Origin of the sequence: Streptomyces spiralis, assembly GCF_014654675.1 — a bacterium.
Taxonomy (GTDB): domain Bacteria; phylum Actinomycetota; class Actinomycetes; order Streptomycetales; family Streptomycetaceae; genus Streptomyces; species Streptomyces spiralis.
This window is the reverse complement of record NZ_BNBC01000001.1, coordinates 26,129-252,638: the sequence shown is the minus strand read 5'-3', so window position 1 is coordinate 252,638 and position 226,510 is coordinate 26,129. Positions and strand designations below refer to the sequence as shown.

The 226,510-nt window shown below is 71.5% G+C and carries 206 protein-coding genes and 2 pseudogenes; 122 read left to right on the top strand and 86 right to left on the bottom strand.

Annotation, left to right across the window (positions count from 1 at the left end; all coding sequences use genetic code 11):
- Positions 1-266 precede the first annotated feature (266 nt).
- From IE318_RS01165 to IE318_RS01130, 8 genes are all read left to right on the top strand, one after another.
- Positions 267-1,589: an amidohydrolase gene (locus tag IE318_RS01165; protein WP_189895766.1), complete on the top strand. Its 1,323-nt coding sequence runs from the start codon at positions 267-269 to the stop codon at positions 1,587-1,589.
- A 312-nt stretch (positions 1,590-1,901) separates the two neighbouring features.
- Complete coding sequence (locus IE318_RS01160; RefSeq protein WP_030165553.1) at positions 1,902-2,960, top strand: BMP family lipoprotein; 1,059 nt, start codon at positions 1,902-1,904, stop codon at positions 2,958-2,960.
- A gap of 197 nt (positions 2,961-3,157) precedes the next feature.
- On the top strand, positions 3,158-4,684 hold the full coding sequence (locus IE318_RS01155) for an ABC transporter ATP-binding protein (protein ID WP_189895765.1): 1,527 nt from the start codon (positions 3,158-3,160) through the stop codon (positions 4,682-4,684).
- Positions 4,681-5,808: an ABC transporter permease gene (locus IE318_RS01150; RefSeq protein ID WP_189895621.1), complete on the top strand. Its 1,128-nt coding sequence runs from the start codon at positions 4,681-4,683 to the stop codon at positions 5,806-5,808. The genes IE318_RS01155 and IE318_RS01150 overlap by 4 nt, the downstream gene beginning before the upstream one ends.
- A complete protein-coding gene (locus IE318_RS01145) occupies positions 5,808-7,094 on the top strand; it encodes an ABC transporter permease (protein WP_030165562.1) in 1,287 nt (428 codons plus the stop codon). The genes IE318_RS01150 and IE318_RS01145 overlap by 1 nt, the downstream gene beginning before the upstream one ends.
- Entirely contained in the window at positions 7,094-7,495 is a 402-nt protein-coding gene (locus IE318_RS01140; protein ID WP_030165566.1) for a cytidine deaminase, read from the top strand. The genes IE318_RS01145 and IE318_RS01140 overlap by 1 nt, the downstream gene beginning before the upstream one ends.
- Before the next feature lie 85 nt (positions 7,496-7,580).
- Positions 7,581-8,864, top strand: a complete 1,284-nt coding sequence (locus IE318_RS01135; RefSeq protein ID WP_189895620.1) for a thymidine phosphorylase — start codon at positions 7,581-7,583, stop codon at positions 8,862-8,864.
- A 96-nt stretch (positions 8,865-8,960) separates the two neighbouring features.
- Positions 8,961-9,545, top strand: coding sequence for a Uma2 family endonuclease (locus IE318_RS01130; RefSeq protein ID WP_189895619.1), 585 nt, complete (start codon positions 8,961-8,963; stop codon positions 9,543-9,545).
- Positions 9,546-9,553: 8 nt separating this feature from the next.
- Here IE318_RS01130 and IE318_RS01125 read toward each other — a convergent pair whose 3' ends face one another.
- On the bottom strand, positions 9,554-10,474 hold the full coding sequence (locus IE318_RS01125) for an AEC family transporter (protein WP_189895618.1): 921 nt from the start codon (positions 10,472-10,474) through the stop codon (positions 9,554-9,556).
- A 130-nt stretch (positions 10,475-10,604) separates the two neighbouring features.
- On the opposite strand from IE318_RS01125, the gene IE318_RS01120 reads away from it, so the two are divergent.
- A complete protein-coding gene (locus IE318_RS01120; protein WP_189895617.1) occupies positions 10,605-10,991 on the top strand; it encodes an STAS domain-containing protein in 387 nt (128 codons plus the stop codon).
- Here IE318_RS01120 and IE318_RS01115 read toward each other — a convergent pair.
- Both IE318_RS01115 and IE318_RS01110 read right to left on the bottom strand, forming a co-directional pair.
- The gene (locus IE318_RS01115) at positions 10,875-11,888 is read right to left on the bottom strand and encodes a sigma-70 family RNA polymerase sigma factor (protein ID WP_030165580.1); all 1,014 of its coding nucleotides are present in this window, start codon (positions 11,886-11,888) and stop codon (positions 10,875-10,877) included. The two genes, IE318_RS01120 and IE318_RS01115, sit on opposite strands and share 117 nt — an antisense overlap.
- A gap of 169 nt (positions 11,889-12,057) precedes the next feature.
- Positions 12,058-13,341, bottom strand: a complete 1,284-nt coding sequence (locus tag IE318_RS01110; protein ID WP_189895616.1) for an MFS transporter — start codon at positions 13,339-13,341, stop codon at positions 12,058-12,060.
- Between the two features lie 63 nt (positions 13,342-13,404).
- Between IE318_RS01110 and IE318_RS01105 the strand changes: the two genes are divergently transcribed.
- A complete protein-coding gene (locus tag IE318_RS01105) occupies positions 13,405-14,376 on the top strand; it encodes a LysR family transcriptional regulator (protein ID WP_189895615.1) in 972 nt (323 codons plus the stop codon).
- A gap of 46 nt (positions 14,377-14,422) precedes the next feature.
- On the opposite strand, the gene IE318_RS01100 is transcribed toward IE318_RS01105, so the two are convergent.
- Complete coding sequence (locus IE318_RS01100) at positions 14,423-15,184, bottom strand: alpha/beta hydrolase (protein ID WP_189895614.1); 762 nt, start codon at positions 15,182-15,184, stop codon at positions 14,423-14,425.
- A 152-nt stretch (positions 15,185-15,336) separates the two neighbouring features.
- Here IE318_RS01100 and IE318_RS01095 point away from each other — a divergent pair, with 152 nt between their 5' ends.
- On the top strand, positions 15,337-16,500 hold the full coding sequence (locus IE318_RS01095) for an adenosine deaminase (protein WP_030165594.1): 1,164 nt from the start codon (positions 15,337-15,339) through the stop codon (positions 16,498-16,500).
- A gap of 138 nt (positions 16,501-16,638) precedes the next feature.
- Complete coding sequence (locus IE318_RS01090) at positions 16,639-16,992, top strand: ATP-binding protein (RefSeq protein ID WP_189895613.1); 354 nt, start codon at positions 16,639-16,641, stop codon at positions 16,990-16,992.
- A gap of 130 nt (positions 16,993-17,122) precedes the next feature.
- Here the strand turns inward: IE318_RS01090 and IE318_RS01085 are convergent, their stop codons facing one another.
- From IE318_RS01085 to afsQ1, 5 genes are all read right to left on the bottom strand, one after another.
- Positions 17,123-17,329, bottom strand: coding sequence for a PspC domain-containing protein (locus tag IE318_RS01085; RefSeq protein ID WP_030165599.1), 207 nt, complete (start codon positions 17,327-17,329; stop codon positions 17,123-17,125).
- 66 nt (positions 17,330-17,395) lie between these two features.
- Positions 17,396-17,977 carry a VanZ family protein gene (locus tag IE318_RS01080; protein WP_189895612.1) on the bottom strand — a complete coding sequence of 194 codons (582 nt, stop codon included), beginning with the start codon at positions 17,975-17,977 and terminating at the stop codon, positions 17,396-17,398.
- A 255-nt stretch (positions 17,978-18,232) separates the two neighbouring features.
- A complete protein-coding gene (locus IE318_RS01075; RefSeq protein ID WP_373311031.1) occupies positions 18,233-18,874 on the bottom strand; it encodes a hypothetical protein in 642 nt (213 codons plus the stop codon).
- Positions 18,874-20,517, bottom strand: a complete 1,644-nt coding sequence (locus IE318_RS01070) for an ATP-binding protein (protein ID WP_189895610.1) — start codon at positions 20,515-20,517, stop codon at positions 18,874-18,876. The genes IE318_RS01075 and IE318_RS01070 overlap by 1 nt, the downstream gene beginning before the upstream one ends.
- Positions 20,514-21,191 carry a two-component system response regulator AfsQ1 gene (afsQ1, locus tag IE318_RS01065; protein WP_037868090.1) on the bottom strand — a complete coding sequence of 226 codons (678 nt, stop codon included), beginning with the start codon at positions 21,189-21,191 and terminating at the stop codon, positions 20,514-20,516. The genes IE318_RS01070 and afsQ1 overlap by 4 nt, the downstream gene beginning before the upstream one ends.
- Positions 21,192-21,411: 220 nt before the next feature.
- Here afsQ1 and IE318_RS01060 point away from each other — a divergent pair, with 220 nt between their 5' ends.
- Positions 21,412-22,164: a SigE family RNA polymerase sigma factor gene (locus IE318_RS01060; protein ID WP_030165609.1), complete on the top strand. Its 753-nt coding sequence runs from the start codon at positions 21,412-21,414 to the stop codon at positions 22,162-22,164.
- A 191-nt stretch (positions 22,165-22,355) separates the two neighbouring features.
- Here IE318_RS01060 and IE318_RS01055 read toward each other — a convergent pair whose 3' ends face one another.
- Entirely contained in the window at positions 22,356-22,958 is a 603-nt protein-coding gene (locus tag IE318_RS01055) for a uridine kinase family protein (RefSeq protein ID WP_189895764.1), read from the bottom strand.
- 160 nt (positions 22,959-23,118) lie between these two features.
- On the opposite strand from IE318_RS01055, the gene IE318_RS01050 reads away from it, so the two are divergent.
- Positions 23,119-23,526, top strand: a complete 408-nt coding sequence (locus tag IE318_RS01050; RefSeq protein ID WP_189895609.1) for a hypothetical protein — start codon at positions 23,119-23,121, stop codon at positions 23,524-23,526.
- A 78-nt stretch (positions 23,527-23,604) separates the two neighbouring features.
- Here IE318_RS01050 and IE318_RS01045 read toward each other — a convergent pair whose 3' ends face one another.
- Genes IE318_RS01045 through deoC form a run of 3 tightly spaced genes read right to left on the bottom strand, consistent with a single transcriptional unit; the run spans position 23,605 to position 26,928 of the window.
- Positions 23,605-24,510: an aldehyde dehydrogenase family protein gene (locus tag IE318_RS01045; protein WP_189895608.1), complete on the bottom strand. Its 906-nt coding sequence runs from the start codon at positions 24,508-24,510 to the stop codon at positions 23,605-23,607.
- The gene (locus IE318_RS01040) at positions 24,503-25,954 is read right to left on the bottom strand and encodes an aldehyde dehydrogenase family protein (RefSeq protein ID WP_189895607.1); all 1,452 of its coding nucleotides are present in this window, start codon (positions 25,952-25,954) and stop codon (positions 24,503-24,505) included. Before IE318_RS01040 ends, IE318_RS01045 begins: the two co-directional genes overlap by 8 nt.
- Positions 25,955-25,959: 5 nt before the next feature.
- On the bottom strand, positions 25,960-26,928 hold the full coding sequence (gene deoC, locus IE318_RS01035; protein ID WP_030165620.1) for a deoxyribose-phosphate aldolase: 969 nt from the start codon (positions 26,926-26,928) through the stop codon (positions 25,960-25,962).
- Positions 26,929-27,156: 228 nt separating this feature from the next.
- Here deoC and IE318_RS01030 point away from each other — a divergent pair, with 228 nt between their 5' ends.
- Positions 27,157-27,825 (top strand): PH domain-containing protein, encoded by a 669-nt coding sequence (locus tag IE318_RS01030; protein WP_189895606.1) that lies wholly within the window; start codon positions 27,157-27,159, stop codon positions 27,823-27,825.
- Positions 27,826-27,939: 114 nt separating this feature from the next.
- Here IE318_RS01030 and IE318_RS01025 read toward each other — a convergent pair whose 3' ends face one another.
- The 4 genes from IE318_RS01025 to IE318_RS01010 form a co-directional block, all read right to left on the bottom strand.
- Entirely contained in the window at positions 27,940-29,586 is a 1,647-nt protein-coding gene (locus IE318_RS01025; RefSeq protein ID WP_189895605.1) for a phospho-sugar mutase, read from the bottom strand.
- A gap of 198 nt (positions 29,587-29,784) precedes the next feature.
- The gene (locus IE318_RS01020; RefSeq protein WP_030165638.1) at positions 29,785-30,609 is read right to left on the bottom strand and encodes a purine-nucleoside phosphorylase; all 825 of its coding nucleotides are present in this window, start codon (positions 30,607-30,609) and stop codon (positions 29,785-29,787) included.
- Positions 30,610-30,712: 103 nt separating this feature from the next.
- On the bottom strand, positions 30,713-30,994 hold the full coding sequence (locus tag IE318_RS01015) for a type II toxin-antitoxin system RelE family toxin (protein ID WP_189895604.1): 282 nt from the start codon (positions 30,992-30,994) through the stop codon (positions 30,713-30,715).
- 51 nt (positions 30,995-31,045) lie between these two features.
- Positions 31,046-31,483 carry a gamma-glutamylcyclotransferase family protein gene (locus IE318_RS01010; protein ID WP_189895603.1) on the bottom strand — a complete coding sequence of 146 codons (438 nt, stop codon included), beginning with the start codon at positions 31,481-31,483 and terminating at the stop codon, positions 31,046-31,048.
- A gap of 139 nt (positions 31,484-31,622) precedes the next feature.
- Here IE318_RS01010 and IE318_RS01005 point away from each other — a divergent pair, with 139 nt between their 5' ends.
- Positions 31,623-33,071, top strand: a complete 1,449-nt coding sequence (locus tag IE318_RS01005; RefSeq protein ID WP_189895602.1) for an NAD(P)H-quinone dehydrogenase — start codon at positions 31,623-31,625, stop codon at positions 33,069-33,071.
- A 170-nt stretch (positions 33,072-33,241) separates the two neighbouring features.
- Positions 33,242-34,177, top strand: coding sequence for a DeoR/GlpR family DNA-binding transcription regulator (locus IE318_RS01000; protein WP_229903292.1), 936 nt, complete (start codon positions 33,242-33,244; stop codon positions 34,175-34,177).
- A gap of 567 nt (positions 34,178-34,744) precedes the next feature.
- Here the strand turns inward: IE318_RS01000 and IE318_RS00995 are convergent.
- Positions 34,745-36,517: an acetyl/propionyl/methylcrotonyl-CoA carboxylase subunit alpha gene (locus IE318_RS00995; protein WP_189895600.1), complete on the bottom strand. Its 1,773-nt coding sequence runs from the start codon at positions 36,515-36,517 to the stop codon at positions 34,745-34,747.
- Between the two features lie 388 nt (positions 36,518-36,905).
- On the opposite strand from IE318_RS00995, the gene IE318_RS00990 reads away from it, so the two are divergent.
- Positions 36,906-37,412: a hypothetical protein gene (locus tag IE318_RS00990; protein ID WP_189895599.1), complete on the top strand. Its 507-nt coding sequence runs from the start codon at positions 36,906-36,908 to the stop codon at positions 37,410-37,412.
- A 6-nt stretch (positions 37,413-37,418) separates the two neighbouring features.
- On the opposite strand, the gene IE318_RS00985 is transcribed toward IE318_RS00990, so the two are convergent.
- The 4 genes from IE318_RS00985 to IE318_RS00975 form a co-directional block, all read right to left on the bottom strand.
- Complete coding sequence (locus IE318_RS00985; RefSeq protein ID WP_189895598.1) at positions 37,419-38,042, bottom strand: Maf family protein; 624 nt, start codon at positions 38,040-38,042, stop codon at positions 37,419-37,421.
- A 31-nt stretch (positions 38,043-38,073) separates the two neighbouring features.
- Positions 38,074-38,202: a morphogenic membrane protein MmpB gene (gene mmpB / locus IE318_RS46080; protein ID WP_086731389.1), complete on the bottom strand. Its 129-nt coding sequence runs from the start codon at positions 38,200-38,202 to the stop codon at positions 38,074-38,076.
- Positions 38,203-38,287: 85 nt separating this feature from the next.
- Entirely contained in the window at positions 38,288-38,497 is a 210-nt protein-coding gene (locus IE318_RS00980) for an acyl-CoA carboxylase epsilon subunit (protein ID WP_030165650.1), read from the bottom strand.
- A gap of 26 nt (positions 38,498-38,523) precedes the next feature.
- Entirely contained in the window at positions 38,524-40,128 is a 1,605-nt protein-coding gene (locus IE318_RS00975; RefSeq protein WP_189895597.1) for an acyl-CoA carboxylase subunit beta, read from the bottom strand.
- Between the two features lie 110 nt (positions 40,129-40,238).
- Between IE318_RS00975 and IE318_RS00970 the strand changes: the two genes are divergently transcribed.
- Both IE318_RS00970 and IE318_RS00965 read left to right on the top strand, forming a co-directional pair.
- Entirely contained in the window at positions 40,239-41,159 is a 921-nt protein-coding gene (locus tag IE318_RS00970; RefSeq protein ID WP_189895596.1) for a biotin--[acetyl-CoA-carboxylase] ligase, read from the top strand.
- 218 nt (positions 41,160-41,377) lie between these two features.
- On the top strand, positions 41,378-42,505 hold the full coding sequence (locus IE318_RS00965) for an adenylate/guanylate cyclase domain-containing protein (RefSeq protein WP_189895595.1): 1,128 nt from the start codon (positions 41,378-41,380) through the stop codon (positions 42,503-42,505).
- A gap of 111 nt (positions 42,506-42,616) precedes the next feature.
- On the opposite strand, the gene IE318_RS00960 is transcribed toward IE318_RS00965, so the two are convergent.
- Complete coding sequence (locus tag IE318_RS00960) at positions 42,617-43,420, bottom strand: hypothetical protein (RefSeq protein ID WP_229903266.1); 804 nt, start codon at positions 43,418-43,420, stop codon at positions 42,617-42,619.
- Between the two features lie 197 nt (positions 43,421-43,617).
- Here IE318_RS00960 and IE318_RS00955 point away from each other — a divergent pair, with 197 nt between their 5' ends.
- The 3 genes from IE318_RS00955 to hutH all read left to right on the top strand — a co-directional run bounded on the left by IE318_RS00955 (position 43,618) and on the right by hutH (position 47,361).
- On the top strand, positions 43,618-44,412 hold the full coding sequence (locus IE318_RS00955; protein WP_189895594.1) for an enoyl-CoA hydratase/isomerase family protein: 795 nt from the start codon (positions 43,618-43,620) through the stop codon (positions 44,410-44,412).
- 147 nt (positions 44,413-44,559) lie between these two features.
- Positions 44,560-45,711 (top strand): GGDEF domain-containing protein, encoded by a 1,152-nt coding sequence (locus tag IE318_RS00950; RefSeq protein ID WP_030165659.1) that lies wholly within the window; start codon positions 44,560-44,562, stop codon positions 45,709-45,711.
- Between the two features lie 111 nt (positions 45,712-45,822).
- Positions 45,823-47,361: a histidine ammonia-lyase gene (hutH, locus tag IE318_RS00945; protein ID WP_030165660.1), complete on the top strand. Its 1,539-nt coding sequence runs from the start codon at positions 45,823-45,825 to the stop codon at positions 47,359-47,361.
- Positions 47,362-47,442: 81 nt separating this feature from the next.
- On the opposite strand, the gene IE318_RS00940 is transcribed toward hutH, so the two are convergent.
- Positions 47,443-47,805 carry a hypothetical protein gene (locus IE318_RS00940; RefSeq protein ID WP_189895593.1) on the bottom strand — a complete coding sequence of 121 codons (363 nt, stop codon included), beginning with the start codon at positions 47,803-47,805 and terminating at the stop codon, positions 47,443-47,445.
- 510 nt (positions 47,806-48,315) lie between these two features.
- On the opposite strand from IE318_RS00940, the gene IE318_RS00935 reads away from it, so the two are divergent.
- From IE318_RS00935 to IE318_RS00925, 3 genes are all read left to right on the top strand, one after another.
- Positions 48,316-49,569 (top strand): L,D-transpeptidase, encoded by a 1,254-nt coding sequence (locus tag IE318_RS00935; protein WP_030165662.1) that lies wholly within the window; start codon positions 48,316-48,318, stop codon positions 49,567-49,569.
- Positions 49,570-49,709: 140 nt separating this feature from the next.
- Positions 49,710-51,167 carry an ABC transporter permease gene (locus IE318_RS00930; protein WP_189895592.1) on the top strand — a complete coding sequence of 486 codons (1,458 nt, stop codon included), beginning with the start codon at positions 49,710-49,712 and terminating at the stop codon, positions 51,165-51,167.
- A gap of 47 nt (positions 51,168-51,214) precedes the next feature.
- Entirely contained in the window at positions 51,215-51,898 is a 684-nt protein-coding gene (locus tag IE318_RS00925) for an ABC transporter ATP-binding protein (RefSeq protein ID WP_189895591.1), read from the top strand.
- A gap of 72 nt (positions 51,899-51,970) precedes the next feature.
- Here the strand turns inward: IE318_RS00925 and IE318_RS00920 are convergent, their stop codons facing one another.
- On the bottom strand, positions 51,971-52,894 hold the full coding sequence (locus IE318_RS00920) for a helix-turn-helix transcriptional regulator (RefSeq protein WP_189895590.1): 924 nt from the start codon (positions 52,892-52,894) through the stop codon (positions 51,971-51,973).
- 168 nt (positions 52,895-53,062) lie between these two features.
- On the opposite strand from IE318_RS00920, the gene IE318_RS00915 reads away from it, so the two are divergent.
- The gene (locus IE318_RS00915) at positions 53,063-54,109 is read left to right on the top strand and encodes an NAD(P)-dependent alcohol dehydrogenase (protein ID WP_189895589.1); all 1,047 of its coding nucleotides are present in this window, start codon (positions 53,063-53,065) and stop codon (positions 54,107-54,109) included.
- Positions 54,110-54,316: 207 nt separating this feature from the next.
- On the opposite strand, the gene IE318_RS00910 is transcribed toward IE318_RS00915, so the two are convergent.
- On the bottom strand, positions 54,317-55,207 hold the full coding sequence (locus IE318_RS00910) for a trypsin-like serine protease (RefSeq protein WP_229903265.1): 891 nt from the start codon (positions 55,205-55,207) through the stop codon (positions 54,317-54,319).
- 181 nt (positions 55,208-55,388) lie between these two features.
- On the opposite strand from IE318_RS00910, the gene IE318_RS00905 reads away from it, so the two are divergent.
- The 3 genes from IE318_RS00905 to IE318_RS00895 are packed head-to-tail and all read left to right on the top strand — an operon-like array spanning position 55,389 to position 59,099.
- Positions 55,389-55,919 carry a (2Fe-2S)-binding protein gene (locus IE318_RS00905; protein WP_229903264.1) on the top strand — a complete coding sequence of 177 codons (531 nt, stop codon included), beginning with the start codon at positions 55,389-55,391 and terminating at the stop codon, positions 55,917-55,919.
- Entirely contained in the window at positions 55,906-56,895 is a 990-nt protein-coding gene (locus IE318_RS00900; protein WP_189895588.1) for an FAD binding domain-containing protein, read from the top strand. The genes IE318_RS00905 and IE318_RS00900 overlap by 14 nt, the downstream gene beginning before the upstream one ends.
- Positions 56,892-59,099, top strand: a complete 2,208-nt coding sequence (locus IE318_RS00895; RefSeq protein ID WP_189895587.1) for a xanthine dehydrogenase family protein molybdopterin-binding subunit — start codon at positions 56,892-56,894, stop codon at positions 59,097-59,099. Before IE318_RS00900 ends, IE318_RS00895 begins: the two co-directional genes overlap by 4 nt.
- A gap of 667 nt (positions 59,100-59,766) precedes the next feature.
- Here IE318_RS00895 and IE318_RS00890 read toward each other — a convergent pair.
- Complete coding sequence (locus tag IE318_RS00890) at positions 59,767-60,990, bottom strand: FG-GAP-like repeat-containing protein (RefSeq protein WP_189895586.1); 1,224 nt, start codon at positions 60,988-60,990, stop codon at positions 59,767-59,769.
- Positions 60,991-61,355: 365 nt separating this feature from the next.
- Between IE318_RS00890 and IE318_RS00885 the strand changes: the two genes are divergently transcribed.
- Positions 61,356-61,733, top strand: coding sequence for a nuclear transport factor 2 family protein (locus tag IE318_RS00885; RefSeq protein WP_030165679.1), 378 nt, complete (start codon positions 61,356-61,358; stop codon positions 61,731-61,733).
- A gap of 159 nt (positions 61,734-61,892) precedes the next feature.
- Here the strand turns inward: IE318_RS00885 and IE318_RS00880 are convergent, their stop codons facing one another.
- A complete protein-coding gene (locus tag IE318_RS00880) occupies positions 61,893-63,011 on the bottom strand; it encodes a hypothetical protein (protein WP_189895585.1) in 1,119 nt (372 codons plus the stop codon).
- 174 nt (positions 63,012-63,185) lie between these two features.
- On the opposite strand from IE318_RS00880, the gene IE318_RS00875 reads away from it, so the two are divergent.
- Positions 63,186-64,343, top strand: a complete 1,158-nt coding sequence (locus tag IE318_RS00875; RefSeq protein WP_189895584.1) for a cystathionine gamma-synthase — start codon at positions 63,186-63,188, stop codon at positions 64,341-64,343.
- A gap of 74 nt (positions 64,344-64,417) precedes the next feature.
- Here IE318_RS00875 and IE318_RS00870 read toward each other — a convergent pair whose 3' ends face one another.
- The 3 genes from IE318_RS00870 to IE318_RS00860 all read right to left on the bottom strand — a co-directional run bounded on the left by IE318_RS00870 (position 64,418) and on the right by IE318_RS00860 (position 66,037).
- Positions 64,418-64,666 (bottom strand): hypothetical protein, encoded by a 249-nt coding sequence (locus IE318_RS00870; RefSeq protein ID WP_030165687.1) that lies wholly within the window; start codon positions 64,664-64,666, stop codon positions 64,418-64,420.
- A 76-nt stretch (positions 64,667-64,742) separates the two neighbouring features.
- Complete coding sequence (locus IE318_RS00865) at positions 64,743-65,243, bottom strand: sigma factor-like helix-turn-helix DNA-binding protein (RefSeq protein WP_030165691.1); 501 nt, start codon at positions 65,241-65,243, stop codon at positions 64,743-64,745.
- Between the two features lie 242 nt (positions 65,244-65,485).
- Complete coding sequence (locus tag IE318_RS00860) at positions 65,486-66,037, bottom strand: MarR family winged helix-turn-helix transcriptional regulator (RefSeq protein WP_189895761.1); 552 nt, start codon at positions 66,035-66,037, stop codon at positions 65,486-65,488.
- A gap of 161 nt (positions 66,038-66,198) precedes the next feature.
- Between IE318_RS00860 and ilvA the strand changes: the two genes are divergently transcribed.
- The 4 genes and pseudogenes from ilvA to IE318_RS00840 all read left to right on the top strand — a co-directional run.
- Positions 66,199-67,428 carry a threonine ammonia-lyase gene (ilvA, locus tag IE318_RS00855; RefSeq protein ID WP_189895583.1) on the top strand — a complete coding sequence of 410 codons (1,230 nt, stop codon included), beginning with the start codon at positions 66,199-66,201 and terminating at the stop codon, positions 67,426-67,428.
- A gap of 281 nt (positions 67,429-67,709) precedes the next feature.
- A complete protein-coding gene (locus IE318_RS00850) occupies positions 67,710-68,675 on the top strand; it encodes an ATP-binding cassette domain-containing protein (RefSeq protein WP_189895582.1) in 966 nt (321 codons plus the stop codon).
- A complete protein-coding gene (locus IE318_RS00845; RefSeq protein ID WP_030165703.1) occupies positions 68,672-69,529 on the top strand; it encodes an ABC transporter permease in 858 nt (285 codons plus the stop codon). The genes IE318_RS00850 and IE318_RS00845 overlap by 4 nt, the downstream gene beginning before the upstream one ends.
- Positions 69,530-69,766: 237 nt before the next feature.
- A pseudogene (locus IE318_RS00840) lies at positions 69,767-70,342 on the top strand (histidine kinase); the annotation flags it as partial.
- 154 nt (positions 70,343-70,496) lie between these two features.
- Here the strand turns inward: IE318_RS00840 and greA are convergent.
- Together greA and IE318_RS00830 are read right to left on the bottom strand one after the other, a co-directional pair.
- Positions 70,497-70,997 (bottom strand): transcription elongation factor GreA, encoded by a 501-nt coding sequence (gene greA, locus IE318_RS00835; protein ID WP_030165709.1) that lies wholly within the window; start codon positions 70,995-70,997, stop codon positions 70,497-70,499.
- Between the two features lie 176 nt (positions 70,998-71,173).
- On the bottom strand, positions 71,174-71,572 hold the full coding sequence (locus tag IE318_RS00830) for a DUF4307 domain-containing protein (protein WP_189895580.1): 399 nt from the start codon (positions 71,570-71,572) through the stop codon (positions 71,174-71,176).
- Between the two features lie 205 nt (positions 71,573-71,777).
- On the opposite strand from IE318_RS00830, the gene mca reads away from it, so the two are divergent.
- On the top strand, positions 71,778-72,656 hold the full coding sequence (gene mca, locus IE318_RS00825; RefSeq protein WP_189895579.1) for a mycothiol conjugate amidase Mca: 879 nt from the start codon (positions 71,778-71,780) through the stop codon (positions 72,654-72,656).
- 6 nt (positions 72,657-72,662) lie between these two features.
- On the top strand, positions 72,663-72,920 hold the full coding sequence (locus IE318_RS00820) for a hypothetical protein (protein WP_189895578.1): 258 nt from the start codon (positions 72,663-72,665) through the stop codon (positions 72,918-72,920).
- 128 nt (positions 72,921-73,048) lie between these two features.
- Here the strand turns inward: IE318_RS00820 and IE318_RS00815 are convergent, their stop codons facing one another.
- Entirely contained in the window at positions 73,049-76,252 is a 3,204-nt protein-coding gene (locus IE318_RS00815; protein ID WP_189895577.1) for a tetratricopeptide repeat protein, read from the bottom strand.
- Positions 76,253-76,412: 160 nt separating this feature from the next.
- Here IE318_RS00815 and IE318_RS00810 point away from each other — a divergent pair, with 160 nt between their 5' ends.
- Positions 76,413-78,446 (top strand): thioredoxin domain-containing protein, encoded by a 2,034-nt coding sequence (locus IE318_RS00810; protein WP_189895576.1) that lies wholly within the window; start codon positions 76,413-76,415, stop codon positions 78,444-78,446.
- Positions 78,447-78,494: 48 nt separating this feature from the next.
- Here the strand turns inward: IE318_RS00810 and IE318_RS00805 are convergent, their stop codons facing one another.
- The 4 genes from IE318_RS00805 to trhA form a co-directional block, all read right to left on the bottom strand.
- On the bottom strand, positions 78,495-79,238 hold the full coding sequence (locus tag IE318_RS00805) for a Mut7-C RNAse domain-containing protein (RefSeq protein WP_189895575.1): 744 nt from the start codon (positions 79,236-79,238) through the stop codon (positions 78,495-78,497).
- Between the two features lie 33 nt (positions 79,239-79,271).
- Positions 79,272-79,904, bottom strand: a complete 633-nt coding sequence (locus IE318_RS00800) for a TetR/AcrR family transcriptional regulator (RefSeq protein ID WP_189895574.1) — start codon at positions 79,902-79,904, stop codon at positions 79,272-79,274.
- Between the two features lie 5 nt (positions 79,905-79,909).
- Positions 79,910-81,478 carry an MFS transporter gene (locus tag IE318_RS00795; RefSeq protein ID WP_189895573.1) on the bottom strand — a complete coding sequence of 523 codons (1,569 nt, stop codon included), beginning with the start codon at positions 81,476-81,478 and terminating at the stop codon, positions 79,910-79,912.
- Positions 81,479-81,628: 150 nt separating this feature from the next.
- Entirely contained in the window at positions 81,629-82,342 is a 714-nt protein-coding gene (trhA, locus tag IE318_RS00790) for a PAQR family membrane homeostasis protein TrhA (RefSeq protein WP_189895572.1), read from the bottom strand.
- 298 nt (positions 82,343-82,640) lie between these two features.
- Between trhA and IE318_RS00785 the strand changes: the two genes are divergently transcribed.
- Both IE318_RS00785 and IE318_RS00780 read left to right on the top strand, forming a co-directional pair.
- A complete protein-coding gene (locus tag IE318_RS00785; protein WP_189895571.1) occupies positions 82,641-84,488 on the top strand; it encodes a phosphoenolpyruvate carboxykinase (GTP) in 1,848 nt (615 codons plus the stop codon).
- A 295-nt stretch (positions 84,489-84,783) separates the two neighbouring features.
- A complete protein-coding gene (locus tag IE318_RS00780) occupies positions 84,784-84,960 on the top strand; it encodes a membrane protein (protein ID WP_030165745.1) in 177 nt (58 codons plus the stop codon).
- Between the two features lie 165 nt (positions 84,961-85,125).
- Here the strand turns inward: IE318_RS00780 and IE318_RS00775 are convergent, their stop codons facing one another.
- Together IE318_RS00775 and IE318_RS00770 are read right to left on the bottom strand one after the other, a co-directional pair.
- Positions 85,126-85,572 carry an SCO4983 family protein gene (locus IE318_RS00775; protein WP_189895570.1) on the bottom strand — a complete coding sequence of 149 codons (447 nt, stop codon included), beginning with the start codon at positions 85,570-85,572 and terminating at the stop codon, positions 85,126-85,128.
- 116 nt (positions 85,573-85,688) lie between these two features.
- The gene (locus tag IE318_RS00770; protein ID WP_189895569.1) at positions 85,689-86,900 is read right to left on the bottom strand and encodes a pyridoxal phosphate-dependent aminotransferase; all 1,212 of its coding nucleotides are present in this window, start codon (positions 86,898-86,900) and stop codon (positions 85,689-85,691) included.
- A 125-nt stretch (positions 86,901-87,025) separates the two neighbouring features.
- On the opposite strand from IE318_RS00770, the gene IE318_RS00765 reads away from it, so the two are divergent.
- Together IE318_RS00765 and IE318_RS00760 are read left to right on the top strand one after the other, a co-directional pair.
- Complete coding sequence (locus IE318_RS00765) at positions 87,026-87,844, top strand: hypothetical protein (RefSeq protein WP_189895568.1); 819 nt, start codon at positions 87,026-87,028, stop codon at positions 87,842-87,844.
- A gap of 225 nt (positions 87,845-88,069) precedes the next feature.
- On the top strand, positions 88,070-88,942 hold the full coding sequence (locus IE318_RS00760) for a S1 family peptidase (RefSeq protein ID WP_189895567.1): 873 nt from the start codon (positions 88,070-88,072) through the stop codon (positions 88,940-88,942).
- A gap of 40 nt (positions 88,943-88,982) precedes the next feature.
- On the opposite strand, the gene IE318_RS00755 is transcribed toward IE318_RS00760, so the two are convergent.
- Together IE318_RS00755 and IE318_RS00750 are read right to left on the bottom strand one after the other, a co-directional pair.
- Positions 88,983-90,632: an N-acyl-D-amino-acid deacylase family protein gene (locus IE318_RS00755; protein WP_189895566.1), complete on the bottom strand. Its 1,650-nt coding sequence runs from the start codon at positions 90,630-90,632 to the stop codon at positions 88,983-88,985.
- 22 nt (positions 90,633-90,654) lie between these two features.
- Positions 90,655-91,935 (bottom strand): amino acid deaminase, encoded by a 1,281-nt coding sequence (locus IE318_RS00750; RefSeq protein WP_189895565.1) that lies wholly within the window; start codon positions 91,933-91,935, stop codon positions 90,655-90,657.
- Positions 91,936-92,085: 150 nt separating this feature from the next.
- Between IE318_RS00750 and IE318_RS00745 the strand changes: the two genes are divergently transcribed.
- From IE318_RS00745 to IE318_RS00725, 5 genes are all read left to right on the top strand, one after another.
- Entirely contained in the window at positions 92,086-93,156 is a 1,071-nt protein-coding gene (locus IE318_RS00745; protein WP_189895564.1) for a sugar kinase, read from the top strand.
- Positions 93,153-93,938, top strand: coding sequence for an IclR family transcriptional regulator (locus IE318_RS00740; protein ID WP_189895563.1), 786 nt, complete (start codon positions 93,153-93,155; stop codon positions 93,936-93,938). The genes IE318_RS00745 and IE318_RS00740 overlap by 4 nt, the downstream gene beginning before the upstream one ends.
- Positions 93,935-94,345 (top strand): RidA family protein, encoded by a 411-nt coding sequence (locus IE318_RS00735; RefSeq protein WP_030165776.1) that lies wholly within the window; start codon positions 93,935-93,937, stop codon positions 94,343-94,345. Before IE318_RS00740 ends, IE318_RS00735 begins: the two co-directional genes overlap by 4 nt.
- 125 nt (positions 94,346-94,470) lie before the next feature.
- Complete coding sequence (locus IE318_RS00730) at positions 94,471-95,946, top strand: GntP family permease (protein WP_189895562.1); 1,476 nt, start codon at positions 94,471-94,473, stop codon at positions 95,944-95,946.
- Positions 95,947-96,036: 90 nt separating this feature from the next.
- Positions 96,037-96,744 carry a hypothetical protein gene (locus tag IE318_RS00725; protein WP_189895561.1) on the top strand — a complete coding sequence of 236 codons (708 nt, stop codon included), beginning with the start codon at positions 96,037-96,039 and terminating at the stop codon, positions 96,742-96,744.
- On the opposite strand, the gene IE318_RS00720 is transcribed toward IE318_RS00725, so the two are convergent.
- From IE318_RS00720 to IE318_RS00710, 3 genes are all read right to left on the bottom strand, one after another.
- Entirely contained in the window at positions 96,731-98,008 is a 1,278-nt protein-coding gene (locus IE318_RS00720) for a hypothetical protein (RefSeq protein WP_189895560.1), read from the bottom strand. The genes IE318_RS00725 and IE318_RS00720 overlap by 14 nt on opposite strands.
- Positions 98,009-98,063: 55 nt before the next feature.
- Positions 98,064-98,588, bottom strand: coding sequence for a SigE family RNA polymerase sigma factor (locus tag IE318_RS00715; RefSeq protein WP_030165788.1), 525 nt, complete (start codon positions 98,586-98,588; stop codon positions 98,064-98,066).
- Between the two features lie 143 nt (positions 98,589-98,731).
- Positions 98,732-100,450 carry a chitinase gene (locus tag IE318_RS00710; protein WP_189895559.1) on the bottom strand — a complete coding sequence of 573 codons (1,719 nt, stop codon included), beginning with the start codon at positions 100,448-100,450 and terminating at the stop codon, positions 98,732-98,734.
- A gap of 443 nt (positions 100,451-100,893) precedes the next feature.
- Here IE318_RS00710 and IE318_RS00705 point away from each other — a divergent pair, with 443 nt between their 5' ends.
- The 14 genes from IE318_RS00705 (at position 100,894) to IE318_RS00640 (ending at position 112,565) form a co-directional block, all read left to right on the top strand.
- Positions 100,894-101,718, top strand: a complete 825-nt coding sequence (locus tag IE318_RS00705) for a hypothetical protein (RefSeq protein ID WP_229903291.1) — start codon at positions 100,894-100,896, stop codon at positions 101,716-101,718.
- A 103-nt stretch (positions 101,719-101,821) separates the two neighbouring features.
- Entirely contained in the window at positions 101,822-102,529 is a 708-nt protein-coding gene (gene cpaB, locus IE318_RS00700; RefSeq protein WP_189895557.1) for a Flp pilus assembly protein CpaB, read from the top strand.
- Positions 102,530-102,542: 13 nt separating this feature from the next.
- A complete protein-coding gene (locus IE318_RS00695) occupies positions 102,543-103,799 on the top strand; it encodes a CpaE/TadZ family protein (RefSeq protein WP_189895556.1) in 1,257 nt (418 codons plus the stop codon).
- Positions 103,796-104,212, top strand: a complete 417-nt coding sequence (locus tag IE318_RS00690) for a TadE/TadG family type IV pilus assembly protein (protein WP_189895555.1) — start codon at positions 103,796-103,798, stop codon at positions 104,210-104,212. The genes IE318_RS00695 and IE318_RS00690 overlap by 4 nt, the downstream gene beginning before the upstream one ends.
- 1 nt (position 104,213) lies before the next feature.
- A complete protein-coding gene (locus tag IE318_RS00685; protein WP_030165808.1) occupies positions 104,214-104,579 on the top strand; it encodes a TadE/TadG family type IV pilus assembly protein in 366 nt (121 codons plus the stop codon).
- 24 nt (positions 104,580-104,603) lie between these two features.
- Entirely contained in the window at positions 104,604-105,941 is a 1,338-nt protein-coding gene (locus tag IE318_RS00680) for a TadA family conjugal transfer-associated ATPase (protein ID WP_189895554.1), read from the top strand.
- A gap of 19 nt (positions 105,942-105,960) precedes the next feature.
- Positions 105,961-106,902, top strand: coding sequence for a type II secretion system F family protein (locus tag IE318_RS00675; RefSeq protein WP_030165815.1), 942 nt, complete (start codon positions 105,961-105,963; stop codon positions 106,900-106,902).
- A 28-nt stretch (positions 106,903-106,930) separates the two neighbouring features.
- A complete protein-coding gene (locus IE318_RS00670; RefSeq protein ID WP_189895553.1) occupies positions 106,931-107,818 on the top strand; it encodes a DUF5936 domain-containing protein in 888 nt (295 codons plus the stop codon).
- Between the two features lie 18 nt (positions 107,819-107,836).
- A complete protein-coding gene (locus IE318_RS00665; RefSeq protein ID WP_229903261.1) occupies positions 107,837-109,450 on the top strand; it encodes a sensor histidine kinase in 1,614 nt (537 codons plus the stop codon).
- Positions 109,451-109,466: 16 nt separating this feature from the next.
- Positions 109,467-110,327, top strand: coding sequence for a response regulator transcription factor (locus IE318_RS00660; RefSeq protein ID WP_189895552.1), 861 nt, complete (start codon positions 109,467-109,469; stop codon positions 110,325-110,327).
- A 148-nt stretch (positions 110,328-110,475) separates the two neighbouring features.
- Positions 110,476-110,709 carry a Flp family type IVb pilin gene (locus tag IE318_RS00655; RefSeq protein ID WP_189895551.1) on the top strand — a complete coding sequence of 78 codons (234 nt, stop codon included), beginning with the start codon at positions 110,476-110,478 and terminating at the stop codon, positions 110,707-110,709.
- A complete protein-coding gene (locus IE318_RS00650) occupies positions 110,706-111,308 on the top strand; it encodes a pilus assembly protein TadG-related protein (protein ID WP_189895550.1) in 603 nt (200 codons plus the stop codon). Before IE318_RS00655 ends, IE318_RS00650 begins: the two co-directional genes overlap by 4 nt.
- Positions 111,309-111,342: 34 nt before the next feature.
- Positions 111,343-111,921, top strand: a complete 579-nt coding sequence (locus tag IE318_RS00645) for a hypothetical protein (RefSeq protein ID WP_189895549.1) — start codon at positions 111,343-111,345, stop codon at positions 111,919-111,921.
- A gap of 11 nt (positions 111,922-111,932) precedes the next feature.
- Complete coding sequence (locus IE318_RS00640) at positions 111,933-112,565, top strand: OmpA family protein (RefSeq protein ID WP_189895548.1); 633 nt, start codon at positions 111,933-111,935, stop codon at positions 112,563-112,565.
- 62 nt (positions 112,566-112,627) lie between these two features.
- On the opposite strand, the gene IE318_RS00635 is transcribed toward IE318_RS00640, so the two are convergent.
- From IE318_RS00635 to IE318_RS00625, 3 genes and pseudogenes are all read right to left on the bottom strand, one after another.
- The gene (locus IE318_RS00635; protein WP_189895547.1) at positions 112,628-113,044 is read right to left on the bottom strand and encodes a PIN domain-containing protein; all 417 of its coding nucleotides are present in this window, start codon (positions 113,042-113,044) and stop codon (positions 112,628-112,630) included.
- The gene (locus IE318_RS00630; protein WP_189895546.1) at positions 113,020-113,355 is read right to left on the bottom strand and encodes a hypothetical protein; all 336 of its coding nucleotides are present in this window, start codon (positions 113,353-113,355) and stop codon (positions 113,020-113,022) included. Before IE318_RS00630 ends, IE318_RS00635 begins: the two co-directional genes overlap by 25 nt.
- 254 nt (positions 113,356-113,609) lie before the next feature.
- Positions 113,610-113,936 (bottom strand): annotated as a pseudogene (locus IE318_RS00625) (alpha/beta hydrolase); the annotation flags it as partial.
- Positions 113,937-114,272: 336 nt separating this feature from the next.
- On the opposite strand from IE318_RS00625, the gene IE318_RS00620 reads away from it, so the two are divergent.
- The 3 genes from IE318_RS00620 (at position 114,273) to IE318_RS00610 (ending at position 117,923) form a co-directional block, all read left to right on the top strand.
- Positions 114,273-116,615: a Tox-REase-5 domain-containing protein gene (locus IE318_RS00620; RefSeq protein ID WP_189895545.1), complete on the top strand. Its 2,343-nt coding sequence runs from the start codon at positions 114,273-114,275 to the stop codon at positions 116,613-116,615.
- A gap of 76 nt (positions 116,616-116,691) precedes the next feature.
- Positions 116,692-117,396, top strand: coding sequence for an Imm52 family immunity protein (locus tag IE318_RS00615; RefSeq protein ID WP_189895544.1), 705 nt, complete (start codon positions 116,692-116,694; stop codon positions 117,394-117,396).
- Positions 117,393-117,923 carry a hypothetical protein gene (locus IE318_RS00610; RefSeq protein ID WP_189895543.1) on the top strand — a complete coding sequence of 177 codons (531 nt, stop codon included), beginning with the start codon at positions 117,393-117,395 and terminating at the stop codon, positions 117,921-117,923. The genes IE318_RS00615 and IE318_RS00610 overlap by 4 nt, the downstream gene beginning before the upstream one ends.
- A 65-nt stretch (positions 117,924-117,988) precedes the next feature.
- On the opposite strand, the gene IE318_RS00605 is transcribed toward IE318_RS00610, so the two are convergent.
- On the bottom strand, positions 117,989-118,405 hold the full coding sequence (locus IE318_RS00605) for a DUF192 domain-containing protein (protein ID WP_189895542.1): 417 nt from the start codon (positions 118,403-118,405) through the stop codon (positions 117,989-117,991).
- Positions 118,406-118,527: 122 nt separating this feature from the next.
- Between IE318_RS00605 and IE318_RS00600 the strand changes: the two genes are divergently transcribed.
- The 7 genes from IE318_RS00600 (at position 118,528) to IE318_RS00570 (ending at position 126,965) form a co-directional block, all read left to right on the top strand.
- Positions 118,528-119,271, top strand: a complete 744-nt coding sequence (locus tag IE318_RS00600) for a prepilin peptidase (protein ID WP_189895541.1) — start codon at positions 118,528-118,530, stop codon at positions 119,269-119,271.
- Between the two features lie 29 nt (positions 119,272-119,300).
- A complete protein-coding gene (locus IE318_RS00595; RefSeq protein ID WP_189895540.1) occupies positions 119,301-120,182 on the top strand; it encodes an LLM class flavin-dependent oxidoreductase in 882 nt (293 codons plus the stop codon).
- Between the two features lie 99 nt (positions 120,183-120,281).
- Complete coding sequence (locus tag IE318_RS00590; RefSeq protein ID WP_189895539.1) at positions 120,282-121,070, top strand: class I SAM-dependent methyltransferase; 789 nt, start codon at positions 120,282-120,284, stop codon at positions 121,068-121,070.
- A gap of 780 nt (positions 121,071-121,850) precedes the next feature.
- Positions 121,851-122,624, top strand: a complete 774-nt coding sequence (locus tag IE318_RS00585) for an isoprenyl transferase (RefSeq protein ID WP_030184274.1) — start codon at positions 121,851-121,853, stop codon at positions 122,622-122,624.
- Positions 122,625-122,967: 343 nt separating this feature from the next.
- Positions 122,968-124,293 carry an RNA 5'-3' helicase PhoH2 gene (gene phoH2 / locus IE318_RS00580; RefSeq protein ID WP_030184275.1) on the top strand — a complete coding sequence of 442 codons (1,326 nt, stop codon included), beginning with the start codon at positions 122,968-122,970 and terminating at the stop codon, positions 124,291-124,293.
- Positions 124,294-124,739: 446 nt separating this feature from the next.
- On the top strand, positions 124,740-125,435 hold the full coding sequence (locus IE318_RS00575) for an aggregation-promoting factor C-terminal-like domain-containing protein (protein ID WP_189895538.1): 696 nt from the start codon (positions 124,740-124,742) through the stop codon (positions 125,433-125,435).
- Positions 125,436-125,621: 186 nt separating this feature from the next.
- Positions 125,622-126,965 (top strand): AI-2E family transporter, encoded by a 1,344-nt coding sequence (locus IE318_RS00570; protein ID WP_189895537.1) that lies wholly within the window; start codon positions 125,622-125,624, stop codon positions 126,963-126,965.
- A gap of 46 nt (positions 126,966-127,011) precedes the next feature.
- Here IE318_RS00570 and IE318_RS00565 read toward each other — a convergent pair whose 3' ends face one another.
- Positions 127,012-127,545, bottom strand: coding sequence for an alkyl hydroperoxide reductase (locus IE318_RS00565; RefSeq protein ID WP_030184282.1), 534 nt, complete (start codon positions 127,543-127,545; stop codon positions 127,012-127,014).
- A gap of 3 nt (positions 127,546-127,548) precedes the next feature.
- Positions 127,549-128,100 carry a peroxiredoxin gene (locus IE318_RS00560; RefSeq protein ID WP_189895536.1) on the bottom strand — a complete coding sequence of 184 codons (552 nt, stop codon included), beginning with the start codon at positions 128,098-128,100 and terminating at the stop codon, positions 127,549-127,551.
- A 134-nt stretch (positions 128,101-128,234) separates the two neighbouring features.
- Between IE318_RS00560 and IE318_RS00555 the strand changes: the two genes are divergently transcribed.
- Positions 128,235-129,197 (top strand): LysR substrate-binding domain-containing protein, encoded by a 963-nt coding sequence (locus IE318_RS00555; RefSeq protein WP_189895535.1) that lies wholly within the window; start codon positions 128,235-128,237, stop codon positions 129,195-129,197.
- 68 nt (positions 129,198-129,265) lie between these two features.
- Here the strand turns inward: IE318_RS00555 and IE318_RS00550 are convergent, their stop codons facing one another.
- The 5 genes from IE318_RS00550 to IE318_RS00530 form a co-directional block, all read right to left on the bottom strand.
- A complete protein-coding gene (locus tag IE318_RS00550; RefSeq protein ID WP_373311029.1) occupies positions 129,266-131,662 on the bottom strand; it encodes an ABC transporter permease in 2,397 nt (798 codons plus the stop codon).
- Positions 131,659-132,348 carry an ABC transporter ATP-binding protein gene (locus IE318_RS00545; protein WP_189895534.1) on the bottom strand — a complete coding sequence of 230 codons (690 nt, stop codon included), beginning with the start codon at positions 132,346-132,348 and terminating at the stop codon, positions 131,659-131,661. Before IE318_RS00545 ends, IE318_RS00550 begins: the two co-directional genes overlap by 4 nt.
- Positions 132,345-132,869 (bottom strand): PadR family transcriptional regulator, encoded by a 525-nt coding sequence (locus tag IE318_RS00540; protein WP_030184295.1) that lies wholly within the window; start codon positions 132,867-132,869, stop codon positions 132,345-132,347. Before IE318_RS00540 ends, IE318_RS00545 begins: the two co-directional genes overlap by 4 nt.
- 116 nt (positions 132,870-132,985) lie before the next feature.
- Positions 132,986-133,249, bottom strand: coding sequence for a type II toxin-antitoxin system antitoxin (locus IE318_RS00535; RefSeq protein WP_189895533.1), 264 nt, complete (start codon positions 133,247-133,249; stop codon positions 132,986-132,988).
- On the bottom strand, positions 133,246-134,196 hold the full coding sequence (locus IE318_RS00530; RefSeq protein WP_189895532.1) for an SPFH domain-containing protein: 951 nt from the start codon (positions 134,194-134,196) through the stop codon (positions 133,246-133,248). Before IE318_RS00530 ends, IE318_RS00535 begins: the two co-directional genes overlap by 4 nt.
- Positions 134,197-134,454: 258 nt before the next feature.
- Here IE318_RS00530 and IE318_RS00525 point away from each other — a divergent pair, with 258 nt between their 5' ends.
- On the top strand, positions 134,455-136,854 hold the full coding sequence (locus IE318_RS00525) for a transglycosylase domain-containing protein (protein WP_189895531.1): 2,400 nt from the start codon (positions 134,455-134,457) through the stop codon (positions 136,852-136,854).
- 74 nt (positions 136,855-136,928) lie between these two features.
- Here the strand turns inward: IE318_RS00525 and IE318_RS00520 are convergent, their stop codons facing one another.
- The 6 genes from IE318_RS00520 to IE318_RS00495 all read right to left on the bottom strand — a co-directional run bounded on the left by IE318_RS00520 (position 136,929) and on the right by IE318_RS00495 (position 144,695).
- Positions 136,929-139,154: a SpoIIE family protein phosphatase gene (locus IE318_RS00520; protein WP_189895530.1), complete on the bottom strand. Its 2,226-nt coding sequence runs from the start codon at positions 139,152-139,154 to the stop codon at positions 136,929-136,931.
- Positions 139,155-139,506: 352 nt separating this feature from the next.
- Entirely contained in the window at positions 139,507-140,199 is a 693-nt protein-coding gene (gene fomD / locus IE318_RS00515) for a cytidylyl-2-hydroxypropylphosphonate hydrolase (protein ID WP_189895529.1), read from the bottom strand.
- Between the two features lie 72 nt (positions 140,200-140,271).
- Positions 140,272-141,657, bottom strand: a complete 1,386-nt coding sequence (locus IE318_RS00510; RefSeq protein WP_030176522.1) for a class II fumarate hydratase — start codon at positions 141,655-141,657, stop codon at positions 140,272-140,274.
- 67 nt (positions 141,658-141,724) lie between these two features.
- Complete coding sequence (locus IE318_RS00505; RefSeq protein ID WP_189895528.1) at positions 141,725-142,417, bottom strand: hypothetical protein; 693 nt, start codon at positions 142,415-142,417, stop codon at positions 141,725-141,727.
- A 13-nt stretch (positions 142,418-142,430) separates the two neighbouring features.
- Positions 142,431-142,898, bottom strand: a complete 468-nt coding sequence (locus IE318_RS00500; RefSeq protein ID WP_189895527.1) for a hypothetical protein — start codon at positions 142,896-142,898, stop codon at positions 142,431-142,433.
- Positions 142,899-143,024: 126 nt separating this feature from the next.
- Positions 143,025-144,695: a fumarate hydratase gene (locus IE318_RS00495; protein ID WP_189895526.1), complete on the bottom strand. Its 1,671-nt coding sequence runs from the start codon at positions 144,693-144,695 to the stop codon at positions 143,025-143,027.
- A 215-nt stretch (positions 144,696-144,910) separates the two neighbouring features.
- On the opposite strand from IE318_RS00495, the gene IE318_RS00490 reads away from it, so the two are divergent.
- Together IE318_RS00490 and IE318_RS00485 are read left to right on the top strand one after the other, a co-directional pair.
- Positions 144,911-145,591 (top strand): DUF1707 SHOCT-like domain-containing protein, encoded by a 681-nt coding sequence (locus IE318_RS00490; protein ID WP_189895525.1) that lies wholly within the window; start codon positions 144,911-144,913, stop codon positions 145,589-145,591.
- Between the two features lie 131 nt (positions 145,592-145,722).
- Positions 145,723-146,100, top strand: coding sequence for a WhiB family transcriptional regulator (locus IE318_RS00485; RefSeq protein WP_189895524.1), 378 nt, complete (start codon positions 145,723-145,725; stop codon positions 146,098-146,100).
- Between the two features lie 123 nt (positions 146,101-146,223).
- Here IE318_RS00485 and glpX read toward each other — a convergent pair whose 3' ends face one another.
- Positions 146,224-147,258: a class II fructose-bisphosphatase gene (gene glpX, locus IE318_RS00480; RefSeq protein WP_030176509.1), complete on the bottom strand. Its 1,035-nt coding sequence runs from the start codon at positions 147,256-147,258 to the stop codon at positions 146,224-146,226.
- Positions 147,259-147,385: 127 nt separating this feature from the next.
- On the opposite strand from glpX, the gene IE318_RS00475 reads away from it, so the two are divergent.
- Positions 147,386-147,916, top strand: coding sequence for a DUF4245 domain-containing protein (locus IE318_RS00475; protein ID WP_030176506.1), 531 nt, complete (start codon positions 147,386-147,388; stop codon positions 147,914-147,916).
- 37 nt (positions 147,917-147,953) lie between these two features.
- On the opposite strand, the gene IE318_RS00470 is transcribed toward IE318_RS00475, so the two are convergent.
- Together IE318_RS00470 and xseA are read right to left on the bottom strand one after the other, a co-directional pair.
- Positions 147,954-148,211 carry an exodeoxyribonuclease VII small subunit gene (locus IE318_RS00470; RefSeq protein ID WP_189895523.1) on the bottom strand — a complete coding sequence of 86 codons (258 nt, stop codon included), beginning with the start codon at positions 148,209-148,211 and terminating at the stop codon, positions 147,954-147,956.
- Between the two features lie 9 nt (positions 148,212-148,220).
- Positions 148,221-149,429, bottom strand: coding sequence for an exodeoxyribonuclease VII large subunit (gene xseA, locus IE318_RS00465; RefSeq protein ID WP_189895522.1), 1,209 nt, complete (start codon positions 149,427-149,429; stop codon positions 148,221-148,223).
- A 135-nt stretch (positions 149,430-149,564) separates the two neighbouring features.
- Between xseA and IE318_RS00460 the strand changes: the two genes are divergently transcribed.
- Positions 149,565-150,581 carry a 4-hydroxy-3-methylbut-2-enyl diphosphate reductase gene (locus IE318_RS00460; RefSeq protein WP_189895521.1) on the top strand — a complete coding sequence of 339 codons (1,017 nt, stop codon included), beginning with the start codon at positions 149,565-149,567 and terminating at the stop codon, positions 150,579-150,581.
- A 47-nt stretch (positions 150,582-150,628) separates the two neighbouring features.
- Entirely contained in the window at positions 150,629-151,375 is a 747-nt protein-coding gene (gene ppgK / locus IE318_RS00455; RefSeq protein WP_189895520.1) for a polyphosphate--glucose phosphotransferase, read from the top strand.
- Positions 151,376-151,436: 61 nt separating this feature from the next.
- On the opposite strand, the gene IE318_RS00450 is transcribed toward ppgK, so the two are convergent.
- Entirely contained in the window at positions 151,437-152,036 is a 600-nt protein-coding gene (locus IE318_RS00450; RefSeq protein ID WP_189895519.1) for a DUF6542 domain-containing protein, read from the bottom strand.
- A gap of 165 nt (positions 152,037-152,201) precedes the next feature.
- Here IE318_RS00450 and ychF point away from each other — a divergent pair, with 165 nt between their 5' ends.
- Entirely contained in the window at positions 152,202-153,290 is a 1,089-nt protein-coding gene (gene ychF / locus IE318_RS00445; protein WP_030176488.1) for a redox-regulated ATPase YchF, read from the top strand.
- Between the two features lie 298 nt (positions 153,291-153,588).
- On the opposite strand, the gene IE318_RS00440 is transcribed toward ychF, so the two are convergent.
- From IE318_RS00440 to IE318_RS00395, 10 genes are read right to left on the bottom strand one after another with little or no spacing between them, the layout of a single operon-like run.
- Positions 153,589-154,425: a fumarylacetoacetate hydrolase family protein gene (locus IE318_RS00440; protein WP_189895518.1), complete on the bottom strand. Its 837-nt coding sequence runs from the start codon at positions 154,423-154,425 to the stop codon at positions 153,589-153,591.
- A complete protein-coding gene (locus IE318_RS00435) occupies positions 154,422-156,071 on the bottom strand; it encodes an FAD-dependent monooxygenase (RefSeq protein WP_189895517.1) in 1,650 nt (549 codons plus the stop codon). The genes IE318_RS00440 and IE318_RS00435 overlap by 4 nt, the downstream gene beginning before the upstream one ends.
- On the bottom strand, positions 156,068-158,056 hold the full coding sequence (locus tag IE318_RS00430) for a flavin-containing monooxygenase (RefSeq protein WP_189895516.1): 1,989 nt from the start codon (positions 158,054-158,056) through the stop codon (positions 156,068-156,070). Before IE318_RS00430 ends, IE318_RS00435 begins: the two co-directional genes overlap by 4 nt.
- 45 nt (positions 158,057-158,101) lie before the next feature.
- Entirely contained in the window at positions 158,102-159,715 is a 1,614-nt protein-coding gene (mhpA, locus tag IE318_RS00425) for a bifunctional 3-(3-hydroxy-phenyl)propionate/3-hydroxycinnamic acid hydroxylase MhpA (protein ID WP_189895515.1), read from the bottom strand.
- Positions 159,712-160,491: an HpcH/HpaI aldolase family protein gene (locus tag IE318_RS00420; protein WP_189895514.1), complete on the bottom strand. Its 780-nt coding sequence runs from the start codon at positions 160,489-160,491 to the stop codon at positions 159,712-159,714. Before IE318_RS00420 ends, mhpA begins: the two co-directional genes overlap by 4 nt.
- Positions 160,488-160,952 (bottom strand): nuclear transport factor 2 family protein, encoded by a 465-nt coding sequence (locus tag IE318_RS00415; protein WP_189895513.1) that lies wholly within the window; start codon positions 160,950-160,952, stop codon positions 160,488-160,490. The genes IE318_RS00420 and IE318_RS00415 overlap by 4 nt, the downstream gene beginning before the upstream one ends.
- 2 nt (positions 160,953-160,954) lie before the next feature.
- On the bottom strand, positions 160,955-161,749 hold the full coding sequence (locus IE318_RS00410; protein WP_189895512.1) for a 2-keto-4-pentenoate hydratase: 795 nt from the start codon (positions 161,747-161,749) through the stop codon (positions 160,955-160,957).
- A complete protein-coding gene (locus tag IE318_RS00405; protein WP_189895511.1) occupies positions 161,746-162,648 on the bottom strand; it encodes an alpha/beta fold hydrolase in 903 nt (300 codons plus the stop codon). The genes IE318_RS00410 and IE318_RS00405 overlap by 4 nt, the downstream gene beginning before the upstream one ends.
- The gene (locus IE318_RS00400; RefSeq protein WP_189895510.1) at positions 162,645-163,580 is read right to left on the bottom strand and encodes a 3-carboxyethylcatechol 2,3-dioxygenase; all 936 of its coding nucleotides are present in this window, start codon (positions 163,578-163,580) and stop codon (positions 162,645-162,647) included. The genes IE318_RS00405 and IE318_RS00400 overlap by 4 nt, the downstream gene beginning before the upstream one ends.
- Positions 163,581-163,635: 55 nt before the next feature.
- The gene (locus IE318_RS00395; protein WP_189895509.1) at positions 163,636-164,997 is read right to left on the bottom strand and encodes an MFS transporter; all 1,362 of its coding nucleotides are present in this window, start codon (positions 164,995-164,997) and stop codon (positions 163,636-163,638) included.
- Positions 164,998-165,141: 144 nt separating this feature from the next.
- On the opposite strand from IE318_RS00395, the gene IE318_RS00390 reads away from it, so the two are divergent.
- The 20 genes from IE318_RS00390 to IE318_RS00295 all read left to right on the top strand — a co-directional run bounded on the left by IE318_RS00390 (position 165,142) and on the right by IE318_RS00295 (position 188,017).
- Positions 165,142-165,777, top strand: a complete 636-nt coding sequence (locus tag IE318_RS00390) for a TetR/AcrR family transcriptional regulator (protein WP_189895508.1) — start codon at positions 165,142-165,144, stop codon at positions 165,775-165,777.
- The gene (locus tag IE318_RS00385; RefSeq protein WP_189895507.1) at positions 165,770-166,498 is read left to right on the top strand and encodes an SDR family oxidoreductase; all 729 of its coding nucleotides are present in this window, start codon (positions 165,770-165,772) and stop codon (positions 166,496-166,498) included. Before IE318_RS00390 ends, IE318_RS00385 begins: the two co-directional genes overlap by 8 nt.
- A gap of 641 nt (positions 166,499-167,139) precedes the next feature.
- On the top strand, positions 167,140-168,105 hold the full coding sequence (locus IE318_RS00380; RefSeq protein WP_189895506.1) for an ABC transporter ATP-binding protein: 966 nt from the start codon (positions 167,140-167,142) through the stop codon (positions 168,103-168,105).
- Entirely contained in the window at positions 168,102-168,905 is an 804-nt protein-coding gene (locus IE318_RS00375) for an ABC transporter permease (RefSeq protein WP_189895505.1), read from the top strand. The genes IE318_RS00380 and IE318_RS00375 overlap by 4 nt, the downstream gene beginning before the upstream one ends.
- 186 nt (positions 168,906-169,091) lie before the next feature.
- Entirely contained in the window at positions 169,092-170,048 is a 957-nt protein-coding gene (locus IE318_RS00370; protein WP_189895504.1) for an ACP S-malonyltransferase, read from the top strand.
- Entirely contained in the window at positions 170,035-171,624 is a 1,590-nt protein-coding gene (locus IE318_RS00365; RefSeq protein ID WP_189895503.1) for a class I adenylate-forming enzyme family protein, read from the top strand. Before IE318_RS00370 ends, IE318_RS00365 begins: the two co-directional genes overlap by 14 nt.
- Positions 171,605-171,883, top strand: coding sequence for an acyl carrier protein (locus IE318_RS00360; protein ID WP_189895502.1), 279 nt, complete (start codon positions 171,605-171,607; stop codon positions 171,881-171,883). The genes IE318_RS00365 and IE318_RS00360 overlap by 20 nt, the downstream gene beginning before the upstream one ends.
- A gap of 5 nt (positions 171,884-171,888) precedes the next feature.
- Positions 171,889-173,082 (top strand): aminotransferase-like domain-containing protein, encoded by a 1,194-nt coding sequence (locus IE318_RS00355; protein WP_189895501.1) that lies wholly within the window; start codon positions 171,889-171,891, stop codon positions 173,080-173,082.
- A complete protein-coding gene (locus IE318_RS00350) occupies positions 173,082-175,466 on the top strand; it encodes a lantibiotic dehydratase (RefSeq protein ID WP_189895500.1) in 2,385 nt (794 codons plus the stop codon). The genes IE318_RS00355 and IE318_RS00350 overlap by 1 nt, the downstream gene beginning before the upstream one ends.
- The gene (gene sbnA, locus IE318_RS00345; protein WP_030176440.1) at positions 175,463-176,521 is read left to right on the top strand and encodes a 2,3-diaminopropionate biosynthesis protein SbnA; all 1,059 of its coding nucleotides are present in this window, start codon (positions 175,463-175,465) and stop codon (positions 176,519-176,521) included. Before IE318_RS00350 ends, sbnA begins: the two co-directional genes overlap by 4 nt.
- Positions 176,518-177,546 (top strand): 2,3-diaminopropionate biosynthesis protein SbnB, encoded by a 1,029-nt coding sequence (sbnB, locus tag IE318_RS00340; protein ID WP_189895499.1) that lies wholly within the window; start codon positions 176,518-176,520, stop codon positions 177,544-177,546. Before sbnA ends, sbnB begins: the two co-directional genes overlap by 4 nt.
- Positions 177,543-178,304, top strand: coding sequence for a 3-oxoacyl-ACP reductase FabG (gene fabG / locus IE318_RS00335; protein WP_189895498.1), 762 nt, complete (start codon positions 177,543-177,545; stop codon positions 178,302-178,304). Before sbnB ends, fabG begins: the two co-directional genes overlap by 4 nt.
- A gap of 43 nt (positions 178,305-178,347) precedes the next feature.
- On the top strand, positions 178,348-178,638 hold the full coding sequence (locus IE318_RS00330; protein WP_030176434.1) for an acyl carrier protein: 291 nt from the start codon (positions 178,348-178,350) through the stop codon (positions 178,636-178,638).
- 2 nt (positions 178,639-178,640) lie between these two features.
- Complete coding sequence (gene fabZ / locus IE318_RS00325; RefSeq protein ID WP_030176432.1) at positions 178,641-179,150, top strand: 3-hydroxyacyl-ACP dehydratase FabZ; 510 nt, start codon at positions 178,641-178,643, stop codon at positions 179,148-179,150.
- Between the two features lie 84 nt (positions 179,151-179,234).
- Positions 179,235-181,259: a GNAT family N-acetyltransferase gene (locus IE318_RS00320; RefSeq protein WP_189895497.1), complete on the top strand. Its 2,025-nt coding sequence runs from the start codon at positions 179,235-179,237 to the stop codon at positions 181,257-181,259.
- 59 nt (positions 181,260-181,318) lie between these two features.
- Positions 181,319-182,353 carry an aminomethyl transferase family protein gene (locus tag IE318_RS00315; protein WP_189895496.1) on the top strand — a complete coding sequence of 345 codons (1,035 nt, stop codon included), beginning with the start codon at positions 181,319-181,321 and terminating at the stop codon, positions 182,351-182,353.
- Complete coding sequence (locus IE318_RS00310) at positions 182,353-184,668, top strand: beta-ketoacyl-[acyl-carrier-protein] synthase family protein (protein ID WP_189895495.1); 2,316 nt, start codon at positions 182,353-182,355, stop codon at positions 184,666-184,668. Before IE318_RS00315 ends, IE318_RS00310 begins: the two co-directional genes overlap by 1 nt.
- A 3-nt stretch (positions 184,669-184,671) precedes the next feature.
- Complete coding sequence (locus IE318_RS00305; protein ID WP_189895494.1) at positions 184,672-185,343, top strand: 4'-phosphopantetheinyl transferase family protein; 672 nt, start codon at positions 184,672-184,674, stop codon at positions 185,341-185,343.
- Positions 185,340-186,500, top strand: a complete 1,161-nt coding sequence (locus IE318_RS00300) for a hypothetical protein (protein WP_189895493.1) — start codon at positions 185,340-185,342, stop codon at positions 186,498-186,500. Before IE318_RS00305 ends, IE318_RS00300 begins: the two co-directional genes overlap by 4 nt.
- 44 nt (positions 186,501-186,544) lie before the next feature.
- Positions 186,545-188,017 (top strand): DHA2 family efflux MFS transporter permease subunit, encoded by a 1,473-nt coding sequence (locus IE318_RS00295; protein ID WP_189895492.1) that lies wholly within the window; start codon positions 186,545-186,547, stop codon positions 188,015-188,017.
- Positions 188,018-188,046: 29 nt separating this feature from the next.
- Here IE318_RS00295 and IE318_RS00290 read toward each other — a convergent pair whose 3' ends face one another.
- Positions 188,047-189,051: a LuxR C-terminal-related transcriptional regulator gene (locus IE318_RS00290; protein WP_189895491.1), complete on the bottom strand. Its 1,005-nt coding sequence runs from the start codon at positions 189,049-189,051 to the stop codon at positions 188,047-188,049.
- Between the two features lie 425 nt (positions 189,052-189,476).
- Between IE318_RS00290 and IE318_RS00285 the strand changes: the two genes are divergently transcribed.
- The 3 genes from IE318_RS00285 to IE318_RS00275 all read left to right on the top strand — a co-directional run bounded on the left by IE318_RS00285 (position 189,477) and on the right by IE318_RS00275 (position 192,153).
- Positions 189,477-189,776, top strand: a complete 300-nt coding sequence (locus tag IE318_RS00285; protein ID WP_189895490.1) for a hypothetical protein — start codon at positions 189,477-189,479, stop codon at positions 189,774-189,776.
- A gap of 184 nt (positions 189,777-189,960) precedes the next feature.
- Positions 189,961-190,140, top strand: coding sequence for a hypothetical protein (locus IE318_RS00280; RefSeq protein ID WP_189895489.1), 180 nt, complete (start codon positions 189,961-189,963; stop codon positions 190,138-190,140).
- Positions 190,141-190,242: 102 nt separating this feature from the next.
- Entirely contained in the window at positions 190,243-192,153 is a 1,911-nt protein-coding gene (locus IE318_RS00275; RefSeq protein ID WP_189895488.1) for an AfsR/SARP family transcriptional regulator, read from the top strand.
- A 136-nt stretch (positions 192,154-192,289) separates the two neighbouring features.
- Here the strand turns inward: IE318_RS00275 and IE318_RS00270 are convergent, their stop codons facing one another.
- Positions 192,290-193,201 carry a LysR family transcriptional regulator gene (locus tag IE318_RS00270; protein ID WP_189895487.1) on the bottom strand — a complete coding sequence of 304 codons (912 nt, stop codon included), beginning with the start codon at positions 193,199-193,201 and terminating at the stop codon, positions 192,290-192,292.
- Between the two features lie 121 nt (positions 193,202-193,322).
- Between IE318_RS00270 and IE318_RS00265 the strand changes: the two genes are divergently transcribed.
- On the top strand, positions 193,323-194,153 hold the full coding sequence (locus IE318_RS00265) for an oxidoreductase (RefSeq protein ID WP_189895486.1): 831 nt from the start codon (positions 193,323-193,325) through the stop codon (positions 194,151-194,153).
- A 68-nt stretch (positions 194,154-194,221) separates the two neighbouring features.
- On the opposite strand, the gene IE318_RS00260 is transcribed toward IE318_RS00265, so the two are convergent.
- Positions 194,222-195,328 (bottom strand): pyridoxal-phosphate dependent enzyme, encoded by a 1,107-nt coding sequence (locus tag IE318_RS00260; protein ID WP_189895485.1) that lies wholly within the window; start codon positions 195,326-195,328, stop codon positions 194,222-194,224.
- Between the two features lie 89 nt (positions 195,329-195,417).
- Positions 195,418-196,623 carry a serpin family protein gene (locus IE318_RS00255; RefSeq protein ID WP_189895484.1) on the bottom strand — a complete coding sequence of 402 codons (1,206 nt, stop codon included), beginning with the start codon at positions 196,621-196,623 and terminating at the stop codon, positions 195,418-195,420.
- 294 nt (positions 196,624-196,917) lie between these two features.
- Here IE318_RS00255 and IE318_RS00250 point away from each other — a divergent pair, with 294 nt between their 5' ends.
- The 5 genes from IE318_RS00250 to IE318_RS00230 all read left to right on the top strand — a co-directional run bounded on the left by IE318_RS00250 (position 196,918) and on the right by IE318_RS00230 (position 202,572).
- Positions 196,918-197,670: a GntR family transcriptional regulator gene (locus tag IE318_RS00250; RefSeq protein WP_189895483.1), complete on the top strand. Its 753-nt coding sequence runs from the start codon at positions 196,918-196,920 to the stop codon at positions 197,668-197,670.
- 770 nt (positions 197,671-198,440) lie between these two features.
- Positions 198,441-198,644 carry an SPOR domain-containing protein gene (locus tag IE318_RS00245; RefSeq protein ID WP_030176394.1) on the top strand — a complete coding sequence of 68 codons (204 nt, stop codon included), beginning with the start codon at positions 198,441-198,443 and terminating at the stop codon, positions 198,642-198,644.
- A 63-nt stretch (positions 198,645-198,707) separates the two neighbouring features.
- Entirely contained in the window at positions 198,708-199,124 is a 417-nt protein-coding gene (locus tag IE318_RS00240) for a (deoxy)nucleoside triphosphate pyrophosphohydrolase (protein ID WP_189895482.1), read from the top strand.
- 100 nt (positions 199,125-199,224) lie between these two features.
- Entirely contained in the window at positions 199,225-199,653 is a 429-nt protein-coding gene (locus IE318_RS00235; protein WP_189895481.1) for an ATP-binding protein, read from the top strand.
- A gap of 285 nt (positions 199,654-199,938) precedes the next feature.
- A complete protein-coding gene (locus tag IE318_RS00230; RefSeq protein ID WP_030176386.1) occupies positions 199,939-202,572 on the top strand; it encodes a SpoIIE family protein phosphatase in 2,634 nt (877 codons plus the stop codon).
- A gap of 34 nt (positions 202,573-202,606) precedes the next feature.
- On the opposite strand, the gene IE318_RS00225 is transcribed toward IE318_RS00230, so the two are convergent.
- A complete protein-coding gene (locus tag IE318_RS00225; RefSeq protein ID WP_229903289.1) occupies positions 202,607-204,331 on the bottom strand; it encodes a hypothetical protein in 1,725 nt (574 codons plus the stop codon).
- A gap of 215 nt (positions 204,332-204,546) precedes the next feature.
- Here IE318_RS00225 and IE318_RS00220 point away from each other — a divergent pair, with 215 nt between their 5' ends.
- Positions 204,547-205,758: a glycoside hydrolase family 18 protein gene (locus IE318_RS00220; protein ID WP_229903260.1), complete on the top strand. Its 1,212-nt coding sequence runs from the start codon at positions 204,547-204,549 to the stop codon at positions 205,756-205,758.
- Positions 205,759-205,767: 9 nt separating this feature from the next.
- Here IE318_RS00220 and IE318_RS00215 read toward each other — a convergent pair whose 3' ends face one another.
- From IE318_RS00215 to IE318_RS00200, 4 genes are read right to left on the bottom strand one after another with little or no spacing between them, the layout of a single operon-like run.
- A complete protein-coding gene (locus tag IE318_RS00215) occupies positions 205,768-206,544 on the bottom strand; it encodes a succinate dehydrogenase/fumarate reductase iron-sulfur subunit (protein WP_189895479.1) in 777 nt (258 codons plus the stop codon).
- Positions 206,541-208,472: a fumarate reductase/succinate dehydrogenase flavoprotein subunit gene (locus IE318_RS00210; protein ID WP_189895478.1), complete on the bottom strand. Its 1,932-nt coding sequence runs from the start codon at positions 208,470-208,472 to the stop codon at positions 206,541-206,543. The genes IE318_RS00215 and IE318_RS00210 overlap by 4 nt, the downstream gene beginning before the upstream one ends.
- A gap of 22 nt (positions 208,473-208,494) precedes the next feature.
- Positions 208,495-209,343, bottom strand: coding sequence for a succinate dehydrogenase subunit SdhC (gene sdhC / locus IE318_RS00205; protein WP_189895477.1), 849 nt, complete (start codon positions 209,341-209,343; stop codon positions 208,495-208,497).
- Between the two features lie 22 nt (positions 209,344-209,365).
- The gene (locus tag IE318_RS00200; RefSeq protein WP_030176368.1) at positions 209,366-209,653 is read right to left on the bottom strand and encodes an Rv0250c family protein; all 288 of its coding nucleotides are present in this window, start codon (positions 209,651-209,653) and stop codon (positions 209,366-209,368) included.
- Between the two features lie 366 nt (positions 209,654-210,019).
- Here IE318_RS00200 and IE318_RS00195 point away from each other — a divergent pair, with 366 nt between their 5' ends.
- The 7 genes from IE318_RS00195 to IE318_RS00165 all read left to right on the top strand — a co-directional run bounded on the left by IE318_RS00195 (position 210,020) and on the right by IE318_RS00165 (position 220,585).
- The gene (locus tag IE318_RS00195; protein WP_189895476.1) at positions 210,020-212,086 is read left to right on the top strand and encodes an ABC transporter family substrate-binding protein; all 2,067 of its coding nucleotides are present in this window, start codon (positions 210,020-210,022) and stop codon (positions 212,084-212,086) included.
- Between the two features lie 129 nt (positions 212,087-212,215).
- Positions 212,216-214,132 carry a translational GTPase TypA gene (typA, locus tag IE318_RS00190; RefSeq protein WP_189895475.1) on the top strand — a complete coding sequence of 639 codons (1,917 nt, stop codon included), beginning with the start codon at positions 212,216-212,218 and terminating at the stop codon, positions 214,130-214,132.
- 606 nt (positions 214,133-214,738) lie between these two features.
- Positions 214,739-216,361: a peptide ABC transporter substrate-binding protein gene (locus IE318_RS00185; protein ID WP_189895474.1), complete on the top strand. Its 1,623-nt coding sequence runs from the start codon at positions 214,739-214,741 to the stop codon at positions 216,359-216,361.
- A 152-nt stretch (positions 216,362-216,513) separates the two neighbouring features.
- Positions 216,514-217,440, top strand: a complete 927-nt coding sequence (locus IE318_RS00180; RefSeq protein ID WP_030176360.1) for an ABC transporter permease — start codon at positions 216,514-216,516, stop codon at positions 217,438-217,440.
- On the top strand, positions 217,433-218,371 hold the full coding sequence (locus IE318_RS00175) for an ABC transporter permease (RefSeq protein ID WP_189895473.1): 939 nt from the start codon (positions 217,433-217,435) through the stop codon (positions 218,369-218,371). The genes IE318_RS00180 and IE318_RS00175 overlap by 8 nt, the downstream gene beginning before the upstream one ends.
- Before the next feature lie 11 nt (positions 218,372-218,382).
- Positions 218,383-219,444 carry an ABC transporter ATP-binding protein gene (locus IE318_RS00170; RefSeq protein WP_189895472.1) on the top strand — a complete coding sequence of 354 codons (1,062 nt, stop codon included), beginning with the start codon at positions 218,383-218,385 and terminating at the stop codon, positions 219,442-219,444.
- The gene (locus tag IE318_RS00165) at positions 219,437-220,585 is read left to right on the top strand and encodes an ABC transporter ATP-binding protein (protein WP_030176351.1); all 1,149 of its coding nucleotides are present in this window, start codon (positions 219,437-219,439) and stop codon (positions 220,583-220,585) included. The genes IE318_RS00170 and IE318_RS00165 overlap by 8 nt, the downstream gene beginning before the upstream one ends.
- 105 nt (positions 220,586-220,690) lie before the next feature.
- Here the strand turns inward: IE318_RS00165 and IE318_RS00160 are convergent, their stop codons facing one another.
- Positions 220,691-221,377, bottom strand: coding sequence for a maleylpyruvate isomerase N-terminal domain-containing protein (locus tag IE318_RS00160; RefSeq protein ID WP_229903259.1), 687 nt, complete (start codon positions 221,375-221,377; stop codon positions 220,691-220,693).
- A 159-nt stretch (positions 221,378-221,536) separates the two neighbouring features.
- On the opposite strand from IE318_RS00160, the gene IE318_RS00155 reads away from it, so the two are divergent.
- From IE318_RS00155 to IE318_RS44640, 5 genes are all read left to right on the top strand, one after another.
- The gene (locus IE318_RS00155; protein WP_189895471.1) at positions 221,537-223,156 is read left to right on the top strand and encodes a peptide ABC transporter substrate-binding protein; all 1,620 of its coding nucleotides are present in this window, start codon (positions 221,537-221,539) and stop codon (positions 223,154-223,156) included.
- Between the two features lie 6 nt (positions 223,157-223,162).
- Entirely contained in the window at positions 223,163-224,086 is a 924-nt protein-coding gene (locus IE318_RS00150; protein WP_189895470.1) for an ABC transporter permease, read from the top strand.
- The gene (locus IE318_RS00145) at positions 224,079-225,107 is read left to right on the top strand and encodes an ABC transporter permease (RefSeq protein ID WP_189895469.1); all 1,029 of its coding nucleotides are present in this window, start codon (positions 224,079-224,081) and stop codon (positions 225,105-225,107) included. The genes IE318_RS00150 and IE318_RS00145 overlap by 8 nt, the downstream gene beginning before the upstream one ends.
- A gap of 7 nt (positions 225,108-225,114) precedes the next feature.
- Positions 225,115-226,089, top strand: coding sequence for an ABC transporter ATP-binding protein (locus IE318_RS00140; RefSeq protein ID WP_189895468.1), 975 nt, complete (start codon positions 225,115-225,117; stop codon positions 226,087-226,089).
- On the top strand, positions 226,082-226,510 hold a 429-nt coding region (locus IE318_RS44640), incomplete at its 3' end, for an ATP-binding cassette domain-containing protein (protein ID WP_229903258.1). The genes IE318_RS00140 and IE318_RS44640, both read left to right, overlap by 8 nt.

Below are 226,510 nucleotides of genomic sequence, written 5' to 3'. Positions count from 1 at the left end.
GCCAAGTGAACAATTCGGGCGTGCTTCCCGTGAAGCGTGGTATGCCTGGAGAAAAGCACAGTGGGACGGGTGCCAGGGATGTGGCGGTGCCGCTCTCCCGGGGATTCCGTGATCCACTCGGCCGGTCAAGGCGGACGAGTGTACCCATCCCAGCCGATACCTATGCGCCGGCCGCCGGTTTTTCTTCCCCTGACGGGCTGAACTTTTGTTGATCGAGGGTCAGTTGACCGGCCCGGCGGCATACCCTTCAGAGGGTGAAGCAACTGATGTCCCCAGAGTCCGAGGCCGATCTCCCCGCGGAAGCCGCCCTGCCCGGCACCCTGCCGGAGGCGCTGTTCGCCGAACTCGTCGCGTTCCGTCGCGACCTGCACATGCACCCGGAGCTCGGCAACCAGGAGTTCCGCACCACCGCCGCGATCAAGGAGCGGCTGGAGAAGGCCGGGCTCGCGCCCCGCGTGCTGCCCAGCGGGACGGGGCTCGTCTGTGACATCGGCAGGGACGTCGGCGTAGACATGGACGGCTACGGGGAGGAGCCGGACGACCTGGTCGGCGACGCGCCGGGTGACGCGGCAGGCGCCCCCGTGGGTGACGGGCCGGGCGGCCCGGCGCAGGGCATCCTCGCGCTGCGCGCCGACATCGACGCGCTGCCCATCCCGGACACCAAGAGCGAATGCCCGTACCGCTCCACCGTGCCCGACCGCGCCCACGCCTGCGGCCACGACGTGCACACCACCGTCGTGCTCGGCACCGGGCTCGTCCTCGCCGACCTGCACCGGCAGGGGCTGCTGCCCCGGCCCGTGCGGCTGGTCTTCCAGCCCGCCGAGGAGGTGCTGCCCGGCGGCGCGGCCGAGGCGATCAAGGCCGGCGTGCTGGACGGGGTGGCGCGGATCGTCGCCGTGCACTGCGACCCCCGGGTGGACGCCGGGATGATCGGGCTCAGACAGGGCGCCATCACCTCCGCCTGCGACCGGCTGGAGGTCTCGCTGGACGGCCCCGGCGGCCACAGCGCCCGGCCGCATCTGACCACCGACCTCGTCACCGCCGTCGCCCGGGTCGTCACCGACGTGCCCGCGCTCGTCGGCCGCCGCGTCGACACCCGCGCCGGGCTGGCGGTGACCTGGGGCCGGATCGAGTCCGGGCACGCCCCGAACGTCATCCCGCAGCACGCCGAGCTCTCGGGGACCGTGCGCTGCCTGGACATCAACGCCTGGCGGCACGCGCCCGACATCGTGGTCGCCGCGATCGACGAGGTCGCCAACCTGCACAAGGCCAAGTCGGAGATCAACTACGTCCGCGGGGTGCCGCCGGTCGTCAACGAACCCGGAGCGACCGAACTGCTGCGCGAAGCCATGGTGGCGCGGCGCGGCGAGGACTCCGTCGAGAGCACCGAGCAGAGCCTGGGGGGCGAGGACTTCTCCTGGTACCTGGAGCACGTGCCCGGCGCCATGGCCCGGCTCGGCGTGCGCACCCCGGGCGAGCGGACCCTGCGCGACCTGCACCAGGGCGACTTCGACGCCGACGAGTCCGCGATCCGGGTGGGCGTGGAACTGTTCACGGCGGCCGCCCTGCTCCACGCGGCGGGCCGGTGAGCGGCGGCCCGGTGACCGGATCGGTGGACTGCTGAGTGGCGGCCCCCTGACCGGGGCCGTTCCAGCACCTGAAATACGGCGGTAACAAGCCACTCGCGTACGGCCCGAAATCCGCGCCGTACAACCGCCAGACCCTGAGTTCAGGTGCCGTTTGCCTCGAATCGATAACGGCTTCGCGAGAGGTCTTTTTCTGACATCTACGCGCGTTACGATGCCGAAGCCGGCGCCGTCGGGGCGTCTCGGTTCGAGCACTGGAGTGGTGCTCACATCAAGCGCCGACATGGCGCTCAGGTCAGGTGAAGGAGCCTTCCCGTGCGCCGGGTAGCCAAGCTTTCCGCTGCGTGTGCCGCCACCGCAGCTCTCGCACTGTCTGCCACAGCCTGTGGCAGCACCTCCTCCGAGAACAACGACAAGTCGTCGTCCTCCTCCAGCGATGGCAAGGGCGTCAAGATCGGCCTCGCCTTCGACGTCGGCGGCCGTGGTGACCGCTCCTTCAACGACTCCGCCGCGCGTGGTGCCGACAAGGCCAAGAGCGAGTTCGGCGGCGAGATCAAGGAGCTCACCGCCAAGACCTCGGACACCGAGGCCGACCGCGAGCAGCGCCTGTCGGACCTGGCCCAGGCCGGCTACAACCCGATCATCGGCGTCGGCTACGCCTACTCCGACTCGATGAAGAAGGTCGCCGCCAAGTTCCCGAAGACCAGCTTCGGCATCGTCGACTCGGTGGTGGACGTCAACAACGTCGACAGCATCACCTTCACCGAGGAACAGGGCTCCTACCTGGCCGGTGTCGCCGCCGCGCTGAAGACCAAGAAGGACCACGTCGGCTTCATCGGCGGTGTCGACGTCCCGCTGATCAAGAAGTTCGAGGCGGGTTACGTCCAGGGTGTCCACGACACCAACCCGAAGATCAAGGTCGAGACGCAGTACCTGAGCCACGGCTCGGACACCTCCGGCTTCGCCAGCCCCGACAAGGGCAAGGAGGCCGCGCAGGGCATGCTCGACAAGGGTGCCGACGTCATCTACTCGGCGGCCGGCTCCTCTGGCAACGGCGCGATCGAGGCGGTCAGCGGCGCCAAGGGCACCTGGGCCATCGGTGTGGACTCCGACCAGTACAACATCCCGGGCCTGGCCAAGTACAAGGACTCGATCCTGACCTCGATGGTCAAGAACGTCGACGTCGGTGTCTACGACTTCATCAAGTCCGTCCACGACGGCAAGCCGCTGACGGGCGTCAACTCCTACTCGCTCGCCAAGGACGGCGTCTCGCTGGCCACCAGCGGTGGCTTCATCGACGACATCAAGGCCAAGCTGGACGCGGCGAAGCAGAAGATCGTCGACGGCGGCATCAAGGTCAAGACCACCCCGTGACCTGATGGGTCCCGTCGGACCCGGCTCGGCGAGGGGCCGCAGCGCAGCCCCTCGTCGAGCCATAACAATGTGTCAACTCTACGCGCGTAGCAAGGAGTTGCCGCGCTAGCGTCGCCGACGCCTGCCCTCCCCCCGCAGCCCCTTTTCCCCGAGGAGAGTGCGCCATCAACGCGTCCAGCCCTCCCGCTGCCGTCGAACTGCGCGGCATCACCAAGCGCTTCCCCGGCGTCGTCGCCAACCGCGACATCGACATCACGGTCCGCACGGGCACCGTCCACGCCCTGTGCGGCGAGAACGGCGCCGGCAAGTCCACCCTGATGAAGATCCTCTACGGCATGCAGCAGCCGGACGAGGGCACCATCACCGTGGGCGGCGAACAGGTCACCTTCCACAACCCCGGCGACGCCATCGCCCGCGGCATCGGCATGGTGCACCAGCACTTCATGCTCGCCGACAACCTCACCGTCCTCGAGAACGTCGTCCTCGGCGCGGAGAAGCTGTACGGCATCGGCGCCAAGGCGCGCGCCAAGATCAAGGAGATATCCGACGCGTACGGCCTGAACGTGCGGCCGGACGTCCTCCTGGAGGAACTCGGCGTCGCCGACCGCCAGCGCGTGGAGATCCTCAAGGTCCTCTACCGCGGCGCCAAGACCCTCATCCTCGACGAGCCCACCGCCGTCCTCGTGCCGCAGGAGGTCGACGCCCTCTTCGACAACCTGCGCGAGCTGAAGGCCGAGGGGCTCACCGTCATCTTCATCTCCCACAAGCTGGGCGAGGTGCTCTCCGTCGCCGACGAGATCACCGTCATCCGGCGCGGCACCACGGTCGGCACCGTCGACCCGCGGACGACCACCACCAAGCAGCTCGCCGAGCTGATGGTCGGCAGCGAACTGCCCACGCCGGAGACCGAGGAGTCCACCGTCACGGACGTCCCGCTGCTGAAGCTGGAGGGCCTGCGCCTGGCGCAGACCGACCTCGACGGCGTCGAGCGGATCATCCTCGACGACATCTCCTTCACCATCCACAAGGGCGAGGTCCTCGGCATCGCCGGTGTGGATGGCAACGGCCAGTCCGAACTGGTCGAGGCCATCATGGGTATCCGCGACCCCGACGGCGGCGTCATCACCCTCGACGGCACCGACATCTCCCACGTCCCCACCCGCCGCCGCCGAGAGGCCGGCGTCGGCTACATCCCCGAGGACCGCCACCGCCACGGCCTGCTCCTCGAGGCGCCGCTGTGGGAGAACCGCATCCTCGGCCACGTCACCGAGAAGCCCAACTCGCGCGGCGGACTGCTCGACCTCAAGGCGGCCCGCGCCGACACCGAGCGCATCGTCGAGGCCTACGACGTGCGCACCCCGGGCATCGAGGTGACCGCCGCCTCGCTGTCCGGCGGCAACCAGCAGAAGCTGATCGTCGGCCGCGAGATGAGCCACGACCCGAAGCTCCTCATCGCCGCCCACCCCACCCGGGGTGTGGACGTCGGCGCGCAGGCCGCGATCTGGGACCACATCCGCGAGGCCCGCCGCCAGGGCCTGGCCGTGCTCCTGATCTCCGCCGACCTGGACGAGCTCATCGGGCTCTCCGACACCCTGCGGGTGATGTACCGCGGCCGCCTGGTCGCCGACGCCGACCCCGCCACCATCACCCCCGAGGAGCTGGGCTCCGCCATGACGGGTGCGGCCACCGGCCACCTGGAGCACACAGAGGACGCCGACCGATGAACAAGCTGACCCAACGGATCGACAAGGAGCGGCTGCTCCTCGGGATCGCGGCCCCGCTGCTGGCCGTGGTCACCGCGCTCGTCGTCACGACCCTGGTCATCCTCGCCACCGGCAAGAACCCGGGCGACGCCTTCAGCGACATGGTGACCTACGGCTCCGCCAGCGACAGCCAGGTCTACATCCTGAACAAGGCGACGACGTACTACCTGGCGGGCGTCGCGGTGGCCCTCGGCTTCCGCATGAACCTGTTCAACATCGGCGTCGACGGCCAGTACCGGCTCGCCGCGTTCATGGCCGCGGTCCTCGGCGGGGCGCTCACCGTCCCCGGCTGGATCGCCATTCCGCTGATCATGCTGTGCGCCATGGCGACCGGCGCCCTGTGGGCGGCCATCGCCGGCGTCCTGAAGGTGACCCGCGGGGTGAGCGAGGTCATCTCGACGATCATGCTCAACTCGATCGCCACCGCGATCATCGCCTACCTGCTCCAGCCCGGAAAGCTCGGCCAGCTCGACGAGGCGGGCACCCTCGTCTCCACCAAGCCGCTGCCGGGGGGCTCACACCTGTTCAACATGGACACGGGCCCCGCGGGCATCCTCGACGGCTTCATCTTCTTCGCCGTGATCGTCGGCATCGCGTTCTGGTTCGTCCTCGGCCGCACCCGCTTCGGCTTCGACCTGCGCACCGTCGGCCTGTCCGAGTCGGCGGCCTCCGCCAGCGGTGTCAGCGTCAAGAAGATGGTCGTCACCAGCATGATCGTCTCGGGTGCCGTGGCCGGCCTGATCGGCATGCCCACGCTGCTGAACGAGAGCTACCAGTACGACAACAGCTTCCCGGCGGGCATCGGCTTCACCGGTATCGCCATCGCGCTGCTCGGCCGCAACCACCCCGTCGGCATCGCCCTCGGCGCCCTCCTGTGGGGCTTCCTGGAGCGCACCACCAACCACCTGGAGTTCCAGGGCTACGACAAGGAGATCCTCGGCGTCATCCAGGGCGTCATCGTCCTGTGCGTCGTGATCGCCTACGAGGTCGTCCGCCGCTACGGCCTCAAGCGCCAGCAGCAGAGGGTCGGCGCCGAGCTCGCCGCCCAGGCCGTCGCCCCGATGAAGAAGCAGGAGGTGGCGTGATGACTGCCACGATGACCGACACGCCGCCGCCCGTGGCGCCCAAGGCGGACGCCGCGGCCAAGCGCCAGGGCCGGTCGCTCGGCCAGATCCTCATGATCGTCGCGGGCGCCCTGCTGCTCGTCGCCGCGGTCCGTGTGATCACCGGCGCCAACCAGCTCGACTCCGCCGGCCAGATCAGCGCCGCGCTGGGCCTCGCCGTGCCGATCGGCCTCGCCGGCCTCGCCGGTCTGTGGTCCGAGCGGGCCGGTGTGGTCAACATCGGCCTCGAGGGCATGATGATCCTCGGCACCTTCGGCGCCGGCTGGATCGGCTGGCAGTCCAGCCCCTGGCTCGGCCTGCTGTGCGGCATCGGCTTCGGTGTCCTCGGCGGCCTGGTGCACGCCGTCGCCACCGTCACCTTCGGCGTCGACCACATCGTCTCGGGTGTCGCGATCAACCTGCTCGCGCTCGGCGCCACCCAGTACCTCGCCAAGCTGTTCTTCGTGGACGGCAAGGCGGCGGACGCCGGCGGCAACCCCAAGCAGTCCCCGCCCTCGGACTCGCTGCCCAACTTCGACGTGCCCGGCCTCTCGGACGCCCTGCAGTCGGTCGAGAAGCACCACTGGTTCCTCGTCTCCGACCTCGCCGGCATCCTCGGCGGCCTGGTCACCAACCTGTCCGTGGTGACCATCCTGGCCGTGGTGCTGTTCGTCGGGACCTGGTGGCTGCTGTGGCGCACCCCGTTCGGCCTGCGGCTGCGCTCCTGCGGTGAGAACCCGATCGCCGCGGAGTCCCTCGGCGTCAACGTCTACACCTACAAGTACGCGGCCGTGGCCATCTCCGGCGGCCTCGCCGGCCTCGGCGGCGCCTTCCTCTCGCTGGTGACCTCCCACATCTACCTCGAGGGCCAGACCGGCGGACGCGGCTACATCGGCCTCGCCGCCATGATCTTCGGCAACTGGCGGCCGGGCGGTCTGGCGATGGGCGCGGGCCTGTTCGGCTTCTCCGACGCGCTGCAGCTGCGCAACGGCGGCGTGACCGTGCACGCGCTGCTGCTCCTCCTGGTGGTTCTTCTCGCGGTTCTCGCCGGCTGGAAGCTCTACCGCAAGGCCCTGTGGCAGGGTGTCATCAGCGCCGTCATGGCCGCGCTCGTCCTGGTCTGGTACCTGGTCACCGACGAGGTGCCGGGCGACTTCGTGGGTGCCACCCCGTACGTCGTCACCCTGCTGGTGCTGTCGCTGTCCGCGCAACGCCTGCGGATGCCCAAGGCGGACGGCATGCGGTACCGGAAGGGACAGGGCAAGTGATCTCGGACGCGACGACGGTCGACTGGGACAGGCTGCGCGAGGAGGCGCGCGCGGCGATGTGCCGCGCCTACGCCCCCTACTCGGGCTACCCGGTCGGCGTCGCCGCGCTGGTCGACGACGGCCGGATCGTCACCGGCTGCAACGTGGAGAACGCCTCCTACGGCCTCGGCCTGTGCGCCGAGTGCGGACTCGTCTCGCAGCTCCAGAACAGCGGCGGCGGCCGGCTCACCCACTTCACCTGCGTGGACGGCCGGGGCGAGATCCTCGTGCCGTGCGGGCGCTGCCGCCAGCTGCTGTACGAGTTCGGCGGGCCGGACCTGCTGCTGGAGACCCCGGCGGGGATCCTGCCGCTGTCCCAGATGCTGCCGCAGGCCTTCGGGCCCGACCACCTCACCAAGTAACAACCGTGCGGCCCCGTGCGAGCCGTCCCTCGTGGCCGGCCCGCACGGGGCCGTCTCCCTTCGCACCCGGAAGGAAACTCATCCCATGGCCATGGACGCCATCTCCGTCATCCGCACCAAGCGGGACCGCGGCGAGCTCAGCGACGCGCAGATCGACTGGGTCATCGACGCGTACACCCGCGGGGAGGTCGCCGACGAGCAGATGTCCGCGCTCGCCATGGCCATCCTGCTCAACGGCATGGACCGCCGGGAGATCGCCCGCTGGACCGCCGCGATGATCGCCTCCGGCGAGCGCATGGACTTCTCCTCCCTGTCCCGCCCCACCGCAGACAAGCACTCCACGGGCGGCGTCGGCGACAAGATCACCCTGCCGCTGGCCCCGCTGGTCGCCGCCTGCGGTGCCGCCGTCCCCCAGCTGTCCGGCCGGGGCCTCGGCCACACCGGCGGCACGCTGGACAAGCTGGAGTCGATCCCCGGCTGGCGGGCGCTGCTGTCCAACGAGGAGATGCTGCACGTCCTGGACGAGGTCGGCGCGGTGATCTGCGCGGCGGGCGACGGCCTGGCCCCTGCCGACAAGAAGCTCTACGCCCTGCGTGACGTGACCGGCACGGTCGAGGCGATCCCGCTGATCGCCTCCTCCATCATGTCCAAGAAGATCGCGGAGGGCACGGGCTCGCTGGTCCTGGACGTGAAGGTCGGCACCGGCGCGTTCATGAAGACCATCGAGGACGCGCGGGAGCTGGCGTCCACGATGGTCGGCCTCGGCACGGACCACGGCGTGAAGACGGTCGCCCTGCTCACCGACATGTCGACGCCGCTCGGCCTGACGGCGGGCAACGCCCTGGAGGTCCGCGAGTCCGTGGAGGTCCTGGCGGGCGGCGGCCCGGCGGACGTGGTGGAGCTGACCCTGGCCCTCGCCCGGGAGATGCTGGACGCGGCCGGCCTGAAGGACGTCGACCCCGCCAAGGCCCTGGCCGACGGCTCGGCGATGGACGTCTGGCGCCGCATGATCGCCGCCCAGGGCGGCGACCCGGACGCGCCCCTGCCCACGTCCCGCGAACAGCACGTGGTCAAGGCCGCCGCCTCCGGTGTCCTGACCCGCCTCGACGCCTACGACATCGGCGTCGCCGCCTGGCGCCTCGGCGCGGGCCGGGCCCGCAAGGAGGACCCGGTGCAGGCGGGGGCGGGCGTCGAACTCCACGCCAAGCCGGGCGACAAGGTGACGGAGGGCCAGCCCCTCCTGACCCTCCACACGGACACCCCGGAGCGCTTCGAATACGCCCTCGAGGCGGTGACGGGCTCCTACGACATCGCGGCGCCCGACGCGGCCTTCACGGCGTCCCCGGTGGTGCTGGAACGTATCGCCTGACCTGCAGTTTCCCCATTCGGGTGAACGGGATCGGTGGACCTGCACCGGTCCCGTTCGGCATGCTGGGATCGGTGACTCACCGATAGGAGAACCGCCATGAGCGCACTCACCGTGGGCCACGACCCCGAGCAGAGCTGGGACGAGCTCGTCCGGTTCTGGGAGGAGATGGAATGGCCTGAGGGCAGCAGGGTGGAGATCATCGAGGGGATCATCACCGTGTCACCTGCTCCCGCACCCCGCCACAACGTCATCGCGGAGCTGATCCAGCGTCGCCTTTACTCCGTGATCCCCGATGACTGGGGGATCTACCAGACACTGTCCATCGCCGTGCCGTCGCGTCTGGGCATGCTCATGCCGGACCTTGTGGTGGCTCCGCGGCAGGAGTGTGCGGAATCGGACAGCCACGTTCCGGCCGCTCTCGCGGAACTCGTCGTCGAGGTGACGTCCAAGTCCAACGCACGCCACGACCGCATCAGCAAGCACGCCGCCTACGCCACCGCGCACATCCCGTTGTACCTCCTCGTCGACCGCTGGGCCCCCGACGGTCCCGCCGCGACGCTCTACGGAGAGCCGAAGGGTGACGTCTACCGCCCCCTCGCCACGGCCAAGTTCGGCGAACCCGTCAAACTGCCCGCCCCCTTCGACGTCGTGATCGACACCAGCGAGTTCCCGGCGGACTGACACCCCCGTCACCCCAACAACGCCGCAACCGCCACCAGCACCGGTACCGACAGGATCGTCGACAGCAGGATCGACTCCTGGGCCAGTGACTCGCCCACCCGGTAGCGGCTCGCGTAGGTGAAGAGGTTCTGGGCTGCGGGGAGGGCCGAGGTGACCACCACGTCCAGCAACTGCGGGCCCCGCAGCCCGAAGACGCTCGTCGCCAGTGCCCAGGCGGCGACCGGCTGGCCCACCGACTTCAACGCGACCGACAGCAGCACCAGTTGGCGGTCCCGGCCCCGGCCGGGGGCCGCGCTGCCGCGCAGGGCGATCCCGAAGGCCAGCAGGACGGCCGGGACGGACATGTTGGCGATCAGGGTGAGCGGATCCATGACCGGGCCGGGGACACGCAGGCCGGTCGCCGAGACCAGTACGCCGCTCAGGGCGCCCACCGCGACCGGGTTGCGCAGGGGCGTCAGCAGGCGCTGCCACAGCGGGCCCTTCTCGCCCGCGCCGGACAGGTCCAGGACCGTCAGGGCGATGGGCGTGACCAGGATCTGCTGGAACAGCAGCACCGGGGCCACCAGCGAGGCGTCACCGAGGACGTACGCGGCGATCGGGATGCCCAGGTTGCCGGAGTTGACGTAACTGGAGCACAGGGCGCCGATCGTGGTGCGGCCCACGCCCCAGTTCCGTACCGCGCCGAACGCCACGAAGACGCCCGCCGCTGCCGCCGTGCTCGCCGCCGTCACCAGCAGCCGGCCGGAGAAGACCACCGACAGGTCGGCCCGGGCCAGCGTGGTGAACAGCAGGGCCGGGGTCGCCACATGGAAGGCCAGCTTGGTCAGCACCTCCTGGCCCTGGTCGCCGAGGTAGCCGCGCCGCCCGATCAGATAGCCGACGCCGATCACGACCGCGATGACCGCGAAACCGGTCAACACCCCTTGCACGCGGCCTCCTCGGCGGGTGGCAGGAGGCCGTCGGGTATCCAGGGCGGTGCTGATCCATGGGGCATGCACTCACCCTCCGGGGAGGGAGGGCAGCGGGTCAATGTGATCTCCGGCGGGTCGCCCCATCGCGATGAGTTGTCGCCCGCAGGGGGGTCTACCGATCGTGGACGCCAAGACACCCGCCGTGCTCGTGCTCGCCGGCCCCGTCACCCGGGAGGAGGTGAGGGGGCTGTGCGACGACGTGCGCGGTCTGCTGGAGACGACCGGGGCCGGTGTCGTGGTGTGCGACGTGGGCGGGCTGGGACCACCCGGCCTCGGCACCGTCGACCTGCTGGCACGGCTTCAGCTGGCCGCCCGGCGGGCCGGGGGCCGCATCCGGCTGCGCGACCCCGACCCCGCGCTACACGCCCTGCTCGCCCTGGTCGGCCTCGCCTTCGAGATGGAGGGGCAGCCCGAACAGCGGGAACCACCGCTGGGTGTCGAGGAAGCAGTGGAAGCCGAGGATCCGGCCGTCTGAGATCTCCAGCACCTGCACGGCCCACGGCGTGAAGCCGCCCTTCTCCGGGTCCGGCTTGTACTGGGCGAAGCCCGGCAGCCCGTTCGCCCGCACCGGCAGCAGGCGCGAGCCCGCACAGGCAGCGCCGAGCGTCGTCATGAAGCCCGTGATGTCCGCCGAGCCGGTCAGCCACAGGTCGAACGGCGGCATCGTCATCACCGCGTCCTCGTGCAGCAGCGCGGTCAGCGCCGTCATGTCGTATCCCTCGAACGCCTTCACATAGCGCTCCAGGAGCTTTTGCTGCTCCTCGTCCAGCGGGTCGGACACCTCGGCGCGGGCGCCTGTGTCCTCCCGCTCGGCGAGTGTGGCCCGCGCCCGCTGCAGGGCGCTGTTGACCGAGGCGACCGTCGTGCCGAGCAGCTCGGCGACCTCGCTCGCCTTCCAGGCCAGCACCTCGCGCAGGATCAGCACGGCCCGCTGCTTGGCGGGGAGCTGCTGGAGCGCCGCCATGAACGCCAGCCGTACGGACTCCTTGGCGACCGCCGCCTCCGCCGGGTCCTCGACCGCCGGCAGGACCCGGCCGTCCGGCATCGGCTCCAGCCAGGTGTTGTCCGGGCGGGGCGCCAGCGCCGCCCGGGCCAGCGGCGTCGACTCCGTCAGATCCATCGGCCGGGCCCGCTTGTTGCCCGCCGACAGCATGTCCAGGCACACGTTCGTCGCGATGCGGTACAGCCACGAGCGAAGGCTGGAGCGGCCCTCGAACCTGTCGTGGCTGCGCCAGGCGCGCACCAGGGTGTCCTGCACCGCGTCCTCGGCCTCGAAGGACGAGCCGAGCATGCGGTAGCAGTAACCGGTCAGCTCGACCCGGTACTTCTCCAGCTCTGCGTCGAGGTCTGCCGTCGCCGTACCGTTGCCCATCGTCGTCCACCCACCCCTGTGGCCGTTCCGTCCGTGCGCGTCGTCGCGCCCAGCACTTCGGAAGCTATCGCACGGCACTGACAACGGCCCCCGGAGTGGAGAAAGCAGCAGGTCACAGGCGTAGTGGGGGCACTCGCACCCCAGTTCGCGCGGGCTGCGCGGCCGCGGGCTACGCCGCCACCGGCCCGCGCCGCGCCGCCACCCGGGCCGCCCGGGATCCGAGCACCGTGATCGTCACGACGCCCAGCACCGCCAGCAGGCCCACGCCGACCGTCCCCGGCCAGCCCTGGGCGTGGAAGGCCATGGCGCCGACGGTGCTGCCGGCGCTGGAGCCGATGTAGTACGCGGACTGGTACAGGGCGGAGGCCTGGGCGCGGCCGTGGACGGCGGTCTTGCTGACCGCCGAGGAGGCCACCGCGTGCCCGGCGAAGAAGCCCGCCGTGATCAGGACCAGGCCGAGGAGCACCGGCACCACGGAGTCCAGCAGCGACAGCAGCAGTCCCGCCGCCGTCGTGGCACCCGCCAGGTACAGGGCGCCCCTGCGGCCCAGCCGGCCCACCAGCCGTCCCGCCGTCGACGCCGACACCGTGCCCACGAGATAGACCAGGAAGATCGAGCCGACGATGCCCTGGGGGAGGGAGAACGGCGCCTCGGTCAGGCGGTAGCCGATCACCGTGTAGACCCCGCCGAACACCGTCATGAACAGCGCGCCGATCGCGTACAGGCGGCGCAGCAGCGGATCGGCCAGGTGGTCGCGGACCGTGCCGGCCAGCACGCGCGGGCGCAGCGAGCCCGGCCTGAAGTGCCTCGGCGCCGGCAGAAGCAGACGGAACGCCACCGCGCACAGCACCGCGATCACGCCGACGACACCCACGGCGACCCGCCAGCCCCACTCCTGGGCGACCCAGCCGGTGATGACCCGGCCGCTCATACCGCCCACGCTGTTGCCCGCCACGAACAGGCCGATCGCCGTGACCAGCGCCCTCGGGCGGACCTCCTCCGCCAGATAGGCCTGCGCGGAGGCCGGCAGCCCGGCCAGCGCGGCACCCTGCAACGCCCGCAGCACCACCAGCGCGCCCAGTGACGGCGCGAACGGCACCAGCAGGCCGACGGCCACCGCGACCGCCAGCGAGGCCGTCATCACCGTACGGCGGCCGAAACGTTCCGACAGCGCGCTCATCGGGAGGACGAACAGGGCCAGCCCACCGGTCGCCGCCGCGACCGTCCAGCTCGCCTCGCTCGCCGCCACCCCGAACTCCCCGGAGATCAGCGGCAGCAGCGCCTGCGTGGAGTACAGCAGCGCGAAGGTCGCGACACCGGCGAGGAAGAGGGCGAGGCTCATCCGGCGGTAGCCGGGACCGCCCGGGGTCATGCGGGAATCGGTGGCGTCGGCGGCGGGGACGGTGTGTGCGGCGCCCACGACGGTGGACGCCCCGGTACTGGCGGGAGACATGCTTCGACCGTAGGAACCCCGACCCTCATCCGTCCAATGCATGGAATGGCCATAATCGTTCCCATGGCGCATCAGCAGAGGTCACAAGGTCGGCTGTCACCGTCCGGTGACACAGAAGACATCGAAAAGAACACCGAGGAGATCGCGCGCCTGCTCGCGCCCCGTCTCGCCCACTTCGCCGGCGTCGCCCGCACCGAGCACGTCACGCGCGCCGCGCAGGAGATGCAGGTCCCGCAGTCCACCCTCTCGCGCGCCATGGTCCGCCTGGAGCAGGACCTCGGCGTCGACCTGTTCGCCCGGCACGGCCGTACGGTGTCCCTGACGCCCGCCGGCCGCACCTTCCTCTCCTCCGTCGAACGGGCCCTCGCCGAGATCGAACGCGCCGCCGAGGAGGTGCGCGCCGACGCCGACCCGGCCACCGGCAAGGTCGCCTTCGGCTTCCTGCACACCATGGGCGCCGAGACCGTGCCCGGACTGATCCACGCCTTCCGCGCCGACCACCCCCGCGTCCGCTTCAGCCTCGTCCAGAACTACGGCGAGGCCATGCTGGAACGGCTGCGCGCGGGTGAGCTGGACCTCTGCCTGACCTCACCCGTGCCGGACGCCCCCGACCTCGTCGCCCGCCGCCTCGACGAGCAGAAGCTGCGGCTGGTCGTCCCCGCCGACCACCGGCTCGCCACCCGCCGCCGCGTCCGTCTCGCCGAGGCCGCCGAGGAGGTCTTCGTGACCCTCGAGCCCGGCTACGGACTGCGCCGCATCACCGACGCCCTGTGCCGCGAGGCCGGCTTCAAACCGAGGGTGGCCTTCGAGGGCGAGGAGACGGAGACCCTGCGGGGCCTGGTCGCCGCCGGGCTCGGCGTGGCCCTGCTGCCCCCGCCGCCCGTCCCCCGGCCCGGGGTGGCCGAACTGACGGTCACGGCCCCGCGCGCGGTACGGGAGATCGGCGTCGCCTGGCTGGAGGGCCACCCGGACACGCCCCCGGTGGCAGCGTTCAAGCAGTTCCTGCTGTCCCGGCGCGGCAGGCTGCTGCCGTGACGCCGTGACGCCGTGACGCCGTGACGCCGTCACGCCGTCACGGCGTTCAGTGCCGCAGTGTCCTGCCGAACCCCGCCGCCAGCGGCATCCGCAGCCCCAGCGGCGGGGGTGCGGCCAGGGCGTCCTGCACGGGCCGTGAGAAGGGCCGCCCGAACAGGGTGCCCATGATGAAGTCGGTGGCCAGCGCGGTGACCTCGTCGCGGTACTGGCGCAAGCCGTGCCCGTCGGCGTGCACCTCGAACCGGCACACGTCCCGGTTCGCCTTCTTCGCCCGCGTCGCGAACCGGAAGGACAGCTCGGGATCGCTCCGCTCGTCGTTGGTGCCGTGCACGATCAGCACCCGGCGCCCGACGAGCTGCTTCACCGGTTCGGGGGAGGCGGCCACGTCCTCCTCGGGCAGCCAGGGGGCGATCGCCACCACCGCCTCGACGGCCTCGTGCCCGCCCGCGTGCAGCGCCGCCCGGCCGCCCATGTCGAGTCCGGCCAGGCACACCGGGACGTCGCCGTAGCGCCGTACGACCTCCTCGACCGCCCATGTGGCGTCGCGGGCGAGATGCGCCTCGCTGCCGTTCCAGCCGCGGTAGCGGTAGTGCACCACGTGCGTGGCCAGGCCCTCGTCGCGGGCGGCGCGGGCCAGCCGGCGCCCGAGGGCACGCATGGAGGCGGCCGCCAGCACCGGAGAGGGCCTGCGCCCGGAGACCTCCCGGCCGCCCGGGAGCAGCAGCACCGCTCCGCTCACCGCCGTCGGCTCCGGGCCGAGCGTCCTCCCCAGCCGGGCCGCACGGACCGGCGTCGCTTGCTGTGCCATGACAGAACAGTGTCAGAAGCACCGGTCTACGCCACCCGTCCGTGCGGTCACCGTTACGTATCAACGGATGTGTACAGGGCGGGAAACCGGCCATCTGCCGCACGCTCCCGGAACGGACGGATTTCTACGCGCGTAGGCGTTAGAGTGCGGAAATGACGAGCCAGACTGCCCACCTGGGGAACACCCCGAGCACGGACCAGATCCGCCGGGCGCCCAAGGTTCTGCTGCACGACCACCTCGACGGCGGACTCCGCCCGGGCACCGTCGTCGACCTCGCCCGCGCCTCGGGCTACTCCCAACTCCCCGACACCGACCCGGAGAAGCTCGGCCTGTGGTTCCGCGAGGCCGCCGACTCCGGCTCGCTGGAGCGGTACCTGGAGACCTTCTCCCACACCGTCGGCGTGATGCAGACCCGGGACGCGCTCGTCCGCGTCGCCCGCGAGTGCGCCCAGGACCTCGCCGAGGACGGCGTCGTCTACGCCGAGGTGCGCTACGCCCCCGAGCAGCACCTGGAGGGCGGACTGACCCTGGAGGAGGTCGTCGAGGCCGTCAACGAAGGGTTCCGGGAGGGCGAGCGGCTCGCCCTCGCCGACGGCCGGCGCATCCGGATCGGCGCCCTGCTCACCGCCATGCGGCACGCCGCACGCGCCCTGGAGATCGCCGAACTCGCCAACCGCTACCGCGACTTCGGCGTCGTCGGCTTCGACATCGCCGGCGCCGAGGCCGGTTACCCGCCCACCCGGCACCTGGACGCCTTCGAGTACCTGAAGCGGGAGAACAACCACTTCACCATCCACGCCGGCGAGGCCTTCGGCCTGCCCTCCATCTGGCAGGCCCTCCAGTGGTGCGGCGCCGACCGGCTCGGGCACGGGGTGCGCATCATCGACGACATCCATGTCCACGAGGACGGCACCGTCACCCTCGGACGGCTCGCCTCCTACGTCCGCGACAAGCGCATCCCCCTGGAGCTGTGCCCGAGCTCCAACCTCCAGACCGGTGCGGCCACCTCCTACGCCGAGCACCCCATCGGGCTGCTGCGCCGCCTGCACTTCCGTGCCACGGTCAACACGGACAACCGGCTCATGTCCCACACCAGCATGAGCCGGGAGTTCGAGCACCTGGTCGAGGCATTCGGTTACACGCTCGACGACATGCAGTGGTTCTCCGTCAATGCGATGAAATCAGCGTTCATTCCTTTCGATGAACGACTGGCCATGATCAATGACGTGATCAAGCCCGGATACGCGGCGCTGAAATCCGAATGGCTGTTTAGCCAAACCGCCTCCACCAGGGCTTCTGTGCCCTCGGAGGACTGAAAGCGGCACATCGGACGAGGAACGGGTGCGGACGGCTTTCACAAGCCGTCCGCATTTCGCTGTTTGCGGCGGGTGGCCCGGCGTGTTTACGGTCGTGGACCGCTCAGTTCCCCGTCTTCCAGTCAAGGACGCATTTTCATGAAGCAGTCTGCCGCCAAGACCCTCGGTGTCGCCGCCCTCGGCGCCGCATTCGCCGCCGCAGGTGCGGGCGCCGCGAACGCCGCACCGGCCGCGCCGGCCGCCGGCCAGGCGCTGGGCACCGTCAGCCAGGCGCTCCCGACGGAGAACGTCACCAACATGCTGCCGGGGGCCGGTCCGGCGCTGAACCAGGCCAAGCCCACGCTGGAGAGGGGGCTCGCCGCCGCGCAGCCGGTGGCCCAGAGCATGCTCGAGCACGGCCCCACCAAGCCGGTCGCCGGACTGCTCGGCGGACTGCCCGTCCAGGGCCTGCCCACGCACGGCCTGCCGGTCAACGGCCTCCCCGTGGGCTGAGCACCGCACACCACCGCATCGCAACGCACCGCAGCACACAGCACCGACGCCGACATGCCGCCGGGGCGCACCCCTTGCTTCAGGGTGCGCCCCGGCGGCGTCTGTTCCGGCGATGTCCGGGCGGGTGCGGCTACCAGGCCGTGCGGGCGGCCTTGTCCTCCGAGGGCAGCAGGATCCACAGCGCGAGGTAGACCAGGAACTGCGGGCCCGGCAGCAGACAGGACAGCAGGAAGATCACCCGCATCGTCGTCGCGGAGGTGCCGAAGCGCCGAGCCAGCGCGGCGCACACTCCGCCGATCATGCGGCCGTTCGTGGGGCGGGCAAGGGCGGCGTTCATCTGTCTGCCTCCGTGGGCTGTCGGTGGTGCGGGGGCTCCCCGTCGGCGCCCCGTCTGACATCCACGCTACGGAGACGAAGGGGGCAAAGCGTCGCTCCACGGGGCGATCCCGACCCTGGGAATCGTCGGGGTACGACCCTGAGCCGGCTCCTCCTGCCGTCCCTGCGAAACCTCCAGGCGCTCGGCCCTGCGGCGCAGGCGGGAGCGGAGAGCCGGGACGACGGCGAGATGGGCGAGGGCCACGCCCAGGGTGTTCAGCAGCAGCGTGTCGACGTCCACGACACGTCCGGGTACGCCTGTCTGCAACAGCGCGATGCCCACGGATATCAGGGCGCCCGCCGCCACCGTACGGGCCAGGGACGCGAGCGGGGAGGGGCGCAGCCTGCCGCCCGCCAGCGGCAGCAGCACACCCAGCGGGGCCAGCAGCCCCAGGTCCTCACCGATGCGCCGGGCCGCCTCGGGCCAGCCCAGCGCCAGATCGGCGCGGACGCCGGCGAGGGGCCGCAGATTGGCCGGCATCACCCACGGGACGTTCAGCGGACGCAGCATCAGCCAGGCGACGAGCGCGAGATGGGCGACGAGGAGGACACCTGCTGTCACGCGGACGCGTATCGCGGCGCTGCCGCCGATGGAGCCTTGACGCTGCACGCCCCCCAAGACGCGCCTATCGCCCCGATCGGTTCCGCGCGGCCTTTTTGTGGCTCGGTTCGCCTCCGGGGCGCAGAAGCCTGTGCCGAGTGGGTGATCGTGCTCGACCCTTCGGGCCTCCGCGCGTTCACCCACTCGGCACAGGCGCGCCCCTTCGGCTCACTCGCCTCGTCGGGTGCCCCGCGTTCCGGTGGAGCCGGGATGCCGTGATGCCGCGAGATCCGGAGTGTCGTGAGGTCCGTGAGGCGCCCTGCCTCAGCCGTCCACGGCCTCCGTCGACGACGGCTTCGTCGTGCCGGGGTGGGCACGGAGGCCGTCGGTGCACGCGTAGCGGCGCAGCCGGGCGTCGTCGGGGCCGCCGAGCACCACCGAGCCGTCCCCCTCGGCGGCGGCCGAGTCGGACAGCGTGCACACGATCTGCGCGAGGGCGTACGGATTCAGGCCGGCCGGGGCCTTGCTCAGCCGGAGCGTGTCCTCCGGGTCCTTGGGGCGCGGCCCGGTCACGGTCAGGCCGCGTGGGACGTGCGTGGCGTACCCGGCCGCCTTCTCGCCGGCCGACGGCGAGGCGGCGAGCTGGTCCAGCAGCCCCTGCGCGACGATCACACGCCGTCGCGCGTCCGCCGTGCCCTCCGGCACCCGCACCACGCGGTCCACGGCCACCAGCGACGAGCCGCACAGCAGGAACACCTGCACGGGCACCCCGCGCGAGGTCTGCGTGGTCAGGTCGGGTCCGGGCAGCGAGCACGGCACCCGCGAGGGCGCGGCGCCGAAGTCGGTGGGCACCTGGGTGGGACGGATCCCGCACCCGGCGAGAAGCAGCAGGGCGAGCGCCGGCAGGCACCGGCGTGCGGACACCCGTCGTCCCCGGCGTCCCTGTGGTCTGTCGTGTGCCGTCATCAGGCACCCCCCTTCGCCGTGTCGCCGCTCCCGCTGCCGCCCTTGCCCCGGCCCTTGCCGTCACCCTGGCCCTGGCCCTGACCCTGGCCCGTGCCGTTCCCGTCGCCCTCCGTCGTCTCCGCGGCGAGCGCGGAGGCGTCCCGGGGCAGCCGCAGCGTGAACACGGCGCCGCCGTCGGGCGAGTTGGCGGCGGTGATGTCGCCGCCGTGGATGTGGGCGTTGTTCAGGGCGATGGACAGGCCCAGGCCGCTGCCCTCGGAGCGCGGCCGGGAGGCACTCGCCTTGTAGAAGCGGTCGAAGACGTGGGGGAGGACGTCCTCCGGGATGCCGGGACCGTGGTCGCGCACCTGGATCACCACCTCGTCGTCCGCCTCCCGCACCGACACCCGCACCGGCGAACCTCCGTGCTTGAGGGCGTTGCCGATGAGGTTGGCGAGGATGACGTCCAGGCGGCGCGGGTCCAGGCGGGCGTGGATGCCGCGCTCGGCGTCCAGCTCCACCGCGTCCAGCCAGGCGCGGGCGTCGATACAGGCGGTGATCTGGTCGGCGACGTCGACGTCGTCCAGGACCAGCCGGGCCGTGCCCGCGTCGAAGCGGGTGACCTCCATCAGGTTCTCGACCAGGTCGTTCAGCCGCCGGGTCTCGCTGACCACGAGCCGTACGGCGGGCTCGATCATCGGGTCGATGCCGCCGCTCTCGGAGTCCAGCTCCTCCTCGAGCACCTCCGTCACGGCGGTGATCGCGGTCAGCGGTGTACGCAGCTCATGGCTCATGTCCGCCACGAAACGGCGGGAGGACTCGTCGCGCGCGGCCATGTCGGCCACCCGCTTCTCCAGCGCCTCGGCGGCGTTGTTGAACGTCCGGGAGAGATCGGCGAGTTCGTCCGTGCCGGAGACCCTGAGCCGGGTGTCCAGCTTGCCCTCGCCGAGCCGGCGCGCGGCCACCCCCAGGCGGTGCACCGGCTTCAGCACGGTCGTGGCGGCGGCCTGCGCCAGCAGCGCGGCCCCCACCAGGGCCAGCGCGGTGGCGATGCCCAGCGACCACGCCAGCGAGTTCAGATCCTTCGCCTCCGGCTCCAGCGACTTGAGCATGTAACCGGTCGGGCCGCCGCCGATCACCTTCGTCCCCGCCACCAGATAGGGCGTGCCGTGTTCGGTGATCCGCTGCCAGTACAGGTGGTACGGCGCCTTGTTGGCCGAGGAGAGCTTCTGCTGTTTGTTCACCGCCGTGCGCAGCGAGACGGGCACGTCTTCGAGGGAGAAGCCGCTCAGTCCGCCGGAGTTGCCGTACACCGCCCGGCCGCCCGCGTCCTGGCCGGCCAGCAGCACACTGAACCGCTGGCTGCTGCCCGCCATCTGGCCGGCCGTGCGCTGCAACTGGTCCTGCGTGGGATGCACCGGCAGGGCACCCGCGCGGTTCTGCATCTCCTGCTGGAAGTCGCGCAGCACCGCGTCCTGCGTACGGGTCAGCACCGCCTCGCGGTTGAGCCAGTACGCGATCCCGGACGCGGACACGGCGGCGGTCAGCGCCACCAGCGCGAAGACGACGACCAGCCGCAGACGCAGACTGGTGAACCGCAGCCGGGACAGAGTCCCCTTACGGCCCGCGGTCCAGCCGCGGAGCCCCCCTTGCCGATCCGTCACTGAGGCGCGTCCAGGCGGTAACCGACTCCGCGCACGGTACGGATCAGGGTCGGGGAGGACGGCACGTCCTCGACCTTGGCCCGCAGCCGCTGCACACAGGCGTCCACGAGCCGCGAGTCACCGAGGTAGTCGTGCTCCCACACCAGCCGCAGCAGCTGCTGCCGCGACAGTGCCTGACCGGGCCGCCGGCTCAGCTCCAGGAGCAGCCTGAGCTCGGTCGGGGTCAGCTGGAGGTCCTCGCCGTTCTTCGTCACCGTCATGGCCGCCCGGTCGATGACGAGGCTGCCGAAGGTCGCCGAGTCGTTCGCCTCCCGCTCGCCGCGCCGCAGCACGGCCCGGATCCGGGCGTCCAGGACCCGGCCCTGCACGGGCTTGACCACGTAGTCGTCGGCGCCGGACTCCAGGCCCACGACCACGTCGATGTCATCGCTGCGCGCGGTCAGCAGAATGATCGGCAGCTGGTCCGTGCGCCGGATGCGCCGGCACACCTCGAACCCGTCGATGCCGGGCAGCATCACGTCCAGCACGATCAGGTCCGGCCGCTGCTCGCGCAACAGCTTCAGACCGTCCTCACCGCTGGCAGCGGTGGCCACCCGGTGTCCCTGGCGCGTCAGTGAGAGCTCCAGGGCCGTCCGGATGGCGTCGTCGTCCTCGATCAGCAACAGGGAAGGCACGGGCCTCATTCTGGCCCATACGGGGGTGGGGTTTCGACACCTGGAGCGCTCCCACACATCTCCCACGAATGACGACCGTCACCAATGGCCCCTGTGACAGGTCTGTGACAGTCGGCGGACACGGCCATGAAGTGGCCGGGGCAAGCTTTTCGGCACAGGCAAGCAAGCACGTGAGAACCGAGCAGGGCGAACACCGGGACTCCACGACGGGGGGCGCGAGATGAACACGCTGCACAGCAACAGCACCAGCGCAGTGGTCACGCGTCTGCACGACGTGACCCGGGGTTCGGAGAAGTCCGGTGCCGTGAGCGGGCGGGGGTGCGCTCGCGGCACCGGGCGTCAGCACACCGGGTTCATGACGGTGGTTGACGCGCACACGGGGGAAACACACGGGGGAACCGCGTACGGGGAGGGCTCGGGGGAGCGCCGCACCCGGTCGGAGGCCGTGGACGCCGAAGCGGCGTTCACCGCCTACGTCCAGGAGCGCCGCGCCTCCCTGTACGCGACCGCCTACCACCTCACCGGCGACCGTTTCGAGGCCGAGGACCTGCTGCAGAGCGCGCTGTTCTCGACGTACAAGGCGTGGGACCGGATCAGTGACAAGGCGGCCGTCGGCGGATACCTCCGCCGCACCATGACCAACCTGCACATCAGCGCCTGGCGGCGCCGCAAGCTCAACGAGTACCCGACCGAGGAACTGCCGGAGACGCCCGGCGACACGGACGCGATGCGCGGCACCGAACTGCGCGCGGTCCTGTGGCAGGCGCTGGCCCGGCTGCCCGAACTCCAGCGCACCATGCTGGTCCTGCGCTACTACGAGGGCCGCACGGACCCGGAGATCGCGGACATCCTCGGCATCAGCGTCGGCACGGTGAAGTCCAGCATCTGGCGCTCGCTGCGCCGGCTGCGCGAGGACGAGGTCCTCAGCTTCGGCCGTGACCAGGAGGAGTCCTTCGGCGAGCTCGTCGCCTGAGCTCACCGGAGGTCCGGGGGGAAACGGGGGAAGTACGGGGGACGGGGGGAACCACGGGGCTCACGGGGGAGCCGTGACGGGGGACCCACGGGGGAAGTGGGGGAGCACCAAGGGGAGCGGGACTGGAGGGCCGGGGGGTCCTTCCAGTCCCGCTCTCGTCTGCGTACGTACCGGCGGTGGCCGTACGGCGCTCAGGCCGCGGTCGGCGTCCGCCCCTGACGGCCCGTCGCCGCGGCGGCCATCCGGCCGAGCGCCTCGTCCAGGCCGCAGGCGTGGGCGCCCAGGGCGACCTGGCGGGCGATGATCGACCGCTCGGCGCGCATCAGCCGCCAGCCGCGGCGCAGCAGGAACGGCACCGACTTGCGGCCCTCCCGCAGATCCCGCAGGAAGCGCCGCCGGAAGGTGGTCACGGGCCCGCGGGTCAGGCACAGCGCGTCGGCCAGCACGCCCAGTTCACGACAGCGCCCGACGATCTCGGCGGCGAAGATGCCCTCGGCGACGAACAGCGGCGTACAGCCGATGTCCAGGGTGTTCTCGCCGGTGCGGGCGCTGCGGGCGATGTCGTACACGGGCACGCCGGTGCTGCCCGTCGCGCACAGCCGGGCGATCGCCTCGACCGCGACGTCCGCGTCCCAGGAGTCCGGGTGGTCCCAGTCGATGTCCGAACTCCCCGCCACCAGCGGCAGCGTCGGGTCGTCGCCCTCCTTGTAGAAGTCGTCGAGGCGCAGCACGGGCAGCCCGCAGCGGGCGGCGACCAGGGACTTGCCCGAACCCGAAGGGCCGCAGAGCAGCACGACACGGGCGGCAGACGGGGGATGAAGGCTCACGGAACACCAGTTTGACGCATGGTGGCCCTCCTGCCGACCCCGCGGGTCGGCTTTGGAGCGTGGGTTGCGTCTCAACTACCCTGTGCGCTGTTCTCGTTACTCTGCGCACCAGAAGGTGGCACCAGACATGGCTCGACACGCGTCCCGCTCCCAGCTCTCCCACCCCACCGCCCGGCGTGCCGTGATCGCCGTGGCGACCGCCGGTGCCGCCCTGGGAGCGGGCGCGGCGACGGCCTCGGCGGAGACGATCCCCGTGGTGGGCGGGACCTACCGCACCGGCTCGCTGGGCAAGGTGGACCCGCAGGCGGGCCTTCAGGCGCTGACCGGCACGGTCGGCTACGTCACCGGACCGGTCGCCGGCCTCAAGCCCAACCCCCTGGCGGGCACCGGCGTCGACCCGCTCGACAACGGCGTCGGCACCCAGGTCGCCGACTTCCGGCCGCTGACGTCGAAGATGCTCACCGGCCCGGTGGCGCAGGCCCCGTCGGTCGGGAGCATTCCGGTGGTGGGGCAGGTGGTCGGGTCGCTGCGCTGACCGAGGCACACACGCACGAAGAGAGCCGCGCCTCCCCCGGACGGAGGGGAGACGCGGCTCTCCGCGTGGGTGGGTCCGTCAGTACGACGAACCCGACGCGCCCAGCGACCCCGTCGGGTGCCAGACCGTCTTGGTCTCCAGGAAGGCGGTCATGCGGTCGATGCCGGGAGTCGCAAAGAAATCCACAGGCTGTGGACGCAGGACGCGCTTGAGGTTGTCGGCCGCCGCGATCTCCAGCTCCTTGGCCAGCGCCTCGTCGGCGCCCGCCAGGTCGATCGCGTTGACGTCCTGGTGCGCGGCGAGCGGCGCCGCGATCTCCGCCGTACGGCCGGACAGGACGTTGACGACCCCGCCGGGCAGGTCGGAGGTGGCCAGCACCTCACCCAGGGAGAGCGCCGGAAGCGGGGACTTCTCGCTCGCGATCACGACCGCGGTGTTCCCCGTGGCGATCACGGGGGCGATCACCGAGACCAGGCCCAGGAAGGACGACTCCTGGGGCGCCAGTACGGCCACGACACCGGTCGGCTCGGGCGAGGAGAGGTTGAAGAACGGCCCGGCGACCGGGTTGCCGCCGCCCACCACCTGGGCGATCTTGTCCGTCCAGCCCGCGTACCAGACCCAGCGGTCGACGGCCGCGTCCACGACCGCCGCCGCCTTCGCCTTCGACAGGCCCTCGGCGTCGGCGACCTCGCGCACGAACTGCTCGCGCCGGCCCTCCAGCATCTCCGCGACGCGGTAGAGGATCTGGCCCCGGTTGTACGCGGTCGCGCCCGACCACGCCCCGAACGCCTTGCGCGCGGCCACCACCGCGTCCCGGGCGTCCTTGCGGGAGGACAGCGGGACGTTCGCCAGCCAGTTGCCCTTCGAGTCCGTCACCTCGTACACCCGGCCGCTCTCGGAACGCGGGAACTTCCCGCCCACGTACAGCTTGTAGGTCTTGAAGACCGAAAGCCGCGGTTCGGTCTTGTCCGTCTTGTCAGACATCGAGGTACGCCTCCAGGCCGTGGCGGCCGCCCTCGCGGCCGAAGCCCGACTCCTTGTAACCGCCGAACGGCGAGGTCGGGTCGAACTTGTTGAACGTGTTGGACCAGATCACGCCCGCGCGGAGCTTGTTCGCGACGGCGAGGATCCTCGACCCCTTCTCGGTCCAGATGCCCGCCGAGAGGCCGTACGGCGTGTTGTTCGCCTTGGCGACCGCCTCGTCCGGCGTGCGGAAGGTGAGCACCGACAGCACCGGGCCGAAGATCTCGTCGCGGGCGATGGTGTGCGCCTGGGTGACGTTCGTGAACAGCGTCGGGGCGAACCAGTAGCCCGACGACGGCAGTTCGCAGGCCGGGGACCAGCGCTCGGCGCCCTCCGCCTCGCCCCGCTCGGCGAGGGCGGTGATCCGGGCCAGCTGCTCGGCGGAGTTGATCGCGCCGATGTCGGTGTTCTTGTCCAGCGGGTCGCCCAGCCGGAGCGTGGACAGCCGGCGCTTGAGGGAGTCCAGCAGCTCGTCGTGGATCGACTCCTGCACCAGCAGCCGGGAGCCCGCGCAGCAGACCTGGCCCTGGTTGAAGAAGATGCCGTTCACGATGCCCTCGACGGCCTGGTCGATCGGGGCGTCGTCGAAGACGATGTTGGCGCCCTTGCCGCCCAGTTCGAGGGTGAGCTTCTTGTGGGTGCCCGCGACGGTCCGGGCGATCTCCTTGCCGACCGCGGTGGAACCGGTGAAGGCGACCTTGTTCACGTCCGGGTGCGCGACGAGGGCGGCGCCCGCGTCACCGTAGCCCGGAAGGATGTTGACGACACCCTTCGGCAGGCCAGCCTGGCGGCAGACGTCGGCGAAGAAGAGCGCGGACAGGGGCGTCGTCTCGGCGGGCTTGAGGACGACCGTGTTGCCGGTCGCCAGCGCCGGGGCGATCTTCCACGCCAGCATCAGGAGGGGGAAGTTCCAGGGGATGACCTGGCCGGCCACGCCCAGCGGCTTCGGGGCCGGCCCGAAGCCCGCGTGGTCGAGCTTGTCCGCCCAGCCCGCGTAGTAGAAGAAGTGGGCCGCGACCAGCGGGAGGTCCGCGTCGCGGGTCTCCTTGATGGGCTTGCCGTTGTCCAGCGTCTCCAGGACCGCCAGCTCACGGCTGCGCTCCTGGATGATGCGGGCGATACGGAACAGGTACTTGGCGCGCTCCGCACCGGGCAGCGCCGACCACTTCGCGAAGGCCCTGCGGGCGGCCTGCACCGCGCGGTCCACGTCCGCCTGGCCGGCCTGGGCGACCTCGGACAGCACCTCCTCGGTGCTGGGCGAGACCGTCTTGAAGACCTTGCCGTCGGCCGCCTCGGCGAACTCACCGTCGATGAACAGGCCGTAGGAAGGGGCGATGTCGACGATCGAGCGGGACTCGGGCGCCGGTGCGTACTCGAATGCGGAAGACCGCTTCTCGATGGTCATGGTGATCAGTCCACCGTCACGTAGTCGGGGCCGGAGTAGCGGCCGGTGGCCAGCTTCTGGCGCTGCATCAGCAGATCGTTGAGCAGGGAGGAGGCGCCGAAGCGGAACCAGTGGTTGTCCAGCCAGTCCTCACCCACGGTCTCGTTGACCAGGACCAGGAACTTGATCGCGTCCTTGCTGGTGCGGATGCCGCCGGCCGGCTTCACGCCGACCTGGACACCGGTCTGGGCGCGGAAGTCCCGCACCGCCTCCAGCATGAGCAGGGTGTTGGCGGGGGTCGCGTTGACGGCGACCTTGCCGGTGGAGGTCTTGATGAAGTCGGCGCCGGCGAGCATGCCGAGCCAGGACGCGCGGCGGATGTTGTCGTACGTCGACAGCTCACCGGTCTCGAAGATGACCTTCAGCCGGGCGGACGTCCCGCACGCCTCCTTCACGGCGACGATCTCGTCGTACACCTTCATGTACTTGCCCGCGAGGAACGCCCCGCGGTCGATGACCATGTCGATCTCGTCGGCGCCCGCGGCGACGGCGTCCCGCACGTCGGCCAGCTTGACGTCGAGGGCGGCACGGCCGGCCGGGAAGGCGGTCGCCACCGAGGCGACCTTCACGCCCGAACCGGCGACGGCCTCCTTGGCGACGGCGACCATGTCGGGGTAGACGCAGACCGCGGCCGTGGTGGGGGTCGTACGGTCGGTCGGGTCGGGGTGGACCGCCTTGGCGCCGAGCGCCCGGACCTTGCCCGGGGTGTCCGCGCCTTCCAGCGTCGTCAGGTCGACCATCGAAATGGCGAGGTCGATGGCGTACGCCTTCGCGGTGGTCTTGATGGAACGGGTCCCGAGCGAGGCGGCGCGCGCCTCCAGGCCGACCGCGTCGACGCCGGGCAGCCCGTGCAGGAAGCGGCGCAGCGTGCTGTCGGACGCGGTGACGTCGGCGAGAGCCCGCGCGGGGGGTGCGGAGGGTGCAGTGGTGGGCATGGTCACCAGGCGAGCATATCTACGCGCGTAGCGGCTTGTACAGTCCCGGGTTTTGTCGGGGTGTGTGGTCGGGGCGTGGGGTCGGGGCCTGCGGGGCCGGTTCCGGAGTGGGGATGGGGACCGGCTGCGGCGGGCCGGGGTCGTTCGGGCGGGGGCGAGTTGTGTCTGTGGCGAGGCCGTGCCCGGGCCGTGCTCTTCGGTGGACGGGCGTCGGGCAGAATCGGGGCCATGACGACCGAGCACGAGTCCCCCGCGCCGCAGCCACCGGGCCCCGAGTTCCAGGACCGGGTCCACCGGTCCTCCGGAGGCATCGCGGGCGGTGTCCTGCTGCTCGCCATCATCCTCTGGCTGGGCTTCGACGCGATGGTCAGCGGAACGGGCCGCACCCCGTGGCTGGCGCTGGCCGGGATGATCCTCGCCCTGCCCCTGGTGATCGCCTTCACCCTCCGCCCGGCCGTGTACGCCAACGCCGACCGGCTGCGCATCCGCAACCCCTTCCGCGTGATCGTGCTGCCCTGGGGCCAGGTCGCCGCCCTGCGCTCCGGCTACTCCAACGAGGCGATCGGCAAGTCCGGCACCAAGTACCAGCTCTGGGCGGTGCCGGTCTCGCTCCGGGCGCGCAAGCGGGCCGCCCGGCAGGAGGCGCGGGCCGCCGGCGCCGGAGAGCGCGGCCTCAGCAGGGGCGGGCGCGGCGCCACCGCGGGGGCCGGTGGCGGGGCGAGCGAGCCGATCCGTGCGCAGGCCGACCGGTTCATGGCCGACCTCCGCGAGCTCCAGGAGACCCGCGAGAACGCGGAGAGCGCTCAGGGCGAGGTGCGGGTGCGCTGGGCCTACGAGATCGTCGGTCCCGCCCTGGCCGGCGCGGTGGTGCTGGCGATCCTGCTCGCGGTCGGCTGACGTCCGTCGGCGTCGGGGGGTGACCGGAGGATCGGTGCCGGTGCCACGCACCCGTGGCGCTCTCACCGGGTCCTCCGGTTCCTCCCGTCGTCTGTCGCCGGACGGCCGTCGGCGTCAGATGGCCGCGGCCTTCGCCAGGTCCTGCTTCAGGGTGGCCAGGAGGGTCGTCGCCGTGACGCGGGCCGCCGGGAGGTCGGCGTGGGTGGCGACCGGGACCACCACCTCCAGGTAGCACTTCAGCTTGGGTTCCGTGCCGGACGGGCGGACGATCACGCGGGCGCCGTCGAGGGTGTAGCGCAGGCCGTCCGTCGGGGGCAGCGTCTCCGTGCCCCGCGTCAGGTCCTCGGACCGGGTGATGGCCAGACCCGCCAGCTCGGTCGGCGGCTGCTCGCGCAAACGGCGCATCGCGTCGGCGATCAGCGAGAGGTCCTGGACGCGGACCGAGAGCTGGTCCGTCGCGTGCAGACCGTGCTCCACCGCGAGGTCGTCCAGCAGGTCCAGGAGCGTACGGCCCTGCTCCTTGAGGTTGGAGGCCAGTTCCGTGATCAGCAGGGCCGCGGTGATGCCGTCCTTGTCGCGCACGCCGTCCGGGTCGACGCAGTAGCCGAGGGCCTCCTCGTAGCCGTAGCGCAGGCCCTCCACGCGGGCGATCCACTTGAAGCCGGTGAGGGTCTCGGCGTAGGGCAGGCCCGCCTTCTCGGCGATCCGGCCGAGGAGCGAGGAGGAGACGATCGACTCGGCGAAGGTGCCCTGCGCACCGCGGGTCACCAGATGGGCGGCGAGGAGCGCGCCGACCTCGTCGCCGCGGAGCATGCGCCAGTCGGCGCCGTCCTTCACGGCCACCGCGCAGCGGTCCGCGTCCGGGTCGTTGGCGATGATCAGGTCGGGGCTCGTCTCGCGGGCCCTGGCGAAGGCCAGGTCCATCGCCCCCGGCTCCTCCGGGTTGGGGAACGCGACCGTCGGGAAGTCCGGGTCCGGGTCGGCCTGCTCGGCGACCAGGACGGGGGCGGGGAAGCCCGCACGGGCGAAGGCGGCGAGGAGGGTGTCCTTGCCGACGCCGTGCATCGCCGTGTAGACGGTGCGGGCCGTACGCGGGGAGCCCGCGGCGAGGACGGCGTCCGTACGGGCCAGGTAGGCGTCGAGGACGGAGTCGTCCAGGGTCTCCCAGCCGGTCTCCGGGCGGGGGACGGCGGTGAGGGTGCTGATCGCGTCGATCTCGGCGGCGATGTCCGCGTCCGCGGGCGGGACGATCTGCGAGCCGTCGCCCAGGTAGACCTTGTAGCCGTTGTCGCGGGGCGGGTTGTGGCTGGCGGTGACCTCCACGCCGGCGACCGCGCCGAGGTGCCGGATGGCGAAGGCGAGGACGGGGGTGGGGAGGGGCCGGGGGAGTACGGCCGCGCGCAGGCCGGCGCCCGTCATGACGGCGGCGGTGTCGCGGGCGAAGTCCGCCGACTTGTGGCGGGCGTCGTAGCCGATGACGACGAGGCCGGCCGTGCCGTCCCCGTGGGGGGTCCCCTGCTTCTTCAGGTACGCGGCGAGGCCGGCGGCCGCGCGGATGACCACGGAGCGGTTCATGCGCATGGGGCCCGCGCCGAGTTCGCCGCGGAGGCCGGCCGTGCCGAACTGGAGGGTGCCGGCGAAGCGAGCGGCGAGCTCCTTCACGTTCCCCGTCTCGATGAGCTCGGCGAGTTCCGTGCGGGTCTCCGCGTCGGGGTCCTCGGCCAGCCACGCCTTGGCCCGTGCGATGAGGTCGTCGTGCACGTTTCCGTCAGCCTCTCGTGCTCTTGTGTTGTGTCGGTGGGGGGTGGGGTGCAGTTCCGGGGTGCGTTCTGCCTGCCGGTGCCGGTGCGGGCCGACCGGGGAACGCACCCCCACGGCCCGCTTCCGTCCGCTTGCGGCTTTCCCGCCGTGGAGGTGCCGGCGGGGTGTCGCTGCGTCTCCGCCGGCCTGCGTGCCGTACTACAGGCGGTCCAGGACCTGGGCCAGCAGGGAGCCCATGCGGGTGGCGGAGTCGCGGCCTGCCTGGAGGACCTCCTCGTGGTTGAGGGGCTCGCCGGTCATGCCGGCCGCGAGGTTGGTCACCAGGGAGATGCCGAGGACCTCGGCGCCGGCCTCGCGGGCGGCGATCGCCTCCAGGACCGTCGACATGCCCACCAGGTCCGCGCCGATCACGCGGGCCATGCGGATCTCGGCCGGCGTCTCGTAGTGCGGGCCGGGGAACTGGGCGTAGACGCCCTCCTCCAGGGTGGGGTCGACCTCCTTGCACAGCGCGCGCAGGCGGGGGGAGTAGAGGTCGGTCAGGTCGACGAAGTTGGCGCCGACGATCGGGGAGGTGGCGGTCAGGTTGATGTGGTCGCTGATCAGGACCGGCTGGCCGGGACGCATGCCTTCGCGCAGACCGCCGCAGCCGTTGGTCAGCACGATCGTCTTGCAGCCGGCGGCGACGGCCGTGCGGACGCCGTGGGCGACGGCGGCCACACCGCGGCCCTCGTAGTAGTGGGTGCGGCCGAGGAAGACCAGGGCGCGCTTGTCGCCGATCGTGTACGAGCGGATCTTGCCGCCGTGGCCCTCGACGGCCGGCGGCGGGAATCCGGGCAGCTCAGTGACCTGGAACTCGGCCTCGGGGGCGCCCAGGGCGTCGACGGCCGGTGCCCAGCCGGAGCCCATCACGAGGGCGACGTCGTGGGTCTCCGCGCCCGTGAGTTCCCGCAGGCGGGTGGCGGCGGCGTCGGCGGCGGCATAGGGGTCGCCCTGGATGTCGTCCGGAAGAAGAGATGCGTTCACGCGACGAGGGTAGCCCGAATTGGCCTACGCGCGTAGATGAGGGAGCTCACGGGAATGGGATCGTTGTCTTGTCGTTTCCCACGAAGGCGCGTCGGCAGGGGCTTCAGACATCCGTGATGAGGACGTCCTTGTCGTTGAACACCTCGACGATGAAGACCAGGAGACGCCCACGGCTGACCGTGTACTCCACGAGGATGTTCTGGGTGAGCCGGATCGTGCGGTCGTCCCCGGTGGAGCTTATGGGCCGGGACACCTCCACGAAGGGGTCGCGGGCCAGCAGGGCGATGCCCTTGTCGAACGCGATGCGCTGCCGGTCGTCGAGGCGGTCGCGGGCGGCGGCGGCCTGCACGGTGTAGAAGACCTCGTACGTGGTCGTGGGGGCCATGCGCTCTCCCGGTGGTGCGTCGATGCACTCAGTTTATGGGGCGAGGCCGGCTCAGCAGGGGCGCTTGCGCAGCTCCATCACGTAGTCGTGGGGTGCGCCCGCCGACTCGGCGGCGTCCGCGATCTCGCCCAGGTAGCGGGCGGAGGGCAGGCCGCCCTCGTAGGCGTTGAGGACGTAGGCCCAGGCCCGCTCCTCGCCGTCGAGCGTGTGGACGCGCACGCGCATACGGCGGTAGACGTCCAGGCCGACGCCCTCCCAGCGGTCGAGGGACTCCTCGTCCATCGGGGCGATGTCGTAGAGCGCCACGAAGACCTGGGAGATCGGGTCCTCGACGAGGGTCGCCAGCGCCCCCTCCCAGCCCATGTGCTCGCCACCGAAGGTCAGCCGCCAGCCGTTCAGCCAGCCCGTGGCGCGCAACGGCGAGTGCGGGGCGCGGCGGGACATCAGCCGCGCGTCGAGATTGCCGGCGTAGGCGGCATAGAGCGACATGGGTCGAAGGGTACGGCAGGGACGCGAGGGACTCATCCGCGCCGCGGGTGCGTCCCGGAGGTCGCCTCATCCGTCCCATAGGTAACAGAACGGGTCCGGCTGGGCCCCCGGGACGTGCCACCTTGAACGGTGCGGGACAATGGAGTACGTGACTCGGATCGTGATCATCGGTGGCGGACCCGGCGGATACGAAGCGGCGCTGGTCGCCGCGCAGCTCGGCGCGGAGGTGACCGTCGTCGACTGCGACGGTCTGGGCGGGGCGTCGGTCCTGACCGACTGCGTGCCGTCGAAGACCCTTATCGCTACGGCCGAGGTGATGACCACCTTCGACTCCTCGTACGAGGAGCTGGGGATCATCGTCGCCGACGACACGCCGGCCCTGGAGCAGGCCGCCCGGGTGGTCGGTGTCGACCTGGGCAAGGTCAACCGGCGTGTGAAGCGGCTGGCGCTCGCCCAGTCGCACGACATCACCGCGTCCGTGACGCGGGCCGGCGCGCGGGTCATGCGGGGGCGGGGGCGGCTGGAGGGCATGCAGGCCCTGGACGGGTCGCGCAAGGTCGTCGTCACCGCGGCGGACGGGAGCGAGGAGACGCTCACCGCCGACGCCGTGCTCATCGCCACCGGCGGTCACCCGCGCGAGCTGCCCGACGCCCAGCCCGACGGCGAGCGCATCCTCACCTGGACCCAGGTCTACGACCTCACCGAGCTGCCCGAGGAGCTCATCGTGGTCGGCTCCGGTGTCACCGGCGCCGAGTTCGCCGGGGCGTACCAGGCGCTGGGGTCCAAGGTCACGCTGGTGTCCTCCCGGGACCGGGTGCTGCCGGGTGAGGACCCGGACGCGGCGGCCGTGCTGGAGGACGTCTTCCGGCGCCGCGGCATGAACGTCATGTCCCGCTCGCGCGCCGCAGCGGCCAAGCGGGTCGGCGATCGCGTGGAGGTGACCCTGGCGGACGGCCGGGTCATCACCGGCACGCACTGCCTGATGGCCGTCGGTGCCATCCCCAACACCGCCGGGATGGGGCTCGAGGAGGCGGGCGTCAGGCTGCGCGAGTCCGGTCATATCTGGACCGACAAGGTCTCGCGGACGACGGCTCCGGGCGTGTACGCGGCCGGTGACGTGACCGGAGTGCTCGCGCTGGCCTCCGTGGCGGCGATGCAGGGACGTATCGCCATGTACCACTTCCTCGGCGACGCGGTGGCCCCGCTGAACCTCAAGACGGTCTCCGCCAACGTCTTCACCGACCCCGAGATCGCCACCGTCGGCTACAGCCAGGCCGACGTGGACGCCGGCAAGATCGACGCCCGCTGCGTGAAGCTGCCGCTGCTGCGCAACCCACGCGCCAAGATGCAGGGCATCCGGGACGGCTTCGTCAAGATCTTCTGCCGTCCGGGCACGGGCATCGTGGTCGGCGGTGTGGTCGTCGCGCCGCGCGCCTCGGAACTCATCCACCCCATCTCGATCGCCGTCGACAACAATCTGACGGTCGAACAGATCGCGAAGGCGTTCACCGTGTACCCCTCGCTTTCGGGGTCGATCGCCGAGGTGGCCAGGCAGCTGCACACGCGCAAGACGGCGGCCGAGGCCTGACGTCCGGATCCGACTCCCCGCTGGTCACGGGGAGTTGCGGCTCTATACCACTTCCTGCCCTGGTGTGCGAACAACTTCTGTTATTCGGCGCAAACTGCTGAAAGCAGACGGTCGCTGGGGTTACTGTCAGTTTCGTGTTCGCTGCTGAACGTCGCCAACTGATCCTCGAAATGGTGCGAGCAAACGGTGCCGTGTCGCTCCGTGAGCTCGCCCGCGTCGTCCAGACCTCCGAAGTGACCGTACGGCGGGACGTGCGCGCACTGGAGGCAGAAGGACTCCTCGACCGCCGGCACGGCGGTGCGGTACTGCCGGGCGGGTTCACCCGCGAGTCCGGCTTCCCGCAGAAGTCGCATCTCGCGACCGCCGAGAAGACGGCCATCGCCGACCTCGCCGCGGGCCTCGTCGAAGAGGGCGAGGCCATCGTGGTCGGAGCGGGTACGACCACGCAGGAGCTGGCGCGCCGTCTGGCCCGGGTACCCGGCCTGACCGTCGTGACCAACTCCCTGCTGGTGGCCCAGGCGCTGGCCCACGCCAACCGCGTCGAGGTCGTGATGACCGGCGGCACCCTCCGCGGCTCCAACTACGCCCTCGTCGGGTCGGGAGCCGAGCAGTCGCTCCAGGGCCTGCGTGTGTCGCGGGCCTTCCTCTCCGGGAGCGGCCTGACGGCCGAGCGGGGCCTGTCCACGTCCAACATGCTGTCGGCCTCCGTCGACCGCGCCCTCGTCCAGGCCGCCGCGGAGGTCGTGGTCCTCGCCGACCACACCAAACTCGGCGCGGACACCATGTTCCAGACGGTTCCGACCGACCTCATCACCCGCCTGGTGACGGACGAGCCTCCGGTCCACGACGACCGCGCGGCCACCGAACTCCAGGCCCTGGCGGACCAGGGCGTCCAGATCGCCGTGGCCGGCGCGATGGGAAACCCGGTGGGCGACCACCCCCCGTCCCGCACCGACCGCCGCCGTGACGTCCCGGTCCCCGGCCCCCGCCGCGGTCAGCTCGGCACCCCGACCGCCACCCTCCGCTCAACCCCTCTGACGGGCGAACAACCGGGCCCGGACCGAGCAGAGCGAGCAGCCCGGGTGGCGGATCTGCGAAGGCGGTGAGGCCGCGGCCGCGGACCGGAGGCCCGGCGGCCACGGCCGCGAGGGTCGAGGAGGCCGCGAGCGAGGGCCGTGGGACGTGACCGGCGGGCCGGGGGCCGGAGGACCGAGGAGAGGCGGGCCGACGGCCAGGGCTGAGGGCTGTGAGAGCAGCCGGATGGCCGCCGGGGCGGACGGCGGGCCGTGCGCGGGCAGCCGGGAGGGGAGCGGCCGTTGCCACGGGGCCGTGGGGCTGGGAGCGGCCGGTGTGCTGGGCGGTCGGGGCAGTTTCGGGTTGGCCGTGGTGTGGGCGCCGGGCGCGGCCGGCGGGGCCGTCGGAGCGGCGTGCGATGCGGGGCCTGAAGGGGCGTAGCTGCTGGGGGGCTGGCGGTGCCTGGGCGGGTTGCCGCGGGCCTGCGGTGGCGCCCCCCGGCTTTGCCTGTCCCCACGTGGCACAAACCCTGCGCACACACCCCTCAAGACCGACGTCCGGCCCCTTGCTTCAGCCCGCCCTCGGGGGGCCAGTCCTGCCGGCGTGCAGCAGTGAGGCGCCCGGCGGGGTGGCCGGGCGCCTCACGGGGCTGGGGTGGGTCAGTCCTTGATGTCGCAGATGGAGGCGCCGGAGGTGATGGAGGCGCCGACCTCGGCGGACAGGCCCTTGATGGTGCCGGCCTTGTGCGCGTTGAGGGGCTGCTCCATCTTCATGGCCTCCAGGACGACGACCAGGTCGCCTTCCTTGACCTCCTGGCCCTCCTCGACGGCGACCTTGACGATGGTGCCCTGCATGGGGGAGGCGAGGGTGTCGCCGGAGGCGACGGGGCCGGACTTCTTCGCGGCGCGACGCTTGGGCTTGGCGCCGGCGGCCAGGCCGGTGCGGGCCAGGGACATGCCCAGGGAGGTGGGCAGGGAGACCTCCAGGCGCTTGCCGCCGACCTCGACGACGACCGTCTCGCGGCCCGTCTCCTCCTCCGCCTCGGCGTCGGCGGGGGCGGTGAAGGGCTTGATCTCGTTGACGAACTCCGTCTCGATCCAGCGGGTGTGGACCGTGAAGGGGTCGTCGGAGCCGGTGAGTTCCGGGGCGAAGGCGGGGTCCCGTACGACCGCACGGTGGAACGGGATGGCGGTGGCCATGCCCTCGACCTGGAACTCGTCCAGGGCGCGGGCGGCGCGCTCCAGGGCCTCCTTGCGGGTGCGGCCCGTCACGATCAGCTTGGCGAGCAGGGAGTCCCAGGCGGGGCCGATGACGCTACCGGTCTCGACGCCGGCGTCCAGGCGCACGCCCGGGCCGGAGGGCGCGGCGAACTTCGTGACCGTGCCGGGGGCGGGGAGGAAGTTGCGGCCGGGGTCCTCGCCGTTGATGCGGAACTCGAACGAGTGTCCGCGCAGGACCGGGTCGTCGTAGCCGAGTTCCTCGCCGTCGGCGATGCGGAACATCTCGCGGACGAGGTCGATGCCGGCGACCTCTTCGGTGACCGGGTGTTCGACCTGGAGGCGGGTGTTGACCTCCAGGAAGGAGATGGTGCCGTCCTGGCCGACGAGGAACTCACAGGTGCCGGCGCCCTCGTAGCCGGCCTCCTTCAGGATGGCCTTGGAGGCGCGGTAGAGCTCGGCGACCTGTGCCTCGGAGAGGAACGGCGCCGGGGCCTCCTCGACCAGCTTCTGGTGACGGCGCTGGAGCGAGCAGTCGCGGGTGGAGACGACGACCACGTTGCCGTGCTTGTCCGCCAGGCACTGGGTCTCCACGTGGCGGGGGCGGTCGAGGTAGCGCTCGACGAAGCACTCGCCGCGCCCGAAGGCCGCCACGGCCTCGCGGACGGCGGAGTCGTAAAGCTCGGGGACTTCTTCGAGGGTGCGGGCGACCTTCAGGCCGCGGCCGCCACCGCCGAAGGCGGCCTTGATGGCGATCGGCAGGCCGTGCTCGCGGGCGAAGTCGACGACTTCGTCGGCGCCGGAGACGGGGTCGGGGGTGCCGGCGACCAGGGGGGCACCGGCGCGCTGGGCGATGTGGCGGGCGGCGACCTTGTCGCCGAGGTCGCGGATGGCCTGCGGCGGGGGGCCGATCCAGTTCAGGCCGGCGTCCAGGACGGCCTGGGCGAAGTCGGCGTTCTCGGACAGGAAGCCGTAGCCGGGGTGGATGGCGTCGGCGCCGGACTCCTTGGCGGCCTTCAGCACCTTGTCGATGTCCAGGTAGCTGGTGGCGGGGGTGTCACCGCCCAGGGCGAACGCCTCATCCGCGGCGCGGACATGCAGAGCGTCCCGGTCGGGGTCGGCGTAGACGGCCACGCTCGCGATCCCGGCGTCCCGGCAGGCCCGGGCCACGCGGACAGCGATTTCGCCACGGTTGGCGATGAGCACCTTGCGCACGATTGAGGCTCCCTCCTTGAAACAAGCCGAGTTTAGGGACTGCCGACACGGCACTTCGACCCGTCCCCAATGGTGAGCTTGCCCACACGGAGCGTGATTCGAGGCGCGCTCGACCTGCGAAACCCCTTGTCGGACCTTGGTACGCAGGGTTCCTCCCGGAAACCCTAGCCCTCTGATGTGGTCAAGGTCTCTGTGAGAGCGTGCTGCGGCCCACTTGGTTTCTTTGTGGAGTCCCTACGAATGGCCCAATGATTCTTTGCCACCCGACCGGCCCTTGCGCGACCCCTGCACGACCCTTGTCCCTGCGTTTACCCGTTAGTAGCGTTCGCGATGTCCGGACAGTACTCGCGGTAACAGGGCTCCGTGGTGGAGCGGCAGGCGAAAGTGGGTGGGACCGGTGGTGCGCAGACCGGTGGCGTGGATCGTGGCGGTCGTGCTCTTCGTCGAGGCGCTCGGTTTCGCGGCGGTGAACTGGTTCCTCGGGGTGGTCGTCGACCGGCAGAAGATGTCCCTCGCCGGCCTGGACCCGGACGTGATGTCCACCTCGTCGAAGGTCGCCGGGGTGGTCTTCGGTCTCTACTTCGCCCTGTGCGGCCTCGCCGCGCTGCTCGTCGCGGTGCGGGACCGCCGTCCGGCCGGCGTCGGCCGCATCCTGCTGATCAGCGCGGCCGTGGTGCACGGGCTGCTGGGCGCCTTCGCGTGGGGGCCGATGGGCTGGACGGCGTTCCTGTTCATGGTCGTCGTGCTCGCGCTCATCGTGCTGCTGCTGATGACGTACGACCGCGAGGAGGGTGCGCCCGCCGACGGGCTCGGCGGCCCCGAGGGCGCCCCGAAGAGCGGCACGCCCGCTCCCGTCCCGCCGGTGGCCCCTCCGGGGGAACCCAGCGCCTCCTGAGCGCCGTCAGTCGCCGTCGGCCGGCGACCACAACTCGGTGATCGAGACGCCCAGATCGGCCAGCAGCCGGCGCACCAGGGGCAGGCTGATGCCGATGACGTTGCCGTGGTCGCCGTCGATGCGGTCGATGAAGGGGGCCGACCGGCCGTCCAGGGTGAAGGCGCCGGCGACGTAGAGCGGCTCGCCCGAGGCGACGTACGCGGCGATCTCCTCGTCCGTCGGCTCCCCGAAGTGCACCACCGTGGACGCGACCGCCGAGACGTGCCGTCCGCCGGCCGTGTCCCAGATGCTGTGCCCGGTCTGGAGGGTCCCGGCCCGTCCGCGCATCGCCTTCCAGCGGGCCGTCGCCTCCTCGGCGTCGGCGGGCTTGCCGAGCGCCTGGCCGTCCAGATCGAGCACCGAGTCGCAGCCGATCACCAGGGCGCCCCGGATCTCCGGCTTCGCCGCCACCACGGAGGCCTTCGCCTCGGCCAGCGCCAGCGCCAGCTCGGCGGGGGTGGGGGCGGTGATCGCGTCCTCGTCGACCCCACTGACGATCACCTCGGGATCCATCCCGGCCTGCCGGAGCAGCCCGAGCCGGGCGGGGGACTTCGAGGCGAGTACGAGGCGGCGGCGCGGCTGGTCAGTCATGCGGTCAGAGTATCCACGCGGGCCTCGGGGCTCACCTCACTCCGATCACGAACATGGCCAGCACCATGGCCAATGCCATGAGAACGCCCAGCCGACGCAGCATCGCCTGCATGTCGCGCAGTTCCTTGGGCGGCTCGTTCTCGGGGTCGGACCACAGCATTCCCCGATGGTGCGGCGGCGGGCGGGTCCGGCGCCTGAGTACGCGTACTCAAGTCGGCCGGACCCCGCCGCGCGGTGAGGACGGCTCAGGCGGGCCAGTAGGTGCGCGCCCAGGAGGCCGGGCCCGGCCGCGGGACACGGTGGGCGGCGATGCGGGACGGGTCGGCCCAGGAGTCCCTCGGGCCGGGCGCGCCGGACGGCGGGGTGGCCGCCGCCGCGGCGCGCGCCCTGACCACCGCCAGGGCGGCGGCGAGCTCCTCGGGGGTGGGGTTGCCTCGTACGACCTTGATCGTCATGTGGGGTCCCTGGGGTTCTGGGGTGCTCAGAGGGGGATGTTGCCGTGCTTCTTGGGGGGCAGGCTCTCGCGTTTGGTGCGCAGCTGGCGCAGGCCGCGGACGATGTGGGAGCGGGTGTGGGAGGGCATGACCACGGCGTCGATGTAGCCGTGCTCGGCGGCGATGTAGGGGTTGAGGAGGGTGTCCTCGTACTCCTGGATGAGGCGGGCGCGGGTGGCGTCCGCGTCGTCGCCGGCTTCGGCGATGGTGCGGCGGTGCAAGATGTTGACGGCGCCCTGGGCGCCCATGACGGCGATCTGGGCGGTGGGCCAGGCCAGGTTGAGGTCGGCGCCCAGGTGCTTGGAGCCCATGACGTCGTAGGCGCCGCCGAAGGCCTTGCGGGTGATCACGGTGATCAGCGGGACGGTGGCCTCGGCGTAGGCGAAGATCAGTTTGGCGCCGCGGCGGATGATGCCGTCGTGTTCCTGGTCCACGCCGGGCAGGAAGCCGGGCACGTCCACGAAGGTGAGCACGGGGACGTTGAAGGCGTCGCAGGTGCGCACGAACCGGGCGGCCTTCTCGGATGCGTCGATGTCCAGGCAGCCGGCGAACTGCATCGGCTGGTTGGCGACGATGCCGACCGGGTGGCCCTCCACCCGGCCGAAGCCGGTGAGGATGTTCGGGGCGAACAGCGGCTGGGTCTCGAAGAACTCGGCGTCGTCGAGGATGTGTTCGATCACCGAGTGCATGTCGTAGGGCTGGTTCGCCGAGTCCGGCACCAGGCTGTCCAGCTCCAGGTCCTCGTCCGTGATGGTCAGGTCCGCCTCCTCGGGGAAGACGGGGGGCTCGGAGAGGTTGTTGGAGGGCAGGTAGGACAGCAGCTGCTTGACGTAGTCGATGGCGTCCTTCTCGTCGCCGGCCATGTGGTGGGCCACGCCGGAGGCGGAGTTGTGGGTGCGGGCGCCGCCCAGTTCCTCGAAGCCGACGTCCTCGCCGGTGACGGTCTTGATGACGTCGGGTCCGGTGATGAACATGTGGCTGGTCTGGTCGACCATGACGGTGAAGTCGGTGATGGCGGGGGAGTAGACCGCGCCGCCCGCGCAGGGGCCGACGACCAGGGAGATCTGGGGGATGACGCCGGAGGCGTGGGTGTTGCGGCGGAAGATCTCGCCGTAGGCGCCCAGCGAGGCCACGCCTTCCTGGATGCGGGCGCCGCCGGAGTCGTTGATGCCGATCACGGGGCAGCCGGTCTTCAGGGCGAAGTCCATCACCTTGGCGATCTTCTGGCCGTAGACCTCGCCCAGCGCGCCGCCGAAGACGGTGAAGTCCTGGGAGAAGACGGCGACGGGGCGGCCGTCGACCGTGCCGTAGCCGGTGACGACGCCGTCGCCGTAGGGGCGCGTCTTCTCCAGGCCGAAGTTGGTGGAGCGGTGCCGGGTGAACTCGTCGAGCTCGACGAAGGAGTCCTCGTCCAGCAGGAGCGCGATGCGCTCACGGGCGGTCAGCTTGCCCTTGGCGTGCTGCTTCTCCACGGCGCGTTCCGAACCGGCGTGCGTCGCTTCCTCGATGCGGCGCTGAAGATCCGCGAGCTTGCCCGCGGTCGTGTGGATGTCGATCCCTTGGATCTCGTGACGCTCTTCCGGCTCGGACATCGGGATACGGCTCCCTGCCTGCTCAAAAGGGGGGACGGTTACTCATCCGTAGCGTAGTGTCACCCCCACGGTTCGGCAGTGCGGTGTTTGCCACACCTAGGGTGGCTTGCATGACGCCGCGAGATGCAGCAGACAACAGCCCCGAGAACTCCGAGAACTCCGAGGAGCCGGAGAGCTCCGGCGGCTCCGCGGGAGGCGGCCGCTGGTCCGACCTCGACCGCCCGCCCCTGAACGCCACCGCGCTGCGGCGCGGACTGGTCCGCGAGGGTGGCCTGTGGTCCGAGGTCGACGTGGTGCAGCGCACCGGTTCCACCAACGCCGACCTGGTGGCCCGCGCCGAGGCGGGCAAGACGGGCGAGGGCGCCGTGCTGGTCGCCGAGGAGCAGACCGCCGGCCGGGGCCGTCTGGACCGCAGGTGGACCGCGCCGGCCCGTTCCGGCCTCTTCTTCTCCGTGCTGCTCAGGCCCACCGACGTGCCGGTCGCCCGCTGGGGCTGGCTGCCGCTGCTCACCGGTGTCGCGGTGGCCACCGGGCTGGCCCGGGCCGCCGGGGTGGACATGGCGCTGAAGTGGCCGAACGACCTGCTCGTGACGGTCGGCGGCGAGGAGCGCAAGGCCGGCGGCATCCTGGCGGAGCGGGCCGGGGAGGGCGGCGTGGTCATCGGCGTCGGCGTCAACGTCACGCTCCGGGCGGACGAACTGCCCGTCCCGCAGGCCGGTTCGCTGGCCCTGGCCAAGGCGGTGAGCACGGACCGCGACACGCTGCTGCGCGGTGTCCTGCGCTCGCTGGAGGACTGGTACGGGCGGTGGCGGGACGCCGGCGGCGACCCCGTCGGCAGCGGCCTTCAGGAGACGTACGCGGCGGGCTGCGCGACCCTGGGGCGCCGGGTGCGTGCCGAACTGCCGGGCGAGCGGTCGCTCGTGGGCGAGGCGGTCGCGCTGGACGGCGACGGCCGTCTGGTCCTGGCGACCGAGGACGGGGTGCAGGAGCCGGTCGGGGCGGGGGACATCGTGCACTTGCGGCCCGCGTGAACGTGGGGTCGGGTGGCTGTGCGGGGAGCGGATGCCCTCACCGTGTACGGGCGCGTAGGGGTACGTACGGCCGTGCACGGGTACGCGGGTGTGCGCTCGCCGAGTAATCGCCGGTCAGGTCACCCCACGGCCCGACCTGACCGAGTGAGCTGGCGCACACCTGCCGTAGAGTTGAGGCCGGTCGAACCTGACCGTGGCAGATCGGAAGGGCAGCAGGCGTGACCGTCGACGACTCGGGCTCCGGCACGGACGCGGACGGCCGGGTGGACCCCCACGCCGCCGACTCCGGCGAGGACCCGCTCGCGCTGCGTCTCGAACATCTCATCCTGGGCGCGGAGCGGCGCTACACCCCCTTCCAGGCGGCCCGCAGCGCCGGCGTCTCGATGGAGCTGGCCTCCCGCTTCTGGCGGGCCATGGGCTTCGCCGACATCGGCCAGGCCAAGGCGCTGACGGAGGCCGACGTGCTGGCCCTGCGCCGTCTCGCCGGTCTGGTGGAGGCGGGGCTGCTCAGCGAGGCCATGGCCGTGCAGGTGGCGCGGTCCACCGGGCAGACCACCGCCCGGTTGGCCGAATGGCAGATGGACTCCTTCCTGGAGGGGCTGACCGAGCCGCCCGAGCCGGGCATGACGCGCACCGAGGTCACGTACCCGATCGTGGAGCTGCTCCTGCCCGAGCTGGAGGAGTTCCTGGTCTACGTCTGGCGCCGTCAGCTCGCCGCCTCGGCGGGGCGGGTGGTGCAGGCCGCCGACGACGAGGAGATGGTCGACCGCCGGCTGGCCGTGGCCTTCGCCGACCTGGTCGGCTTCACCCGGCTGACCCGCCGGATGGAGGAGGAGGAGCTCGGCGAGCTGGTCGAGGCCTTCGAGACGACGGCCGCCGACCTGGTGGCGGCGCGCGGCGGGCGGCTGATCAAGACGCTCGGCGACGAGGTGCTGTACGTGGCCGACGACGCCGGTACGGCCGCGGACATCGCCCTGCGGCTGGTCGAGACGATGGAGAACGACGAGACGATGCCCGAGCTGCGGGTGGGCATGGCGTTCGGCACGGTGACCACCCGTATGGGCGATGTCTTCGGTACGACCGTCAACCTCGCCTCCCGCCTGACCTCGATAGCCCCGCGCGACGCCGTGCTCGTCGACAGCGCCTTCGCCGAGGACCTGATCCGTTCGGGTGAAGCCCCGGCGTCCGAGGCGGAGGCGGCCGAGGCCGCGGCCGCCGCGGAGAAGGAGGGCGAGGAGCCGCCGACGTACCGCTTCGCCCTCCAGCCGATGTGGCAGCGCCCGGTGCGCGGACTGGGCGTGGTCGAACCCTGGCTGCTCACCCGCCGGGACGAGCGGACGACCTGACCGCCGCCCCTGACCTCCGCCGGATTTGCGGTCCGCTTCACCCCCCGGTCCACCGCTTGGGCGACCGTTCGGTCCGCCGTCTGTCCGCCTCGTCGCCCGGTTCACCGGTGATCAACCGATCCCGACGCACAGTCCGACGATCGGGAGGCACAGGCCTGCGCCTCCGGACGAGGGCGGCGGGGTCTCCGGGGCGTGCGAGCTGTGGCTCGGGGCGGGCGTGGGCCGCGGTGCGGGGCGTGTGGTGGCGGGCTGCTGGGAGTGGCCGGTGGGGGTCTGCCGGGCCGGCGGGTTCGCGGGCTCCGGCGGGTTCGGGTCCTCGGGGATGGCCGTGGGCACGGTGTCCGGCGCGGGCGTGGTGCCGGCCGTGGTGTCCGGGAGGGCCGAGGGCGGGGCGGCGGCGGCCACGGACGGGGACGCCGCGCGGCTCGCCTCCGGGTCCGCCGTGTTGCCCGTGCCGCCCATGGGCACGGTCGCCGAGGGCAGCGCCGCCGGGCCGGCGCCGACGGTGGCCGAGACATCGGCCGACCGCCCGGTGTCGTCGCCCGCGCGGGCGTCCGCGTGGGGCTCGGCCACGCCCGGACCGCCGCCCGCGTACTCGGGCGCCAGCCGTACGAGGCTCAGCGCACCGGCGGCCAGCGCGAGCCCGCCCGCGGCGAGCAGCACCTTCCGGGGCCGGGGCCGGCGGTGCCGCCCGCGAAGGCGCGGGCCGGGCGACGGGTCCGGCGAGCCGGTGCCGCCGTGCGAGCCGGTGCCGCCGTGCGGGCCGGCGACGTCTTCCGGGCCGGTGGTGGCCTGTGGGCTGGTGGTGTCCTGTGGGCGAGCACCCGTGCCCCGCGCGCCGTCTCCGCCCTGCCGAGCCGAGGTCGCACGTATGCCGGTGTCGTCCTGCTGAACCGAGGTCGTGTCCTTCGTCATCGCCGTCCTCCCGGTGCGCGCCCCCTGTGCGCCCTGGCGCACGCACGTTATGCGGTGGCGCGCGGAGTTCGCGGGAGTTGGGCGGGATGTCACTCGAACGGGGGGTCGGTGCTCGACAGGCGGCCCCTTTCCCTCCGGGGGCGCGGCTGCCATGATCGGGGCGTACGTTGTTAACCTGCGTTAACCCGGAGGGTGTCATGAGCGAGGAGCGGTTCGGGGAGTTCGTGCTGGTGCGGCGGCACGAGTACGTCGCGGAGCTCGTCCTCGACCGGCCCAAGGCCATGAACGCCGTGTCGACGGGCATGGCCCGCTCGATCGCCGGGGCGTGCGCCGCGCTCGCCGCCGACCGTGACGCGCGCGTCGTCGTCGTGTCCTCGTCGCACGAGCGGGCGTTCTGCGTCGGGGCCGACCTGAAGGAGCGGAACTCCTTCAGCGACGCGGACCTGATGAAGCAGCGGCCGGTCGCGCGCGGGGCGTACACCGGCGTACTGGAGCTGCCGATGCCGACGATCGCCGCGGTGCACGGTTTCGCGCTCGGCGGTGGGTTCGAGCTGGCGCTCTCCTGCGATGTGATCGTGGCCGACCGTACGGCCGTGGTGGGGCTGCCGGAGGTGTCCGTCGGGGTGATCCCGGGCGGCGGCGGTACGCAGCTGCTGCCGCGGCGGGTGGGTGCCGCGCGGGCGGCCGAGCTGATCTTCACCGCGCGGCGCCTGGAGGCCTCCGAGGCGCACGAGCTGGGGCTCGTGGACCAACTGGTCGACGAGGGCCGCGATCGGGCGGAGGCCCTGGAGCTGGCCTCCCGGATGGCCGCGAACTCGCCGGTCGGCCTGCGCGCGGCCAAGCGTGCCCTGCGCCTCGGGCACGGGCTGGATCTGCGGACCGGCCTGGAGGTGGAGGACGCGGCCTGGCGTTCGGTGGCGTTCTCGGCGGACCGGGCGGAGGGCGTCGCCGCCTTCAACGAGAAGCGCGTCCCGCGCTGGCCGGGGGAGTGACCGCGGCGCGTCCGTTCTTGGGCGGGCACGGTATGTCCGTTTCCTGAGTGGGTACGGCGTGTCCGTTCTTGAGCGGGGCAGACGGTGCGGCCCACCGACAGGCGCATCAATGTCCCGGATTGTGCAAAACATCCCTAGCCTGGGGGAATGGGCGAGAACAGACGGCTGGCCGCCGTCGTGGCGTTGGCGCAGGGGATGGCCGCGGCGCACACTCCGCGTGAGTCGTGGCGGGCGGCGGCGCTCGGCGCCTGCCGGGCGCTGGAGGGAAGCTTCGCCGCGCTGTCGGTGTGGGAGCGCGAGCGCGGCCGGCTGCGGGTCCTGGTGAACGTGGGGGACCGCGCGCCCGAGGAGGAGGAGTTCCCCGAGGACGAGACCTACCCCGTGCACCAGTTCCCGGAGATCACCGAGTTCCTGCACGAGCGGTGGGCCGCGGGCGGTGAGCCGGACGCCTGGGTGGAGACCGCCGAGGGGCCCGCGGCCGGCCGCCCGGGCTACTGCCACCAGCGGGTCGCGGCCCTGCGGCGGCGCGGGCGCGGCTGCTGCGTGGTCGCGCCGATCGTGCAGCACGGACGCGCCTGGGGCGAGCTGTATGTCGCCCGCTCGTCCGGCGACCCCTTCTTCGACCGCGCCGACGCCGACTTCGCCACCGTCCTGGCCGCCGTGGTGGCCGCGGGCCTGGCGCAGACCGAGCGGCTGGAGGAGGCCCGCAGGCTGGCCTTCACCGACGCGCTCACCGGGCTCGCCAACCGCCGGGCTGTCGACGTGAAACTGGAGGAGGCGATCGAGCGGCATCGCGCGGACGGGACCGTCGTCAGTCTCGTCGTCTGCGACCTCAACGGCCTCAAGCGGGTCAACGACACCCTCGGTCACGCCGTCGGCGACCGGCTGCTGGAGCGGTTCGGGTCCGTGCTGTCGCTGTGCGGTGCGATGGTGCCCGGTGCCCTCGCGGCCCGCCTCGGCGGGGACGAGTTCTGCCTGCTCTCGATCGGCTCGCCCGCCGACGAGGTGGTCAAGGCGGCCGACGAGCTGTGCCGGCGCGCCGCCGAGCTGGAGCTGGGGGAGGGCGTCGCCTGCGGGGTGGCCTCGACCGAGGACGCGATCGGGCCGGTGCGGTCGGCCCGGCGGCTGTTCCGGCTCGCCGACGCCGCGCAGTACCGGGCGAAGGCGCTGCGCGCCGACCGGCCGGTGGTCGCCGGCCGGGAGGGGCCGGAGGATCCGGTGGTCCGCCTCGCCGACGAGCCCACTCCCGAGCCCCGGGGCGCGGGCGAGCGGCGTCGCTTCCGCGGCCGCCGGCCGTGACGCGGTGCGCGCGTACGGGCCCGTGGCGGGGGTCACCCGCGTGGTAAGGGGTGCACCCGGCACCCACTAGTGACATCTCCGCATTCACTGCGTACGCTCCTGAATATGGATATGCACACTGTGGTGGTGGGGACGTCGGGTGTCACCGCGTCCGACGTTCTCGCCGTGGCACGCGGCGGCGCCCGGGTCGAGCTCTCCGGGGAGGCGGTGGCGGCCCTCGCGGCGGCCCGGGAGGTCGTGGAAGCGCTGGCGGCCAAGCCCGACCCCGTCTACGGCGTCAGCACGGGCTTCGGCGCCCTGGCGACCCGGCACATCAGCCAGGAGCTGCGCACCCGGCTGCAGCGCAACATCGTCCGCTCGCACGCCGCCGGCATGGGCCCGAGGGTGGAGCGCGAGGTCGTACGGGCGCTGATGTTCCTGCGCCTGAAGACCGTCTGTTCCGGGCACACCGGTGTGCGACCCGAGGTCGCGCAGACCATGGCCGACGTCCTCAACGCCGGGATCACCCCGGTCGTGCACGAGTACGGCTCGCTCGGCTGCTCCGGCGACCTGGCCCCGCTCTCCCACTGCGCCCTCACGCTCATGGGCGAGGGCGACGCCGAGGGCCCGGACGGGACCGTCCGCCCGGCGGCCGAGCTCCTCGCCGAGCACGGCATCCAGCCCGTCGAGCTGCGCGAGAAGGAGGGCCTGGCCCTGCTCAACGGCACCGACGGCATGCTCGGCATGCTGATCATGGCCCTCGCCGACCTCGACACCCTCTACAAGTCCGCCGACATCACCGCCGCCCTGTCGCTGGAGGGGCTCCTCGGCACGGACAAGGTCCTCGCCCCCGAGCTGCACGCCATCCGCCCGCACCCCGGGCAGGGCGCCAGCGCGGCCAACATGCTGGCCGTACTGAAGGGTTCGGGCCTCACCGGCCACCACCAGGACGACGCCCCGCGCGTCCAGGACGCCTACTCGGTGCGCTGCGCCCCGCAGGTCGCCGGCGCCGGCCGGGACACCCTCGCGCACGCCCGCCTGGTCGCCGACCGCGAGCTCGCCTCCGCCGTCGACAACCCGGTCGTGCTGCCCGACGGCCGCGTGGAGTCCAACGGCAACTTCCACGGCGCTCCGGTCGCCTACGTCCTGGACTTCCTCGCCATCGCCGCCGCCGACCTCGGCTCCATCGCCGAGCGCCGCACCGACCGGCTGCTCGACAAGAACCGCAGCCACGGCCTGCCGCCGTTCCTCGCCGACGACGCCGGTGTGGACTCCGGCCTGATGATCGCCCAGTACACGCAGGCCGCGCTGGTCAGCGAGATGAAGCGGCTGGCCGTACCGGCGTCCGCGGACTCCATCCCGTCCTCCGCCATGCAGGAGGACCACGTCTCCATGGGCTGGTCGGCGGCGCGCAAGCTGCGCACGGCCGTCGACAACCTGACCCGGATCATCGCCATCGAGCTGTACGCCGCCGCACGCGCCGTCGAGCTGCGCGAGGGCCTGACCCCGGCTCCCGCGAGCCGGGCGGTGATCGACGCCGCCCGGGAGGCGGGCGTGGGCGGTCCCGGCCCGGACCGCTTCCTGGCCCCCGACCTCGCCGCCGCCGACGCCTTCGTGCGCGACGGCCGCCTGGTCGCCGCGGCGGAGACCGTCACCGGCCCGCTTCAGTAGGCCGGGCCCCGGATCGGCCGGCGCGGCCGGCATCGGACGGCGCGGCTCGCCCCGGCGGCAGCCGCGCAGGCGCCGGGAACGTCAGAAGCCGAGGCGTTCCCGGCGCACCGAGTACACGACGAAGCCGGCACCGACGGCGAGGAAGAGTGTGCCGCCGACGACGTAGGGAGTGGTGTCGACGCTTCCCGTGTCGGCGAGTTCGGTCCCGTCCGACGACGCGGAACCCGCCCGGGTGCCGGCCTGCGAGCCGGACGCCGTGATCGCCCGCGCCGCCACGGACGTCGAGGCGGCCCGCCCCTGCTCCGTGACATGTGCCGTCGACTCCGCCGAGGTCACCGCTCTGGCCTGCGCGTCCGTCGCGTTCGCGGAGGGAACGAACCACAGGGCGCCCAGCAGGGTGCCCGCGGCGGTGGCGGTCAGCAACGTGCGGCGAGCGGATGACACGGAATATCGATCCCCTTGTGGCGCTGGTCAATTGGCCGTGTGGGCTGAGCTGATGTTAGTGAAAGTGGTGGGTCACGGGAAAGTCACGGGAGGTTTGAACCCATGGGCCGTCCGTGACTGGCGATACGGACGAGGCGTCCTTCAACGGAGATTGGCGAGAGCCGTCGGCGAAGTGTGACGGACAACACAGTGGTGAACTGGCGGAATCGGCGGGTCCGCTCGTACTGATCGGCGAAGACGCGACAGCGGGGCCGCGGCGAACGCCCGGACGACCACGGGCCGCACGACATGCCAGGTGCCACCCCGGTTCGCCGCCCGCCGGGCCCGGCGAGGATGATGGCGATCGGCACGCGCATCGTTCGGCGCCCACCCGCCCGACCGTCCCGGCGGACGTGGCAAGGCCCACATCAGTGCGGCCTGGGGAACCGGACGAAACGGTCGTAGCGTTGATGAATCGTGACGGGGGACGCGTGGGGTCTTGGGGAATTCGCAACGATGGAGAAGCGTTTGATGACGAACAGTAAGCGGCGCAGGGCCATGCTGGCCTCGTCCGCACTGCTCGGCGGTGTACTGGTGCTCTCGGCCTGTTCCGGCGGCGGCAGTGGCGACGCGGCCGGCAAGAACGGCGGCGACACCTCGCAGGCCAAGGCCGACAAGGCAGCTGCGCAGCAGGCGTCGGAAGCGCAGATCAAGATCACCCCGGCGGACGGCTCCGACAACGCCTCCATCAACAACTCCGCCGTCGTCACGGTCGCCAAGGGCACGCTGACGAACGTCACCATGACCACGGTCGACGGCAAGGCCGTCCCGGGTCAGATATCCGCGGACAAGTTGAGCTGGAAGCCGAGCGCCCAGCTGGACCGCGCCACCACCTACAAGATCGCCGCGACCGCCGCGGACGCCAAGGGCCGTGCCGCCCACGAGAACGCCTCCTTCACCACGGTCGCCCCGGCGCACAGCTTCATCGGCTCCTTCACACCGGACAACGGCACCACGGTCGGTGTGGGCATGCCGGTGTCGATCAACTTCGACAAGGCGATCACCGACAAGGCGGCCGTCCAGAAGGGCATCACCGTCACCTCGTCCAGCGGCCAGGAGGTCGCCTGCCACTGGTTCGGCACGCAGCGCATGGACTGCCGCCCCGAGCAGTACTGGCAGGAGAACTCCACCGTCACGCTGAAGCTCGCCCTCGACGGCGTCCAGGGTGCCCCGGGCGTCTACGGCGTCCAGCAGAAGACGGTCACCTTCCACATCGGCCGCAACCAGGTCTCCTACGTCGACGCGAAGACCAAGCAGATGAAGGTCACGCAGGACGGCAAGGTCGTCAAGACCATCCCGATCTCCGCCGGCGCCCCCGAGCACACCACGTACGAGGGCCAGATGGTGATCTCCGAGAAGTTCCAGCAGACCCGGATGAACGGCGCGACGGTGGGCTTCACCGACGACGACGGCAAGGGCGAGTACGACATCAAGGACGTGCCGCACGCCATGCGCCTGACCACGTCCGGCACCTTCATCCACGGCAACTACTGGGGCGCGCCGTCCGTGTTCGGCAACGTCAACACCAGCCACGGGTGTGTGGGCCTGCAGGACAAGAAGGGCGCGGGCGACGCCAGCACGCCGGCCGCGTGGTTCTACAACCACTCGCTGATCGGTGACGTCGTGGTCGTGCAGAACACCGGCGACAAGACGGTCTCCCCGGACAACGGCCTCAACGGCTGGAACATGAGCTGGGCGCAGTGGAAGGCCGGCTCCGCCGCCTGATCCACCGTCAGCCCCCTTGCCGATGCCGCCCTCCGGGGCGGCATCGGTCATGTCGGGGCCGTCTCTCTCACAGCCCCTTCTCATGGTTCTCTGATGACGGCCTTATCCCTTCATCAGGCTGCGTCCCTACCTTGCGGCGCATGTTCTTCACCTACCTGAGGCGCGAGCTGCGCCGCCGCAGAAAGGCGGCCCTCGTCGTCGCCTCCGGCCTCGCGCTGGGCATCGCTCTGGTCATCGTGGTCAACTCCGTGTCCAACGGCATGGGCAAGGCGCAGGACAAGGTCCTTCAGTCCCTGTACGGGCTGGGCACGGACATGACCGTCACCAAGGCGGCGGACCCGGACAGCGACGGCGCGCAGAGGCCGCGCTTCAAGTTCGACGCCAAGGGCGACGACGACAGCTCGTCGCAGAGCAACGACATCGTCATGGCGCAGGGCTTCACCACCCTGCCCACCTCGACGGTCACCAAGGTCGGCGAGCAGCAGGGCGTCTCGTCCGCCGTCGGCGGGCTGAGCCTGCGCGTGGTGAAGGTCGACGGCCAGTTCACCCGCGGCAAGTTCCAGCAGGACCAGAGCACCGGCGGCAAGCGGTTCGAGGGCGGCCAGTCCCCGCGGGGCAAGGTCGTCGGCGGCGGCGCCGACTTCGACGTCAACCAGTACACGGTCTACGGCACCGACGTCACCCAGCCGGCGCTCGGCCCGATGACCTCGTCGAAGATCACCAGCGGCCGTACCTTCAAGACCACCGAGACGGACGCGAAGGTCGTCGTCGCCGACTCCGCGTACGCCAAGGAGAAGAAGCTCAAGGTCGGCAGCACGGTCACCATCAAGAGCGTGAAGTACGAGGTGATCGGCATCGCGACCGCCGACAGCGGCGACGCGACGGCCAACCTGTACATGCCGCTGAAGCAGGCGCAGACGCTCAGCGACAACAAGGACAAGGTCACGACGATCTACGTCAAGGCGGCCGACTCCCAGAAGATCGGGTCCGTCAAGAGCGCCATCCAGAAGAACGTCTCGGGGACCACGGTCACCACCTCCGCCGACCTGGCGAAGACCGTCTCCGGATCGCTGTCCACCGCCTCCGACCTGGCCACCACCGTCGGCAAGTGGCTGTCGATCACGGTGCTGGTGGCCGCGTTCCTGGTCGCCGGGCTGCTGACCTCCTCGGCGGTCTCCCGCCGGGTCCGCGAGTTCGGCACGCTCAAGGCGCTGGGCTGGAGGTCCGGCCGGGTGACCCGGCAGGTGGTCGGCGAGGCCGTCGTCAACGGACTGGTCGGCGGCGCCCTCGGCATCGCGCTCGGCCTGGCGGGCGCGTACGCGGTGTCCGCCGTCAGCCCGACCCTGCAGGCGCAGCTCGGCGGCTCCGGTGGGGGCGGCGAGGGTCTCGGCGCCAGGATCGGCGGCGGGGGCGGCTTCGGCGGCCCCGGCCGGCAGGCCGCGAAGTCCCTGGAGGTGGCGCTCACCGCCCCGGTCAGCCTCACCACCATCGCCGTGGCGGTCGCCCTCGCCGTGGCCGGCGGGCTGATCGCGGGAGCGTTCGGCGGCTGGCGGGCCTCCAGGCTGCGGCCGGCCGACGCGCTGCGACGCGTCGAATAGCACCCGCGCCGCCCCACCCCGTCCCGCATCCCAGGAGTTGCCACACCATGTACGAACTCACCGGCGTCACCAAGCGCTACACCCGCGGCAAGGAGATCGTCCTCGCCCTCGACGGCGTCGACCTGACCATCCCCGACGGCGACCGGCTGGTCATCCAGGGCCCCACCGGCGGCGGCAAGTCCACGCTGCTGCAGATGCTCGGCGGCCTGGACCGGCCCACCTCCGGCGAGGTCGTGCTCGACGGCACCGACATGGCCCGGCTGTCCGAGGCCAGGCTCACCAAGGTGCGCAGCGAGAACATCGGCTTCGTCTTCCAGTCCTTCAACCTCATCCCGACGCTCACCGCGCAGGAGAACGTGGAGACCGCCCTCGTACCGCTCGGGATCAAGGCCGGGGACCGGCGCGAACGTGCCGCCGAGGCACTGAAGTCGGTGGGACTCGGCGAACGGCTCCGCCATCTGCCCGGCGAGATGTCCGGCGGCCAGCAGCAGCGCGTCGCCATCGCCCGCGCCCTGGTCAAGCAGCCCAAGGTGCTGCTCGCCGACGAACCCACCGGCAACCTGGACGAGTCGACGCGCGACGAGATCATGGACGTACTCGAACGCATGTGGAAGGAGCACGGGCTGACGTTCGTCATGGTCACCCACGACTCCGCGCTCGCGAAGAAGGCCCCGCGCGTGGCGACCATCCGCAAGGGCCGCATCACCGTCAAGGACAACGCGCGGGCGTGACCCACGCCGACCCGGCCGGTGCCCCGGCAGGCCGACACGCCTGCCGGGACCGGTCGGGGCCGGTTTGGGGTCCTAGCTCGCGGTCCCCGCCCGGGTGGCGTCCGCGCCCCAGCTGGCCAGCAGGCGCAGCGCCTCCGCCGACGGGGAGCCCGGCTCGGCGTGGTAGAGGACCATCGACTGGTCGGCGTCGGCCGCGAGTTTGAACGACTCGTAGCGCAGGTCCATTTCACCGACCAGGGGGTGGCGCAGGCGCTTGACGCCGTGGCTCTTCTCCTTGACGTCGTGGGCGGCCCACAGCCGCCGGAAGTCCTCGCTCTTGACCGACAGCTCGCCCACCAGCGCGGACAGCCGGGGATCCTCCGGATAGCAGCCGGCCTCCATGCGCAGCCCGCACACGACGTCGATCGCCTTCTGCTCCCAGTCGAGGTACAGGTCGCGGTACTCGGGCTTCAGGAAGACCATCCGCGCCCAGTTGCGCTCCTGCGCCGGCATCTGGGACCAGTCGCCGAAGACCGCCGCCGCCATCCGGTTCCACGCCAGCAGCTCGGCGCGCCGCCCCACGACGTACGCCGGGACCGCGTCCAACGTGTCCAGCAGCTGCCGCAGCGAGGAACGCACCTGCTGGGTCGGTGCGGCCTGCTTCTTCTTGTGCTTGGGCTTGGCCAGATGGGTCAGGTGGGCGTGTTCGGCGTCGGTGAGGCGCAGCGCGCGGGCGATGGAGTCGAGTACCTCCGCGGACACGCCCTGCCCGTTGCCCTGCTCCAGACGCGTGTAGTACGCCACCGACACGCCGGCCAGCTGGGCCAGCTCCTCGCGGCGCAGGCCCGGCACCCGGCGGTGGCGGCCGTAGTGCGGCAGCCCGACGTCCTCCGGCTGCAGCCGGGCGCGCCGGGTGCGCAGGAACTCGCTGAGCTCTGCCCGCCGGTCCAGCCCGGCACGGGCGTCCGCACCGGCACCCGCGGCGGGGGCGGTCGTGCTGTCCGGCTGTTCGTCCATGCCTCCAGTATCCGTGGTCGTACGTACCGCAGCCTGACCCCGCCAGTAGTAGGAACGCTGAACGTAGGAAGAGCTGTGACCTGGGCGAACACCCTCCGGCCGGGCACCCTGGAGAACGTGTCCGGCCGGAAGGCGGCCGGACACGCGCAACCCCGAGGAGAACCCGGCATGACCACCCCTGTTGCCGCGTACGCCGCGCCCGCCCCCAAGGCTCCGCTGGAGCGGACCAGCATCGAGCGCCGCGCGGTCGGTGCGTACGACGTCCTGATCGACATCAAGTTCGCCGGCATCTGCCACTCGGACATCCACCAGGCCCGCGAGGGCTGGGGCGAGGCCATCTTCCCGATGGTCCCCGGCCACGAGATCGCCGGCGTCGTCGCCGAGGTCGGCTCCGGCGTCACGAAGTACAAGGTCGGCGACCAGGTGGGCGTCGGCTGCATGGTCGACTCCTGCCGCGAGTGCGACAACTGCAAGGCCGGCCAGGAGCAGTACTGCACCGGCGGCGGCATGGTCGGCACGTACAACGCCGTCGGCAAGGACGGCGAGCCCACCTACGGCGGCTACTCGCAGAAGATCGTCGTCGACGAGAACTTCGTCGTCCGCATCCCCGACGGCCTCTCGCTGGACGTCGCCGCGCCGCTGCTGTGCGCCGGCATCACCCTGTACTCCCCGCTCAAGCGCTGGGGCGCCGCCCCCGGCAAGAAGGTCGCGATCCTCGGCATGGGCGGCCTCGGCCACATGGGCGTGAAGATCGCGCACGCGCTGGGCGCCGAGGTGACCGTGCTGTCGCAGTCCCTGCGCAAGAAGGACGACGGGCTGCGGCTGGGCGCCGACCACTACTACGCCACCAGCGACCCGAAGACCTTCGAGGAGCTGGCCGGCACCTTCGACCTGATCGTCTCGACGGTGTCGGCGCCGCTGGACTTCAACGCCTACCTGTCCCTGCTGAAGAGCCACGGCGCCCTGGTGAACGTGGGCGCGCCGGAGGAGCCGATCTCCCTGAACCTCTTCTCGGTCATCGGCGGCGGCAAGACCCTCGCCGGTTCCATGATCGGCGGCATCGCGGAGACCCAGGAGATGCTGGACTTCTGCGCTCGGCACGGCATCGGCTCCGAGATCGAGCTGATCAGCGCCGACCAGATCAACGAGGCGTACGAGCGGGTGATCGCCAGCGACGTCCGCTACCGGTTCGTCATCGACACGGCGACGATCTGAATCGACCGGTGACGATCTGAACGGGCGCGGCGACGACACCAGCCCCGCCTCGGCCGCAGCGACGACACCAGCCCCGCCTCGGCCGCGGCGACGACACCAACTCCGTCTCCGCCGTCGCGGGCCGGCCGTAAGGAGAGGGCGCGGACCGGCCCTGACGAGCTCGCGCGGACCGGCCGTGGCGGTCGACGCCACGGCCGGTCCGGTCCGTCAGGGCAGCTTGACGAAGGGCGACAGGAAGGCGCGGGCTGCCGGGGTGTCGAGACGGTAGGTCACGTTGGTGGCGTAGCACGGTGTGTCACCGGTGATCGTGGTCGCGGCGAGGATGTTCCTGCCGCCGACGACCGCGAAGTTGGGCCCGCCCGAATCGCCGTAGCAGGCCCCGCCGTTGCCCTGCGGTGCGGTCATGGCCAGCCGTATCCAGGCGTCGTTGAGGGCGTTGAAGGTCACGGGTGCCTTCATGCGCACGCCTCCGCCGGGATGGGTCTGCCCGCCCGGACCGTTGACGGCTTCCTGGGTGCCGTACCCGGCGACGAACCAGTCGAGTGCGTCCAGCCCCTGCGGGCCGAGCGCGCCGAACTGGCCGGCGGTCGGAAGGGTGGCGGGCGTGAAGCTCCAGCGCGTCTTCATCTTCTGCGCGGGCAGCTCGATCACCGCGATGTCGTGCGGGTCGGAGGAGGGGCCGGGATAGGCGGGGTTGGTGTGGGCGGCGCCCTCGACGCCGACGGCGCCCGCCTGCGCGGCCGGATCGCCCGGATACTTCGTGGCGGCGGCGTCGAGCCCGGCCTGGACGTTCTGGTCCAGGGAGACGTAGAACCGCACGTCGGCCGGCCAGTCCGTGGTGCAGTGGGCCGCGGTCAGGAAGGTGTTCCCGTCGATCATGGTGCCGGAGCAGACCCAGTCGACGCGGTCCGGGGTCGCCGGGTCGCCGTCGTCGTCCCAGGTGGCGATGAGGGCGCCGACCTCGGTGCGCTCCGGCGCGGGGCTCGCGTTGTAGGAGTTGATCGCGGACGAGGGCAGCGCGGTCGCGAGCACGGCGGCACAGGCGGCCGCGGCGACGGCGGTGATGCGGGCCATGGTGGTGGCACGTCGCTTGATCAAGAGAAGACCCTTCGGATGGGTGGGACGGGTGTTCTCCTGTGGGGGGTGTGAGCCGCGATCAGTGAACCGTCTGCGACCGGCCGCGACAAGAGCGCCGCGGCGCCTTCCGGATCTCCTCGTGACATCTCCTCGTGTCCGGACCGCATGCCGAAGCGCGCAATACGGCTATATCGTGACTAGAGTGACGAATGCGAGCAGACGGGACACGGACGACCTTCCCGCGGTCATCGAACGGGTCGTGACACTGACGGTGAACGGCCGTCCGCACACCCTGCGCCTGGACACCCGGGTCACCCTGCTGGACGCGCTGCGCGACCGGCTGGGCCTGACGGGCACGAAGAAGGGCTGCGACCAGGGCGCCTGCGGCGCGTGCACGGTCCACCTGGACGGCCGCAGAGTGCTGGCCTGCCTCACTCTGGCGGCCCAGGCCGAGGGCCGGGACGTCACCACCATCGAGGGCGTCTCCGGCACCGACGGCCACCCCCACCCGGTGCAGCAGGCGTTCATGGAGCACGACGGCTTCCAGTGCGGCTTCTGCACGCCCGGGCAGATCATGTCCGCGATGGCACTCATGGCCGAGGGCCGGACCGGCTCGGACGAGGAGATCCGGGAGTTCATGAGCGGAAACCTGTGCCGGTGCGGTGCCTATCCCAACATCGTGGCGGCGATCCGCGAGGCGGCCGCCCGGGGAGGTCACGATGCGCGCCTTTGACTACGTCCGGGCCACCGACACCCGCGAGGCGGTGCGCCTGCTGGCGGACGACCCGGAGGCGTCCTGCCTCGCGGGTGGCACGACACAGCTCGACCTGATGAAGGACGGCGTCCTTCAGCCGCCGCGGCTGATCGACATCACCCGGCTCCCCCTGCACGGCATCGAACGCCGTGACGAGTCCCTGCACGTGGGTGCGCTGGTCACCATGGAGGAACTGGCCGCCGACACCACGGTGGCCGAACGGCTGCCCATGGTGCGCGAGTCCCTGCTGCTGGGCGCCTCGGTACAGCTGCGGAACATGGCCACCATCGGCGGCAACCTGCTGCAGCGCACCCGCTGCCGCTACTTCCGCGACCCCACGGTCCCCGAGTGCAACAAGCGCGCGCCGGGCTCCGGCTGCGCCGCGGTCCAGGGCGCGGCGCGCATGCACGCCGTGCTCGGCGCGAGCGAACGGTGCATCGCACTCCACGCCTCCGACCTCGCCGTCGCCCTGGTGGCGCTCGACGCGCTCGTGCACATCCAGGGGCCCACCGGGTCCCGCACCGTGCCGCTGACGGAGTTCTACCTGACGGCGGACGTCAGCCCCGAGCGCGAGACCGTCCTGGAGCACGCCGAGCTGATCACCGGGGTCGAGATCCCGCTGCCGCCGCCGGCCGCCCGGTCGGGCTACCTCAAGGTCCGCGACCGGACGTCGTACGAGTTCGCCCTGGCCTCGGCAGCGGTGCAGCTCGTCCTGGACGACGGCACGATCCTCGAGGCCCGGGTCGCCCTGGGCGGCGTAGGGACGAAACCCTGGCGGGCCCACGCGGCCGAGCACCTGCTGACCGGCGCGCCCGCCACGACGGCGACGTTCACGGAGGCGGCCGAGGCGACCATGCAGGACGCCTGGACCGTCCCCGGAACGGCGTTCAAGGTGCCGCTCGCCCGGCGCACCCTGGTGCGCGAGCTGCAGACCGTCTCAGGAGTGACCGCATGAGCACCGTGGAGAGCAGGACGCGGATCGGCGCGGGCGTCAACCGGGTCGACGGCCCGCGCAAGGTCACCGGCACCGCCCCGTACCCGATGGACTTCAGCGTCCCCGGCCAGGCCTACGGCGCGCTGGTGCAGTCCACCGTCGCCGCGGGCCGGATCGTCCGCATGCACACCGAGGCCGCCGAGGCCGCCCCCGGCGTGATCACCGTCCTCACCCACGAGAACGCCCCGAAGGTCGGCACGGGGCCGACCACGGTGCTCGGCGCGGCGCCGCCGCCACCCCTGCGGAACGACCGGATCCTCCACCACGGGCAGCACATCGCCTTCGTGGTGGCCGACACCCCCGAGCAGGCCACCGCCGCGGCGCGCCTGGTGCGGGCCGACTACGAGGCCACGGAGCCGCTGCTGGACCTCCAGGACCCACGCGCCGAACAACTCGTCGACCCATGGGGGATGGACACCTCGCGCGGCGACGCCGCCGCGGCACTGAAGTCCGCCGAGGTGACCCTCCAGGCCACCTACACCACCGCCGACAACACCAACAACCCGCTCGGCCTGTTCGCCACCCTGGCCGCCTGGGAGGGCGACGCCCTCACCGTGCACGACACCAGCCAGTGGCCGTCGATGGTGCGCACCACCCTCGCCATGGTCTTCGGCATCCCCGAGAGCTCGGTACGGGTCCTGGTGCCCTACGTCGGCGGCGGCTTCGGTGCCGGGCTGCGCGTGTGGCCGCATGTGATCCTCACCGCCATGGCCGCCCGGATGATCAAGCGGCCGGTCAAGCTGGTGCTGACCCGGCCGCAGATGTTCACCTCCATCGGGCACCGGCCCAGCGGGGTGCAGTGGCTCGGCGTCGGCGCCACCCGCGACGGCGAACTGGTCGCCCTGGACCACCGCAGCCTCAGCTCCCTGAGCATGGAGGACAACGACTACGAGCCCTTCACCTGGGCCAGCTCCTTCGCCTACCGCTGCCCCGACGTGATCACCCAGGACCGGCAGGCCCGGCTCAACATCGCCGTCCCGACGTCCATGCGCGCCCCCGCCGAGGCACAGGGCAACTTCGCGCTGGAGTCGGCACTCGACGAGCTGGCCCACCAACTGCGCATCGACCCGGTGGAGCTACGGCTGCGCAACCACGCCGACGTCGACCCTCGCAACGGGCTGCCCTGGTCGGGCAAGGCGCTCCGGGAGTGCTACGAGGTCGGCGCGCAGCGCTTCGGCTGGTCCGACCGCAACCCCGAGCCGCGCTCCATGCGCGACGGCAACTGGCTCGTCGGCTACGGCATGGCGAGCGCGCTCTTCCCCTACTTCGCGCAGCCCTGCGCGGCGCAGGCCACCGTCCGCAGGGACGGCAGCGCGCTGGTGCGCAGCGCGGCCGCCGACATCGGCACCGGCACCTACACCGTGATGGCCCAACTGGCCGCCGAGGAACTGGGACTGCCCCTGGACCAGGTCCGCTTCGACCTGGGCGACTCCGACATGCCCCACTCGATGATGGCGGGCGGCTCCGGCCTCACCGGCGCGCTGGGCAACGCCGTGCACGACGCCTGCCGCCGACTGCTGCGCCAGTTCGCGGAACTCGCACACGACGACGCCGACTCGCCCCTGCGAGGTTTCCCCCCGGACGACATGGAGTGCACCGACGGGCGGATCCACCCCACGGGCCGCCCCGACCTGGGCGAGCCCTACGCCGACATCCTCGCCCGCCACGGGCTGACCGAACTCACCGCGAACGGCAACAGCACACCGCCGGTCCCCACCGAGCTGGGCATGTCCCTCTCCGGCGCGTACGGCGCCAAGTTCGTGGAGGTGCGGGTCGACGCCGACCTCGGACTCATCCGGGTGGCGCGGGTGGTCTCCGCGATCGACGGCGGCCGCATCCTCAACGAGAAGACGGCCAGAAGCCAGATCATCGGCGGCACGGTCGGCGGCATCGGCATGACCCTGCTCGAGGACACGGCCACCGACCCGCGCACCGGGCGCATCGCCAACGGCACGTTCGCCGACTACCTGGTCGCGGTCAACTCCGACATCCCCGACCTGGACGTGGTCTTCGTCGGCGAACCCGACCGCGGCACCGCCACCGGCACCAAGGGCGTCGGCGAGGTCGGCCTCGTCGGCATCGCCGCCGCCATCGCCAACGCCGTCCACCACGCCACCGGAAAGCGCATCCGCGACCTGCCGATCACCCTGGACGCCCTCCTGTGACATCGACGTGAGGGCGACGTACGGCCACTGCGCCGTGAATTCGGCCGGCCTGCTGCACGGATGCGGAGGCCGGCCCTGATTTTTGCCGCAGGATGTGGGAAGCGGCGCCGGGCAAGGGCTGGAGTCCCGGGCCGAGTCGCTGGGGGAGTGGATGAATGACCGGGACCGGGACCGGGGGCCGGGGCCGGGGGCCGCAAGGGGGTCCGGGCAGGCCACCCCGTGCTCCTGTTCGTACTCCTGCTCGCCGCAGGTGCCGCGCTGACCTGGTTCGCGGGAGGGCATCTGGCGTACGCCACGGGCATTGCGGGAACCCGCGTCCGGCGGATACGAGCGGATCGGGCTCGCGGCCTCGTGCGGATGGCTGGCCGTTTCCCTACTGGGCCTGTCGATGCTGCTGCCGGCGGTCCAGGCCGTCTGTGTCAGGACCGGTGCACGCAGCGTGTCTCGCACACTGTGGGTGCTGCTCGGCTCGTTGGGCGCCGTGACGCTGGTGAGCGCACTCATCGGCGGAGTGGCCGGCATGACCGGGGCCTTCTGACGCTGCGGCATCCGACGGCACACCTGAGGGCGGTGTGCCGTCGGGCGAGGGGCAGCCGCTTGTCGCGGACCCTGCGTGTCACTGAGCCGGGGGGCGTCCCGTGTGCCGTGCCGATCGAAGCAGGCGGTCCTAGCAGAAGCCGTTGAGGCCCCACCACTCGCCGTCGGTCCGCTCGCCGGCCGCCAGGGAGCCGGTGTCCCGCCCCCGGTAGGAGACCAGCCAGCCCGGGTTGCCGGAGTAGCCGTCGATCACGTACTTGTCGTTGGTCACGGTGGCGAGGTCGGGACGTCCGTCGCCGGAGAAGTCGCCGACCGAGATCAGGTTCGCCATGGCGTTCCAGCCGCCCGAGCCGATGAGCTTGCGCGCGCCGAGGGAGCCTGTACCGGTGCCGGGGTAGAGCCACAGCTTGCCGGTGGACGCCTCGCGAGCGTAGAGGTCGGGACGTCCGTCGCCGGTCACGTCGCCCATGCCGACGAGCGCGTTCATCCCGTTCCAGCCGCCCGAGCCGATGAGCCTGCGCGCGCCGAGTGTGCCGGTGGAGGTGCCCGGGTAGAGCCACAGCTTGCCCGTGGCCTTCTCGACCGCGATCAGGTCGGAGCGGTGGTCACCGGTCAGGTCGCCGAAGGCGGTGATGTGGTTCATGGTGTTCCAGCCGCCCGAGCCAATGAGCTTGCGCGTGCCGAGGGAGCCGGTACCGGTGCCGGGGTAGAGCCACAGCTTGCCGGTGGACGCCTCGCGGGCGATGAGGTCCTCACGGGCGTCACCATTGAAGTCGCCGTGGCGGGTGAGGGCGCTCATGCTGTTCCAGCCGCCCGAGCCGATGAGCCTGCCCGTGCCGTCGCCCGGAGTGAACCAGAGCCGTCCGGCTTGGTCGCGGGTGATCACGTCGGCCCTGCGGTCGCCGTTCATGTCGCCGAAGCCCAGGGCCTTCGGGGAGGTCTGGGAGAGCCAGTGAGGGTAGGCGGGCTCGCTGCACTCGCGCGCGGTACTGACGAACTTGATCGAGCTGGTGGTCGGGACCGGGTCCCCGCTCCACTCGCCGGGATTGTTGGGCGCCTGGTCCCAGTAGCCGCCCATCACCGCGTAGTTCTTGTCCTCGTAGACGCAGGCGATCTTCTTCGTGCGATTGGTGTACGAGCGGATCTTGTTGTCCCAGCTGCCCAGGTCCGCGACGTCCTTGTTCGTCTTCCACATCGAGCCGTCGGCGCTGGAGCCCGTCCACCCGCAGAAGTAGCCCGCCGGGCAGTCGTACGAACTAGCCGCTGCCGGAGCGGCGTTCGCGGCGGCCAGGCCGGTGCCGACGGCCATGAGGCCGACGAGTGTCGTCACGCCCCGGTTGAAACGGTTCCGCATGAGCCGTGTTCCCCTCCCTCTGATGCGCGCCGGTGCCTTGTCCCGCCAACACGCCGAGTTTCGCGGTGGTTGCTGCGGGTCTGTGGCGACCGTCCGACGCAAGCCAGGTGAGCCTGGCCTTTTCCTGCTCCACGTTAGAGCCATGGGCTGACAGCGGCTCGTGCCTTTGACGATGCCGACGCGGACCCACCAGAGTCCGTAGGCAGGTCTCACTGTTCCGCTACCTCGCCGTGTTCGTCAGCCCCTTGACAGATGAGACTGACGACCAGTCCGCATCTGCCCAGTGCTGTGACCGGGCTGGTTCACCGTGATCGGAAGGCGGCTCGCGGGACGAGCGCACGTGAAACGGCTGGTATTACTGGGGCATGCAGGAAGAGATTGCACGCTCCGCGATCGACACGTTCATCTCCGCGTTCAACGCCTCGGACGACAGCTATGTGACTGCCCTGCTCTCCCAGGCTCTGACCTCGGACGTGGTCTTCTGGGGGCCGTTGGGTCGCAGCGAAGGAATCGCGGCGGTCGAGCGGTTCGTGCTGGACATCCGGCGCCACCCGGCGGGGACCGGCACGATGGTGCGCTGCTCGGCGGTGGACATGCCTGACGAGTGGGCCCGGTACCGGTGGGTCTTCACCACGCCGGACGGAGGTCCCCGCCTGGCGGGAACGGACGTCGTCCATCTGCGGCGGAGCCTCATCGACCAGGTCATCGTCTTTGCGGGGGAGATCGAACCGTCCGCCTCCTGAGTCGTCCTTCTGTCGCTGTCCTTCTCCTGAACTTGCCCCGTCGGCGTTCGGGGGCTGCGGTTCGCGGTTGGTCAGGCCGCGGTGTCGAGGGGGCGTCCGCCCCAGCGAGGCACCGGTGAATTCCGGCCGGCGGCCCGTCACGCGCTCCGCGTGGGCGCGTCAGTGCGGCAGCGTCGCGGGGCTGCCGCCGTTCGCCTCGTAGCCCGCAACGGCCAGCGCACGGTAGACCGCGAACTCCGCCGCCGGGTCCTTGGACAGGGTCCAGGGCAGCGCGCCCACGTGGCCGTCGACGCCTATGAGCTGGTTCATGGCCTCCGCCCAGCGCTCGGAGCGCACCAGGAAGAAGATCAGCAGATGGCGGACGTGTGCCACGACCGGGTCGTCGGAGGGGGCCGAGTGGACCGCGTGCAGCGCGCCGTGCTCCGCCTTGGTCACGACCTCGCTCTGGTAGAAGCTGCTGACCAGGTTCACCTCCGGCAGGTGCTCGAAGACCGCGAACAGGGGCAGCGCCGCCAGCAGCGAGCCCTGCGGCGCGCGGGCCGCCGCCGCCTCGGCGAAGGCCATCGCCAGCTTCCGCGAGCCGTGCCACTTCTCGCACCAGTAGTGCAGCGCCGCCAGGTGCGCGCCCATGTGGACCGGCGCGCGGTCCAGGATCTTCAGCCACAGCTCCTCGAACTCCGGCTGGGAGTAGGACAGTCCGCGCGCCACCGACAGCTCGACGATGTACGGGACCGGGTCGCCCGGCGCGAGCAGCGCGGCCTGCCCGCACATCTCCCGGGCCTCCTCCATGATGATCCGGAACTCGTCCGTCCCCGGCGTCGCCGTCCGCCACGCCTGCTGCACCAGGAACTCGGCGTGCACCGCCGCACCACCGGGGTCCTCGGGCTGCTCGGCCCGCCACACCCGCAGCCACTGCCCGCCCGGCACCTCGTGGACCCCGCCCGGCCGGTGCCGCAGCTCCAGCGCCGCGGCACCGGCGAAGGCCTGCACCCGCTGCCAGCGCAGCTCGCCCCCCGTCTCCGTACCCGCGAGGAGTTGGGCGGCCGCGCGGTAGTCCTGCGTGCGCTGCACCAGGTCCAGCACGTCCAGCAGGTCCTGGTCGGGGCCCGGCATGCGCACGTCGAGGTCCTCCTGCGGCACGAACCCGTAGTTCGCCGGGTCCGCGGCGTCCGGATGCCCGGGCGGCACCTGCTCGATGGCGCCACGCCTGCGCCTGAGGAACGGAAGCAGCACGAAGCCCAGCATGACCAGCGCCACCAGGACCCAGAGAATCTCCATGCCTCAAGCGAACCAGACCGCGCCGACAATTGGCCAACCCGTGCCCCGGGCCTGTGGAAAACTCCCGAACCCCCGGCTCCTTTCCGCCGGCCCCGGGTCCCGCCGCCGCGTGCCGCCACGCTCCGATGCCCGGCTGTCCGCCACCACCCCCGCGGGCGCACTACCCTCGGCCCCATGAGCGACAGGCACATCAGTCAGCACTTCGAGACCCTCGCGATCCATGCGGGCAACACCGCCGATCCCCTCACCGGCGCGGTCGTCCCGCCGATCTACCAGGTCTCGACCTACAAGCAGGACGGCGTCGGCGGTCTGCGCGGCGGCTACGAGTACAGCCGCAGCGCCAATCCGACCAGGACCGCCCTGGAAGAGAACCTCGCCGCCCTGGAGGGCGGTCGCCGCGGGCTCGCGTTCGCGTCCGGACTGGCGGCCGAGGACTGCCTGTTGCGTACGCTGCTCAGCCCGGGTGATCACGTGGTCATCCCGAACGACGCGTACGGCGGCACGTTCCGCCTGTTCGCCAAGGTCGTCTCCCGGTGGGGCGTGGAGTGGTCGGTGGCCGACACCAGCGACCCGGCCGCCGTACGGGCCGCGATCACCCCGAAGACCAAGGTGGTGTGGGTGGAGACCCCCTCCAACCCGCTGCTCGGCATCACCGACATCGCCGCCGTCGCCCAGGTCGCCCGGGACGCCGGCGCCAGGCTCGTCGTCGACAACACCTTCGCCACGCCGTATCTGCAGCAGCCGCTCGCGCTGGGCGCGGACGTCGTCGTGCACTCGCTGACCAAGTACATGGGCGGCCACTCGGACGTCGTCGGCGGCGCGCTGATCGTCAGCGACGCCGGGCTGGGCGACGAGCTGGCGTACCACCAGAACGCCATGGGCGGCGTCGCCGGGCCGTTCGACTCCTGGCTGGTGCTGCGCGGCACCAAGACGCTCGCGGTGCGCATGGACCGGCACAGCGAGAACGCCACGAAGGTCGCCGACATGCTGTCCCGGCACGCGCGCGTGACGCGGGTGCTGTACCCGGGTCTGCCCGACCACCCCGGTCACGAGGTCGCCGCCAAGCAGATGAAGGCGTTCGGCGGCATGGTCTCCTTCCGGGTCGAGGGCGGAGAGGAGGCGGCCGTCGAGGTCTGCAACCGCGCCAAGGTGTTCACCCTCGGCGAGTCCTTGGGCGGCGTCGAGTCCCTGATCGAGCACCCCGGTCGCATGACGCACGCCTCGGCGGCGGGCTCCGCCCTGGAGGTCCCCGCCGACCTGGTCCGCCTGTCCGTCGGCATCGAGAACGTCGACGACCTGCTGGAGGACCTGCAGCAGGCCCTCGGCCGCTAGGTCTCTACGGCCAGGCCACTTCCGGCGGTCCGCCGGTCCGGCGGCGGCTCCCGAGGGGGCGGCCGCCGTGGCCCTCACCAGTCGCTCACCGGTGGAGTCGTCTGCGACGGCGGCTCCACCCAGGGCCGTACCGTCAGCGCCCACACGGTGAACGCGACCACCGCGGCGAACAGCAGCAGCCACATCGCGCGGCGGGCGAGCGTCCGGCGGCGCAGCATGCGGCCGCCGCGGCGCACCACGTCGGCGTACAGCTCCGCCGGAACCTGCGGCGGGGTCTGCTCCAGCAGTCGCCGCACGGCCGCCTCACGTTCCACCCTGTTCACGTCCGCCTCCCCTGACTCGCCGCCGCCCGTCCGTTTTGCTGAGCCTTCGTGTGCCGCCCCGACTCTCTGTGTGCCGCTACGACCGGGCCACCTCCGGGCCGCGCACCGCCGGGGCCGGGCGCGCGGGCGGGTGGGTGAGCAAGGTGATCGCGCGGTCGCAGATGACGCGGACGCGTTCCGGGGGCAGGCCGAGCAGCGCCGCCGCCTGTTCCTCGGCGACCCCCTCGTACAACCTCAGGACGAGGACGAGGCGTTCCTGAGGGGTGAGGGCGGCCAGTGTGCCGGGGGGCGTGGGCCGGCCGCGGCCCAGGCCGTGCTGGTGCCACGCCTCACGGGCGAAGCGCGCGGCCATGTGCTGGCGGGCGCACGCGTAGGGGTCCTCTCCGCCCAGTCGGTCCCAGCACGCGTACGTGTGCGCGAGGGACAGGGTCAGCAGGCGGCACGCGCGCGGGTTGTCGTCCGGGGCCTCGGCGGTGAGCAGCGTCGCTGCATGCAGCAGCCGCCCGGCCGCGCCCGCGACGAACGCCTCGAACTCCCGGGCCCGGCGAACGCCTTGGGACGCCTGCCGTTCTTGCACCGCGCCTCCCGCCAGGGGCGATCCGAAGAAGCGGGACCCGTCCGCCCTACGGGATACGGAACCGTGTGCGACAAGGACCCGGTCTCATACCAGGCCAGCGGCGGCCCGTGAGTCAAGAGCCGCGCGCCCATGCGGACGGGACGATCGGCGGAAAGCGGCTCGCCGATGGGGTTCAGGACGCCGTCACGGCTCGGGACTTCGGAGAGCTCAGGCCGCCGTCACGGCTCGGGACAGCCGGGACCTCAGGACGCCGGCGCCGTCTCCGCCCCGGTCCCCGTGCCCGACGCCGCCCCTGCTCCCGCCTCCGGCGCCGGGCCGCCGCCCTGGGTGGCCTGGCGGGCGGAGAGCGCGTGGTTGAAGCGGGTCAGGAGCTCGCAGAAGGTCTCCCGCTCCTCCGGCTCCCAGTCGTGGGTGAGCTCCGCCATCAGCCGGCGCCTGGAGGAGCGCACCTCGTCCAGCCGCGACACGCCGCGCGGGGACAGCTGCAGCACCACGGCCCGCCCGTCCTCGGGGTGCGAGGTGCGCTTGACGAGCCCGGTGTCGACGAGCGGCGCCACCTGCCGGGTGACGGTCGAGGAGTCGATACCCATGCTCGCGGCGAGTGCCTTGACGCCCATCGGGCCCTCCCGGTCGAGCCGGTTGAGCAGCAGATACGCGGCGCGGTCCATGGAGTTGCGCACCTGCCCGACCCCGCCGAGCCGGGTCTGTTCCGCACGGCGGGCGAACAGGGCCACCTCGTGCTGGAGGGTGTCGAGAAGACCGGTGTCACCGACGGTCGTCATGTCCATCGACATTTCAGGTGTTGTGGGCATGGCCGGAGGCTCACTTCTGAAGGGCTGCTGGGTTGGGGGACAGGGTACGCGGCCGGGCCGCAGGTCGTACCGGCGCTGCGCAAACCGGTCCCAGACGTTGGTCACACCGGCCCGCCGCGCTCGTGAACTGCAAGACTTGCCTCATGAGCTACGGCACGGCTGTCCCCTTCCCTCCCGTCACCCTCGACGACGTGCGGGGCGCCCAGAAGATGCTCTCCGGGGTGGCGCGGGTGACCGCGATGGAGACCAGCAGGCACCTGTCCCAGCTGGTGGGCGCGCCGGTCCACCTCAAGTGCGAGAACCTCCAGCGGACGGGCTCGTTCAAGCTGCGCGGCGCCTACGTCCGGATCGCCGGGCTGCTGCCCGAGGAGCGCGCCGCCGGCGTGGTGGCGGCGAGCGCCGGCAACCACGCGCAGGGTGTCGCACTGGCGTCGTCGCTGCTCGGGGTGCACGCCACGGTGTTCATGCCGAAGGGCGCCCCGCTGCCGAAGATCAGCGCGACCCGGGACTACGGCGCCGAGGTGCGTATGCACGGTCAGGTGGTCGACGAGACGCTGGCCGCCGCACAGGAGTACGCGGCCGAGACCGGCGCGGTGTTCATCCACCCCTTCGACCACCCGGACGTCATCGCGGGCCAGGGGACGGTGGGGCTGGAGATCCTGGAGCAGTGCCCGGAGGTGCGCACGATCGTCGTCGGCATCGGCGGTGGCGGGCTCGCGGCCGGCATCGCGGTCGCGGTGAAGTCGCTGCGCCCGGACGTGCGGATCGTCGGGGTGCAGGCGGTGGGCTCGGCGGCGTATCCGCCGTCGCTGGCGGCGGGGCATCCGGTGGCGATCGAGAACCCGGCGACGATGGCCGACGGCATCAGGGTGGGGCGGCCGGGCGACGTGCCGTTCGGGATCATCGGCGAGCTGGTCGACGAGGTGCGCACGGTCACCGAGGACGAGCTGTCCGCTGCACTGCTGCTGTGCCTGGAGCGGGCCAAGCTGGTCGTCGAGCCGGCCGGAGCGAGCCCGGTGGCCGCGCTGCTCGGCGATGGCGGCGGCATCGCGGGCCCGGTGGTGGCGGTGCTGTCCGGTGGCAACGTGGATCCGGTCCTGCTGCAGCGCGTGCTGCGGCACGGCATGGCGGCGCAGGGCCGCTACCTGGCCGTTCGCCTGCGTCTGACCGATCGGCCGGGCGCGCTCGCCACGCTCCTCGGGGTGTTGTCAGTGGTCGACGCTAACGTCCTCGATGTGAGCCACGTACGGACCGACCCACGGCTCGGGCTCACGGAGGCGGAGGTGGAGCTGCACCTGGAGACGAAGGGCCCGGAGCACTGCGCCGAGGTCGGTCGGGCCCTGCGCGACGCGGGTTACACGGTCATCGACTGAGCGTCGGGCAGCGGAACACCGAGGTCGGCACCCTCTTCGTCACCCGTTCGGGAAAAACCGTTGAGAGACGCGATATATCGCGTTATGGTGTGTCGCACAGTCATGGCATCCACGCCACCCATGCCCTTCACGCACCAGCACCTGCGCCAGCGGCATGGACGGCACCGGTACCGCCGTGACGTACCACCCGCAGGCCCGAAAATTGCAGACGCACCGAGGAAGAGGCCTGCGAACCTAGGCTTTTCGACCCATGACCCATCCCCGATGACGTGGAGACTCATATGCCAGGCGCCATCTACGCCGAAGGTCTGGTGAAGACCTTCGGTGACGTAAGGGCTCTGGACGGCGTCGACCTCGATGTCCCCGAGGGCACGGTGCTCGGACTGCTCGGGCCGAACGGCGCGGGCAAGACCACCACCGTCCGCTGTCTGACCACCCTGCTCCGACCGGACAGCGGCAAGGCCGTCGTCGCTGGCATCGACGTGCTCAGGCACCCCAACGAGGTGCGCCGCTCGATCGGCCTGTCCGGTCAGTTCGCCGCGGTCGACGAGTACCTGACCGGCCGCGAGAACCTCCAGATGGTCGGCCGGCTGTACCAGATGCGGGCCAGGGCGGCGAAGGCCCGGGCGCAGGAGCTGCTGGAGCAGTTCAACCTCGCCGACGCCGCCGACCGGCCCGCGAAGACCTACTCCGGAGGCATGCGCCGCCGGCTCGACCTGGCGGCGGCGCTCGTCGTCTCCCCGCCGGTGATGTTCATGGACGAGCCGACGACCGGCCTCGACCCCCGCAACCGCCAGCAGCTGTGGGAGGTCATCAAGCAACTGGTCTCCGGAGGTACGACCCTGCTGCTCACCACGCAGTACCTGGAAGAGGCCGACCACCTGGCGCACGAGATAGCGGTGGTCGACCACGGCCGGGTCATCGCCCGCGGCACCTCCGACCAGCTCAAGGCCCGCACCGGCGGCGAGCGCGTCGAGGTCGTGGTGCACGACCGCGAGGACATCGCCGCCGCCTCCGAGGTGCTGCGCGGCTTCGGCAAGGGCGACACCACCGTGGAGCAGCACACCCGCAGGCTCACCGTGCCCGTCACCGGCGGCGCGAAGCTGCTGGCCGAGGTCATCCGCGAGCTGGACGGCCGCGGCATCGAGATCGACGACATCGGGCTGCGTCGGCCCACCCTCGACGACGTGTTCCTGTCCCTGACCGGTCATGTGGCCGAGGAGAAGCCCGAGGAGGCCGCCAAGTGAGCGCCGTCACCGACGCCCTGCGGGTCGCACCGACCGCCAACCCCGTCATCCAGTCCTTCCGGGACTCGATGGTGGTCGCGAAACGCAATCTGATCCGCATGTCGCGGATTCCCGAAATGATCATTTATGGGCTGATCCAGCCCATCATGTTCGTGGTGCTCTTCACCTACGTGTTCGGCGGTTCCATGCAGATCGGCGGCAGCACCAGCGCCACCGACTACAAGAACTTCCTGATGGCCGGCATCTTCGCGCAGACCGTCACCTTCGCCACCGCCAGCTCCGGCGCGGGCATCGCCGACGACATGCACAAGGGCCTCATCGACCGCTTCCGCTCCCTGCCCATGGCGCGCGGCGCGGTGCTCACCGGGCGGACCCTCGCCGACCTGGTGCAGACGGCGCTGACCCTCGTCGTCCTCGCCGTGGTCGCCCTGCTGGTCGGCTGGCGCGTCGGGTCGAACGGCGACACCAACGTGGGCAAGGTCCTCGGCGCCTTCGGACTGCTGCTCCTGCTCGGTTACGCCTTCACCTGGATCGGCGCACTGATCGGCATGTCCGTGCGCACCCCGGAAGCGGCCACGTCCAGCGGGCTCATCTGGCTGTTCCCGGTCACGTTCATCTCGAACGCGTTCGTGGACACCAGCCACATGACCCCGTGGCTGCGCCACATCGCCGAGTGGAACCCCTTCAGCGCCACCGCGCAGGCCTGCCGGGTGCTCTTCGCCAACCCCGGTCAGTCCCAGTCGGACGCCTGGCCCATGCAGCACCCGGTGTGGGCCTCACTGATCTACTCGGCCCTGATCCTCCTGATCTTCCGTACGCTCGCGGTCCGCAAGTACCGCCGGGCGGCCGGGTGACGGTCCGGCGCATCCTGTCCGCGTGAAAGCCCGGACAGGGTCGTGCGGCCCTCGACACCGCCGATTGCGGGGCGGCAGCCACTGTGGGCAAACAGGAACATGTCTGCCGCTCTGTTCCCGGAGGTGCGGATCATGACAAAGATCGGCTTCCGGTGACACCAGCCCCATGAGTGCACGGCCGCACGACGCCCGGCTCCTCCTCGACGAGCGAGGGACGGTCGTCCAGCCGGACGTCCGGCGGCGGTGGTCGTCAGCCCGCAGGGCAAGGTCGAGATCCCCGACATCCCGGCGGGCCCGCCACTGGGCACACAGCACCCGCCGTACCGGACCACAGACGTGGAACTGCCGGAGGGGACCACGCTCGGTCTGTTCGCCGGCAGTCCGGCGCCCGCCGGGACCTCCGAGCGGTCGCCTGCGGCCCGCATTCTGCACCAGGTCCTGAGCAGCAACCCGTACCGCGCCCTGGAGGACAGGTGCGAGGCGTTCATCCGCGCCTACGAACCCGCCACAGGCGAGGGTTTCCTTCTGCTTCTGGCACGCACCCGGGCGCTGTCCATGGACCGGGTGGCGGCCTGGACCTTCCCACCGGACCCGGCGGTGGTCGCCACCGCCCGTTCCCTGAGCCTTCGGCAACTCGCCGGCTGGGGCCTTGAGGAACTGGACTTCACCACCGAACTGATCGTCAGCGAGCTCGTCACCGACGCCATCCGCCACGGGGCCGGGCCCGTCGGCCTGCGCCTCATCCTCGACCGCGGGCTCATCTGCGAGGTCAGCGACGGTAGCAGCACCGCCCCGCATCTGCGCTACGCCTAGGAGACGGACGAAGGAGGCCGCGGTCTCCTCCTGATCGCCCAGCTCGCCCACCGCTGCGGAACGCGCTACTCAGCTCTGGTCACGACGAAGCCCCCGGCGCGCTCAGCGAGGCGCCGGGGGCTTCGTCGAAGGGGTTGGGTGTACGCGCGGGTGCTCAGCCCGCGTACGGCTCGGCCTTGAGGATCGTCACCGAGGCCTTCTTGCCGTTCGGCAGCTCGTACTCCGCGTCCTCGCCCACCTTGTGGCCGATCACGCCGGAGCCCAGCGGGGACTGCGGCGAGTAGGTCTCGATGTCGGCGCTGGCGTACTCGCGCGAGGCCAGCAGGAAGGTCAGCGTGTCGTCCTCGTCACCGTCGAAGGCGATCGTGACGACCATGCCGGGCGCGACCGCGCCGTCCGCGGACGCCGGAGCCTCGCCGACCTGGGCGTTCTCGAGAAGCTGGGTCAGCTGGCGCACGCGGAGCTCCTGCTTGCCCTGCTCCTCCTTGGCCGCGTGGTACCCGCCGTTCTCGCGCAGGTCGCCCTCCTCGCGCGCGGCCGCGATCTTGGCGGCGATCTCCGTGCGCGCAGGACCAGTAAGGTACTCAAGCTCGTCCTTGAGCTTGTTGTACGCCTCCTGGGTCAGCCAGGTGACGTTCTCGCTGGTCTGGGTCACAGGTGCTCCTCGTCGGTACTGGGAATACAAAGCATCGCCCTACCCAGAAGAATGTTCCCTCATGGATGGGCGAAACCACGAGCCTAACAATTCAGCGGGGAAAGGGGGAGGACATAAGCCTCAGAATCACGTCAACGCAGGTCAGCGCCGACGTATTCCGGAAGGCACCGGAGCGTTCAGTCGGCGTGGCAGCCCAGCAGCTCGCCGGTCGTCCCCCGGGACGTCGTACGCAGCGTGAGCACCTTGTCGATCTGCTTGGCGTGCTCGTCGAAGCGGAAGTCGGCCCGGCCGACCTCGTTGCCGTCGGCCGCCTGTGAGCGCAGCGTGCAGTAGCCGCGGGTGTCGGCGTCCTTGTGGACCTCCAGATGGACCCGCACCGCGTTGTCCGAGGTCTCGAACGAGACGACCTGCGCACTGATCTTGTTCTGCGCGACGTAGTGGTAGGCGAACCAGCCGATCAGGGCGAGCAGCGCCGCGCCCAGGACGGCGCCCGCGATCTTGAGCTTGTGATCGGCGCGCTCGTCCGAGGAGCGGCCGTAGCGGCCCTCGGGCAGCCGGGTGCTCGCCGTACTCATGATCGTCCTCTCGGCCGGTGCGGGACACACGCCCCGCGAGGGGCTCCCGGAGCCGTACTCCGGAATTATTCCGCCCCCGATTCGGTCACTATAGAAGGCCCGGCGTGCCGCTCGGCCGCCGCCCCGTGACGACGGAGAGTCACCAGGGCGGTACCCGCTGACGCCCGCGGACACCGGGCACCGACCTGACCTTGAGGAATGAGCCTTGACTGACCAGCTGCGACTGATGGCCGTGCACGCGCACCCCGACGACGAGTCGAGCAAAGGCGCGGCCACCATGGCGAAGTACGTGTCCGAGGGGGTGGACGTGCTGGTGGTGACCTGCACGGGCGGAGAACGCGGCTCCATCCTCAACCCCAAGCTCCAGGGCGACAAGTACATCGAGGAGCACATCCACGAGGTGCGCAAGCGGGAGATGGACGAAGCCCGGGAGATCCTCGGCGTCACGCAGGAGTGGCTCGGCTTCGTCGACTCCGGCCTGCCCGAGGGCGACCCGCTGCCCCCGCTGCCGGAGGGGTGCTTCGCGCTGGAGGACGTCGACAAGGCCGCCGGCGAGCTGGTGCGGAAGATCCGCGCCTTCCGTCCGCAGGTGATCACCACCTACGACGAGAACGGCGGCTACCCGCACCCCGACCACATCATGACCCACAAGATCTCGATGGTGGCGTTCGAGGGCGCGGCGGACACCGAGAAGTACCCGGAGGCGGAGTACGGCCCGGCGTACCAGCCGCTGAAGCTGTACTACAACCAGGGCTTCAACCGCCCCCGCACCGAGGCGCTGCACAAGGCCCTGCTGGACCGCGGCCTGGAGTCCCCCTACGGCGAGTGGCTGGAGCGCTGGGATAAGTCCGGCCACAAGGACCGCACGCTCACCACGCACATCCCGTGCGCGGACTTCTTCGAGATCCGCGACAAGGCGCTGATCGCCCACGCCACGCAGATCGACCCCGACGGCGGCTGGTTCCGGGTGCCGATGGAGATCCAGAAGGAGGTCTGGCCCACGGAGGAGTACGAGCTCGCGAAGTCCCTCGTGGACACCTCCCTCCCCGAGGACGACCTCTTTGCGGGCGTCCGCCGGCCCTGAGGGACAATGCCTGACATGAGCGCAAGCGCGAGCCTGGCAACGACGCACCTGGTCACTCTGGCCGAGTTCGACAAGGACAAGGTCACCCCCGGCGTCCTCGGCTTCATCGTCTTCGCGGTGATGGCCGTGGCCGTGTGGGGCCTGATGAAGTCCATGAACCGCCACATGGGCAAGGTGGACTTCAAGGAGACCCCGGAGACGGACACGAACACGCCCCGCAAGGGCGCCCCGGGAGGCGGCGAGGCCCAGCCCTCCAAGGGCTGACACAGCGGCTCACGCCCGCCCGCTGCCACAGAGTGCGGTGCCCGTGTCACCCCGCAGAGTGATGTGACGCCACGCCACCCTGTGGCGTGACACGGGTCACGTCGTGCTGCCGTGCCGCGCCCGCGGTCTCACCCCCGCACCGGTGCGATCTCCACCCCCATCACCTCGCGGGCGTGCCGGTCCGGCGCCATGCCCAGACGCCAGGCCTGCCAGCCCGCCTCCAGGTCCACCCCGCGCTCCAGCAGCAGCTGGTAGGCGTCGAGGTACGGCTCCAGCTTGGCGTCCCGCAGCGCATGGCCGGCGCGGGCCAGAGCGGACAGCTCCTCCTGGGCGACCGCCGTGCCGACCTCCACGCCGCCGGGCGCCGCGTACGGCAGCAGGGTGCAGCGCAGGAAACGTGCCCAGTCCTCGCCGCGGCGGTCGCCGTAGGAGGCGAACAGGGCCAGCGCCTCGTCGCACAGGCCCAGCGCCTGCTGGGTGCGGGCGTTGCCCGCGTCCACCACGGCCAGCTCCAGACACGTCCAGGCCTCGCCGTGGGCGACGCCGATCCGCTGGAAGTCGGCGCGCGCGTCGGCCAGCAGCTGGCGGGCGAAACCGGAGTTGCGCAGGGAACCGGTCTGCGCCGCCCGCTGGTCGCGGGTCACCCGCGCCGAATGGTGGCGGGCGCACGCCAGCCCGTACACGTCCCGCATCCGGGAGAACATCGTGCGGGCCCGCTCCAGCTCGCGCACCGCCCGGTCCAGATCGCCGGTCTCCTCCAGCGCCTGGCCCAGGTGGTACAGCGTCCACGCCTCGCCGCGCGCGTCCTCGTTGTCACGGTGCCGGGCCGCCGCCCGGCGCAGCCCGTCCACCGCCTCGGAGCCGTCACCGGCCACCAGCCGGGCCCGCGCCAGCTGCGTGAGCGCCCACGCCTCGCCGCGCGCGTCACGGGTGCGGCCGTAACGGTCCAGGGCCTGCCCCAGATCGGCCTCCGCGCGTTCCACCTCGCCCAGCCGCAGCGCGAGCTGGCCCAGCTGGAAGTGGGCCCACGCCTCGCCGTGCACCGAGCCGCCCTCCCGGTGCAGCACCAGCGAACGCGTCAGCAGGTCCAGTGCCTGGGCCAGGTTTCCCCGGTCCCGTTCCACCGCCGCGAGCGCGTGCATCGTCCACGCCCGGTCCGTCGCCAGTTCCGGAGCCGCCTGGAGGTCCAGGGCCTCGCGCAGCCTGGCCGCCGCTTCCGTGAGATTGCCCTGGTGGTGCAGGGTGATTCCCAGGGAGTTCAGCGCACGGGCCGCGCCCGCGTCGTGATGGGCCTGCCTGTACAGATCCACCACCGACGTCAGCGTGGTGCGCGCCTTGTCCAGCTCGCCCAGCTGACGGGCCGCGATACCGGTGCGCCACTGCACCGAACGGACCAGCAGCCCCTGGTCGACGGCCTGCGTCAGCTCGCTGATCTCGCCCAGGCGGTACAGGTCGCCGCGCAGCAGGCAGTAGTCGCACAGCGCGCCCAGCAGATGCAGCACGGCCGCCTGGTCCACGCCCTCCGCGTGCTTCAGGGCCGCGGTGATGAAGCTCGACTCGTCGTCCAGCCAGCGCAGCGCGTCGTCCAGGGAGGTGAAGCCGTGCGGGCTGAAGCGGTCCGAGCGGGTCGAGTTGTTGCCGTCGACCAGGCGCAGCACCGAGTCGGCCAGCTCGGCGTAGTTCCCGATCAGCCGCTCCTGCGCCGCCGTACGTTCGTCGGGATCCTCCTCGTCCAGCAGCCGGGCGTGGGCGAAGTCCCGCACCAGGTCGTGCAGCCGGTAGCGGCTGCCCCGCACATGGTCGATCAGGCCCGCCCGGGCGAGTTCCGCCAGCCGGCGGGACGCCTCCTCCTCGTCCGTGGCCAGCAGCGCGGCGGCCGCCGCCGCGCCCAGCGAGGTACGGCCCGCCAGCGCGAGGCGGCGCAGCAGCCGCCGGGCAGGTTCCGGCTGGTCGGTGTAGCGCAGCCACAGCACCCGTTCGACGGGCTCCACCGGCCCGTACGCCTCGAGATCCGTGGCCAGTTGGCGGGGCGAGCGCGGGCCGAGCGAGGAGCCCGCGATCCGCAGCGCCAGCGGCAGCCCACCGCACAACCGGCGGATCCGCTCGGCGGACTCCGCGTCGTACGGCCCCGAGACGTCCTGCGCCGCGGCGCCCAGCAGCTCCTCCGCGCCCGCCTCGTCCAGGGCCTGGACCGGCAGCTGGTACACCCAGGCCGGCAGCTCGGCGGGCAGCCGCAGCGGCCTGCGGGCGGTGACCAGGACCAGGCAGTCGGAGCGCTCGGGGATCAGGGCGCGGACCTGCTCGGCGTCCTGGGCGTCGTCCAGCACGATCGTCACCGGCAGGCCCGTCAGCTGCTGGTCGTACAGCTCGCCCAGCCGCTTGACCTGCTGGTCGGCGGAGGACCGCTCACGGAACAGCAACTGTTCGCGGGGCGCGCCGAGCCGGTTCAGCAGATGCAGCAGGGCCTCGCGGGTGGTCAGCGGCGCCTCCTCCGTGTTGTCCCCGCGCAGGTCGACGACGACCGCGCCGCGGAACTGGTCCTTGAGGTCGTGGGCCGCCCGGACGGCGAGGGTGGTGCGGCCGGAGCCCGGCGTGCCGTGCAGCACGACGACCGTCGGCCGGGTCTCGCTGCTGGCACGGGCCGCCTGCACCCACTGCCGGATCCGCGCCACCTCCTGCCGCCGACCCGCGAACACGCCGTCCGGCTGCGGCAGTTGACCGAAGGACTGCTCCAGCACGTTGCGCCTGCGGGCCGCCGCGCTCTTGTCCGTGCCCCGCAACCGGGGTGCCGCCTTCTTCGGCGTCGTGGAGGCGCTGAGCACGCGTTGCTGATCGAGGAAGGGACGGATCCCGCGCACCTCCAGCGCGGTCAGCCACTGCAGCCGCAGCTGCTCGGCGCCACCGGGCTGACCGGCGGCGCCCGCCCGGTGGTGGGCCGCGGGCAGATGCGCCGCGGTCACCTTCACGACGGTGGCCGCCGCGCCGACCACACCGGCCACGACGCCCGCGCCGACGGCGGTACCCGGGCCGGTACCGAGGGCGGCATCGGCGACGGCGGCGGCGCCCGCGGCGACGACCGCGACCATCAGCGCGGTCCCGGCACCCTCCCGCGCATACCGCTGCGCGAAGGTCAGCTGCCCGGCCGCCGCCTCGTCCAGTGCCCGGGTGTACGCCTCGTACTCCTCGGCCGCCGGCTCCGCGAGGGTGTCCAGGGCCGCCCGGGCCCGCGACAGCAGCACCCCGCCGTCCACCCGGCCACCCGACCGCCGCACCTCCTCCTCCACGGCCCGAGCCAGCAACCGCTCGGCCTCCACCCGATGCCCGTCCCGCATGAACCGTCCCCCTCCGGCGACAACTCCTTTGCGTACGAGTGTCCTTCGAGCCATCCACGAACGCGAGAGGGCGACGATCACGGCGGTGGAGGCGGCCCGGTACCGCCCGGCGGCGATCACGTTCCGTGCCTGGCCGGTGCGGGTGAGGCAGGATGGGGGTATGCCGAACCGACTGGCTCATGAGACGTCTCCGTATCTGCTCCAGCACGCCGGGAACCCGGTCGACTGGTGGCCCTGGTCGGGGGAGGCGTTCGAGGAGGCGCGCAGGACGGGCAAGCCCGTGCTGCTGAGTGTCGGGTACTCGAGTTGTCACTGGTGCCATGTGATGGCTCACGAGTCCTTCGAGGACCGGGGCACCGCCGACTACCTCAACGAGCACTTCGTCAACATCAAGGTGGACCGTGAGGAGCGGCCCGACGTCGATGCCGTGTACATGGAGGCGGTGCAGGCGGCCACCGGGCAGGGCGGGTGGCCGATGACCGTGTTCCTGACGCCGGAGGCGGAGCCGTTCTACTTCGGTACGTACTTCCCGCCCGAGCCCCGGCACGGCATGCCGTCCTTCCGGCAGGTGCTGCAGGGCGTGCGGCAGGCCTGGGAGACCCGGCGGGAGGAGGTCGCCGACGTCGCCGGGAAGATCGTGCGGGACCTGGCCCAGCGGGAGATCGACTTCGGCGGGACCCGGACGCCGGGCCCGGAGGAGCTGGGGCAGGCGCTGCTCGGGCTGACGCGCGAGTACGATCCGCAGCGCGGCGGATTCGGCGGGGCGCCGAAGTTCCCGCCGTCGATGGTGCTCGAGTTCCTGCTGCGCCACCACGCCCGCACCGGCTCCGAGGGGGCCCTGCAGATGGCCCGGGACACCTGCGAGCGGATGGCCCGCGGCGGCATCTACGACCAGCTCGGCGGCGGCTTCGCCCGCTACTCCGTCGACCGCGACTGGGTGGTGCCGCACTTCGAGAAGATGCTGTACGACAACGCGCTGCTGTGCCGTGTCTACGCCCATCTGTGGCGCACCACGGGATCCGAGCTCGCGCGCCGGGTCGCCCTGGAGACCGCGGACTTCATGGTCCGTGAACTGCGCACCGGCGAGGGCGGGTTCGCCTCGGCGCTCGACGCCGACAGCGACGACGGCACGGGCAGGCATGTGGAAGGTGCCTACTACGTCTGGAAGCCGGAGCAGTTGCGTGACGTCCTCGGTCCCGAGGACGCCGAACTCGCCGCACAGTACTTCGGGGTGACCGTGGAGGGCACCTTCGAGCACGGGTCCTCCGTGCTGCAATTGCCGCAGCAGGAAGGTGTGTTCGACGCCGAGCGGGTCGCCTCCGTGCGGCGCCGGCTGCTCGCCGCGCGTGCCGAGCGGCCCGCCCCGGGCCGGGACGACAAGGTCGTCGCCGCCTGGAACGGTCTGGCGGTCGCCGCCCTCGCCGAGACCGGCGCGTACTTCGACCGGCCCGATCTGGTCGAGGCCGCGGTCGGCGCCGCCGACCTCCTCGTACGGCTGCACATGGACGAGCACGCCGGACTGTCGCGCACCAGCAGGGACGGGCACGTCGGCGCGAACGCCGGGGTGCTGGAGGACTACGCCGACGTCGCCGAGGGCTTCCTGGCGCTGGCGTCGGTCACCGGCGAGGGCGTCTGGCTGGACTTCGCGGGCCTGCTCCTCGACCAGGTCCTGACCCGGTTCACCGACGCGGAGTCCGGCTCCCTGTACGACACCGCCGCCGACGCCGAGAAGCTGATCCGCCGGCCCCAGGACCCCACCGACAACGCCGCCCCCTCCGGCTGGACGGCGGCCGCCGGTGCCCTGCTCGCCTACGCCGCCCACACCGGGTCGGAGGCCCACCGCACCGCCGCGGAGCGGGCCTTGGGCGTCGTGCAGGCGCTCGGCCCGCGCGTGCCGCGCTTCATCGGCTGGGGGCTGGCCGTCGCCGAGGCGGCGCTCGACGGGCCGCGCGAGATCGCGGTCGTCGGGCCCTCGCTCGCCGACGAGGCCGCGAGGACCCTGCACCGTACGGCTCTTCTGGGCGCCGCCCCCGGTGCCGTCGTCGCCTACGGTGTCCCCGGCAGCGACGAGTTCCCGCTGCTCGCCGACCGGCCTCTTGTCAACGGCGCGCCGACGGCGTACGTCTGCCGCGACTTCACCTGCGACGCGCCGACGACCGACCCGGAGCGGCTGCGGGTCGCGCTCGGCGGCTGACCCGGGTCGAAACGGCCGACGCGGCTCACATGCTCACACCGGCCGGTGTCAGCCGCGGTCCGCGTCCGCGTCCGCGTACTCCGTGAGCGCGCGCCGCACGATCGCCTCCAGCTGGTCGTGGTGGGCGCCCTTCCAGTAGGCGCGGCCGCAGGAGCGGCACTGGGCGAAGACGTCGTACGTGCGCCGGGTGCCGTGTTCCAGCTGGTCGGCGACCTCTTCCTTGGTCGCCTCCTTCAGCAGGCCGTTGCAGGCGGTGCAGCGGGTCCACGGCCGCAGCTCGGGGTGGAAGCGGTCGAGGACGTCGCGGAGCTGCTCGTCGGGGCGGGTGCTGTAGACGAAGGCGCCCGCCCACAGTTCGCGGCGGCGCAGCAGGCCCCGGTCGCGGCTGAGCATGACCCGTTTCTCCGCCGCCGAGCGGGCGGCGAGCGCGGCGTCGCCGATGTCCGTCGACTCGTACGCCGTGTCCACGCCGAGCAGGCGCAGGCGGCGGGCGAGGGTGCCGAGGTGGACGTCGAGGAGGAAGCGCAGGGGAGCGCCGGGGACCTGCTGGGGGCGTTCGACCGGCCGCACCGCCACGGAGTCGCCCGCGGCCGGGACGTACGACGGCGGCACCCGGCGGCCGTCCACCACCAGCGCCCCGACCTCGGTCAGCGGCACGCCCAGCGACTCCACGACGTGCCCGAGGGAGGAGACGCCGTCGGTCGGGACCTCTCCGGTTTCCCGGCGTCGGCCGTTCGGGAGGAAGAGGGCCAGCTCGGGGGCGAACTCGACGTGGATCTCGGGACCGTTCACCCGGTCAGGATGTCACGGAAGGGGCCGCGGGGCTCAGGGGTTTCCGGTGGGGAGGCCGTGTTCCAGGACGTCCAGGGCCCGGTCCACGAGGTCGACCAGTTCGCCCTGGAAGCCGGTCTCCGCCCAGTGCATGTAGACCTCCATCAGGCCGCCGGTGAGGGACATGGCGTAGACGCGCACGTCGAGGCCGTCCGGGTCCAGGCCGGTGCGTTCGGCGAGGGCCCCGCGGAGCATCCGCCCGGTCTCCGACATGCTCTCGACCATCCGGGAGCGGACGGCCGGGACCTGGATCCCGAGGTGCGCCCGCATCCGGACCGCGTCGGGATCCTCCGCCATCATCGCGTCGAGGGACATGTGGATCACGTGCCGCAGCGAGTCCATCCAGGGCTCGTCGGCGGGCCGTGCGCGCAACTCCTCCAGCATCAGAGGGTCGTACTCGTCCGTGAGGACGATGTCCTCCTTGGTCGGGAAGTAGCGGAAGACGGTCGACGGCGACACCTCGGCCCGGTCGGCGATCTGCTCGATCGTCGTGGCGTCGTACCCCTGCTCCCTGATCAGCGCGTACGTCGCGTCGCGGATCGCCTCGCGGGTCTTGATCTTCTTGCGCTCACGAAGTCCCAGCTGGGGGCGGTCGGCGGGGGAGAGGCGGGAACGTGCGGCCGTCATGGGGTTCATTGTCGGGCATCCTCCACCGGGGCGACCACGTCGGGGGTGACGCTTTCCGAGGTCGACGGCGCCGGCGTCGCCCTCGGCAGGAAGGCCGCCGCCAGCAGCGCGGCGACCAGGGCGGCGATGCCGCACACCAGCAGGACCACGCCCATGCCGTGGACGTACGCGGTGTCCGCGGAGGCCGCCAGACGGGCCGAACCCAGCTTCTCGCCGACCAGGTGGGCGGCGACGACCGAGTCACCGGCGGTGTCGGCGGCGCGCGCGGGCAGACCCGTGACGTCGAGGCGGTCGCGGAAGACGCCGGCGAGCAGGCTGCCCAGCAGGGCGATGCCGATGGCGGCGCCGACCTGGCGCAGCGTCATGAGCAGTCCCGAACCGCTGCCGGCCCGGTCGCGGGGCAGGGTGCCGAGGGCGCCGTCCATCGCGGGTACGACGGAGAACCCGAATCCGACACCGGCGATCGAGAGCCACAGCGCGGTGAAGCCGTAGCCGGAGCCGACCGTCGTACGGCTGCCGAGCAGCGCGGCGAAGGCCAGCACCACCAGGCCGGCGCTGACCACGGCACGTGGGCCGAACCGTGCGACGACCGGCTGCGTGCCCCTCGCGGCGATCATCAGGCCGCCCATCATCGGCAGCAGGCGCAGACCGGTGCCGAAGGCGTCGTGGCCGAGGACGGCCTGGAGATACGGGGGCAGTACGAACAGCAGGCCCGACAGGACGAACATCACCAGGGTCGCGGCGAGCGCGTTGAACAGGAAGCCGCGCTGGGCCAGCAGCGTCATGTCCAGCATGGGCCGTACGGCCCGCCTCTCGCGCAGCACCAGCGCGGTGAGCAGCGCCGCGGCCGCGCCGAACATCGCGAGCACCAGGGGGTCGCCCCAGCCGCGGTCGGGTGCCTCGATGATCGCGTAGACGAGGGCGCCGAGGCCGGTCGCGGTGAGCGCCGTGGAGAGGGCGTCGACCCTGGGGGAGGCGGGGTCGCTGGTCTCCGGGAGCAGGAACACGCAGGCGGTGATGCCGATCGCGGCCATCGGGACGTTGACGAGGAAGACCGAGCCCCACCAGAAGTGGTTCAGCAGCCAGCCGCCGATGATCGGTCCGAGCGGCAGGCCGAGCGCGGAGGCGGCCGAGATGATGCCGACGGCCTTGGTGCGCTCGTCGGGTCCGAAGAGCGAGGGCAGCACGGAGAGCGCGAGCGGGGTGACGAGCGCCCCGCCGACGCCCATGAACGCCCGGGCCGCGACGACCCAGTTCACGTCCCCGGCCAGGGCCCCGACCAGCGAGCCGGCGAGGAAGAGCCCGAGCCCGGTGATCAGCATCCGGCGGCGCCCGAACCGGTCGCCGAGCAGCCCGGCCGGGAGCATCAGCGCGGCGAAGACGACGACGTACGCGTCCGCCATCCACTGCTGCTGGCCGGTGGTGGCGCCGAGTTCGCCGGCCATGGTCGGCAGGGCCACGTTGAGGATCGTCATGTCGAAACCGAGCGTGAGCATGCTCGCGACCAGGGCCCCCAGGGCCCACCAGCGGCGCGGGTCGCGCCGTGCGTCTTCCGCCTGAGTGACAGTAGCCATGAAATGAGAGTAGCTCTCAAAATATAGGTACTGTCAATCGGTATCGACTTCCGGACGCATGGCGACGGACTTCGGGGCGCACGAAAAAGGCCACGGCTCGTGCGAGCCGTGGCCTGGAGGGGCGTGAGGGGCCGTGGGGGGTGCGGAGGGTCAGGCGTGCTGGTACGCGACCAGGGAGATCCCCACGTAGTGCACCACGAAGGCCGCCAGCGTGAGGGAGTGGAAGACCTCGTGGAAGCCGAACCAGCGCGGGGACGGGTTCGGGCGCTTGATGCCGTAGACGACGCCGCCCGCGCTGTAGAGGAGTCCGCCGACGATCACCAGGACCAGGACCGCGATGCCGCCGGTACGCAGGAAGTCCGGCAGGAAGAACACGGCCGCCCAGCCCATCGCGATGTAGCAGGGGGTGTAGAGCCAGCGCGGGGCGCCGACCCAGAAGACGCGGAAGACTATGCCGGCCAGGGCCGCCGCCCAGATCCCCCACAGCAGCCACTGGCCCTTGGCCCCGGGCAGGAGCAGCAGAGTCAGCGGCGTGTAGGTGCCCGCGATGATCAGGAAGATGTTCGCGTGGTCGAGGCGCCGCAGTAGGCCGCCCAGGCGCGGGCCCCAGTTGCCCCGGTGGTAGAGCGCGCTCACCCCGAACAGCAGGCACGCGGTCAGGACGTAGACGCCGCAGGCGATCCGGCCTCGGGTGGAGTCGGCCAGCGCGGTGAGCACCAGGCCCGCTATGAGCACGGCGGGGAACATGGCCAGGTGCAGCCAGCCGCGCAGCTTCGGCTTGACCGGATGCGGCAGGGAGAGCGCCGCCGGACCGCGGCTACCGGCCGGCTTGTCCAGGGGCGCGTCGGAGGCGGACGCAGTCATGCGGGGCATCGTACCTACGTCACCGTAAGTCGGGTGTGAGTGCACAGAGTGAGCGGCGAGTGATCGCGTAGAGGCCCCGGAACGCAAAAAGTCCTTCTGCTGAACCCAAGGTGGACGCAAAGAATCACGGAAACCGTGGCCTTCCTCACGTCGCTCACCTGTGCGGCCCCCTGGACAGATGGGCGCACTAGTCGGATGATCAAATGAGTGCGGTCGGCACCGGATGAGCGGCTGCGAAGCATCCGGGTCGAAGCCCCCACGGGGCGACAAGACAAAAACCCCTCATTTAGGAGCGATCGTGGCGCGAGACATCGCGGCTCCCACCGTCATCCCGACCAACCACAAGGACCTGATCTCGTGGGTCAACGAGATCGCGGAACTCACGCAGCCGGACAACGTGGTCTGGTGTGACGGATCCGAGGCCGAGTACGACCGACTGTGCGAGGAGCTCGTTCAGAAGGGCACGTTCAAGAAACTCGACCCGATCAAGCGCCCCAACTCCTACTACGCGGCCTCGGACCCCTCGGACGTGGCCCGCGTGGAGGACCGCACGTTCATCTGCTCCGAGAAGGAGCAGGACGCAGGGCCCACCAACCACTGGAAGGCCCCCGCCGAGATGCGGGAGATCTTCCAGGGCACGGACGGCAAGGGCGGCGTCTTCCGCGGCTCGATGAAGGGCCGGACGATGTACGTCGTCCCGTTCTGCATGGGGCCGCTGGGCTCCCCGCTCTCCGCGATCGGCGTCGAGATCACCGACTCCGCCTACGTCGCCGTGTCCATGCGCACCATGACCCGCATGGGACAGCCGGTCCTCGACGAGCTCGGCGACAACGGCTTCTTCGTCAAGGCCGTGCACACCCTCGGCGCCCCGCTGGAGCCGGGCCAGGAGGACGTCCCCTGGCCGTGCAACTCCACCAAGTACATCTCGCACTTCCCCGAGAGCCGCGAGATCTGGTCCTACGGCTCCGGCTACGGCGGCAACGCGCTGCTCGGCAAGAAGTGCTACGCCCTGCGCATCGCCTCCGTCATGGCCCGCGACGAGGGCTGGCTGGCCGAGCACATGCTGATCCTCAAGCTCACCCCGCCCACCGGTGAGTCCAAGTACGTCGCCGCCGCCTTCCCGAGCGCCTGCGGCAAGACCAACCTCGCCATGCTGGAGCCGACGATCTCCGGCTGGACCGTCGAGACCATCGGCGACGACATCGCGTGGATGCGGTTCGGCGAGGACGGCCGTCTGTACGCGATCAACCCCGAGGCCGGCTTCTTCGGCGTGGCGCCCGGCACCGGCGAGCACACCAACGCCAACGCCATGAAGACCCTGTGGGGCAACTCCGTCTTCACCAACGTCGCCCTCACCGACGACGGCGACGTGTGGTGGGAGGGCATGACGCCGGAGACCCCGGCCCATCTGACGGACTGGAAGGGCCGCGACTGGACCCCGGACTCCGCCGAGCCCGCCGCCCACCCCAACGCCCGCTTCACCACCCCCGCCTCCCAGTGCCCGATCATCGCGCCCGAGTGGGAGGACCCCAAGGGCGTGCCGATCTCGGCGATCCTGTTCGGCGGCCGCCGGGCCAGCGCGGTGCCGCTGGTGACGGAGTCCTTCGACTGGAACCACGGCGTCTTCCTCGGCGCCAACGTGGCCTCCGAGAAGACCGCCGCGGCCGAGGGCAAGGTCGGCGAGCTGCGCCGCGACCCGTTCGCCATGCTGCCGTTCTGCGGCTACAACATGGGCGACTACATGGGCCACTGGATCGAGATGGGCAGGACGGCGGTAGCCCGCGACGGCGACGAGTCCAAGCTGCCGAGGATCTACTACGTCAACTGGTTCCGCAAGAACGACGAGGGCAAGTTCGTCTGGCCCGGCTTCGGCGAGAACAGCCGCGTGCTGAAGTGGATCGTGGAGCGCCTGGAGGGCAAGGCCGAGGGCGTCGAGACCCCGATCGGCATCCTGCCGGCCAGGGAGTCGCTGGACACCGACGGCCTGGAGCTGTCCGAGTCCGACCTGGAGTTCCTGCTCACGGTCGACAAGGACGTCTGGCGCGAGGAGGCCTCCCTGGTCCCCGAGCACCTGAACACCTTCGGTGATCACACCCCGAAGGAGCTGTGGGACCAGTACCGGGCGCTGGTCGAGCGCCTGGGCTGAGACCCGCCCTCCGCGTCGTCCCGGGCGGCCACCCGGACGACATGAGCTCCGCGGCCGGCCGCGACTTGCCCTGACCTGCGATGTCGCTCCGGCCGGCCGCGGCGTGGCCAGGCCCGAGAGGGCCTCAGGGGCCGGACGCGCACAACGGCGTGCGCGTCCGGCCCCTTCGGCGTGGCGTGACGGGGCGCCCGGCGGGGTCGCCCGCGGCTGTGTCGCGTAGGTCACTCATGGCCGTATGGCCGGGTCAGCTCAGGGGTACCCGGGAGTCACCCCGGTGAAGGAGCGTGATCAGGGCATGGCTGGAGATGGTGACTTCTACAAGCACGACCGTCCGGAGACCCCGGACCTGGAAGAGGACCGTCCGCGTGGCGGCGGCCCGGAGGAGCCGCAGGGCCGCGGGAACTGGCCGGTCTGGTGGATCGTGCTCGCGATCCTCGTGGCGTTCATCCTCTTCGTGGTGATCTTCGGCTGACTCGAACTCGTCACGGTGCCCGCCGTAGCTCACCCACATCCGGGGACCGGAGGACGGGAGGACCAAAGGGCCGGGACGACCCGGCCGACGGTTGCCGACGATCGTCGGCACGTGTGATGGCGCCCGGTCCGCGCGTCGCTGTGGGTGCGCGCGGACCGGGGCCGTTCATGAGGCGGCGCCACTCAGCTCCTGGTGTTCCCCCCGCTCGGCAGCGGCCGCGTGCGCGTCCATCCGCTCGGCCGCCAGGATGGCCGCCGCCGTGTCCGCCCGGGACGCGGCGACGACGAGGGCGCGACCGGCGAGCGCGTGCGCCCTCTGGTGCAGCGCCGCCGCCTCGCCCGGGTCCTGACCGACGGCACCGGCGGTCTTCGACGCGCGGACCGGGGCGCGGCCTGCGCGCAGCCGGGTCACCTGGCCGGCGAGGCGCTCGGCCGCCGTGTCCAGGTCGGCGGACGGGGCCATGGCGCGCAGCTCGTCCGTGGTGGCGAGCAGGGCCGCGAGATGACCCGCGAGCTGGATGTCCAGCTCCTCCTCGCGGGAACGGTGGGGGAAGTCGGAGGTGGTGCCGGCCATCGTGCTGTGGACCGACTTGGTGCGGATCGGTTCGTACATGGTGGATGGCCTCCTGTGCTCTGACAGAAGGCATCCTAGCTTAGAATCCGTCTAAAGTTGAGCCGGTTCGCGCAACCGGGTCGTAAGGGCACCGTAAGTGAATGGGTCGACCGTGCTCAGGGCTGGCTGTAACCGTCCAGGAAGGTGCCGATCCGGCCGACCGCGTCGCGCAGGTCGCCGACCGACGGCAGCGTGACGACCCGGAAGTGGTCCGGCTCGGGCCAGTTGAAGCCCGTGCCCTGCACGACCATGATCTTCTCCCGGCGCAGCAGGTCCAGGACCATCCGACGGTCGTCCCTGATCTTGAAGACCTTGGGGTCCAGGCGCGGGAAGAGGTACAGCGCGCCCTTGGGGCGTACGCAGGACACGCCCGGGATCTGGGTGAGCAGGTCGTAGGCGACGTCCAGCTGCTCCTTGAGCCGTCCGCCCGGCAGGACCAGGTCCTTGATGGACTGCCTGCCGCTGAGCGCCGCGACCACTCCGTGCTGTCCCGGCATGTTCGCGCACAGGCGCATGTTGGCCAGGATCGTCAGGCCCTCGATGTAGGAGTCGGCGTGGGCGCGCGGGCCGGAGATCGACATCCAGCCGACCCGGTAGCCGGCCACCCGGTACGCCTTGGACATGCCGTTGAACGTCAGCGTCAGCAGGTCGGGCGCGATCGCGGCGGTCGGGGTGTGGGTGGCGTCGTCGTAGAGGATCTTGTCGTAGATCTCGTCGGAGCACACCAGCAGGTTGTGCCGGCGGGCGATGTCCGTCAGGCCCTTGAGCACGGACGGGTCGTAGACCGCGCCCGTGGGGTTGTTCGGGTTGATGATGACGATCGCCTTGGTGCGGTCGGTGACCTTGCGCTCCACGTCGGCGAGGTCGGGCATCCAGTCGGACTGCTCGTCGCAGCGGTAGTGGACGGCGGTGCCGCCGGACAGCGAGACGGCGGCCGTCCACAGCGGGTAGTCCGGCGCAGGTACCAGCACCTCGTCGCCGTCGTCCAGCAGCCCCTGCATCGCCATCACGATCAGCTCGGAGACGCCGTTGCCGATGAACACGTGCTCGACGTCGGTCTCGATGCCGAGGGTCTGGTTGTGCATGACGACCGCGCGGCGGGCGGCCAGCAGGCCTTTCGCGTCGCCGTAGCCGTGGGCCGTGGAGACGTTGCGGAGGATGTCCTCCAGGATCTCCGGCGGGCAGTCGAAGCCGAAGGCGGCCGGATTGCCGGTGTTGAGCTTGAGGATGCGGTGACCCGCCGCCTCAAGCCGCATGGCCTCCTCGAGAACCGGGCCCCGGATCTCGTAACAGACATTGGCGAGCTTGGTCGACTGGATCACCTGCATGTCTGGGAGCTTACGGCTTGGTAACGCCCCATGGGTCGTGTTATCCGCCACGCGAGACGGCCGGAAAGGGCTATTACCGGCGGTAGCTGTCCCATCGGCCCCTCGGGTACCTAGGATTTCAAGCCATGTCCATGCCTCCCCAGACTCCTGGTGTCCCCCGCTCGGGTGACGGGCCCCAGGGGCCGCCGAACGTGTACCACCCGCATGCCGCGCCGACCCCGGCGTACGAGGAGTACGCCGACCCGGCGGCCGCCCACGGGTGGCAGACCGCGTACGACGAGACACGGGAGATGCCCCCGGTGCCGGCCGACCCGTCCGCGGGTGCGGAGCAGCACGAGGGCGCGGAACAGTACGGCGCGGCAGTACCGTACGGCGCCGCGGAGCCGTATCCCGGTGAGGAACCGGACGGCGGCGCCGAGCCGCACGGCGTCGTGGACGCGGCCGGCGTCACGGGGCCGGGCGGCGGACGCCGTGCGCGGCGGGCGGAGCAGCGGCGTGACGCCCGGCGGTCGCGGCGTGCGGTGGTCGCCGCCGGGGCCGTGGGGGTCGTGTCCCTCGCCGTGATCGCCGGTTTCACGGCGCTGAACTCGTCGGGGAGCGGAGCCCGGGGCGACCGGGAGCACGGGGAGTCGACGGCGGACACCGGCACGGCCGCGAGCGACACCCCGTCCGCGGAATCCCCGCAGGCCCCGGCGTCGGCCGGCGTCCCCGGGTCCTCCGCCTCGGACAACGGTCGTACGTCCCCGGCCGCCACGTCGAGCGCGGACGCCACCGCCTCGCAGAGCGCGCCGGGCTCGCGGACGACGAGCGGGCCGCCCTCCCGGTCGGGTTCCACCTCCACCGCGTCGGCCACCGCCCCGACATCCACGCCCACCGCCACGTCCAGCGCACCGGGTTCCGCCGGCCGCGGTCGCGGGGGTCACGGCGGCGGTCGCTGGCACTAAAACCTGTCCGGCATTCGACGGCCCGGCGCTTCTGACGGCCCGTCGCCTGATGGCTCGTCGCCTGACGACTTGCCGTCCGGCGACTCGCCTTCTGGCGACTTGCCGCCTGTCTGCTTCGGCCTGACGGCTTCTTGTGGCCGTTCCCTCGCGCTATCACAATGCGCATGACAAGACAGGCGACCGGAAGATCTCCGGCCGCCCGCGTCTGAAAGAGGGGACCCCCACATGAACAAGCCTCTCCTCGCCACGCTCGCGACCCTGGTGATCACCGGGGCGGGCATGGCACCCGCGGTCGCCGCCACGCAGACCGGCGGTGCGGCGTCCGCGTCCGCGACGAAGACGGTCGGGGCGGCGCCCGCGCTCAAGGCCGTCGACTTCGCCGGCACCGTCGCGCTGAGCAACTGCTCCGGCTCTCTCGTCCGCTTCCCGGCCTCCGCGGACAGCGACCCGGCGCTCGTGCTCACCAACGGCCACTGCCTGGAGACCGGCTTCCCGGAGCCCGGCGAGGTCATCGTCGGCCAGTCCTCCAGCCGCTCCTTCGGCCTGCTCAACTCGGCCGGCAGCCGGGTCGCGACCCTCCGCGCCGCCAAGGTCGCCTACTCGACCATGACCGACACGGACATCACGATCTACCAACTCACCCGCACCTACGCGCAGATCCGCAGCTCCTACGGCATCCCCGCGCTGACCCTGAACGACAGCCACCCGGTCGCGGGCACGTCCATCAAGGTCGTCTCCGGCTACTGGAAGCGCATCTACAGCTGCTCCATCGACGGCTTCGTCTACCGCCTGAAGGAGGGCGACTGGACCTGGAAGGACTCCGTCCGCTACACCTCCGCCTGCGACACCATCGGCGGTACGTCGGGCTCGCCCGTCGTCGACACCGCCACCGGCAAGGTCGTCGCCGTCAACAACACCGGCAACGAGGACGGCGAGCGCTGCACCGTGAACAACCCGTGCGAGGTCGACGAGAGCGGCAACGTCACCGTCCGGCAGGGCATCAACTACGCCGAGGAGACGTACCAGATACCGGCCTGCTTCACCACCGGCAACAGGCTCGACCTGAACGCGAGCGGCTGCGTCCTGCCCAAGCCGTAACCCGCGGCCCGACGGCCGCACTGTGCACCACGGCGGGCGGTCACGCCGGAGTACGGCGTACCGCCCGCCCCGCCAGCACGTCCGTGCGCCGCCCGTCCTCGATCACGAACCGGCCGTCGATCAGTACGTACGGAATCCCCGTCGGCAGTGCGCGCGGCTGCTCGAAGGTGGAGCCCGGTGCGACCGTGGCCGGGTCGAAGAGGACCAGGTCGGCCCGGTGGCCCTCGCGCACGGTCCCCCGGTCCGGCAGCCGCAGCCGGGCCGCGGGGCGGCCGGTGAGGTGCGCGACGCACTCCTCCAGCGACAGCACGCCCAAGTCCCGTACGTACCGGCCGAGATACTGCGGGAAGGTGCCGTAGGCGCGCGGATGCGGCTTGGTGCCCTGGAGGATGCCGTCGGAGCCGCCGGTGTGCACGCGGTGGCGCATGATCGTGCGGACGTTCTCCTCGTGGCCGACGTGCTGGAGGATCGTCGTGCCGAGCCGGTCGTCGGTCAGGAGGCGGTGGGCGACCGTCCAGGGGCTCTCGCCGCGCCGGTCCGCCGAGGCCTGGACGGTGTGGCCGACGTACTCCGCGAGCGCGGGCGCGGTCACGCCGGAGATCTCGATCGTCTCCCACTCCACCGGCACACCGTGGCAGCCGTCGGAGCCGGTGACCTCCAGATGGTGGCGGATCCGCTCGGCGGTCGCCTCGTCGGTGAGCCGCTTGAGGATCTGCTCCGGGCCGCCCTCGCTCGCCCAGCTCGGCAGCAGGGCGACCAGGGTGGTGCAGCCGGGGGTGTAGGGATAGGTGTCGAGGGTGATGTCGGCGCCGGCGGCGAGCGCGTCGTCCAGCAGCGTCAGCAGCTCGGGGGCCCGGCCCTTGTTCGGGCCGAAGTTCATGGTGGCGTGCGCGAGGTGCAGCGGGCAGTCCGCCTCGCGGGTGAGGGCCACCATCTCCTCGTAGGCCTCCAGCGCCCCGGCGCCGTAACTGCGGTGGTGCGGGCAGTAGTAGCCGCCGTGCGCCGCCACCACCCGGCACAGCTCGGTCAGTTCGGCGTCCTTCGCGTACATCCCGGGTGTGTAGGTGAGCCCGGAGGACATGCCGACGGCGCCCTGCTCCATGCCCTCGGCGACCAGGTGCCGCATCCGGTCCAGCTCCTCGGGTGTGGCCTCGCGGTCCTCCCAGCCCACGGCGAGCGCGCGGACCGTGCCCTGCGGGATCAGATAGGCCGCGTTGACGGCGATGCCCTCGCCGCCGAAGCCGTGGTCGAGGCGGTCCAGGTACTCGCCCACCGAGCGCCAGTCGAAGTCGATGTCGTCGCCGTAGCCGTTCCAGCCGGTGATCGCCCGGCGCACCTCCTCCAGGCTGCGGTCGTCGACCGGCGCGTACGACAGCCCGTCCTGCCCGATCACCTCCAGGGTGACGCCCTGCGCGGCCTTGGCGCTGTGCTCGGGGTCGCGCAGCAGGGCGAGGTCGCTGTGGGCGTGCATGTCGATGAAGCCGGGGGAGAGGACCAGGCCCTCCGCGTCCAGCTCCCTCCGCGCCCGGGGCCGCTGGCAGCCGGCCGCCGCGGCCTCCTTGACGATCGACACGATCCGGCCGTCCTTGATCGCCACGTCGGCGCGGTAGGAGGGCGCGCCGGTGCCGTCGACGACGTCCGCGTCACGGATGACGAGATCGGTGAGATCGGCGAGCTCGACCGGATCCATGGGGGGTCTCCTCCCGGGGCTTCTAGAAGAACGTGCGGATGTAGTCGACGACCGTGCCGTCCGCCTGCGCGACCGGGATCAGCGGCCACTTGTCGAAGGACGTGCACGGGTGCGACAGGCCCATGCCGATCCAGTCGCCGACCTCCAGGCCGGCCTCCGGCGTGGTGCGCAGCCAGGCGTGCTGGTCGGACAGCCCGGTGACGGTGATGCCGGTGGCCGGGCGTTCGCCGCCGCCGTCGCCGCCCCGGCGCACCACCTGGGCGAAGGGCAGGTCGAGGTCGTAGGCGGCGTCCCGCTTGCCGGCGTTGGCGAAGGCCTGCTCGGCGGTGGGACGCGAGACGACCTGCGCCCACAGGCGGAAGGCGGGCTCCAGGGCGCCCTCCGCGGGGACGCGGTTGAAGGGGGTGATCTTCCGGTAGTGGCCGTCGTCGTGCGAGACGTACGCGCCCGAGCGCAGCAGCTTCAGCACCGGCAGCGACAGTTCGGGGATCTCGGCGAACACGTCGGCCACCGCGTCGAACCAGGCGCTGCCGCCCGCGCTCACCACGATCTCGTCGGTCCCGGTGAACCGCCCGGCCTTGTCGAAGTCCACGGCGAGGGCGACGAGCCGGCGCAGCCACGCGCGCACCCGCTCCGGGTCCGCCTGCGGGACCTCGCCCTCGTAACCGGCGACCCCCACCAGCCGCAGGGTCCCGGTGGCCGCCACCGCGTCGGCGACGGCCGCGCACTCCGTCTCCGTACGGATCCCGGTGCGCGCGCCCTCGCCCGCGCCGAGCTCCAGGACCACGTCGACCTCACGCGCGGCCCCGGCCTCCCGCAGCGCCGCGTCCATCAGTTCGACGCCGCGCACGGAGTCGACGTAGCAGACGAAGCGGAAGGACGGGTCGGCGGCCAGTTCGGCGGCGATCCAGCGCAGGGCGGCCGGGTCCACCAGCTCGTTGGCCAGGAAGACCCGCTCGACGCCGAACGCCCGCGCGACGCGCACCTGGTGCGGTACGGCGAGCGTGATGCCCCACGCCCCGTGCTCGATCTGCCGGTGGAAGAGCTGGGGCGCCATGGAGGTCTTGCCGTGCGGTGCGAAGGCGAGGCCGTGGCGGGCCGCGTACGTCTCCATCAGCTTCAGGTTGTGTTCCAGGTGCTCGGCGGACAGCGCGAGCACGGGCGTGGCGAAGCCGTCGGTGAAGAGGTTGCGGCGCTGGGCGGCCAGCTCGCCGACGGTCATCCCGTCCGCGTCCGGCGGGAGTCCCTTGAACCGGTGGTCGACGCGTTCCTCGGCCAGGCGGGCGAGCGCCTCACTCTTCATGGAACCTCCCTGATCAAGTACGTTGCGTATGTTGCAATGCTCATTGCACGTTTCGCTTACTGCTGTCTAACATCCTGGCCACGCGAGGTCAACGAACGGAAGTCCCGCGACCCGTCACCTCACTCACCCCACCGAGGAGCCACGAGCATCGTGACCGTCACCGGACCCTGCAACAGCCCCGACGTCGTGGACGTCGTCGCGCTCGGCGAGTCCATGGTCACGTTCCTGCCCACCCGCCCCGGCCGCCTCGCCGACGTACCGTCGTTCGAACGCGCCATCGGCGGCGCCGAGTCCAACGTGGCCTGCACGCTCGCCGCCGCCGGGCACTCCGCGCGCTGGGTCGGCCGGGTCGGCGCGGACGGCTTCGGCGACCACCTGGTGGAGACGATCGGCTCCTACGGCGTCGACGTCTCGGCCGTACGCCGCGATCCGGCCCGCCCCACCGGCATCTACTTCCGCACCGCCGGGGACCGCGCCACCGACGCCCACGAGGTCGCCTACTACCGGGCCGGTTCGGCGGCCTCCGCGATGGCGGTCGGCAACGTCGACGAGGCGGCACTCGGCGCGTGCCGCGTGCTGCACCTGTCGGGGATCACGGCGGCGCTCTCCGACGACTGCCTCGCGCTGATGCGCGCGCTGACGGCGCCCCGCCCCGGACGTCCGCTGGTCTCCTTCGACGTCAACTTCCGGCCCGGACTGTGGCGGGACGCCGACGGGCCGCGGGTCCTGCTGGAACTGGCGCGCCGCGCCGACCTCGTGTTCGTCGGCGACGACGAGGCCCGCGAGGCCTGGGGGCTCGACGGCGGCCGTGCCGTCCGGGAGGCACTGCCCGAGCCGCGGACCGTCGTCGTCAAGCACGGCGCGGGCGGAGCGACCGCGTACGACCGGAACGCCGACGGCACGGAGGACGGCGACGGCCGCGCGACACTCGTGCCGGCCCCCCGGGTCGACGTCGTCGCCCACGTCGGCGCCGGGGACGCCTTCGCCGCCGGGTTCCTGTCCGCCACCCTGCGCGGGCTGCCCGTCCGCGACCGGCTGCGCCACGGCCACCTCATGGCCGCCGCCGCGCTCACCGTCCCCGGGGACCTCGCCGCACCCCCCGCCCGCGACCACGCCGACCGGCTGACCGCCCTGGACGAGGGTGCGTGGGGGAGACTTCGACTCGGCCCCGGCTGGACGGGCACCGCACAGGGGGCCGAGGAGGAGGTACGTACGCCATGAGCCAGACCGTCGACCGCGCGCTGAGCATCCTGCCGCTGCTCGCCGAGGGGCCCGCCGACCTCGGACAGGTCGCCGACCGTCTCGGCGTCCACAAGTCCACCGCCCTGCGGCTGCTGCGCACCCTCCACGAGCACGGCCTGGTCTACCGCCAGTCCGACCAGCGCTACCGCCTCGGCGCCCGCCTCTTCGCCCTCGCCCAGGAGGCGATGGAGAACCTCGACATCCGCGAGATCGCCCACCCGCACCTGACCCGGCTGAACGAGAGCTGCGGACACACCGTCCACCTCGCCGTGTACGAGGAGGGCGAGGTGCTCTACATCGACAAGGTGGAGAGCCGCTACCCGGTGCGCATGTACTCCCGCATCGGCAAGCCGGTCGCCATCACCGTGGCCGCCGTGGCCAAGCTGCTGCTGGCCGACCTGCCCGAGGCCGAGCGCCGCGCCGTCGCGGAGAAGCTCGAATACCCCCTGTACACGGCCCGTTCGACACCCAACGCACCCGCCTTCCTCAAGGAGCTGGCGACGGTGCGCGAACAGGGCTGGGCCACCGACCTCGGTGGCCACGAGGAGTCCATCAACTGCGTCGCCGCCCCCGTCCGGGGCGCCGACGGCCGGGTGGTCGCCGCGATGTCGGTCTCCGCGCCGAACGTCGTCGTCACCGCCGACGAACTCCTCACCCTGCTCCCGCTGGTGCGCCGTACCGCGGACGCCATCAGCGGCGAGTACTCCGGGAGAACCCCCGTGACCACCCCCGCAACCACCCCAGACAGGGACTCCGTATGACCGAGAAGATCGCGCTCACCCCCAAGACCCACACCACCCCGCCCGCGAAGTTCTCCCACGGTGTGAAGAAGGGCAACATCCTCCAGGTCGCCGGACAGGTCGGCTTCCTGCCCGCCGAGGAGGGCAAGGCTCCCACGCCCGCCGGCCCCACCCTGCGCGGGCAGACCCTCCAGACCCTCGCCAACGTCAAGGCGATCCTCGAAGAGGGCGGCGCGAGCTGGGACGACGTGATGATGATCCGCGTCTATCTGACGGACGTGGACCACTTCGCGGAGATGAACGCCATCTACAACGCGTACTTCGAGGAGCAGGGCCTCACCCAGCCGCCCGCCGCGCGCACCACGGTCTACGTCGGACTGCCCGCGGGACTCCTCATCGAGATCGACGCGCTCGCCGTACTCGGCTGACACCGCTCTCGCCTCCCTCGCCCCACTCCGCACCTCCTGCACGGCACGGCGCCCATCAGCACACGGGCGCCGTGCCGCGATCCGCCCTGCCCGAAAGCCGTATGTACTTACGCAGAGGACCCCCCATGTCCCATCCGCTCGCCGCCCCCGCTCCCGCCGCACCACCCCACACCGGAGGCCTGCTCCTCCTCGTCGACGGCACCACCGGACTCCTGCTGGTCGCCGCCCTCGGCATAGCCCTGCTGCTGTTCCTGATCATCAAGGCGAGACTCCAGCCGTTCGTGGCGCTGCTGGCCGTCTCCATAACCGTCGGCCTGCTCGCCGGCCTGTCCGTCACCGAACTCTTCGGCACCGTCCAGCGCTCCGACGCCGTCTCCACCATCGAGTCCGGCATGGGCGGCATCCTCGGCCATGTCGCCGTCATCATCGGCCTCGGCACGATGCTCGGCGCGATCCTGGAGGTCAGCGGCGGCGCCGAGGTGCTCGCCTCGCGGCTCCTGGGACTCTTCGGCGAGCGGCGGGCACCCCTCGCCATGGGCCTGACCGGTCTGATCTTCGGCATCCCGGTCTTCTTCGACGTGGGCATCTTCGTGCTCGCGCCCCTCGTCTACGCCGCCGCCAAGCGCAGCGGCAAGTCGATCCTGCTGTACTGCCTGCCGCTGCTCGCGGGCCTGTCCATGACGCACGCCTTCCTGCCCCCGCACCCGGGACCGGTGGCCGCGGCCGGCCTGCTCCACGTGCAGCTCGGCTGGATCATCCTCATGGGCATCGTCTGCGGCATCCCGGCGGTGCTGGCCGCCTGGGCGTACTCCGCGTGGGTCGGCAGGCGGATCTTCGTCGAGGTGCCGCAGGACATGGTCGACGCGGCGGACGAGGCCAAGCGGGCGGTCCTGGAGGAGCAGCGGCGCTCGGGCGTACGGCCCCAGGAGGAGCCGGTGGCGCTCGCGACGGTTCTCGGCATCATCGGTACGCCCCTGGTGCTGATCCTCGCGGCCACCTTCTCCTCGGTCGCGCTGGACCCGTCCACGGGCCGGTCGGTGATCGAGTTCTTCGGCCACCCGTTCGTGGCGCTGACGATCGCGCTGCTGCTGGCGTACTACCTGCTGGGCATCCGCCGGGGCTGGTCCCGCAAGTCGCTGGAGACGGTGTCCACGGCGTCCCTGAAGCCGGTCGGCAACATCCTGCTGGTGGTCGGCGCGGGCGGGGTCTTCGGCGCGGTCCTGAAGGCGAGCGGGGTCGCGCAGGCCCTGTCGGACACCTTCAACGGCGTGGGCCTGCCGGTGATCGTGCTCTCCTACCTGATCTCGCTGGTGCTGCGGGTGGCGCAGGGCTCGGCGACGGTGGCGATCGTGACCACGGCGGGCATCGTGGCCCCGCTGCTGGCCGAGGGCCACCACTCGCAGGCATTCGTCGCCCTGGTCATCATGGCGATCTCGGCCGGCTCGATCTTCGCCTCGCACGTCAACGACGGCGGCTTCTGGATGGTGGCGAAGTACTTCGGCATCAGCGAACGGGACACGCTGAAGACATGGACGGTGCTGGAGAGCGTGCTGTCGGTCGCGGGCTTCGCGGTGGCCGCCGTGCTGAGCCTGTTCGTGTGAGCGTGTGTCAGGTGGTGCCGTTGTAGGCATCCGATAACGAAGTAGGGGCTGGCTGTGCCGGGCACAGGATCGTCGACCATACTGCCCGCTGTGGAGCAGCGCATAGGTTCGAGCAGCCAGCCCCTGAAGAACGAGCCCGTGAAGGGCGCCGGATTCGACCCGGCGTTCATCCCCGGCCTCACGACTCCGGCGACCGATGAGCCGGACGACGCGAAGCCGGAGGGCGCGACGCCGGAGGGCGCCAGGCCGGACGACACGGAGCCGGAGCCGGAGGAGGCGAGCCCGGAGGCCGGGGAGGCCTCCGCGGAAGGGCCCGAGGAGCCCGCGGCGGATGGGGCCGACGAGCCCGCCGCCGGCGACGAGGCCCCCGACGGCCCCGCCTTCGAGGCCGCCGACCGCCGCGCCCGGATCGTCGCCGACCACCGGGGCGTACGTCTCAGCCTGGACGACCAGGAGTGCGAGTTCCGCTGGGACGAGATCGGCGCCGTGGAGACGGCGACGCCCCGCTTCGGCAAGCGGTTCACGATCACCGTGCACACCCCCGAGCGCCGCTGGTACCCCATCGAGATCGAGGCCCCCTCCAGGTCCCGCTTCGCCGAGTGGGAGAGCCGGCTGGACGCGGTCCTGGACGCCTACTTCGACGACGGCGAGGCGGACGACCAGGACGGTGCGGCTGACGACCAGGACGGCGCGGCGGACGAGTCCGGCGCGGCGGAGCAGGACCGGACCTCCGGAGAGGCGGATCAGGACCACCCCTCCGGCGCGGCGGACGAGGACACGGCGATCAGCCGATCTTGAGCCACTTCTGGTCGGTGGCGATCGCCTCCAACTGCTTCATGGTCAGGGCCGGGGCCTGACGGGTCGCCGGGGTGTTCTGCGCGCCGGAGTTGAAGGCGCTGATGACCACACGGCGGCCGTCGGGCCGGATGGTGTCCACGGTCCACATGACGATCCCGGCGATGCCCTTCTCGCCGCCCTGCTTGCGCCGGACGACCTTGGTCCCGTCGGGGAGCGTCCTGGTCCCGGCCCCGAAGAGCTCGCCCTCGACGTCCCGCATGTCCGGCTGGACGTTGATCTGCACCAGGCTCTTTCCCCGGCCGTCGTCGACGACGACGTACCCGAACTCGTAGTCGTCCGACCGGCTCCGGGAGACGACCTTCACCCCGTTCGGGATCAGTCGGGCGAGCGTCGCCGGGATCGAGCCGTGGTGGGCCGTCGTCGCGCTCGGCGCGGCGGTCATCCGGGGATCGACGGGGATGGCGCCCGCGGCGGCACGCCACTCGGGCGCGGCGACCAGCTTCTTCAACTGTTCGGCGGACAGCGGCGGTTCGGCGCGGGTGACGGGCGAGTCCTTCTCGGCGGCGGCGTTCCACTCCTGCGCGCTGACGTGCGCGCCCGTCGGCGTGACGAGTTCGGCGCGCCACAGTTTCGTTCCGCTGCGCTTGTTCGGGTACTCGTAGCCCTTGAGGATCATCAGGGCGGAGCCGTCGGACAGCTTGGTGCCGGTGCAGCTGTCGTAGGCGATGTACACCCGGTCGGGGCACTCGGTGGTCTGGGCGGCCTCCTGGCTGCCGGGCTGGACCAGGCCCAGGGACAGGGCGATGGCGGCCTTGCCCCGGCCGTCGTCGTACACGCCCTGGACGAAGGGGTTGTCGGCGGTGCCGCGACCGGTCGTGTCGCTGAGCTTCCCCTCCGGCAGCAGCTTTTCGAAGGTACGGAGGAGCTCGTCGCCGGAGACCCCGGAGGCGCCCGAGCCGGCGGACCCGGACGCGGCGGAGTCCTCCTGCCCCGAGGACCGGCCTCCGGCCACGGACCGCTGCCGGCCGCCGTCCCCCTGCACGCCGGGCAGGACCAGGGCGCCGCCCACCCCGATGAGCGCGACCGCGGCCACGCCGCCCGCGACGGCGGCCCGCCGCCGCGCCCGCAGCCGCCGTCCGCGCGCTTGACCGCCGGCGGCCAGCTCCTGCTGGTCGGTCGCGAACGTGGTGCCGGTGTCGCGCAGGGCGTCGGCGAACCGTTCCTCGAAGGGGTCGTGGTGTTCGTCGTGGAGTTCAGCAGGCATGGCGAACCGCCGTTTCTGGGACGTTGGTCGATGATGCGCGTGCCGGAGGAGCGGGTCAGGGGCGGGCGTACTCGCCGAGGGCGTCGCCGAGGAGCAGACGCAGCCGGGCGAGCGCGCGGACGCAGCGCGTCCGCACGGCGGCCGAGCTGGTGTTCATCGCGGCGGCCGTCTCCTCGATGCTGCGGTCCTCCCAGTACCGCAGGACGACCACCGCCCGGTCCTTGGCGGACAGCCGTCCGAGCGCGTCCAGCAGGGTCAGGCGCAGCGGAGCGTCACCGCCCGCGTCCGGCCCCGGGACCTCGGGGAGCACCTCGGTGGCGCGCTCCCGGCTGCTGCTGTGGCGACGCCTGTGGGCGAGGAAGGTCCGGGTGAGGACGGTCTGCGCGTACCCGGCCGGATTGCCGACCCGGGAGATCCGGCCCCACCGGACGTACACCCGCCCGAGGGTCTCCTGGACGAGGTCCTCGGCGAGATGGGTGTCCCCGCCGGTGAGCAGACAGGCGGACCGGAAGAGATGCCCGGCACGCGCCGCGGCGAACTCCGGATACCCGTCGTGCCCGTCTCCCCGCCCCTGCCCCATGCGTCCCCGCTTCCCGCTCGTCTCCAGCACTCTCACCTCATTGATGCGCCGGACCCCCCGGAATGTTTCACCCCGCCCGAGAACGCGGGCGACGCCCGGAACCCTGGTGGGTCCGGGCGTCGCATCAGGTCGGTCGGGTCAGGTTACGGCAGCGCGTGGACGTGGGCGCCGACCGAGTTGGACCAGGCGTTGCCGGCCGCCGCGTCCCAGTTGGTGGACCAGGTCATGGCGCCGCGCAGGTCGGGGTAGGTCTTCGACGGCTTGAAGGTGCCGCAGTTGGTGAGCTTGGTCAGGCAGTCGAGGGCGTTGTTGACGGTCGTGGGCGAGACGTAGCCGCCGCCGGCGCCGCTGGGGGAGGCGGGGAGGCCGAGGCCGACCTGGGACGGGGCGAGGCCGCCTTCCAGCTGGATGCAGGCCAGGGCGGTCAGGAAGTCCACCGAGCCCTGGGAGTACACCTTGCCGTCACAGCCCAGCATCGCGCCGCTGTTGTAGTACTGGGTGTTGACGACCGTCAGGATGTCCTTGATGTTCAGGGCCGTCTTGAAGTAGCTGCCCGAGGTCGACTGCATGTCGATCGTCTGCGGCGCCATGGTGATGACGAGGTTCGGCCCGGCCTTCGCGGACAGGGCGCGCAGCGCCTGCGTCATGTAGGTGGGGTTCAGGCCGTTCTCCAGGTCGATGTCGACGCCGTCGAAGCCGTACGTCTGCATCAGGGAGTAGACCGAGTTGGCGAAGTTCGTCGCCGATGCCGAGTCGCTGACCGACACCGTGCCCTTCTCACCGCCCACCGAGACGATGACCTTCTTGCCGGCCGCCTGCTTGGCCTTGATGTCCGCCTTGAACTGGTCGACGGTGTAGCCGCCCAGGCCCGCGGAGTCGAGGCTGAAGGTCACCGCGCCGGGCGTGGTCGTGGCGTCGGCGAAGGCGACCGCGATGATGTCGTAGGCGGAGGGGACGTCGGAGATCTTCTGGACGGTCGCGCCGTTGTTGAAGTTCTGCCAGTAGCCCGTCACCGCGTGCTTGGGCAGGCCGGTGACCGGGCCGGGGTCCCCGCTGCCCGCCGTCGTGGCCGTCACCGTCGCCGACTTCGCCGACTCGCCCGCCGCGTTGGTCGCCGTGACCTGGAAGGAGTACGACGTCGAGGCCGTCAGGCCGGTCACCGTCGCCGAGGTGCCCGTCACAGCGGCGACCTTCGTGCCGTTGCGGTAGACGTTGTAGCCGGTCGCGTTCGAGACCGTGCTCCAGGACAGGGACACCGAGGACGACGTCGTCCCCGTCGCCGTCAGGCCGGTCGGGGCCGCCGGAACGGTCGGGGCCGGATCACCGCCGCCGCCCCCGTCCGGGCCGAACACCGAGACGTCGTCGGCGTAGTAGGCGGCGGTGCCGTACCAGCCGTGCAGGTAGATCGTCACCGACGTGGTCGAGGAGCCGGTGGTGAAGGTGGTCTGGAGCTGCTTCCAGCTCGGGGTGTCGGGCGTCCAGGTCGAGACGTCCGTGGTGCCCGTGCCGGTGGCGCCCAGGTAGGCGTACCCGCCCTGCACCCACGCGCTCAGCGTGTACGTCGAGTTGGGCTTGACCGCGACCGTCTGGGTGCACTGGGCGTTGTCCAGCGCCGCCGGCGTGGCCTTCAGCGCGGCCGAGCCGCTGTGCACCGGGGAGGAGACGGTCGTACCGCTGCCGGCCGAGCACGTCCAGTTGCCCAGACCCGACTCGAATCCGGCGTTCTTGGCGTTGTTGACGTCTGCTGCCGACGCCTGGCCGGTGCCCGCGAGGGAGAGGGCGACGGCCGCGGTCACGGCTCCGGACCAGATGCGCAACGGCCGGAGCCGTCTGCTCGTGGGCATGCCTGGTACGCGGTCCACTGAGGCCTCCGGGGAAGGGAGAGGTGGGATGAGAGGGGAAGGACGAGCAGGGAGGAGCAGGGGGACGGTGGCCACCGCTAGCCGTACAAGTTGGTCCAGACCAATTGCATTGTCAAGAGGTCCAGACCAACTTCCCCGTGGCTGTCCGTGTTTGACACCCCTTCGGCCGGTGCGCTCGGGCCGGGGTCAATGGACGGCCGCCGGGCCCACGCTTTCGGGCCGTTCCCGATGCTCAAGCTGCCCCGTTTTGCCGTGACTTGTGCAACAGCAGTTGCCATCCAGCTACGGATTCGCTGTTCTCCGGTCACAGAGGCGTGGTTACAGTGCTGAGGTAGTCACGCAGTGAAGTCAACTGAGTGCACTGGAGGAACCACGACGGTGCACCGACGGGCGTCAAACGGGGAGCTGGCGTGTCAACTGCGATCGCTGTCACCAGCGCCGACATGGCGCTGCCCGCGCAGGACGAGCGCACCGTGCCCGCCGTCGTCCTCCAGGACCTCGACCGGCAGCCGCTGGAGCAGACCCTGGACGGCATGCAGGCCCTGCTCGACCAGCACGGACACGTGATCGTCGTCTGCTCGCCCGCCGTCCCCGACGGTGTCCAGCGCCGGCTGCACACCGTCCGCTCCCTGCTGGAGAGCGACCGTATCGCCCTGTTCCGCCCGGAACTGCCCCCGCTCGGGATCGCCGTCCTCGCCCGCCAGTTGAGGCAGCTGGCCTCCTGCGACCTCGGCCCCGGCGTCCTCGCCTCGGCGGGCCGCCTGCTCACCCACTACGTCCACTGCGGCGCCGTACTCAACTCCGTCACCCGCCTCGACCGCGTCCCCGTCGGGCTCAAGACCCATGCCAAGTCCTGGGTGCCGGGCAGCCAGTTCGGCGTGATCGCCCACCCGGAGCCGCAGCTGGTGCGGATCGGGCCGGAAACCGTCCTTGCCGGGCCGGACTTCGCCACCTGGATGCTGGTCGCCAGGGGCCAGCTCCAGTCCGACTGGATCACCACCACTCTGGCCCCGGCCTGGCGCGTGCTCGGACTGCGCGAGGCCGCGCTCCCGGCCGAGTCCGCCGGCTGGTGGGGGACGGGAAAACTCGTCGAGTTCTGTACCTACCTGCCCGACCTGTCCGTGCTGTACCAGCTGGTCACCTCGGTGCGCCAGAGCGTGTGCCACTGGTGCGGCATCGACGTCATCGGGGACCGCTGCGTCTTCTGCTCCGCCACACCGCCCGGCCCCGACAGGGCCGTCCAGCACAGTCACGCATCCCCTGGGTGAACCGTGAGCCGTGAGCCGCCTGACCGGGTGAGCCCGCACCGCGTCACCGCCCCCCACCATCCGACCCCGCTCGACCGAGATCCCCGATGAGGTTGCACGGTCCATGAACTCCCGTCAGCGCCGCGGCGTGATACTCCTGCTCCTGTCCGTCATCTGCGCCATCGGCGCGTTCGCGGGCGTGCTCTCCGTGATCAGCGACGTCAAGTCCAAGGTCGGCCCCGAGGTCACCGCGTACCAGCTCAAGAGCGACGTGAAGCCGTACACGCCGCTGAACGCGAGCCAGTTCGAGAAGATCAGGATGCCCAAGCGCTGGCTGTCGCCCAACGCCGTCACCGACCTCGCCCAGATCCAGGGCAAGATCGCGGTCACCACGCTCCGGCACGGCTCTCTGCTCCAGAGCGACATGATCGTGAACCAGCCCGCCCTCCAGCCGGGGCAGCAGGAGGTCGCCATCATGATCGACGCGGCGACCGGCGTGGCCGGCAAGATCACACCGGGCTCCACGGTCAACGTGTACGCCACCTTCCCCGGACAGCGTGAGGGCGACCCCGCTCAGTCCAAGATCATCGTGACCGACGCCAAGGTGCTCGACGTGGGTGAGATCACCGCGCTGGACCCGAACGCCGACAACAAGAACCAGCAGTCCACCGAGACCGTCCCCATCACCTTCGCGCTCTCCACGATCGACGCCCAGCGCATCACCTACGCCGAGTCCTTCGCCCAGCGGGTCAGGCTCGCGCTGGTCGCGCCCGGCAGCGACACCAGCGTCCCGGCCAAGGACCGGACCTACGAACTCGCGAACGACAAGTGAGAGGCCCGCACGCATGCCCACCAGGATCCTCCCGGCAGTCGGCGACGCGGACGCGGTCCGGTCCCTCACGACACTGCTCAGCCAGCTCCCCGACGCGGAGCCGATGACCCCTGTCGCCGACTCCACCCAGCTCGTCGACACCCTCGCGCGCCTGGCCGCCGAGTCCATCGACGAGCTGCCCGAGGTCGTGGTGGTGCACGAGCGGATCGGCCCGGTACCGGCCCTGGAGCTGATCCGCGAGGTCGCCCTGCGCTTCCCGGCGGTCGGCGTCATCCTCGTCACCTCCGACGCCGGTCCGGGCCTGTTCTCGGCCGCCATGGACTCGGGGGCCCGGGGGCTCGTGGCCCTGCCCCTGAGCTACGAGGAGCTGGTCAGCCGGGTGCAGGCGGTGGCCCAGTGGTCGGTGGGCGTACGGCGCCACCTCGGGCACGGCGGCGACGTGTTCACCGGGATCGGCGGCCGCGCGGTCACGGTGAGCGGCGCCAAGGGCGGCGTGGGGGCCACGGTCGCGGCCATCCAACTCGCCCTGGCCGCACAGGCCTCCGGGCACAGCACCGCCCTGGTCGACATGGACCTCCAGGCCGGTGACATCGCCTCCTACCTGGACGTCCAGTTCCGCCGCTCGGTCGTGGACCTGGCCGCCATCACCGACATCTCCCCGCGGGTCCTGGCCGACGCCGTCTTCCGCCACGACACCGGCATGGCCCTGCTGCTCGCCCCCGGCGAGGGCGAACGCGGCGAGGAGGTCACCGACCGCGCGGCCCGCCAGATCGTCAGCGCCCTGCGCTCCCGCTACGAGGTCGTCGTCCTGGACTGCGGCGCCCAGATGAGCGGCGCGAGCGCGGCCGCCGTGGAGATGGCCGACACCGCCTTGCTGGTCACCACCCCGGACGTGGTCGCGGTGCGCGGCGCCAAACGGACGGTACGGATGTGGGACCGGCTCCAGATCCGCAAGGCGGAGGAGACGACGATCGTCGTCAACCGGCACACCCGCGGTACGGAGATCCAGCCGCCGCTCATCCAGAAGATCACCGGCACGGCGGTGGCGGGCACCGCGATCCCCGCGAACTTCAAGGAACTCCAGGGCGCGGTCGACGCCGGCCGCCTCCACGAACTGGACAACAGGAGCACGGTCAAGCAGGCCCTGTGGGGCCTCGCGGGCGAGCTCGGGATCGTCAGGACGCCCGAGGGGGACCGCAAGGGCGGCGGCCGGCTGAAGGGCGACCGGGGGTCGGTGAGTTTTCGGCGGCGCAGGGGGGCGGGGGGATGAGGGGACGGGCGGTTGGTGTGGGGCGGCGGTCACGGCTACGACCACGTCTACGGCTGCGGCTCCGCTCGGACAGCGGGCAGGTCGCCATCGAGTTCCTCGGCATGGCACCGACCATCATCATCACGCTGGTGCTGCTGTGGCAGTGCGTGCTGCTGGGATACACGTACACGCTCGCGGGGAATGCTGCGGACGAGGCGGTGCGGGCGGGGGCGGTGGGGAAGGCATGTCAGCAGGCGGGCGAGGAGGATCTGCCGGGCGCGTGGCAGGGCGCCGAGATCAAGTGTGGCGGACAGGGGACCGGCTACGTCACGGCCGACGTACGCATGAAAGTGCCCGTCCTCGTCCCCGGTCTGATCGGTTTTCCGATCCCGGTGCAGGCCCACGCCGGTGCCGTGGAGGAGGTGCCGCACTGACATGCCGTACGCACGCAGACGCACCCACCACGACCGTGGCCAGGTCGCCATCGAGTACCTGGGGTTCATCCCGATCCTGATGCTGGTCGCCATGGCGGCCATCCAGATCGGGCTCGTCGCCTACACCGCCATGCAGGCGGGGACGGCGGCCCGGGCGGGCGCGCGTGCGGCCTCGCTCCAGCAGAGCGCCCAGCAGGCCTGTGCCCGGGCGGTCAGCAGCTGGCTCGCGAGCGAGACCACGTGCGATCCCTCGCCCGGCAGCGACACGGTCACCGTCACCGCCACCATCCACATCCCGTCGATCATCCCTCTCTGGGACCCCATCGGTGACGCCCACAAGACCGCCACCATGCCGCTCGACCACTGACCGAGGACGAGGAGCCCTGGACCCATGAGCCTCCGCGCACGCATCAACTCCCCCGAGGAGCACGCCGGCCGGGGCGAGGACGGTCATCTCGTCGCCACGTACCGGGCGAAGCTGCTGGAGGAGATCGACCTCGCGGAGATGAGTTCGCTGGCCGCCGCCGAGCGCAGGGTGCGGCTGGAGCGGGTGCTCGGGCACATCATCAGCCGGGAGGGCCCGGTCCTGTCGACCGTGGAACGCTCGCAGCTGATCCGCCGGGTGGTCGACGAGGCGCTGGGCCTCGGCATCCTGGAGCCGCTTCTGGAGGACGCCTCCATCACGGAGATCATGGTGAACGGTCCGGACGCGATCTTCGTGGAGCGCGGCGGCCGGGTCGAACAGCTGCCGCTCCGCTTCGTCTCCACCGACCAGCTGATGCAGACGATCGAGCGGATCGTCTCGACGGTCAACCGGCGTGTGGACGAGTCGAACCCGATGGTCGACGCCCGGCTGCCGTCCGGCGAGCGCGTCAACGTGATCATCCCGCCGCTGTCGCTGACCGGCCCCACTCTCACCATCCGCCGCTTCCCGCGCTCCTTCACCCTCCAGGAACTGATCGGCTTCGGCTCGCTCGACGAGCACATGCTGTACCTGCTGGCCGGGCTGGTGCAGGCCAAGTTCAACATCATCGTCTCGGGGGCCACCGGCACCGGAAAGACGACCCTGCTCAACGCCCTGTCCGGGCTGATCCCCGAGGGCGAGCGCGTCATCACCATCGAGGACTCCGCCGAACTCCAGCTCCAGCAGCAGCATGTGATCCGGCTGGAGTCCCGGCCGCCGAACGTCGAGGGGCGGGGCCAGATCACCATCCGCGACCTGGTGCGCAACTCGCTGCGCATGCGCCCCGACCGCATCGTCGTCGGTGAGGTCCGTGGCGGCGAGTCGCTGGACATGCTCCAGGCGATGTCGACCGGTCACGACGGCTCCCTCGCCACCGTGCACGCCAACAGCGCCGAGGACGCGCTGATGCGCCTGCAGACCCTCGCCTCCATGTCCGACGTGGAGGTGCCCTTCGTGGCGCTGCACGACCAGATCAACAGCGCCGTCGACGTGATCGTCCAGCTCACCCGCTTCGCCGACGGCGCCCGCCGGGTCACCGAGATCGCCGTACTCGACAGCCACGGCAGCGAGCCGTACCGGCTGGCGACCGTGGCCCGCTTCGCCGCACTGCCCATGACGGCCGACGGCCGGATCCACGGCGCCTTCGAGTACCACCCGCTGCCACGCCGTACCGCCGACCGCCTCTACATGGCGAGCCAGCCCATTCCCCAGGCCTTCGGCGTCGCCCAGTCCGCAGACCAGTTGGCCACCCGAGAAGCCAGGTAGGCAGGTAGGAACCGACCCCATGGATCTGAGCACCCTCGTCACCCTCACCACCGGCGTCACCCTGCTGACCTGCGTCCTGGCCGTCATGGGCCTGCACGCCTACGCCATGGGCCGGGCCCAGCGGGCGGCACTCGTCGACCGGCTGTCCCAGACCGGCCAGGTCACGGTCGGCCGCCGGCGCCGCTTCCGCAACCTGGACCGCCGGCTGCGCCGTACAGGACTGGGCCGCAGGCTGGAACTGCGGCTGGCCGCGACGGGCCTGGACGTCACGCCGGGCGAGTTCTTCGCCTACATGCTCGCCACGGTGGCCGCCCTCTGGCTGATCGGCCAGGCCGCCCTGGCCCCCTTCTTCGGCCCGCTGGCCGGGCTGCTGGGCGTCGGAGCGGCGATGCAGTTCCTCAGCTGGCAGCGCCAGAAACGCATCGAGAAGTTCATCAACCAGCTTCCCGAACTGGCCCGCATCCTGGCCAACGCCACCCACGCCGGCCTCGCCCTGCGCACCGCCATCGGCATGGCGGCCGAGGAACTGGAGGCCCCGGCCGGTGAGGAACTGGGCAAGGTCGCCCACCAGCTGGCGCTGGGCTCCTCGATGGACGACGCGCTGGGCGAGCTGGCCGACCGCCTGCCCTCCCGCGAACTGGTCGTCCTGGTCACCACACTCGTCCTGTCCAACCGGGCGGGCGGCCAGGTGGTCAGCGCCCTGCGGAACCTCACCGAGACCCTGGAGGAGCGCAAGGAGACCCGCCGAGAGATCCGCACCCAGCTCTCCCAGGTCAACATGACCTCGTACGCCGTCCCCGTCCTGGGCATCGGCGCGCTTCTGCTCATGAACGGCGTGAAGGCGGGCGCGCTGGACCGGATGACGGGCTCCCCGATCGGCCAGGCCGCGGTGATCATCTCGTTCGCGCTGTACGCCGTCGGGTTCATCCTCATCCGCCGCCTGTCCCGCATCGACGTCTGAGCCCAGGCACAGGGAAGGGGAACCGGGGATGGCACTGCTGCTCGCACTGGTGACGGGCCTCAGCGTCTGGGGCGTCTTCGCCGGCATCCGCATGTACCGGGCGGACGCCAGACTGCCCGACGACCTGGCGCTGGCCCTGGAGGTGGGCTCCACCCGCACCGGCGCGGTGGACTCCGTGATCGACCGCCTCGGCATGCGCTACGCCCCGGCCGTACTGCGCCTGATGGGCCCCAAGCTGGTGGCCAAGTACCGCCGCAGGATCGACCTGGCGGGCAACCCGGGCGGGCTGACGATCGACCGCTATGCGGCCCGGCGGGCGGTGTACGGCTTCCTGGGCGGTGTCGGCGGCCTGGTGTTCGTGCTGCGCGGCCAGTTCCTCGTGGCGCTGCTCCTCTTCGCCTTCGGCGCGTTCTGGACGGAGGTCGGCATCTGGTCCGCCATCCGTATCCGCAAGGACGTGATCGAACGGACCCTGCCGGACTTCCTGGACGTGCTGGCGGTGGTGGTCAGCGCCGGCCTCGGCTTCCGCCAGGCACTGGACCGGGTCGCCTCCAAGTACGAGGGCCCCTGGGCGGACGAACTGCGCATCACCCTCCGCCAGATGGACCTCGGCATGAGCCGCCGCCAGGCCTTCGCGGAACTGCGCCGCCGCAACGACTCCGAGCAGGTCGCCATGTTCGTCACGGCGCTCCAGCAGGGCGAGGAACTGGGCGCGCCCATCGTGGACACCCTGGTCGCCCTCGCCAAGGACATGCGCCGCACCGACGCGCAGAACGCCCGCCGCAAGGCCGCCCGCGCGGTCCCCAAGGCCACCATGATGATCACCACCTTCATGGTCCCGGCCACCATGATCCTCCTCACCGCGGGCCTGCTCCTGGGCTCCGGCGTGGACTTCAGCTCGGTCACGGGCAAGTAGAGGGGGCCCGAGGACACCATGACGACCACGGAGGCACACGGCACGCACCGCACGGGTCTGCTCCGCCGCCGCCCGAGAATCCCCGAGATCACGACACCTCCGGCGGGCACGGTCCTCCCCGCCCACGTCCGCACGGGCGCACCGGACATCCCGGTGACGTCGGTGACCCCGGCCCTGCCACCGGGCTGGGAACCGGCGGAGGGCGTGGGAACCCTGCCGCCTCCCGCGGGGAAGGCCGCAGACGGCGGGAACGCCCCGCAGGGGCCGCCACCCGCACCCGGCCAGGAAAACCGCACGGGCGGCGCGAGGGGAAACGAAAACCCGGCCGCCGAAGGCAGCGACGCCGGGGCCGAAACGACGCCCCAACCCCCTCAGGGCCTCGCCCCGGAGAAGATCCAGATCAGTGCCCTTCAGGCGATGTGCCGCCACGTCTTCGCCTTCCGCCTGGCGATGATCGCTCTCTCCGCGCCCGCCGCCCTGGTCCACGCCGCCCCCGGCCTGGCCACCCGCCTGGTGGGCGCGGCCGTCGTCGTCACCTTCATGGTCTCGTACGTCCTCTTCAGGGACTGGGAGCGCTTCGGCCCGCTCCTCCTTCGCCACCCCACCCTGCTGGCCGTGGACACCCTCTTCGGCTCGCTGCTGCTGATCGCGGCGGGCCCGGACAGCACCCTGGCCTACGTCAGCGTGTGTACACCGCTGCTCGCCGGCCTCGTCTACGGCTGGCGCGGAGCGGCCGGCTTCGCCTCCATCCAGTCGCTGATCCTGCTCGTCGTCTACGCCGCCAACAAGGAACTGCATGCCAACCTGGCCCAGTCGGCGCTGTTCCCCGGCCTGTGCCTGATCGCGGGCGCGGTCGGCGCGACCCAGCGGACCCTGCTGCTCCGCTTCGGCGAGGCCACCCGCGCCCTGACCACGGTCCAGGCCCGCCTGGCCGTCACGGAGGCGGTGGGCGCCGAACGCGCCCGCCTGGCCCGCGAGATGCACGACTCGGTGGCGAAGACCCTGCACGGCGTGGCGATGGCCGCCGAGGGCCTGGCGGGATCGGCGGGCGACGCGGACCGCATGGACCCGGCCCTGGTGAAACACCAGGCCGAACTGGTGGCCCGCTCGGCGCGCAGAGCCGCCGCCGAGGCCCGCGAGCTGCTGACCGACCTGCGCCGCGAGCACGACCCGACCCACGGCACGGACGTCCTGGTGGAACTCGCGGCCCGTACACGTGATTTCAGCTCGCGCACCGGTCTGCCCGCCGCCTACCGACCGACGGGCGCCCCCGGCGTACCGCCCATCCCGCCGGCCGTGGCCCGCCAGATCCTGACCATCGCCTCGGAAGCGATGGAGAACGCCCACCGCCACGCTGCCCCGACCCGGGTCGACGTGGAGGCGGGCGTCCACGGCGACCTGCTGCGCATCAGCGTCTACGACGACGGCAAGGGCCTGCCCCCCGGAACCACGCTGGAACAACTGCGCCGCACGGGCCACTTCGGCCTGGTCGGCATGGTCGAGCGCGCCGCCTCGGTGGGCGCCCGCATCCGCATCGGCCGCGGCAACCACCCCAAGGGCACGGAGGTCCGCCTGGAACTCCCGGTGGCCGCCCTGACGACACCGACAGCACCGACGACACCCGGAACTTGAGAGGAGGAGAGCGCGAATGCAGGACCAGACACCGAACCCCTTCGAGACCTTGCCGCCCGCGACGCCGCCCGCACCCTTGCGCGTGGTCGTGGCGGACGACAACCCGGTGGTCCGCGCCGGCCTGACGGCGCTGCTCTCCGGACGCGCGGACATCACGGTCGTGGCGGAGGCGGCGGACGGCCGGACGGCCTGGGAGGCGGCCCACGCGCACCGCCCGGACGTCGTCCTGCTCGACGTCCGCATGCCGGGCGTGGACGGCATCTCCGCACTCCCGTACCTGGTCCCGATCGCGCCGGTCCTGATGCTGACCTACAGCCGCGAGTCCGAGATCGTGCAGGAGGCCCTGCGCCGGGGCGCGGGCGGCTACCTGGTCCACGGAGAGTTCACGGCGGACCAGCTGGTCGACGCCGTACGGGACATCAAGGAGGGCAGGCCCCACTTCACGCCTACGGCGGCGGGGGCGTTGCTGGAACAGCTGCGCAGGGACCGGCCGTCCGACACCCTCCCCGAAGGCCTGGGAGGTGCGACTGCACACGAAACGGGATCCCCAACACCCGGCGCGAGCCCCACTTATGCCAAACATCTTTCGCAACTGCAACCAGATGTGGGACAGTCATCGTCTGGGTGGACAGGTGGCCGCCCGGCCGCCGTCGACAGGTCGAGGTTCCAACTCAGCGCGAGGGAGGGGGAGATCATGGACCTCATCGCGTCCGGCATGAACAATCAGCAGATCGCCGCCACCTGCTTCATCAGCGAGAAGACCGTCAAGAACCACATCAACCGCATCTTCGCCAAGCTCCACAGCACCAGCCGCGCCGAGGCCGCCGCGAAGTGGCTCGGCACGGCCCCGGACCCGTCGCCACGAGGACTGAGGTGACGTGAGATGACGACGGTACGGGGGAGGAGCGGCTGGGTCTCTCTTTGGGCCCGGGAATGGGCCCAGGGACCCTCTGTCGGCAGGGGCCTTCCGGCCTACGTTTCCGGTGTCGCCAGCGGCGCGACGACTCGACCCGGAGGGGAACACCATGAGCGACCTGATGCTGAAGACCGCGGTTGCGACCAAGGTCCGCGTGAACGGCTGGAAGAACACCACGGTCGAGGCGATGCAGCGCCGCGCCGGCGACAGGGGGCAGACGGCGGTCGAGTACCTGGGCATCATCGCGGTGGTGGTGGCGATCGTGCTGGCGATCACGGGTACCAGCATCGGATCGACGATCCTGAACAAGATCACCGCGCTGATCGGCAAGGTCGGCAATTGACGCGACCGCGACGCTACGGCGACGCAGGGCAGGCCTTTCCCATCTACATCACCGTGGTGGGGGGCCTGCTCTTTCTTGCGCTCGCATACTTCGCGGTCGGCCAGGCGACGGTGAACCGAAGCGGTGCTCAGACGGCGGCTGACGCCGCGGCGCTCGCGGCGGCTCAGGACAGACGTGAGCAGCTCGCGGACGAGTGGGTGAAGGACGTACTCAATCCGACCAAATGGCAGCAGATCTTTGACGGCGTCGGCCAGGAGCCCCGCCCTCCGTGCCGGCGTGCTTATGAACTCGCCTCACAGAACGACGCCCACGTGCTTGATTGCGGGTCCAGCGGCCCTCTCACCTACACGGTAGATGTCGAGACCAACAAGACCATGGGCAAGTCGGTCGTCCCCATCACGGAGAGCAAGCGCTCCAAGGCGCATGCCGCAGCCGTGATCACGCGGCGCTGCGAGTTCAAGCCCCTGCCCGTGAACGCCGGGTCCGACGCGCTGCCTCGCCTCACATGCAAGGACGGCAAGTACTGGGATCTCGACCCGAAGGATCTCACCGATCTGCCGAAGCCCCAGGACCTCTTCGACGTCCACCTGGCCGACTGACAAGCGAACGACGAGCGATGAAGGAAGCAGAGTGATGAGTGTTCGGTTCACTGCGAAGGCCCGCAGGGGGATGGTCGCGCTGATCATTGCGGCCGGTCTGGCCGTCGGTGTGGCGGGCTGCGGGGGTGGTGGTGACGACAAGAAGCCGGATTCGTCGGCATCCGCCTCCAAGAACGGTGGGTCGAAGCCGAGTGCGCAGGAGGGGCAATCCGATGTACCTCTTGCCGAACTCAGGGGTGCAAACGGCCTACTCCTTCAAATCACGTCTGCTCAGCGGGATTCGGGTGGCTTTGTCACCGTGAACGGCCAGTTCAAGAACGATGGATCCCAGTCAGCGGTCATCCCTGCTGAGTTGCGGGGTGATGAGACCGAGATCCTCAAGCACGGCACGTCGCTCGGTGGTGCCACTCTCGTGGACTCACAGGGCAAGAAGCGCTACTACGTGCTGCGTGACACGGACGGACGGCCGCTGACCACAACGGGACTCACAACGATTGACGCGGGCCAAACCATCCCCGTCTTCATGCAGTTCCCCTCACCCCCGGCGAACGTCACCGACGTAAGCCTGCAACTCCCCACCTTCTCCAGCGGCACCATCAAGATCTCCGGCTGAGGCGGCCCACCATGACCCACACCCGAACCCGCCTCACCTTCACCCTGACAACCGCCACTCTCCTCGTCACCGCGAATCTCTACGGCGCCGTAGCGGCCCACGCCGACACGGGCCCGAGCGAACCACCGGGCACCGAACCCTCGGCCTCCGCCCCCGTGAAGGTGGACCCGAACGACCCGGACCTGAAGTTGCCCGAAGGGGCCACGCTCGCCGCGCCCAAGGTGCTGGACATCAAGTCGGTGGTGGAGGACCAGGGCGGCGAGGAGCGCCGTGAGGACACCAACACGGACGTGACGTTCGCGCTCCAGGCCGAGGTGCTGTTCGCGAAGGACAGTGCGAAGCTGAGCGACCAGGCGAAGGCACGTATCGACGCGATCGCGCAGGAGATCAAGAAGCAGCACGCGACCCAGGTCCGCGTCTTCGGCTTCACCGACAACCTGGGCACCCACGAACACGGCGTCGTCCTGTCCAAGCAGCGCGCCAACGCCGTCCAGGACGTCCTCTCCCAGGACCTGAACGACCCGAACGTCACATTCGACGTACGCGGCTACGCCGAGCAGTACCCCATCGCGGACAACTCCACGGAGGACGGCCGCAAGAAGAACCGCCGGGTGGAGGTCACCTTCCCGCGCACGCAGAGCTGATCCACCACCATGCCTACGGACCGTCCTGTGCTGTGTGACCTGCCGGGGCCCCACCCGGCAGGTCACACAGCCACGGCGCGGACCTTGTCGCCGCACAGCTTGTTCATGTCGTCCACGTCGGAAGTGACGATGATCCGGGGGCCGGAGAAACCCAGGGCCGTCGCGGCCACCACGGAATCGATCGCGTACTTGTGTCCGTGCAGGTTGGCGTTGCGCAGTAGATCAATGGCGCGCCATGTGATGGCGTCCGTGACCGGCAGGATCTCCAATCGGGACACATGCCAGCGCAGGCGGTCCATGCGGACCTTGGAGTGCCAGGCCTCAATCAGGGTGAGGTTGCTCAAGGCCACCAGAGTGTCCTTGGCCTGGGCGGTACGGATCAGCCCTGTGAGGTACGGGTCGTTGGCCATGAACTTGCTCAGCCCCTCGCTGTCGAGAAGCAGTACGCCATGGCTCAACTGGCTTTGTGCGCGTGCCATCCCGGACCGTCGCCCTCTCCCTGGCTTCGCGCAGCCTGTTCGTGCGCTGCCATCGACTCGGCCTCACGGAAGATCTCCGCGGCCCATTCCTGGACCTCGGGCGTGGGCGGACCGATCTCCGCTTCCTTCTCCTGCAGCAGTTCCTCCAGCAGATCACGCTGTATCTGCCGTTCGACGGCCGCACTCACATACGCGGAGAAGCCGCGTGCCCCCACGCGCGCCTTGACCGCCGCGATGCGCCCCGCAGGCATGGACACGCTGACTTTCTGGGCAGGCCCCTCATCCTTGCCGAGCTGCTCTGGATCTTCCATGGGATAAGAGTAGCAAAAGATGTAGCAAATTGCTGCTCGACCCCGTAACGGCAGGCTGATCGGCCTCGTCCTGAAGCCGGAAGCGGTGACCCCTGCAGCAGGTGATCGGCCCTGCCCGCCTTGATCCCCTGGATCAGGGCGCGGAGGGCGTCTCCGCCGTAGGTCGTTGACGCTGATCATTCAAATCAGGGTCAATGGCACCCCCAGAGGTTGACCATCGCGCCGGGTTCGGTCGCTGTCCCCACAAGGACGGGTTAATACTCCTTGTCGAGGTCTGTTCCCTTGGGAGCACGGAAGCAGCCGGAGACAACGGTGACTTCGATCCTGGCCCCGTGAGCGATCACTGTTGTGTGGCTGGCGGCGTCACCCCCCTGGGCGGTCTGCAGACCGTCCAGGAAATTGTTCAGCTTGGGGGCTGCGTCCATGGCGTAGATCGGACTCGGGGAGTCGGTCAGGACGTTTTGTGGTGCGTCGTAACCGATCCATGTGATGGTGGAGGTGGACTTGCCGGGGGCCATCTGATGCGCCTGCTGCCACACGTCCGTCATCCGCTTGATGTCCTTGCCCGCACCCGTGCGGGATGTCCTCCTTGCGGAGGAAGTCCCCGATGGCCTCGCGGACGGCTCTCATGTCCTCGGCGGCGTCCACCAGCATGGCGTCAGTGACGTCCAGTCCGGCCGGCGCCTTGAGCCTGCACAGCACCGCCGCGTAACGGGTGTCGATCTCTTCCGCCTCACGCACGGTGATCACGCTGCGTGAGAGGGCGTAGCTCCTGGGCCCGCTGCCTTCGCTCCCTGCGGCGTGACGTTGCCCGCCCACAGGGTTTGGGCACCGATTTGGGTCCGCGGGCCCATGTCGGGCGCTCTCCCTCTTCCTAACCTCGGGCCAGGTCGTGCACCGGAGTTGGGGGAGGCGACATGGCCTCGATCGGGGGAGTGCCGGAGTTCGAGGGGGCGGTGCCGTCCGGGAGCGGGGGGCGGCGGAACCTGCCCCGCTCGCTGTCTGCGGCGCTCGTGCTCGTGCACGTGTTGTTCGCCGCCACCGTTTTCGGCGGGGTCGGGCTGCTGCTGACCGCCGGGTCGTACGGCACCCTCGACGGCGGTGTCGTCGCCCTCACCGCCTACGCCGCCGCGCCCGGCGTCCTCGGGTGGTGGCTGGCGCGGCGGACGTGGGAGGGCGGGGCCTGGGTCCGGTGGGCGCTGCTCGCCGTGCAGGCCTGGCTGATCCTCGGCGGGCTGGTCAACCTCGCGGGCGGCTCCGCGCGCGGCGGCGTCCAGCTCCTGCTGCCGATCCTCATCGTCTACTTCCTCCTCCAGTCCGAGAGCCGCCAGTGGTACGCGCTCCCGCACCTCGAACGCGCCGAGCACCGGGGCTTCTCCCTGGCCCGGATGATCCGGTGGCGGCGGTCGGACGAGGGACAGACCGCCGTCGAGTACGCGGGCCTGGTGGCGATCGTCGTCGCGATCGTCACCGCGCTGGTCGTCAGCGGGCTCGGCACGCAGATCCTGGGCGGCATACAGGCCCAGGTCTGCAAGGTCGTCGACGCGGGCTGCCCCGCGCCCACCGGCAACGGGGGCGACGGCACCGGCACGGAGGCCGGTGGGAACACCGATCCCGGCAACGGCGGCACCACCACCGGCGGCAACGGCAACGGCAACCCGACCACCGACGGTGGCGGCAACGGGAACGGGAACGGGAACGGACCCGGGGGCGCCGACGGCGGCCAGAGCACCGGCGGCACCGGAGGCAACGGCACCAACAACGACGGCACCAACAAGAACGGCACGCAGGGCGACAAGCCGGACGGCAAGAAAGACGACAAGAAGGACGACGGCTGCTTCTCCGGCGTAGGGGCCTTCTTCGGATGCGCCGGTCATCAGATCAAGCAGGTCGGCGAGGGGCTGTTCGTCGACGGCGTCTGGGGTGACCTCACCGGCATCTGGGGCATGGTCCGCCACCCGCTCGACACCCTCAAGGGCATCGGCGGCTACGGCAAGCAGCTCGGCGAGGACTGGTGGAAGAACTCCAAGGGCGCCCGCGACAAGTGGTCCAAGGGCGACTACTTCGGAGCCGTCCTGGGCTGGGGCGGCGCCTCGCTGAAGACCGGCGGGACGCTGCTGTACGACCTGTTCATCGGCGACGACGTGGCCGACGACTGGAACAAGGGCGACAAGACCCGCGCCGTCACCCACGTCATCTGGAACGTCGGCTCCCTCTTCATCCCCTACTACGACGGCGCCAAGGTCGTGGAGAAGGTCGGCGAGCTGGGCAAACTCGGCCGGCTCGGGAAGCTGGGCAAGCTCGCGGAGGAGGCGGGCAAGGCGGCCGACGACGCCAAGAAGGCGGCCAAGGCCGGGGACGTCGAGGGCGCCGAGAAGGCGGCCAAGCGGGCCGACGAGGCGGCCGACGAGGCCGAGAAGAAGGCCCGGGAGTCCGGCTGCGTCCTCTCCGCCCCGGCGCGCAGGGTCCCGTACGGGGACGGCCCGCGCGAGGAGCCCGGCGGCCCGCTCACCGGCTCCGCCGGCACCGGCACCACCGTCCTGGCCGCCGGCGCCTCCTCCCGGTACGTCGTCCTCGCCGAGGGCGGCTGCGACGAGGAGGCCAAGAAGGCGGCCGAGGAGGCCCGTAAGAAGGAACGCGAGGCCTACCTGGCCAAGAAGCGGGCGGAGGAGCCCGGGCGTGCCGCGAAGGCCGCGCAGAACAAGAAGCAGTACCCCGAGCCGAAGCACGGCGACACGTCCGACCCGCGCAACTACAACCCCCCGGACTGGGCGCAGAACCTGAAGAACCACCCCCTCGGCGACGCCGACCACGGCGACGGCTACTGGGCGAGCCGGGACCGCAACCCGGCGCCCAACTGGAAGAACGAGTCGTGGCTGCGCTACCAGGAGCAGGTCACCGGCACGGTCCGCGGCGAGGAGTACGTCGTCCCGCACCCCAAGGAGGGCGTGCCCGACGTCGAGTTCGACGGCTGGGACTCGAGCAGGCAGACGTACCTGGAGGCGAAGAACGGCTACGAGGGCTACCTCTCCAAGAGCAACCCGGGCGAACTCACGCCCTCCGGCAAGGCCGAATTCGTCGCCGAGGCGCAGAGGCAGGTGGCGGCGGCCGGTGGCAAGGCCGTGGAATGGCACTTCTCCAATCCCGAGGTCGCCAAGGCCGCACGCCGCGCCTTCCGCGAGAAAGGACTGAACATCAAGGTCGTCTACACCAAGCAGAAGCCGGTCGGCGGGACGCGCAAGCCCGGGGCGTTCGGGTAGCCCGGGCGCGGGCACCGGCTCGACTATGGTGACGGCGATCGGACCTGACACGAGAGGCGACGACGGAGGCGCGGGGATGCGACGTCTGGTGCGGGGCTTCTGGGGCCCTCGGGAGGAACCGGTCGAGCAGGTGGCCGACCGCTGGCGAGCGACGCTGGAGCAACTGGTCCGGCTGCTTCCCCAGGCGGGTCTGCCGGGCACGTGGGACGTGGTCCGCGCCGCCGGACCGGCGGCCCAAGTGTCCGCGGAGGAACCGGCGTTGTTCGACGCCCTGGCCGCGGCCCGGGCCGCGGACGACTGGTCGGAGGGCAACGGCATCGCGCTGCACCTCGTCGCGGCGGGAGCGCCGGGCTGGGAGGTCGAGGTGAGTGGGCTGGCGGGCGGCGCCCCCGAGTTCCTCCTCCAGTCGCTCGTGATCGGCGTCCGCGCACCGGCGGACGCGGAACTGCCCGGCACCGAACTCCTGGCCGTCGTGGCCGAGAGCTGGGCGCCCGATTTCGGCGACGTGACGGACGACGACGTGATGGACGCCCTGGAGGACGAGGCCGGGCACGAGATCGGCGACCCGGGTGTGGGGTGGGCCTGCTACCTCTCCCCGGCGCGGGCCGCACTGCTGCCCGAGGACCTGGCCGTGCCGCGCAAGGAGGTGCGCGGGGGCGGCGTGCTGCTCGACATCGCGCCCCCGGGCGACACGGCCCCCGTGGTCCGGGCCTACGAGCGGCTGCGGGACGCCGGCGCGCTGCGGCCCCTGCCCCGCCCCATGGACCGGGCGACTCTGTGACCGCCCGCGCCGGTGAGCCGTTCGCCCTGGACCGGGCTCTTCGCGACGTCGACGGCCTGCTCGCCGCGGACATCCCCGCGAGGGGGCCGACGACGAGTGAGGACGACCCGGTCAGGGGCGAGTGGTCCGTCACCCGTGGCGAAGGTTTCGTGCTCGTACCGCTGTGGGAGAGCGCCTCCCTCGTCGGTGTGTACGCGCCCGAGTGGAACAAGGCGGAGGAGACGGCACACGGTCATCTGGCCGCGCTGGCAGGGGCGCTGGACCGGCGCTGGGGCGCTCATCGTCCGGTGGGCATGCGCGTGCCGCTGTTCCGCCGGATCGCCGGTGAGCCGATGCCCCCGTTCTTCGAGGCGCTGTGCGCCCGGGACCTCCTCGGCGACCTCGCGGTGTGGGGCCCGCTGCCGGCCGGGTCCGGCCGCCGTGACCGCTGGCTCGCCGTCTCCGTCAACCAGAGCGACGGCGACGCGCCCTTCGTCCTCGCGGCGGCCGTGACCGACCATCCGCTCGTGGAACTGGAGGACGGCTGATCCGCCGTGGCCGGTCATCTCCTGCCCGCGGCACTGCGCGAGCTGCCGCCGCAGCCGCCCCGACGCTACCCCGCCTCCGCTCCCCCCGCGGCCGCCGGCTCCGCCCTTACCTCCACCCGCGCCCCCGCCCGCAGTCCCCACCCCGCCATGGCGCCCGCCGCCGCCTCCAGGACGTGGCGGGAGCGGAGGCGGGGCAGGCCCAGGCGGCCCGGCTTCATGGTGCGGACGGTGAGGACGCGCAGGCCGCGGTCCAGGTAGGCCACGTCGATGGGGATGCGCATGCCGAAGGTGTGCACGCTGCCCGCGGGGGAGAGCAGGATCGCGCCGTCGACCGCGTCACGGCCGAGCAGCCCCTTGGTGCGGGCCCGGTAGGAGGTCGCCAACTCCAGCGGGACCACCACCGGTGCCGCACCCTCCCGGTCGGCCTGCCCGGCGCCGTGCACCACCAGCTCGCCTTGCCCGTCCCGCCAGCGTCGCCCCATCCCCGGCCGCCTCCCCCAGTTGCTGTCTCGTGCCGCCAGGCGACCGTATCCGCACGGCAGTGGGCCCCACATGGGCCCACGGGCCCATGCCGCGCCCGGTGGGCCGGGACTAGGGTCCGGGCGTGCGCGTACTGCTGATCGTCCTCGCCGCCCTGTGGGGCGCGGGCGCCGGGCTGTTGGTGCCCCGCGCCGCCCACCGGTTCTCGGTCGACGCCGGGGAGGCGTGGCGCGGGGAGTGCCCGGGCGGGCATGCGATCACGGGGCCGTTCGGCGGCTGGGCGGGGCGGGCGCGCTGCACCGCCGCCGCGGGCTGTGGGGCGTACGGGCCGAGCACGCCGGTCGTCGGCGCGGTCACCGGCCTCGTCTGCGCGGTGCTGGCCGCCGCGACCGGGCCCCGGCCGGAGGTCGTGGTCTGGCTGCTCGCCGCGCCGGTCGGGGTGCTGCTCGCGCTGGTCGACCACCGGGTGCACCGGCTGCCGGACGTCCTGACGCTGCCGCTCGCCGCCGCGACCGCCGTGCTGCTGGGCGTCGCCGCGCTGCTGCCCGCCGCCGCGGGGTCGTGGCCGACGGCGCTGCTCGGCGGACTCGCCCTGGGCGCCGCGTACTTCGTCCTCTTCCTCGTCAACCCCTCCGGTATGGGCTTCGGCGACGTCAAACTGGCGCTGGCGCTCGGCGCGGTGCTCGGCTGGTACGGCTGGTCCGTCCTGATCGTGGGCGGCTTCGCCGGGATCCTCTACGGCGCCTGCTACGGGCTCGGTCTGATCGTGCTGCGCCGGGCGGGGCGCAAGTCCGCGATGCCGCTGGGGCCGTTCATGATCGGCGGGGCGTTCACGGGGCTGTTGCTGGGCGCGTTCGCGGTGGCGTGAGGAGCGGGGCCGGTGGGGAGGAAGTCGTCATGACTGGACTCGGTGCTGTCTTCCGGCCCCAACTGCCCCCCGAGCGGCTGCGCTCGATCGCGTGCCTCGCCGACGACGCGGGCCTCGAGGAACTGTGGCTGTGGGAGGACTGCTTCCTGGAGGGCGGGATCTCCACGGCGGCCGCCGCGCTCGCCTGGACCCGGCGACTGCGGGTCGGGGTGGGCCTGCTGCCCGTGCCCCTGCGCAACGTCGCCGTCGCCGCCATGGAGGCCGCCACGCTGCACCGGCTCTTCCCCGGCCGCGCGATGCTCGGCGTCGGCCACGGCGTCCAGGACTGGATGGAGCAGGTCGGCGCGCGGGCCGAGTCCCCGCTGACCCTGCTGCGCGAACACCTGGGCGTCCTGCGCGCCCTGCTGCGCGGGGAGCGGGTCACGACCAAGGACGGCCGCTACGTCCGTCTGGACGACGTGGCCCTGGACTGGCCGCCGCCACCGGAGACCGCCGTCCCGGTCTTCGCCGGCGCCACCGGACCGCGCACGCTGCGCCTGTCCGGCGAGGCGGCCGACGGCACGATCCTGACCGCGGTCACGCCCCCGGACGGCGTACGCCGGGCCCGCCGCCTCATCGACGAGGGACGCCACGCGGCCGGCCGCACCGACGCGCACCGCGTCGTCGTCTACCTCCTCACCGCGACCGGGCCCGGCGCCGAGGCCCGGCTGCGCGCCGAGCTGGCCGCCGAGGGCCGGTCCGGCGTCCCCGACCTGGGCGCCGCCGGGGACGCCGCGGCCGTCGCCAAGGCCGTCCGGGCGCTCGCCGGCGCCGGCGCCGACACGGTGATCCTCCAGCCCACGGCCGACGAACCGGATCCCGAGGGCTTCATCCGCTTCACCGCCGAGAAGGTACGGCCGCTGGTGCCGTGACCGTATGTCCTGGTCATGCCCTGGGCGCGCCATGCCCTGGTCGCGGTGCCGGGCGAAAATGAGGAGCCGTCACCGTCCTCCGCCTGCGACGATCACCGCATGACAGCAGACCGGCAGCACCGCTCGTTCGAGGACCTCGTCGCCGAAGGGGCCGCCGTGCCCACCGAGGGATGGGACTTCTCGTGGTTCGAGGGACGGGCCACCGAGGCGCGGCCGTCCTGGGGGTACGCCGTCTCGACGGCCGGCCGGCTGTCCGGCGCGCACGCCGTGCTCGACGTGCAGACCGGCGGAGGAGAGGTCCTCGGCTTCGCCCTCGGCCGGGCCGGCCGCCGTCCCGCGCTGCTCGCCGCCACCGAGGGCTGGCCGCCCAATGTGACGAAGGCCACCGAGCTGCTGCGTCCGCACGGGGTCGTGGTCGTGGCATCCGCCGAGGACGCGCCGCTGCCGTTCGCGGACGGCGCCTTCGACCTCGTCGTCAGCCGGCACCCCGTCCGCCCGCACTGGGAGGAGATCGCCCGCGTCCTCGGGCCCGGCGGTACGTACTTCGCCCAGCATGTGGGGCCCGCCAGTGTCTTCGAGCTCGTCGAGTACTTCCTGGGGCCGCAGCCGGAGGAGTCGCGCGGCGCCCGGCACCCCGACCGGGAGCGGGCGGACGCGGAGGCCGCCGGTCTGGAGGTCGTCGATCTGCGCGCCGAGCGGCTGCGCGTGGAGTTCCACGACATCGGAGCCGTCGTGCACTTCCTGCGCAAGGTGATCTGGATGGTCCCCGGCTTCACGGTCGAGGCGTACGAGCAGAGGCTGCGGGAGCTGCACGAGCGGATCCGGCGGGAGGGCCCGTTCGTGGCGCACAGCACCCGCCATCTCGTCGAGGCCCGTAAGCCGGGGTGAGGCCCGTGACGCGCCGGAGGGCCCGCCCTCCGGCGGCCCTTGGGCGTCACAGTTTCCACATCGTTACCGCAGGCCTCTCCCCTCACTGCCATGGCTCGAGTAAGTTCAGACCAACGTAATTCGCGTGAGCAAAGCTGCGCGGGTGGCATCGCGCAGTGGAGGGGGCTGCGCGACGCCGTGCCCGCAGATGGCGGCGGCTCCGCGTGCCCCGGAGCCCCGAGGCCGGGCGGTCGTCATCGTCAAGCGGGCGTTCGCGACCGGGTCGCCCGTGGGAGGGACGCGGGGACAACTCGCCGAGCACTCCCCAGATGGCGCAAACCCTCCGGATCTCGCCGCATCCCGCCTCTTTTTCCTGTGAATCCGCTGAGATCCGGCCATGATCGGGCGCGGAATGGCCGCTTCCGACGCTCTCGACGCGTCGCCGGGCGATTTCGGAGAGTAGTTGTGGCGCGCTGATGCACGCAGCATCACTTACGAAGGGTTATGGTGGAAACCCCCCCTCGGGCCGGTCCGTCTCCCCCCCCACGGACCGGCCCGTTTTCTTGTACGAGCGACCGGGGCCCCGTCTGATACACGTCTCGCGGGTACGGGTTTCGACACGGCTCTGCCACAAGTGGGAACCGGACGCCGCTTCAGGGCGCGCATGACAACCCTTTGGGAGACCCTGGGTGTACCGGGGGTAGGCTTCGCCCCCGGGGACCGCCATACGGACCAGGCCGCCGCACGCACGGACACCCCCGGCCGCGCCTGTCCGATCCATACGGAGGGGCTGACGAACACGTGAACCTGCGCGACAAGCTGCGCGGCCTGCTGGTCAGGCTGTACACGCGCCGGGTGGAAGGCCACCTGGACCACGCTCAGGTGCCCAAGCACATCGGCGTCATCATGGACGGCAACCGGCGCTGGGCGAAGGCCGCGGGTTCCACCACCGTGCACGGTCACCGGGCGGGCGCCGACAACATCGAGGAGTTCCTCGGCTGGTGCACCGAGACCGACGTCGAGGTCGTCACCCTCTGGCTGCTGTCCACGGACAACTTCGACCGCCCCCAGGAGGAGCTCGTCCCCCTCCTCGGCATCATCGAGGACGTCGTCCGCTCGCTGGCCGCCGACGGCCGCTGGCGCGTGCACCACGTCGGCACCATGGACCTGCTCCCGCCGGGCATGCAGGCCACGCTGAAGGAGGCCGAGGAGGCCACCGCCGACGTCAGCGGCATACTCGTCAACGTCGCCATCGGCTACGGCGGCCGCCAGGAGATCGCCGACGCGGTGCGCTCCATGCTCCACGACGCCCACGAGCGGGGCGTCTCCATGGAGGACCTCGCCGAGGCCGTCGACGTCGACATGATCGGCCGCCACCTGTACACCAAGGCCCAGCCCGACCCGGACCTGGTCATCCGCACCAGCGGCGAGCAGCGGCTGTCCGGGTTCATGCTCTGGCAGACCGCGCACTCCGAGTACTACTTCTGCGAGGTCTTCTGGCCGGCCTTCCGCAAGGTCGACTTCCTGCGCGCGCTGCGCGACTACGCGGCCCGCCACCGCCGTTACGGCGGCTGACGGGAACCACCCGGTCGGCGGATACGTACCGCCGCCGGTCATGGGGAGTTCATCCGTGCGTCACCCCATGCATTTGCATGGCGGCGCATTTTCGAGGGCATAAGCCAGACAGGTCGACACCCGAACCACGGGTGTCGGATCTCAGCGGACGGCTCGGAGCCGTCCGCCCGGGAGGCCCTTTGCACCAGCCGCACCGTGCGGTCACAGCACGGACAAGGACGCTTCAGGGCCGGTTCCCGGCCCCTGTGTGCGGGGGCCGGCGACCGGCCCCTATGCCCCCGCCCTCCCGGCCCGGCATCAGCTTCGTCGCTCCCCGACCTCATCCGAGGGGGTACGTCCTTCCGTGGTGACCAGCACAAAGCGCCACAAGCCAGATCGGCGCACCTACGTTCTCGACACCAGCGTCCTGCTGGCGGACCCGAACGCCCTGACCCGCTTCGACGAGCACGAGGTCGTGCTCCCCGTCGTCGTGGTCACGGAACTGGAGGCCAAGCGGCACCATCCCGAACTCGGTTACTTCGCCCGGCAGGCCCTGCGTCTGCTGGACGACTACCGGGTCCGGCACGGCCGCCTCGACGCCCCCATCCCGATCGGGGACCTCGGCGGAACGGTCCGGGTCGAGCTCAACCACTCGGACCCCAGCGTGCTGCCCACGGGCTACCGCCTGGGGGACAACGACTCCCGCATCCTCGCGGTCGCCCGCAACCTCCAGGCCGAGGGCTACGACGTCACGGTCGTCTCGAAGGACCTGCCGCTGCGGATCAAGGCGTCCTCCGTGGGGCTCCTCGCCGAGGAGTACCGGGCCGAGCTCGCCATCACGGAGAACTCCGGCTGGACCGGCATGTCCGAACTCACCCTGCCGGGTGAACAGGTGGACATCCTCTTCGAGGAGGGGCACGTCTACGTTCCCGAAGCCGCCGAACTGCCGGTGCACACGGGACTGACGATCCAGTCGGAGCGCGGCAAGGCCCTGGGCCGGGTGACGGCCGAGGGCAACGTCCGGCTGGTGCGCGGCGACCGGGAGGCGTTCGGCATCAAGGGCCGCAGCGCCGAGCAGCGCATCGCGCTCGACCTGCTGCTCGACCCGGACGTCGGGATCGTCTCGATGGGCGGCCGGGCCGGCACCGGCAAGTCGGCGCTGGCGCTGTGCGCGGGCCTGGAGGCGGTGCTGGAGCGCCGTCAGCACCAGAAGGTGATGGTCTTCCGCCCGCTGTACGCGGTCGGCGGACAGGAGCTCGGCTATCTGCCCGGCACCGAGGCGGAGAAGATGAGCCCCTGGGCGCAGGCCGTCTTCGACACCCTGTCGGCGGTCACCTCACGGGAGGTCATCGAGGAGGTCACCGCGCGCGGGATGCTGGAGGTGCTGCCGCTCACCCACATCCGCGGCCGGTCGCTGCACGATGCGTTCGTGATCGTGGACGAGGCCCAGTCGCTGGAGCGGAACGTCCTGCTGACCGTGCTGTCCCGGATCGGCGCGGGCTCGCGGGTGGTTCTCACCCATGACGTGGCACAACGGGACAATCTGCGGGTCGGCCGCTACGACGGTGTGGTCGCCGTGGTGGAGAAGCTGAAGGGGCATCCGCTCTTCGCCCATGTGACGCTGACCCGGTCCGAGCGGTCGCAGATCGCCGCACTGGTGACCGAAATGCTGGAGGACGGGCACATCTGATCCGTTGGTCCTGGTTCGCACTGGTGTCCCATGATGGGGCGTATGTGCGGGAGTTGGCGCCGTCCGGTGCCTCGGGCAAAGCCCGAGAGCCTAGCCGGGCGGCGCCGTCGTGTGTGGGACATTCGTGGAATCGCGTGGTCCAAACGGGATGTGAGCTTTCACACGCAACTCAGAATTGCCTTGCGGTGTCGGGTTACGGCAGAGTCTCACTCCTGTCAGGCCCCGCATACGACACACCTGTACCCCCAGCGGTACAGCACCACCCGAGCACCACCGCCAACTCCATAGCGTCGTCGTATGCCGCCCGAGCACCACGCGGCGCTCCCGTGACGGGAGTTGCCCACCGGGCCCGCGCCTCCCGTGACCCCGCAGTTGGGAGGCCAGTGTCAGGGGCACGATTGCGTCCGCCAGGGTCACCGAAGCGGGCGATGCTGGAAGGAAACCGTGTGAGCCGGATCTCGGTCCGGGGATTCGCAGTGGCCTCGGCCACCGCGGTCACCGCTGTCGGAAGCGTCGTCGGCGTTGCCTCGGGCAGCACCGCGCAGAACAACGACGCCGAAGCGACGGCAGCCGACGCGACGTTGCTCGCCGACATACCCGCGGGTCAGCAGGCCCAGGTACAGACGGCCTCCCTCGCGCAGCAGGCCGACGCCCAGGCCATCGCCGCGGACACGAGCGCCAAGAAGGACGCCGAGGAGGCCGCGCGCAAGGCGGCCGCCGAGACCGCGTACGCCAAGAAGGCCGAGGCCGAGAAGGCCGCCAAGGAGGCCAAGGAGCGCGCCGAGCTGAAGGAGGCGGCCAGCCGCAGCGCTGCCCGCGACTCCTCCAGCTTCCCCGTCCTGAGCTCCTACAGCGTCGCGCAGATACAGGCGATGGCGCGTCAGATGGTGCCCAGCGGCCAGTTCCAGTGCTTCAGCAACATCGTGAACCACGAGTCCAGCTGGAACTACCAGGCGGTCAACGCCTCCTCCGGCGCCTACGGCCTCTTCCAGGCGCTGCCGGCCGGCAAGTACGCCTCCGCCGGCGCCGACTGGCGGACCAACCCGGCCACCCAGATCAAGTGGGGCCTCAACTACATGAACAGCCGCTACGGCAGCCCGTGCGAGGCCTGGTCGTTCTGGTCGGCCAACCACTGGTACTGAGACGAACCACCGGTACCGAGACGACGGAGCCCGAAGGGGTTCCGGTCCGGCCCGGGTTCCGGCCCCGTGCCTCTCAACCCTGCGCAGCCCCTCCCCGTCCTAGGGGGAGGGGCTGTTGCCATGTAGCGTCTGACGGGACGACTCCAGGGGGGAGTGGTGGGGAGAGACGGGGGAAGAGGACGGATCATGTCGCGAGTGCCAGGGTGGCTCGGACGGCTCGGCGCGGGGCTGACCGAGATGGGTGAGCGGTTGGACGAGCGCCGCGCCGAGGTGGAGAAGGAGCACGCCGAGCCCGTACCGGCACCGGCGCCGACCGTCGACGCCACGCCGGTCCACGACCATGTGACCGTCGTGCCGGCCCGGCCCGACCCCGCCCAGGCCGTGCCCTGGGGCGTGCGGGTGGCCGCGGAGGCCGGCTGGCGGGTGCTGGTGCTCGCCGGCACGGTGTGGGTGCTGATGCGGGTCATCAGCGCGGTCCAGCTGGTGGTTCTCGCCTTCGTGGGCGCGCTGCTCATCACGGCGTTGCTGCAGCCGACCGTGGCACGGCTGCGGCGCTACGGGCTGCCGCGCGGACCCGCCACCGCTCTCACCGCCATCCTCGGCTTCGTCATCATGGGCCTGATCGGGTGGTTCGTGACCTGGCAGGTCATGGAGAACATCGACAACCTCTCCAACCAGGTCCAGGACGGCATCGACGAACTGCGCAAGTGGCTGCTGAACAGCCCCTTCCACGTCACCGACAAGCAGATCAACCAGATCGCCAAGAACCTGCGCGAGGCCATCGGGGCCAACACCGACCAGATCACCTCGGCCGGCCTGGAGGGCGTGACGGTCGTCGTGGAGGCGCTCACCGGGATCCTCCTGACCATCTTCTCCACGCTGTTCCTGCTCTACGACGGCCGGCGGATCTGGGAGTGGACGCTGAAGCTGGTGCCGGCGGCGGCCCGGCCGGGTGTGGCCGGCGCCGGTCCGCGCGCCTGGCGCACGCTGACGGCGTATGTGCGGGGCACGGTGATCGTGGCGTTGATCGACGCCATCTTCATCGGTCTGGGGATCTACTTCCTGGACGTGCCGATGGCCGTGCCGCTGGCGGTGTTCATCTTCCTGTTCGCGTTCGTCCCGCTGGTGGGCGCGGTGGTGTCCGGCGCCCTGGCGGTGGTGGTCGCGCTGGTCACCCAGGGTGTGTTCACGGCGGTGATGGTGCTGGTGGTGGTGCTGGCGGTGCAGCAGATCGAGGGGCATGTGCTGCAGCCGTTCATCCTGGGCCGGGCGGTCCGGGTCCATCCGCTGGCGGTGGTCCTGTCGGTCGCCGCGGGCGGCATGATCGCGGGGATCGGCGGTGCGGTGGTGGCCGTGCCGCTGGTCGCGGTCACCAACACGGTGGTCGGGTATCTGCGCGCGTACTCCCACGAACAGGCCCTGCGCCACTCGCCGCGGCCGCGCGGCTCGACCCCCTCGTCCGACGTCGTGGCGCGGCCGGCGGACACACGGACGGAGCAACGGCCGGAGCCCCGCTCACCGCAGGGGTGAGCGGGGCTCCGGGGAGCGATGCCGATCGGGAGCCGGCGCGGCCGTACTACTCGGCCAGCGCCGCCTCCGCGTCCAGGGTCGTCGCGACGGCCTGGACCACCGCGGCGATCTTGAAGGCCTCCTGGACGACCTCACGGTCGACGCCCGCCTTGCGCAGCACCTGCTCGTGGGAGTCCAGGCACATGCCGCAGCCGTTGATGGCGGAGACCGCGAAGGACCACAGCTCGAAGTCGACCTTGTCGACGCCCGGGTTGCCGATGACGTTCATCCGCAGACCGGCCCGCAGGGTGCCGTACTCGTGGTCCGACAGCAGGTGGCGGGTGCGGTAGAAGACGTTGTTCATCGCCATGATCGCGGCCGCGGACTTGGCCGCGGTGTACGCCTCGGGCGTCAGGTTCGCCTTCGCCTCCGGCTCCAGCTCGCGCAGGACGATCGGCGAGCGCGCGGCGATCGCCGTGGCCAGCACCGTGCCCCACAGCTGCTGCGCCGGCAGGTCGCTGTTGCCGATGACCGAGCCCAGATTGAGCTTCAGGTCCTTGGCGTAGTCCGGCAGGGCGGACTTCAGGGAGTCGAGGGACATGCGTCACTCACCGGCCAGCAGCGCGACCGGGTCGAGGGTCTCGTCGCCCTTGGTCCAGTTGCACGGGCACAGCTCGTCGGTCTGCAGGGCGTCCAGGACCCGCAGGACCTCCTTGGGGTTACGGCCGACCGAGCCCGCCGTCACCATGGAGAACTGGATCTCGTTGTTCTGGTCGACGATGAAGACGGCGCGCTTGGCGAAGCCGTCCTCGTCCTCGATGCCGAGGTCGCGCATGAGCTCGTGCTTGGAGTCGGCCATCATCGGGAAGGGCAGGTCGCGCAGGTCGTCGTGGTCCTTGCGCCAGGCGTGGTGGACGAACTCCGAGTCACCGGAGAAGCCGAGGATCTGGGCGTCGCGGTCGGCGAACTCCTCGTTCAGCTTGCCGAAGGCGGCGATCTCGGTCGGGCAGACGAAGGTGAAGTCCTTGGGCCAGGCGAAGATCACTTTCCAACCCTGGTAGGTCTTGTGGGTGATCTCCTCGAACTCCTTGCCCTTCTCCAGCGAGACACAGGCAGTCAGTTCGAACTCGGGGAACTTGTCACCGACAGTGAGCACACGCTCTCCTTGCAGCGAGGAAACACCACTTTTGGCGGGGCTTCCCATGGGGTTGGACCTTGCCGATGGTGGCACACCGTCGATTGATTGCGGAAATAGCTACACTTGGTCGTGTTGATCGGAGGTAGCTATCAGTGACTGTCGGTAACGTGGGCGGGCGCCGGAGGCAGTTGCCCAGTCTCTCCCAGCTGCGCGCCTTCGCCGCCGTGGCCGAGCATCTGCACTTCCGGGACGCCGCCGCCGCGATCGGCATGAGCCAGCCGGCGCTCTCCGGCGCCGTCTCCGCGCTGGAGGAGACCCTCGGGGTCACCCTGGTGGAGCGTACGACGCGCAAGGTGCTGCTCTCGCCCGCCGGGGAGCGCCTCGCCGTGCGCAGCAAGGCGGTGCTCGACGAGGTCGGTGCCCTGCTGGAGGAGGCCGAGGCCCTCCGGGCGCCCTTCACCGGCGTGCTGCGGCTCGGCGTCATCCCGACCGTCGCGCCGTATCTGCTGCCCACGGTCCTGCGTCTGGTCCACGACCGCTACCCCGACCTGGACCTCCAGGTCCACGAGGAGCAGACCGCGAGCCTGCTGGAGGGGCTGGCCGGCGGCCGGCTCGACCTGCTGCTGCTCGCCGTGCCGCTGGGCGTGCCCGGCGTCACCGAACTTCCGCTGTTCGACGAGGACTTCGTGCTCGTCACCCCGCTCGACCACCCGCTCGGCGGCCGGGAGGGCATACCGCGCGAGGCCCTGAAGGAGCTGAACCTGCTGCTCCTGGACGAGGGGCACTGCCTGCGCGACCAGGCCCTGGACATCTGCCGGGAGGCGGGGCGCGAGGACGCTCCGGTGACGACGACGGCCGCCGGGCTCTCCACGCTCGTCCAGCTCGTCGCCGGCGGGCTCGGCTGCACGCTGCTGCCGCGCACCGCCCTCAAGGTCGAGACCTCCCGCAGCAACCAGTTGCTGACCGGCTCCTTCGCCGACCCCGCCCCCACCCGCCGGATCGCGCTCGCCATGCGCGCCGGCGCGGCCCGCGGCGCCGAGTACCAGGAGCTGGCCGCCGCCCTGCGCGAGGAGATGCGGGCCCTGCCGGTACGCGTGCTGGGCCCGGACACGTGAAGGGCCCCTCCCGGCAGACGGCCTGACGGCCCGCCTGACGGGAAGGGCCCCTTCCGCTCACCTCGCCGCTACTCCGTGCGCAGCCCCTCCGGGCGCATCAGGCGCAGCAGCGGCGGCAGGCTGAGCAGGGTGACGGCGAGGACGACGCCCGCGCCGACACCGGTCATCGACAGCACGCTCGGCCAGTCCACGCTCACCGTGGCTCCCACCATCTTCAGCAGCACCACGCCCAGGGTCAGCCCCACGGCCGAGGAGAGCAGCAGGCCCAGGGCGATCGGGATCGCCGTCTGCCACAGCACCGACAGGCTCAGTGTGCGCCGCCGGGTGCCGAAGGCGACCAGCGCCGACAGCAGCCTCCTGCGCTCGCGCAGCTGCTCCAGCTGGGACACCAGCAGGCTCGCGCCGATCAGCGCCAGTACACACACGGCCCCGACGAACAGGCCGGTGCGGATGGAGGTGAACTGCGTCGACCGCTCGGTGGACGCCCACAGCGCCGCGTTCGCGAGCGGATCCACCGCTGCCGCCGTGTTACGGACGTACTCGTGCGCGTCCGGCACCGAGTCGTCGACGCCCAGGTACACCGACCCGCTGAGCGTGCGGTTCACCTGGGCGTCGGCTGCGGCCGGGGTCAGCAGCAGGCCGCCGCTCGTGTCCCCGATCGGGCCGGTGATCGTGCGGGCCTGCTTCAGCCGGGCCGGCACGGTCCAGACGGCGTCCCGGCCCGCGTCCGGGCCGTTGCTCGTGTCCAGGTGGAGGACGCGGCCCGGCCGGGCGAGCTTCACCGCGTCGCCGTCGGTGTCCCCGCCCGTCGACACGAAGACGTCTCCGTCGCGGCAGGACGGCAGCCGGGCCACCTCGCGCAGGGAGGCACAGGTGCCGACGGTCAGCTGCGTGGCGGCGTTCGGCTCCTTGCCGCGCTGCCAGGTGCGGTCCGCCAGTTCGGCGGTGCCCAGCGCGGTGACCTTCCGTACGCCCCTGGTCGTGGTGAACTTCTCGGCGGCCGGGATCAGGGGTACCCCCCGCGGCAGACTGACCTGCATCTGCACGCGTTCGGTGTCCTGACCGGTGCTCTTGGTGTAGTCGTCCTGGACGCCCGCGAGCAGCATCTGCATCGCGATCGCCCCGGCCACCGCGACGGCGATGCCGTTCACCATGCGGGCCGCCGAACCGCTGCTCAACTGCAGTCGCCGTACCGCCAGTTGCCAGGCCACGCCACCGTTGCCCAGCCGGGCCACCACCGACTCGACGACCCACGGCAACAGCGCTGTCACGCCGACCAGCAGCAGCAGGACGCCGCCGATCACCAGGTATTCGTTGAAGGAGCCGTTCGTGCGGCCCTGCCCGATCATCGGGGCGAGCATCGCCAGACCGCCCAGCGGCAGCAGCAGCCGCCACCACAGCCGGCGGCGCCTGGGCCTGGCCGTGCGGACCACGCCCAGCGGCTCGATGACCACCCCGCGCAGCGCGAACAGCGTGACCAGCACCGCCGCCGCCGGAACGGCCACCGCGACCAGGGCGGCCAGCGCGGGCGCGGGGTTGAGGTAGCTCGGGAACACGCTGACGTCCATGACCTCGACCGAGCCCGCGAGCTGACGGCCCAGCAGGAAGAAGACGGTGCCGAAGACCAGTCCGACCAGCGATCCGGCGAGCGCCTCGCCCGCAGCGATCCGCCGGGTCATGTGGCTGTCGGAGCCCACCAGCCGCAGCGCGGCCAGCCTGCGGTCGCGCCGCTCGCCGCCGAACCGTACGGCCGCGGCGATGAACACGGCGACCGGCATCAGCAGCACCACGAAGACGACCAGCACCAGCAGCAGGAGGACCGGGTCCGGCGATTCCGCCCTCGCCGGCTGCTGCGGCCCGAACTCGGTGATCCGGGCCGTCTGCCACCCGTTGATGCGCGGGGCCAGGTTCTTCGCCCCGGCGTAGTAGGCGAGTTCGTGCGAGCCGATGAGCCCGCTCTCGCCGATCGTCCCCACGATCCGGTACGGCAGCCGCTCGCGCAGCAGCCTGCCGTCGCCGGAGTCCAGCAGCTCCTTCAGCGCGGGGGAGACGACCATGTCGCCCGGCGCCGGATACCCGGTCAGGCCCGGTGCGATCGGCGCGCGCGGGCCCTCCGGCTCCACCAGCCGGCCGCGCACGTCCTTGCCGTGGTACGACGTGTCGGCGTCGCCGATCACCAGGGTGTTCGCCGCCTTGGGCCGCTGCGGGCCGTAGGTGTAGTCCTGGCGGTCCTGGTCGCGCTGGTGGCGGACCGCCAGCGCGCTCGGTATCGCGGTCGTCAGCAGCAGCAGCGCCACGCCGAGCCCGACGCCCACGGCCGTCAGCAGCAGCCGGACCCATCCCTCGCGCCCGCCGGTGACGGCGAACTTGGCCCCCATGCGCAGATCGCGGGCCCACTGTGGAATGGAAGGGGCGGCGCGGAGCGCCTCGGTCGGGGCGGTGGCGGGTGACGGGCGGGCGCTCATACGAGGCGCTCCATGTCCCGGGACTTCCCGTCCCGCACGACGATCTCGCGGTCGGAGTAGGCCGCCACCCGCGCCTCGTGGGTGACGAGCACGACGGCCGCGTTGGCGGACCGGGCGGCGTCCGTGAGCAGTTCCATCACGCGTTCGCCGTTGAGGGAGTCCAGCGCGCCGGTCGGCTCGTCGGCGAACAGCAGGCGCGGGTTCGTGACCAGGGCGCGGGCGACGGCGACGCGCTGGCCCTGACCGCCGGACACCTCGCCGGGCCGTTTCCTGGCGAGGTCGTCGACCTCCAGGCGCTCCATCCACGCCAGCGCGGCGCGCTCGGCCTCCTTGCGGGCCGTGCCGTTCAGCCGCAGCGGCAGGGCCACGTTCTCCACGCAGGTGAGCTCGGGCACGAGCTGGCCGAACTGGAAGACGAACCCGAACTCCGAGCGCCTGAGCGCGCTGCGCTCGGCGTCGGACATGGTGGTCAGCTCACGGCCGTCGTAGGTGATCGACCCCGAGTCGGGGGTGACGATCCCGGCCAGGCAGTGCAGCAGCGTGGACTTGCCGGAGCCGGAGGGACCCATCACGGCGACGACCTCGCCGGGGTGGATGGAGAACTCCGCGCCGTCCAGCGCGGTGGTCGGGCCGTAGGTCTTGCGCAGGCCGTGGGCGGCCAGCAGGGAGCCGGGGGGAGCGGTCACCGGGTCACCGCCTCACGGAGCCGGTCGAGGCGGGCGGCGGTCAGCTCCAGCCACCGCAGGTCCGCCTCCAGGTGGAACAGGGCGTGGTCGCAGATGAGCTGGTCCGCCAGGTCGCCCTTGCGCTTGCGGTCGGTCAGGACGCGCATGTTGCGCAGGTGCTCGGCGCGCTGCGTGTCGAGGATGTCGGCCGCGTCGCGGTGGGTGAGCAGGGCCAGGACCAGCTTGGTGTAGAGGGTCGACTGGAGATACGGCTCGGGCTTCTCCGGGGTGGCCAGCCACCGCTCGACGTCGGTGACGCCGGCCTCGGTGATGGCGTAGCGCTTGCGTTCGGGACCGTCGCCGGCCTCGATGCCGTCGACGACGACGAGCCCGTTCTTCAGCAGTCGCGACATCGTCGAGTAGACCTGGCCGTAGTGCAGCGGCCGGTCGTGACCGAACTTCTCGTCGAAGGCCCGCTTGAGGTCGTAGCCGTGGCGGGGCCCGGACTCCAGGAGTCCCAGGAGGGTGTGACCGATGGACATGGGCAGGACTGTACATGGGGTGTATACGGGCGATGTATACACCTGGTGTCTACGCGCCCTCGAAACGCGGACGCGTAGTGCTCGACCGCAGGTGGGAGGCGATCGTCACGGTTCTGCTACGGCGCCCCGGAGGGGTCGCGCGGGGGGCGGCCCCGGCGGGGCAGGGGGCCTGCCTCGCCCGGGAGGCGGCCCGCCTCCGCCAGGGCGCGGCGCAGCAGGAACTCGATCTGGGCGTTGGCCGAACGCAGTTCGTCCGACGCCCAGCGCGCGAGCGCGTCGTACACCGACGGGTCCAGCCGCAGCAGCACCTGCTTGCGCTGCTGCGGCCGGCGGCGCCGGGGGGTCGCTCCCTCGGGCGGATCCGTTTCCGGCGTCGTCACTGGTAGAGCGTCCCCGTGTTGAGAACGGGCTGCGGGGCGCGGTCCCCGCACAGCACCACCATCAGGTTCGACACCATCGCCGCCTTCCGTTCCTCGTCGAGCTCCACGATGTCCTGTTCGGCGATCCGGTTCAGCGCCGCCTCGACCATGCCGACCGCTCCGTCCACGATCTGCCGCCGGGCCGCGACGACCGCGCCCGCCTGCTGGCGCTGGAGCATCGCGGAGGCGATCTCGGGAGCGTACGCGAGGTGGGTGAAGCGGGACTCGATGATCCGCACTCCGGCCGCGTCCACGCGCGCGTGCAGCTCGGCGGCGAGCTTCTCGGTGATCTCCTCGGCGTTGCCGCGCAGCGACAGGCCGTCCTCGTCGTGGGCGTCGTAGGGGTACTCGATGGCGATGTGCCGTACGGCCGCCTCGGTCTGGGTGGAGACGAACTCCAGGTAGTTGTCCACCTCGAAGGAGGCCTGCGCGGTGTCCTGCACCTTCCACACCACGACGGCGGCCAGCTCGATCGGGTTGCCGTAGGCGTCGTTGACCTTCAGCACGGCGGTCTCGTGGTTGCGGACCCGGGTGGAGATCTTCTCCCGGGAGGTGAACGGGTTCACCCAGCGCAGACCGTCCTCGCGGATGGTGCCCCGATAGCGCCCGAAGAGCTGCACGACCCGCGCCTCGCCGGGCGCGACCATGTTCAGCCCGCTCATGGCGAGCAGGGCGGCGATGCCGGTGAGGATGCCGACGACTATCAGGGCGGCCTTGGCGCCCGTGCTGCTGACGGTCGCGCCGGACGCGACCAGCGCCGCGGCGACCAGCAGCCCGAGCAGGCCCAGCAGCAGGGCCAGACCGCCCGGGATGCTGCGCGCCGGAAACTCCCTGACCTGCGGCGCCGGCATCTCCGGGGCGGCGGGCACGGCGGTGGCGGGTGAGGTGTCGTGGGTGGAGCTGGACATGGTGGGTCCCCCCGTTCTCGTACGGCGTCGTCCGTCGCGAACCATAGCAACGACTTAGCTAAGTGATATCACTTTTCCCTGCCACGGCAACCCTGAACCCTCCTCGGACGTCGGTTCCGTTGGAACGGGTGCTGATTGTCACGTCCGTAAAAGCCGGGATCGAGGGCCCTTTGTCATAGAGGGCGGTGTTAGCTTTCTGAGCTGACCTGGGCCACGTACGTGAGTGACAGCCGAGACGGAAGCGGAGCGGACGGACGCATGGGACGAGCGGAAGAGAGACGAGCGCGCCAGCGCGGTGGCCGCCGCGCGGCGCCCCGACGCTCGTCCGGGACACCGGCGGTCGGTGTCGGCGGCGGTGCGACGGGCCCGGCTCCCGGTGGCCGCGCCGCGGCCCGGCGGGCGGCCCGGCCCGCCAAGGCCCGCAAGAGCGGCATACGCAGGCTGTTCACCTGGAAGAAGATCCTCGGCACGCTCTTCGGGCTCTGCCTGCTCGGCATCGGCACCTTCATCGTGCTCTACATGATGGTGGACATACCCAAGGGCAACGCCGTCGCGCAGCAGGAGAGCAACGTCTACAAGTACAGCGACGGCTCGGTCCTGGCCCGCAAGGGCACGGTCAACCGCGAGAGCGTGTCGCTGGACAGGGTGCCCAAGGAAGTCCAGCACTGCTTCGTCGCGGCGGAGAACAAGACCTTCTACCACGACTCCGGCGTCGACCTGAAGGGCACCGCGCGCGGTCTGCTCAACACGCTCTCCGGCAAGGGCGCCCAGGGCGGTTCGACGATCACCCAGCAGTACGTCAAGAACTACTACCTCACGCAGGACCAGACCGTCACGCGCAAGCTGAAGGAACTGGTCATCTCGCTGAAGGTGGACCAGAAGCTGTCCAAGGACGACATCCTGGCCGGCTACATCAACACCAGCTACTACGGCCGCGGCGCCTACGGCATCCAGGCCGCCGCACAGGCCTACTACCGCGTCGACGCCTCCAAGCTCACCGTCGAGCAGGGCGCCTACCTGGCCGCCCTGCTCCAGGCGCCGAGCCAGTACGACTGGGCGGTGGCGAGCCCGACCGGCAGGAAGCTGGTGCAGGCGCGCTGGAACTACGTCCTGGACAACATGGTCGGGCAGCACTGGCTCGACGCCGGCGAGCGTCAGACCATGAAGTTCCCGATCCCCAAGGACCCCAAGGGCGCCCCCGGTCTGGAGGGCCAGAAGGGCTACCTGATCGACCTCGCCAACAAGCAGCTGGAACAGCAGCTGATGAAGGACGAGGGCATCTCCCAGTCCCAGGCGGAGGCCGAGGTCGTGGACCGGGGCTGGACCATCACCCTGAACGTCGACAAGAAGAAGCAGGCCGCCCTGGAGAGCGCGGTCAAGGACCAGCTGACCAGCAAGCTGAACCCGAAGAAGCGCAAGGTCGACGCCGACGTCCAGGCCGGCGCGGTCTCCGTCGACCCGAAGACGGGGAAGGTCCTCGCCCTCTACGGCGGGCAGGACTACTTCAAGCACTTCTACAGCAACGCCACCCGCCGGGACTACCAGCCCGCCTCCACCTTCAAGCCGGTGATCCTGGCCGCCGCCCTGGACGAGGGCGCCAAGACGCAGGACGGCCTGCCGATCGACGCCAACACCGTCTACGACGGCACCAGCGGCCGTCAGGCCGTGGACCACGGCACCAAGGTCGGCTTCGGCCCGCCGAACGAGGACGACCAGGACTACGGCGACATCACCGTCCAGACGGCGATGAACCAGTCCGTCAACTCCGTCTTCGCGCAGATGGGCGTGGACGTCGGCATGGAGAAGGTGATGGAGGTCGCCGGCAGGCTCGGCATGGACACCAAGGGCATGCAGCCGGTGCCCGCGCAGACGCTCGGTTCCATGGGCGCCAGCCCGCTGGAGATGGCCGGCATCTACGCCACCTTGGACAACCACGGCAAGAAGGTCACCCCGACCATCGTCGCGCGCGCCGAGAACAAGACGCGCACGGTGAAGATGGACGACCCGATCGGCGACCAGGCGATCAGCCGTGAGGCCGCCGACACCGTCACCTCGGTGCTCACCGGCGTGGTCGACGACGGTACGGCGCGGAAGTCGGTGCGGAACAATCCGCTGCGCGACGGCCAGCAGGTCGCGGGCAAGACCGGTACCTCCGACGAGAACAAGTCGGCCTGGTTCACCGGATACACGCCCGGCCTCGTCACCTCGGTCGGTCTGTTCGGCGAGGACGACAAGACCCACAACCATGTGTCGCTCAAGGGCGCCACGGGGCTGATCCCGGGCAGCGGCCGCATCAACGGCGGTGGCTACCCGGCGCAGATCTGGGCCACGTACACCTTCGGGGTGATGGACGGCGTCAGCAAGTTCGACCTGGACACCACGCAGGGCGCGGCCGTGAAGCCGTCGACGTCGTCGTCGGCGACCCAGTCGCCGAGCCAGTCGCCGTCGCAGTCGGCGTCCAGCTCGCCGCCGGTCTCCCAGTCGCCCTCGCGGACGCCGAGCCAGTCGCCGAGCCAGTCGCCGTCGCAGTCGCCGTCGCAGACGCCCAGCCGGACGCCGTCGCAGTCGCCGAGCCAGTCGCCGTCCGGTGGCATCACCGACAATCCGCTCAACCCGAACGACCAGCAACAGCTCAACGGCAGACAGCCGGGCCAGTAGGACACGGCGAAGGGCGCCCGGTTCCACCGGGCGCCCTTCGCCGTGTCCAGGGGTGCGTGCCGGCCCCTCAGGCCTCAGGTCCGGTTCAGTTCGAACCAGACCACCTTGCCGGTGCTCAGCCGGGTCGCGCCCCAGCGGCGGGCCAGCTTGTTCACCAGGTACAGGCCCCGGCCGCCCTCGTCGGTGGCGCGGGCCTGGCGCAGCCGGGGAAGCTGCGGGACGTCGTCGCCGACCTCGCAGCGCAGCACGTCCGTGCGCAGCAGACGCAGCGTCACCGGCCGGGAGGCGTAGCGCACGGCGTTGGTGACGACCTCGCTGACCAGCAGCTCCACCGAGTCGGTGAGCTCCTCCAGGCCCCAGCGGTCCAGCGCGCGGCGGGCCAGGCGGCGGGCCCGGCCCGGGGCCGCGTCCTCCGGCTCCAGGAACCAGTACGCCACGTCGCTCGGCGCGATCCCGTCGAAGCGGGCGGCGAGCAGCGCGATGTCGTCGTCCCGGTCGCCCGGGCCGAGCATGTCCAGCACCTCGTCGCACAGGGCTTCCAGGGGCGGCGGGTGGTCCGGGCCGGTGAGCTCCGCCGTCGCCTGGAGCTTCTCGCGCAGCTGCTCTATGCCGGTCCACACGTCCCTCAGCCGCGACTCCACCAGGCCGTCGGTGTACAGCAGCAGGGTGCCGCCGGCCGGCGCGTCCAGCTCCACCGCCTCGAAGTCGACACCGCCGACGCCGATCGGGGCGCCCGGCGGCACCCGCAGCACCTCGGCCCGGCCGCCCAGGTGCAGCAGGACGGGCGGCGGATGGCCGGCGTTGGCGATGGTGATGCGGTGCGAGACCGGGTCGTAGACGGCGTACAGGCAGGTCGCCATGCGGTCGGTGCCCAGGCGCTGCGCCTGCTCGTCCAGGTGGTGCAGCACCTCCTGCGGCGGCAGGTCCAGACCCGCGAGGGTCTGCGCGGTGGTGCGCAGCTGACCCATGATCGCCGCCGACGTCATGGAGTGGCCCATCACGTCGCCGACGACGAGGGCGACCCGGCTGCCGGGCAGCGGGATCGCGTCGTACCAGTCGCCGCCCACCCGCGCGGTCTCGGCGGCGGGCAGATAGCGGGAGGCCAGCCGCACCCCCGTGGGGCGGGGCAGCGTCTCGGGCAGCATGGTGCGCTGCAACTCGTCCGCGATGTACGCCTCACGGCCGTACAGCACGGCCTTGTCGATGCCGAGCGCGCTGTGCGTGGCGAGCTGGGCGGCGACCAGCAGGTCGTCGGGCTCGAATTCCGGGCGCTCCGGGCGGCGCAGGAACAGCGCGGCGCCGATCACGCGGCGCCGCCCGCGCAGCGGGGCGAGAATCGTGCGCTGCCCGGAGGGCACCGCCAGTTCCGAGCCCTCGCCGAGGAGTTCGCTCAGCGCGGCGCCCGCCGGGTCCGTGTCCGTGAACACCGGCCGTACGCCGCGCAGCACCTCGCCGAGCGCGCTGCCGGGCCGTACCTCGCACAGCTCGTTGGTGACCACGGACAGCTCGGCCGGCTGCTCGGGCGCGGGCGCGGGCAGGAACCCGACCTCCGGGTCGCGCTCGGCCGGTATCCGGTCGGTACGGCGCAGCCGCAGCACGAGCGGGCCCACCGGCCGTTCGTCGCCCACCGGCAGCGGCTCGCGCAGATAGACGAGGATGGCGTCGGAGAACGTCGGAACGGTCGCCCGGCACAGGCCCATGACGATCTCGTCCAGGTCCATGCCGCGGGCGATCCGCCGGGTGGCCGCGCCCACGAACCGCAGCCGGTCCCCGTCCCGCCGCATCGGCAGCGGACGGCCCGGCGGCAGGCCCTGTCCGGTGCGGCGCTCCCGTCCGCCGGGGCCGCGCCGCTCCCGCCGGCCGGACGTGCCCTGCGTCCCGGGCACGTCGGTGCGCCCTGTGGCGTCGGAGGGCCCTGTGGCGCCGGAGGTGCCCGTGTTTCCGGTGGTCCCCGTGGTCCTGGCGCCCGCGCCGTCCGGCTGCGCCGGGATGCCCTCCGGCACGGGGCGCGGCCGGGGCACGTCGGGTTCGGCGGACACGGGCTGCGCGTGCTCGTACCCCGCCGAAGGCGCCGCCTCGGTGCCGCGCGGTGTGTTCGTCCCGGCCCCGCGCGGCGGCTCGCCCTGCGCGCCCTGCGCCGCGGCCGGGCAGGGCGGGGCGCAGGCGGGGCGCGGCTGTGGCGGTAACGCCGGAGACGGTTCGGGGGTACGCAGGAGTGCCCCGCGGGCGTCCGCGGGGTCGGCGCCCGGCTGGGGGCGTTCGAAGGAGGTCGGCTGCTCCGTCACGCGTGTCGAATCCATCCGTCCGGGGCTGCGCGCCGGGCGCGCAGTTCGTCCCGCCGAAGACCCGATACCCGGAATACGTGCCCCAGGAACGGATTTCCGGCGTGGTCAGAGGCTGTTCCTGTGCCACCGGCGAACCGCATGCGGTCCGCACGGGCAGGACCCGCGTCAGCGGCGTGTGCCGCCGGACGGGCCCGAGGGCCTGTCCGACAGGCCCTGGTGCGCTCGTACCCCTCGCTCACGTCCTGCCGCCCCTCGGTGACGTTAGGTCAGACTCGGCGCCCGCTTCGGGAGTTGCCCTGTTCCGTGCCTCCCTGCGCCCTTGCGGAGGACGATCCTACGTTTCCCGCCCGGGGGCGCATCAAGGGTCTCATGAGGACACGTGCGCGGGCGTACGGTCCCAGTCCTCCGGCAGTGACGGTACCGCCCAGGACGGGTCCGGGCGCCAGTGCTGCCAGTTCTCCGAGAACGGCGGCCCCCAGGCGCGGATCACCTCCACCGCCGACCGGCCGGCCGCCCGCACCCGCTCGGCCAGACCGGCGTCCACCAGCCCGTCCCGCTGGGCCTGTGCGAACTCGTCCTCGTCCCGCCAGTGCCAACTGCGGTCCGGGTGCACGGAGATGTCCAGAAAGTGATCCTCGGAGTCCACCCCGCCCGCCCACCGGGTCAGCGGCTCCTCAAGATTGACGTACCAGTTCTTGAACCGCCAGCCCGGCTCCCAGAACAGCCACACCGACCACGGCTCACCCGGCCGGGCCAGCTTCAGCACGCCCGTGCCGAACCAGCGGTCGCGCTGCACGGTCCGCGGCTTGGTGTAGCGGGACGCGAGCGGTTCCAGATGCACGGGCGTGCCGTCGGCGAGCACCGGCTTGACGCACTCGGTGCCCGGCGCCATCCATACGGCCAGCACCTCGGCGTCGTCGCGCACGACGGTGACGGGACGCGCGATGTGGAAGCCCGTGCCGCCGTTCGCCCGGTACCGCCAAAGGATCTGGCACCCGGGCGCCCAGTGGGTCGTCGCACCGCCGGTCTTCACGCGTCTCGTCGCTCCGTCGTCTGTCATGCACAGATATTAGGTGTCATGGGCATACGACGCTGCGGTGAGCGTCACGGTTCACGCCCGCGTGCGGACTGCTCACGGGTGCGTCATCCGCAGGACGTCCAGCGCCTCGTCCAGCTGCTCCTCCGTCAGGTCGCCGCGCTCGACGTAGCCGCCCTCGAGTACGGCCTGACGGATCGTCTTCTGCTCCGCGAGCGCCCTCTTCGCGACCTTCGCGGCCTCCTCGTACCCGATGTACCTGTTTAGCGGGGTGACGACGGACGGCGAGGACTCGGCGTACTCGCGCGCCCGCTCGCGGTGGGCCACGATCCCGTCGACGGTCCGGTCCGCCAGCAGCCGTGAGACGTTCGCGAGCAGCCGGACCGACTCCAGGACGTTCTTGGCGATGACCGGCAGCATGACGTTGAGCTCGAAGTTGCCGGCGGCGCCGGCGGTGGCGACGGTGGCGTCGTTGCCGGTCACCTGGGCGCAGACCATGAGCACCGCCTCGGGGATGACGGGGTTCACCTTGCCCGGCATGATCGAGGAGCCCGGCTGGAGGTCCGGCAGGCTGATCTCGGCCAGCCCGGTCCGCGGCCCGGAGGACATCCACCGCAGATCGTTGGCGATCTTCGTCAGGCTCACCGCGACGGTCCGCAGCTGACCGCTGGTCTCCACGATCCCGTCCCGCGCGCCCTGCGCCTCGAAGTGGTCGCGGGCCTCGGTGAGCGGCAGCCCGGTGGTGCGGGCCACCTCCTCGATGACGGCGGCGGAGAAACCCGGCGGGGTGTTGATGCCGGTGCCCACGGCGGTACCCCCCAGCGGCAGCTCGGCGAGCCTCGGCAGCGAGGCCTTCAGCCGCTCCACGCCGTGCCGGATCTGGGCCGCGTACCCGCCGAACTCCTGCCCCAGGGTGACGGGCGTGGCGTCCATCAGATGGGTCCGCCCCGACTTCACCACGTCCGCGAACTCCTCGGCCTTGCGCGCGAGGGCGGCGGCCAGGTGCTCCAGGGCCGGGATCAGGTCCCGGGTGACGGCGGCGGTGGCCGCGATGTGGATGGAGGAGGGGAAGACGTCGTTGGAGGACTGGGAGGCGTTGACGTGGTCGTTGGGGTGCACGTCCCGCCCGAGGCGCTCGCCGGCGAGGGTGGCGAGGACCTCGTTGGTGTTCATGTTCGAGGAGGTGCCGGAGCCCGTCTGGAACACGTCGACCGGGAAGTGCTCGTCCCACCGGCCCTCGGCGACCTCCGCCGCCGCCTCCTGGATCGCCTGCGCGATGTCCTTGTCGAGCACCCCGAGCTCCGCGTTGACCTTGGCGGCGGCGCCCTTGATACGGGCGAGCGCCTCGATGTGCGCGCGCTCGAGACGCTGCCCGGAGACGGGGAAGTTCTCCACGGCACGCTGCGTCTGGGCACGCCACTTGGCGAACGCGGGGACCTGGACTTCGCCCATGGAGTCGTGCTCGGTGCGGTATTCGGTCATACCCGGTACAGCGCGGGGCGGGGGGTGGATGTTCCTGGGGTGCGCCGAACGGGTGCCGGGGCAGCGGTCAGCGGGCGCGGAGCTGCTCGTCCAGCCGGCCCAGCTCGTCGAGAAGCTCCGCATCGCCCTCCCACTTGGCCAGCCGCCGCAGGCCCTCCGGTGAGAGGCCCTTGACCTGTGGCGAGCGGCCCTGCAGTACGGCGATGCACAGGCGCAGGGCGGCCCGGTCCACGTCGAGGGAACCGGCCCGGGGCACGTCATAGATGGGCAGGGGTGCGTTGTCCGGGGCACGGCCCGTGCTGATCTGTTCCAGCAGGGACAGCGCGTGCCGGCGCAGGGCGACGCTCTTGCCGGCCCCCGCGATGCCCTGGAGCAGGACCAGGTCGGCGTCGGACTGTGCCAGGGCCGTGGTCAGGGGCTGGGTCGAGTACCGGCCGCGGCGAGGCAGACCGCGGCTGCCGGCGGCGGTACTGCCCTTGATGTCCTCGACGAGCACGGTCAGGTCGGTCAGCTCGCCGCCCAGCCATTGGCTTTCGGTGCTCGTGGACCTCAGCTTGCGCAACAGCAGCCGGGCCAGCGACCGCCGGAACGCCGGGCCCTGCGGCGGGGCCGGAGGCGGCGCGGCGCCGTCGGGTACCGTGCCGCCGCGCAACGGGCCGACGGGGCCGGAGATGTGGATGTCCCGCGCGTTGAACACCGGCGCCGTGACCGTCCAGTTCGGCTGCTCGAACTCGGCGTTCGCCTCATCGGATCCCGGCATTGTGTGACGCCGATCAGAGGTGGTGGCCGGCCCACTGCGCCAGCTGGTCCACGGAGGCGCCGAGCTCGTTCGCGGCGTTGGCGGCACCGGTCAGACCGCGCAGCAGCGCGCCGACCCGTGCGAGGCCACGGACGGCCGTGCCGCTTCTGGTCGAGCCATCGGGGTCAGGAGACCCGTCCGGGCCGTCGGAGTCCGTGCCGTCCTGGTCGGAGCCGTCGTCGGCGAGGCCCGTGTCATCGGCGTCCGCGTGACCGGTGTCGGAGCGCCCTGATTCCCCGAGCGCGGACACCTGTGCCAGCTCCGCGTCGACCGCGGCGAGTTCGGGCTCCGGGACGTTCTCCAGGGCTCGGACGCGGGCCCGCAGCTCCTCCACCACGGCGACGAAATCCGCAGGCCCGCTCCGCTCGGTGAGGTGGAGGTCACCGGTGATGTTGTAGACGTTGCTGTTGTGCAGCTGCCAGGAAGACTGGCTGAAGGTCATGACGCGAGCTCCCCCCCCCGGAGAGTTGCAGGGCAACAGCGTAGAGCCACTGCAGCCCCGTTGACGTCGCCAAGACGCGGATTGGTCCGGGGTTCTGCCGGGGGGAGCCGATCGAAGGCCGCGGCGTTACGCCAGCCCAGGCCCGCGCACGGGGATCGTCGTGAACGTCGGCTGCGGTGCCGGGTCCTGGAAGAAGTCGTTGCCCTTGTCGTCGACGACGATGAACGCCGGGAAGTCCTCGACCTCGATCTTCCAGACGGCCTCCATGCCGAGCTCCTCGTACTCCAGGACCTCGACCTTCTTGATGCAGTCCTGGGCGAGGCGGGCGGCCGGGCCGCCGATGGAGCCGAGGTAGAAGCCGCCGTGGGCGTCGCACGCGTCGGTGACCTGCTTGCTGCGGTTGCCCTTGGCCAGCATCACCTTGGATCCGCCCGCCGCCTGGAACTGCTCGACGTAGGAGTCCATGCGGCCGGCCGTCGTCGGGCCGAAGGAGCCGGAGGCGTAGCCCTCGGGGGTCTTCGCCGGGCCCGCGTAGTACACCGGGTGGTCCTTCAGGTACTGCGGCATCTCCTCGCCCGCGTCCAGCCGCTCCTTGATCTTGGCGTGCGCGATGTCGCGGGCCACGACCAGCGGGCCGGTCAGGGACAGGCGGGTCTTGACCGGGTACTTGGTCAGCTCGGCGAGGATCGTGTCCATCGGCTGGTTGAGGTCGATCTTGACGACGTCGGAGGACTCGTCCAGGTGCTCGTCGGTCGTCTCCGGCAGGAAGCGCGCCGGGTCCGTCTCCAGCTGCTCCAGGAACACGCCCTCGGCGGTGATCTTGGCGACCGCCTGGCGGTCCGCCGAGCAGGACACCGCGATCGCGACCGGGCAGGACGCGCCGTGCCGGGGCAGGCGCACCACGCGCACGTCGTGGCAGAAGTACTTGCCGCCGAACTGCGCGCCGATGCCGATCTTCTGGGTCAGCTCGAAGACCTTCTGCTCGAGGTCCTTGTCGCGGAAGCCGTGGCCGAGCTCCGAGCCCTCCGCCGGGATCTCGTCCAGGTAGTGCGCGGAGGCGTACTTCGCGGTCTTCAGGGCGTACTCCGCGCTGGTGCCGCCGACGACGATCGCCAGGTGGTACGGCGGGCAGGCGGCCGTGCCGAGCGAACGGATCTTCTCCTCCAGGAACTTCATCATGGAGGCCTCGTTCAGGACGGCCTTCGTCTCCTGGTAGAGGAAGGACTTGTTGGCGCTGCCGCCGCCCTTGGCCATGAACAGGAACTTGTAGGCGCCGCCGTCGGTGGCGTACAGCTCGATCTGGGCGGGGAGGTTGGAGCCGGTGTTCTTCTCCTCCCACATGGTCAGCGGGGCCATCTGCGAGTAGCGCAGGTTCAGCTTGGTGTAGGCGTCGTAGATGCCGCGGGAGAGGGCCTTCTCGTCCTCGCCCTCGGTGAGGACGTTCTGGCCGCGCTTGCCCATGACGATGGCCGTGCCGGTGTCCTGGCACATCGGCAGCACGCCGGCGGCGGCGATGTTGGCGTTCTTCAGCAGGTCCAGGGCCACGAACTTGTCGTTGCCCGACGCCTCGGGGTCGTCGATGATGCGGCGCAGCTGGGCGAGGTGGGCCGGGCGCAGGTAGTGCTGGATGTCGTGGATGGCCTCTTCGGCCAGCTTGCGCAGCGCCTCCGGCTCGACCTTGAGGAACGTACGTCCGTCGGGCCCCTCGACGGTGGAGACGCCCTCGGACGTCACCAGCCGGTACGGGGTGGTGTCCTCACCCTGGGGGAGCAGATCGGTGTACGCGAACTCAGGCATCGCAGCCCATTCCTCACTCTACGGACGGCTGCCCGCCGACGCTGGCGGGCACCGACCAGCGTAGAACCTGCCGCTGACCGTGAGGCTGTGAGGTCCGGCTCAGTTCACCGTCCGCTCCTCGCCGGCCCGGTCCGGCCCCGTTTCCCCGGCCGCTTCGCGGCCGCTTCTCGTGCGCAGAGGTGTCGCGATCTATCGTGTTTGGGTACGCTGCTGCCGTGGACCTTCAGAAGCAGACCGCCGCCCCCGCCACGGAGCTGCGCGCCTCGGACGCCGACCGTGACCGCATCGCCGACATCCTGCGCGACGCCCTTGCCGAGGGCCGTCTGAGCGCCGAAGAGCACGCCGAGCGCGTCGAGGGGGTGCTGAACGCCAAGACGGTCGGCGAGCTGGAGGTCTTCATCCAGGACCTGCCCGCCGCCCACCAGGGCCGTACGGCACCGGCCTACACCTCCGCGCCCAATCGTCCGGCCGCCGGCGCGATACCCCCGGAGGCCGACGAGAACGTGGTGGCGGTGTTCAGCTCGGCCATGCGCAAGGGCCGCTGGCGCGCCGGGCGGCGGCTGCACGCGTACGCGGTCTTCGGCAGTGTCGAGATCGACCTCAGCGAGGCGATCTTCGAGTACCAGCAGGTCGTGATCAAGGCCGTCTCCGTCTTCGGCGACGTCCAGATCCGCGTCCCGGAGAACGTGTCGCTGCGCGGCACCGGCGGCGGCGTCCTCGGCAACTTCGAGGTGGCGCCGCTGGACTCGTCCGAGTCCGACGCGCCCGTCGTCTACGTCGACGGCTGGGCGATCCTGGGCAACGTCGAGGCACGGCCCAAGCGCGGCAAGCTCGTCGCCGACATCCTCGACCGTGTGCAGCGCAAGGTCGACAGGGGTTTGCGCAAACATCTGTGAGCGATCGCGAACCAGCCACGGAACGCCTCTGACCAACCGCACGGTCGGGAACTCAGTGCATAGGCGCACGCACAGCGGGTAGGCCTTGCTGCATCGTCTCTCGCTCGCGAAGCCGTCGTCAGGAGAAGACCGTGCTGCAACCGCCGCATTCGTCCCTGCAGGTAGCTGCCGTTCCGGCCCCGCGGGTGCCAGTGCGGGACAGGGACCAAGACGCACCCTGGCACACCGAGGCGGTGTGCCGGCGCGACGAGGCCGGCCTGTTCTTCGCACCCTCGAAGGAGCCCACCGCCGCGCGGCTGTCGCGCGAGGAGGCGGCCAAGCGGGTCTGCGCGCGCTGCCCTGTGATGGTCGAGTGCCGCGAGCACGCGCTGCTGCAACCGGAGCCGTACGGCGTCTGGGGCGGCCTCACCGCCGCCGAGCGCCGCGTCGTCCTCGCCCGGCGCCGCCGGCGCGAACTGGAGCTCAAGAAGGCGGCCCGCACGACGGACCGCATAGCGGCGGCCGGCTAGCCGGGTCCCCGGCAGGCCTTCCTCGGCCCGTCGCCACGCGTTACTCGGCACACGTATGGGGCGCTCCCTCCGCACCGGGAGCGCCCCATACGTGCTGTGCCGGGCCCGCGGGCCGGGCGTCGGCTACCTCGCGCGGTCGAAGTCGATCGCGCTGTACGCCCGCAGCTTGCTCAGCCGGTGCTCGGACTCGATCCGCCGCACCGTGCCCGACTTGGACCGCATGACGATCGAGTCGGTCGTCGCCGTCTCCGAGCGGTAGCGCACCCCGCGCAGCAGCTCGCCGTCGGTGATGCCGGTGGCGACGAAGAAGACGTTCTCGCCCGAGACCAGGTCGTCCGTGGTCAGCACGCGGTCGAGGTCGTGCCCGGCGTCGATCGCCCGCTGGCGCTCCTCGTCGTCCTTCGGCCACAGCTTGCCCTGGATCGTGCCGCCCAGGCACTTCACGGCGCAGGCCGAGATGATGCCCTCGGGCGTGCCGCCGATGCCGAGCAGCAGGTCGACGCCGGTGCCCTCGCGCAGCGCGTAGATCGAGCCGGCCACGTCGCCGTCGGAGATCAGCTTGATGCGCGCGCCCGCCTCCCGGACCTCCTGGATGAGGCCCTGGTGCCGCGGCCGGTCCAGGATGACGACGGTGACGTCCTCGGGGGTGCCCCGCTTGGCCTTGGCCACGCGCTTGATGTTCACCGACACCGGCGCGTCGATGTCCACGAAGTCGGCCGCGTCCGGGCCGGTCACCAGTTTGTCCATGTAGAACACGGCGGACGGGTCGAACATCGCGCCGCGTTCGGTGGCGGCCAGAACCGCGATCGCGTTCGGCATGCCCTTGGCGGTCAGCGTGGTGCCGTCGATCGGGTCGACCGCGATGTCGACCTCCGGGCCGGTGCCGTCGCCCACGCGCTCTCCGTTGAAGAGCATCGGGGCCTCGTCCTTCTCCCCCTCGCCGATGACGACGACGCCGTTCATCGACACGGTGGAGACGAGGGTCCGCATGGCGCGGACCGCGGCGCCGTCGGCGCCGTTCTTGTCACCGCGCCCGACCCACCGGCCCGCGGCCATCGCCGCGGCCTCGGTGACCCGGACCAGTTCCAGGGCGATGTTGCGGTCGGGAGCCTCTTCGGGGACTTCCAGCTCTGACGGCAAGTGATGATGCTCGGTCATCGGAGCGCACCTTTCTGATACGACGACGGCCGGATGAGGGTGTTGGCCATGACTCTATCGCCGAGTCGACAAAATGAGCAGGGGACCCCACGGATGAGCGGTCCGGGCACCTGCGACGATAGAGGGCGTGGCAGGTTCGAACGGCAAGCAGAAGTCGGTCCGGAGCATGATCCTCTCCCTCGGGGTGATCGTGATCGCGGCCGCGAGCGTCTATCTCTTCATCCCGCACGACGATCACGCTCCCGACATCAAGCGGGTCGACTACCGCGTCGAGCTGCTCACCGCGCGCCGCGCCGCCCCGTACGCGGTGGCCGCGCCCGAGGGCCTGCCCGAGGCCTGGAAGCCCACTTCCGTCCGCTACCGGGCCGACCAGGACAACCGCTGGCATCTGGGTTTCCAGGATCCCGAGGGCCAATACGTGGCGATCGAGCAGTCCACTCAGAAGCGCAAGGACTTCATCGACGACGCCAGCCAGGGCGGCCACGCCACCAAGGTCACCCAGGAGATCGACGGCCGCACCTGGACCCGGTACACCGGCGGCCGCTACGACGCCCTCGTGCTGGAGGACGCCAAGGGCTCCACCACGGTGGTGGCGGGCACGGCCTCCTTCGGCCAGCTGACGAAGATGGCGCAGGCGCTGGAACTGAAGAAGTCCTGACCTTCCGCGTCCGGCTCCGGGGACCGCACCCGGAGGATCACCCGGAGGATTCCGCCTCCCCCTCGGCCTCCTCCTCGGCCAGTGCCGCGTCCAGGCGCGCGCGGGCGCCCTCCAGCCAGCGCCGGCAGACCTTGGCCAGCTCCTCGCCCCGCTCCCACAGGGCGAGGGACTCCTCCAGGCTCGTACCGCCCGCCTCCAGACGCCGGACGACCTCGATCAGCTCGTCCCGCGCCTGCTCGTAGCCGAGCGTCTCGTCCGCCGCCGCGGTGCTGCCTGCTGCGGTGTTGCTTGTCATCCGCCCACCCTATGTGTCGACCCGAACTGTGAAATCGCCCCCGGCGACCCGGGCGCGCAGCGCCTCGTCCGCCGCCACCTCGGCCGGGTCGCGGACCACGTGCCCGTCGGCCTTCTGCAGCACGGCGTACCCGCGGCGCAGCGTCGCGGCGGGGGAGAGGGCCACCACGCGCGCGTGCGTGTGCGTCAGCTCCGAGTCGGCGCGGTCCAGCAGGTGCCGCAGCGTGCGCCGGCCACGGTCCAGCAGCGAGGCGACATGGTCCGCCCGCTCGTCGATCATGCGGTGCGGATCCTCCATGCAGGGCCGCGCCAGCGCGTGGGCGAGGCCCCGCTCCTCGCGCTCGACCAGGGCACTCACGCACCGCCGGGCGCGGTCGCGCAGCTGCCGTACCCGCTCGAGCTCCTCGCCGACGTCCGGCACGACCTTCTTGGCGGCGTCGGTGGGTGTGGAGGCGCGCAGGTCGGCGACGTAGTCGAGCAGCGGGGTGTCCGGCTCGTGCCCGATCGCGGAGACGACCGGCGTACGGCAGGACGCCACCGCGCGGACCAGCTGCTCGTCGGAGAACGGCAGCAGGTCCTCCACGCTGCCGCCGCCGCGCGCGACGATGATCACATCCACCTCGCCGAGCGCGTCGAGCTCCTTGACGGCCTGTACGACCTGCGGGACGGCGTGCACGCCCTGCACCGCGACGTTGCGAACCTCGAAGCGGACGGCGGGCCAGCGGTGCCGGGCGTTCTCCAGCACGTCCCGCTCGGCGGCGGAGGCGCGGCCGCAGACCAGGCCGATCAGCTGAGGGAGGAAGGGCAGCGCCTTCTTCCGCTCGGGCGCGAACAGTCCCTCGGCGGTCAGCGACTTCTTCAGCTGCTCCAGGCGGGCCAGCAGCTCGCCGACGCCCACCGGCCGTATCTCGGCGGCCCGCAGGGACAGCTGCCCGCGCGGGGCGTACCACTCCGGCTTGGCGTGCACGACGACGCGGGCGCCCTCGCCGACGACGTCGGCGACCGCGTCGAACACCTCGCGGTAGCAGGTCACGCCGACCGAGATGTTGTACGACGGGTCGCGCAGCGTCAGGAACACCACGCCCGCGCCCGGCCGCCGCGACAGCTGGGTGATCTGGCCCTCGACCCACACCGCGCCGAGCCGGTCGATCCAGCCGCCGATGAGCCGCGAGACCTCACCGACCGGCAGCGGGGATTCGGGGGACGTGGTGACAGCCATGTCCGCGAGGGTAGCCGCCGCCACCGACAGCGGGGGCGGTGGCGGCACCGCGCGGGGGCGGTCGCGCCGTCGCGCCGGGCCGGTGCTCCCGGCGCCACCCCCGGCGATCTTCCGGCCGTCGGGCGCGGCCTTACGATGGGTGCCATGACTGCTACGTCTGGCCGCCGTGTCCTGCTCGCCGCCCCCCGGGGCTACTGCGCGGGTGTGGACCGCGCCGTGATCGCCGTCGAGAAGGCCCTGGAGCAGTACGGGGCTCCGGTGTACGTCCGGCACGAGATCGTCCACAACAAGTACGTCGTGCAGACCCTGGAGAAGAAGGGCGCCGTCTTCGTCGAGCGGACGGAGGAGGTGCCGCCGGGCAACATCGTGATGTTCTCCGCGCACGGCGTGGCCCCCGTCGTCCACGAGGAGGCCGAGCGCGGCCGCCTCGCCACCATCGACGCCACCTGCCCGCTGGTCACCAAGGTCCACAAGGAGGCCGTCCGCTTCGCCAAGGAGGACTACGACATCCTCCTGATCGGGCACGAGGGCCACGAGGAGGTCATCGGCACCTCCGGCGAGGCCCCCGACCACATCCAGCTCGTCGACGGCCCCGAGGACGTCGCGAAGGTCGAGGTGCGCGACCCGTCGAAGGTCGTCTGGCTCTCCCAGACCACGCTGTCGGTGGACGAGACCATGGAGACGGTCGACGCCCTGCAGGAGAAGTTCCCGCAGCTGATCTCCCCGCCGAGCGACGACATCTGCTACGCCACGCAGAACCGCCAGCTCGCCGTCAAGCAGATGGGCGCCGAGGCGGATCTCGTCATCGTGGTCGGCTCCCGCAACTCCTCCAACTCCAAGCGTCTGGTGGAGGTCGCCAAGCTCGCGGGCGCGGCCCAGGCCTACCTCGTGGACTTCGCCGACGAGATCGACGAGGCCTGGCTGGAGGGCGTGACGACGATCGGCGTGACGTCGGGCGCGTCGGTGCCCGAGGTCCTGGTCGAGCAGGTGCTCGAGTGGCTGGCCCGGCGCGGCTTCGAGGACGTGGAGATCGTCAAGGCGGCGGAGGAGTCCATCACCTTCTCCCTGCCCAAGGAGCTCCGCCGGGACCTGCGCGAGGAGGCCGCCGCGATGGTGGCCGAGCGCGGCGGGTCGGGTACGCCCCAGTCGTGATCGCCGATGACGGCGTGACTGTCAGTCGCACGCCGTAACGTGGAGCCATGCAGATCTTCGGTGTGGACATCGGCGGGTCGGGGATCAAGGGCGCCCCGGTGGACCTGGGCAAGGGCGACCTGGCCCAGGAGCGCTTCAAGGTGCTGACCCCGCATCCGGCGACGCCCGACGGGGTGGCCGACGGTGTCAAGCAGGTCGTCGACCACTTCGGCTGGACGGGTCCGGTCGGGCTGACGTTCCCGGGCGTCGTCACCGGCGGCGCCACGGTCCGCACGGCGGCGAACGTCGACAAGAGCTGGATCGACACCGACGCGCGCGCCCTGTTCCGCGAGCGGCTGGGCGGCCTGCCGGTGACCGTGGTCAACGACGCGGACGCGGCGGGCGTCGCCGAGATGCACTTCGGCGCCGGCCAGGGCCGCCGGGGCACCGTGATCCTGCTGACCTTCGGCACCGGCATCGGCAGCGCGGTCTTCGTCGACGGCACCCTCGTCGCCAACACGGAGCTGGGCCATCTGGAGCTGGACGGCCACGAGGCGGAGAAGCGGGCCTCCAGCAAGGTCAAGGACGACCACGACCTGTCCTGGGAGCAGTGGGGCCACCGCGTCGAGAAGTACCTCGCCCACCTCGAGATGCTCTTCTCCCCGGAACTGTTCATCCTCGGCGGCGGCGTCAGCCGCAAGGCCCACAAGTTCCTGCCCCTCATCACGGGCGTAAGAGCCCCGATCGTCCCCGCCCAGCTGCAGAACAACGCGGGCATCGTGGGGGCGGCGATGCGGGCGGCGGAGGGCGCGTAGCCGGGCGGCGGGGCGCCCGGGACAGGAGGGGGAGGAGGGAGTGCCCAGGTGCTCCCGTCCCTCACCGCGGCGGGCGGCGTCCGGCCCGCGCGCGGGCGGGCGCGGGTGCGGCGCGCCGCAGCAGAGCCGTGACCCCCGCGATCAGCGTCCCCCCGTACAACCACAGCGCCTGCGTGGCGAGCGCGGTGACCAGGCCCATCAGTGTGCCGAGGAAGCCGTCGCCATCGGCCAGGGGCAGCAGGCCCACGGCGTACCCGATGGGCACCACGACCGGCGAGGTCAGCAGGTCGCCCCGGCGCACCCACGCGGCGGTCAGCACACACACCGGCAGGAACAGCACGCCGTACCCGGTCGGGGACCCGCCGAACAGCAGCTGGTCGAGACAGCCCAGCAGAAACATCAGCGCCCCGCAGAACAGACCCGCCCCCAGGCCCGTGAGCCGCGGGTTCGGCAGCCGCCGCAGTCGTCGTATGGCGGCGGCGGGGCCGGAGACGGGAGCCGCGGCGGACGGACGCCGCCCGCCGGCCGGACGCGGCGCCCCCGGGGGATGCCGTGCCGCGGGCCGGTGGCCCTGCGCGCCCTGCCGTGCCGCCTGCGGCGGCGTCAGGGGCCTGCCGCCTCGCGGTCCGTGCTGCTGAGGTCGCGTCCTGGGTTGCTCCACTGGACCAACCTAGGTCTGTTTATGTGCTGAATAGGCCGTTTGACACGCCGCGCGGCGCGGCCTGGCCAAGCGTTCGAACCGCCGCGGGGGCCGGGCCGCGACACGCCGTAGACTGGTGGATCGGCCGCCTGGCCGCCAGTCTCCTCACGTACGGGAAGTCGCAACGTGTCGCTCACGATCGGAATCGTCGGTCTGCCGAACGTCGGCAAGTCGACCCTGTTCAACGCCCTGACCAAGAACGACGTGCTCGCGGCCAACTACCCGTTCGCCACGATCGAGCCGAACGTCGGTGTGGTGGGCGTCCCGGACGGTCGTCTCGCCCAGCTCGCCTCGATCTTCAAGTCGGAGCGGATCCTGCCGGCCACGGTCGACTTCGTCGACATCGCCGGCATCGTGCGCGGCGCCAGCGAGGGCGAGGGCCTGGGCAACAAGTTCCTCGCCAACATTCGCGAGTCGGACGCGATCTGCCAGGTCATCCGCGCCTTCAAGGACGAGAACGTCGTGCACGTCGACGGCAAGGTCTCGCCGAAGGACGACATCGAGACGATCAACACCGAGCTGATCCTCGCCGACCTCCAGACCATCGAGAAGGTCCTCCCGCGCCTCCAGAAGGAATCGCGGATCAAGAAGGACGTGGCCCCGAAGGTCAAGGCCGTCGAGGAGGCCAAGGAGATCCTGGAGAAGGGCGACACGCTCTTCGCGCACGGCATCGTCCAGGGCAGCGAGCGCGCGGAGCTCCTCCACGACCTGCACCTGCTCACGACGAAGCCCTTCCTCTACGTCTTCAACGTCGACGAGGACGAGCTGATCGACGAGGACTTCAAGAACGAGCAGCGCGCCCTGGTCGCCCCCGCCGAGGCGATCTTCCTCAACGCCAAGCTGGAGGCCGACCTCGCCGAGCTGGACGAGGAGGAGGCCCTGGAGCTCCTGGAGTCCGTCGGCCAGCACGAGCCCGGCCTGGCCACCCTCGCCCGCGTCGGCTTCAACACCCTCGGCCTGCAGACCTACCTGACGGCCGGCCCCAAGGAGTCCCGCGCCTGGACCATCAAGAAGGGCGCCACCGCCCCCGAGGCCGCCGGCGTGATCCACACCGACTTCCAGAAGGGCTTCATCAAGGCCGAGGTCATCTCCTTCGGGGACCTCCTCGAGGCCGGCTCGGTCGCCGAGGCCCGCGCCAAGGGCAAGGCCCGCATGGAGGGCAAGGAGTATGTGATGCAGGACGGGGACGTGGTGGAGTTCCGCTTCAATGTGTGACCGATTCGTTGCCGTGCGCTAAGTGGTTCGTCAAGCGTGCAGATCAGAAGGGGCTGAGCTCTGGCGAGCTCAGCCCCTTCTGCGCTCCCGTGCTGACTCCTGGTGCTGTGGCCGGAAAGGTTTGCCGGAAAGCCTGCGGCGTCCGGTGTGGGGGTACCTCCCGCGCCGTTCAGGCAGGGGGGGAGCATCGCAAGGCGGAGCATCTCCCGTGTACTCGGTGGCCCGATCGTCGGCGCCGCACCTGCGGGCATGGAGTGGCAGCCGCTCCGATCCCTGGGCCTGCTCCGCCCCGCGCCGGTCAGGAGACGTCGCGGACCGTGTTGCGAAGCGTCCCGAGTCTGCTGACTTCGACTTCGACGACGTCCCCGTCGACGATGAATCCCGGCGGCTCCATGAAGAGCCCCACACCGCCCGGCGTGCCGGTGACGATGACGTCGCCGGGGGAAAGCGGCGTGAACGCGGTGACGTACTCGATGATCGACGGAATGTCGTTGATCAGGTCGGCGACCTTGCCGCGCTGGCGTACCTCACCGTTGACCCGGGTCGTGAGCTCGAGTTCGGTGACATCGCCGACCTCGTCGGCGGTCACCAGACAAGGACCGAAGCCACCGGTCCCCGGCCAGGTCTTGCCGGGCAGCCACTGGCTGGCGGCGCGCTGCCAGTCGCGCACCGAGAAGTCGTTGTACACGGCGTAGCCGGCGACGTGGTCGTAGGCCTCGGCCCTGGAGACCCGATGCGCGGGCCTGGAGATGACCAGAGCCACCTCGCCCTCGTAGTCGAACTGCGCGGAGTGCGCGGGCTTGAGGGCGTCCTCGCCGTGGCCCATCTGGCTGTCGGCGTAGCGGGCGAAGACGACCGGGGCCTGAGGGGCCGCCTTGCCGATCTCGTCCTGGTGGGTGCGGTAGTTGACCCCGATGCAGATGATCTTGCGAGGCTCCGGGATGACCGGGGCGAGCCGCACATCACCGAGCGCCACCGGGCGGTCGGTGTAGTGCGCCAGGGAGTCGAGGGCGCCGGCCGCGATGGCCTCGGCGAGCGAAGGTGCTGTCGGGGTCGCGTCGTAGACGGTCTCGGCGTCGAGACGCCCCCAGGCGATGCTCCGGTCGGCGCGGTAGTAGCTGACGAACCTGCTCATCGGGTGGTCCTGTTCAGTGGTGGGCGAGAGTGCGGGTGCAGGGCTTTGGAGTACGGATCGGTCCGTCGGGAGCGGTCGTCGACGAAGGCGCGGAGGCGCTCGACGACGCGTTGCTCGCCGGCGGAGTCGAACACCGCCGCGACGTAGCGGTCGGGACGTACCGCGACGAAGACCGGAAGGGTGCCGGCGCCGGAGGTGAGCACCGCGGTGGTTTCGGTGACCATGCCGTCGGTCGGCTCGGTCGGCTCGCCGTCCGGTGCGCGGAGGCACAGCCGGTTCGCGCCGATCGCGTCCCAGTAGGCGTCGACCGCCGCGCCGGGCGGACCTCCGATCTGCAGCAGCGTCCATCCGCGCCCGAGGTGGGCGTCGAGTCCGCGTTCAGCACCGGTGGCGTCGCGGACGACGGGCTGGCTCAGGGCGCGGCCGACGGTCACGGTGCCGAGGGTGACGCCGTGGGCCCGGGCGGCGACTCCGGCGGTGTAGTCGGGTGGTGCGATGAAGCGCATGTTGGCGAGGAATTCGCGCACGCGGGGGATCAGGCTGACCGTGCGGACGACGGTGTCCCGTACGCGTGTGACGAGGGGGTGGGTCGCCATGACGACTGCGCCGATACGGCGCGAGACCGTCACCATCGCGGCTCCGTGGGTGCGGCGCTCGACCTCGTAGGAGTCCAGCAGCCGCTCGGTCGCGCCGCCGTTGACCGCCTCGATCAGCTTCCAGGTGAGGTTGGTCGCGTCGCGGATACCGGCGTTCAGGCCCTGGCCCGCGAACGGCGGCATCAGGTGTGCGGCGTCACCGACGAGGAACGCGCGCCCCGCACGGTACGTCCGCGCGACACGCTGGTGCGCGATGTACACGACCGCGCGGCGCACGTCGTCCGACGCCAGCTCGGCCCGGAAGCGGGGCACGACCAGCTCGCGGATCCGCTCCGGCGTCGTCATCTCATCGGGATCCTCGTCGTCGAAGAGCATGAACTCGATCCGCAGGCGTCCCTTGACGCCGGGCACGAGTACGTACGGCCGCTCCCCGTCGCCGTGGAACTCGGCGAACGGGTCCCGCGCGTGCGGCTCGTTGTGCAGATCGACGACGATCCACCGCTGCGGCTGGGTGGTACCGGCGAGATCGATCCCGACCGCCCGGCGGGTGAAGCTGCGTCCGCCGTCGGCGCCGATCAGCCAGTCGGCGGTCAGAGTCCGCGTCTTGTCTCCGGTCGTCACGGTCACGCTGATCCCGTCGCCGTCCTGCGTGATCGCGGTCGCCTCGGCGTCGCGCAGGAACTCGAGCCCCTCGTGCGCGACTGCTCGCTCCCACAGCAGCCGCTCCAGGATCGGCTGGTCGAACTGGGTCTTGGCGGGATGCCCCAACCGCGACGCGACCGGCCTCGCTTCGAGCAGGAGGCGGTCCCCGAGCCCGAAGTAGCGGCTACCGGTGTCGAGCAGGGACTCGGCCTTGAGCGCGGCGGCCACACCGAGCTGCTCAAGGGTGCGGAACGACTCGTCCTGGAGGCTGATCGCGCGAGGCAGGTCGCCCGGCTCGGTCTCCTTCTCCACGAGCGTCGTACGCACCCCCGCATCGGCGAGCAGGAGAGCGGCGACGAGCCCGATCGGGCCGGCACCCACCACGAGCACATCACGCCGCACGGTCACGACGACGCCTCCGGTCGTGGGCGGAGCGTGAAGTCGGCGTCGAAGTCCGCGCCGCGTGTCAGCTCCCAGTACTCGAGATGGCTGTACGGCCATACCTGCGAGACCCGGCCGCGGGAGTTCTTGTACCAGGTGCGTACCTGCGGCTGCCCCCACGCACGCTCGGCATTGCCCTGGTCGATCCACGCGAGGAACCGGTCCAGGGTCTCCTGCCCGACCTCGAGGGACGCCGCCCCTCGGCGCAGCATCTGGTGGATCGCCTCGACGGTGAACTCGACCCCGCACTCGATCATGAAGTGGAACTGGCCGTGCACCACGTAGTTCGTGTTGGGCCCCTGGATCAGGAAGAGATTCGGGAAGCCCGGCACGGATATACCGGCCCAGGCCGTCGCATCACCGTTCCAGTGCTCCTTGAGCGTCTGACCGGACGGCCCGGTGACCACGATCGGGTCCAGGTAGTCGGACGCCCTGAACCCGGTCGCGTAGATCACGACGTCGACCGGGTGGTGCTCGCCGTCGGCGGTGACGATGCCGTCGGACGTGAACCGCTCGATCGGGGAGGTGACGAGCTGGGCGTGCTCCCGGTGCAGTGCGTGCGCCCACACGCCGTTGTCGCGGAGCATGCGCTTGCCGCCGGGGGGATACGCGGGCACGACGACATCGAGCATGTCGGGACGGTCCGCCCACTGCTCGCGCATGATCGCGGTGAGTGTCTCGCGCACCCGCAGGTTGGTCGCCGACACCGAGTCGGTGCGGTCCCACTCCGGATCGACCTTGACGGTGTGCAGCCGTCCTGTGCGCGCTCCCCAGAACGCCTGGAACCGGAACCACTGACCGTAGTACGGGACATGCTCGCTGAGCCAGGCCAGGGCCGGCGGTGTCGGGTCGTGGTAGTTCGGGGCGGGAACCGTCCACGGTCCGGACCGCTGGAAGACATCGAGGTGGGCGACTCGGTCGATGATGCTCGGGACGATCTGGTAGGCGCTGGCGCCGGTGCCGACCACCGCGACGCGCTTCCCGGTCAGGTCCACGTCGTGGTCCCACCGGGCGGAGTGCATCTGTACGCCGCCGAAGTCGTCCTGCCCGGGGATCTGCGGGATGTTCGGCTTCTCCAGCTGCCCGGTCGCGGCGATGACGGCGTGGAACCGCCGGCACTGCTCGACGCCGGCACGTCGTACGACGACCTCCCAGGTGGCCGATGCTTCGTCCCAGGTCATCGAGATGACCTCGGTGTCGAACTCGATGTGCTCGCGCAGCTTGGCGCGATCGACGATCTCGACGGCGTACGCCTCGATCTCCGCACCCTCGGCGTACGCGTCGGGCCAGTCGGCGCGCTGGGCGAAGGAGAAGCTGTAGCCGAAGGTCGGGGTGTCGAGGCGGACGCCGGGGTAGGTGTTGGCCCACCAGGTCCCGCCGACCTCGGGGTGCTTCTCGAATGCGACGAACCGTACGCCCGCCTGCTTGAGCCGGTACATCGCCGCGATGCCGCTCATCCCGGTGCCGATGACCGCGACCTCGAAGTCGCGGTCGGGTGCGACCTCGTCGATGTGCCAGGTCGGTGCTCCCGGACGTCGCGTGACCAGGTCGAGCTCGTGCATCATCAGTGCCGCGTCCTCGGCACTTGCCCCGCCCGTGATGAACTCGACGATCGTGCGCGCTTCCTCGGGCTCCAGCAGACGGGGCCGGGTGAGCCTGTCGTCGCGGACGCGCTTGAGGGCGGACAGCGCGAGCTCACGCGCACGCGCACGTGCGGGCCCGCTCATGCCGCCGTGCGCAGGCGGGGTCGTGTCGACGGGGGGAAGCGGGGGTCGCAGCTCCGCCGGGATCAGCGTGTGATCTCCGGTCAGCGCCGCCAGCGCCGTGAGCAGCGACGGCAGGTCGGCCTCCGCGACGATGCGTTCGAGGAAGGCGTCGTCCTCAGTGATGGGCGTGTACTCGTCGCGCCAGTACACGTCGTCGATCTGGGCGCCCTCGCTCGGGTCGGTCATCAGCCCTCCATCGTGTTCGGGGGTTCTCTCGGGGACATGCCGGGATCACGCGATGCAGGCGGCCTCGAAGACCTTGCCGAGTACGTCGTCGACCTCCTGGGCCAGGCACTCGGCGGCGATCACATGGTCGGGGCGGACGACGACGGCGCCGACCGGGCGTGCGTCGAACCAGGCCTGCAGGCTCGTCTCCCCGCCGAGGTCGCCGACGACGGTGACGCCGGGTGCGGCCTGTTTGCGCGCCCACGGCAGCTGCGCCTTCGGTACCACCTGCACGAGGCGGGCGCCGAGGCGATCGAGCACGGCGAGTCGCTCCGCCGACAGGAAGGCCGTCGGGTCGTTGTTCCAGGTGATCACACGCCAGCCCTGCCCGGTGGCCTCGTCGAGCAGCATCTCCACGCCGTCCGCGTCGGTGGCCTGCGGCTGCGGGAAGATCGAGCCGGCGAGACGCGGCACGTCGCGGGCCGGCAGGGTCTTGAACGCCGGCAGTGGCGTGTGCACCACGACGCCCTGGTCGAACTTCGGCTGGGGCTTGAACGCCTGACGCTTCTGGGCCTCCCGCTCCTCGGGGGTGCGGTTGGCGGCGATCCGGTCGCGCTCGGCGGCCTTGACCGGATCGTGGTCCGTCATCTCCTTCGCCATACCGAGGGAGACGGCGACCATCTGCGTGACGTGGCCCCGCCGTTCGGTCTCGTACGTGTCCAGCAGACCGTCGGTCGACAGGCCCTTGACGACGGCTGCCAGCTTCCAGCCGAGGTTGAAGGCGTCGCGGATCCCCGAGTTCCAGCCCTGGCCGCCGACGACCGGCATGACATGGGCGGCGTCACCGGCCAGGAAGATCCGCCCGTGGCGGAACCGCCCGGCGACACGGGCGTGGTGCCGGTAGACGCGGCGGCGGATGATGTCCAGCCTGGACGGGTCCGGCACGTGCGGCGCCAGCAGGCCGAAGACGAACTCGTCGTTGTCGACGTCGGCCTCGGACTCGTGCTCGAAGAGCGTGAACTCCCAGCGCCTGATGCCGTGGGGCAGTGCGATGGAGGCGTAGCTGCGGGTCGGATCCCCGCCGAAGACGGCATGGGGCGTACCGATCGGGTCGTTGGCGACGTCGATCACGATGCCGTCGCTCGGCCGGGTCTCGCCCTCGAACGAGATGCCCAGGCGCTTGCGGGTGGGCGAGGCCCCGCCCTCGGCGGCGACGACGTACAGCGCGCGCACCGTCTCGCCGCCTTTGAGGGTGGCGACCACGCCGTCCGCGTCCTCGGCCAGGTCCACGACCTCGGCGCCGAAGCGTGCGGCGGCGTTCGGGAAGCGGTCCAGTCCGGCGAGCAGCACCTGGTCGACCAGCGGCTGCACGAAGCCGTTGCGGCGCGGCCAGCCGAACTCGCGCGTCGTCGGGTTCACTTCGGAGAGGATCGTCCGGTCCCCGTTGATCATGTAGATCTTCTGGTCGGGGATGGTGTGGGGAAGCACCTCGTCGACGAGCCCGGCGGTCTGCATCGCGCGCAGCGCCTCGTCGTCGATGCCCACGGCCCGCGGGTAGTCGATGAGTTCGTGCTCCCGCTCGACGACGAGTACGTCGATGCCCTGCTGCCCGAGCAGGTTGGCCAGGGTCAGGCCGACGGGGCCGGCACCGACGACGAGGACGTCGCAGGCGGTGGTCATGAGGTGCTCCCAGTGGATCGTGCCGAGTCGAGCGCGGCGATGGTGTCGCCGAACGCGCGGTTCAGCAGGACGAGATCGATGCCGAGGCCCACGTAGTCGACAAGGCCGTCGGCGAACAGCCCGGCCGCGTATGCGGGCTGCCCCGAATAGATGCCGAGGGTGACGCCGTGAGCGGCCGTCACCGCGCGCAGGTGCGTGATCGCCTCCCGCACGGGGCCGTCCTCCCAGTCGCCCCGCCCGGGCAGGCCGTAGGAGACGGCCAGGTCGGCCGGACCGATGTAGACCGAGTCCAGGCCCGGGGTCGAGACGATCTCCTCGGCGCGGTCGACGCCGGCCTTCGTCTCGATCTGCGCGATGGCGGACACCGCGCGGTTGCCGGCCTCGGTGTACGGGTCACCAGGGTCGCCCGGGTACAGCGCGGGCCTGGACGGACCCAGGCTGCGGTTCCCGACCGGCGGATACTTCGTGGCGGTGACCAGAGCCTCGGCCTGGGACCGGGACTCGACGGTGGGCGCGACGATGCCGCGGGCTCCGCTGTCGAGCAGCCGCAGGATCGGGGCGGGATCCAGCGAGCCCACGCGCGCGTACGCGTACGCGTTGTCCCGCGGGATCGAGCGCAGGATCCCGCATGCCGCCTCCAGCCCCAGTTCGCCGTGCTGGAGGTCGAGGACCACCCCGTCGTAGCCGGCGGCCGCCGCCCACTCGGGCATCGAGAACGAGGGGAGCGACTGGTGGTACAGGACGGGGTTGCCGCCGCCGGGAGCCGCCCGCTTCACTGTGCCGGCCCTTCCCGCCCGGCCAGTCGCGCGGCGTGCGCCGCGGCCGCCTTGCCGCCGAAGACCGGCACGATCTCGCGGCGGGCGAACCGCCACTGCCCGTCGACCTTCCGGTACCGCTCGCGGAACTCGCCGACCGAAGCGGGCTGCGTCTGCGGCTCGTTGGTGTCGCGGAAGGTGAGGTACTGCACCGTGCCGTCGACTTCCTCGCCGTCCCACACCAGGCGGATCCCGCCGATGAAGTGGCGGCCGACGACATCGGTCTGCCGGGCGCGCTTGGCGCCCCAGACCTTCATGGCCTCGCGGTCCATGTCACCCATCGGGCCGACCGAGACGCCGTCCTCGGTGTACAGCTCCCAGGTGGTGTCCGCCCGGTTGTGGTCGAGGCGGTAGAGCATCTCCGCGATGAGCTGCTCGATCTCGACGCGGGTGGTCGCGTCGACGGGGCGGTAGTCGCTCATGTTCAGCCTTTCGAGTCCGCGGTCGCGACGACGCGACCGAGTCCGGTGATGGTGGCGACGCACTCGACGTCGGCGGGCCACGGCTCGATGTAGCCGATGGACCCGGACAGCAGCACCTCGCCGGCGCGCAGCGGCTCGCCGGTGCGGATCGCGGTCCCGGCCAGCCAGATCACCGCGTTGACCGGGTCCTCAAGGACGTTGCTGCCGATGCCCCGGGTGATCTCCTTGCCGCCGCCGGTGATGACCATCTCCACCTTGGTCAGGTCGACCTCGCCGTACGGGTGCTGCTCCTCGCCGAGGACGACGCCGCTGCAGCCGGCGTTGTCCGCGATGGTGTCGACGATCTGCCCGACCGAACCGCCGTAACGGAAGTCGACGACCTCGAACGCGGGGGTCACGTAGTCGATCGCGGCTTCGACGGCCTCGCGGGTGGCCTCGAGGATGTCGCTCTTCAGTACGAACGCGACCTCGGCCTCGATCAGCAGGCGGTTGTACCGGGACAGCGGAAGGTGCGTTCCCGAGGGGTGCACCATGTCGTCGTGGATGATCCCGTAGTCGGGCTCGGAGATGCCCACCCGCTCCTGTACGAGCGGGTTGGTCAGGCCGACCTTGCGGCCCACCCGCCTCACGCCCAGCTCGCGCTCGCGGAGGGCGGCGAACTCGGCGGAGATCGCGTAGGCCGCGTCGAGATCCCGCTCGGGGAGCCGGGGGCTCACGTACGGCACCGTGTACACGTCGCGCTTCGCCTCGAACAGCTCGCGCGCGATCCGGTTGACGGTCTCCTGGGCGACGCTCACGGGCGGTCCTTTCGTTCGGCATGCTTCTTCAGGAAGGCGACGGCCGCGGCGTTGAACTCCGCGGGGCCCTCCCACTGCGGCCAGTGCGCGGCGCCGCGGATCAGCAGGTACTCGCCGTCCGGGATCAGAGCGCACAGACGCCGACCCTCGGCCTCGTCGCCGGTCGGCTCGTTGTCGGTCCACACCATCAGGGCCGGCACCGGGAGCGCCGCGAAGTCGTCGTCCGTGACCCGGTTGCGCCGGCGCCGCTCCGGCTCCCGCAGGGCGGAGACGTACGCCATGCTGAACCCGTCGCGGGCGTAGATCGCCTGGCGGACGCGTACGAGCTCGTCGGTGATCTTCTCCGGATCGTGGATGACGACCTGAAGGCGCTTCTTCACGTTGTCGAAGGTCGGCTCGCTCGCCGCCTGGGTGCTCACCGACTGCGTCTTGTCCAGCCGCGGCTCCTCGACCATCCGCCCGCCCGGTGCGGACAGGATCACCGTGTGCAGCCGGTCGGGGTGCTTGGGCGCGAACTTCAGCGCGAGCCAGCCGCCGAGCGACTCACCGGCGAGGTGCACGCGCTCCAGCTCCAGTGCGTCGAGCAGCGCGAGCAGGTGCTCCTCGTAGTCGCGGATCTCCAGGGGATGGTCGGCCGGCGAGGTGTAGCCGTGGCCGGGGTAGTCGTAGCCGATCACCCGGAAGCCCGCCTCGACGAAGGCGCGGATGTTCTGCGTCCACGCCTCGATGTGGCCGCTGGTGCCGTTGGCGAGCACCACCGTCTGCGCCTCGGGGCCCGCTCCGGTGAAGTCGAGGACGCGGGTGCGGTAGCCGCCCGCGTCCACGTACCGCAGCGTGTGCTCCAGGTCCGCGATCTCCTCCCACAAGGTCGCGAAGTGCGTCTTTCCCGCCTGGCTCATGCGGTCACCGCCGCCTGGATCGCGAAGCCGGCGCCCCACTTCTCGACCGCCCAGTAGTGGTCGACGGCGAGGCGGTACGGGCCGGCGGTCGACAGCGCCGCGTAGGCGGCGATCCAGCTGCGCATCTCGTGCGCGGCCGAGCCGCCCTCCGCCATGAACCAGCCGTTCTCCCAGCCGTCGACCGGGCTCAGGTCGCCGGAACGGAGCACATCGAGGACGAGCGTGTCCCACTCCTCGTTCAGCGGGTCGCTCGGCGCCCTGCCGTCGGCGATCGCCTGGATGCCCCTGACGATCATCTGCTCACGCTCGTGCCGCTCCTCGGGCGAGGGCGCGTACGAGACCAGGCGCTCGTGCACGGTGTCGGGGGCACCGTCCCAGCGCGGGATCGGCGGGCTGTGGGAGATGCCGCCCGAGGCGAGGAACAGCACCTTCTTGTCCATCGCCCGGGCGGCCCGGCCGAACGCCTCGCCCATCAGACGCACCCGCCGCATCGGGGAGAGCGGCAGGCCGATCGCGTTCACGAACACCGGCACGATCGGCTGCGTGAAGCCCTTCCCGAACACGAAGTCGAGGGGCTGGACCACGCCGTGGTCGACCTTCATCCGCTCGCTGCGGCCGATGTCGATGCCCTCACCCAGCACTGCCGCGTGGAAGGCCCGGGCGGCGCCGCCGTCGACGGGGAGCGGTCCCGCGGTGGTGCCGTAGTCACCGACGCCTTCGGCGGCCGCGCCGATCGCCCACGGGGTCATCAGCGAGTAGAGCTGGCCGTTGAAGTGGTCGGGCCCGAACACCACGACCAGGTCGGGGTCGTACTCGGTGACGAACTCTTTGACCTCGTCGATGGCGGCATTGATCTCGGCGAACGTCTCCCCGCCCGGGTCGACATTGCCGAAGGACGGCGCGTGGGAGAGCGCTGCGACGGCCAGCGGCATGGCGTGGTGCCTCTTTCTCGGGTTTCTCGGATTTCTCGGAAGCGGTGGACGGCTGCTAGGCGGCCGTACCGGCGAGCGCGGGCTGGGTATCCGGTACGGCGGAGCGGGAGCGGCGCAGGTGCAGGTGCAGGGCCAGGACGCAGAGGCCGGCGACGAGCATGGGAAACGCGAAGACGGTGAAGGCCGTCCCCATCCCCAGCCCCGCGTCGAAGGCCGCACCGCCGACGATCGGGGCAGCGATGCCGCCGAACCGGCCGAAGCCGATGACGACACCGAAACCGGTCGAGCGGGCCAGCGTCGGGTACAGCGTCGGGACGATCGCGTAGAAGGCGGCGGTGCCCGCGCAGACGAAGAACGAGGCCAGGAACAGGGTCCACCAGGCGGTCGGCATTCCCGGCCCTGCGATGCCGAACAGCGACAGGGCGGCGGTGGCCAGGACCAGGAAGACCGGAGCCAGGAAACGGACGTCGATCTTGTTGCCGAGGAAGCCGAAGAGCACGTTGCCGAGGATGCCGCCGATGCTGAAGGCGGTGACGAGCTGTGGGGCGAGCGCCGGGTTGTGGTTGGCGGACGCGACGGAGCTCGGCGCCCAGTTCGTCATGAAGTAGAAGCTGAGCATGTACGCGACGTACCCGACGATCATCAGCAGCGTGTAGAAGCCGGTCCGGCCGGTGAACACGGCGCGCAGCGAGCTCTTCGCCCTGACGCCCGTCGAGTCCGACGCCGGGAGCGCTTCGAGCGCGGGGCGGCGCATCTTCGTCAGGAGCGCGTTGAGCTGCTCCAGGGAGTCCGCGCGACGGCCCTCGGAGAGCCAGGCGAGCGACTCCGGCAGGAAGGCGAAGGTCGCGACGGCGGCGATGACGCTCAGCGCGAAACCGACCCACCAGCCCAACTGCCAGCCGTGCGCACCCAGCATCGGGCCCACGATCATGGAGCCGAGCAGCCCGCCGATGTTGATCGCGGCCGCGTAGACGGCCATCACCAGTGCGTACACGCGCCTGCCCGTGTACTCGGCGAGGATGACACCGACCACGGCCACCAGGGAGCCGATGCCGATGCCGGTGATGACGCGGCTCAGGACGAGGGGGCCGGTACCGGTCTCCGGCGTCGCGAACGGGCCGATGAGCATGCCGATCGCGATCGTCGCGGTGGAGATGACGCCCATCTTGCGTCGGCCGATGCGGTCGGCGAGCGGCGCGACGATGATCGAGCCCACAAGCATCCCGATCAGGGCGCCGGACATGACGAGTCCGAGTTCTGCCTTGGAGACCCCGAAGCCCTTCTCGAGGTACGGGGCGGCGAACGAAGTGAGCGAGACGTCGTAGCCGTCGAGCACGACCAGGGCGATCGCGACGATGACGGCGCGGATCTGCAGGCCGCTCATTCTCTCTTGAGAGATGTGGTCGGTGATCCTCATGGAGACCTCTCTGTCTCGGGATCGGGACGCTTCCCTAGAAGCGGTGTTCTAGAATCGGCATTACGATGACCAGCGCCCATCACCGGTGTCAAGGGGTGGCGTGCATTTGGTAGAACTGCAGTCCGAAGAGCAGTGAGGGGACCGATGGTCACGAGGCGGAAGACCCACCGGGCGTCCGAGGTGTCGAAGCGGGCGATCCTCGAGGCCGTGCTCTCGCGGGCGGTCGAGGCCGGTTACGAGGGCACCACCATGGCCGATGTCGCACGCGCGTCCGGTCTGCCGATCGGTTCGGTCTACTGGCACTTCCAGAACAAGGAGCAGCTCTTCGTCGAGCTGCTCGACTACTGCTTCGAGGTCTGGAAGCAGGCCAACGCGTCCTTCGGTGACATGCGCGACCTGCTGCGGCGCACCATCAGCGGCTCGGCGGCAGCCTCCGCGAGCCTGACCGATCCGGCCGCTGCGTTCTGGAGCATCGGCCTCGTCTTCGCCTTCGAGCGGCGCCTGGAGGACAACCTCGCCCGGCAGCGGTACCTCGCCATCCGCAAGGAGATGTTCCAGTTCGTCACCTCCCACCTGCGGACCTCGTACCCGGACGTGCCGGAGGACGTCGCGGCGGAGCTGGCGCACGACATGGCCGTCATGGGGCGCGCGCTCACCGACGGCTTCCGGGTGGCCGCGGCCGCCGGCGACGACACCGACTTCGCCCGTTACGCCGATTTGGCCGCCGACGCGCTCGAGTCCCTGGTCGCCACCCGCCTGAAGGAGTACGGGCATGCCTGAGACCCCGTCGTCCGTGTCCGAGAAGGTCGCGATCGTCGTCGGTGGCGGATCCGGAATAGGCGCCGCGTGCGTGCGGGAGTTCGCCGCGAACGGCTACCGGGTGGTCGCGATGTCGCCGTCGGGCCGGGCCCGGGCCCTGGCCGAGTCGCTCGGCGGCGCCGGCCTGGACGGCTCGAACACCAGCGTCGAGGACCTGAAGGCGTGCGTCGACCTCGCGGTGTCGCGGTACGGCCGGGTCGACGCGGTCGTCAACAGCAGCGGTCACGCGGCGCGCGGCCCGGTGCTCGAGATCACGGACGAGCAATGGTCCGAGGGCGTCGACCTCTACCTGCTGAACGTCGTGCGCATGGCCCGCCTCGTGACGCCCCACCTGATCGCCTCCGGCGGCGGCGCGATCGTGAACATCTCCACCGCGGGCACCTTCGAGCCCGGCCCGAAGTTCCCCGTGTCGGTGACGATGCGAGCGGCGCTGGCCTCCTTCACCAAGCTGTACGCCAACGAGTACGGCCCACAAGGCATCCGGATGAACAACGTGCTCACCGGGCTGACCAAGGACGACCCCAGTGTGGTCCCGGCCGAGTGGACGAGCGGCATCCCGCTGCGCCGGGCGCAGAGCACCGCGGAGGCCGCTCGGATCGTGCGCTTCCTGGCCGGCGAGGAGTCGGCCTATATGACCGGACAGAACCTCCGCGTGGACGGTGGAGAGACCAAGTCGGTCTGAGGCGCATCGGCCGGCTTTCTGTCACCGTACGTCGTATGCCGTCCGGGCCGGGCGGCGGTTCCGCCGTGTGGGCACTCAGGAACAGCGTCGGCGTGGGTGCCGAGGCAGGGCGAAGCAGCGGCCGGAGCACCGGACCTCGCTGTCCAGGAGCAGCCCGCCGATACGTTCACGGAACGCCTCACGAGGGCTGGTCGAGGGGACGCAGGTCCTCGATGGCGGACCCACGGGGACATGAGCAGCCGATCGGCGGAGCCCAGGCCCGAGCAGGGGCCGTTGCAGCTGTGGACCTCGACGGAGACAGGTCGGGGCGCAGGAGTCGGACCATGTACCCGATCTGCCCCGGTCGTCCGGGTCGAACGGGTGGCGGCCGCCGGCGGCCGCCCGGCGGGCCGCGCTGTACGCGTACGGCTCTTGAAGGCCGGGCCTCGCCGGTGAAATGACGTCACGACGGCTCATCCCGATGGCGCCGACGGCTCGCACCGCCGGTGCCTCTCGCCTCAGGTCCGGCGAGTTTCGGCAGCTCAGCCCGTATGCCCGTACCTCGATAGGGCGGCGATAGCCGCTCCGGTTCGGCCGGATAGCGCGGGGCGCAAGAGTGGTTTCCGCCAAGGCAGCCCCCACCGAATCGTGAGGACCTGAAGATGACCGAAACCCAACTCCGTCCGGCGCCGAGGGAGGTGAGGTCCCCGGAAGCCCCCGCCGCCGTGCTCAGCACGGTCGTCAAGCGGTTCCGCAACGCCAAGGGCGAGGAGTTCACCGCCGTCGACGGCCTGGACCTGCGGATCCGCCGCGGTGAGGTGGTGGCCTTCCTCGGGCCGAACGGCGCCGGCAAGACGACCACCATCGACATGCTGCTGGGGCTCACCCGGGCCGACTCCGGTCATGTGGAGCTGTTCGGGCAGGCGCCGCAGCAGGCGGTGCGCGCCGGGCGGGTCGCCGCCGTGCTCCAGTCCGGCGGGCTGCTGCCCGACCTGACCGTCGAGGCGACCGTACGGATGCTCGGCTCGCTGCACCCCGGCGCCGACATCGAGCACGTCATGGCCCGGGCCGGCATCACGCCGCTGCGCCACCGCCGGGTCGCCGAGTGCTCCGGCGGCGAGCAGCAGCGGCTGCGGTTCGCGGTCGCGCTGCTGTCGGACCCGGACTTCCTGGTGCTGGACGAGCCGACCGCAGGCATGGACGTCGTCGCCCGCCGGGAGTTCTGGGCCACCGTCCGCGAGGACGCCGAGCGCGGCATGACCGTCATGTTCGCCACCCACTACATGGAGGAGGCCGACCAGTTCGCCGACCGTGTGGTGATGATCGACCGCGGCCGGGTCGTCGCCGACGGCTCCGCCTCCTCCATCCGCGCCGCCATGACCGGACGTACCGTCTCCGCTCTGATCAGCCCGCGTGACGCGCAGGCGGTGGCGGCCTCGGCCGCGGTCCGCTCCTGCGTGGTCCGCGGCGAGCGCCACTACTTCGACTCCACCGACTCCGACGCCCTGCTGCGGGTGCTGGTCACCCAGACCTCGGCCACCGAGATCGAGGTCGCCCCGCGCAGCCTGGAGGAGGCCTTCATGGCCATCACCCACCAGGGCCGCGACCCCCAGGAGGCCTCGCGATGACCACCGTGACCGCGCCGGCCGCCGTCCCCGCCCGCGCCCGCACCTCGCCGTTCAGCGGCGTCAACCCGACCTTCGTCCGCTACGAGCTGCGCCGCCGCTTCAACCGCCAGACCACCATCTTCACCCTGCTCCTCCCGGCGGTCCTCTACCTCGCCCTGTTCCGCACCGCCCCCGCCCACGGGACGCTGCCGCACGGCAACTTCGCCGCCTGGATGATGATCGGCCTCGCGGTCTACGGCGCCGCCATGGCCGCCACCAGCTCCGCGGCCACCATCTCCGTGGAGCGGTCGGCCGGCTGGATGCGCACCATCGCGCTGAGCCCGCTGGCCCCGCCCGGCTATCTGCTGGTCAAGGTGGTCTGCTCGGTCGTCATGGCCGCCGTGCCGGTCGCCATCGTCGGCGTCCTCGGCGCCCTGACCGGGGCGCACACCAGCACCGAGGTGTGGGTGACCTCCCTGCTCGTCGCCTGGCTGGGGGCCGCGGTGTTCGCCGCGCTCGGCATCGCGATGGGCCTGGTCATGAAGCCCGAGGTGGTGATGCACATGCCGGGCCTGACCATGACCGCGCTGGCCTTCCTCGGCAACCTGTTCATCCCGCTCAGCGGCACCATGCTGGAGATCTCCCGGTACACCCCGATGTACGGCGTCTCCACCCTGGCCCGCTACTGGCTCACCGACGGCTACACCTTCAGCGGCGAGCACTCCAGCCTGGCCGGCGCCGTGTTCAACATCGCCGCCTGGTTCGCCGGCTTCTCCTTCATGGCGATCCGCCGCTTCGCCAAGAGCACGGGCCGCAACTAGGACCTCCCGTTCGGCCTCAGGGGGTGTCTCGGCCGCCAGGCCCGCCCTTCCCGCACCCACCCGTCCAAGGCCGGGGCTCCCCACGCAGCGCCCCTCCCTCCACGGCTCCCACCGCACCGCCGTACCGGCCGCCACCCGCCTCAGCGCCGCGCGACAGGTACCCGACACGAAAGGGGGATAGAACAAATGTTCGCAATCATTGCACCGGGCCAGGGTTCCCAGACCCCCGGCATGCTGGCCGGCTGGCTGCGCGACCCGGTGTACGCCGAGCGCGTCAGGGCCTGGTCCGAGGCCGCGGACGTGGACCTGGTCCACCTGGGCACCAAGGCCCCGGCCGCGACCATCGCCCGGACCGAGCACACCCAGCCCCTGCTGGTCGCGCAGGGCTTGCTGATGCACGAGGCGCTCGCCCCGGCGGCGTCCGCGCAGACCGCGGTGGTGGCCGGCCACTCCGTCGGCGAACTGACCGCCGCCGCCCACGCCGGCGTCCTCACACCCGCCGACGCCGTACGGCTCGCCGCCGTCCGCGGCCGCGCCATGGCCGCCGCCTGCGCCGAGGCGCCCACCTCGATGGCGGCCGTGGTCGGCGGCGAGGAGGCGGCGGTGCTCGACCGGATCGCCGAACTCGGCCTGACCGCCGCCACGTTCAACGGCCCCGGCCAGATCGTCGCGGCGGGACTTCAGGAGGACCTGGCGAAGCTGGCCGCCGCGCCGCCGACCGGGGCCACCGTCAAACCGCTGCCGGTCGCCGGCGCCTTCCACACCCCGTACATGGAGTCGGCGCGCCGGACCTTCGCCGCCGCCGCCGAGGCCACCCACTTCGCCCGGCCCCAAGGGCTGCTGCTCTCCAACGCCGACGGCGAGGTGCTCGCCACGCCCGAGGTGATCCGCCGGCGCCTGGTCGACCAGGTCGTACGGCCCGTGCGCTGGGACCTGTGCCTGGCGAGCCTGGCCCGGCTGGCACCCGCGCTGACGGTGTCCCTGCCACCCGCCAAGACCCTCACCAACATCCTGCGCCGCCGGCATCCCGAACTCGCCGTCCTGCCGCTCAACACCACCCGCGACATCGGCAAGGCCCAGGCCCGCCTCGAGGCCCTCGAGTCCGCCGTACGGGAGGAGGTGCCCGTCCATGCCGGTGTCTGACCTGCTCGCCCACCGCCGCGCCGACCGCGGCGACCACCCGGCCGTCGTCGACTCCGAGGGCCCCCTCGACTACGCCGGACTGGGCGCCGCCGTGGACCGCGCCGTCGGCTGGCTGCGCGCCGAGGGCGTCACCGCCGGCGACCGCGTCGTCCACGCCGGCCGCAACGACCGCTCCTTCCTCGCCCTCTTCTACGCCACCCTGCGCATCGGCGCGGTCTTCGTCCCCGTACACCCCGATCTGACGGACACCCAGCTCGCCCACATCGTCGACGACTGCTCCGCCGCCCTGGCGATCTGCTCGCCCGGCGCCGGAGCGAGCGCCCCGCGCACCGCCGAACCCGCCCGTGCCTGGCAGGAGATCCAGCGGACCCCCGCCGACGACTTCACGGCCGAGGTCCCCGACGACGCCGTCGCCATGCTCATCTACACCTCCGGCACCACCGGCCGCCCCAAGGGCGTCGTCTGCCCGCACCGGCAGATGCTCGCCTCGCTGGAGTCCATCAACGCCTGCCTCGGCTACCGCGCCGACGACGTGGTGCTGTGCCGGCTGCCGCTCTCCTTCGACTACGGCCTCTACCAGGCGCTGCTGTGCGCCCTGACCGGCGGCACCCTCGTTCTCGCCGAACGCGCCGGGGACATGGGCCTGTTGCGGGTGATCGAGGACCACGGTGTGACGGTCGTCCCCCTGGTTCCCTCGCTGGCGCAGATCCTCACCCTCCTCCAGCGCAAGCACCGGCGGCCCACGAAGGTGCGGCTGTTCACCAACACCGGGGCCCGCCCGGGCAAGGCCGTCATGGCCGAACTGCTCGACGTCTTCCCCGGATCGGGCTTCGCCTCCATGTACGGCATGACCGAGTGCAAGCGCATCTCGATCCTGGACCCCGCCGAGTACGCCGCCCACCCCGACTCCGTCGGCCGGCCCATCCCCGGCGACGAGGTCCGGATCACCGCCCCCGACGGCACCACTCTCGGCCCCCGGCAGACCGGCGAGATCGTCGTCCACGGCGCCACCGTGATGGCCGGCTACTGGGGCGTCCCCGTCGAACAGCAGCAGCGCTACGTCCGCCGCGCCGACGGCTCGCTCGAGCTCCACACCGGCGACCAGGGCTGGCTCGACGAGGACGGCCGGCTCTACTTCGTCGGCCGCGACGACGACATGATCAAACGGCGCGGCATCCGCCTCGGCCTGACCGAGATCGAGGACGCCGCCGAGCGGATTCCCGGAGTGAGCGCGGCGGTCGCGCTGCGGCCCGAGCCGGAGGACGGCCCGCTGCACCTGGCGGTGCGCACCACGCTCACCGCCGAGGAGGTCCGCGCCCATCTGGCGCTGCGGCTCGACCGTGCCCGCAGGCCTGACCGGATCAGCCTCATCGACACCGTGCCCCTGACCAAGAACGGCAAGCCCGACCGCAGGGCCGTCCAGCTCCTGGTCGATCCACCCGGCCCGCCCCACGCGGACACCGCGGCACCGGCCCCGCCGTCCGCCACGGCGCCACCCGCCCCGCCCTCCACCCCGACGCCTCCCATCGCAGAGCCCACCCAGACGAGGACCAGCCATGAACCAGTCGCAGTCTGACCAGCCGACCCAGTCGCAGTTCGACCAGCTCGTCGAGCAGGTCTGCGCGGTGACGGTCACCGACCCGGAGACCCCGCTCGTGGATCTCGGCGTGGACTCCCTGCACACCATCGCCCTGGTGATGGCGGTCGAGGAGCGCTACGGCATCGAGATCGACCCCGAGGTGATCGGCGACCCCTCGCTGACATCCTCCGCCGGTCTGTGGCGCTCGGTGCAGGACCAGCTGGCCGCCGCGCTGCCGGCCAGAGCGGGGAGCTGAGCGCCATGTGGACCGACATACGCCCCGAGGTGGAGATGCCGCGCCTGTTCGAACGGGGCGGGGACGTCATCTCGTTCGCCGGCGGCCTGCCGGACCTGGACGTGCTGCCCCTGGAGACGATCTCCGCGCAGCTCTCCCGGCTCGTCCGGCTCGGCGGAAAACTCGCCCTGCAGTACACCACCCCGCACGTCGCCGGGGCCCTCGTCCCGGCCATCAACGACCTGATGGCCCGTGAGGGCACCACCGCCGGCGCCGACCGGCTGGTCCCGACCGGCGGCTCCCAGATGGGCCTGATGGCCGTCGGCCTCGGGATCGCGGCGCCCGGCGAGACCGTCCTCGTCCAGACCCCCGCCTACCCCGGCGCCGCCGCGGCCTTCCGCACCGCCGGCCTCACTCTCCACCCCGCCCCCGAGGACGCCGACGGCCTCGATGCGGCGGCGCTGCGGGAGACCGTCCTGCGGCTGCGTGCCGCCGGCCGGACGGTACGGCTGCTGTACTGCAACCCCACCTTCCAGAACCCGACCGGCGCCACCCTCTCCGTCGCCCGCCGCCACGAACTGCTCGCCGCGGCCCGCGAACTGGACCTCCTCCTCATCGAGGACAACCCCTACGGCCTGCTGTCCTTCGACGGCGAGACCACCACCGCCCTGCACGCACTCGACCCGGACCGCGTGATCTACCTCGGCACCTTCTCCAAGGTGTTCGCGCCGGGCCTGCGCTGCGGCTGGATCGCGGCCCCCGAGCAGCTGGCGCGGACCCTGCGCCGTACCACCGAGATCATGTCCCTGTCGCCGTCCGCGCTGGCCCAGGCCGCGCTCGCCGCGTTCCACACCCGGGCCGGCTGGAGCGACCTGCTCGACGCCTACCGCACGAGCTACAAGGAGCGGTGCGCGCTCATGGCCGACGCGCTGGAGGCCGAACTGGGCACCGACGGGCCCTGGCAGTGGGAGCGGCCCGGCGGCGGCTTCTACATCTGGCTGCGCCACCGCGACGGTGTCGACACCACCCGCTTCGCCGAGGCCGCCGCCGAACACGGCGTCTCCTACGTGCCCGGCAGCCACTTCGGCATCGACGGCGAACACGCCGACGGACTGCGGCTGTGCTTCAGCAACGTGGCGCGGGGGCGGATCGCCGAGGGCGTGACCCGGCTGGCCGCCGCGCTCTCGGCACCCGTGCCGGCCCTGCGGGGAGCGGCCTGATGACCACGGCACTGGACACCAGGCAGGCCCTGGACTGGTCCGCGTTCGCCCCCGGTCACCCGCTGGGCGACAGCCCCTGGCGGGTGTGGGGGGTGGGCCTGCTGCGCAGCGCGGGATTCCCGGTCTCCGGGCTGAAGCTGCTCGGCGGCCCGCGCGCGGCCCGCGCGGCGGCCCTGACGGACGACGGCGGCGGTACGGCCCGTGGCGCCTACAACGCCCACGGCGCCCACAACGCCCAGGACTCCTACGACGCCTTCCGCGCCGCCTACCGCGCCGACACCGACGCCGAGTCCGCACAGCTCGCCAGGCTCGCCGCCGACGACCGGGTGCGCCGGGCCATCGCCTGGCAGAACCGGACCGTCTACCACCTGCTGGACTCCGTCGCGGCCCGCAAGGGTCCGGAGTCCAAGCGCCGGCGGCGCGAGCGGACCCTCGCCATGTACTGGCTGCGCTACTGCGCCAAGGCCGAGACGATCGGCTTCTTCGGCCCGGCGGCCTGGATCGGCGTCGGGCAGGGGCAGCCGGCCATGGACGTGGAGCACGGCCCGGCGCTGACCGCCGAGAGCCGCACCTTCCTGGAACGCTGGACGGTGGCGGCCCTCGCCGACTGGATGACGGCGCAGCCCGGCGCACGCTGGTGGTTCCCGCCGGTGCTCCGGCCCGACGTCCACCTCGACGGCGACCGGCTCGTCATGCAGGGCGGCCGTACGGTGCGGCTGCGCGAGGACGACGTCCAGGTGCTGCGGCTGGCCGACGGCGACCGCGGCGGCGAGGCCATCGCCGACGCCCTCGCGGCGACCGCCGGCTGGGACCCGGCGACCGCCCGGCAACGGGTGGAGAAGGTCCTCACCCGGCTGCTGAAGCAGCGGGTCCTCACCTGGGACGCCAACATCCCCGTCGACGTACGCGCCGAGGAGATCCTGCGGCGCCGGGTGGCCGGCATCGGCGACCCGGAGCTGTTCGTCCGCTGCCAGGCGGTCCTGACCGAACTGGACCGGCTGCGCGAGGACATCGACCGCGCGGACGGCGCGGAGCAGCTGGTGGCCGCCCTGGACCGGCTCGACGACTTCTTCGTCCGTACGACCGGACAGGCGGCCTCCCGGGAGGAGGGCAAGGCGTACGCCGGGCGCACCCTGTGCTACCAGGACGCGCTGCGCGATGTCCGGATGGACCTCGGACGGGACTTCTTCGACGCCGTCGCCCGGCCGCTGGCCCTGGTCGCGGACGCGGCCGACTGGTTCGGCAACCGGCTCGCCGAGCTGGTGGAGGCGGAGGTCGCCCGCTTCGTGCGCAAGGCCGCGGAGCGCCGGAGGGACGTGACCCTCGCCGACGTCTGGACGCAGGTGCTCGGCCTGTTCTGGGGCGAGAACGCCACCCCGGTGCACACCGCGACCCGCGAACTGGCCGAGAAATGGCGGGAGGTGCTCGACCTGGACCCGGCGGCCGACGCGTCCGTCCCGGCGCGGCTGCGGGTGGCGGACATCGAGGAGCGGGCCCGCGCGGTCTTCGCCACCGGACCCGTGCGCTCACCGCACCTCGCCGTCCACAGCCCGGACCTCCAGGTGGTGGCGTCCTCCCCGGAGGCGGTCAACGCCGGCGAGCACACCGTCGTCCTCGGCGAACTGCACGCCTGCCTGGCCACGCTGGACCTGCCCTTCCTCGACTGGACCACCGACGCCGGCTCGCTGCGGGACAAGGTCAACGCGGCGATCGACGCCCCGCGGCTGGTGCCGCTGCTGCCGGTGGAGTGGAAGCGCAACAGCGGCCGGATGGTGCCCGCGCCGATCGGGGCGGGGGACCGGCTGATCGGGTTCACCAGGGCGCCTTACGACGACCGGACCCGCGTCGATCCGGCGGCGGCGATCGCGCTCGCCGAGACGGACGGCACCGTCACCGCGACCACCCCCGACGGCCGCACCTGGCCGCTCGCCGAGCTGCTCGCGGTGCCGGTCTCCATCATCGCCGCCGACGCCTTCAAGGTCGGGCTCGACCGGGCGCACGCCCCGCGCGTGAGCCTCGACGACCTGGTGCTGTTCCGGGAGACCTGGCGGCTGCCGGTGACCGGGATCGCCCTGCCGGAGAAGGCCGACCGGGAGCGCGACTACCTCGCGGTGCGCCGCTGGGTGGCGGAACAGGCCCTGCCCGACCTGCTCTTCGTGAAGTTCCCCGAGGAGACCAAGCCGTCGCTGGTGGACTTCACCAGCCCGACCCTCGTACTCGCCTTCGCCGGCCTCGTCCGCACCGCGCGCCGCCTCGACCCCGACGCCGCCGTGACCCTCAGCGAACCGCTGCCGGCCCCGGACGACTCGTGGCTGACCGACGCCGACGGCGAGCGCTACGTCAGCGAACTGCGGCTCCAGATCAGCAGAAAGGTGCCGGAATGACCGTCCTCGCCTCCGACGCGTCGGCGCCGGTGCTCGGTGCCACCCGGACCCGGGACCCCGACATCGTCGCCACCATCGGCTCGACCCCGCTCGTCGCGCTCGACCGGCTGTTCCCGCCCGCGCGGTTCCAGGTGTACGCCAAGTGCGAGCGCTTCAACCCCGGCGGCTCCATCAAGGACCGTGCCGCCAAGTCGATGATCGAGCACGCCATTCAGGCCGGCAAGCTCGTCCCCGGAGTCTCCACCGTCGTGGAGTCCTCCTCGGGCAACCTCGGCATCGCCCTCGCCCAGCTGTGCAACTTCTACCGGCTCAGCCTGATCTGCGTCGTCGACCCGCGCACCACCGCGCAGAACGCCGCGATCATGCGGGCCTACGGCGCGACGGTCGAGGTCGTCGACCGCGACCCCGCCACCGGCGAGTACCTGCCCGCCCGGATCAACCGGGTACAGGCCCTGCTGGAGAGCGTCCCCGACGCCTACTGGCCCAACCAGTACGCCAACGAGTACAACGCCCGCGCACACCACCACACCATGCGCGAGATCTGCGAAGCGCTGCCCGGCGGCCCCGACTACCTGTTCCTCGCCGCCGGCACCACCGGCACGCTGCGCGGCTGCGCCGAGTACATCCAGGAGAGCGGGCTGGCCACCCGGGTGGTCGCGGTGGACGCCGTGGGCAGCGTGATCTTCGGCCCGCCGGAACCGTGGGAACGCGGACACCGGCGCACCATCCCCGGGCACGGCGCGGCCGTCGTACCGCCGCTGCTGCGGCCGGGCCTGGCCGACCGGGTCGTGAAGGTCACCGACCTCGACTGCGTCCGCGGCTGCCGGCAGCTGCTCGCCCAGGAGTCCATCCTCGCCGGCGGCTCCTCCGGCGCCGTGATCGCCGCCCTCCAGGGCGCCACCGACTGGCTGGAGCCGGGCGCGACCTGCGTCGCGGTGCTCCCGGACGGCGGCGACCGCTACCTCGACACCATCTACTCCGACGCCTGGGTCGAGACCCGTTTCCAGGAACCCCAGCCTCAGCCGAACCCCGACCACGAAAGGAGTGAGCCGTGAAGATCCTCGGACGGGACGACGTCAACACCGCCCTGAGGGGTCTCGAACCCGCCGTCCTCGACGCCGTGCGCAGCGCCTACGTGCTGCACGGCCAGGGCCACTCGCAGGTGCCGTTCTCCAGCTTCCTGCGTCCGCCGCGGCCCACCGGCTCCCGCATCATCTCCCTGCCCGCCTACCTGGGCGGCCCGGAGCCGGTGATGGGCCTGAAGTGGATCTCGTCCTTCCCGGCGAACGTCGAGCAGGGCCTGCAGCGGGCCTCCTCGGTGCAGATCCTCAACGACCTGAACACCGGTTACCCCAAGGCGCTGCTGGAGGGCAGCCAGATCTCCGCCTCCCGCACCGCCGCGAGCGCCGCCCTCGCCGCCGGCGCCCTGCACGGCGACCGCCGGGTGCGCACCGCCGGCCTGATCGGCTGCGGCACGATCAACCAGCGCGTCCTCGCCTTCCTCGCCCTGACCCACCCGGAGCTGGAGACGGTCGTGCTCCAGGACGTCGTACCGGGCCGCGCCGAGGTCCTCGCCGCCGAACTGGAGTCCGAATACCCGAAGGTCGCCTTCCGCACCGGAGACGTCGGCGACGCCCTCGCCGCCGAGACCGTGTCCATCGCGACCACCGACTCCACGTACTGGCTGGACCTGGCCGAGTACCCCGAGCGGCCCGCCGGCCAGGTCATCCTGCACCTGTCCCTGCGCGACCTGAGCACCGGCTCGGTCCTGGACGCCTACAACGTCGTCGACGACATCGAGCACGCCATCCGCGAGCAGACCTCCCTGCACAGGGCCGAACGGGAGGTCGGCCACCGGGAGTTCGTGCACGCCGAGATCGCCTCGGTGCTGGGCTGCACCGAGCCGCCGGCCACCGACCGCACGGTGATCTTCTCTCCCTTCGGCCTGGGCGTCCTGGACCTCGCGGTCGCGCAGGTCGTCCTCAGGACCGCCACCGAGGCCGGTCTGGGCACCGAGGCCGCCGGGTTCGACCCGGGCAGCCACCGCGTCACCGCGGCGATGCTGGGGAGCGCGGCATGAGCACACCGGGAACCCTGTTCGCCGAGGGCACCAAGGCCCTGGTCACCGGCGCCTCCCGGGGCATCGGCGCCGCCGTCGCGATCGCGCTCGCCGAACACGGCTGCGACGTCGCCCTCAACTACCGCTCCAGCTCCGCCCGGGCCGAGGAGGTCGGCGAGCGGATCCGCGCCCTGGGCCGCGAGGCACTGCTGCTGAAGGCCGACATCTCCGACGAGGCCCAGGTGGCCGCCATGTACAAGGAGCTGAAGACCGCCTGGCGCTCCCTCGACGTGGCCGTCCTCAACTCCGGGGTGACCGCCGACGGACACCTGGCCGCCATGAGCGCGACCAAGTGGCAGGAGGTCATCGGCACCAACCTCACGGGCACCTTCTACACCGCCCGCGAGGCCACCAAGCAGATGTACGCGAGCGGCGGCGCGATCGTCCTCATCGCCTCCACCAGCGGCATCGCGGGTCGGGCCGGCCAGGCCAACTACGCGGCCAGCAAGGGCGGGGTGATCTCGCTGGCCAAGACCCTGTCGTACGAGGTCGCGCCGCGCGGCATCCGCGTCAACGTCGTCGCGCCCGGGTTCATCGACACCGACATGGTCAAGAAGGTGCCGCCCGCGCAGATGAAGAAGGCCCTCCAGGCGATCCCCATGGGGCGCATGGGCACCCCGGCGGAGGTCGCCCAGGCGGTCGCCTTCATGGCGAGCCCCGCCGCCTCCTACATCACCGGCAAGGTGCTCACCGTCGACGGCGGAATGATCCCCAACTAGCCCATATCACAACAGATCTGATCTCTCATCGAAAGGAACACCCATGTCCGTCGCCACCTTCGAGGACATCCGCAGCCAGGCCGAGGCGCGCCTGGAGAAGAACATGAAGGTCAAGTCGATGATCATCGACCGGCTCGGCCTGGACGTGGAGCCGGCCGTCGTCTCCGACAACCAGCCGCTGTTCGGCCGCGGCCTGGAGATGGACTCGCTGGACACCCTGGAGATCGTCGTCATGGTCAACAACGAGTACGACGTGCTGATCAGCGACGACGACTTCGAGGCCTTCGGCTCCATCAACGCCCTGGTCGACTTCGTCGAAGCCCGCGAGGTGTGAGCATGACCGTCACCTCCGAGGCACCGGCCAGGAGCGCGAAGAAGAAGTTCGCTTACTCCTCCGACGACATCAAGCGGATGCTGCCGCACCGCTGGCCGATGCTGATGATCGACCGCGCCTACGACGTCGTGCCCGGCGTCTCGGGCCGCGGGGTGAAGAGCGTCTCCGTCAACGAGCCGTTCTTCGCCGGCCACTACCCCGACCACTCGATCATGCCCGGCGTGATGATCGTCGAGGCGATGGCCCAGCTGGTCGCCGTCGTCTACGTCGCCGAGATGATCGAGTCGCCCGAGCCGCTCGGCGACGCCGACCCCTCCGCGAGCGTCGGCTACCTCGGCTCGATCAGCTCGATGAAGTTCTCCCGGCTGGTCGTCCCCGGCGACCAGCTCACCCTCGACGCCAAGCTCGGCCAGCGCCTGGGCGGCCTGAGGCAGGTCTCGGTCCGCGCCAGTGTCGGCAACGAACTGGCCGCCGCGGGCTCGCTCATCGTCACCACGGGCCGCAAGGGCTAGCCCCTCCACCCGCATGAGCCCGTACGCGTACGGGCCCGAGAACGAGCCCCGTACGCATCCGACCCGAAGAGAAGGAGGTGTGGAATGTCCATCACGATCCGCCCGTACCAGCAGGGCGACGCGCATGACATCGCGGAGCTCTACAACCGCCACCGCGACAACCCCAACCCGGTGGCCGGAGGCATCACCGGCGAGGAACTGGAGCGCGAGCTCGCCGAGCGGGACACCGGCACGTTCCTGGTGGCGGTGGACGGCGGGCGTGTGGTGGGCACCTTCGGCCTGTTCCACAACACCGGCCGGCGCTCCGCCCGGGCCGGCGAGCTGATCGCCGACATGTTCTTCGTCGCCCCCGCCTACCGCAACGGCGTGATCACCGGACGGCTGTTCACGGAGGCCGTGGAGTGGATGGTGCAGTCCGGCTGCCTGGTGCTGCGGCTCACCGTCAACCCGGCCAACACCGTGGCGTTCAAGCTGTACCGGCGCGTCGGCTGCGTCTCCGTCGGGCAGACCGTGCCCGGCGAGGACGGCAACGTCGAACTGCACAACTACATCCCGCTGATCCTGCGCAGCGTCTTCGCCGACCTCGGCCCCGACGTCCGGGCGGCCCTCGGCGGCCTGAACAGCTTCGCCACCGTCACCGAGTCCCGCGACGACGAACTGCGCTCCGACGTCCGCCTCCTCGACGGCGTCCGCACGGTCGACTACTGCCTGGCGCTGGGGGAGTTCCGGCTCACCGCGAGCGTCGACGTCGACCGGGGCGTCGTACGGCGGGCGGAGGTCAGCGGACCCGACGGGGCGAGCCGCACGCTCGGGCTCGCCGAACCCCCGTACCGGGTCCGCGCCCCGCGCCGGGTCGAGCCGTACCGGTTCGCCTCCGGGGGGCTGGCGGTGGAGGTGGACGGCGACGACGGGACCGTGCGCGTGCTGGCCGACGGCCACCACGGGCCGGTGTTCGTCTCCACCTGGCCCAGCTGCCGCGCCGACCGCCCGGCCGGCTGGCGTGAGGGCGAACCGCGCGACCTGGAACTCGTCCCCGTCGAGGGCGGGGTACGGGTCACCGAGCGGTGCGGGGACGACGAGGTCACCGGCACGATCACCCTCACCGACGGGGTGCTCGGCCAGGACTTCACCTTCACCCGCAGGCCCGGCCGGATCTTCCAGACCGTGGGACTGCGCCAGGGCACCTTCGCCCCGGGCGGCTGCCCGGCCCGCCCGATCGGGCTCGGCCTCGGTGTCCGCGACGCCTCCGAGGTCGTCGCCGCCGCGCACACCGCCCCGCCGGGCGGCGACCTGGCGTGGCACGGCGCGGACTGGGACGTCCGGGTGCCGGTCCGCGAACCCGTCCGGCTGATCCACAGCGCCCTGCTGGAGCGGGGCCTCGCGGCCGGCCCGGACGGGGTGGCCCGGCTGCGCACCGAGTTCCACCGCCGGGACACCCGCGGTGGTGCCGCCGCAGTGGCCGCAGGAGCGGTGGCGGGCCCCCGCCGGATTCAGCTCGACGCGTCCGCCGCGGGCGTCACCGCATGGAAGGAGGGCACGAGCAAGGTCCTGCGCAGCCCGTTCCCGCGCACCCGGGCGTTCGGCAACAACCCCCGCTGGAGCGCCGGGATGTGGGTCACCGCCGAACACAGCCGGTTCGGCCGCGCCGGCGGCCTCGGCTGGGGCGTGCGCTCCACCGCCGCGTGGGAGGAGAAGCACCCGCTCGCCCTGTACGGCCCGCAGGAGGGGATCGGCTTCGAGCTGACCGCGTCCGAGGACACCGGCGAGCCGGTCCGCGTCGACATCCAGGCGCCCGGCTCCCACGAGGAGGTCGTCCTCTGGCTCACCCCCCACACCCCGCGCCGCACCACCGCGGTGATCGACTCCGCCGGCACCCGGTGGGAGCTCGACTCCTCCGAGTTCCGGCAGATCTGGGCCGCGGCGGTCGCCGTACGCCTCTCCGACGGCACCTGGCTGCACTGCCGGCCCGCGGACGCCACCGGCACCGGCCCGGCCGAGGCGGAGATCGTCCTGCGCACCACCCCCTCCGGCCTCCTCATCGGCTGCGCGTCCCCGGCGCGACGGGAGAACGCCTGGCACCTGTCCGTCCACCGCGAACCCGCCCTGTGAACACCGCACTCACCGACATCCACACGAACCCAGACACACACCGGAAGGAACCACCCGCCATGACCACCGCCCCGCTGCGCACCGAGACGGACGACTACACCACCGTCCGCACCACCGTCGGCGCCTACCGGATCACCGCACCCCTGGTCCGCGTCTCCGGCGACGAGCGGATCACCCTGCTCGACCAGTTCCTGGCCAAGTCCGGCGAGTTCGTCGAGCCCGACACCGTCCGCGAGGCGCTGGCGCTGAACGCCGACGGCACCCCGTTCGCGATCCTGCTGCACTTCGAGATCGGCGACGACGCCTGGCTGCTGCCGCGCACCCAGGTCACCGCCGACGAACTGCGCGCCTACCTCGAGCAGCTGGACGTCCCCGAGGACGTCACCGTCGAGGTCGAGCCGGAGGGCTGGGGCGCCAGCGCCTTCGAGGGCCCGACCGCCTGGTCCGTGGCCGCGAACTTCGTCGACTTCGACATCTCCGGACTGACCCTGCACGCCGTCACCGAGTCCGCGCTCCCCGAGGAGCCGGCCGCCCTGGCCCACCTGGCGCGCGTCGGCACCACCGGCGAGTACGGCTACCTGCTGCTGACCAATGCCCCCGACGCCGCCCACGAGGCCGTGCTGGCCGCGGTCGCCGAGCAGAGCGGAGCGCCGGTCGGCCCGGAGGGCCTGGCCCGGGTGCAGGCCGAGGCCGGCATGGCCGTCTACGCCGCCGGGTTCGCCGGTCTGACGGTGGGCGAGGCCGACCTCGCCTGGATGATCGACTGGAACCGGATCGGCGAGTTCCACGGCTCCGACGACCTGGAGCAGCCGACCACCGGCACCGCCCGGCTGACCGCCCTGGCCGCCCCCGCCGAGAGCCGGTTCGCCGCCGGCGCGAAGGTGACCGCCGCCGGTGAGGAGGTCGGCACCGTCCTGTGGCAGGCGCCCGCCGCCAACCCGGAGGAGGAGCTGGTCCTCGCGCTCCTGGACGCCCCCTTCTGGGTCCCCGGCCTGGAGCTGGCCGCCGGCGACGAACAGGGCGCCGAGCGCCCGCTGCGCACGGTCACCCTGCCCCGCGTCATCGCCCGTTCGCTCACCACGAGGATCTCCTGATGACCACACCGAGAATCGCCCTCACCGGCCTGGGGCTGATCACCGGGGCCGGGGACGACGTCGAGAAGGGCTGGTCGTCCATCACCGCCGGCACCTCCGGCATCCGCACCAACACCCTCTTCGACACCTCCGAACTGCTGACCGAGTGGGCGGGCATGGTCACCGCCGAGCAGCCGTCCGACGTCGACCGCTGCTACGCCCTCGCCGCCACCGCCATCCGGGAGGCGCTGCGCACCAGCGGCCTCGACCTCGACACCGTCGACCGGGACCGGGTCGCGGTCGTGGTCGGCTCCAGCCTCGGCGCCATGCCCACCCTGGAGGGCGTCCACGCCGGCCTGGTCCACGAGGGCAGGCTGGACGCCCAGGCCGCGGCGGCCTCCCAACTGCCCTGCGTCGGCGACTACATCGCGGCCGAGTTCGACCTGCGCGGCCCGCGCGTGGTCCTCTCCAACGCCTGCGCCGCCAGCGCCGTGGCCCTCGGCTACGCGGCCGAGCTGCTGTGGAAGGAGGACGTCGACTACGTCATCTGCGGTGGCGTCGACCCGCTCGCCTCCCTGTCGGCGTACGGCTTCAGCGCCCTGGGCGCGCTGGACGCCGAGCCCTGCTCGCCGATGTCGGCCTCCAGCGGGCTGACCCTCGGCGAGGGCGCCGGGTTCATGGTCCTGGAGTCCGCCGACCGGGCCGTCGCCCGCGGCGCCCGGCCCCTGGCCGAGCTGGGCGGGTACGGCCTGTCCTGCGACGGCTACCACCAGACCGCCCCCGACCCCAGCGGCAAGGGCGCCTGCGCCGCCATGGCGCAGGCCCTGGACACCGCCGGTCTCGGCCCCGCGGACGTCGACTACCTCAATCTGCACGGCACCGGCACCCCCGCCAACGACGCCTCCGAACCCAAGGCCGTCAAGCTGCTGTTCGGCTCGTCCGTCCCGCCGGCCAGCTCCACCAAGTCGATCATCGGCCACACCCTCGGTGCGGCCGGCGCGGTGGAGGCGGTGGTCAGCACCCTCGCGATCGACCGCGGCACACTGCCGCCGACCGTCAACACCCGGGGCGTGGAGCAGCCGTTCGGCCTGGACATCGTCCCGGACACCGGACGCCCGGGCGCTCCCGAGGTGGTGCTGTCCAACTCCTTCGCCTTCGGCGGCAACAACGCCTCCGTGGTGCTCCACCGTCCGGGCCGACCGGGCTCGGCGCCCCGGCGCACGGAGTCCGTCCACGACGTGGTGGTCACCGGTGTCGCGGGCCTGGCGGGCGCCGCCCGCAACACCGCCGAGCTGCTCGCGGCGCTGGCCGAGGACCGGCCCTGCTTCACCGAGGTGGAGGAGGTCGAGGGCGTCGGGGAGGTGCCCGTCGGCCGGATCGACGTCAAGGCCGCCTCCCGGGGCATCAACCCCAGCCGCGCCCGCCGCATGGACCCGCTCAGCCTGCTGGCCGCCGCCGCGGTCGCCGACCTGTACGGCCGGCACGGCAAGCCCTCGCGGGCCGAGGCCGAGGGCACGGGCATCGTCTTCGCGACCGGCTACGGCCCGGTGACGTCCGTCCTGCAGTTCCACAAGGGCGTCCTCCAGCAGGGCATCAACGGCGCCAACCCTGCCCTGTTCGCCAACACCGTCGTCAACGCGGCCGCCGGCCATGTGGCGATGCTGCACCGCTACCGCGGCTACACCGCCACCATCGCCAACGGCGGCACCAGCTCGGTCCTCGCCCTCCAGCTCGCGGCCCGGGTCATCGCGCGCGGCGCCGCCGACCGGATCATGGTCGTGATCGCCGACGAGTTCCCCGAGCAGGCCCTGGCCACCCAGGCCGGACTGCCCGGCTACGCCCGCACCGCGCGGGTCGTCCCCGGCGGCCGCACCGGAACGGTGCTCAGCGAAGGGGCGGCGGCCGTTCTGCTGGAGAGCCGGGAGTCGGCCGCCGACCGCGGCGCGGACGTCCTCGCCCGGGTCCGCGGCTACGGCGCCTCCGGCGAGCCGGCGGGCATCGGCCGCATCGGCCGCGACGGCGAGGCCTGGTCGCGGGCGCTGCGCGCCGCCATGGCCGAGGCGGAGACCGGCCCGGACGGCATCGACACCGTCGTCTCCGCCGCCTCCGGCTACAGCCTGGTCGACCTGGCACAGTCCCGGGCCCTGCGCCTGGCGGGCCTGGACGGCCGCCCGGTGCTCGCCCCCAAGGCGCTGCTGGGCGAGACGTACGGCAGCGCGGGCGCCCTCGGCCTGGTCGCCGCCCTGAGCGGCGAGACCCCCCGGGGCCGGCTGCTGCTGTCCAGCTTCGCCTACGGCGGCAGCTACGCGGCGGCCGTGTTCGACACGGGGGAGTGAGTGGTGGGCGCGTTGATGGGGCTCGTGCTGGACCCGGTGCTGCGGGGCGGCAGGGACTCCCGTGTGGGAGGCGGGGGCAGCCTCGCGGGGGACGAGGCGGTGATCGACTGCCTGGTCACCCACCACCCCCGCCTGCCCCGCGACCGCATGGGTCACCGCCTCAGCCGCTCCGGCCGCTCGCTGATCGTCGAGGCCGCCCGTGCGGTGTACGGCCTGGACGTCACCGCCCGGGACCTCGCCCGCGACCCGCACAAGAGGTGGAGCGTTCCGGCGCACGGGCTGCACGTCTCGGTCGCCCACTGCGACACCTACAGCGCCGTCGCCCTGTCGAGAGGACCGAAGGTCGGTGTGGACCTCCAGGACGAGCGGGACCGGCCGTACGCCATGCGATGGCTCGGTGAACTGCTCGGCCGGACGGAACCGGCCGGCATCCGGGACTTCGCCGAGTGCGAGGCGCTGATCAAGGCCTCGCACGTGACGAAGGAGACCTTCGCCGGAGTCCGGCTGCCGGCCTGGCGGCCGGGCTGGCGGCCCACGAACGTCCCGTCGTACCACGTCCGTTCGGCCACGGCCGGCCCCGCGATGCACCTCGCCCTGGCCGCCGAGGAGCCCGTCCCGGTGCGCTTCCTGCGGCGGACGGACGGCACCGACGCCCTGACCCTGGAGGCGGCATGACAGCGACAGCCACCGAGGTACGGCCCTACACCCGCCGTATCTCGCAGATCGAACGCGGCTATCTGAACGCGGCGGCGACCGGCACCCCGCAGCTGATCCAGATGGTGGTCGAGGGGGAGGGACCCCTCGACCCGGAGGCCCTGCGGGAGGCCGTGCGGGCCGCCACCCTCGCGAGCCCGGGCATGGCGGTACGGCGACGGGCCGCCGCCTGGCGGGCGGACGGCCCGCTCCCGCCGGTCGTGGAACTGCCCTGGGAGGCCGACTACGACCACCCCTTCTTCCACCGTGATCTGGACGTGGTGACCGGGCCGGTGTGCGAGGTCGGCCTCGCCTCGCAGGGGCCGGCGACCCGGCTGGTGGTGCGGGCCAGCCACATCGTCACCGACGGCCGTGGCCTGCGGCAGTGGATCGCCGACGTGTTCCGCGTGCTGCGCGGCGAGGAACCGGTCGGCGCCGACGCGGTGGTCGACGACACCCACTTCCGTACGGCGGCGGGAGACGTGCCGCCCGCCGAACCGCCGGCCCGGATCCCCGGCCTGCCCGCGATCCTCGGCACCGGACCGGCCGACGGCACCCCGCTGTGGCTGCGGCGCCGGGTGCCGGCCCGTCCGTCCGCGGTCACCGCCCGGGTGGCCGCCGCGCTCTCCGGGCACCTGGCCGGCGACACCGGCCGCCTGGTCGTCCCGGTCGACCTGCGCCGCCACGACCGCTCGGTGCGCTCCACCGCCAACCTGACCTCCCAGCTGGTGCTGGACCTCCGGCGGGACGAGGAGTGGAAGGCGCTGCACGGCCGGATCGTGCGCGCCCTGCTCGCCAAGCGCGAAGTGGCCGCACTCAGCCGGGACTTCCTGCGCCAGAACCCCTTCGCCAACACCCTGCGCGAGGCCCAGGAGCTGGACGGCACCCGCTTCCCGTGCACGGCGATCATCACCGACCACGGACGGATCGACACCGACGAGCTGCGCACCGACCGCTTCCGCCCCACCGGGTTCTCCACCCTGCCGATGCTCGTGCCCTACGCCGAGATGTTCCTGAGCGCCTGCCGGATCGGCGACGAGACCGAACTGACCCTCTCCTGCCGCAACCGCCCCGGGGCCCACGAGGCGGGCGAGCGGCTCCTGGACGCCGTCGCGCACGCACTCACGACGGCGGACTGAACCGACCTGCTTCCCGAACTGTTGACTTCTCCAAGGACGCCCACATGTCGCTGACCGACCGACAGACCGGCGAGGAGGCTCGTCCCGAGTCCTCGCCGCCCGCAGCGGACGCTGCGGGGAGACCCTCCGGACCCACCGTCCTGACCATCGCCGTGGCCATCACCGGCGGTTTCCTCGCGCTGCTCGACACCACCATCGTCAACGTGTCCCTGGAGGACACCACCGCACGGTTCGGCAACATCAACCAGGTGCAGTGGGTGGTGACCACGTACCTGATCGCGCTGGCCGCGCTGATGCCGGCCGCAGGCTGGCTCGCCACCCGGTTCGGCGTCAAGCGGGTCTTCGCCGGCGCGACCACGCTGTTCGCGCTGGGCTCGGCGGCCTGCGCGCTCAGCCAGACCCTGCCGGAACTGATCGCCGCGCGCGGAGTGTCCGGGGCGGCGGCCGGCGTGCTCACGCCCGTGTCCACGATCCTGCTGACCAGCGGCGTACCGCGGGAACAGCTGGGCCGGGTCCAGGCACTGAACGGCAGCGTCATGCTGATCAGCCCGCTGCTCGGCCCGACGATCGGCGGGCTCCTGGTGGAGGCCGGAGGCTGGGCCGCGGTCTACGCGGTGAACGTGCCGCTGTGCGTCGCTCTGCTCGCCGTCACCCTGCGCGGGGTGCGGGGCGGCGCCGCGGCGGGCAAGGAGGCCAAGCCGCTGGACGTGGTGGGCCTGCTGTCCTCGGCCGCGTGCACGGTGAGCACCGTCCTCGCCATCCACGCCTTCTCCGGCGCCGGCCTGCACGCGCGGGCCTCGCTGCTGGTGCCGCTCGCCCTTGCCCTGCTGAGTGGCGCCGTGTTCGTCGTACGCCAGTTGCGCGCCCGCTTCCCGCTGCTGGACCTGCGCCTGTTCGGCCACCGCGTCTACCGCACGGCGGCCGTCAACATCTTCTGCCTGGGCTTCGTCCTCTACTCGCCGATGATGCTGATCCCGCTGTACTTCGAGTCCGCGCGCGGCGAGAGCGCCGTGACGACCGGTCTGCTGATGTCCACGGGCGGCATCGGCGTGGTCTCCGCCGCCTGGCTGTGCAAGGTCCTGATGAAGCGGCTGGGCGGGGGCGGCACCGTCGTCGTCGGCATCTCGCTGACCATGCTCGCCACCGTGCCGCTGACCCGGCTGTCGGCGGACACCTCCTACGTGCTGCTGTGCGTGAGCCTCGCGGTGCGCGGCCTGGGCACGGGACTGACCATCGTCCCGGCGATGACCAGAGCGTTCCAGTCGATCCGGCCGCAGTCCATCCCGGACGCCTCCTCGCAGCTCAACCTCGTCCAGCGGATCGGCGGCGCCGTCGCCCTCGCCGTGGTGACGGTGATCCTGGACGCGGCGGCCAGGCAGCGCCACGGGCTGGTGCCCGGCGCCTTCGCCCACTCCTTCGGCCGGCTGCTCGCCGTGTACGCCGTCACGCTGCTCCCCGCCCTGGCGCTGCTCGCGGCGGACCGCCGCGAAGCCCGGCAGAGCGGGGAGACGGCGTAGCGGAGGCTGGGGCACGGGGACGTCCGCGGTCAGCGGGTCGAGGGGAGCCAGCCGTCCTGGACGGCGCGGACTCCGGCCTCGAAGCGGCTGCGGGCGTCCAGGCGTTCCATCAGGTTGGCCGCCACCCGGCGGGCCGTGCGCGGCGAGACGCCGAGACGCTTGGCGATGGCCTCGTCGGTGTAGCCCTGGGCGAGCATCTTCAGCACCGCTCGCTCCTGCGGGGGCATGTCCTTCGCGTCGCACTTGGGCGTGGTGCCCAGTGGGACCGCGATCTGCCACACGCTCTCGAACAGCGCGCACAGCGCCGCGACCGTCCCGGCGCCGCTCAGCACCACCCCGCCGGCCCGGGCGTCGGAGGTGTCGATGGGCAGCATCGCCTGGCGCCGGTCGAAAATGATCATCCGGATCGGCAGGTCGGGCACCGTGCGGACCTGCCCGCCGTGCTGGTGCAGCCAGCTGACGTGCTCCAGCGTGGGCGCGTGGTTGCGCACGCTGTCGAGGTAGACGGTCCGCATCCGCACCCCGCGGCCGAGCAGGTCGGCGTTGGGTTTTCGGCTGGCCGCCAGGTCCTCGGCCGAGTGCGCGCCGCCCGGCGCGAAGGTGGTCACCTCGGTCCGCGCGGTCCGCGCCAGCTCGGCCAGCCGCTCCCGGATCGCTTCCGGGCCGATCAGCTGCTCGGCGGCCTGGTCGACGGCGCGCGGGCGCAACGCCGAGCACTCGGCGATCAGCTGCGCGGCCGCCGCCCGGGAGGCCTCCACCCGCATCTGCTGGGCCGCCAGTTCCGCCTGCTGGCGGGCCAGCAGCACCTCCATCGCGGTCTCCGGGCCGATCGCCCGGAACCCTATTCCCTCGCCTTCCTCTCGTCCCGAGGGCTGGATCAGCGCCAGCTCGCTGAGCCGGTCCAGCCCTCTTCGGACCTGTTCCTCCGTCAGGCCCAGTCGGGTGGCCAGTGCCGTCACGCCGTCGTGGGGGCTGGTCAGCATTCCCCGGTAGATGGCTTCGGCAACGGCGTCTAGTCCCAGAACGTCCAACATGATGCATTCCCCCTGGTCAGCATCAAACTCGCCGAGTTCGAAACTTAGTGCCCCAGAGCTTACTGATGTTGAACTCCTGTGGCTCCTGAGATGACAGCTAGGACGGTTCCGGCCAATCTGACGAAGATTCAGTCGCCGGTGGAGGTGAGCGTCCCGCGCACGGCCCGGCCAGGCGATAGTTGCGCTTTGAATCTTCCCGGTCCTGGTCCCGATCCCGGACCCGATCCGGTCCGGACCGGAGCGGGCGGCTCCGGCGGACCCGTCCGTCGTCGTACTGCCGTGTCGTACGTCCGTACGTACGTCCGCCCATCCGCGTCAATTTATGGCCGACGCACCCCACTTCGCCGATGACGGTTCATGCCATGGCATAAACCGTCCACGCCGAGCCGCTCCCCAGCTCAATTTCCGCGCCGAAGAATGAGGGCATGTATCTCATCCACGTGCGCCTCGAGGGCCCCGGCGGCGCCGCCGGGCAGCCCGATCTGGCCACGATCGTCTCGTCGTACGCCGGAAAAGCGGACGGCCTGGAGCACATCACGGTCCATCAGGGCCCGCCGGGCGACGTCACGCTGGGCTTTTTCCTGCTCGCCGACGGCCTCGCCGCCGCCGAGAAGACCGCGGCCCACCTGGCCGGGCAGGCCGTTTCCGGACACCCCGAACTGCGGGAATTCCGCATCCTGGAAGCCGAGGCGGTGCTGGTGCCCGGTCCCTGGTGGGACAGCTGAGCCCCGTGCGTCACCGCAGGTCGCGGTGGACGGCTTAGGTCAGTGCAGGTTCCGTCCACCCGCTTTCCGTTCCTTCTCGGCCGGAGCTCGAGCAGAGTAGAGGCATCGGCGGAAGCGACCACATCCGCCGACCGGACCGGTGAATCGTCACCGGGAATCCACTCACCTTTGAAGGAGAAATTCCGTGCTGGCTACCCGTGTCTCCAAAATCGTCGCCTCCGTGCTTCTCGCCGCCGGCGGAATGACGCTTTCGGTGACCGCCGCGCACCATGTGCAGCGCATTCCGGGAGTCGTCGAGGCCGAACAGGGAACGGGCACGACCACCGCCGTGGAAACGCCGGACGACGTCACCTGGGGAAAGTGACCGCGTCCCGAGCGCGCAGTACCGAACGGCCCGCACCCAGGGGGAACGACCACCCCCGACCTCGGGAGATCGACCGACCCGCACATCGGGGGAACAAAAGAAATGGAATTCCTCGTCCTGGGTTCTCTGGAGACCCGCCAGTCGGGTGAACTCGTCCGCGTGAGGGGCATGCGCCAGCAGAAGCTCCTGGCCCTGCTGCTCCTGCACGCCAACCGGGTGGTCCCGATGGACGTGCTGGTGGACGAGCTGTGGGAGGACCCGCCGTCCTCCGCCCGCCCCCAGGTCCACAACGCCATCCGTGACCTGCGCCGCATCCTCTCCGCGGCCGACGAGACCAGTCTGGTCACGATGGACGTCGGGTACCGGCTCATGGTCCCCGACGACGCCGTGGACGCCCACCGCTTCGTCACATCGGTGCGCGGCGCCGCCACGGCCGAACGCGAGGGCCGTTACGCCGACGCCATCCGCCTGCTGCAGTCGGCGGTGGACCTCTGGCGCGGCGACGCCTTCGCCGGCATCCACTGCCCCAGCGTCACCTCCGCCGCGGTCAAGCTCCACGAGCAGCGGCTGACCGCGCTGGAGGACCTCATGACACTGCGCCTGAGGATCGGTGAAACCAGCTCCGTGGTCGGCGAGTTGCACGCGCTGCTCGCGGAGTACCCGCTCAGGGACTCCCTGCGCGGCAGCCTGATGCTCGCCCTGTTCCGCAGCGGTCGGCAGGCCGACGCGCTCGCCGTCTACGACGAGGGCCGGCGGTTCCTGGCGGAGGAACTCGGCCTGGAGCCCAGCCAGCACCTGCGCACCCTGCACGCGGAGATCCTCGCCGACTCGCCCGCGGCCCGCGGCCCCGCACCGGCCGGCCGCGCGCCGCGCCGCACCCGGGCCCCGGGCGGACCCGGGCAGCCGGCAGGGGGCGACGACGACGCCGTACGCCCTCCGTCCGCATCCGTCTCCGTGTCCGCACCCGCGACCGCGCCCGTCTCCCCGCCCGGCAACCGCCGGAACTACCTGCCCCACGACCTCACCGACTTCACCGGCCGCGCCGCCGAACTGAACTCCCTGCTGGGCCTGGCCGCCCAGGAGCACGCGGACTCCCCGCTGATGATCGCCGTCGACGGCATGGGCGGCGTCGGCAAGACGACCCTCGCCGTGCGCGTCGCCCACCGCGTCGCCGCCCACTACCCGGACGGGCAGTACTTCATAAGCCTGCACGGCTACAGCGCCGACCGGCCGCCGCTGCCGCCCGAACAGGCCCTGGCCACCCTGCTCCAGGCCAGTGGCGTGGCGCCGGAGGCGATCCCGCGCAGCCTGGAGGAGCGCAGCGCCCTGTGGCGGTCACGGCTCGCGGGCGAGCGCTGCCTGGTGGTCCTCGACGACGCGGCCGACACCGCCCAGGTCACCCCCCTGCTGCCGGGCGCCGGCGGTTCGCTGGTGCTGGTGACCAGCCGCCGCAAGCTCAGCGCGCTGGACGGAGCGGTGCCCCTGTGGCTGGACGTGCTGCCGGCCGCGGACGCCGCCGCGCTGTTCACCCGCATCGTGGGGGAGCAGCGCGCGGCCCGCGAACCGGATCAGGTGGCCCGGGCCGTCGAGCTGTGCGGCCAGCTGCCGCTCGCCCTCCGCATCGCCGCGACCCGGCTGCGCTCACGCCCCACCTGGGCGGTCGCCGACCTCGTGGACCGCCTGGCCGGCGCTCCGCAGCGGGCGAGCTGCCTGCACAGCGCCGACCGCGACCTGATGTCCATGCTGCGCACGTCCTACCAGCACCTGAACCCCTCCCAGCGCCGGTTCAGCCGCCTCATCAGCCGCCACCCGTCCCCGTCCTACGACGTCGCCCACGCGGCCGCCGTGACCGGCCTGCCGGCCGGCGACGTGGAACGCCACTTCGACGTGCTGATCGAGAACAACCTGATCCGCGAGGACACCCCGGCCCGCTTCTCCTTCCACACCCTGATCCGAGACTGCACCCGCGAACTGCTCCTCGACGAACCCGAACCCGAGCCCGAGGCGGCGTGACCCGCCCCCGGGCGGGAGTCTCGGCTGTCCCGGGGTCGGGTGTCTTGGCCGTCCTCGGGCCGGGTGTCTCGGCCGTCCTCGGACGGGCGTCTTGACCGTCCCCGGCCGGTTGTCCCGGCCGTCCCCGGGCGGTGTCTCAGCCGCCCTCCGTGGCCAGTCGGCAGGCCTGCGCGTATGCGCGCACCAGCGGGCGGTCGGCGTCCTCGCGGCGCCAGGCGAGCGCGTAGCGGCTCGGCCCGATGCCGCGCACCGGCCGGGTGATCACCCCGCCCAGGCTGATCAGCGGCGCGTTGCCGGCCGCGACCAGGCACACACCGAGCCCCGCGACCAGCGCCTCGTACGTCTCCTCGGTGCTCGCCACCTCCGCGCCGATCACGGGCGGGGTGCCGCCGCGGGCGTCCAGGGCGAGCCAGTAGTCGCGCAGTGGACCGGCGGCCCGCGGCAGCGCCAGGAACGGCAGTCCGGCCAGGTCCGCGAAGTCCACCTCCGCACGGGCGGCCAGCGGATGCGCCTCGGGCAGCGCGACCAGCCGCGGCTCCTCGGCGACCACCGTCCAGCCGTAGCGCTCGGAGTCCGGCAGCGGCAGCCACACGAAGGCGACGTCCACGGCCCCCTCCGCCAGGCCGGCCGTCGGGTCCTCCCAGCTCACCTGCCGCAGTCTGAGGGAGGTCCCGGGCCGCGCGGCCGTGAAGCGGGAGCGGATCGCCGGCAGCAGCCCGCCGCGCCCCGGGCTGGTGCTCATGCCCACCACCAGCGTGCCCCGCAGCGCCGCCCGCGCCGACTCCACCGCGCCGGCGCCCTCCGCCCAGGCGTCCAGCACCCGCCGGGCGTGCGGCAGCAGCGCCGTACCGGCCTCGGTGAGCGCCACGCCCTGCGGCCGGCGCTCGAAGAGGTCCACGCCCAACTGCCGTTCCAGCGCGCGGATCTGCTTGCTCAGCGCGGGCTGGGACACGTACAGGTGCTCGGCGGCCCGTGTGAAGTGCAGCTCCTCGGCCACCGCGACGAAGTAGCGCAGATCTCGTACATGCACGTCCCCTGTCATAACCATCGGTTATCACGCCGGGTCTTGGACGCGCCACCGGTCCGGGCCCGACGCTGGTGCCCAGACGAAGAACCCGGGGGAACCCGGGGAGACCCGGAGAATCCGGGAGACGAACCCAGGAGGGGTCATGAACAAGGTGTGGCTGATCACCGGCGCGGGCAGCGGTTTCGGGCGGGCGATCGCCGAGGCCGCCCTCGCCGCCGGTGACGTGGTGGTGGGCGCGGTCAGGCGGCCGGAGACGCTGGCCGACCTGGTGGCCGCGCGGCCCGACCAGATGGAGGCGCTGGCGCTGGACGTCACCGACACGGCGGCCGACGAGGCCGCGGTACGGGACGTGGTGGCCCGGCACGGCCGGATCGACGTGCTGGTGAACAACGCCGGCCGCACCCACGTCGGCGCCTTGGAGGAGACCACCGACCAGGAACTGCGCGACCTGTTCGACGTGCACGTCTTCGGTCCGGCCGCGCTGACGCGCGCGGTGCTGCCGCACATGCGCGAGCGGCGCTCGGGCGCGATCGTGCAGATGAGCAGCATGGGCGGGCAGATGTCCTTCGCGGGCTTCGGGGCGTACAGCGGGACGAAGTTCGCTCTGGAGGGCATGTCGGAGGCGCTGGCGGACGAGGTGGCCGAGTACGGCGTCAAGGTGCTGATCGTCGAGCCGGGAGCCTTCCGCACCTCCCTGTTCGGTACCGGCCGGGCCGGGGTGAGCGCGGACAGCGGGGTCTACGCCAAGGTGGGCCAGACCCGAGCTGCCGTCTCCGGCGGCGACGGCACCCAGCCCGGCGACCCCGCGAAGGCGGCGGAGCTCGTCCTCGCCGCCCTGGAGTCGGACGACACCCCGCTGCGGCTGCCCCTGGGCGACGACGGGGTCACCGCCGTCCTCGACCACCTCGACCAGGTGCGCGGCGACATCGCCGCCTGGGAGAAGCGTGCCCGCGCCACCGCCTTCGACGAGTGAGCCCGGGATCGCCTCCGCATCCCTGGAGCGCGGTCACGCCCGTGCGGGAACCCCGCGCCGGTGTGCGGTCACGCCCGGGCGAGCCCCGACTTCAGCCCCGCCCCGCACAACGGCACCACCGCCGACCTGTTGCCGAGCGCGCCCTCCCGTACGGCCGCCCAGCAGGCCACGCCCGTCGACTCGACGTACAGGCCGCGCGAGGCCAGATCCAGCTGGGCGTGGCGGATCTGGTCCTCGGTGACGGTCAGGAACGTGCCGCCCGAGTCCCGTACCGCGCGCAGGATCTGACGGGCCCGGGGCGGCCGGGCGATGGCGATGCCCTCCGCGTGCGTCGGGGCCACGGGGGTCGTCCCGGTCAGCTCCTCCGCGCCCTCCTCCCAGGCGCGGGCCAGCGGAGCCACCGCCGCCGCCTGCACCGCCCACAGCGCCGGACGCCGGTCCAGCAGACCGGCGCCGTACAGCTCGGCGACCGCCAGCGCCGCCCCGAGCAGCAGCGTGCCGTTGCCCACCGGCAGGACCAGGACGTCCGGCAGCCGCCCGCCGAGGTCCTCCCACAGCTCGTGCACATACGTCTTGGTGCCGTGCAGGAAGTAGGGGTTGTAGACGTGCGAGGCGTAGAAGGTGTCCGGCTCGTCCGCCGCGCGCCGTGCCACAGCGCCCGCCGCCTCCCGGTCGCCGTCGACGACCTCCACCCGGGCGCCGTGCGCCTCGATCTGCTCCAGCTTCTTCGCTGACGTGCCCAGCGGGACGTACACCGTGCACGGCAGCCGTCCGCGGGCGCAGTACGCGGCGATCGCCGTGCCCGCGTTGCCGCTGCTGTCCGCGACCACCCGGCGCGGCCCGGCCCGAAACGCCAGCTCGGCCAGCATCACCGCGCCCCGGTCCTTGAACGACAGCGTCGGCATCATGTAGTCGAGCTTCGCCGACACCCTGTCCGTCAGCTCCACGAGCGGGGTGCGGCCCTCGCCCAGGGACACGCTGGGCGACGACAGCGGCAGCGTCTCGGCATACCGCCACAGCGAGTTCACGCGTCCGGTGAGGGACTTCAGGGGCGCGGGCGTGGGGGCGAAGTCGAGGTCCAGGGGGCCGCGGCAGGACGGGCAGCACCAGGCGAGCGAGTCACCGGGGACGCGGTTGCCGTCGGTGGGGCAGTATCGGTCCGGCAGAGGTGTCATATGCGCAGGTTAAAGGTGCGGGTCCGCCGACGTCCTGGCAGGACGGCCACGCCGCACGCCCGGCTCCCCGGCCGTCACCCGTCGTGCACTCAGTCCTCCCACGGCTCCTCGGGGTAAGGCTCCGGGTCGGTGACCCAGCCCGCGGCGAGCACCAGGCGGGTGTGGCGGTGCAGGGCGAGGAAGCCGAAGGGGCGGTCGAAGCCGGCGTCGACGGAGGTGGTCAGGTAGCGGAGTTGGGGCATGCCGGCGCCGGCCATGCCGAACGCGGACACCGCACCCGCGCGGAACCCCAGCGGCCCGAACGTCGCCACCGCCGTCTGCGCGGCCGCCCCGATGGCCAGCGGGAAGTCGCTGATGCCGGGGAAGTGCCCGACCGAGTCGTCCCGGGCCGTGGTCAGCCCGAACAGCCGGTGCAGGGCCAGCAGGTCGTGGTGCGCGGACAGGTCGTACGCCACGGTCCTCACGTGGAGGGTGGGCGGCGCCGGCCGGGTGCGGCGCACCCTCCGAACCCGCAGCCCGGGTCCCGCGTCACCGAACGGGAGCCGCGGCCCGGGCACGACCGAGTGCCTGCGCTCGAGGACGCCGATGCCCGCGCGCAGCACCTGGCCCGGCGTCATGTGTTCCTCGCCCAGCAGGAGATGGACGTCGACGGCGGTGTTCCCGAGCACCCTCAGCCCGGTGACGTGACCCTCCGGGGTGTCCGCCACCCCGACCCGGTCCAGCAGCGTGCTGGACCGGAACAGACTGAGCAGCGACCGGCCCCGCCACGGTCCGGCCTCGGGCTCCAGCACTCCCTCGTGGAAGCGGCTCAGCCACTCCGTGCGCACGGTCAGCGCGCCGGCCAGGAGCAGCTCGGTCTCCTTCGTCACCGGGACCGGCATGGCGTCGATCAGGCCGCCGGTCCGCTTGTGCGCCCATGTGTCCAGGGCTTCCTTGTCGGCCGCCGGGTCTCCGGTGAGCACGCCGTGCGTCCCGGCCGGCAGCCCGGCCGCCCACTGCTCCCGCAGCTCCAGGGTGCGCTTCGTCCACAGCCCGAGGGCCGACCCCGCTCCGCGCAGGCCGTCGAGCGCGCCCAGCAACTCCCGTGCGTGGGCGGCCGCCTGATCGGCCGGCAGGCCCACGGCATCGGCGAGCTCCGTGCGCGCCGGGCCCCCGGCGCCGTCGGCCAGGAACGCCAGCGGCGGCCACACCCCGGCGGCGGAGAACACCGTGCCGCGGTCGCTGTCGCCCGCGCTGTCCGCCCAGCGGGCCGTCAGCCCGTTGACCGCCCGGACGGTCGCCTCTGACACCTGCATGCAGTCCCCCCCGCTTCCCCGATGATCTGTGATCCCTCACCCGTCACTGTGCGCAAGGCTATGGGCGGGGTCTGTGCCATCGCTCGGAGTTTCCGTGACGGTGGCCGTGGGCCGGGCGCGGCAGACGGCATGGCCGGGCAGGTGTGACAACGTCCGGAGCGGGGAGGAAGTGCCTGGACGATGCCTCGCGGCCTCATAAGTCATCACATCGAGTGATTCTCTGGCCTTGGCTTGCACGTTACAACCCACGGTTGCCACGCTGTTGCTGTCTGTACAACCTGATGGGAGTGGCCAGTGACTTTCGGTGAGCAGCCGGCGTATCTGCGTGTCGCGGGTGACCTCCGCAAGAAGATCGTCGACGGTCAGCTGCCACCGCACACCCGGCTGCCCTCGCAGGCGCGGATCCGCGAGGAGTACGGCGTCTCGGACACGGTCGCGCTGGAGGCCCGCAAGGTGCTGATGGCCGAGGGGCTGGTCGAGGGCCGCTCGGGTTCGGGGACCTATGTGCGCGAGCGGCCCGTGCCGCGCCGGGTGGCCCGCTCCGGATTCCGGCCGGCCGCCGGGGCCACCCCGTTCCGGCAGGAGCAGGCGGCCGCGGAGGCGCGTGGCACCTGGGAGTCGCACAGCGCGCAGACCGAGGCGAGCGGCGCGATCGCCGAACGGCTCGGCATCAAGCCCGGTGACCGCGTGATGTGCACCAAGTACGTCTTCCGGGACGCGGGCGAGGCGATGATGCTCTCCACCTCCTGGGAGCCGCTTGCCCTCACCGGCCGCACGCCCGTGATGCTCCCCGAGGAAGGACCGCTCGGCGGCATGGGTGTCGTCGAGCGCCTGCGCGCCATCGACGTCATCGTCGACAACGTCACCGAGGAGGTCGGCGCCCGCCCCGGCCTCGCCGAGGAACTGCTCACCCTGGGCGGCGTCCCCGGCCACGTCGTGATGGTGATCCAACGCACCTTCTACGCGTCCGGCCGCGCCGTCGAGACAGCAGACGTGGTGATCCCCGCCGACCGCTACCGGGTCGCCTACCACCTCCCGGTGAAGTAACCCACCAGCCGGCCACACGCCACTCCCGCACATGCGGAAAACCGGCCGGTGGGGGGCCGGGCCGTGATGGGGGAGCCGGTCCTGCCGGGGAGGCCGGCCCGTGCCGTGCGAGGCGGCCCGCGCCCGGCGAGGCGGCCCGTGTCGGGAAGGTGGTTCGCGTGCAGAGCCCGTCCGCGGCAGGGAACGGCTCCGCGTGGGGAGTCGGCCCGTGCGCGGGAGGTGGGCCCGCGACGGGGATGCCGGGCCGCGTCATGGAAGCCGGTCCGCGCTGGGCGAGGCGGCCCGCGCCATGCGAGCCGTCCCGCGCCATGCGAGCGTTCCCGCGCCGGGCCAGGCGGCCCGTGCCGGGGAGTCTGTGTGAGGGGGCGTCTGCGGCGGGGAGTCGGTCCCTGTGGGGAGCGGGTCCGCGCGGTCGTGCGCTCCTCGGTGGGTGTCTCGCAGGCACCTGCGCCCACATGCCGCCCGGCGCCACGTCCGGCGGGCGCTGGATTCCGGCCGTTCTCGCAGGTCGTCAGTGCCGCCCGAAGGGCCCGTGGCCCGTCGTTGACCGTGGGTGGCCAGGTCCGCGGGCGGCGTGTTCGGCATCGTGCGCCCCCTGCGTACTGGCCGGTTGCCTACCTCTTTGTGAAAAGGCGTGTTCGCTGCGTGAAGGTAGGGCGTAGGCTCGGGCATATGCGTATTGCGGTTTCCCCGGCGGCGGGGCGCGGTGGGGGTCGTGAGCCGGATGCGGGCGCGGGCCCGTAGGGGCGGGAAGGAGCAGTGGGGCGGGAATGAACGACGGCACGATCACTCTTCCCTGGCTCGTCGTCCGCCAGGACGACAACGGCAATCGCTACCGCGTCGGCAGGTACGCCACCCGCGCCGAGGCGCAGAAGATCGCCGACAGCCTCGACAGCCGTGGCCACCGCCAGCTCTACTGGGTCGAACGCGTGGGGGACAGCTCCAACCCCACGGACACCACCACCGACAATTGACCCCACCACCGGCACACCCGCCGGCCCACGCCGGCCCCGGCCGGCTCCCGTAGGCTCCGGCGCATGACCGAACGGATCGTGGTGGTGGGTGCCGCCCTGCTCGACGGCGGACGCTTGCTCGCGGCCCGCCGCAGCGCACCCCCGGAGCTGGCCGGCCGCTGGGAACTGCCCGGCGGCAAGGTCGAGCCCGGTGAGCGGCCCGAGGCCGCTCTCGTGCGCGAACTGCGCGAAGAACTGGGCGTCGAGGCCGAGGCCGTCGAGCGGATTCCGGGCAGCTGGCCGCTGAGACCGCCCTACGAACTCCACGTGTGGACCGCACATCTGCGCCCGGGCTCCGCCGCCCCGGCCCCCCTCGAGGATCACGACGAACTCCGCTGGCTCACGCCGTCCGACATCTGGACCGTGCCCTGGCTGGACCAGGACGTCCCCGCCGTACGGGCCGCCCTCCCGCGTCTGGGCGCCGCCTCACCGGATGCGTGAACCGTCGAACAGGCTGCCGCGGGCGGTACTGGGCACTGGATATCGGGTATGTGCCCATTAACCCCATGAAACAGGACATGAGGGCTCGCTGGCCTGGGAAGTGATCGGTGTGATCGACACCGAAGGCGACCGCGCCGAGTGGACGTTTCCCGCGGAACCCGGTGTGGTGCGCGCGGCTCGTGCCGCCGTCCGGGGACAGTTGCGCACCTGGGAGCTGGACAGCGTCCAGGACACCGCGGCCCTGCTGGTGAGCGAGCTGGTCACCAACTCGCTGCGGCACGCCAGCGGCCCCATCGGCGTGAGACTGGTGCGCCCGCCGGGCCTGCCCCACCTGCTGCTGGTCGAGGTCTCCGACCCGCTGCCCGACCCGCCCCGCGAACGTCCGGTCCGCCCCGAGGACGAGAGCGGGCGCGGTCTGCAACTGGTCGCGTCCGCCTCCCGCCGCTGGGGAACCCGGCCGGACGACACCGGAAAGACGGTGTGGTTCGAACTGGCGGTGCCCGCACAAGCCGTTGACGGGCGTGCGTGACGGCCGTCCGCGGAGGGTGCTCGTGGTGGCTGTTCCTGACGGCCGTCCGCGGCGGTGTTCGTGGCGGGTGTTCGCCCGCCCGGCGTGGACGCTCGCCGGAACGGGATTCGACGGGGTGTCGCCTGGTTAGAAGACTCATTGTGTTGTCACAGGCCGGACCGAAAAGCATCGGGATGGTCCTGTGATCGTGAACACCGTGTTGCGCGGCGCCGTAGTGCTGGATACTGCGGGCAGCCGCCCCCGGTGACCGGTGCCGGACGCGGTGAGCTGGAGGGGACGGTTCGCGTGAGCGAGATACCAGCGAAGGCCACGGAGTCCGAGGACCCGTCGGACGGCGCGAGGACGGGGGCCGCGGGCGGCGGCGCCACCGACGAGATGGCGCCACCCGCGGACGCGATGTGGCAGAGCAGTCCGCCCGGCTCCATCTACGACTACATCAAGGTCGCGTCCTTCTCCATCGGCCCCGACGGTCACGTCGACCAGTGGAGCCTGCGCGCCGAGCAGTTGTTCGGCATCCCCGCCGAGCAGGCCGTCGGCATGGACCCCATCGAGGCGTTCATCGACCCCGAACAGCGGGAACAGGGCCAGCGCAAGATGGCCGAGATCCTCGACGGGCGCGAGTGGACCGGCGTCGTCCCCTTCCGGCTGCCGGCCCAGGCCGACGACGGGACCGCCGTACGCACCGGACGCGGCCCGAGCGGGCTCGCCGAGGTGTACGTCATGCCGACGCGCACCGCCGAGGGCGACAAGGCCGCCGTCTGCATCGTCGTCGACGTCCGCATCCTGCGGAGGATGGAGACCGACCTCGCCGCATCCCAGGCGATTTTCGGCCAATCCCCGTTCGGTTTCCTGCTCATCGACACCGACCTGCGGGTCCGCCGCGCCAACGAGCGCTTCGCCTCCATCTTCGGCGGCAGGCCCGACGACCACCGCGGCAAGGGCGTCCACGACTACCTGCCCCGGGCCGAGGCCGACCGGGTCTCGGCGACCCTGCGCCGGGTGCTGGAGAACGGCGAGTCCATCACGGACATGCACGTCACCGGATTCGTCCCCGGCTCCGACGAACGCCGCCACTGGTCCATCAACCTCTACCGCGTGCACAGCGGCAGCGGCCGCCCCATCGGCATCGCCTGGCTCGGAACCGACATCACCGCCCGCCGCGCCGCCGCCCGCGAGGCAGCCGCCGCACGGCGCAATCTCGCCCTGCTCAACGAGGCGGGCGCCCGCATCGGCAACTCCCTGGACCTGGAGACCACCGCCCGAGAACTCCTCGACGTCGTCGTCCCCGGCTTCTGCGACCTCGCCACCGTCGACCTCTACCAGGGCCTGCTGGCCGGCGACGAGACCCCGTCCGGCCTCGCCGACGGCAGCGCCGAACTGCGCCGCGTCGCCTTCGCCAGCGCCGTCTCCGGGGCACCTTTGACCGGCACCGGCGAGCCCGTCGAGGTCGGCGCCGTGCACCACTTCGCCTTCAACTCCCGGTGCGCCGACGCCCTGCGCACCGCCCGCCCGCAGATCGTGCCCGGCGAGGAGGGCGGCCTGGTGCACTCCACGCTGGCCGTCCCGATGGTCGCCCACGACACCGTCGTAGGACTCGCGCAGTTCGCCCGGACCAAGGGCAGCGAGCCGTTCGGCGACCGCGACCGCGCCCTCGCCGTCGAACTCGCCGCACGCGCCGCGGTCTGCATCGACAACGCCCGCCTCTACCGGCGAGAACACGAGCGCGCGCTGATACTGCAGCGCTCCCTGCTCCCGCCCGGCGACCCGGAGGCCTCCGGACTGGACATCGCCTGCCGCTACCTGCCCGGCAACGCGGCCACCGGCCGGCCCAGCGAGGTCGGCGGCGACTGGTTCGACGTCATCGAACTCCCCGGCCACCGCACCGCGCTGGTCGTCGGCGACGTCATGGGCCGCGGCCTGCGCGCCGCCGTCGCCATGGGTGAACTCCGCACGGCCGTCCGCACCCTGGCCCTGCTCGACCTCGAACCGGCCGAGGTGCTCTCCCAGTTGGACGAGATCGCCCGCGGCCTGGGCGCGCCCGGAGGCGTCCAGCAGGCCACTCGTGCCGCCCGTCGCCCCCGCGAGGCCGACCTCTCCGAGGTCTACCTCGCCACGTGCGTCTACGCCGTCTACGACTCGGTCACCCGGCGGTGCACCTTCGCCAACGCCGGCCACCTCCCGCCGGTCCTGGTGGAACCCGGCGAGCCCGCGCTGATGCTGGACGTCCCGCCCGGCATGCCGCTCGGCGTCGGCGGCGAACCCTTCGAGGAGGTCGAGGTCGAACTCCCCGAGGGCGCCCTGCTGGCCCTCTACACCGACGGCCTGGTCGAGTCCCGCGACCACCCGCTCGACGAGGGCCTCCAGGCCTTCGTGGGGGCGCTCACGGACCCGGGCCGGCCCCTGGAGGACGTCTGCGACCACGTCCTCAACACGCTCGGCAGCCACCACGGCGAGGACGACATCGCGCTGCTGATGGCCCGCGTCCAGGGCCTGCCCGCCGAGTCCGTCGGCGACTGGACCCTGCCCCGCGAGCCCCGCAGCGTCGGCCGCGCCCGCGAGTACGCCCGCGCCCAACTGCTCGCCTGGGACCTGGAACCGCTGGTCGACACCACCGAACTCCTCGTCAGCGAACTGGTCACCAACGCCCTGCGCTACGGCGAGGGCGAGATCAGACTCCGGCTGCTGCTGGACCGCACGCTGGTGTGCGAGGTGTGGGACTCCGGGCTCGTCCAGCCGCGCCGCCGCCGCGCCCGCGACACCGACGAGGGCGGCCGGGGCCTGCAACTCGTCGGCCTGCTCAGCGCCGCCTGGGGTTCCCGGCGGACCCCGCGCGGCAAGACGGTCTGGTTCGAACTCCCGCTCCCGGACGGCGAGAACACCCTCACCGACCCGGCGGAGGCGCTGCTGAGCCTGTTCTGAGCCGCTCCCACGAACACCGGCAGCCACGCAAGACCTACACCGACGTGCGCCACCGGTCCCGGGTGCGCGGCCCGCCGAAGCCCGTCGGCGGTCCGCCGTCCGGCTTCTCGCCGAGCAGGACGCCGCCGAGCACGGCGCCCGCGATTCCGGCGGCGGGCTCGGTGTCCCCGGCGTACGGGTTGCCGTGGACGCGTACGTCCTGCTCGGCGAGGTGACGGGCCTGCCGGGCCAGGCTGTCGGCGGCCTCGGGATCGGAGTCGACGAGGCGCCGCGCCTCCGCCAGGTGGGTGCGGGCCGCGACGCCCACGGCGGCCCGGTGCGTGGTGACGAAGTCCGCCGCGCCCGCGGTTGCGCTGCGTGCGACGAGCTCCGCGGCGGCCGAGAGCACCCCGGCCCGCCCGCCGTCCCCCGGCACCGGCGCGACCGCCCGTACGATCCGCCGCAGGGCGTCCAGCGGATCGTAGGGCCCACCGACCAGTTCCTCCCGCACACCGGCCAGCACCCGGTCGGCATGCCCGAGCCGCGCCCGCAACTCCCCGACGGGGACATCGACGGGAACCACCTCAGCCGCCTGCGGCGCACCCGCACCCGCACCCGTCCCGCCGGCGTCCCCCGGCACGACGGCCGGAGCCCTGCCGGAGGCGGCAGGCGCTTCGGCACGGGCTCGCTCAGAGGAGGCCGGGCCCCCGGCGGCGCCCGAGTCCGGCGCGGTGCCGGGCGGGCCGCCGGGCACGGGTCCCCCGGACGAGCCGCCCGGCCCCCGCGCCGTCACCGCCGTGCGGCCCGGCCCTCCGTGCAGCCGGGCGGCGGCGGTCTCGGTGCCCGGCCGGATCCGGGCGAGGTGGGCCTCCGCGCCGGTCAGCGCCGCCGGTACGAGGCGGGCGGCGGACGACAGTTCCGTGGCGAGCCGCTCGACGGCACCCACGAGCACCCCGGCCTGGGCGACGGCCCCCTCGGCAGCCCGCAGATGCGGTACGGCGTCGGCGGGGGAGCCCAAGTCCGCCGTCTGCCGCGCCTGGTTGAGCCGGGACGTGGCGAACACCAGCCGGTCCTTGGCCTGTTCGACGTACCCCGTGACGGACGTGACGGCCTCCGACCCGTACCGCTCGCCGAGCGCGGTGAGCACCGGCCCGGCCGCCCCCGTGCGCGCGGTCAGCTCCCGGAACCGTGTCTCGGCGACCTCCAGCGCCTCACCTGCACCCCGCCGAAGACCGCGCAACGCGTCGAAGCCGTCGGCCGCCGCGTCCAGCAGCCGGCCCGCCTCCTCGCAGCGCCCGATCATGCCGGCCAGCGCCTGCCGCCGGCCCGCGGCGTCCTCCGGGAGACCGTGGTCGTAGCGCCGGCGCATCCCGAAGGCTGCCGACAGTTCCGTCTCGGCGGCCCGCACGGCCCGGGCGAAGGGGGCGACGGCCGCCGCGCCGAAACGGTCCTCGGCGAAGCCGAGTTCCTCACGGCAGGTGAGCACGCAGTCGTCGGCCAGGACGAGCGCGTCACGGGCCCGCTCCTCCAGCGCGGCGGCCGGCGACGGGCCGGGTGGCGGGGCCGGTCCGCCGCCCGAACCACCGCCGGGCGTCGTACGGGTCCTGGCCCGCCGGGTGCGCCGTACGTACCCGTACCCGGCGAGCACGACGGCCGTGCCCACGGCGACGAGCGGCAGGACGAGGTCGGAGGTCGACGACTCGTCCTGTCGCGGTGCGGGGGCGGCGGCCACCGGGCCGGCCCGGGGGAGCGCAACCGCGCCGCCGCCGTTGATCGTCATCACCGGAAGCACCAGCCACACGGCTCCCGCCGTGCCGCCCAGCACGGCGCGCGCCACCCGCCCGGACCGACGCGCGGTCGCGCGCCGGGGCGGTGCCGCGCGGAGCTGGGGTGACGTCACATTTGGGAGCGTATGACCGCCCGTACAGGCGCGCGAGCGGGGGTGCGTCACCGGTGGGGCGGCCGAGACAGCTCGACGCGGGAGGGGACAAGGGCATGGAACACGCCACCGGCGGAGGACCGACTGCGGAGCCGGACACGGAGAAGGAGACCGGAACCCAGCCGCAACCGCGAGCCGGCATCGAGCCGCAGCGGCAGAGCGGCACCGAGCCGCAGCCGCAGAGCGGCACCGAGCCGCAACCGCAGGCCGGCACCGAGCCGCAACCGCGAACCGGCAAGAAGGCCGAGACCCCCGCCCGCCGCCGTCTGCGTCGGCTCCGCCGCGGCGCCCTCGCCCTGGTGCTCGCCCTGCTCGTTCCCCTGCTCGCCGCCGAGACGGCCCTGCGGGTGAACTACATGGGGGACCCGTCCGACGGGGCGTACACCAGGGGGCAGGACGCGATCTGGCTGGGGCACGCCTGGGTGGACGGGCGCAAGAAGGACGCCGATGTGGCGGCGCTCGCCGAGCGGCTGCGCGGGACCGGCATCCGCGACCTGTATGTGCACGCCGGCCCGCTCGAACACGACGGCACCCTGCCGTCCTCGGCCTACCGCAACGCCCCCTGGCTGATCGGCGCCGTGCACCGGGCGCTGCCGGGTGTCCGTGTGCAGGCATGGCTGGGCGACAAGCTGGCCACCGAGAGCCCCGACGGGCTGCGGCTGGAGCGGGCGGAGACAAGGGCCGCCGTGGTCGACTCCACCCGCCGGATCCTGGACGCCGGCTTCGACGGCGCCCACTTCGACCTGGAGCCGCTGCACTCCGGCGACCGCCACTACCTGGGCCTGCTCGACGCCCTGCGCGCGGTCACCCGCGCGCACCAGGTCCCCCTGTCCGTCGCCGCACACCAGATCGACCCGCTCCCGGCCTTCCACTCCGTCTGGGGCACGCTCACCAACCACCCCAAGTGGTGGTCGCAGGACTTCTTCGGCGAGGTCGCCCGCCGCGTCGACCAGATCGCCGTCATGTCGTACGACACCATGCAGCCGCTGCCGAGCCTGTACGGCGGCTATGTCGCCCAGCAGACCTCGCTCGCCCTGGAGGTCACCCCGCCCACCACCGACCTGCTGATGGGCCTGCCCTTCTTCCACGAGAACCGCTTCGGCCACTGGGCGCACGCCGAGACCGTCCCCGCCGCCGTCCGAGGCGTCCGCCTCGGCCTGTCCCGCACGGACGCGGACCGCCTCCGCTTCGGCGTCGCCCTGTACGTCGACTTCGCCGCCACGGAGGACGACTGGAGCGCGTACCGCGAAGGCTGGGTCCGCCCGTGAGCACCGCGCCTACGCCGGCGACGACCGCCTTCTGATCTTCGAGCCCAGCCACACCAGCGGGTCGTACTTGCGGTCCACCGTGCGTTCCTTCAGCGGGATGAGGGCGTTGTCGGTGATCTTGATGCCTTCGGGGCACACCTCGGTGCAGCACTTGGTGATGTTGCAGTAGCCGAGGCCGTGGTCGTCCTGGGCCGTGCGCTTGCGGTCCAGGCCCGTCTCGGCCGCCGCGTCCAGCGGATGCATGTCGAGTTCGGCGATCCGCATCAGGAAGCGCGGGCCGGCGTACGCCTTCTTGTTCTCCTCGTGGTCGCGCACCACATGGCAGACGTCCTGGCACAGGAAGCACTCGATGCACTTGCGGAACTCCTGCGAGCGGTCCACGTCCTCCTGCATCATGCGGTACTCGCCCGGGCCGAGACCGGCGGGCGGCACGAAGGCGGGCACCTCGCGCGCCTTGGTGTAGTTGAAGCCGACGTCGGTCACCAGGTCCCGCATCACCGGGAAGGTCCGCAGCGGAGTGACGGTGATCGTCTCCTCCCGGGTGAAGACCGACATCCGGGTCATGCACATCAGCCGCGGGCGGCCGTTGATCTCCGCCGAGCACGAACCGCACTTGCCGGCCTTGCAGTTCCAGCGCACCGCGAGGTCGGGCGCCTGGGTGGCCTGGAGGCGGTGGATGATGTCGAGCACCACCTCGCCGTCGTTGACCTCGACCGTGAAGTCCTCGAGGCCACCGCCCTGCGCGTCACCCCGCCACACCTTGAAGCGGGCCTCGTAGCTGCTCATTCGTACAGCTCCTCTTCGGTGAGGTACTTGACCAGCTCCTCCTTCTCGAAGAGGGCGAGCAGGTCGGGGCGGATGGGGTCGGTGGTCTCGGGGGCGAGGGAGATCTGGCCGCGGACCGGGTCCGTCGCCGCCAGGGAGCCGGTCGGGTCGCTCAGCCGGCACAGCAGGTTGAGCCGCCGCCAGGCGCGGTCCATCGACGGGTGGTCCTCGCGGGTGTGGCCGCCGCGCGACTCGGTGCGCTCCAGCGCGGCCCGCGCCACGCACTCGCTGACCAGCAGCATGTTCCGCAGGTCCAGGGCGAGGTGCCAGCCGGGGTTGAACTGCCGGTGCCCCTCCACCCCGGCCCGGCGGGCCCGTACCCGCAGCTCGGCGAGCTTCTTCAGGGCCTGCTCCATCTCGCCCTCGCGGCGGATGATGCCGACCAGGTCGTTCATGGTCTGCTGGAGTTCCTGGTGGAGGGTGTACGGGTTCTCCGGCGGGCCGGCCACGTCCTCCGCCTCCGCCGAGAACGGCCGCAGCGCCTCCGCCGCCGCCGCGTCGACCTGGGCGTCGCCCACGGGCGGCCGGTCCTGCGTCAGCCCCTGCGCGTACTCGGCCGCGTGCCAGCCCGCCCGGCGGCCGAAGACCAGCAGGTCGGAGAGCGAGTTGCCGCCGAGGCGGTTGGAGCCGTGCATGCCGCCGGCCACCTCGCCCGCCGCGAACAGGCCCGGCACCCCGCGCGCCGCCGCCGTGTCGGAGTCGACCGCGATGCCGCCCATCACGTAGTGGCAGGTCGGCCCGACCTCCATCGGCTCCGCCGTGATGTCGACGTCGGCCAGCTCCTTGAACTGGTGGTACATGGACGGCAGCCGGCGGCGCACGACCTCGGCCGGCATACGGGTGGAGACGTCCAGGAAGACCCCGCCGTGCGGGGAGCCGCGGCCCTCCTTCACCTCCGAGTTGATGGCGCGGGCCACCTCGTCGCGGGGGAGCAGCTCAGGCGGGCGCCGGTTGTGGTCCGGGTCGTCGTACCAGCGGTCGGCCTCGTCCTCCGTCTCGGCGTACTTCTCCTTGAAGACGTCGGGGACGTAGTCGAACATGAACCGCTTGCCCTCGGAGTTGCGCAGCACCCCGCCGTCGCCGCGCACCGACTCGGTGACGAGGATGCCCTTCACCGACGGCGGCCAGATCATGCCGGTGGGGTGGAACTGCACGAACTCCATGTTCAGCAGTGGCGCCCCGGCCAGCAGCGCCAGCGCGTGCCCGTCGCCGGTGTACTCCCACGAGTTCGACGTGACCTTGAACGACTTGCCGATGCCGCCGGTCGCGATCACGACCGAGGGCGCCTGGAGCACGAAGAAACGGCCCGTCTCGCGTTCGTAGGCGAAGACCCCGCTGACGCGCTCCCCGTCCTTGAGGATCCGGGTGACGGTGCACTCCTGGAAGACCTTCAGCCGGGACTCGTAGTCCCCGGTCTCCCGGTGGTCCTCCTGCTGGAGCGAGACGATCTTCTGCTGGAGCGTGCGGATCAGCTCCAGGCCGGTGCGGTCGCCGACGTGCGCCAGGCGCGGGTACTCGTGGCCGCCGAAGTTGCGCTGCGAGATCTTCCCGTCCTTCGTGCGGTCGAACAGCGCACCCCAGGTCTCCAGCTCCCACACCCGGTCCGGGGCCTCCTTGGCGTGCAGCTCGGCCATCCGCCACTGGTTGAGGAACTTGCCGCCGCGCAGCGTGTCGCGGAAGTGCACCTGCCAGTTGTCGTGCTCGTTGACGTTGCCCATCGCCGCCGCGATGCCGCCCTCGGCCATCACGGTGTGCGCCTTGCCGAACAGCGACTTGCAGATCACCGCCGTACGCGCACCGCGCTCGCGCGCCTCGATGGCGGCGCGCAGCCCGGCGCCCCCGGCACCGACCACGACGACGTCCCACTCCTGCCGGTCGACCACGGACATCAGTCAGTTCCTCACTGGGTCTCTAGAAGAAGCGCGGATCGTCGAAGGCGCCGGAGGCGACCAGATAGACGTAGAAGTCGGCGAGCGCCACGCTCACCAGCGACGCCCAGGCCAGCTGCATGTGCCGGGCGTTGAGCCGGCCGACGTACTGCCAGGCCCGGTAGCGCACGGGATGTTTCGAGAAGTGTTTGAGCTTGCCGCCGACGATGTGCCGGCAGGAGTGGCAGGAGATCGTGTACGCCCAGATCAGCACGATGTTGACCAGGAAGACCACCGTGCCCAGGCCCATGTGGCCCCAGCGGTAGTGCTGGTCCCGGAAGGCCAGCACGGTGTCGTAGGTCAGCACCCCGGCCACGAGCAGCGCCGCGTAGAAGAAGTACCGGTGGATGTTCTGCAGGATCAGCGGGAAGCGCGTCTCGCCGGTGTACTTCCCGTGCGGCTCGGCGACCGCGCAGGCCGGCGGGGACGCCCAGAAGCTGCGGTAGTACGCCTTGCGGTAGTAGTAGCAGGTCAGGCGGAAGCCCAGCGGGAAGATCAGGATGATGATCGCCGGGGAGATCGCCCACCAGCTGCCGAAGAGGTCGGCGTTGGGGCCCATGTGCATGGTCCGGCAGTTCTCCGCCAGGCAGGGCGAGTAGAACGGCGAGACGTACGGGGCCGCGTAGTAGTGGGCGTTGGCGAAGGCCCGCCATGTCGAGTACACGACGAAGGCGAACAGGCCGGCCGCGGTGACGGCGGGCGCCAGCCACCAGCGGTCGGTCCGCAGGTGCGGTGCGGTGATCGCGGCGCGCGCCGGGGCCCGGACGCCGCCGCGGGGCGGCTGGGTGGGGGGAGGGGTGTCGGTACCTGGAGGTTCCGTACCAGTGGCCACGTAAGGACTCCGGTCGGTCGGGTCAGGGGGCGTGGCGGTCGCGGGCGCCGAGTCCCTCGTCGTCCGAGTCCGTCCACAGGGACATGTCGTAGGGCGTGTCGGGGATGGTGACGAGCGGGCGGCGCTGGGTCGTGGCGGGGCCCTGGGAGGCCTCGCGCAGCAGGGCGACGCTCTCGCGCAGGTGATCGGCGTCGGTGCGGACGCGGCGCATCTCCAGGGAGCCGCGGAGCTGCTGCTCCAGCCGGCCCACCGACCGCAGCAGCTCGTCGAGGCTGCGCTGGACCGACGTCAGGTCGTCGTGCACGGACATGACGTGACCTCACTTCCATGGGCTGTCGAGCCCTAGGCGGCAACGTTCATGCGCCTGCGAGTGTTGCGCGTCACACCTGTCGGTGGGAAGGCATGTGCAGCGATTGGCGGATCGCACATCCCTGCGCACACCCACCCGCGCACCCGCACGCGCTGTATGCGCGCCGGAGGCGCGTTGCTCCGCACGGGTGACCTTGAAGGTCTCCGCCGTCGTGTCGCCTCCGGCAGATGAACCCTTTCCTCTTCAGTGGGGCCATAGATCTGATCAGCACCAAAATACAGCCAAATGTGAACAATCCCTACATATATCCCTACCGTGTCGCCACCCGTGTTCACCGGCGGGAGCGGCTCACCGGAGGTAGTGCAGATGTCGTACGACGGTGTCGGGCCGCGCGCGGTGACGCGCTCGGTCGCCTTCCTGACCGCGGGTGTCCTCGCGGTGCCCCTGCTGGCCGGCTGCGGCTCCGACGACGAGGGCAGCAAGCCCCTGGCCAAGCAGGACGTCGCACACGCCGCCCGCGCCCAGGTCGCCGACGGCGGCACGCTGCGCTGGGCCGTGGACGCGATGCCGCAGACCCTGAACACCTTCCAGGCCGACGCCGACGCCGGCACCACCCGGATCGCCCAGGCCGTCCTGCCCGCCATGTTCCGCATCGCCGCGAGCGGACGCCCGCAGCGCGACGCCGACTACCTCGACTCCGCCCGGGTGGTCGACACCGAGCCCAAACAGGTCGTCGTCTACAAGCTGAACCAGCAGGCCGTCTGGAGCGACGGCCGCGAGATCGGCGTCGACGACTTCGCCGCCCAGTGGCGCGCCCTGTCCGGCAAGGACTCCGCGTACTGGACCGCGCGCAACGCCGGCTACGACCGGATCGAGAAGGTCGAGCGCGGCGCCAACGACCTGGAGGTCAAGGTCACCTTCGGCCGCCCCTACGCCGACTGGAAGTCGCTGTTCTCGCCGCTGTACCCCAAGGACGTCACCGCCACCGCGAACTCCTTCAACGACGGCGCCCGCAAGAAGCTCAAGGTCAGCGCGGGCCCCTTCGCCGTGCAGAAGATCGACACCAAGAGCAAGGACGTCGTCCTCACCCGCAACCCGCGCTGGTGGGGTCACCCGGCCAAACTGAACGAGATCGTGCTGCACGAGGTGCCCCGCGACAAGCGGGCCGCCGCGCTCGCCGACGGCACCGTGGACGTGGCCGACATCGATCCCGCCGACACCCTGGGCGCCTCCCTGAAACAGCAGCAGGCACGGCAGACCGTCGTGGTGCGCAAGTCCCTGGAGCCCGCCTTCACCCAGCTCGCCCTCAACGGCGCCGACGGCCCCCTCGCCGACGAGCGGGTCCGGCACGCGGTGGCCCACGCCCTGAACCGCAAGGAACTCGCCGAGATCGTCCTGAAGCCGCTCGGCCTGCCCGCGGTCCCGGTCGGCAGCCACCTGGCCCTGTCAGGCCAGGTGGCCTACGCCGACAACAGCGACGCGCTCGGCGGACAGGACACCGCCGAGGCCAAGGCGCTGCTCGCGGACGCGGGCTGGGTGCCCGGAGCCGTCAAGGAGCAGAAGAAGGGCGAGAAGGCGGCCGGCGCCGAGGGCGACAAGGCCGGGTCCCGGCCGGGGAAGTCGCCCGGCGGCGAGAAGGGCGACGGCACGTACATCGTCGGTGTCGACGACCACAAGGGTCACGACACGGAGGACAAGCGGGACCGGGAGGACAAGGAGAAGGCACGCGGCGCGGACGGACGCGCCGCCCCGCAGCTCGCCCAGGACGGCCGGCAGTACCCCCAGGAACACCCGAAGCAGGGCGGCGCCCCCGGCGCCTACGCCCCCAAGGGCACGGCCGCGCCCGCCGGTGCCGCGGCCGCGCCGAAGGTGGCCAAGAACGGCAAGCCGCTCACGCTCCGCTTCGTGCTGCCCTCCGGCCCCGGGTCCGACACGCTGAGCAAGGTCGCGGACCGGATCACGGCCATGCTCGACGCGGTCGGCATCGCCACCGAGATCACCAAGGTCCCCGGCGACAGCTACTTCCGCGACCACATCGCCGCCGGACAGTACGACCTCGCCCTGTACTCCTGGCCCACCTCCGCCTACCCCGCCACCGACGCCCGCCCGGTCTACGCCAAGCCCGTCCCGGCCGCCGACGGCTCCCTGAACGTCCAGCAGAACTACACCCGTGTCGGCACCGACCAGGTGGACCAGCTCTTCTCCCAGGCCATCGCCACCCTGGACGAGGGCGAGGAGAAGGACCTGGTCCGCAAGGCCGACTCCCGCATCTGGGCCACCGCCGGCTCCATCCCGCTCTACCAGCGCCCCCAGCTCGTCGCCACCCGCCGCACCCTCGCCAACGTGGGCGCCTTCGGCTTCCAGACACCGGTGTACGAGGACATGGGCTTCCTGAAAAAGGGCGCGAAGCCCTCGCCGAGCCCGTCGTCCTGAGGTCCTCCGGGGCCGTTGCTTCAGCGGCCCCGTACCATGGGGTGAGGCCGTGGCGTGTTCAGCCCGGCAGGGCGCGCGTACCGAGGACGTACGCGCAGCCGTCCGCACACTCCGGGAGTACGCCTCAATATGGCCGCGTCCACTACGCGTCACGACATCCGCAACGTCGCCATCGTCGCCCACGTCGACCACGGCAAGACCACCATCGTCGACGGCATGCTGAAGCAGGCCGGTGCCTTCGCCGCCCATCAGCTCGACTCGGTCGACGATCGCATGATGGACTCGAACGACCTGGAGCGTGAGAAGGGCATCACGATCCTCGCCAAGAACACGGCGGTGAAGTACCACCCCAAGGACGGCGGGGACCCCATCACGATCAACATCATCGACACCCCCGGCCACGCCGACTTCGGTGGCGAGGTCGAGCGCGGTCTGTCGATGGTCGACGGCGTCGTGCTGCTGGTGGACGCCTCCGAGGGCCCGCTGCCGCAGACCCGCTTCGTGCTGCGCAAGGCGCTCCAGCAGCGCCTGCCCGTCATCCTGTGCATCAACAAGACGGACCGCCCGGACTCCCGCATCGACGAGGTCGTCAACGAGACCTACGACCTCTTCCTCGACCTGGACGCCGACGAGGAGCAGATCGAGTTCCCGATCGTCTACGCCTGCGGCCGTGACGGCATCGCGTCCCTGACCAAGCCGGAGAACGGCACGGTCCCGGCCGACTCCGACAGCCTGGAGCCGTTCTTCTCCACCATCCTGGAGCACATCCCGGCCCCGACCTACGACGCCGACGCCCCGCTCCAGGCCCACGTCACCAACCTGGACGCCGACAACTTCCTCGGCCGTATCGCGCTGCTGCGCGTGGAGCAGGGCGAGCTGCGCAAGGGCCAGACGGTCGCGTGGATCAAGCGCGACGGCTCCATCAGCAACGTCCGCATCTCCGAGCTGATGATGACCGAGGCGCTCACCCGCAAGCCGGCCGAGAAGGCGGGCCCCGGTGACATCTGCGCCGTCGCCGGCATCCCCGACATCATGATCGGCGAGACCCTGGCCGACCCGGAGAACCCGGTCGCGCTGCCGCTGATCACGGTCGACGAGCCCGCGATCTCCATGACCATCGGCACCAACACCTCCCCGCTGGTCGGACGCGGGGGCACCGGCAAGGGCGCCGACGCGAAGGCGGCCGTCAAGGACCGCAAGGTCACCGCCCGCCAGGTCAAGGACCGCCTGGACCGCGAGCTGATCGGTAACGTCAGCCTCCGCGTCCTCGACACCGACCGCCCGGACGCCTGGGAGGTCCAGGGCCGCGGCGAGCTGGCGCTGGCCATCCTGGTGGAGACCATGCGCCGCGAGGGCTACGAGCTCACCGTCGGCAAGCCGCAGGTGGTCACCAAGGACGTCGACGGCAAGACGTACGAGCCGGTCGAGCGCATGACCGTCGACGTCCCCGAGGAGCACATGGGCGCCGTCACCCAGCTCATGGGCGTGCGCAAGGGCCGCATGGACAACATGTCCAACCACGGCTCCGGCTGGGTCCGCATGGAGTTCGTCGTCCCCTCCCGCGGTCTGATCGGCTTCCGTACCGAGTTCCTGACCCAGACCCGCGGCACGGGCATCGGCCACTCCATCCACGAGGGCTTCGAGCCCTGGTTCGGCCCGCTCCAGACCCGCAACAACGGCTCGCTGGTCGCCGACCGCTCCGGTGCCGTCACCGCCTTCGCGATGACCAACCTCCAGGAGCGCGGTGTGCTCTTCGTGGAGCCGGGCACCGAGGTGTACGAGGGCATGATCGTCGGTGAGAACTCCCGCTCCGACGACATGGACGTCAACATCACCAAGGAGAAGAAGCTCACCAACATGCGGTCCTCGACGGCCGACGTGGCCGAGTCGATCGTCCCGCCGCGCAAGCTCTCCCTGGAGCAGTCCCTGGAGTTCTGCCGCGACGACGAGTGCGTCGAGGTGACCCCGGAGGCGGTCCGCATCCGCAAGGTCGTCCTCGACCAGCGCGATCGCGCCCGCGCGGCCAGCAGGGCCAAGCACAGCTGACGTGAGCCGGCGGACGTGACGGACGCGAGGGGCCTGCCCGGTGCCACCGGGCGGGTCCCTTTCGTTTTCGGCGTGGAATCGGCGGGCGCCCGTCAGGGCCGTAGAGGGTTTTCCCTATAAACGTGTATCAGGTCCCTCGCTCCGGCCCCGGCGGACTGTGACGGGTTGTTAAAGTGGCCGGAATGTGCGGCTTATCGGACCCCTCGCACCGGTCTGGCCGGTACGTCAGGACGTCCCGCGGCGTCGAGACACTGCTCCGCCGTTTCGCGCAACTGGTTTTTCACCCCAACCTGTCCGCTATGCGGACACCCCTGCCCGATAGTTGTGTAACAAGTCCGTTTCGCAGGGATCTTTCACCAAACCCTTTGTCCGGATTTTGGAAGAAGTAGGCGGCAGGTGTGATCGAACCGAGACCTCTAAGGTGTGGTTCGCTCCGGTTGGAATGGCAGATAGTTAGGCGCGTAGAGCTCGAATCAACGGGTCACGCGCTGCTGGCGGCGCCGACTCACGAGCACGGGGGCACCTGACCATTTCAGGCACCGGTAACGGTGATGCGTCGAGTGCCCCTCCATGCGGTGAACCAATGGACTCATGAGGAGGAGCCCCATGCGTGGTGCCAAGAGCGCCAAGTGGGTTGCGATAGCCGCGGTTGTGGCGCTGGGTGCGACGGCCTGTGGCGGCGGTGGGGACGACAACAGCTCGGGCAGTGGCAAGGGCGGCAACGGCGTCATCTCGGTCGAGATCGGCGAGCCCCAGAACAGCCTGGTCCCCAGCAACACCTACGAGACCGAGGGCGGCCAGGTCATCAACGCCCTCTTCACGGGTCTGACCAAGCTTGACGCCGACAACAAGGTCGTCAACGCCATGGCGCAGTCGATCGAGACCAAGGACAACAAGGTCTGGACGATCAAGCTGAAGCCGGGCTACACCTTCCACAACGGCGAGAAGGTCACCGCCCAGTCCTTCATCGACGCCTGGAACTACGGCGCCAACCAGACCAATGCCCAGCAGACCAACCCGCTGTTCAGCCACATCGCGGGCTACAGCGACCTGAACCCGGGCGAGGGCAAGAAGCCCACGACCGACAAGCTGTCGGGTCTGAAGGCCGTCGACGACAACACCCTCCAGGTCACCCTGACCGGGCCGTTCTCGGCGTTCCCCGCGCAGCTGTCCTTCACCGCCTTCGTGCCGCTGCCCAAGGCCTTCTTCAAGGACCCGAAGGGCTTCGGCGAGGCCCCGATCGGCAACGGCCCGTTCAAGATGAGCGGCAAGTTCAAGCACAACGAGGAAATCGACACCGTCAAGTACGACAAGTACCCGGACGCGTCGAAGATCGAGCCCAAGGGCGTCAACTTCAAGATCTACTCGAACCTGGACACCGCCTACAAGGACCTGGTCGCGGGCAACCTCGACGTCCAGCTCGTCATCCCGAACTCGGGTCTGCCGACCTACCACAAGGACCTGCCGGGCCGCTACATCGACGAGGCCGACTCGGGCGTCGGTTACATCGGCTTCCCGATCAAGTACAACAAGGCCTTCCAGAACGCGGACCTCCGCAGGTCGATCTCGATGGCGATCGACCGGAAGACGATCAGCGAGAAGATCTTCCTCGGTGCCCGTACGCCGGCGGACGACTTCATCAGCCCGATCATCGACGGCTACCGCAAGGGCGCCTGCGACGCCTGCAACCTGGACCCGGCCAAGGCCAAGGAGCTCTACAAGAAGAGCGGCGGGCTGCCCAACAACACGCTGGAGATCGGCTACAACGCCGACGGCGACCACAAGGCCTGGGTCGAGGCCGTCGCCAACCAGATCCAGCAGAACCTCGGCATCAAGGTCGTGGCCAAGCCGTTCGAGCAGTTCCAGACCATCCTCAACGACCTGGACGCCAAGAAGTACCAGGGCGCGTTCCGCATGGGCTGGAACATGGACTACCCGGACATGGAGAACTACCTCCGTCCGATCTTCTCGAAGGACGCCATCGCGAACGGCTCGAACTACGCCGGTTACGTGAACCAGGACTTCGAGAAGCTCATCGTCGAGGGCGACCACGCGCCGACGCACGAGGAGGCGGTGAAGAAGTACCAGGAGGCCGACGACGTCATCCTCAAGGAGATGCCGTACATCCCGGTGTACTTCTACACGCTGAACTCCGGCTTCAGCGAGAAGGTCAAGTCGCTGAAGATCGCCGGCCACAACATTCTGTGGGACACGGTCAAGCTCAGCTGACGTACGTCTGAGCAGTCCCGACACAGCGGACGCAGGGTGAGCAGGGGGAGGTGCTCGAAGCCTTCCCCCTGCTCACCCCTTCTGCCGTCTCCCGTCCGACAGTGCCGCCGCCCCGGCCACGGGCGGATCGAGCACCCCCCTCTGGAGTACCCATGGGCCGATACGTCGTGCGCCGCCTGCTGCAGGTGATCCCTGTGGTGATAGGCGTCACGTTCATCATCTTCTGCCTGGTCTTCGCGCTGCCCGGCGACCCGATCCAGGCGCTGGCCGGCGAGAAGCGGGCCGACCCGAACATCGCAGCGATCCTCCGCGACCACTACCACCTCAACGAGCCGCTGTACCAGCAGTACTGGCACTACATCAGTGGCGTCTTCACCGGCGACCTCGGTGAGACCTACAACGGGCGTGCCATCTCCGACATCGTCTCCCAGCGGTTCCCGGTCACCCTCAAGCTGGGCCTGACCTCCTTCGCCGTCGAGGCCGTCATCGGCATCCTCGCGGGCATCCTCTCCGCGTTGAAGAAGGGCAAGTTCCTCGACAACGTGGTGCTGGTCGCCACCCTGGTGCTGATCTCCATCCCGGTCTTCGTGCTCGGCAGCGTGCTCCAGCTGGAGCTCGGCGTGAACCTCAAGCTCACTCCGGTCGCGGGCATCGAGAAGGGCTGGCCGCAGAGCTACATCCTCCCGGCCATCGTGCTCGCCTCGACCTCGATGGCGTACATCGCACGGCTGGTGCGGTCGAGCCTGACGGAGTCGATCCGTGCCGACTACGTCCGTACCGCGATCGCGAAGGGCCTGCCGCGGCGCCGGGTCATCGGCCTGCACGCCATGCGCAACTCGCTCATCCCGGTCGTCACCTTCCTGGGCTTCGACCTCGGCGCCCTGATGGGCGGCGCCATCATCACCGAGCGCGTGTTCAACATGCCCGGCATCGGCCAGCAGCTGGCGCAGTCCGTCTATCTGCGTGAGCGTCCGGTCGTCGTCGGTCTGGTGACGCTGCTGGTGCTGATCTACCTGGCCGCCAACCTCCTCGTAGACCTGATGTACGCCGTGCTCGACCCGAGGATCCGCTATGAGTGAGAAGACGATAGAGAGGCCCACCACCGACGAGGCCTCCCTCGCCAAGGAGATCGAGGCCGAGGAGAAGGCAGCGGCCCGTCAGGCGAGCCTGCTCAAGGACGGCTGGGCGGACCTGCGCAAGCGTCCCCTGTTCATCGTGACCGCCTTCATCATCGTGTGCCTGATCGCGCTGGCGGTCGTGCCCAGCCTGTTCACGGCGCGCTCCCCGTTCTCGGACGGCTTCTGCCAGCTGCAGAACTCCATGAACGGGCCGACTGGCGGACACCTGTTCGGCTTCGACGTGCAGGGCTGCGACATCTACACGCGGACCGTGTACGGCACCCGCAACTCGATCGTCGTCGGCGTGGTGACCACCATCGCCACGACCCTGATCGGCGGTCTGCTGGGCATGCTGGCCGGTCTGGTCGGCGGCTGGGTCGACGCGGTCCTGTCCCGCATCACCGAGGTCTTCTCGGCCCTGCCGCTGATCGTCGGTGGTCTGCTGATCATGTCGATCTGGGGCGGCGGCGACGTGTGGTCGGTGTCGTTCATCATGGCGATCCTCGGCTGGCCGCAGGTCTTCCGGATCATGCGCGGCGAGGTCATCTCCAACAAGTACAACGACTACGTGCTGGCCGCCCGGGCGCTCGGCGCGGGCTCGTGGCGGATCGCCTTCCGGCACATCCTGCCCAACACCCTCGCCCCCGTCATCGTCATCAGCACGATGAACCTCGGCGTCTACATCGCCGCCGAGGCGGCCCTGTCCTACCTGGGCATCGGCATCCAGTACCCGAACATCTCCTGGGGTCTGATGATCAGTGACGCCCAGGACCGGTTCCTTACCTCGCCGCACGCGCTGCTGTTCCCGGCCGGCGCCCTGAGCATCACCGTGCTGGCGTTCATCATGCTCGGCGACGTCGTCCGCGACGCATTCGACCCCAAGATGCGCTGAGGGAGGCGTACGTGACCATCATCGACCCGACGGACGCCGTCCCGGCTCCGCGGCCAGGCGACGCCGAGAAGACCGGCCCGCTCCTCGAAGTGCGCGACCTGCACGTCGAGTTCAAGACCCGCGAAGGCGTGGTCCGGGCCGTCAACGGCGTCAACTACTCCGTTAACTCCGGGGAGACGCTCGCCGTGCTCGGCGAGTCCGGCTCCGGCAAGTCCGTGACCGCACAGGCGATCATGGGCATCCTGGACATGCCGCCGGCCAGCATCCCCAAGGGGGAGATCCGCTTCTACGGCCAGGACATGCTCAAGATGTCGGCCGAGGAGCGGCGCAAGCTGCGCGGCGCCCGGATCGCCATGATCTTCCAGGACGCGCTGTCCTCGCTCAACCCCGTGCTCAGCGTGGGCTTCCAGCTCGGCGAGATGTTCCGGGTCCACCAGGGGCTCTCCCGCAAGGAGGCCAAGGCCAAGGCCATCGAGCTGATGGACCGGGTGAAGATCCCCGCCGCCGCGGCGCGCGTCAACGACTACCCGCACCAGTTCTCCGGCGGTATGCGCCAGCGCATCATGATCGCCATGGCGCTCGCCCTGGAGCCGGACCTGATCATCGCCGACGAGCCGACGACGGCCCTCGACGTGACGGTGCAGGCCCAGGTGATGGACCTGCTCGCGGAACTCCAGCGCGAGTACCGCATGGGCCTCATCCTCATCACCCACGACCTCGGCGTCGTGGCGGACGTGGCCGACAAGATCGCGGTGATGTACGCGGGCCGGATCGTGGAGACGGCGCCGGTGCACGAGCTGTACAAGCGCCCCGCCCACCCGTACACGCGCGGCCTGCTGGACTCCATCCCGCGCCTGGACCAGAAGGGCCGTGAGCTCTACGCGATCAAGGGCCTGCCGCCCAACCTGCTGAAGGTTCCCAGCGGCTGTGCCTTCAACCCGCGCTGCGAGAAGGCGCAGGACATCTGCCGTACCGAGCGTCCGCTGCTGGTCCCGGTGACCGAGCGGGACGGGACGGAACTGCCGGGCCGCGCCAGCGCGTGCCACTTCTGGAAGGAGACGATCCATGGCTGAGCTGACCAAGGCCGACGAGCCGACGGACGCGACGCCGAACGTCTCCGAGGTGGACGTCGCCGACGTGCACTCCGAGGAGGAGGCGGTCGCCGCCCTCGACGCGCACGTCGACCGGGGCGAGCCGATCCTTCAGGTGCGCAACCTCGTCAAGCACTTCCCGCTGACGCAGGGCATCGTCATCAAGCGCCAGATCGGCGCGGTGAAGGCCGTCGACGGCATCTCCTTCGACCTGTACCAGGGCGAGACCCTGGGCATCGTGGGCGAGTCCGGCTGCGGCAAGTCGACGGTGGCCAAGCTCCTGATGAACCTGGAGCAGGCGACGGCAGGCGAGATCTTCTACAAGGGCCAGGACATCACCAAGCTGTCCGGCAAGGCCCTGAAGGCCGTCCGCCGCAACATCCAGATGATCTTCCAGGACCCGTACACGTCGCTCAACCCCCGTATGACGGTGGGCGACATCATCGGGGAGCCCTTCGACATCCACCCGGAGGTGGCCCCGAAGGGCGACCGGCGCCGCAAGGTGCAGGAGCTGCTGGACGTGGTCGGCCTCAACCCGGAGTACATCAACCGCTACCCGCACCAGTTCTCCGGCGGCCAGCGCCAGCGCATCGGCATCGCCCGCGGCCTCGCGCTCAACCCCGAGGTCATCATCTGCGACGAGCCGGTCTCCGCGCTCGACGTGTCGGTCCAGGCGCAGGTCATCAACCTGATGGAGGGACTGCAGGACGAGTTCAACCTCTCCTACATCTTCATCGCGCACGACCTGTCCATCGTCCGGCACATCTCCGACCGCGTCGGTGTGATGTACCTGGGCAAGATGGCCGAGATCGGCACGGACGAGCAGATCTACGACCACCCGACGCACCCCTACACCCAGGCGCTGCTGTCGGCGGTCCCGGTGCCGGACCCGGACGCCCGTGACCACCGGGAGCGGATCATCCTCACCGGCGACGTGCCCTCCCCGGCCAACCCGCCCTCGGGCTGCCGCTTCCGCACCCGCTGCTGGAAGGCGCAGGACAAGTGCGCCCAGGAGGTCCCGCTGCTGGCCGTGCCCGAGCGCTTCAAGAGCTCGGACTCGCCGGCGGCCCACGAGTCGGCGTGCCACTTCGCCGAGGAGAAGGACGTCGTCCACGCGGGCTGACCGAGAGCCGCGAAGCCGCGAGAGGCACCCGCCCATGCAGAGGGCGGGTGCCTCTCGGCGTGCTCGGCCGAAGACTTGCCGTGCTCGGCCGAAGAGCTGACGTACTCAGCCGAAGACGGGGAGACGGTCGGCGGCGGCTCCGAGGGCGTCGCGTTCGGCCTCCGTCACGGGCCGGCGGCCGGTGGCCACCCGCGCGTAGTGCTCGTCGCTCCAGTCCGCCGGTGCCGGGCGGCCCATGAGGCCGTCCAGCGTGGCGCGTACGGCCGCCAGGCCCGCCTTCGACGGACGCGGGGCGCCGGGGAGCGCGGCGAGCAGGTCGAGGTGGTGGATGGTGGCCTCGACGGCGAGCGTCGTCATCAGGTCACCCGCGGTCAGCACCTGTCCCTGGGTGGCGACGCGAAGCCCGGGATCGGCCGCGCCGGCCGCCACCACGGTGGCCGCCGCGGTCTCCAGGTACAGCTCGCGCAGCTGGGAGAACTTCAGGAACATGCTCGCGCTGACGCGCACCCAGCGGCGGCCGTTGGCCGCGCCGACGGGATCGGGCGCCCAGTCCGTCCAGTACGTGGTGGCGTCCCGGGTCACCGGCCCGGAGGCCGGCGTGTGCAGGGCCACCAGGCCGCGCTGGGCGTCCGCGAGACAGTGGAACACCAGGTCCCGTACCGCCCAGCCGAGGCAGTCGGTCGGCAGCCAGGACTCCTCGTCCTGCACAGGTGTCACGACGGCGGCGAGGGCTTCGTAGGCGGCACGCAGGACCGGTGCCGGAGCCATTGCGTTCGATGCGTCATCTGCCATGGGCGGCAGCTTACGGACGGCCTCGTGCGTACATCCGGCTGGAGTCGGGCCGCCGCCGGTGTGGCGGGTGTGCGATATGCGGTTGATGCGCTGATATGTCCTCGAGTCCGTCAGCCCCGCGGCCCGCCCCGATCGCACACCGCACCCCAGGAGGCGCCCATGCGTGCACGCACGCGCGTGACGTGGGCCCTGGGCGTGGTGGCCGCCGTGCTGCCGCTCGCCGCCTGCGGGAGCGGGGTGGGCGCCGCCGGGGGCAGTGTGCTCAGCTCGTCCTGGGGCGATCCGCAGAACCCGCTGGAGCCCGCCAACACCAACGAGGTGCAGGGCGGCAAGGTGCTCGACATGGTCTTCCGCGGGCTGAAGCGGTACGACCCGAGGACCGGCAAGGCCGAGAACATGCTCGCCGAGAGGATCGAGACGAGCGACTCGCGCAACTACACCGTCACCGTCAGGCCCGGCTGGCGCTTCAGCAACGGCGAACCCGTCACCGCCCGCTCCTTCGTCGACGCCTGGAACTACGGCGCGAGCCTGCGCAACAACCAGAAGAACGCCTACTTCTTCGGCTACATCGAGGGCTACGACAAGGTCCACCCGGACACCGGCAGGCAGACCGCCAACACTCTTTCAGGACTGAAGGTCACCGGCCCGCGGACCTTCACCGTCCGGCTCAACCAGAAGTTCTCCTCCTTCCCCGACACCCTCGGCTACGCCGCCTTCGCCCCGCTGCCCCGCACCTTCTTCACCCACCACAAGGCCTGGCTGGACAAGCCCGTCGGCAACGGCCCGTACACCATCGAGTCGTACACCAAGGGCGCCCAGATGTACCTGAAGAAGTGGAACGGCTACCCGGGCCCCGACAAGGCGCGCAACGACGGCGTGACCCTGCTGGTCTACACCGACAGCAACACCGCCTACACCGACGTGCTGGCCGGGAACCTCGACCTGGTCGACGACATCCCCGCCGGCCAGCTCAAGAACGTCCACTCCGACCTGGACGGCCGCTACATCAACACCCCGGCCGGAATCCTCCAGACCCTGGCGTTCCCGTTCTACGACAAGGCGTGGAACACCGACGGGGCGCGCAAGGTGCGCACCGGGCTGTCGATGGCCATCAACCGCGCGCAGATCACCCGGACCCTCTTCCGGGGCACCCGCACCCCGGCCACCGACTGGACCTCCCCCGTCCTCGGCACCGACGGCGGCTACAAGGCGGGGCTGTGCGGCCGGGCCTGCGAGTACCACCCCGCCGAGGCCAGGAAGCTGGTCCAGGAGGGCGGCGGACTGCCCGGGGGCCAGGTGCGGATCACCTACAACGCGGACACGGGCTCGCACAAGGAGTGGGTGGACGCCGTGTGCAACTCCATCAACAACGCCCTCGGCAACGACCACGCCTGCGTCGGCAACCCGGTCGGCACCTTCGCCGACTTCCGCAACCAGATCTCGCGGCACAGGATGGCGGGGCCGTTCCGGGCCGGCTGGCAGATGGACTACCCGCTGATCCAGAACTTCCTCCAGCCGCTGTACTACACGAACGCCTCGTCCAACGACGGCAAGTGGTCGAACAAGGATTTCGACCGGCTCGTCGACCGGGCCAACGCCGAGACCGACAAGGCGGCGGCGATCGTGCTCTTCCAGCAGGCCGAGGGCGTCGTCCGCGACAACATGGCCGCCATTCCGCTGTGGTACCAGAACGGCAGCGCGGGCTACACCGACCGGCTGCACGACGTGGCGCTCAACCCCTTCAGCGTCCCCGTCTACGACGAGATCAGGGTCGGCTGAACCGCCATGGGACGCTACATCGCGCGGCGGCTGCTGCAGATGATCCCGGTGTTCGTCGGGGCCACCCTGCTGATCTTCCTCATGGTCAACGTGATGGGCGACCCCATCGCCGGCCTGTGCGGCGAGCGCGCCTGCGACACCGCGACCGCCGCCCAGCTCAAGCGGGAGTTCGGCCTCGACAAGCCCCTGTGGCAGCAGTACGCGACCTACATGGGCAACGTCTTCACCGGCGACTTCGGCACGGCGTTCAACGGCCAGCCCGTCACCGAGCTGATGGCCACGGCGTTCCCCGTCACCATCCGGCTGACCCTCGTCGCCATCGTCTTCGAGGTCGTCATCGGCATCACCCTGGGGGTGGTGACCGGGCTGCGCCGCGGCCGGCCCGTGGACACCGCCGTCCTGCTGGGCACCCTCGTCGTCATCTCCGTCCCCACCTTCGTCACCGGACTGCTGCTCCAGCTGCTGCTCGGCGTCAAGTGGGACTGGATCAGACCCTCGGTCCCGCCGGAGGCCACCCTCGACGAGCTGATCGTGCCGGGCCTGGTCCTCGCCTCCGTCTCCCTCGCCTACGTCACCCGCCTGACCCGCACCTCCATCGCCGAGAACCGGCGCGCCGACTACGTCCGCACGGCCGTCGCCAAGGGCCTGCCCCGCCGCCGCGTGGTCGTCCGGCACCTGCTGCGCAACTCGCTCATCCCCGTGGTCACCTTCATTGGCACCGACATCGGGGCGCTGATGGGCGGCGCCATCGTCACCGAGCGCATCTTCAACATCCACGGCGTCGGCTACCAGCTCTACCAGGGCATCCTCCGCCAGAACACCCAGACCGTCGTCGGCTTCGTCACCGTCCTGGTCCTGGTCTTCCTGGTCGCCAACCTGCTCGTGGACCTGCTGTACGCCGTACTCGACCCGAGGATCCGCTATGCCTGAGCCGCCGCCTCAGCCACAGCCGCAGCCGAACGAGCCCGAGGGCGCCGTCGCGGGCACCGGCATGGGCGGCGGCATGGACCTCGCGGCGAGCGAGGCGAGCACCCTGGAACCCGCATCCCACGGCCCGGACGGCCCGGCGGGCTCCGCCGCCACCGGTGCACCGGGCCCGCAGGACCGGCCCCGCTCCCTGTGGTCCGACGCCTGGCGCGACCTGCGCCGCAACCCCGTCTTCCTGCTCTCCGCGCTGGTGATCTGCTTCCTGGTCCTGATCGCCGTCTGGCCGTCCCTGATCGCCCCCGGCAACCCGCTGCGGTGCGACCTGGCCCGGGCCCAGGACGGCCCGCGCCCCGGCCACCCCTTCGGCTACGACGGCCAGGGCTGCGACGTCTACACCCGCACCGTCCACGGCGCCCGCGCCTCCGTCACGGTGGGCGTCTGCGCGACCGCCGGAGTGGCCGTCCTGGGCTCCGTCCTGGGCGCCCTCGCCGGGTACTTCGGCGGCGTCTGGGACGCCGTCCTGTCCCGGGTCACCGACATCTTCTTCGCCATCCCGGTCGTCCTCGGCGGTCTGGTGCTGCTGTCCGTGGTGACCAGCAACACCGTCTGGCCGGTCGTCGGGTTCATCGTGCTGCTGGGCTGGCCGCAGATCTCCCGCATCGCCCGCGGCGCGGTCATCACCGCCAAACAGCACGACTACGTACAGGCCGCCCGCGCCCTCGGCGCCTCCGACACCCGCATCCTGCTGCGCCACATCGCGCCCAACGCCGTCGCCCCGGTGATCGTCGTCGCCACCATCGCGCTCGGCACCTACATCGCGCTGGAGGCCACCCTGTCCTACCTGGGGGTCGGGCTGAAACCGCCCAGCGTGTCCTGGGGCATCGACATCTCCGCAGCCTCCCCCTACGTCCGCAACGCCCCGCACGCCCTGCTGTGGCCCGCCGGGGCGCTGGCGATCACGGTGCTGGCCTTCATCATGCTCGGCGACGCCGTGCGCGACGCCCTCGACCCGAAGCTGAGGTGACGGCGGCATGCTGCTCGAGGTCCGTGACCTGCAGGTCGAGTTCCGCACCCGGGACGGGATCGCCCACGCCGTCAACGGGGTCACCTACGCCGTCGACGCGGGCGAGACGCTCGCCGTGCTCGGGGAGTCCGGCTCCGGCAAGTCCGTCACCGCCCAGGCGGTCATGGGCATCCTCGACATGCCGCCCGGCAGGATCACCGGCGGCCGGATCCTCTTCCGGGGCACGGACCTGCTGACCCTCAAGGAGGACGAGCGGCGGCGGATCCGGGGCGCCGCCATGGCGATGATCTTCCAGGACGCGCTCTCCGCCCTGAACCCGGTGCTGACCGTGGGCGACCAGCTCGGCGAGATGTTCACCGTGCACCGGGGCCTGTCGCGCAAGGACGCGCGGGCGAAGGCGGTGGAGCTGATGGACCGGGTCCGCATCCCGGCCGCCGCCCAGCGTGTGCGCGACTACCCGCACCAGTTCTCCGGCGGCATGCGCCAGCGCATCATGATCGCCATGGCGCTGGCCCTGGAACCGGCGCTGGTCATCGCCGACGAGCCGACGACGGCCCTCGACGTGACCGTCCAGGCCCAGGTGATGGACCTGCTCGCCGAACTCCAGCACGAGTACCGCATGGGCCTGATCCTCATCACCCACGACCTCGGCGTGGTCGCCGACGTCGCCGACCGGATCGCGGTGATGTACGCCGGCCGGATCGTCGAGTCGGCCCCCGTCCACGACCTGTACAAGGCACCCGCCCACCCCTACACCCGGGGCCTGCTGGACTCCATCCCGCGCCTGGACATGAGGGGCCGGGAGCTCTACGCCATCAAGGGACTGCCGCCCAGCCTCCTGCGCATCCCCTCCGGCTGCGCCTTCCACCCGCGCTGCCCGATGGCCCGGGACGTGTGCCGCACCGACGTGCCACCGCTGTACGAGGTGAACGAACAGCGCGGGTCCGCCTGCCACTTCTGGAGGGAGTGCCTGGATGGCTGAGCCGTCGGCCGAACCGATCCTCGAGGTCAGCGGGCTGGTCAAGCACTACCCGCTCACCCGGGGCGTCCTGTTCAAGAAGCAGGTCGGGTCGGTCAGGGCCGTCGACGGGGTCGACTTCACCCTCGCCCGGGGCGAGACGCTGGGCATCGTGGGCGAGTCCGGCTGCGGCAAGTCGACGGTCGCCAGGCTGCTGTGCAACCTGGAGCGGCCCACGGCGGGCGAGATCCGCTACCGGGGCGAGGACATCACCAAGCTGTCGGGCCGCGCGCTCAAGGCGGTCCGGCGCAACATCCAGATGGTCTTCCAGGACCCGTACACCTCGCTCAACCCGCGCATGACGGTGGGCGACATCATCGGGGAGCCCTACGAGATCCACCCGGAGGTGGCCCCGAAGGGCGACCGGCGCCGCAAGGTGCAGGAA

What these genes read in the sequence shown, in the direction of transcription:
- IE318_RS01120 (WP_189895617.1), top strand. Translation starts at nt 10,605, where the DNA reads ATGAGTTGTCGCCCGCAGGGGGGTCTACCGATCGTGGACGCCAAGACA.
- cpaB (WP_189895557.1), top strand. Translation starts at nt 101,822, where the DNA reads ATGAACTCCCGTCAGCGCCGCGGCGTGATACTCCTGCTCCTGTCCGTC.
- IE318_RS00980 (WP_030165650.1), bottom strand. Translation starts at nt 38,497, where the DNA reads ATGACGATCAAGGTCGTACGAGGCAACCCCACCCCCGAGGAGCTCGCC.
- IE318_RS00655 (WP_189895551.1), top strand. Translation starts at nt 110,476, where the DNA reads ATGAGCGACCTGATGCTGAAGACCGCGGTTGCGACCAAGGTCCGCGTG.
- IE318_RS00760 (WP_189895567.1), top strand. Translation starts at nt 88,070, where the DNA reads ATGAACAAGCCTCTCCTCGCCACGCTCGCGACCCTGGTGATCACCGGG.
- IE318_RS00175 (WP_189895473.1), top strand. Translation starts at nt 217,433, where the DNA reads ATGAGTGAGAAGACGATAGAGAGGCCCACCACCGACGAGGCCTCCCTC.
- fomD (WP_189895529.1), bottom strand. Translation starts at nt 140,199, where the DNA reads ATGACAGACGACGGAGCGACGAGACGCGTGAAGACCGGCGGTGCGACG.
- mmpB (WP_086731389.1), bottom strand. Translation starts at nt 38,202, where the DNA reads ATGCTGTGGTCCGACCCCGAGAACGAGCCGCCCAAGGAACTGCGCGAC.
- IE318_RS00720 (WP_189895560.1), bottom strand. Translation starts at nt 98,008, where the DNA reads ATGCCTGCTGAACTCCACGACGAACACCACGACCCCTTCGAGGAACGG.
- IE318_RS00290 (WP_189895491.1), bottom strand. Translation starts at nt 189,051, where the DNA reads ATGTTGGACGTTCTGGGACTAGACGCCGTTGCCGAAGCCATCTACCGG.
- IE318_RS00750 (WP_189895565.1), bottom strand. Translation starts at nt 91,935, where the DNA reads ATGAAGAGTGAGGCGCTCGCCCGCCTGGCCGAGGAACGCGTCGACCAC.
- IE318_RS00260 (WP_189895485.1), bottom strand. Translation starts at nt 195,328, where the DNA reads ATGACACCTCTGCCGGACCGATACTGCCCCACCGACGGCAACCGCGTC.
- IE318_RS00265 (WP_189895486.1), top strand. Translation starts at nt 193,323, where the DNA reads ATGAACAAGGTGTGGCTGATCACCGGCGCGGGCAGCGGTTTCGGGCGG.
- IE318_RS00495 (WP_189895526.1), bottom strand. Translation starts at nt 144,695, where the DNA reads ATGCCTGAGTTCGCGTACACCGATCTGCTCCCCCAGGGTGAGGACACC.
- IE318_RS00315 (WP_189895496.1), top strand. Translation starts at nt 181,319, where the DNA reads ATGACCACCGCCCCGCTGCGCACCGAGACGGACGACTACACCACCGTC.
- IE318_RS00975 (WP_189895597.1), bottom strand. Translation starts at nt 40,128, where the DNA reads ATGTCCGAGCCGGAAGAGCGTCACGAGATCCAAGGGATCGACATCCAC.
- glpX (WP_030176509.1), bottom strand. Translation starts at nt 147,258, where the DNA reads ATGACCGAGCATCATCACTTGCCGTCAGAGCTGGAAGTCCCCGAAGAG.
- IE318_RS00955 (WP_189895594.1), top strand. Translation starts at nt 43,618, where the DNA reads ATGAGCGAGGAGCGGTTCGGGGAGTTCGTGCTGGTGCGGCGGCACGAG.
- IE318_RS00960 (WP_229903266.1), bottom strand. Translation starts at nt 43,420, where the DNA reads ATGACGAAGGACACGACCTCGGTTCAGCAGGACGACACCGGCATACGT.
- IE318_RS00900 (WP_189895588.1), top strand. Translation starts at nt 55,906, where the DNA reads ATGCGCGCCTTTGACTACGTCCGGGCCACCGACACCCGCGAGGCGGTG.
- IE318_RS00620 (WP_189895545.1), top strand. Translation starts at nt 114,273, where the DNA reads ATGGCCTCGATCGGGGGAGTGCCGGAGTTCGAGGGGGCGGTGCCGTCC.
- IE318_RS00755 (WP_189895566.1), bottom strand. Translation starts at nt 90,632, where the DNA reads ATGGATCCGGTCGAGCTCGCCGATCTCACCGATCTCGTCATCCGTGAC.
- IE318_RS00320 (WP_189895497.1), top strand. Translation starts at nt 179,235, where the DNA reads ATGTCCATCACGATCCGCCCGTACCAGCAGGGCGACGCGCATGACATC.
- IE318_RS01045 (WP_189895608.1), bottom strand. Translation starts at nt 24,510, where the DNA reads ATGTCTGACAAGACGGACAAGACCGAACCGCGGCTTTCGGTCTTCAAG.
- IE318_RS01005 (WP_189895602.1), top strand. Translation starts at nt 31,623, where the DNA reads ATGGAGTACGTGACTCGGATCGTGATCATCGGTGGCGGACCCGGCGGA.
- IE318_RS00210 (WP_189895478.1), bottom strand. Translation starts at nt 208,472, where the DNA reads ATGTCCGTGGTCGACCGGCAGGAGTGGGACGTCGTCGTGGTCGGTGCC.
- IE318_RS00935 (WP_030165662.1), top strand. Translation starts at nt 48,316, where the DNA reads ATGACGAACAGTAAGCGGCGCAGGGCCATGCTGGCCTCGTCCGCACTG.
- IE318_RS00875 (WP_189895584.1), top strand. Translation starts at nt 63,186, where the DNA reads ATGAGCGACAGGCACATCAGTCAGCACTTCGAGACCCTCGCGATCCAT.
- IE318_RS00595 (WP_189895540.1), top strand. Translation starts at nt 119,301, where the DNA reads ATGACTGGACTCGGTGCTGTCTTCCGGCCCCAACTGCCCCCCGAGCGG.
- IE318_RS00540 (WP_030184295.1), bottom strand. Translation starts at nt 132,869, where the DNA reads ATGTCCATCGGTCACACCCTCCTGGGACTCCTGGAGTCCGGGCCCCGC.
- IE318_RS00630 (WP_189895546.1), bottom strand. Translation starts at nt 113,355, where the DNA reads ATGGAAGATCCAGAGCAGCTCGGCAAGGATGAGGGGCCTGCCCAGAAA.
- IE318_RS00400 (WP_189895510.1), bottom strand. Translation starts at nt 163,580, where the DNA reads ATGCCGCTGGCCGTCGCAGCGCTCTCCCACGCGCCGTCCTTCGGCAAT.
- IE318_RS00150 (WP_189895470.1), top strand. Translation starts at nt 223,163, where the DNA reads ATGGGACGCTACATCGCGCGGCGGCTGCTGCAGATGATCCCGGTGTTC.
- IE318_RS01060 (WP_030165609.1), top strand. Translation starts at nt 21,412, where the DNA reads ATGAACACGCTGCACAGCAACAGCACCAGCGCAGTGGTCACGCGTCTG.
- IE318_RS00985 (WP_189895598.1), bottom strand. Translation starts at nt 38,042, where the DNA reads ATGACTGACCAGCCGCGCCGCCGCCTCGTACTCGCCTCGAAGTCCCCC.
- xseA (WP_189895522.1), bottom strand. Translation starts at nt 149,429, where the DNA reads ATGGCTGTCACCACGTCCCCCGAATCCCCGCTGCCGGTCGGTGAGGTC.
- IE318_RS00510 (WP_030176522.1), bottom strand. Translation starts at nt 141,657, where the DNA reads ATGACCGAATACCGCACCGAGCACGACTCCATGGGCGAAGTCCAGGTC.
- IE318_RS01075 (WP_373311031.1), bottom strand. Translation starts at nt 18,874, where the DNA reads ATGACGGCACACGACAGACCACAGGGACGCCGGGGACGACGGGTGTCC.
- IE318_RS00770 (WP_189895569.1), bottom strand. Translation starts at nt 86,900, where the DNA reads ATGCAGGTGATCCAGTCGACCAAGCTCGCCAATGTCTGTTACGAGATC.
- IE318_RS00705 (WP_229903291.1), top strand. Translation starts at nt 100,894, where the DNA reads ATGGCGCTGCCCGCGCAGGACGAGCGCACCGTGCCCGCCGTCGTCCTC.
- IE318_RS00220 (WP_229903260.1), top strand. Translation starts at nt 204,547, where the DNA reads ATGGAACACGCCACCGGCGGAGGACCGACTGCGGAGCCGGACACGGAG.
- IE318_RS00330 (WP_030176434.1), top strand. Translation starts at nt 178,348, where the DNA reads ATGTCCGTCGCCACCTTCGAGGACATCCGCAGCCAGGCCGAGGCGCGC.
- IE318_RS01130 (WP_189895619.1), top strand. Translation starts at nt 8,961, where the DNA reads ATGAGCGCACTCACCGTGGGCCACGACCCCGAGCAGAGCTGGGACGAG.
- IE318_RS00195 (WP_189895476.1), top strand. Translation starts at nt 210,020, where the DNA reads ATGTCGTACGACGGTGTCGGGCCGCGCGCGGTGACGCGCTCGGTCGCC.
- sbnA (WP_030176440.1), top strand. Translation starts at nt 175,463, where the DNA reads ATGACCGTCCTCGCCTCCGACGCGTCGGCGCCGGTGCTCGGTGCCACC.
- IE318_RS00180 (WP_030176360.1), top strand. Translation starts at nt 216,514, where the DNA reads ATGGGCCGATACGTCGTGCGCCGCCTGCTGCAGGTGATCCCTGTGGTG.
- IE318_RS00530 (WP_189895532.1), bottom strand. Translation starts at nt 134,196, where the DNA reads ATGTCCAGCTCCACCCACGACACCTCACCCGCCACCGCCGTGCCCGCC.
- IE318_RS00970 (WP_189895596.1), top strand. Translation starts at nt 40,239, where the DNA reads ATGACGCCGCGAGATGCAGCAGACAACAGCCCCGAGAACTCCGAGAAC.
- IE318_RS00660 (WP_189895552.1), top strand. Translation starts at nt 109,467, where the DNA reads ATGCAGGACCAGACACCGAACCCCTTCGAGACCTTGCCGCCCGCGACG.
- IE318_RS00780 (WP_030165745.1), top strand. Translation starts at nt 84,784, where the DNA reads ATGGCTGGAGATGGTGACTTCTACAAGCACGACCGTCCGGAGACCCCG.
- IE318_RS00895 (WP_189895587.1), top strand. Translation starts at nt 56,892, where the DNA reads ATGAGCACCGTGGAGAGCAGGACGCGGATCGGCGCGGGCGTCAACCGG.
- IE318_RS00950 (WP_030165659.1), top strand. Translation starts at nt 44,560, where the DNA reads ATGGGCGAGAACAGACGGCTGGCCGCCGTCGTGGCGTTGGCGCAGGGG.
- IE318_RS00215 (WP_189895479.1), bottom strand. Translation starts at nt 206,544, where the DNA reads ATGAGCAGCTACGAGGCCCGCTTCAAGGTGTGGCGGGGTGACGCGCAG.
- IE318_RS00885 (WP_030165679.1), top strand. Translation starts at nt 61,356, where the DNA reads ATGCAGGAAGAGATTGCACGCTCCGCGATCGACACGTTCATCTCCGCG.
- IE318_RS00800 (WP_189895574.1), bottom strand. Translation starts at nt 79,904, where the DNA reads ATGACGGCCGCACGTTCCCGCCTCTCCCCCGCCGACCGCCCCCAGCTG.
- IE318_RS00685 (WP_030165808.1), top strand. Translation starts at nt 104,214, where the DNA reads ATGCCGTACGCACGCAGACGCACCCACCACGACCGTGGCCAGGTCGCC.
- IE318_RS00405 (WP_189895511.1), bottom strand. Translation starts at nt 162,648, where the DNA reads ATGAGCCAGGCGGGAAAGACGCACTTCGCGACCTTGTGGGAGGAGATC.
- IE318_RS00615 (WP_189895544.1), top strand. Translation starts at nt 116,692, where the DNA reads ATGCGACGTCTGGTGCGGGGCTTCTGGGGCCCTCGGGAGGAACCGGTC.
- IE318_RS00550 (WP_373311029.1), bottom strand. Translation starts at nt 131,662, where the DNA reads ATGAGCGCCCGCCCGTCACCCGCCACCGCCCCGACCGAGGCGCTCCGC.
- IE318_RS01085 (WP_030165599.1), bottom strand. Translation starts at nt 17,329, where the DNA reads ATGAACGCCGCCCTTGCCCGCCCCACGAACGGCCGCATGATCGGCGGA.
- IE318_RS00860 (WP_189895761.1), bottom strand. Translation starts at nt 66,037, where the DNA reads ATGTCGATGGACATGACGACCGTCGGTGACACCGGTCTTCTCGACACC.
- IE318_RS00590 (WP_189895539.1), top strand. Translation starts at nt 120,282, where the DNA reads ATGACAGCAGACCGGCAGCACCGCTCGTTCGAGGACCTCGTCGCCGAA.
- IE318_RS01010 (WP_189895603.1), bottom strand. Translation starts at nt 31,483, where the DNA reads ATGTCGCTCTATGCCGCCTACGCCGGCAATCTCGACGCGCGGCTGATG.
- IE318_RS01145 (WP_030165562.1), top strand. Translation starts at nt 5,808, where the DNA reads ATGACTGCCACGATGACCGACACGCCGCCGCCCGTGGCGCCCAAGGCG.
- IE318_RS00200 (WP_030176368.1), bottom strand. Translation starts at nt 209,653, where the DNA reads ATGTCCGTGCACGACGACCTGACGTCGGTCCAGCGCAGCCTCGACGAG.
- fabZ (WP_030176432.1), top strand. Translation starts at nt 178,641, where the DNA reads ATGACCGTCACCTCCGAGGCACCGGCCAGGAGCGCGAAGAAGAAGTTC.
- IE318_RS00295 (WP_189895492.1), top strand. Translation starts at nt 186,545, where the DNA reads ATGTCGCTGACCGACCGACAGACCGGCGAGGAGGCTCGTCCCGAGTCC.
- IE318_RS00930 (WP_189895592.1), top strand. Translation starts at nt 49,710, where the DNA reads ATGTTCTTCACCTACCTGAGGCGCGAGCTGCGCCGCCGCAGAAAGGCG.
- IE318_RS00385 (WP_189895507.1), top strand. Translation starts at nt 165,770, where the DNA reads ATGCCTGAGACCCCGTCGTCCGTGTCCGAGAAGGTCGCGATCGTCGTC.
- IE318_RS00310 (WP_189895495.1), top strand. Translation starts at nt 182,353, where the DNA reads ATGACCACACCGAGAATCGCCCTCACCGGCCTGGGGCTGATCACCGGG.
- IE318_RS00645 (WP_189895549.1), top strand. Translation starts at nt 111,343, where the DNA reads ATGAGTGTTCGGTTCACTGCGAAGGCCCGCAGGGGGATGGTCGCGCTG.
- IE318_RS00500 (WP_189895527.1), bottom strand. Translation starts at nt 142,898, where the DNA reads ATGACCTTCAGCCAGTCTTCCTGGCAGCTGCACAACAGCAACGTCTAC.
- IE318_RS01100 (WP_189895614.1), bottom strand. Translation starts at nt 15,184, where the DNA reads ATGGCACAGCAAGCGACGCCGGTCCGTGCGGCCCGGCTGGGGAGGACG.
- IE318_RS00140 (WP_189895468.1), top strand. Translation starts at nt 225,115, where the DNA reads ATGCTGCTCGAGGTCCGTGACCTGCAGGTCGAGTTCCGCACCCGGGAC.
- mhpA (WP_189895515.1), bottom strand. Translation starts at nt 159,715, where the DNA reads ATGACCACCGCCTGCGACGTCCTCGTCGTCGGTGCCGGCCCCGTCGGC.
- IE318_RS00795 (WP_189895573.1), bottom strand. Translation starts at nt 81,478, where the DNA reads ATGGCTACTGTCACTCAGGCGGAAGACGCACGGCGCGACCCGCGCCGC.
- IE318_RS00730 (WP_189895562.1), top strand. Translation starts at nt 94,471, where the DNA reads ATGTCCCATCCGCTCGCCGCCCCCGCTCCCGCCGCACCACCCCACACC.
- IE318_RS00605 (WP_189895542.1), bottom strand. Translation starts at nt 118,405, where the DNA reads ATGGGGCGACGCTGGCGGGACGGGCAAGGCGAGCTGGTGGTGCACGGC.
- IE318_RS00775 (WP_189895570.1), bottom strand. Translation starts at nt 85,572, where the DNA reads ATGTACGAACCGATCCGCACCAAGTCGGTCCACAGCACGATGGCCGGC.
- IE318_RS00715 (WP_030165788.1), bottom strand. Translation starts at nt 98,588, where the DNA reads ATGGGGCAGGGGCGGGGAGACGGGCACGACGGGTATCCGGAGTTCGCC.
- IE318_RS00635 (WP_189895547.1), bottom strand. Translation starts at nt 113,044, where the DNA reads ATGGCACGCGCACAAAGCCAGTTGAGCCATGGCGTACTGCTTCTCGAC.
- IE318_RS00350 (WP_189895500.1), top strand. Translation starts at nt 173,082, where the DNA reads ATGACCACGGCACTGGACACCAGGCAGGCCCTGGACTGGTCCGCGTTC.
- IE318_RS00440 (WP_189895518.1), bottom strand. Translation starts at nt 154,425, where the DNA reads ATGAGCAGGTTCGTCAGCTACTACCGCGCCGACCGGAGCATCGCCTGG.
- IE318_RS00830 (WP_189895580.1), bottom strand. Translation starts at nt 71,572, where the DNA reads ATGAGTACGGCGAGCACCCGGCTGCCCGAGGGCCGCTACGGCCGCTCC.
- ppgK (WP_189895520.1), top strand. Translation starts at nt 150,629, where the DNA reads ATGCAGATCTTCGGTGTGGACATCGGCGGGTCGGGGATCAAGGGCGCC.
- IE318_RS00890 (WP_189895586.1), bottom strand. Translation starts at nt 60,990, where the DNA reads ATGCGGAACCGTTTCAACCGGGGCGTGACGACACTCGTCGGCCTCATG.
- IE318_RS01030 (WP_189895606.1), top strand. Translation starts at nt 27,157, where the DNA reads ATGACGACCGAGCACGAGTCCCCCGCGCCGCAGCCACCGGGCCCCGAG.
- IE318_RS01000 (WP_229903292.1), top strand. Translation starts at nt 33,242, where the DNA reads ATGGTGCGAGCAAACGGTGCCGTGTCGCTCCGTGAGCTCGCCCGCGTC.
- IE318_RS01090 (WP_189895613.1), top strand. Translation starts at nt 16,639, where the DNA reads ATGAAGCAGTCTGCCGCCAAGACCCTCGGTGTCGCCGCCCTCGGCGCC.
- IE318_RS00360 (WP_189895502.1), top strand. Translation starts at nt 171,605, where the DNA reads ATGAACCAGTCGCAGTCTGACCAGCCGACCCAGTCGCAGTTCGACCAG.
- IE318_RS00415 (WP_189895513.1), bottom strand. Translation starts at nt 160,952, where the DNA reads ATGAGCGACTACCGCCCCGTCGACGCGACCACCCGCGTCGAGATCGAG.
- IE318_RS01135 (WP_189895620.1), top strand. Translation starts at nt 7,581, where the DNA reads ATGGCCATGGACGCCATCTCCGTCATCCGCACCAAGCGGGACCGCGGC.
- IE318_RS00735 (WP_030165776.1), top strand. Translation starts at nt 93,935, where the DNA reads ATGACCGAGAAGATCGCGCTCACCCCCAAGACCCACACCACCCCGCCC.
- IE318_RS00570 (WP_189895537.1), top strand. Translation starts at nt 125,622, where the DNA reads ATGTCGCGAGTGCCAGGGTGGCTCGGACGGCTCGGCGCGGGGCTGACC.
- deoC (WP_030165620.1), bottom strand. Translation starts at nt 26,928, where the DNA reads ATGCCCACCACTGCACCCTCCGCACCCCCCGCGCGGGCTCTCGCCGAC.
- IE318_RS00565 (WP_030184282.1), bottom strand. Translation starts at nt 127,545, where the DNA reads ATGTCCCTCGACTCCCTGAAGTCCGCCCTGCCGGACTACGCCAAGGAC.
- IE318_RS00850 (WP_189895582.1), top strand. Translation starts at nt 67,710, where the DNA reads ATGCCAGGCGCCATCTACGCCGAAGGTCTGGTGAAGACCTTCGGTGAC.
- IE318_RS00160 (WP_229903259.1), bottom strand. Translation starts at nt 221,377, where the DNA reads ATGGCAGATGACGCATCGAACGCAATGGCTCCGGCACCGGTCCTGCGT.
- IE318_RS00255 (WP_189895484.1), bottom strand. Translation starts at nt 196,623, where the DNA reads ATGCAGGTGTCAGAGGCGACCGTCCGGGCGGTCAACGGGCTGACGGCC.
- IE318_RS00670 (WP_189895553.1), top strand. Translation starts at nt 106,931, where the DNA reads ATGGCACTGCTGCTCGCACTGGTGACGGGCCTCAGCGTCTGGGGCGTC.
- IE318_RS00300 (WP_189895493.1), top strand. Translation starts at nt 185,340, where the DNA reads ATGACAGCGACAGCCACCGAGGTACGGCCCTACACCCGCCGTATCTCG.
- IE318_RS00915 (WP_189895589.1), top strand. Translation starts at nt 53,063, where the DNA reads ATGACCACCCCTGTTGCCGCGTACGCCGCGCCCGCCCCCAAGGCTCCG.
- IE318_RS01040 (WP_189895607.1), bottom strand. Translation starts at nt 25,954, where the DNA reads ATGACCATCGAGAAGCGGTCTTCCGCATTCGAGTACGCACCGGCGCCC.
- IE318_RS00925 (WP_189895591.1), top strand. Translation starts at nt 51,215, where the DNA reads ATGTACGAACTCACCGGCGTCACCAAGCGCTACACCCGCGGCAAGGAG.
- IE318_RS00165 (WP_030176351.1), top strand. Translation starts at nt 219,437, where the DNA reads ATGGCTGAGCTGACCAAGGCCGACGAGCCGACGGACGCGACGCCGAAC.
- IE318_RS00185 (WP_189895474.1), top strand. Translation starts at nt 214,739, where the DNA reads ATGCGTGGTGCCAAGAGCGCCAAGTGGGTTGCGATAGCCGCGGTTGTG.
- IE318_RS00155 (WP_189895471.1), top strand. Translation starts at nt 221,537, where the DNA reads ATGCGTGCACGCACGCGCGTGACGTGGGCCCTGGGCGTGGTGGCCGCC.
- IE318_RS00240 (WP_189895482.1), top strand. Translation starts at nt 198,708, where the DNA reads ATGACCGAACGGATCGTGGTGGTGGGTGCCGCCCTGCTCGACGGCGGA.
- IE318_RS00525 (WP_189895531.1), top strand. Translation starts at nt 134,455, where the DNA reads ATGGGACGAGCGGAAGAGAGACGAGCGCGCCAGCGCGGTGGCCGCCGC.
- IE318_RS00810 (WP_189895576.1), top strand. Translation starts at nt 76,413, where the DNA reads ATGCCGAACCGACTGGCTCATGAGACGTCTCCGTATCTGCTCCAGCAC.
- IE318_RS00520 (WP_189895530.1), bottom strand. Translation starts at nt 139,154, where the DNA reads ATGGATTCGACACGCGTGACGGAGCAGCCGACCTCCTTCGAACGCCCC.
- IE318_RS00375 (WP_189895505.1), top strand. Translation starts at nt 168,102, where the DNA reads ATGACCACCGTGACCGCGCCGGCCGCCGTCCCCGCCCGCGCCCGCACC.
- hutH (WP_030165660.1), top strand. Translation starts at nt 45,823, where the DNA reads ATGCACACTGTGGTGGTGGGGACGTCGGGTGTCACCGCGTCCGACGTT.
- IE318_RS00880 (WP_189895585.1), bottom strand. Translation starts at nt 63,011, where the DNA reads ATGGAGATTCTCTGGGTCCTGGTGGCGCTGGTCATGCTGGGCTTCGTG.
- IE318_RS00920 (WP_189895590.1), bottom strand. Translation starts at nt 52,894, where the DNA reads ATGGACGAACAGCCGGACAGCACGACCGCCCCCGCCGCGGGTGCCGGT.
- IE318_RS01095 (WP_030165594.1), top strand. Translation starts at nt 15,337, where the DNA reads ATGACGAGCCAGACTGCCCACCTGGGGAACACCCCGAGCACGGACCAG.
- IE318_RS01115 (WP_030165580.1), bottom strand. Translation starts at nt 11,888, where the DNA reads ATGGGCAACGGTACGGCGACGGCAGACCTCGACGCAGAGCTGGAGAAG.
- IE318_RS00145 (WP_189895469.1), top strand. Translation starts at nt 224,079, where the DNA reads ATGCCTGAGCCGCCGCCTCAGCCACAGCCGCAGCCGAACGAGCCCGAG.
- IE318_RS00275 (WP_189895488.1), top strand. Translation starts at nt 190,243, where the DNA reads ATGGAATTCCTCGTCCTGGGTTCTCTGGAGACCCGCCAGTCGGGTGAA.
- IE318_RS00245 (WP_030176394.1), top strand. Translation starts at nt 198,441, where the DNA reads ATGAACGACGGCACGATCACTCTTCCCTGGCTCGTCGTCCGCCAGGAC.
- fabG (WP_189895498.1), top strand. Translation starts at nt 177,543, where the DNA reads ATGAGCACACCGGGAACCCTGTTCGCCGAGGGCACCAAGGCCCTGGTC.
- IE318_RS00365 (WP_189895503.1), top strand. Translation starts at nt 170,035, where the DNA reads ATGCCGGTGTCTGACCTGCTCGCCCACCGCCGCGCCGACCGCGGCGAC.
- IE318_RS01015 (WP_189895604.1), bottom strand. Translation starts at nt 30,994, where the DNA reads ATGGCCCCCACGACCACGTACGAGGTCTTCTACACCGTGCAGGCCGCC.
- IE318_RS01165 (WP_189895766.1), top strand. Translation starts at nt 267, where the DNA reads ATGTCCCCAGAGTCCGAGGCCGATCTCCCCGCGGAAGCCGCCCTGCCC.
- IE318_RS00680 (WP_189895554.1), top strand. Translation starts at nt 104,604, where the DNA reads ATGAGCCTCCGCGCACGCATCAACTCCCCCGAGGAGCACGCCGGCCGG.
- IE318_RS00665 (WP_229903261.1), top strand. Translation starts at nt 107,837, where the DNA reads ATGACGACCACGGAGGCACACGGCACGCACCGCACGGGTCTGCTCCGC.
- IE318_RS01150 (WP_189895621.1), top strand. Translation starts at nt 4,681, where the DNA reads ATGAACAAGCTGACCCAACGGATCGACAAGGAGCGGCTGCTCCTCGGG.
- IE318_RS00820 (WP_189895578.1), top strand. Translation starts at nt 72,663, where the DNA reads ATGCCTGACATGAGCGCAAGCGCGAGCCTGGCAACGACGCACCTGGTC.
- IE318_RS00395 (WP_189895509.1), bottom strand. Translation starts at nt 164,997, where the DNA reads ATGAGGATCACCGACCACATCTCTCAAGAGAGAATGAGCGGCCTGCAG.
- IE318_RS00505 (WP_189895528.1), bottom strand. Translation starts at nt 142,417, where the DNA reads ATGCCGGGATCCGATGAGGCGAACGCCGAGTTCGAGCAGCCGAACTGG.
- IE318_RS00675 (WP_030165815.1), top strand. Translation starts at nt 105,961, where the DNA reads ATGGATCTGAGCACCCTCGTCACCCTCACCACCGGCGTCACCCTGCTG.
- IE318_RS00470 (WP_189895523.1), bottom strand. Translation starts at nt 148,211, where the DNA reads ATGACAAGCAACACCGCAGCAGGCAGCACCGCGGCGGCGGACGAGACG.
- IE318_RS00390 (WP_189895508.1), top strand. Translation starts at nt 165,142, where the DNA reads ATGGTCACGAGGCGGAAGACCCACCGGGCGTCCGAGGTGTCGAAGCGG.
- IE318_RS00765 (WP_189895568.1), top strand. Translation starts at nt 87,026, where the DNA reads ATGTCCATGCCTCCCCAGACTCCTGGTGTCCCCCGCTCGGGTGACGGG.
- IE318_RS00695 (WP_189895556.1), top strand. Translation starts at nt 102,543, where the DNA reads ATGCCCACCAGGATCCTCCCGGCAGTCGGCGACGCGGACGCGGTCCGG.
- IE318_RS01110 (WP_189895616.1), bottom strand. Translation starts at nt 13,341, where the DNA reads ATGTCTCCCGCCAGTACCGGGGCGTCCACCGTCGTGGGCGCCGCACAC.
- IE318_RS00460 (WP_189895521.1), top strand. Translation starts at nt 149,565, where the DNA reads ATGGGTGCCATGACTGCTACGTCTGGCCGCCGTGTCCTGCTCGCCGCC.
- IE318_RS00640 (WP_189895548.1), top strand. Translation starts at nt 111,933, where the DNA reads ATGACCCACACCCGAACCCGCCTCACCTTCACCCTGACAACCGCCACT.
- trhA (WP_189895572.1), bottom strand. Translation starts at nt 82,342, where the DNA reads ATGACTGCGTCCGCCTCCGACGCGCCCCTGGACAAGCCGGCCGGTAGC.
- ilvA (WP_189895583.1), top strand. Translation starts at nt 66,199, where the DNA reads ATGAGCTACGGCACGGCTGTCCCCTTCCCTCCCGTCACCCTCGACGAC.
- IE318_RS00740 (WP_189895563.1), top strand. Translation starts at nt 93,153, where the DNA reads ATGAGCCAGACCGTCGACCGCGCGCTGAGCATCCTGCCGCTGCTCGCC.
- IE318_RS00285 (WP_189895490.1), top strand. Translation starts at nt 189,477, where the DNA reads ATGTATCTCATCCACGTGCGCCTCGAGGGCCCCGGCGGCGCCGCCGGG.
- IE318_RS00430 (WP_189895516.1), bottom strand. Translation starts at nt 158,056, where the DNA reads ATGACCGACCCGAGCGAGGGCGCCCAGATCGACGACGTGTACTGGCGC.
- IE318_RS00225 (WP_229903289.1), bottom strand. Translation starts at nt 204,331, where the DNA reads ATGACGATCAACGGCGGCGGCGCGGTTGCGCTCCCCCGGGCCGGCCCG.
- typA (WP_189895475.1), top strand. Translation starts at nt 212,216, where the DNA reads ATGGCCGCGTCCACTACGCGTCACGACATCCGCAACGTCGCCATCGTC.
- IE318_RS01105 (WP_189895615.1), top strand. Translation starts at nt 13,405, where the DNA reads ATGGCGCATCAGCAGAGGTCACAAGGTCGGCTGTCACCGTCCGGTGAC.
- IE318_RS00815 (WP_189895577.1), bottom strand. Translation starts at nt 76,252, where the DNA reads ATGCGGGACGGGCATCGGGTGGAGGCCGAGCGGTTGCTGGCTCGGGCC.
- IE318_RS00355 (WP_189895501.1), top strand. Translation starts at nt 171,889, where the DNA reads ATGTGGACCGACATACGCCCCGAGGTGGAGATGCCGCGCCTGTTCGAA.
- IE318_RS00270 (WP_189895487.1), bottom strand. Translation starts at nt 193,201, where the DNA reads ATGGTTATGACAGGGGACGTGCATGTACGAGATCTGCGCTACTTCGTC.
- IE318_RS00370 (WP_189895504.1), top strand. Translation starts at nt 169,092, where the DNA reads ATGTTCGCAATCATTGCACCGGGCCAGGGTTCCCAGACCCCCGGCATG.
- IE318_RS01050 (WP_189895609.1), top strand. Translation starts at nt 23,119, where the DNA reads ATGGCTCGACACGCGTCCCGCTCCCAGCTCTCCCACCCCACCGCCCGG.
- IE318_RS00380 (WP_189895506.1), top strand. Translation starts at nt 167,140, where the DNA reads ATGACCGAAACCCAACTCCGTCCGGCGCCGAGGGAGGTGAGGTCCCCG.
- IE318_RS00690 (WP_189895555.1), top strand. Translation starts at nt 103,796, where the DNA reads ATGAGGGGACGGGCGGTTGGTGTGGGGCGGCGGTCACGGCTACGACCA.